A 230686-nucleotide genomic window follows, 5' to 3' on the forward strand; every position below is an offset into this window, starting at 1 on the left:
GAGCTGAATCTCGATCCGGCCGTATTTGCCCGACCTACGCTGAACGACTTCATGAAGCTCGGTAAGCCTACCTGGCAGGCGGTGAACCACCGGATTAAAGACCTGCTTTCCAATGAAAACGTAGCGTTCGAGGGAGTTCACGACCAGGTGCTTATTCGTGAGTCGCGGGCGATGATGCACCTGCCGGTACGTATCGGTGATTACACCGATTTTTACGCGGGGATTCACCATGCCGAAAACGTCGGGCGGATGTTTCGGCCGGATGGCGAGCCGCTGCTGCCGAATTACAAACAGATGCCAGTAGCCTACCACGGTCGGGCGTCATCCATTGTTGTGTCAGGCACACCCATTCGTCGGCCGCAGGGCCAATTTATGCAGGGTGGCAAACTGACGTTCGGACCATCGCAGGCGCTTGATTTTGAGCTGGAGCTGGGACTCATTATTGGTAAAGAATCCAGGTTAGGCCAGCCCGTATCCATCGCCGACGCGGAAGACTATGTTTTCGGCCTTGTGCTGTTCAACGACTGGTCGGCGCGTGACATTCAGCGGTGGGAGTATCAGCCTTTGGGACCTTTTCTGGGTAAAAACTTTGGCTCATCCATGTCGGCCTGGGTGGTACCGTTTGAGGATTTACATCCGTTTCGCGTTGAAAGTCCGAGGCAAGAGCCAGCCCTGTTGCCCTACCTGCAATCGTCCCCAACGGAAGGCACTATCTCAAACCATTTTGATTTAACCCTCGAAGTGCTTCTGAATGATGTGGTTATCAGCCAGACGAATGCCCGGTATTTATATTGGAGCTTTGCGCAGATGATCGCCCACCATACCGTCAACGGCTGTAACCTGAACGTTGGCGATGTGCTGGCCTCCGGCACAATTTCAGGTACCGAACCCGGTTCGTATGGATCGCTGCTGGAGCTGAGCTGGAATGGCGAACGGCCGCTGGTGCTGCCGGGCGAGACTGCCGAGCCAGAGGGTAGAAAGCGAACATTTTTGCAGGACGGCGATACCGTTACGATGCGCGGCATTTCCATTAAACACGGCCATACCCTTAAGTTCGGCGAAGTAACCGGCACCATCCAGCCGTCAGCTCAATAAGTGATTTTTCGCCTTGACAACGTTCACTGGTGTCCGGGCGGCTCAATTTGTCGTTCACAATTATGAAAACCATTAACCCGGCCGACGTAACACAACTGGAATTTTATCGCTACCTGACCGGCGCCATTGGCCCGCGTCCGATAGCTTTCGCCAGCACGGTTGATGCCGTTGGGCGCGTGAATCTAAGTCCATTCAGCTTCTTTAACGTATTTGGGTCGAATCCGCCGACGCTGGTTTTTTCGCCGAACGTAAACCGGCTGGGGCAGCAGAAAAATACGCTCGATAACCTGCACGAAGTTGCCGAAGTGGTAATTAACATTGTCAGTTACGCAATGGTGGAGCAGGTTTCGCTCGCCAGCGCCGAATACGAAAAAGGCGTAAATGAATTTGTTAAAGCAGGGTTTACAGAGGCTCAGTCCGATCGGGTGCGACCACCGCGAGTAGCTGAATCGCCAGCCGCGTTTGAATGTATCGTCAAGCAGATCATCGCGACCGGCACGGGGCCGGGGGCCGCCAACCTGGTTATCTGTGAGGTAGTAACGGCCCACTTCCACGACGACATTTTCGGGGAAAACAACCTGATAGACCCCCGCAAGATTGACCTTATTGGCCGATTGGGCGCCGACTGGTACTGCCGGGCCAATGGCGATGCGCTGTTTGAAGTGGCCCGCCCGAAAGTAGGCATTGGCGTAGACGGCATTCCGGCCGACATTCGTAACAGCGCCATTTTGACGGGTAACGACTTGGGGAAATTAGGCAGCTTTCCCACCATGCCCACCCCTGAGGAAATCCGCCAGTATCAGGCGACGGGCATACTGAACGAGTTAGTTGACGAAGCCCATTACGGCTGCCAATACCTGCCCGATTTGCTGCATCTGCGAGCCAAACAACTGCTGACGGCCAACAACATTCGGGAAGCCTGGCTGACACTGCTCCAAACCAGCCTCATTGCCAATCCGGTTGAAGGTCATCGGCAATAAGGATTACGTTGAGCGCTCCCCTGTATTCGAACAAGCGTTACGTTTATCCGTTCTAAGGAGACAACAAACGCTACTCAAGAACATGAAATCCAACCGAGTAACCGCTCTCCTGCTCGTTGGCCTTATCCTAAATTACGGCTGCTCATCGCGTAACGACAGCACCGAAAAGGCAGAAAAAATCAATGCCGAACGTATTGATAAACAGGCCGTGGCCATCAGTAGCGATGCCAAAGATGAGGCCAAGGGCGTAACCAAAAACATGGTTGAACTGGCGAACAGCAGCCAGACCGAGTATGAACTGAGTAAACTAGCTGTTCAGAAGGCGAGTAATCCGCAGGTAAAGATTCTGGCCCGACAGATCATGACCGACCATCAGCAGGGAGACAGGGAACTCCAGAACCTGGCTAAGCTGATGAACGTGGTCTTGCCGGTTGGTTTATCGAATGACAGCAAAAATCAGGTGGGCCGATTAAGCGACATGCGCACCAGCACGGAGTTTGATCTCCAGTACCTCGACTACATGACCAGCGTGAACGACGACGCGCTCGATATTGCCGATGACCTCCGGGATGATGCCCCAACCGATGCCGTCAAGACCTACGCCAAAAAGGTGCTTAACAACGATAAGAAGCATAAAGAACAGGCAAAACAGCTCCGAAAGGCGCTGGATTAAGCAAAACAGAGCCAGTTCCGTTGTATGCATTTAGGTACTGGCTCTGCTAAAACCTAATAGCCACGAGCTGTATTGTCGGCCCTTGGATCAGAGGCTCCCTCGAAAGATCCGTCTGGCCGAACCAGCACGCAATCCATCCGACCCAGGGTATTGGTTAGCCGTTCCAGCACGTAACCGCGACTCTGCATGGCCTGAATCGTTGCGTCGGAGAAGGCTCCGTTCTCAAAAATCGTTTTATCAGGCAACCACTGGTGGTGAAACTTCAGCGCGTTGACCGCCTGCTGCATTGTCATCCCGTGCTCAATTACGTTTAGGATCGTCTGGTATACCGACGTAATAATCGTAGAGCCGCCCGGCGTTCCAACCACCATAAACAGCTTCCCATCCTTCTCCAGAATCGTCGGCGTCATGGACGACAGCATCCTCTTGTTGGGCGCGATGGCATTCGCCTGATTACCAATCAGTCCAAACATATTCGGTACGCCCGGCTTTACGCTGAAATCGTCCATCTCGTTGTTCATAAAGAACCCGGCTCCACCCACCACCACGCGGCTGCCGTAACCGCCGTTCAGCGTAGTGGTTATACTCACAGCGTTGCCTTCTTTGTCAACAACGGAGAAGTGGGTAGTTTCGAGACTCTCGTAGCCCGGAATCGTGCCACCCTTCACGGCCCGGCTGTCGGTGGCTTTGGCAAACGAAAAGTCGGTCCAGCGGGTGCGGAGGTAATCCGGGCTGATTAGTTTATCCACCGGCACATTCACAAAATCGGGATCACCCAGAAATTTGGCCCGGTCGGCATACACGCGCCGTTCGGCTTCAATCATGACCTGCGCGGTGCTGTCGCGGTTCCAGCCCCACCGACGTAATGGAAAGGGCTCGGTAAAGCGCATCAGCTGAATGAGCGCAACACCCCCGCTGGAGGTTGGCGGCATCGTAATGACGTTGTAATTTTTGTATTTCGCCTGAAGCGGATTACGCCAGACAGCGTGGTAATTTCGCAGATCCTCTTCGGTAATCAGTCCGCCCCCGCGCTGCATTTCTTCGGCTAACAGCCGCGCCGTTTCGCCTTCGTAGAAACCCGCCCGTCCCTGCGCCTGAATGCGCTGCAGCGTTTGGGCGAGATCGGCTTGCACTAGTATATCGCCTTTGTGCCAGGTTGTCGTATCGGTCGGGAGCAGGCTTTTCAGGAAATAAGGCTTGCCGGGATTAATGGTATTCAGGTCTGTTTTGATCCGGTTCAGGCCGAGGGCGTCGCGCACTGTCAGGGCAAATCCTTTCTGAGCCAGATCAACGGCCGGTTGCAGCACCTGCGCCCACGGCAGTTTCCCAAATCGTTTGTGCGCTTCAACCATCCCATCGACCGAGCCCGGTACGCCACTCGCCAGATGGCCGCTGATACTGAGGCCCGGCCGAACGTTACCCAGCGAGTCGAGATACATATTCTGCGTGGCCCGGCCGGGTGCTTTTTCGCGGTAGTCGAGCGTAAAAGCTTTTCCGGCATTGTCGCGGTAAACCATGAAACCGCCCCCGCCAATGTTGCCCGCGCCGGGATAGACCACCGCCAGAGCAAACTGAACCGCTACGGCCGCATCCACCGCATTACCACCGGCCTGCAGGATGGTCAGCCCGACCTGCGACGCTTCGGGATGCGCCGACGCCACCATGCCGTTCCGCCCGATTACGCCCTGCCGGTCGGAGAAGAACGGCTTTACGGTTGGGTCTTCGTCACGGTACTGATAAACCCCCTGACTTTGGCTGACTTTTGAATCGGCTGAGCCAGAGGGCGACTGTGTTTTACAGGACGCGATGGCTAGAGCGATGAAAAGAGAAGCCGAGTAAAGAGCAATGCGTTTTTCCATACGGACTTTCGGTTAGGCGGTTGTAATCCCCTAAACTACAAAATAGGTTTATCCGAACGACTCAGACAGTCAGAACATCGGAAGTATAGCTGCGGCACAGCCCATCTTTTATCGAAAAATGGTATTTTTCAACAAAAAAAGCCTATGCCTTATTTGACTACGAATGGCACTGAGTTGTACTACGAGTCAACCGGTACCGGGCCTGAAACAATTGTTTTCTCGCATGGGCTTCTCTGGAGCGGCCATATGTTTCACAGCCAGGTGGCCGCTCTGCGCAATCGCTACCGGGTTATTACGTATGACCATCGGGGACAGGGCCGCAGCCGCGTTACGCGGGAAGGCTACGACATGGATACGGTCTACGAGGATGTTGTCGGATTAATTGAGCAGTTAGGGGTTGGCCCGTGCCATTTTGCGGGGCTTTCGATGGGCGGCTTTATGGGCATGCGGCTGGCTGCCCGGCGACCCGACCTGATTAAATCACTCACATTGCTTGAAACCTCTGCCGATCCGGAACCGGCTGAAAATGTACCCAAATACCAGCGACTCTGTACGGTGGTAAAGTGGCTGGGGACCTGGCCGGTAGTAGACCCTGTGATGAAAATCATGTTTGGCAAAACCTTCCTGACCGACCCTAGCCGAGCCGCCGAACGCCAACACTGGATTGATCAGCTGAAACAGAACAAACGTACAATTGTCCGGGCGGTTCAGGGCGCCATTGATCGTAAGGGTGTGTTCGATGAGCTAAAAAACATTACAGCCCCTACGCTTGTCATTGTCGGCGACGAAGACGTAGCGACGGTACCAGCCAAAGCACAGCGGATTCACGACAACATTGCCGGTTCGCGGTTAGTGATTGTGCCGGGGGCCGGTCACTCGTCCAGCGTTGAGCAGCCAGAAGCCGTCAACGAGGCCATTACGTCGTTTCTGAAGTCAATTAACAGTTCGAACCGCTGACCAAACCAACCATTTATCCGGCCGTAGCCCATACTTGTCCGAAACTCTTTGGGGTTGGCCTTTGTAAATCGTTATTTTGTTAACCCTTTGTTTCTTCCATTCGACGGCTTTCGTAAGGTTGGTGAAAGCAAATCAGAACGCCATGCAATTTTTTCGTCAGGTCCTGGAGAGTTTTCGGTTCGCGTGGCAGGCCCTGCGTTCAAATCTGCTGCGTACGACGCTGTCGCTGCTGGGCGTAACGATCGGGATTTTTGCCATCATTGCCGTCTTCACCCTGGTCGATTCGCTGGAGCGAAATATCCGAACGAGTCTGTCGTTTATTGGCGACAAAGTAGTTTACCTCGACAAATGGCCCTGGACGTTCGGGACTGAATATCAATGGTGGAAATATTTTCAGCGGCCTGAGGTCAACTACACGGAGTATCGCTTCCTGAGCGAACGACTCGAAAATGCCCAGGCCGTAGTAGCCATGGACTTTAAAGGGCGGGTTACGGTCAAGCAGGGCAATAACAGCATGCTGGCCCTCATTCAGGGCACTACGTTCGATTACAATAAAATATCTGACGTACCCATTTCAGAAGGCCGGTACTTTACCCAGCAGGAAATTGATGTAGCCCGCAATGTCGCTATAATCGGGGCCGATGTAGTCGACAACCTGTTTCCCGGTCAGAATCCCATCGGCAAACCATTTAAGCTCAACGGCCTGAATTTCGTGGTTATTGGCGTTCAGGAGCGAAAAGGAGAAAGTCTGCTCAACGTGGGTGGTAATCCCGACGTTAAATGCCTGATTCCATACGGCGCGTTTGCCAAGATGTTCCATTCGCTAAACCCCAGTATAAACATCGCTATCAAGGGCTACAGCGATGACGAAGGCCTGCTCGAACTCGAAAGCGAGATTAGAGGACTGATGCGCACCCGGCGCGGATTACGGCCCACTCAGGACGACAATTTTGCCATTAACCGACCCGAAGCGGCCGCTAAAGCCATCAGCGGCATTTTCTCTGTATTGACAGTAGCAGGCTGGGTAATTGGTGGCTTTTCCATCCTGATCGGCGGTTTCGGGATAGCCAATATTATGTTCGTCAGCGTTAAGGAACGAACCAATATTATCGGTATTCAGAAATCGCTGGGCGCTAAAAATTATTTTATTCTTTTTCAGTTTCTGTTCGAAGCGGTTCTGCTAAGTCTGGTGGGTGGGCTGGCCGGTATTGTACTGGTCTATTTGCTGTCGTTCCTGCAGTTGGGCAGTTTGGAACTGCAGCTAACCGCCGATAATATTGCGCTTGGACTGGGCGTATCGAGCATTATCGGTATCCTGTCGGGTATTATTCCGGCCTTCTCGGCGGCCCGGCTCGACCCGGTCATTGCCATTCGGGCTAAATAATTCAGTTTCGGTAGTTGTCACGGGTCTGTTCTCCAGTGTCAGCGAACAATTCACGGGCCGCGCTGTTCCCTTTCTGGTTATATCTGAAAATTTTTGTCTATTTGAGCGTTCTTACCGCTACTAAACAACCAAGTTCCATGCGAGGGTTACTGTATTTCCTGTTGTTTTTATTAGTCGTTTTTGGCGTCTTATATATCCTGACCGGCTGGAGTTTCAGCGACGGCGAACGCGCCGGCACGGTTTCTAAATTCAGTCGCCGGGGGTATATTTTCAAAACTTACGAAGGCGTCCTGAACGTTGGTGGCTTCTCGGGCGAAACCGGTTCGCTGACGCCCCAGTACTTCGATTTCTCGGTGAAAGACGAGGCTGTTGCCAAACAAATTACCGAAGCCGTCAAAACCGGACAGCGGGTAACGCTCCATTATGAGGAGAAGATTCTGAAGTTACCCTGGAACGGCGAAACCAAATATTATATTACCAATGTCGAATTCATTGGCTCAACCCAGCGCCCTTATGGCGACGCTTCAGCTTACCCGGGGTATCAGCCCCAGGGCCAACCGCAGCAGGGTTACCAACAGCCCGGCTATCCACAACAGCAGAGTAATCCGCAGGGTGGATATCCCCAGCAGCCCGTTCAGCAACAGCCTATGACTGCCGATTCGACGTTATAGATCGCCTATATTAAACAATATGGTTGGCCATACGCTCCGGAGCGTATGGCCTTTTTATGGCCCGTCGAAATGAATGAATACCCGACCGTTTAGTTACTGATCCTTTGAGTTTTAGCTGTTGAATAGCAAACTTTATGCATCTCCTTGACCACTATTCATCATGCTTTCCGCCCTTCCCCAAAATTCACCGGAATCCAGCAGCGATTCCCATTTATCGCTCCGCATGGAGCAGTTCGCCAAACGATGGTACCGCTACCGTGTTCCTCTGCTACTGTTATCTATCCTGGTGGCCTCGGTTCTGCTTTTTCTGGAGTCTCCTTTCGGCGAGTACCATATCCATGCCTTAAGCCAAAAACTGGCCTTTAGCCATCAGTCACCTTTTCTTACTATTCAGTCCTGGAGCGCCAGCCAGCAGCAGCTGGCCCAGCTGGAGATTCTGATCGATAATGGATTCATCCTCATCTACGGTCTTACGCTGTTTACCTGGTGCGTTTTCTTTGCGCTTCACTCGCTGTTTGTTGTGGGTGCCGATGGCTCAGAGCTTCATACTCCAACCGCCCGGTTCATGAAGCGCATGGGGCTGATAATAGCCTTATTGGTACTAGTCGGAATGACCGCCGACTTCATCGAAAATATCATAATGAACACCTGGTTCTATAGCCAAGAGGATTCAGGTACGTCCGGGCTGCCCTGGCTCTGGACGATACTCATCATTCTAAAATTTTTTCCTGTCGTCGCGGCTGTCTGGTATATTCTGCTTCATCCGCTGGGTATACTCTACTCATTTATTGAGTTAGGTCCAGGCCAGAAAGAAGCTTATGCAATCAAACAGAATAGCATACAGACGTACGCCCAAACCCAGCAGCACTACATGGCGGAGGTTAAGCAGGCAACCCTGCTAAAGACGGCAAACCCCAATTTATCGCAACGCCTTAACGACCGGGGAAAGCCGCCCGGCGACCCGAAAAAACGACGATTTCATTGGCTCCTGGCCTTCTGGAGTAGTTTACTCGGGGTTCAGTTTCTGATTTACCTGCTCATTTTCATGGGCATCATCATCAATCTGGACCAGTTCGACGAAATCTTCTTTCTATGGCTGTCTACTAAGGGTAATTTGCAGATTGCAGGAACCGTGTTGTTTCTGCTTCTGACTCTGGTAGGCTTAGGCGCTATGCTTTACGTGACCAGCAAGATTTTACTGTACCTGAAACCGATCAAAGGCATAGCGCCCCCTACGCAATCGGTGAGTATATCGGCGAATACGCTGACCAACCACTTCTCCGACTACAGGTTTGTCCAGCTTTTACCCCTGGTTTTTGTCGCACTGCCTTTTGTGATTACGGGATGGGCGTTTGTTAGTAGTTATAGAGACCTGCCAGCCATCGAACGGGATACCCCATTGTATATTCTCCGATTTGTGCTGCTGATAATCGCGCTGATATTGACAGGTCTGGTTACGGTTTACCGCTTCTGGCGCAGTCACCGGCCGAACGAAGAAACCGAGATGCTGCTGTTCACTTCAACAACGCCTACCCGCGATTATGCCTTACTGGTACGTCTGATTCCCGGCAGCATGATCTTTGGCCAGGCCTTACTGAATATTCTGCTGCTCGTCTTCATTCCATCCGTAGGCCTGACGGTTGCGCAGCTTATTGGTTTACACGCCGTCTTGCTACTGTGGCTGTGTGCAGTAGCTTATCTGGGAACGCTCCTGATCCAGTTTAATAAACTCCCGCTTTATCCGCTTATTCTGATCGTAGTCCTGTATGCGCTGATAGTCTCTATGTTCAATGATAACAGCGCCATCCGGCAAACCCCTGATACAGCCGCCATCGTCAGCAGTCGCCCCACCTTTGAGAATTATTTCGATCGGTGGTATCGGGATCGAACAAAGAAACTGACAGACACATCCGAAATTCCGGTAGTGATCATTGCTGCGGAGGGAGGAGGTATCCGGGCTGCAGCCTGGACAGCCGCTTGTTTGTACCAGTTAGACAGTTTGATTCCGGATTTTAGCCGGTATGTTTTCGGCATTAGTGGCGTATCAGGTGGTAGTGTTGGCGCAGCGACCTATATTGCCCTACAGCGTGCCAATGCTGCCCGAGTTCATAATTTATCCTTGATAGGCGCTCAGTCAAGGGATATTGTGTCGCACGATCTGATTGCCCCTACGGTGGCTTCAATGCTGTTTCGGGGCGGTGTGCATAATCTTTCTCCTGCTCCTGTTTATGCACTGGACCGGAATCGGTGGCTCGAAGACGCCTGGGAGAAGGCGTTGTTTGATCATATACCAGACGAGAGGGAGGCAGTACGCCTGACACTGGAGAAGTCTTTTCTTACCTATTACGACTCACCGGCCGACAGTACCCGCTTTCCGCTTCTTTTTCTGAACTCGTCCGTCGCTGAAACCGGCCAGAAGGCTCTTTTATCACCGCTGAATTTGGGCAACCCGCCCCTGTCACCAACGAACAAACAGGCGTCCAACAGCCATTTTTACGATGTCGTTGATCTGTTCGCGGTCACCAGAGCCGACATACCGTTTAAAACCGCAACTTTCCTGTCTGCTCGTTTCCCATTCGTGACCAGCGGAGGACGGGTTGACGGTCAGTTGCCCAATATGAAATCAGTCTGCTTTCCGGCCTTTCACCTCATTGATGGCGGCTACGTTGAAAACACGGGTATCATGACTGCTATTCAGCTTATCCGGCGTCTGCAGCAGCTAAGCCAGCGGGACACGACCAGATACCGAGTCCGGTATTATCTGCTTTCATTGCACAACGGACAGGCTACTGATAATGCGGCAGCTAAATTAACCTTCCGGTTTCTGAGCGAACCACTAACCGGCTTCCTGAGCGCAGCCGGCCGACAGGGTTTCGCCCTGGATCAACTGGTTGCCTATACCCTCAAGAAACATTCCGATCCCTTAAACGACCAGCCAAATGACCTGCAGTTCACGTACATTAATTTTTCGCTCGACCGAACCAGAGGGCATCAATATCCCCTGGGCTGGTACTTATCACCAACGGCTGCCGATTCGTTGAACGCCACGGCCGCAAGGCAGTTGTGCTGTCTGTTAAACACACCACAAATGAAGTCCCTGGAGGCTTACATCGCCCGAAAATCGGGAACTGCGCAAACCCCACTTAACAGGTCTTGTAGCTGTAATTAAAAGTTGCATTTCTGCTCATTTCAGGCCGTTTTTTCAGACCCAAAAACCTCTTAACTATTTCCGGAAAGCGTTTGGTAATCCGAGCTTTTTTCGCTAATTTTATCTGTTTAAACAACCATCCTAACATGGCAAAATCAGATACGGCGCAAGCCACAGCATCTGCTAATGACAGCAAGTTAAAAGCCCTGCAAACCACCATTGAGAAACTAGATAAAGCGTTCGGTAAAGGTACCGTTATGCGCCTGAGCGAAAGCAAAGTTGTGGACGTTCCGGTTATCTCGACGGGTTCACTGGGGCTGGATCTCGCGCTGGGTATCGGCGGTATGCCACGCGGCCGCGTCGTCGAAATCTATGGTCCTGAATCATCGGGTAAAACCACGCTTACGATGCACTGCATCGCCGAAGCGCAGAAGGCGGGTGGTCTGGCAGCTTTTATTGATGCCGAGCACGCGTTTGACCGGGTGTACGCTGAAAAACTAGGTATTGATACCAAAAACCTGCTTATCTCGCAGCCCGATAACGGCGAGCAGGCTCTCGAAATCGCGGAGCACCTGATCAGCTCCGGCGCCATTGATATTATCGTTATTGACTCCGTGGCTGCTCTTGTGCCAAAAGCCGAGATTGAAGGCGAAATGGGCGAAAGCAAGATGGGTCTGCAGGCCCGTCTGATGTCGCAGGCTCTGCGGAAGCTGACCGGTACGATCAATAAAACCGGCTGCTGCTGCATTTTTATCAACCAGCTGCGCGAAAAGATCGGCGTCATGTTCGGTAACCCCGAAACGACGACGGGCGGTAACGCACTGAAGTTCTATTCGTCTGTTCGGTTAGACATCCGGCGCATTGGTCAGATTAAGGAAGGTGCCGACAACGTAGTAGGTAACCGCACAAAGGTGAAGGTTGTCAAGAACAAACTGGCGGCTCCCTTCAAAGTAGTTGAGTTTGACATCATGTATGGTCAGGGCATCTCAAAGGTAGGCGAAGTGCTTGATTTGGCCGTTGAGATGGACATCGTTAAGAAGTCGGGCTCCTGGTTCTCGTATGGTACCAGCCGTCTGGCGCAGGGCCGCGACGCTGTTAAAGAGCTGCTGCTCGATAATCCGGAACTGATGGCTGAGCTGGAAGGTAAAATCCGCGCGAAGATCAACGAAGACGAAAACGCCCTGCTCGATCCCATTGGTGCTACCGAAGATGACGACGAAGGCGAAATCGACGATTAATCAACAGTGCTGTTTCTTTCAGCATGAGAAGCGATGGCTGGTTTTCCGGTCATCGCTTTTTTATTTATACCAAAGCCAGACAGCCCCAACCTGCTCAGGTTGGGGCTGTCTGGCTTTGGTACAGAACAATGCTTACCGCTGTTCAATGGAAACAAACTCCCGCAGGGTCGGGCCGGTATAAATCTGGCGCGGACGACCAATCGGTTCTTTCTGCTCTCGCATCTCTTTCCACTGGGCAATCCAGCCCGGCAGACGGCCAATGGCAAACATCACCGTAAACATATTCGTTGGAATGCCCAGAGCTCGGTAGATGATACCCGAATAGAAATCAACGTTCGGGTAAAGCTTACGTTGCACGAAGTATTCGTCGTTCAGAGCGGCTTCTTCCAGTCCTTTCGCAATATCTAGCACCGGGTCGTTGACGCCCAGTTTTGCCAGTACGTCGTCGGCTGCTTTCTTGATAATCTTAGCGCGAGGGTCGAAGTTTTTATAGACCCGGTGCCCGAAGCCGAAAAGTCGGAAACCAGTTTGCTTCGCGTTTTTGGCCATATCAATATACTTCGAAACATCTCCGCCGTCGGCTTTTATATCTTCGAGCATCTCGATCACTTCCTGATTGGCGCCACCGTGCAGTGGGCCCCATAGGGCATTGATGCCTGCCGAAATCGACGAATAAATATTCGCGCGCGACGAGCCAACGAGCCGTACAGTCGAGGTCGAGCAGTTCTGCTCGTGATCGGCGTGCAGAATCAGGAGTACGTTCAGAGCCTCCGCCACAACCGGGTCCACCTGGTATTCGGCAACTGGCAGGGCAAACATCATATGCAGGAAGTTAGCCGTGTAGTTGAGGGTATTTTTCGGGTAATTGACCGGGTGACCCTGCGACTTTTTGAACGACCAGGTCGCTATTGTCGGTAGCTTGGCCAGAAGACGAATGATGTGCAGATCCGTTTTATCCTCAGCCCGTTCGTCATAGGAATCCGGGTAGAACGCGCTCATCGCACTTACCAGCGACGACAGAACGCCCATCGGATGCGCATTGACCGGGAAGCCTTCAAAAATCTTCCGCATGTCTTCGTTCACAATCGTATGGTGACGAATGGCATTCTCAAACTGGTCAAACTGACTTTTGGTGGGCAGTTCACCGTAAATGAGCAAATATGCCACTTCCAGAAACGACGCCTTAGCCGCTAAATCTTCGATGGAATAGCCCCGATAGCGCAGGATTCCTTCCTCGCCATCTAAAAAGGTGATGGCGCTCTGGGTTGCGCCGGTGTTTTTGTAGCCCCGGTCTAACGTAACATAGCCGGTTTGGTCACGGAGGTTAGAAATGTCGAAGGCTTTCTCATGTTCGCTTCCTTCAAGCGTTGGAAACGAAAACGATTTACCATCAACGGTTAGTTCAGCAGCGTTTGCCATACAAAAAATCAGGGTAGAGTATTCAGAAATAAGGAATTAGCGGCTTGTCGAGCGTCGGGGCGAAATTAGCCCAAAATCCCAAACGACGGGTGAAAACGAAAGAAAAAAGCCGCCTTACTTATGGATTAGGTTGTAACCCTTAGAAGACGCAATAAGTTTTATCCTACTGCCGGTAAAGAATTCCGCCCTTCAGCACTAGGCGAATACGCCGTATATCAGCTATTTCACGGACTGGATTGCCTTCAACCGCTACCAGATCGGCCAGTAAACCGGGCCGGATACGCCCCCGGTCGTTCAGATGAAAAACATCGGCGTTTACCGACGTAGCCGAACGCAGCACATCGAGCGGCTTCATACCGTAATCCACCATCATTTCCAGCTCGCGGGCGTTATCGCCGTGGGAAAATACCCCAACATCGCCCCCGGCGCAGATCGTTACGCCCGCGTCCAGCGCCTGTTTGAACGTAACCCGTTTTTGCCGAAGTCGTTCCGGCTCGGGCTCCTGTCCTTTTTTCCAGCCCCGGTACTGACTGACGGCGTCGCCAGCAGCCAGCGTTGGGCACAGGACAGTGCCGTGCTGCTTCATAAGTGCAAACACGTCGGGCGTTCCGGCATCGCCATGCTCAATGGTTTCGCAGCCGCCCAGTATTGCCCGACGCATACCTTCGGCCGTGCCCGCATGCGCTACCACGCCCCGTCCACTGCTGCGGGCCGTTTCGACAATCAGTCTGATTTCGTCAATAGAGAATGTCGGCCGGGCCTCGGCCATCAATCCCCAGCGGTAATCAGCGTAAATTTTTATGGCGTCGGCGCCTTTACCAATCTGCGTTCGAACGGCCCGAATGAGGGCGTCGTGCCCATCGGCCTCCTCGGCACCTTGCGGCACATTAATATCGGGACTGAATCCCTTGGGTGCATAGCTGCCGGTTGCAATCAGCGCCTTGGTCACGACGATCATGCGTGGTCCGGGAATGATGCCTTGATTAATGGCCTGCTTTAGTCCTACGTCGTCATATTCGGCTCCTTCCGTACCAAGGTCGCGAACGGTCGTAAAACCAGCCATCAGCGTTTTCTTCGCATGGACCGTAGCGCGCGCAACCCGTAACGACCGGGCTTCTTTCAGCACCTGATCATCCCAGGGTGTTTCGTTATAGGGATGTAGTAGCAGATGCGAGTGACCTTCGATCAGACCTGGCAGTAAGGTTGTGCCTTTCAGGTCTATCACTTCCGCTCCGTTTCCCGAAACGCTGGTCGCCGGACCGGCAGCTTCAATCCTCTCGCCTTTTACCCGTACAACCCAGCCTTCATGCACGGCTTCGCCATCAAATACGCGGTCGGGTTTAAGCAAATACGTGGTTTGTGCCATAACCGTACTTACCCAAAAAACCGCCCATAACGCTATCAAGTATCTCATCGGCGATTGGCTTTGGTTTGAAGAAGATCGAACAGACGCATACCAAAGACAAGCACCAGTAAGCCCGGAAGCAGGATAGCCCCAGCCCGGAAGCCCGCGCCGGTGAGTTTATAGACACCGCTATTGTATTGCGTAAAACTTTGAAACAGATAAAAAGCCGAAGCCGCTAGTAGGGCAACCGAACCGACAATGGCTACCGGCCGCCCAAGCCGACCTACGAGCCACGCAATCAACAGGCCAATACCCACCACAATTGCCACCGTACCCAAGGCTTTGGGGAACGTTTCGAGGTAGTCGTACTCAAAAAAGAACACCCCAGCCTGACCAATCAGATTGGGGTGCGCCAGCAGCCAGCCGTCCAGAACGACCAGCACGAGCAATAAAATATAAAAGAAAGGATTCCGCATAAATCAGTTTTCGCAGGTTGTGTTGAGACCGGCGAAGATAACGGATTTTGCGGCTTGCTACCCGTTCAGCTCCATTTTCAAAAACTTACCGGTATAGCTTCCCTTCACCTCAGCGACCTTTTCGGGCGTTCCTTCGGCAATGATCTGGCCCCCTTTATTGCCGCCTTCGGGACCGAGATCAATCAGATGGTCCGAAACTTTAATAACGTCCAGGTTATGTTCGATGATCAGAACGGTGTTACCTTTATTGGCCAGTTTGTTCAGAACATCCAGCAGGTGCGAAATATCCTGAAAATGCAGACCCGTTGTGGGCTCATCGAGAATGTACAGCGTCTTGCCCGTGTCTTTCTTCGACAACTCTTCGGCTAATTTAACCCGCTGCGCTTCGCCACCCGACAACGTGGTGGCGTGCTGACCAAGCGTAATGTAACCCAGACCGACATCATTGAGCGTCGTTACCTTCCGCAGAATCTTCGGCTGACTGGCAAAGAACTCCAGCGCCTGCTCAACGGTCATGTCCAGTACATCGGCGATGGATTTGCCTTTGAATCGCACTTCCAGCGTTTCGCGGTTGAAGCGTTTACCTTTACAGGTTTCGCACATAACGTGTACGTCCGGCAAAAACTCCATCTCAATTTTCTTCATGCCCGCGCCTTCGCAGTCTTCGCAGCGGCCACCCTTTACATTGAACGAGAACCGACCGGGTTTGTAGCCCCGGATTTTGGCTTCGGGCAGTTCGGCAAACAAGGTCCGGATTTCAGAAAACATACCCGTGTAGGTAGCCGGATTCGAGCGGGGTGTCCGGCCAATGGGCGACTGATCGACCTCAATTACTTTGTCCAGATGCTCCAGCCCGTCGACGGTCTTGAACGGTAGCGGCTCGCGCTTTGACTTATAGAAATGCCGGTTCAGCACCGGGAACAGGGTTTCGTGGATCAGCGACGATTTGCCGCTGCCCGACACGCCCGTAATGGTCACCATTTTGCCAAGCGGCAATTTCAGCGTTACGTTCTTGAGGTTATGACCGGTGGCGTTTTTAATAATCAGGAATTTGCCGTTGCCTTTACGTCGTTCGGCTGGCACTTCGATGTTCCGGCGACCGCTCAGATAGTCGGCAGTGGTGCTGCCGTTCCGCAGAAATTCTTCGGGGGTACCGATGCCGACCACCTGACCACCATGCCGACCCGCGCCGGGACCGATGTCGAGGATAAAGTCTGATTCGAGCATCATGTCTTTGTCGTGCTCGACCACCAGAACCGTATTCCCAAGGTCACGTAGATTTTTCAGCGAATCGATCAGCTTGACGTTATCACGCTGATGCAGACCAATGCTCGGCTCGTCCATGATATACAGCACACCGACCAGTTGCGTGCCAATCTGCGTAGCCAGCCGGATACGCTGCGCTTCGCCACCCGACAGCGTCCGCAGAGGGCGGTCGAGCGTCAGATAATCCAGGCCAATATCCAGCAGGAAGCCAATCCGTTTACGGATTTCCTTAAGGATTTCCTTAGCTATGGTATTCTGGCGGTCGGTCAGGCGGCTTTCCAGCCCGTTAAACCAGTCGGTCAGCTCCGAAATGTCCATGCGGGCCAGTTCGGAGATGTTTTTCTGATCAATCTTGAAGTAGAGCGATTCTTTCTTCAGGCGGGCGCCCTCGCATTCAGGACAGGTCTTGACGACCATAAAGTCCTTGAGCCATTCCTGAATCTTGTCGGTGCTGTTTTCCTGCTGCCGTTTCAGAAAATTGACAATTCCCTCAAATTTGAAGCTGTAGTAGTCCTGACCGGGGTATTTCTTCGAAGGAACTGCAGCTTCCTCTTCCGTGCCATACATCAGGGCGTGCAGCAGTTCGTCAGGGTATTTGGTAACCGGAGTGCTAAGGTTCAGCTTGTATTTTTTGAGAATAACCTCAATCTCCTTAAAAATCCACAACTCCCGGAACTCGCCCAAAGGCGCAATGGCACCGCGACTAATACTCAACGACTTGTCGGGGATGACTGATTCTTCCGTGATTTCTTCGACGACGCCCAGCCCATTACAGACCGCACAGGCACCGTAGGGCGAGTTAAACGAGAACGAGTTGGGCGAGGGTTCGTCGTAGCTAATGCCCGATTCCGGGTCCATCAGGTTCTGCGAAAAGTAAATAAGCTGCCCCGCCCCGTCGAGCATCTGCATGGCACCTTTGCCCTGTTTCAACGCCGTCTGCACCGATTGGCTAAGCCGGTACCGGTCTTCGGCTTTGGGAACGAGCCGGTCAATGACAATCTCGATGTCGTGAATCTTATACCGATCCAGCTGCATCTTGGGAACAATATCCTGCACAACGCCATCGACCCGCACTTTGGTGTAGCCGGTTTTGGCAATCTGGACAAACAATTCGCGGTAATGGCCTTTACGTCCTCGAATAACGGGAGCCAGCAGGGTGGTCTTCTGACCAGCGTATTGACTCAAAATCGTGTCAATAATCTGGTCCTGCGACTGGCGTTCCATCTTCCGACCCGTTACGTACGAAAATGCTTCGCCAGCGCGGGCATAGAGCAATCGTAGAAAGTCATAGATTTCGGTTGTAGTGCCGACTGTTGAGCGGGGATTTTTAGAGGTTGTCTTCTGCTCAATGGAAATTACCGGACTCAGCCCGTTGATTTTGTCTACATCGGGCCGTTCCATATCGCCGATAAACGAGCGGGCATAGGCCGAAAAGCTCTCCATGTAGCGCCGTTGGCCCTCGGCGTAGATTGTATCAAACGCCAGCGACGACTTGCCACTGCCACTAATACCCGTCACCACCACCAGCTTATTGCGGGGAATCGTGACGTCAATGTTCTTCAGATTATGTTCACGGGCACCCAGAACTTCAATCTGGTCGTAACCCGTCAGGTCAATATCGGTAAGTGCTGCTTTCTCTTCAGTCGTCACGTTGCGTCGGACCGCCGATGCGGTTGGCTTATTCCAAAGAACAACGTAAAGCAGGCAAGTGAAGTTTCCTTCTGTTTCGACTTACGGCCTACTTTAAGCCTATGAAATAGAGTATGCACCGTTCCATGTCAAAGAGCGCTGTTCAAATTCGGAACAAATCAGATGCTCACAAGGATTACCAAGCTTACACACCCATTAGCGATACTACATATCGGCTTATAAGTATGTCGATGAGGTTATCAATGTGTATCTTTGATACAAACAATTTAGTTATGCTAACCGCAGTAAAAGGCACTTACGAAAATGGTCAGATCATCTGGCATGAAGCGCCCCCTGTTCAGGAGCGGACAGAAGTGATTGTTACGTTCCTGGAAAGCGAACCTTCTGCCGAACATAGTTCACGTAAAACTGGCCTACCTAATCAATCGGGGATTCGTTTTGGCTCCCTAACCGGAAAAATTCGCGTACCAGCTGATTTTAACGAACCGCTTGACGACCTTAGTGAGTATATGTAGCTGGCATGAACGTACTCATTGACACCCAGATTCTTATCTGGATTCAGGAAAATAATTCAGCTGTCTCAGCTACGGCCCGCGCCGTTCTTACGAATCCAGAGAACCGTATTTATATTTCCAAAATCAGTTTCTTTGAGTTAGCTATAAAACTCAAGATAGGTAAACTCCCCGGCTTTCAGATTACAATCGACGAATTGATTAGGCAAACCGTTCAGGATGGTATTAATGTAATTGAATTGAGTAATCGCCATATTGCTGCCTACAATCAGATTCCACTTTACGCTGACCATCGCGATCCGTTTGACCGACTTCTCCTGGCTACTGCTTTAGTTGAGAAGATGCCGGTTATTTCCGCAGACGAGAAGTTTAACCGCTATCAGGACCAGTTAGAGATAATCTGGTAATGTTTGTAGCATTCCATAAAAAACAGGGGCCAGCTACTGCGCATGACAGTAGCTGGCCCCTGATAATAAAATTTGGCTCTTACTTGCCCTTGTTGGCAGCACCTTCCTGCGCCAGAGCCAGCTTTACGGCTTCGTACAGGTTGACAATCCCGCCCGTTTTCGAAAGGCTCGCAAACTCAACGGTGTCGTTGCTTTCGGGTTTGCGGACTTTGGTTTTATAAGGCGTTGCCGACTGAAGGATGATACGTTTGATGTCGGCATACGTCAGTTTTGGGAAGTACGACTTCAGAACAGCCGCAACACCCGCTACCACCGGCGAGGCCATGCTCGTACCACTGTTGTTTTCGTACTTACTACCAGGCACGGTCGAATAAATATCCTTACCCGGTGCAAATACATCTACGTTCTGCTTCCCGTAGTTCGAGAAACTCGCTACGAGATCATTGGTGTTCGGTTCGGCACTGGCCCCGACCGTAATGACGTTCGGGATAGCCGAACCATCCATGAAGCGGGGAGCGGGGTAGTTCGCTGCCGTATCGATGTCTTTTCCGTCGTTACCGGCGGCATGAATTAAGAGAACGCCTTTTGACAGCGCATACCGCTCTGCATCTTCAACAACTTTACGTTGGGGCGAATAGTCCTTTCCAAAACTCATGTTGATGATCTGAGCGCCGTTATCCACTGCATAACGAATGGCATTGGCTACGTCCTTATCGCGCTCGTCGCCATCCGGTACCGCCCGCACGCCCATAATCTGGACCGCATCGGCAATACCCTGTATACCGAGATTATTGGTCCGGTCGGCCGCGATAATGCCCGCTACGTGCGTACCATGATCGGCGCGAGGGCCCATAATGTCGGCGTTACCATAGTCGCGCTGGTTCAGGTCGTCCGGATTATCGCCTACGATACTACGGCTGTCAAAATCCGGATTATAGTTATACTCAGCACGTCCCTTGAGCTGCTCATTATACTTTTCCAGCTCACCCATCAACGCATCGGCATCGGCCGCATTCTGCTGGCGTAAGACCTGCAAAATGCCCAGTGCCGGCCGCTTCAGCGTTGCGCTCGTCAGCGTGTCGGCGGCCCGGCGCAGCGTAGTCGTATCGAGCTTCGTTACGTTCAGCGCCTGTTTCAGCATGCTGACCGCCGTTGTGTATTGCGTATAGAACTGGTTAATACCCCGGTATTGAGCCTTATACTGCGCCTGGTTCTTTTCGACTTCGGCTTTCGTTTTCTGGTAAAGATCGTATTCCTTCTGTTGGTCGGGCTTCAGCGCCTTCCGGTCTTTGCCTTCGTACTTAGGCTTTAGCTGAGCATAAAGTCGGGTAACTTCAGCCGTTTCGTAGCTGACGTTACGGCCATCCTTGCCACCAATGAAGTTCCAGCCATGGATATCATCCACATAGCCGTTCCTATCATCGTCCTTACCGTTTCCGGGAATCTCCTTTGGATTGACCCAGAGTACCCGACGGAGATCTTCATGGGTTGTGTCGATACCACCGTCAATAACGGCCACCAATACAGGGGTTGGCTTCCGGTCTTTAAGTAGTTCGCGGTAGGTCCGGTCAACACTGATACCAGCCGTACCATCAGTCTTATCGTGGAGATACCACTGTGAGTCCTGCGCCGAAGCCGCCACCGATAGCAGACAGACCGACGCACTAATGAGGAGTTTCTTCATGAATTGAGAACAAATAATCTTCACAAATTACGAAGAAACGGTTAATTAATAGGCTTAAAAGTTGTTAAAATGAGCGTCCGTCAACCTGACAATAACCCTAGGCTAATCCAAAACAGCGTTTTTTAGTGCTTGGTTGCCTGGTAGTGCTCGCGCAGCAAATCTTCGCCCCAGTCATTCGTTAGGTCACGCACAACCGTATGAACGTGATTGGCGTTAGTCTGGGTGTTGTCGTATTCAATCAGGATGGTGGGACCGTGAATCCGGTAATACCAGCCTTTCCCCTCGCCAAGCTGTGGCGTCAGATCGCCCGCCCAGGCAAAGCGTAAATTTTCAAGATTATTTTTTTCCAGTTTATCCAGTTGCTGTTTTGCCAGCGTAACCCGGTAGTTATTCAGATAAACCTGCAGCAAATCCATAAACAGTTTCCGCTGCTCGGCGGTCATCTCAGACATTTTCAGTCCGTCCATTCGCTCCAGCGAGGCTGTGCGTTTGTTACTGGTAACGATTTCAGGATAGGCTACAGCGGCTATGATGGTCTGTTTTCGCTGGTCGGCAGTGAGGGTGTTCAGCAGCGCAAAGGCACGTTCGCTTTCCTGTTTTAAAATCTGTTTGCCCCGTTGCGGCAAATCAGCCACCTTCGGGTTCGCCATTCGTTTATCGGCCATGGTAGAGTCAAACTGCACAATGGCCGGATTACTACCAAAGAAGGTGGGTGTCTGGGCAATTATTTTCCCGTTTAACGATAGGAACTGTACGGACAGATGATGCCCTTCTACCCGCCAGCTCCAGGGCTCGGTTTTGGTTGGGTCGCCAAAGACCGTGAACGAATAGTTTTCAGGATCGCGGTAGGTATCATTGGGCGGCCGGTTATCCACAACCCGTAAGACGTTTTCCCAATCCATGATAGACGTTGCTTTGCCGTATCCCTGATCGCTCAGCCCGGTCCGGAGCAGACTCATTGCCAGCTTCCGCTGATTCGGATTCATTTGCTTTAGCGGCAACCCTTTACGTTCGCGGGGCACAAAATGCCAGTTAAACCGCTCGGGGTCTTCAAAGGAAAAGGCCACCTGTTGCCGCTGCTCGGCTGTTAACGATTGCAAAAACGTCTGGGCAGCCTCGCGCATCTCATCGCGAACACGTTGTGAGGTTGCTTTAGGCGCGCTTGGCGCAACGGTCTGTGCCAGCGTCTGCCCAACCAGCAGGCATCCAAACAGAATACGAATCATAGCGATCTAAATGGTTAGTCCCTTGGTAAAGCCCCCGTTTTATTGAATTTACTGAATTGGCAGACAGACTTTATCCAGTTAGCAGGCTTTACGTAGCTGTTTGTGGTTTTTTACCGTTTAATCAATCCAGATTTGTCAAATCTGGCATTCCCGCTAACAACCCGACCCGTTCTGTAGTTGTAGAAATAAATCCACTGTTACACACGTAAATCATGTCAACCCGGCCTCCGAATAACAGCCCTGGTCCCCTCGACCATCTGGCAATGCGCTACATACGGCAGGCACTCGATACAGTTCATCCTACCGATGAACCTTACGTCCTGAATCCCGTTGAGAGTCGTGTTATCCGGCGTACAAAGGTTCTTACTCTTAGCTTTGCGGCTCTGCTGGGCGTTCTGGGGGTATTACTATTGTACATTCCTCAGTATAGCTGGCCGCATATTTTCCAGAATACGACTGTAACGGTATTCAGTACAGTTTACGATCTTCCCATTGTTACGACCCTCTATGGGCTGCTGCTGGTCTATGTGGAAGTTAATCTTTTGCTTGCGCTGAATGGCTTCGGTGTCAAGACAATTATGGAAGTCTGTCAGTTTCCGCGGGCTCATGATGCGCAGTATGATCGTCACCTGCAGGCCCTGGCAGATGCCGCTTTTGAAATACCCAATCAAAGACTCTTACGCTTTGGTATAGATCCTTACCTCAATCTGCCGCGTTGGGGGCTAATGATTTTCTTTCTCATCAATATCGCCAAAGCAGCATTGAGCCATATCTTTTTAAAATTGGTGGCTAAACGGCTGGTCGGACGATACGCTCTGCGTCAGGTAACGGATCTGGCCGCTATGCCTTTCTACGCTGCCTGGAACGCTTATGCGTCCTGGCAGGTGTTGCGCGAGGCTCAGGTTCGGGTTATGGCCCCGTTGACCATTCGTGAGTTTGTCAATGAGCTTTATGACGAATGGGGTAGTAATGAGCAGCTTCGGCCGCTCATCCTGGAAGCGCTGCAGTACGTAGCAATTCTAAAGCGCCAGTACAACTACGCTCACTTTCTGCTTACTGAGACGCTGGTAGACCGCTTTAAACTGCGAACCGACGCTACTCTGACCGGCCATTTTGCAGAACAGGCCATGCATGCACCACTTGAAGTTCGGCAAAGTCTGGAACGGCTGATTGTGTTTGGTGTACTGGTTGACGGTAGGCTTTCGTGGTTTGAAAAACGGCGCTTACGCCAACTCCGGAAGAAAGGCTTGCTGACGTATTCCCCCGACGAAATTCAACGGATTGGCGCTGAGTATAATCAAGGGCGGGGTCTGTGGGTTTGAATCCGGAACAGAAACTCCGTATAGAGGCTACCGTGTAGTGAACCGTAGCCTCTATACGGAGTTTTTATTTTAAATAATTTTCTGGCTGCGAAACTGTTCTTCAGGTGTGTAGCCAGAACGGGCTAAAACCCGATTGCCGTAGTTACAGACTTGGTACCGGTTCATCCTGTGTATTCCGGGTAACCCGTACTTCATTAATCCGCTTGTCGTCGGCCGATAGAATATCAAAGGTAAAGCCGGAGTAAATGGTTTTTTCGCCGGGCTTGGGAAGCCGATTAAACAGTTCAAGCAGCAGTCCACCCAGCGATTCAGTGCCGCCCTGAACAGCCTCGAATGTAGTTGCATCTACGTTCAGCACCCGACAAACATCCGTTAGCAGCATTTTCCCCTCGAAGATGACTGTTCGTTCATCTTCGCGTCGATAGCCAATGGGAGTTTCATCGTCAAATTCATCGTTGATATCGCCGAATATCTCCTCGATAATATCCTCCAGTGTTACCAGACCGCGCGTTCCGCCGTATTCATCAACGACAATCGCTATGTGCACGCGCCGTTTCTGAAAGTCCTGCAGCAGATCATCGACTTTCTTGTTTTCAGGAATAAAGAACGCCGGACGCATCAGCGACTGCCACTGAAAAGAGTCGTCGTTGTGAATATGCGGCAAAAGATCCTTGATATAAAGAATACCTTCTAACTGATCCAGCGACTCATGGTAGACCGGCACCCGGGAGTAGCCCGATGCGTTGATCTGGGCCAGCAGTTCAGAAAACGGCAGATCGTCCTCTACGGCCGTAATATCCATCCGCGTACGCATTACCTGCCGGGCCGTCAGATTACTGAAATTGACAATACCTTTCAGGATTTCCTTTTCCTCGGTAGTTGCATCTGAACCCGTTAACTCAACAGCCTGGCTGAGTTCCTCAACCGACAGTTTGTAGCCCCGACGCTGAATACGTTTATCAACCTGATTACTCAAACTGACCAGTAACGCTGACAGGGGTCGGAACACCGCCAGCCCTACCTGCGCCAGGGGCGCCGTTCGGCGAGCCACCCGCAGATTATTCTGACTGGCATATACTTTAGGGACGATCTCACCGAATAGAACGATAGCCACGGTGGTTACCAGCGTTACGCCCGACAACACCCAGCCCGACTGGTGCGACGCCTGCGAAAACTCCCAGGTCAGGAGAGTGACAATGACAACGATCGCAATGTTAAGCAGGTTGTTGAAGATGACGAGCGATGCCAGCAGCCGTTTGGGCCGGTCCAACAACATAGCGATTCGCTGATCATCCACCAGCCGACTATCGCGGCATCGAGCCCGGTCGTCGGGAGAAAGCGAGAAAAAAGCGGCTTCCGACGCGGATACCAGACCGGCCAGCGTCAGAAGCAATAAAATCAGGGCTACGTAAGGCCCGTATAAATCAAAATAGGTGCCCCAGCCGTCTGCGGCTGGGAACACCTGTCTGGGAAGCGGATCACTAGGGTCCATGTAACTTAAATCTCGTTCAACAATCGAGCTCCGGGGCTCGTCAATACACTGGCTTAGAACGGCAAATCGTCGTCACCACTGTTGCTCTCAAAAGGCACCGGGTCGGGCTCCCGACGGCGTTCCTGTGCGGGGCGTGCGGCTGTCTGCTGACGGGGCGCTGCCTGCGGAGCCGGGGCTGGTGCAGGAGCCGCCTGCTGACGTGGGCGCTCAGGCGCTGCGGCTGGCTGAGCCTGCGGAGCGGGCGTGTCGTAGCCACCCTCCTGCCGATCGTTTGGTCCACCCAAAAACTGGAACGTAGTGGCCCGGACACCCAGCGAGAAGCGCTCCTTACCTTCTTTATCCGTATATGTCTCTGTACGCAAACGGCCCTCTACATAAATCTGCTGTCCCTTACGTACATATTTTTCAACCGTTTTTGCCTGATCATTCCAGACTTCCACCCGAAACCATTCAGTGGATTCAACCTGCTCACCGGTGCGGGTCGTATATCGTTCATTCGTAGCAACGCTGAACTTAGCAACAACCGAACCGCCATCCAGATAACGGACGTCCGGATCGTTCCCAACGTTGCCAATTAAAATCACTTTGTTAAGGCTTGCCATCGTCTTGTTTTAGTGGTTACGTATGAAAAATTGCGTGGGGCTTAAGAAGGATAAAGTTACTGAAATCAACCGACTTAACCAAACGTCTTTTCCAAATAGTTTGTCACTAATAGAGGCTTGGGTAACTGCTCAACTTCGGCCATTGTATACCATGCTAAACCCATTGGTAAACGTCCATTTGCGTCATCGGGCAACTCAATTCGAAAGAAAACAGCCCGGATTCGCTGGTGCGAAAGCAGTTGAACGGCTTCCGTCGGCGGGGTAGCCTGGCCGTGCCGCTGCACGAATTCCTGAATCGAATCAGGCAGCGGCAACTCGCGCAGCTGCTTCTTCGGTTCGTCGGTTTCGACCAGATAAAACTCGTGCAGATTTTGCCAGATATCCCGATCTGTCCGTTCGCGCATCGCCAGTTTCGAACCATGCTGAAAAATAAGGTAATGAAAATAACGCTCCCGCACCGGCGCTTTTTTGGCCTTTACGGGTAACAGATGCTGCCGACCGGTCTGAAAGGCTACGCACTCTTGCTGAAGCGGACACAGCAGACAATCCGGCGCAACTGGCGTACACTGAATTGCCCCGAATTCCATAATCGCCTGATTATACGTGGCCGGATCATCGGCTCGCTGAATTAACCGCATAGCCAGCCAGGAAAACGTCTTTTTTGCAGCGGTCGTCGTGATATCTTCCGAAACTCCAAACACCCGGGCCAGCACCCTGTATACGTTTCCATCAACCACCGGCACTCGCTCGCCAAAAGCAAACGATGCTATAGCTGCAGCCGTATAAACGCCTATCCCCTTCATTTTCAACAGATTTTGAAACGTATCGGGAAACTTACCGACCAGTTCGTCGGTTATGTAGCGGGCAGTCTGATGGAGATTTCGGGCGCGGGAATAGTAGCCTAGTCCCTGCCAGAGCCGGAGTAGTTCACGCTCGTCGGCACGGGCCATATCCGTAATGGTTGGATAAGCCGCCAGAAAGCGTTCGTAATAAGGTTTTCCCTGCGCGACCCGCGTTTGTTGAAGAATGATTTCGGATAGCCAGATACTATACGGATCGCGGGTGTGCCGCCACGGCAAGTCGCGTTTATGGCGCTCATACCACCGTTCGAGCGTGGGCGCAAAATTCGTTTCGATGACGTTACCGTCTGATTGCCAATTCAAAATAAAAGCGAAAAAAGTAACATCGGATGTAAAAACGGACGCCGGGAGCTTTTATAATTTACGGGAAACCTCTACCTTTGTGCTCCCATTTTTGACACCCGAATTTTCAACAACACAGTAAACGTTAAAGTTTAAGAAGTCGTGACGAAAGCAGACGTAATTGCAGAGATCGCCGATAAGACCGGAATTGACAAGGCAGAGGTAACCAACACCTTGGAGACTTTTTTTTCGGTAGTTAAGGACTCATTGGCCGAGGGAGAGAACATCTATGTGCGAGGGTTCGGCAGTTTCATCAACAAGAAAAGAGCCAAGAAAGTAGCCCGGAACATCTCGAAGAACACCGCTATGGTGATTGACGAGCATTACATCCCGAGCTTCAAACCCGCCAAGGTTTTCGTTGAGCAAGTGAAAACCAGCGACAAGGCCAAAGTAGCGGCTGAGTAAGACAACCTGTTCAAACGGTTGCCAGTCTGGCTGGGCGTTTGCGACGTGACGACTATCCTTTATGAACAAATATGTGCTGATTGTTATCGTACTGGCTACGGCCCTGACGGCAGGTCTATATTCCCTTCCAAAGGTGGTGGTGCGCAACGAAAACAAACAGTTAGGAGGCCGGACGACGCAAACGCCTACTGCTGATTCGCTCAACGTAGCGGCTAATACGGGTACGCCGGATCGCTCAGCGATTCACGAGAAACCCGTATCGCCGGAACAGCAGAAGCAACTTGAAACGCTTCGCACTACGTTTGTCTCGGCTGCCGATGGGGTTCAGAAGCAGGCTGCAGGCGAAAAGCTTATTACGTTCTTCCGGGAAATAACCCGCTATGACAGCGCGGCTCACTACGCGGGCCTGCTGGCAGCGGCTCAACCCGATGAATCGAATCTGCTGCGGGCGGGCGATCAGTATTTTGAAGCTTATACGTTTGCCGTCGACGCAGCAAAAACGGCAGCTCTGGGCCAGAAAACGCGGGATTACTACCAGAAAGCGCTCGATAAGAACCCGAACCTCCTGGCGGCTAAGGCGAACATGGCCATGACCTATGTGAACACCGACACGCCGATGCAGGGAATTATGCTGCTGCGTGAGGTGTTGAAGCAGGAACCGACTAATGAGTTGGCTTTATTCAATCTAGGTCTGCTTTCGATGCGGTCGAACCAGTACGAACGGGCGATTGAGCGATTCCAGCAGATTCTGGTCAATAATCCAACGAGCCGAAAAGCGCAGTTTTATCTGGGTATAAGCCTGGCGGAAGCCGGCCATAAAGCCGAAGCGAAACAGGTTCTCGCGCAGGTAAAACAGCAGGAAAAAGACCCGCAGATTCTGGCCGCCATCCGCGAGTACGAAGAACGGCTTAAGTAAAGACGATTGAGCTGTCAGCTTTGCAGGCTTACAGCGTGACTGATAGGGCTTGACCGGGTGGTCGGCCGACACGTATTTTCAACTATAAAACACTGTTTACATTATGCCTTGCGGTAAGAAACGGAAACGGCACAAGATTGCCACCCACAAGCGGAAGAAACGGCTCAGAAAAAACCGGCACAAGAAGAAATAGTTTGTAGTTTGTGGTTTGATGTTTGTAGTTAGCTGACGCAACAACTGTGAACTACAAACTGCAAACTACACCTTATTTAGAGAAGCCTCGGCCGGTCTGTAAAGTCCGAACGTGGCTTCTTTCTTTTTTCTACAGCCATTCTAACCGTATATTCATCTTGTGAGTAATGAATTAGTTATCAGTTCGACTCAGAAAGGTGATCGGATTGCACTCTTGCAGAACAAGAGATTGCTGGAGTATCACGAAGAAGAGTTAGACAGCAGCTTCACCGTTGGCGATCTTTACTTAGGAACAGTCAAAAAACTTTCGTCGGGCCTTAATGCGGCTTTCGTGGACGTTGGTCACGAAAAAGATGGTTTTTTGCACTATCAGGACTTAGGGCCGAATATTAATTCGCTCAATAAGTTTGTCAAAGATATAATCGCTAAACGTGTCAGCACCGGTCGGCTGAACGGCATCAAGCTGGAGCCGGCAATCGAGAAAATCGGAAAAATCGATAAGGTACTGACGAAAAATGCCCCGATTCTGGTTCAGGTGGTCAAAGAGCCCATCTCAACCAAAGGCCCACGCCTTTCCTGCGACATTTCTATTGCGGGTCGCTATCTGGTTCTTGTCCCATTTTCAGATGGCGTAAACCTGTCCAAAAAAATTACCGATCGTGCAGAGCGGTCACGGCTGCTACGGCTCATGTCATCCCTGAAGCCGCAGAACTTTGGCATTATTGTGCGCACCGTGGCGCAGGATAAAGATGTTGAAGAACTCGACCGGGATTTACAAAACTCCCTGGCCAAGTGGGAGCAGGCCGTAAAAACGCTGGCCGATGCGAAACCCCGCGATCGGGTACTGGGCGAGATGAACCGGGCTTCTTCCATTCTGCGGGATATGCTGAACGAATCGTTCGAAAGCATTACGGTCGATACAAAAGAGTCGTTTGATGAGATTCGGACCTACATTCACACCATCGCGCCCGAAAAAGAGAAGATCGTAAAACTCCACACGGGCAAAACCAAGGTTTTCGAAGCCTTGGGATTAGAGAAACAGCTCAAATCACTGTTTGGCCGTTCGGTTAGCCTGCCGGGTGGAGGTTATCTGATTATTGAGCACACAGAAGCGCTCCACGTCATTGACGTTAACAGCGGGAACAAGTCTAACTCGGAGGAGGATCAGGAGGCTACGGCGATCAGCGTAAACCGCGAGGCTGCGAAAGAGATTGCCCGCCAGCTGCGGCTGCGCGACATGGGGGGCATCATCGTCGTGGACTTCATCGACATGAAAAAAGCAGAGAATAAAAAGCTTCTGCAGGACATCATGCGCGACGAGATGAAAGCCGACCGCTCGAAATTTACCATCCTGCCGCTAACGAAGTTTGGCCTGATGCAGATTACGCGCCAGCGCGTCCGGCCTGAAATGAACATCGTTACCCGCGAAGTTTGCCCGACTTGTGGCGGCACCGGCACGATCCAAGCCAGCGTTCTGGTTACGGACGTGATCGAGACCAACCTTGATTATATGCTGACAAAACAAAACGAACACGGAATTTCGATTGCGCTGCATCCGTTTTTATACGCCTATTACACCAAAGGGCTCTATTCGAAACAGATGCAGTGGTATATGAAATACAAAACGTGGGTCAAGATTGTAAAGGACAGCTCATTGGGGATTGTTAACTTCAAATTCTTCAATAAGTCCGGCGAAGAGATTGAAGTGAGCAATAACGTTTGATTAGCCGAACAATACCTGAAGTAACACGCCGAAAGGGTTCTAACCGAGAGAAGGCGGGGTCACTGTTGTGAATCCCGCCTTCTCTCGGTTTAAGCTTTTCAGGGTATTAGTGGAGTATCTCCATTTCTACCAATTCCTCGAACATCTCCTCGCCCACTACTCCTTCAACTGAATCAATCGTGTTCAGATTGAGGAGCAGATCGCGCAGATCTTCGGTAATCTCATACGTCTGGTATAACCTTCGGTCAAACAGGATTGGGGCCTGCTCAAGATCGCATAGAGTATAGCGGTCTTCATTGAAAGCGGGGTGCTCAGGACGCCGGCCATACATGGCATGTTTTGGAAGTTCGGGTTCCAGGAAAGATTGGATGTAATTCCAGCCCTCCCACTGACCAGGATAACGGGTCAGGTAAGACCAGAAGGCATCGTACAGTTGCTGCATTGCCTCGCGGCAATACATTTCGCGGTCGCTCTGCCGAATCGGACGGATTGGATCCAGACAATGCAATACGTTGGTCAGATCCGGCTGGCGATAACTCACTACGGGCACGATAGGAACACCCGATGTGTGCGACAGATAGCCCACGCCCTTACGTGTCAGCACGTTTCGCTGCCCGAAACGAACGGAAAGAAGTTTATCTTCCTCGCCGGGCTGCGGAGCCGTTTCGGGACTACCATCTACGTAAACTATCAGCGATCGACCGGCTTTTAACTCTCGTAAAATGGTCAGTCCGGCTGAGGCCTGCCCGGTATCTACGATTCGGAACACATTGGTCAGGCCGTGTTTCTGGCGTAGCGCTTCGATATGCTCCAGCATATCGTCACCCTGGTGGCGGTTCATATTGCTGCCGACCAGTAAGACACAGTCTACGCCCCGGCGAAACAGAACGCTCGTCAGCAGACGATACGATCCTAAATGATAAGTACAATAAATTCGGGGGCCATCTGGCTTGGTAATCGCTTCTTTCGCCCCGCGAAACTTCACCAGATCGCCGGCCGTGAGGCACTGCTGATCAAAGGTGGTAAACACTTGCTGCAGCAGCAGTTCCTGAAACAGACGCTCGTGACTGCTGCGGGGGATGAAGGGCATGATATTCTCTACGTTGGCGGAGAAAGTCGTGAACTTCATCAGATATCCCCGCTCCTTCCGTAGGTTGACTCGCTCGAAGTGCTCACGACAACGAGCGAGTTCCTGTTTATACAGATGCTGCGCAGATGGCATGATTGCTGCTGATTAAAGTGAAAAAGACAGCTTATTCGAAAGCCCCTGAATTGCCATCACCTTGCAGCATTCATCAGGTTTCATAAATTTGAGCAGATTTGCCGACTCAGACTTGGCAGCAGAGATGATCGTGTTTTTCGATACTTGTACAGCTTTGATGGCGAATGATTTTTTCATGACGACTGTTTGTTTTGAGATTACCGTTAGTTGTTCTATTTATCGGGTGTTTTATGCCCCGTTTGATAGATACAAAGGTATAGTCGCCACCAAGGGTCATCAATCGCAAAAAAGTCTTAACATTGCGTTGTAGATTAGTCAATAATTACCAGTATATTAGTTCATATTTTTGCTAAGGGCACATGAAAGTAGTTCAACTGACCAGAACTTTCCTGAAGAAGCCGCTATATAGCGTTGCCCTTATTGTAGGGGTTGCTTTGCTGGTAGAAGGCTTGTCATGGACCTCCGCCTTTGATACAAAAATTAAAATACTCAATAGCTATGGTGGTGCATGGCCGTATGTCAGTCTGCTCTTACGCGGGCTGATTCTGCCTGAGGTTTGCACCGCCTGCATTCTGGTTTTTCTGGTTAATCAGCATCATATCCGCTTTGGTATCCATTCTGTTGAGTTAACTCCCCGAGCCATAGGACTTTATCAGCTTAGCCTGTTACCAACCGTCCTTCTGTCGTTCTTTATATTCAATCCCATTACGGAAACGGTCCGTTTTCTGTTAGAACAGTACCCAGCCTATACCTTCTCCGTTTACTGGAAGTCTTACGTCAGTGGTACGTTTTCCTGGGACATCTATTTCCGCTATCTGATTCCTGTTCTGTTAATCAGCTATTTACCAGTCAATATCTCCCTGTTGTCTGACTATTCCCAGCAACGGCAACAAGCTCAGGAAGCCGCCGAAGCCAAAGCAGCTCAGGCAGTCCAGGAAGCCCAGGCGGTTATAGCCGCCCGTGCAAGCTCCTCATCGGTACCTGCACCGACGTATCTGGCTTCCCTTAAAGGCAAAAATTCGCACGGCGAACTCGATTTTCCGGTTGAAGACGTTTTTTATTTCACCATAGAAGAACGCTATTATTACGCTGAACTAGCCAAAGGCCGCTATCTGGTTGCCAAAACGCTTAACGATCTGGAGGCCGAGCTTGATCCAAGCCGGTTCTTCCGCATCAAGCGTGATTATATCGTTAACCGAACTGCCGTTCTGAACTATGCTTACTGGGAAAACGGTAAATACATAGTCAGGCTAAACACACCTGATCGGTACGAAATCGTTGTACCCCGCGCCCGAATGCAAATTTTTCGGGAGTGGCTACAGGGAAGCCAGCAACCGCTCCTCGACGAAGCGGGCACTGGTCCTTTTATGCTTACCGCCTAGAGATAGCTTTTTACCTCAATGCCATACCGGGGCAATTGGCGGCAACTGCTCAAATCCAGTTTCTTCGCTATGTGCGCTTTATGGTTTACGGCCGTACGATAGCTAATGCCTAACTCATCCGCTATTTCATTGGCTGTATGTCCGTTTGCAATCATACGTAGTACCTGCCGTTCACGGTCAGTAAGCCGGCTCAGTTCATCCCGCCTTGCCTCCGACAAAACTTCTACGCCATAATTTTTCAACAGGTTCATAAATCCGCTACTATAGTAACATCCCCCGCTGCTTACAGTCTGGAAACAGCGGTACAACTCTTCCAGTCCATCACTGGCATACAGAAAGCCAAAGAAACCCATCTGCATAGCGCGAGCAACCATCCGAAGATCGGGTTTGCTGGTATATAGGATGAATTTAGTCTGCATGTTTGACTGCTGCATCTGCTCGACGATGTCAAAGCTGCGCCTTCCGGAGATTTCAGATTCGAGAATAACGCACTGCGGACGCTTCACCCGAATTTGCTGAAGTGTGTCGTCCATTTCAACAGCACGGCCCACTACGTTGTACCCCTGCTCCTTGAGAAGTTGACTTAACACCTCACAAGTGAATAGTTCTGACTGCGCAACGAGAATCGAAAAATCCCGGCGACGTAAAGAGAAATTTTTGGTGGCCTCCTGGCCTGTAGATAATTGATTCATGTCTGTGAGTTCGTATCGGGTGGATGAATCTAACACCATATTTCTAAGTCTAGCAAATATCGTTCCCTGAAATCACCATTTCCCCGGACGAAATCACCCATAATCAACCCTCGTTTTGGGTGATTTCGTCCGGGGAAATGGTGATTTCACGCAAAACGGCTTGTTTTAAGGTATAAACACACTCTACTTTTGATCAACAGCCGATTATATATCTGTCAAGAAAAGTAGCGTATGATAAGCCAGGAAGAATCAGCGTCGTCGGCATACGAAGCATCGACGACTGAAGTACAGAATGTAATTATGGAATGGGTCGAAGCAACTGAGCAGTTTCATAACCGCTACGCCAAGCTGACCGAAGTAATCAACGCCTTACAGGTTGTTGCCCGTCGGCAACCGACTGCCAATCGTTCCCGTTTACGTCATCTGACGATGCTGCGTCAGCACATGAGCGATGTTCTAATGACGCTTTTACTGGATATGAGCGGTCAAAAATCAAGCCGTACAACCCAACCCTCCAAATCGGGTCAGCTCCACTCGCACGCACGCCTGCTGGCAGAACTGAACCGTAAAATCGATGCCGAACTGACAAGCGTCAGAACGGTGGCTCAGGCATAGTGTTCATCCCTCCCTCTTGATAAAGGTGAAGCTCCCCGATTCGTTGGGGAGCTTTTTATTGGTAATCAATAGTAACTTTTTACTATTTTAAGTCCTTCGGAGAGTAATACAAAAACTTGCCCATTTAGGTCTAAGGGTAACTTAAAGTAAGTGCTGATAACTTTAGTGGCCGTCAATTCCAGAGTTGATTTATCCCGAAATAACCGTTCCCAGCAAACGCGAAATCTCTATATCGATTCGCTTAAAGTGCATAAATTCAGTTAGAATCTGATCGGCTTCTTCCGGTGCTTTCATGCTTGCCTCCCTGAGTTGCTGCTGCAGACTACTCATTCGCTGTTCGGCCAGCATTTTCTTGATCCGCAGTATATTTCGGTAGGCCGCATCGGCCAGGATTCCGATTTCCTCTTCAGAAGGTACGTGAATTTCGTGTTTGAGCCAGCCATCGCTGATCTCGTAGCGCGGTGTTGTCAGGTGAATGGCTTCCTGCTGCATATCGACCTCATCAGCTGACTGTCGATTAAGAAAGTCATCAGCGGTCAGAATTTCGCCCCGACTATAGGCTTCCCTAAAAAGCGATAGAATCAACTTAAATGTGGGCGTCTGAAAGTCGATTTCGTGCAACTCACTGAGCACATATTGACACAGCGTAATGCCCGGTTCCAGCTCCCGTACGCCATAATTAATTAAGAGTCGAACGCACTCCTCTTCCTGGTACGATAAGGGCGTACGGGCGACTTTTGATCGGTCAGGTGAGGGGTTAGATGGCTGCGGTATGGCACCCTCAGTGAACTCTGCTGGTGCAGTATCGATTTCCAGTGCGTTCAGTAAACCATTAATCTCATCAAAAGAGGGCTCGTCAGGAGTGGCGACGGGTGGTTGCTGACGCATTTCCCGTTCTTTCTGACGGTCGGTTTCTTTGCGGCTACGGTCCTGTTGCTGACGCAGTTGCCGGTTAATTTCGGAAATAACCGACTGCTCGCTGACATGGAAAACCTGGGCTACGCGCTGCGAGAGCGTCTGCCGTTTGAGAGGATCGGGAATTTTGGTAATGCTGGTGCAAACGTCGGAAATGCCCTCGGCCCGTTTAAGAGGGTTATCCCCAGCTTCGCTTAGCCACCGATTAGCTTTAAAATCAATAAAATCCTGCGAATGCTGTTGTATATACGCCTTAAATGCTTCGGCTCCAACTTTATGGACGTAACTATCTGGGTCTTCGCCATCAGGCAGCAATAATAGCCTCAAATTAAGCCCTTCTTCCAGCACCATATCCAGACCGCGCAGGGCCGCTTTAATCCCGGCCGCATCGCCGTCATAAAGTATTGTAACGTTTGGCGTAAAGCGGGCGATGAGCCGGATTTGCTCGGTCGTCAGCGAAGTCCCTGATGAAGCGACCACGTTTTTAATCCCCGCCTGATGTAAGGAGATTACATCAGTATAGCCTTCTGTAAGATAACAGACGTCTTCCTGACGGATGGTTTGTTTTGCCTGGAAGATGCCGTAAAGTACCTGGCTCTTATGATAAACTGGCGTTTCGGGCGAGTTTAAGTACTTGGGCTGGTTCTTATCGGTTTTCAGGATTCGGGCGCCAAACGCAATAACCCGGCCTGAAACGTTATGAATTGGAAACATTACCCGGCCCCGGAAACGGTCGAATACTTTCCCACCCTCTTTGCTCAGTATCAGCCCGGCTTTTTCGAGGACATCACGGCTATAGCCCCGGCGTAGGGCTGCCTGCATCAGCGCATCCCACTGGTCGAAACTGTAGCCTAGTTCAAACGCATCGATGGTCGGATTGGTAAATCCCCGCTCGCGGAAATAGCTCAAACCAATACTTTTGCCTTCATCACTCGTCTGCAGCGTTTCCTGAAAAAACGTTTTGGCAAAATTCAGAACGATCAGCAAACTCTCGCGCTCGTTCTGCCGAAGCAGATCTTCGGGCGTCTGTTCCTGCTCCTCGATCTCAATGCCATATTTCTTGGCCAGATACCGCAGAGCCTCACCGTAACCGATATTTTCGATGTCCATGACAAACCGGACGGCATCACCTGCTTTGCCGCAGCCAAAACACTTATAGATCTGGCGCGTCGGATTAACGTTAAATGACGGGGTCTTCTCGTTGTGGAACGGGCAGCAGGCTATGTAATTACTGCCGCGCTTTTTGAGCGACACAAAATCATTGATTACCTCCAGAATATCGGCAGACTGACGAATACGGTCAACTGTTTCTTCAGGGATACGCATGAACCGGGAATGGATTAAAATCTTAATCAAATGTACGTCGAAGGGCTGACCTTTCGGAAAAATATCCGTCTAATTACAACCCACGACCCGTTTTCTCTGTCTGTACCTGTGTTTGCATTCATTCGATGAAAGCCGGCTTAGTTTAATGATTCTGCCCAGCACCTTGTACTCCACTTAAACTTGTATGAAACCTTATCTATCCCCTCCCCACAAAGCCTTCCTGTCAGATAATCGAAGGTGGCCATGGCTCTTTGTAGTCTTTCTTGGTATCGTTTTACAGTCCTGCCAGCCAACTGACCCCACTACCCCGGCACCGATAGGAAAAACGGCGGATCAATACACCGCCGAAGTGGCTTCCAGATGGGCCACCCTGCAATTGAAACTGACCCAGTTAACGCCTGGCTTTAGCCCTCCGGTAGCCTCGCGTGCTTATGGTTACGCCGGTCTGGCTATGTACGAAGCCGTTGTTCCCGGCATTCCAAACCGCCGGTCGCTGGCTGGCCAGCTTCAGGGTTTAACGGCTTTGCCGGTACCCGAATCGGGTAAGGCCTATAACTGGGCCCTGAGCGCCAATACGGCTCAGGCGGTCATCCTGAAGCGTCTGTATGGCAACGCATCTGACCTGAGTAAAGCTCAGATCGATTCGCTGGAAAAAGCGTTACAGGCACAATTTAAAGATACTGACCAGGCCGTTAACGACCGGTCGGCCGCATTTGGCAGGCAGATTGCAGAAGCTTTGTTTGCCTGGTCGAAAACGGACGGGGGCCATGAAAGTTATGGCCGTAATTTCCCGGCCGATTACGTGGTTCCGGTTGGGCCAGACCTTTGGAAGCCCACGGAAAACGGCCAGAAAATCCCGATGCAGCCCTACTGGGGTAGCAATCGGACGTTCATCAGGGCGAACAATGAGTTGCCAATGCCTAAACCCTTGGGCTATTCAACGGATGCTAAATCGGCAACCTTTGCGCAGTATATGGACGTATATACTAAGTCGAAAACCCTGACCCAAACCGAGAAAGAAATTGCGGTTTGGTGGGCCGACAATCCGGCCGAGTCATTCACTCCTCCCGGACACTCGTATAATATCGCCAACATCGCCGTTAAAACCGCAAAAGCGAACCTCGCCACAGCTGCTGAAGCCTTCGCCCGAACAGGGCTGTCCGTGGCTGACGCATTTATCCTCTGCTGGCGGTGCAAATACACTTACAACAATATGCGCCCATACACGTATGTCCGGGTAGCGATTGACCCAACCTGGGTACCCTTCTGGCCCGCCCCACCGTTTCCGGGGTATCCGTCAGGTCATGCCACGCAGTCATCGTCAGCGGCAACGGTACTCACTGCCATATTCGGCGAGGGTTTTACGTTCGTTGACGATTCACACGTTGGCCGTTTAAGAGACCCCCTGCGCAACGTAGAGTTCAGACCCCGCCAGTTTAAGTCATTCGCCGAGGCAGCGCAGGAATCCGCCGATTCGCGCTTCTACGGGAATATTCATACGCGCCAGGACAATGAAACTGGTCTGGTTGAAGGGAAAAAGATTGGCGCTAACGTAAATGCGTTGTCCTGGGTGAAATAAACGGCTATCGCATGTTCTCCAGCAGTTCGTTCCGGGTTGGCCGGTCGGCTGTCAAATCGTACGTAATACCTTCCCGGTCAAGGTAATCAACAAAAGCGGTATAGCTGCCTTTCTCGACCGAGAAAACATACCAGCTTTCGTAGGGTTCGTTAAACAGTTCAACTTCAGTCAGCGAAGACCGCTTTTGCAACGACCGATACTGAGCTGTTTCGAGGACGTTCTGTTTGATGAGAAAATACCACATGCAGAGTTTTATGAATTGACCAGAGTTTGTTTACGTGAATAAATACAAACCCCCGCACAACGTTTGCTGTACGGGGGTTTAATGAATCAGAACGAACCAGCCGCTTATTTGTTAACGGCCAGGATGTAATCGGCCAGTACCATTCCGGCTTCATTCAGGTACGTATCTTTTTTCTTTTTAGCCGTGGCTGGTACCGGAGCACCTGTTTCATCAACCGGTGCTGACATCTGCGATACTTTATTGGCCGCAGCCCGTTTACGCTCAGCCTCTTCGCGTTCTTTCCGACGTTTGGATTCCTGCAGCGAAACAACCGTGTTTTCCTTGGCTTTTTTGAAATCAGCCAGGTCCTGCGCCAGTTGCTTCAGTTCCGGATCTGACTTGAGCCGCTGCTCGAAACGTTCACGCAAACGAGTCAACACCTTGTCGTTGATGCCATGCGACAACTCATAGCGGGTCGAGTTAATCTGATCCCAGGGAAGAGCGCTTGGCTGCGAACTTTCGCCATATTCCTCAGCGGAGAACGCCGACGGCAATTCGATATCCGGCGTTACGCCCTTGTGCTGCGTGCTGCTACCATTGATGCGATAGAATTTCTGAATCGTCATCTTCACCTGCCCCACCTTCTCGGGTTCTTTCGGCAACCATTGGTTCAAATCAATCAGCGTCTGCACGGTACCTTTACCAAAGGTCTGTCCACCCACGATAATTCCCCGCTTATAATCCTGAATCGCAGCCGCGAAGATCTCCGAAGCTGAAGCGCTGAACCGGTTCACCAGAACCGCCATTGGGCCATCATACGTAACGGATGGATCGGGGTCCGTGTAAACCTCGGTTTCACCCGACGACTCACGCACCTGCACTACCGGTCCTTTCGGGATGAACAGGCCCGTCAGGTTAATAGCCTCCGTGAGCGAACCGCCCCCATTGTCACGCAGGTCGATAACGATACCGTCTACTTTCTCGGCTTTCAGTTCTTCAATAAACTTCTTAACGTCGCTGGTCGTGCTGCTGAAGCCTTCTTCCCGCTTGCGGGCACCTTCAAAATCGCGGTAGAACATAGGAATGTTCACGACGCCTATCTTGAATGAACGGCCGTTGTCAGATACTTCAATAATTTCTTTCTTGGCACGCTGTTCTTCCAGCTTGATTTTCTCCCGGACCAGGCGGATTTCCTTCGGGGGTGCGCCCGCCAGCGCGCCTGGCGAGATAATCTGCAGACGCACTACGGTTCCCTTGGGCCCTTTGATAAGCTTCACAACTTCATCTACCTGCCAGTTCATTGTGTTCACCATCGGGCCGTTATCGCCCTGTGCTACCCCGGCAATTTTATCGTCCTTGTTCAGCAGTTTACTCTTAAACGCCGGACCACCGGGAACCAGATCGGTTATACGGATATAATCGTTGTCTTCGCGCAACATAGCCCCGATTCCTTCCAGCGACTGACTCATATCCTGGTTGAACCGATCCGCATTAATTGGCGACAGATAATTCGTGTGCGGATCGAGTGCTTCGGCAAACGAGTTCATGTAGAACTGAAAGACATCGGCACTCTTAATCCGGTTATATGCCTTATCGAGGTTGTTATACCGCTGCGTCATCAGAGCCACAACTGCGCTATCGCTTCGGCTGCCAAGCTTTAGTTCGAGCGCCTGATTTTTCAGAATTTTACGCCACAGATCATTCTGCTCTTCAATGGTTTTAGGCCAGGCAGCTTTTTCGCGGTCAGTATTGAACGTTTCGTCGGCCGTAAACGAAAATGGCTTCTTGATCTGCTCTTTAATAAATGCGCTCCGCTCCTGATAACGCTTCCGGAACACATTATAAAGATCATAGGCCGCCGTCAGATCGCCGTTGATCAGCGCGTCGTCAATCTGATAGCGGTATTTTTCAAAAGCAGCTACGTCCGATGCCAGCAAAAACGTTTTGCTATTGTCCAGTTCTTTCAGATAGTTGTCCCAGACTACCGACGACAGCGAATCATTCAGCCGCACCTTGCGGTAATGATAGGTCGTTAACAGCTTGGCCACCAGCGTTTCCACTTTTTCCTGCGAGATAGACGGCTTTAACTCGTCGGTCGGCGACGACGTGGGTAAAGCCTGCAGGGGCGCACCGCCCGAGGGAGAATCCGGCTGAAAACTTAGCATCAGCACGGGCACAAGGGTTACCAGATACTTCTTCATCTATATTACCCAGGTTTACAGCGAACGAGTGAAATAGCGAACGAGTGAGGTCAATAACTTACTCGTTCACTCATTCGCTCTTGCACGCTTTATTATTTAACAATATCAAGCAATTCAACATCAAATACCAGGGTTGAACCAGGTTTGATTTCGGCGCCCGCACCACGATCGCCATAAGCAAGCTCGGCGGGGATGTATAATTTCCATTTTGAACCAACCGGCATCAGTTGCAGCGCTTCGGTCCAGCCCCGGATTACTTCGCCAACGCCGAATTCAGCAGGCTGTCCGCGTTCAACCGAGCTGTCGAACACTTTCCCATCCAGCAATCGACCGGTATAATGTACCTTAACCCGATCCGTAGCCGTTGGTTTAGCACCCGTGCCCTCTTTCTCAATAGAATATTGCAGACCGCTGGCAGTAGTAGTGACGCCCGACTTGGTTTTATTTTCGGCTAGGAAAGCTTCACCAATTTTTTTGTTCTCAGCCGACGCTTTCAGATTCTCGGCATTATGGATAGCGTATTGCTTCTGCGCGTAAGCATTCAGAATCTGACCGGCCTGCTCCTGCGACAACTGCGTTTTGCCGCCTTTGAGCGCATCTTCGATACCACGGCTTAGCAGGGTACTGTTCAAGTCGGTCATTCCCTGCTGTTTCAGGTTCTGGGCCATGTACAGGCCAATCGAGTAACTAATCGAATCCAGCGAAGAAGTAAGGGTCGCGCCAGCGGTAGATTTGGCCGTTGCTGCCGGTTTAGCCCCCGTAACGGGCTTCTTAGCGGCAGGCTTTTTGACTTGAGCGTTGGCAGAACCAGCTACAAAAACAGCCGATACTATGCCGGCCAACATCCATTGGTTGAACTTCATGAAACAAAAAAACGGAGTGTATGTACTAAAACCTATTTCGTTAATAAAACGTGAAATAGTAGTAGAAAAGTTTGGTTAATGCTGCTTTCTGTAAAATTTTGCTTTAGCCGGACGGGCCATCCGGAAATGGGCAAGATCTGTAAGGAGCAGCCTATAAAACTAACCAGAACGGCGTATTATTGCTAATCGCATCTGAGCAAGGCCGGAAAAATGGGACGAACGGTTCCAGGATTCTGCCAGCGGCCATACTTAACAGATAGCTGGTATTGGAAAAGTCTAACATTCAGCCGTTACTTTCGCCGTAGTACGCGTTTTTATTAAATTTTAGTCGTACCTTTGCGGCCGAAAAATCAATCTCAAAATTTCATTATACACATATGGAATCCGTAAGACCCGACGAGATCTCGGCCATACTGCGTCAGCAATTAGCCGGTACGCAAACCGAGGCTGAACTCGAAGAAGTCGGTACGGTGCTGCAAATCGGCGACGGCGTAGCGCGTATCTACGGCCTCTCGAAAGTGCAGGCCGGCGAGTTGCTGTCGTTCGACAATGGGCTTCAGGCTATGGCTCTGAACCTTGAAGAAGATAACGTTGGTGCCGTATTGCTCGGCGACTACTCGGAAATTAAAGAAGGCGATACCGTAAAGCGTACGGATCAGATCGCTTACGTAAACGTCGGCGACGGTATTCTGGGCCGCGTTGTAAACACCCTTGGTCTGCCAATTGACGGTATGGGTCCAATTCAGGGCGAGTTGTTCCAGATGCCGCTGGAGCGCAAAGCACCGGGGGTTATTTATCGCCAGCCAGTTAACGAGCCCCTGCAAACGGGTATTAAGGCTATCGATGCCATGATTCCGATCGGTCGAGGCCAGCGCGAGCTGATCATTGGTGACCGCCAGACGGGTAAAACCGCCGTGGCTATCGACACGATCATCAACCAGAAAGAATTTTACGACAAAGGCCAGCCCGTATACTGTATTTACGTTGCCTGCGGTCAAAAGGCCTCGACCGTAAAGCAGGTTGAAGCTACGTTGCGTAAGGCCGGTGCTATGGAATATACGGTAATCGTATCGGCCAATGCATCAGACCCATCACCAATGCAGTTCTTTGCGCCGTTTACGGGTGCTGCCATTGGTGAGTTCTTCCGCGATACGGGCCGTCCAGCACTGGTTGTTTATGACGACCTGTCCAAACAGGCCGTTGCTTACCGCGAAGTATCGCTGCTGCTGCGTCGTCCGCCGGGCCGCGAGGCTTATCCGGGTGACGTCTTCTACCTGCACAGCCGTCTGCTGGAGCGGGCCGCCAAGATCAACGCCAACGACGACATCGCCAGGAATATGAACGACCTGCCCCCTTCGCTGCAAGGCAAGGTGAAAGGTGGTGGTTCGCTGACGGCTCTGCCGATTATCGAAACCCAGGCTGGTGACGTATCGGCTTACATTCCTACCAACGTAATCTCAATCACGGATGGGCAGATCTTCCTGGAGTCGAACCTGTTTAACGCGGGTATCCGGCCAGCCATCAACGTAGGTATTTCGGTATCGCGCGTGGGTGGTAACGCGCAGATCAAATCCATGAAGAAAGTGGCCGGTACGCTAAAACTGGACCAGGCACAGTTCCGCGAACTGGAAGCCTTTTCCAAATTTGGCTCTGACCTTGATGCATCGACCAAACTAACTATTGAACGGGGTCGGCGTAACCAGGAGATGCTGAAGCAGCCCCAGTATTCGCCGGTTCCGGTCGATCAGCAGGTGGCGATCATCTATGCATCGACCAACGGTTTGCTCGATAAAGTGCCGGTCAACAAAGTGAAAGCGTTCGAAAGCGAGTTTGCTATGGTGTTGAACGCACAGTACCCGAACGTACTGAGCGACCTGCGCGCCGGTAAACTAACCGACGAAGCAACGGCAACCCTGAAGAAAGTAGCGGCTGACCTGTCGGCGAACTATTAATCATCGGTTCGGTTGTTTGCCGGTCAGTGGGCTCTGGAAAAGAAACGAACAGACTGACCGGCAAACGAATTAACAACCAAACATCACGCATGGCAAGTCTCAAAGAAGTACGCAGCCGAATTGCATCGGTAAACTCGACGCAGCAGATTACCAAAGCTATGAAAATGGTGGCGGCTGCTAAACTGCGCCGGGCACAGGATAACATTACGCAACTGCGCCCCTATGCCCAGAAGCTGAGCCAGATGCTGGGTACAATTTCGGCTGGGGCTGAAATTGCGTCAGAAAGTCCGTACAAACAGGCCCGGCCTGTTGAACGGGTTCTAATTATCGTCGTTACGTCGGACCGGGGTCTTTGCGGTGCGTTCAACACGAACGCCGTTAAAGGCGCGCTGGCGCTGATGGAAGAAAAATACCCAACGCAGGCTCGCCTGGGCCACGTTGAGATAATGGCCATCGGCAAAAAGGGGGCAGAAGCCTTCCAGCGCCGTGGTTTTAAAGTAAACACCAACCACGTCGATGCCTTTAGCTCGCTGAGTTTTGCTACCGTAAAGGCCGCAGCCGAAGAAGCCATGGCAGGCTTCGCCAATGGCCGTTACGATATAGTGGATGTAGTGTATAACGAATTCCGGAACGCAGCCGTGCAGTTTGTGCGGGCCGAGCAGATGCTCCCCATCGTAGCCACGCAGGCTCCGGCTGGTGTAGCGGCTCCGGCCATCAACTACACCTTCGAGCCTTCGGAAGAAGAAATCATTACGGAGCTGATTCCGAAAACGCTGAAGATTCAGCTGTACAAAGCCGTGCTGGACTCAAACGCATCGGAACACGGTGCGCGGATGACGGCCATGGACAAAGCGACTGAAAACGCCGGTGAACTATTGAAAGAACTGCGACTGGTTTACAACCGGACGCGTCAGGCGGCCATCACGACCGAGATCCTCGAAATCGTGGGTGGTGCCGAGGCCCTGGCAAGCGCCTAAGCTTTACTTCAATCTTTGGAATAGCAATAAACCCACCGCCGGAACCGGCGGTGGGTTTATTGCTATTTGCGGGTACAGGTTATCGGTAACTGCTCCGTTAATTCAATTTTCATTTTACTACATTTGATATAATATTGACACAACTGACCTAATGAGCGATTCCATCGTTGGCTTACTGCGCCAGAAAAAAAATCAAATCCTGACTTTGTGGATGAAAAACCAGCTGGCCGATGGTAGCCTGCGCGACGATCTGATGAGCAATGCCGAATTGCGAAACCAGTCGGAGGAGCTTCTGGACACGCTCACTGAGGTCATGACCGACGAAACCTTCACTCAGCTGGACGATCCGGCCCTGGAGCCCCTGTTCGATTTACTCGCCGGCATCTCCCTATCGCGTGCCAGACAGGGTTTTACCCCCCGGGAAACAGGCACTTATATTTTTAGCCTGAAAGCCGCCTTGCTGGAAATTCTACAGCACGACCGCAAAAACGATTTACCGCTGCTCTTGGCCAACACGCTGCAGATCAGCAAGTTTATTGATAATCTGGGTATTCGGACGTTCGAAACCTTTATTCAGGGCCGCGAAGAGGTTATTATCCGCCAGACGGATGAGATGACGGACATGATGACCCCCGTAGTGCAGATCTGGGATGGGATTCTGGCTATGCCGCTCATTGGTACACTGGACAGTTCGCGAACGCTGGTGGTCATGGAAAACCTGCTTCAGGAAATTGTTCGTACGGGTAGTGAAATCGCCATTCTAGACATATCGGGCGTTCCTACCGTCGATTCAATGGTGGCTCAGCACCTGATTAAAACCGTCAACGCCACCCGTCTTATGGGGGCCGAATGCATTATCAGCGGTATCCGCCCAGAAATTGCGCAGACTATTGTTCACCTGGGCATTGATCTGTCGTACGTAATCACTAAAGCCACGCTGGCCAGCGCGCTTAAGCATGCGTTTACCGTCATGCGGCTCGAAGTCCGTAAAGCAGGAACTACTTCCTTTTCTAACTGATCGTAATGCTATATGGAACGCATACCGATTCTGAAAATGGGACAGTTTCTGCTGGTGACCATTCAGGTAGACCTATACGACCGGCTCGCGCTTGACCTCGAAGCCGACCTCATCAAACAAATCTCCGAGTACGAATCGCGCGCCGTTATGATTGATATATCGGCGGTAACGATTGTAGACTCTTTTATGGGACGCATACTGAACAATATTGCCAGTATGGCCCGTATTCTGGATGCTGAAACGGTGGTGGTTGGTATGCAGCCCTCAGTAGCCATAACCCTGGTTGAACTGGGTCTGCCCCTGGCCGGTATCCATACGGCTCTGAACGTAGAACGGGGCATTGCTTTGCTTCAGAGTAAAGTAGGCACCGACCGCAGGACGCTCCAATCGAACAATGATTGAGACGCTATCGACCGAAACGTTGCCGATTCGGCAGGAGAGCGATGTGATCCTGCTCGGTCAGCTCATTCGCCAGCAGTCTACGCAGGTGGGGATGAGCAGCCTGAATAAAACCAAACTTGTCACAGCCGCCAGCGAACTCGCCCGCAACATGCTCAACTACGCCGTAAATGGCCGTGTTGAGATTGAACGGATCCGGCGGCATCATAAAATCGGAATTCGGTTAACTTTCGCCGACAAGGGCCCCGGTATTGCGGATATTGACAAGGCCATGCTGGATGGCTATTCGACCGGTAGCGGCATGGGCGTAGGGCTGCCAGGAGCCAAACGACTGGTGGATGAATTCAGTCTGATTAGTGTAATTGATGAAGGAACTACAATTATCGTTATTAAATGGTTAAATGATTAATACGCCCCATCGCTCTTATCCCGTCACGGATCGCTCCTATGTGGCTATTCTTAAACGGGAAGTACGTTTGCTGGCAACCGAACTAAGCTTCTCAGCAAAAAAACTTGGGGAAATTGATATTATTATCGCCGAACTGACCTCCAATTTAGTTAAGTATGCCAGGGAAGGCGAGCTATTGGTCCGTCCCATCACTCGTACAGTTAATCCAGGCCTTGAATTCATTAGTCTTGACAATGGGCCCGGTATGGTTGATACCAGACGGATGATGACAGACGGCGTCTCGACAGGGGGCTCACTGGGACAAGGTTTGGGAGCCATTGGTCGCCTGGCCGACGTATTCCAGCTTTACTCGTTACCCGGCCGGGGGACAGTCGGCCTGGTGCGTGTGTTTCAGAAACCGGTCAGTCCGCCCATCCAGCCAGCGCTGGCCGACGTTCAGGCCGTGATTGTACCCAGGTTAGGTGAAACAGCCTGTGGCGACGGAATCTATAGCCGATTGACGACAACCGCCCTGAAAGTCTTTCTGAGCGATGGTCTGGGGCATGGTTTGCTGGCCCAGAAAGCGACTCAACAAGCCCTCCGGACGCTTGAATCACAATACGAGCTTAATCCTGCAACCTGGCTAACGGCCGTGCATCGGGCAACCATCAACAGTCGTGGACTGGCAGGCACCGGTGCGGTTTTTGAATTTGCCAGCCGGAAATGGAAACTCTGCGGGGTAGGTAATATCCGTGCGCAGATAAATGGCTCACAAAAAACAAGAGGTTACATGGCGCAAAACGGCATCCTTGGTTATAACATTCCCCGCACGTTAATCGAGCAGGAGTTTTCTTATGAACCAGGACAATGCCTGATTATGGCCTCCGATGGTATCCAGACACGCTGGAACCCAGCCCGCTACCCAGGCGCGGGCCGGTATGACCCAACCATTCTGGCCGCTGCGATTTACAAAGAACATGCCCGCCGAACGGATGATGTGTCGGTGTTGGTTGCCCGGATTTATTGACTTATGCAAGAACTCACCAAACTGAACCTGGATAATGAGATGGATTTGATCCTGGTTCATAAACGCAGTATGAAACTGGGCGAACTGGCGGGCATGTCTCTGGCCTCACAAACGACCTTTGCAACAGCAGTATCCGAAGTGGCGCGGCTTGCTCTGGCCGAACGAGGTCGTGGTTCTCTGGCCCTGGGCGTAAATGCCGATGAGCAGGGCTGGCATATTATGGCTTGCCTGCAGGATCGGCGTCGCTACCAGACGGAAGCCGCCGATACCGCTCTGAATAATGCCCGGCGTCTGGTTGACGAATTAACCATTTCTGTCACCGATCAGGGTACAGATATTCGGCTATCCTGTCCGGTCTCTGATCTTCAGACGGTTAGTATGGCCCGCGTAGAAAGCTGGAAACGGTTGTTTAACCGCGAGCCACCGGCATCGCCCTACGACGATATCAAGCGTAAAAACAGCCAGTTGCAGGAGTTGGCCGAGCGGCTCCAGATCAGCGACCAGCAATACCGGCAGATGACCAATTCGCTGCCTCTGTTGATTTTTTCGCTGACGCCGGAGGGGAGATTAATTTATGCCAATCAGGGCCTAACGATCTTCTCCGGCAAAACCTTACCTGAGCTGAACGCGGTCGGCTGGCTTTCTCTTTTTCACGAAGATGATCAGACCGCTGTCCGGATGGCCTGGGCCGACAGCGTGGCTACCGGTCTGCCTTTCCGGGGTGAATGGCGGGTTCGTCATGCCGCAACCGGCGAGGGTATGTGGCATATGGTTTCGGCCAGTCCCCAACGCGACGCGGCTCAGCAGCTCCTGCACTGGAATGGCTTCATGGCCGATATTCACGCCCAAAAGGTGATAGAGCAGACGCTGCGCGATAACGAAGAACTGCGGCAAAGCCAAAGCCAGCTGGAAAACAGCCGTCAGCGGCTGGAAGGCGACATCAGTGAATTAAGCCGAAGCAATACCGAACTGGCGCAGTTTGCTTACGTAGCGAGCCATGATTTACAGGAACCTCTACGTAAAATTCAGGCGTTCAGCACGATGCTGACCGAGCAGTATGCTCCCGTACTCGACCCCACCGCCCAGGACATCATCCGACGGATGCAGGGGGCTACCGGCCGAATGCAGGAACTGATTCGTGGCCTGCTGGCCTACTCCCGACTAAATACAGAAACGCCGTCGTTCCGGCCCGTTGGCTTAAATCAACTAGTGACAGAGGTTCTGAGCGATCTGGAAACGGCCATTCAGGATCGGCAGGCAGATATTCAGGTTGGCCCGCTGCCGACGATACAGGGTAACAATCTGCAGCTCCGGCAAATGTTTCAGAATCTGCTGAGTAATGCCCTGAAATTTACTCCTTCTGAACGGGTCCCACTGGTTCATATCAGCGCCTTGGTGCTCAACGACCCCCAGGTTCAGGGCTTATCCTACTCCAGCCTGCTGGGAAACTATGTTGAAATCAGCATACGGGATAATGGAATCGGCTTCGACCAGAAACATACCGACCGGATTTTCAACCTGTTTCAACGGCTACACGGCCGTAATGAGTACGCCGGTACGGGCATCGGTCTGGCAGTCTGCAAAAAAGTAGTTGATAACCACGGCGGTTACCTCACGGCTCGCAGCCAACCCGGCCAGGGCGCTACGTTTATTATTTATCTACCTCTGTAACAAAGGCTTATTCATCATATTTCCGTCCGGGGCCGCTGACTCAATTGCATCCTGAATTAACTTATTTTAACATTAGCGGCTTTGCCACCAGCGTCAAGCCATCCAACGAGATAACTACCTGATTCACAAACGATAAAACGTCTGCTCTGTCACTATACGCGTCCAATAAACTGGAACTAACCCAGCGGGTTTTTAGTTATTCTAGTGTCATATACGAACGACTATTTTCTTAGCGTTTAGTAGTTGGTTGACACCACTTAACGATCTCTAAAAACACATGAAACTTAAAGGCATAATCAGCAGTCTGTTCGTCGTCGGTACGCTGGCGTCCTGCGCCCCGGCCATTACGGTCAAGTACGATTACGACCCGAAGGTAAACGTCCGCCAGTTCACGACGTACCGGATTGAAGCGGACCGGCAGCGTAACGCCGACCCCATTGTAGGCAGTAGCCTGAACCAGCGCCGGATTGCCGACGCCCTGGATCAGTCGCTCAAAGCACGTGGCTACAAGCCCGTTACGCAGGGCGAAGCGGATCTGGTCGTCCGGTTCTTTACCGATTCACGCGATCGTCAGCAAATCCAGTCAAACAACATGTACTCGCCTTATTCCTGGTGGTATGGCGGCATGGGTAACAACGTGTACTCGCGTCAATACGAAGAAAACCGCGTGGTTGTCAACGTTATTGATGCCCGCACCAACGACATCGTCTGGCAGGGCTGGGCAACGGGTCAGCTGAACAACCGCAACAAAGAGCGCGACCGCGATCAGGCTTTCCGTGAGACGGTAACCAGCATCATGAAGAACTTCCCGGAAAGTGCCGGGCAGGACTACGGTGCAGCCCGATAAGCGTTTAACTGCTTAGGTTCAGGCCCTCAGCTCCAACGAGTTGAGGGCTTTTTTGTATTATCTATCCTCCGTAAACTTGCTTCCTTAGTTTTTACCATGCCTTCATCAACCAGCCAGCGAGCGATTTACTCACTCCTGACGGTAATTGTTGTTCTCCTGGTGGGCATAATGGCGTTGCTACAGGTGGCCGACCGACGGCACCAGCGCCTGGAAGATGAAGCTCAGGATCTCCGGCAGACTATTGCTCGACAGAAACGCCGGATTGACGACCTGACGCAACAACTCCGGGTAAGTAGGGCGGCTACGACTGCCCCGATTGACTCCTTACCGGGTGCAGTCTCAGGTAACGATTCGCTACGTGTTTTCAAAAGACTGTAATGCTGTATTGCCCCTTTACCGGCGTGTTTGTCCGTCGGATTCAGTAGATAAGGTCAGCCAGCCCGTTTGGCCGTCGGCTCCACGCACCAGCTGGAATGAACCAACTTTAGCCAGAATATCCACCGAAGAACCCGGCGAAAGCGTTTTGATAATAGCCGCCGAAGGGTTGGCAGCGTCCAGCAAATTGCTGGTTGTCGGCAGATTCAGACGCCGGAGTGGTCGGCTGACCGTTTCGGTAGTGCTGCTTGCGACGTAACCCGTCTGGCCATCAGGCAGTTCGACGCGTAACCAGGACTCAGTGCCACCCACAATGGTCATTAATGCGGCTTTTGGAAGCTCCTGTAAAACGGATGCGTCGCTGCCGGGACCTGACCGCACTACCGAGCGAGCCGCCGATACTCGTACCGAATCGCCCAGTCGCGATTCGGCTAATAAAGTTTGTTTTGCCGGGCCCCGCCCGAGCCGGATGAAGGGCAGCGGATCGGTTGCTCCTTCGCCGAAACCGTAAATACCAAAATGCAGGTGCGGGCCGGTTGTCCGGGCATTCCCCGTATTGCCAACGAAACCGACCGTATCGCCTGCCGCAACTCGCTGGCCATTGGCCACATTCCAGCGGTCAAGGTGGGCGTAATAAAGCCGGATGCTCCGTTCATTATTAGACAGGAAGACGACGTTACCGCCCAGCCGGTTGGTACCTACCCCCGAAATAATTCCATCAACAGACGCAATGGCCGGGGTACCCCTCGGAGCGAAAATATCTACGCCTTCGTGCCGGCGACGGCCGGCATCGCGGGATGCGCCAAAGAAACTGCTGATCTGACGACCGTCGCGCCCCTGCACCGGAAAGCTCAGGGCAGGTTCGCGGGTAATTGAAATCGTATAGCTGGCGCTCCGAAGCAGTTCGGGCTGAATACGAATCAGGTAGCTCTGCGTACGGCGTGGCTCCCAGGCTAAAATATTTGTGTCGGCTTTGGAAGAAGCCAGCAGACTGGTTTTTCCCCGAGCCTCCAGCGCAAACACATCGATGAAAACCTGCGTAGCTTTATGGCCCTGGGTTTCAACCCGCACCAGAAACCGGTCGCCCCGTTGCGCATCGAGCCGATAGCCAACGGCAAAGGCCCGGGTAGCCGGAAAGTAACCACTCTCCCGGTACGGCACTTTAATTCTGAGCGAATCTCCCAAGGCCCGTTCACTGGCAGTCAGCCAATCGGTGCCGAGGGCCGTTCGATCCAGTTTAGCCTCCTTCAATGACTGCGCATACTGCTCATGCGGGGACGCCGACCGAAACAGGTTTGTAGCGGGGCCAACGCCTGTGCAGGCACCCAGCCATAGGGTTAGCAGCCCAATCAAAAAAAACTGGATTAGATTCCTGGATATCATACGCTTACTCACTTATTAAACGACTTTTTCCCGGTGATATTTCAACCGGGAGAGGTACACAACCATCAGCAAACCAATAAACAAACTTACGTAGGGTGCCACCGCTGCCAGCAGCGCCGAAACGCTATAGATGCTCGAACTAAGAATCAATCCATTGCGCACCGAATGAATTCGGACATCAGCGGCTGGCCGTTTGAGCAGATAATAATCCTGCGTGGCGTAGTTCCACATCAGATAAAACGTTCCTGTAGTAGCGCCGAAGACAAGCATAGACAGGGCAGTCGCCAGTTCAGTTGCCGAGGTCTGGATGTAGCGGGCCAGGATGTTCGTGGTGAATGGAATCAGGCTCGTCAACAGCAGCAACAGCCCGTTATAGTACATGAACCGGGCGTCGCTTCGACGGATGACGCTATACATCCGGTGATGATTGACCCAGATGACGAAGATAGTAGCAAAACTCAGCAGGAAGGCTACGTAACTGGGCCACTGATGGAGCATGGCAAAAAACAGCGACCGGCTGGTATGCTCTTCCTTGAAAACAGGCAGCTTCAGCTCGAACGTCAGCAGGGTGATGTCAATTGCGAATACACCATCACTAAAGGCTTCCATCCGTACAGTTTCGTTTTCCTGAAAGTCGGCCATGCGTTTCGTGATTGTCATTTTCAACAAAAGTCAGACCGGATGGTTCAGCTTATCAGGTATCTAATTCTATTTGCATGATTCCGGAATGGTTAAGTGCCGGTCTTTGGGGGCTGCTATCAGGGGGCGCGTTGCTCATTGGAGCCGCTATTGGCTACTTTGTTCATGTACCCCAGCGACTGATTGCGGGCATTATGGCCTTTGGCAGTGGCGTTTTGTTTTCGGCGCTCTCTTTCGATCTGATGGATGAAGCCTATCGCGCGGGCGGGTTCGACTCAACCGCTATTGGCTTCCTGGGCGGAGCCGGTGTGTATACCTTTGCTAATTACATTCTGGCCAATAAGGGAGCCAAACACCGAAAGCGTTCTGGCACACAGCAATCTTCCGAGCAGGAAAAAGACGGTAGTGGTCTGGCGATAGCCGTAGGTGCCTTGCTGGACGGTATCCCCGAATCGATTGTCATTGGTTTGAGTCTGCTGGGTGGCAAAGGCGTGAGCATTGCCGCTGTTGCAGCCGTGTTTCTGTCAAATATTCCCGAGGGATTATCGAGCGCGGCCGGGATGAAGAAATCCGGTCGATCGGTAGGGTACGTGCTGGGCGTCTGGGCGGCAATCGCGCTTATTTCGGGCGTAGCCGCTCTGGTCGGGTACACGGTATTCCAGCATTACAACAATGAAATCATTGCGGCTACAACAGCGGTTGCGGCCGGGGCAATTCTAGCCATGCTGGTCGATACCATGGTGCCCGAAGCCTTTGAGGAAGCGCGCGATTTTGCGGGTCTGATTACCGTTGTTGGCTTTCTGCTGGCGTTTATTTTATCGAAGCTAAGTGGCTAGAACCCCACTAGCTAATAATTTGAACATCAGCTTAAAAAGGCTGTTAATTACTAAAACTCATCAACAATTATGGAAAGCCGAGCTAAACTGGCGGGCCACGCGGCTCACCCAATTTTAGTTGTATTTCCGCTGGGCCTGTTAGCGACAGCGGTGATTTTTGATACTATTTATCTATTCAGCGACAACTCAACGTTTGTTCTGGTTTCTTACTGGATGATCGTAGCGGGATTACTGGGCGGGTTAGTAGCAGCCATACCGGGCTGGATTGACTGGTTTGCCATTCCCGGCGGTACGCGGGCCAAACGAATTGGTCTGGTGCACGGCCTGGGCAACGTTACGGTTCTGCTCTTATTTGGGGTAAGCTGGCTGTTCCGTAGCGACGAAGCGGGTTACATTCCTACAGAAAGCGCTCTGATTCTTTCCTACGCGGCCTTTCTGATAGCTGGCATAACAGGCTGGCTCGGCGGTGAGCTGGTCGATCGGCTGGGCGTTGGCGTGGATAATGGAGCGCACCTGAACTCGCCTAATTCCTTGTCGGGACGACCTGCCACGGATATTGACGGCGAAGGTGGCAGACTCCACGATACACGCGGTCGCGAACGATTTGCGTAAGGATATCGCTCTAAAAACAGGAGGCCCGATTTGCAAATCGGGCCTCCTGTTTTTAGAGCGTTTAGGGTGTTCAGGCTTCCTCCCGCTGCCCCCGCTTTGTCAGAAAATAAACGGGAATACCCAGGCCGGCAATCAGCAGGCCCATACCCGTATTGAAGGTTTTCGTATAAAGCAATATGGCGCAGATGGTCAGGCCAGCGATAATATACAGGGCTGGCACAAGCGGATAGCCAAAAGCGCGGTATGGTCGTTCGGTGGCGGGTTCGCTGCGCCGGAGCAGAAACAGTCCGCCAATGGTAACAATGTAAAAGCAGAGCGACGTAAAGGTGCAATAATCCAGCAGGTCGCCGTAGGTACCCGACAGGCACAGCAGCGACGCCCAGATGCATTGCAGCCACAGTGCCCGGCCCGGAACGGCGTTGCGGTTCAGATGCGATGCCTGTTTTAGAAACAGACCATCTTTGGCCATGGCGTAATATAGACGCGCTCCGGCCAGAATCAGCCCGTTGTTACAGCCAAACGTAGAGATCATAATCAGGACAGCCATGAAGGCTACGGCAATGTTGCCGAAAATGGTCGAGACAGCGGCCGTTGCAACGCGGTCCGCTTCGGCAAACTGAATCCCCCGCCCCACAATGTCGGTAGCCGTAGGCGAGCCCTTCAGCGGTAACAGCGAGAGATACGATACGTTAGCCAGGAAATAGATCAGCGTTACGATGAGCGTTCCAAAGAACAGAGCCAGCGGGATGTTCCGGCGCGGGTTCTTGATTTCGCCGGCAATGAACGTAACGTTGTTCCAGGCGTCGGCCGAAAAGAGCGACCCCACCATCGACGTACCAAAGGCCAGCACCAGCGCCATTCCTGCCAGCGGCAGCACCTCGCCCGTTGCCGTGGTTGTACTGGCATCCCAGGCACTGGCAAAGTTCGCTGACAGCAGTCCGCTATTCAGCCCCAGAGCAATACCGACGACAATGAGCCCGAGCAGCGCAATGAGTTTGGCCGACGTAAACACGTTCTGAATCAGTTTTCCGCTTTGCACACCCCGGCTATTCAGCCACGTTAGCAGCACCAGACTGGCAATGGCAAACAGTGATCCGGCCGATACCTTGACCGGCCCAAGCGCCAGCAGCACATTATCGGGGCTAAGGGCCGGAATGAACACAGCTGTGTATTTGGTAAAGGCGACGGCCACGGCGGCAATGGTGCCGGTCTGAATGACGGTAAATACCGTCCAGCCGTAAACAAAGCCTGTCAGGTGCCCATAGGCGCGCTGAATATAAATGTATTGCCCACCCGCTTTGGGCATCATACCCGCCAGTTCACCATAGCTGAGCGCAGCCGCTACGGTCAGAAGGCCCGTCAGCACCCAGAGCATCAGCAGCCAGCCCGACGCACCCAAATTGCGGGCCATATCGGCTGTAACGATGAACACACCCGAGCCGATCATGGAACCCGACACAATGAGCGTCGAGTCGATCAGGCTCAGCGAGCGTTTGAAATCAGTTTTTTCGTCGGCAACAGCTTGCACAGAGATTGGCAGGTTTAGATGAATGAAGATACAAGAAGCATCCCGCTGGCCGGAAAAGCAAGTTATGCAACCAGGATTCGGATTGAACAGGAGACAGGCAATCTGGTTATTCCTTTAACACCGCCCTGCCATGCTTGCCGAGCCCTGCACCAATAATACCGTTTACGACGCCGACCACGACATCTGGTGGAACCCCGACGAGCTGTTTTTTATGCTCAAAACCTCCGTTAACCCAGCGCGAATGGGTTATTTCAAACGGATTTTTCAGGATCAGAATGTTCCTGTTCAGGGCCGGACTTTGCTGGACGTAGGTTGTGGGGGCGGTATTCTGGCCGAAGAATTCGCGGGATTGAGTGTGACTGTAACGGGCATTGATCCATCAGCCTCGTCGGTCGCAACGGCCCGTCACCATGCCAAACAGCAGGGTTTGCCGATCAGCTATTCGGTCGGTGCGGGCGAAAGCCTGCCCTTCGCCGATGCGTCATTCGATTACGTGAGCTGCTGCGATGTGCTCGAACACGTACAGAACGTTGATGAGGTCCTGGCTGAAATCAGCCGCGTTTTGAAGCCGGGAGGCATATTCCTGTATGACACCGTCAACCGAACCTGGCTGAGCTGGCTGTTTCTCATCAAAATCGCTCAGGACTGGCCGAGATGGGCGTTTATGGAACCCAATCAGCACCGATACGAGCGATTCATTAAACCGTCGGAGCTGATTCACAAGCTGGCCGCCAATGGGTTACTCAATCAGAACACACGCGGCATGGTGGGCGATTATAACCTGCTGAAAACACTTTACTACCTGCGCCAACGCACATCCGGCCGGTGGACTTTCCGCCAGCTTGGCCAATGCATGAAAATGCGCGAAGGCCGGGATACGAATCTGTGTTATATGGGATGGGCCCGGAAAAAGTAATAGTGTCATCAGGCTATAAAGTTTGTGGAATACCTACCGATTTTATAGTCTGATGACACTACTGCCCCGTCAATTAGTTTATTTCAATCTCATCCACGGCCAGTTGCGCGGTTTTACCGGGATTACGCAGTCCCGCCGGAACCTGCCCAATGTTCTGGGCAACAATCCGTACGTAACGGGCCGTTGTTGGCGTAAAATCGAACGGTAACCGGACAACGCCCCGCTTGCCGCCCTCGGCCGCATTGGTTTTGGTTGTCAGCACCGGCCGAAAGGTTTTTCCGTCGTCCGAAACGGCAATGTCAACCTGTTTGGGCAGGCAGATATTTTTAGCCGTGTACTTCAGAAAACCCACCCGAACGCTCTGCACCGGCTGCGACTGTCCCAGATCAATAATGGCGTTGATGTCATTGGTGAATGAAACGACATCACTCAATTCATACCCGCCCATGCTGGCCGTAGTCCCGTTAGTCAGAGCATAATTTTTGTCGGGACGGCCAGTCGTTGGCCCAGTAAGCAGGGTATAGGGTTTACCAGTAGCTTTCGAAACCAGATATTCTTTCTGCACCTTGGCAAGCTGACTAAGTGGTTTACGGACGTTGAACGTAGCCGCCCGAACGGTGGCCGACTTATCGAGCAATAGTGGCTTTTCATACCGGGGCGATTCACCCGATGGCGTACTCCCGTCTATCGTGTACCGAGTTTCAGGCGCCTGCGGCCCTGCCGTTAGCGATACCTCAACATTACCTCCGGGTGTTGCCTTGCCCGATGGCGCTGCATCGAAGAACGTTCGGGCAGCGTTGACATTGAGCTTCGCCAACCGATCGAAGTGGGTGGGTAGCCGACGGGCGAAATCGTCGTAATTCTTCTGGGCCAGCGGTGTCCAGACCACTTCGGCCAGAGCAACAGCCCGGGGCCAGAACATATATTCAGCCTGGCTCGTCGTCGAAATATATTCTGTCCAGAGGTTACCCTGAGCGCCTAGAATATGGGTTGCTTCGGCAGGCGACAGTTCGGCTGGGGTTGGGTTGTAGGAATAGACCTGCTGTATTGGCAACGACCCGCCAAAGGCCGTTGGCTCCATAGCCGGGTCACCCTGATAGTGATCGAGGTAGCAGAACTGGCCGGGCGTCATGATGACGTCGTGCCGCTGGCGGGCCGCTTCAAGGCCGCCCTTAGTACCGCGCCAGCTCATCACGGTTGCGTTGGGCGACAAACCTCCTTCCAGAATCTCATCCCAGCCGATAATCCGCCGACCTTTAGCGGTGACGAACTTGTCGATCCGCGTAATGAACCAGCTCTGCAGTTCATTCTCATTTTTCAATCCTTCCCGCTTGATGAGCTGCTGACAGAACGCACTTTTGCGCCAGGCATCCTTGGGACATTCGTCGCCCCCAATGTGGATATACTTACTGGGAAACAGCGCCATGACCTCCGTCAGAACATCCTGCAGGAACGTAAAGGTTTGTTCGGTTGGACAGAACACATCGGTGAACACTCCCCATTTCGTGGCTACCTGATAGGGGCCAGGTGCGCAGGCCAGTTCCGGATAGGCAGTCAATGCCGCCAGGGCGTGGCCCGGCATTTCAATCTCAGGAACAACATTGATGTGTTTGGTGGCTGCATACCGCACAACCTCCCGCACCTCGTCCTGGGTGTAAAAGCCACCGTAGGGTTTGCCATCAAACACCTGCGGGTCATACTCATCGTAATGCCCGACGAGGGTTTCGCGTCGTTGTGATCCCACCTGAGTCAGCTTTGGATACTTCTTGATTTCGATACGCCAGCCCTGATCGTCTGTAAGATGCCAATGAAAGTTATTGAACTTATGCAGCGCCATCAGATCCAGGTGCTTCTTGATGAACGATACCGGGAAGAAATGCCGACTAACGTCAAGGTGCAGCCCCCGGTAGGCATAGCGCGGCCGGTCCTGAATCCGGCACGCTGGCACCGTCAGGCTGGCTAATTCCGGAAACAGGCTCTGGCTCAACACAGCTGGTGGCAGCAGTTGGCGCAGCGTCTGGACGGCGTAAAAGAATCCTTTGGGCTGGGCGGCTTCAATCGTAATGAGCTTATCGGTTACGTCCAGCCGGTAGCCTTCCCCGCCCAGCGCCGTATCGCTGACGGGAACAAACCGGATACTGTTCGATCCCATGCTCGGCGCTGACGTAACCGTTTTGCTGACATTGCGCACCGAAATGCCTAGTCCGCTGGCGCGGTTAATCTGGTTCGCGAACGTATCGGCGATGGCTTTCAGAGCCGTTTGTGCAACGGGCACCTGAATGATTGTTGTCTGGTTGATGACGAATTCGCCAGCACGGGGGTCAAGCTGTGCCGGCCGGGGAATGATGGTATAGCGGTTCGTTAGCGGCACATCGCCGGTTTGACTGAACGAAGGAATCAACTGCAGCAGAAAAACAGCAATCAGAGCGAAGCGAATTATCATGGACGAACTCTTGCGATGAGGATTAATGACCCACAACTTTGAATCGGTAAAGATATAAAAGTGCGTTGACCAACGAGAGCGAACCCTGCTTTGGCCAACGCACATGCGAACGACGACAACGCGTTCTTACTGGGCTTCGGCCCGCCAGATGTTGTTCTTTTCGTTGACGTCCGGCAGTTTTTCGTCCGGATCGAGCACAACCGTCTTCAGGGGCGATGTCGAGTTGTACCGGAACGTCCAGGTACCGCCCCGCTGCCAGACTTCAATCGGCAGATTGATACGGCCTTTTTTACCGTTCGATTCGGTCACTTCGACCGTAACGGGCATCGCCATTTTTTCGAGGTTTTCGATGGAGATGAGCGAGCCCTTCTCAGCCGAGCCATCCACGTATTTAACTTCTCTTACGCCCTGATCTAGCTTCCAGGTCTCGTAGAAAAAGCCGCGCCAGAACCAGCCCAGGTCTTCACCGGCCGCGTCTTCCATGCTTCGGAAGAAATCGTGCGGGGTGGGGTGTTTGAACGCCCAGCGGTTAAAATAGGTTCTGAAGGCAAAATCAAACCGCTCCGGACCCAGAATCACATCCCGCAATAGCTTCAGGCCCATGCCGGGTTTATAGTAGGCCAGAATACCCAGCACCCGCGCCTGCTGTACGTCGGGAATGGTCATGATCGGTTCAACAGGGTAAAACAGCGCCGGTGCGATGTCGTGCATAGTGCCACGCTCCCGGTTGTATTCACCCCGGTTGAAATTCGCCGTCGACAGCGTATTGATGAAGGTGTTGAACCCTTCGTCCATCCAGGGAAATTTCCGCTCGTTATTCCCCACAATCATCGGGAACCAGTTGTGGCCGAATTCGTGGTCGGTTACGTTCCAGAGCGCGTCTTTCTTGTCTTTATGGTCGCAGAAAACGATACCGGGGTATTCCATACCGCCAACGATCCCCGCTACGTTGGTCGCTACGGGGTAGGTGTACTCATAGAGGTATTTCGAGTAGAACTCAATACAGCCTTTTACGTATTCCGTCGAGCGGCCCCATGAATCCGCAGTGGCGCTCTCTACCGGATAAACCGACTGCGCCAGCGCGGGTTTGCCGCTGGGCAGGTTCATCCGGGCCGCATCCCAGACGAACGCCCGCGACGACGCCCAGGCCACATCGCGGCTATTCTGGCAGCGGAACCGCCAGGTCAGCGTACCCGATTTTTTAGGACGTGAGTTGGCATTTGTGACCTCATCCTTTCCACGGATAATAACCGTCTGATCGCTCTTCCGGGCCTGATCGAGTCGTTTGATCTGCTCGGCGGTTAGCACCTCGTTCGGATTCAGCAGTTCGCCCGAACCCGCAACAATATGATCCCAGGGCACCGTAACGGCGTATTCATAGTCGCCGTATTCGAGATAAAACTCGCCCGCACCGAGGTACGGCAGCACGTTCCAGCCTTCGATGTCGTCATAAACACACATGCGGGGATACCACTGCGCAATTTCGTAGATGATGCCGTCTCTGCGTTTCAGCTGACCCATCCGGTCGGAGCCGTACTCAGGAATTTTAAACGAGTAGGCCACTTTCACCCGCACGGCGTCGCCGTTGGGCTTCACCGGCTGCGCCAGCCGGATCTGCATCCGGGTGTCGGTGATGTCGTAGGGCGTAGCCGTAAACCGGTTCTTATCCTGCTCAACAGTTACGCTCGTGATGGTCATTCCACCGGCGAAGCCCAAATTACCGAAACGGCCTCCCGTTACCGGCGTCGTTTTGGCCGCCCGCGAGGTATCGCTAAACGCATTCTGGTCTAGTTGCAGCCAGAGAAACGGCAGCGCTTCGGGCGAATTGTTTTTGTAGGTGATTGTCACCTCGCCGGAGATGGTGTTCTGCTGATCGTCGAGAGTGACATTGATCTGATAATCGGCTCGGTTCTGCCAGTAGCGAGGGCCGGGTGCCCCGCTGCCGGTCCGGTAGTCATTGCCCGGCTGCATGTTAAACAGCGGATGAAACAGCGCGAGGGGATCGTATTTAGAAGCAGACGACGTTGCGGGGGCCGGTACTACGGATTGAGCAAAGGAGGTTAGACCCAACGCCCACAGACCCACCCAAAGAGCAATTCTTTTCATGAAGTGAAAAACTAAACTAATTTTTAGACAAATAACGTGATAAACCGGCAGGCAATTTCAGTTTAGCGCCGGAAGTTTGGCAGTTGAACTCCTTATCCTGTATTCGGGCGCGCTGGCTGAACAGTCGGGCCGCAGCATCTACTCATAACGTAAGCCGCAGATCAAGGCCGTGATGCACCAGCAGAAAAATAAACAGGACTACCCAAAGAATATCCACAAAATGCCAATAGAGCGTGATCAGCCGGATTTTCAACTGATTGGGAGGGTTGACACTGTACACAAACGAATCGACGTAAGGCCGTCGGCGAAGTGCTTCGATGAGCGCGATGACCAGAAAAATTATCCCGATCAGAATGTGCAGCAGATGGATTCCGGAGATGATATACACGAAGCCGCCAGCCGGATTGTCTTTCAGTCCCACACCGCCCCGGATCATCTGCCGCCAGCCCCAGGCCTGCAGCAGCATAAACAGCGTACCCAGCACAAGCGTCGTGCCGATGTTGGTACGATAACTACCAAATCGTTCGTGCCGGAACGCCTGATTAGCGTTGTGGAGCGTGAAGCTGCTCAGAACAATAGTTACCGTGCTGATCAGGAAAACATTAGGCAGTTTTACGCTGGCCCAGCCCGGCCCGGTCCGGCGAATGACGTAAGCCACCAGCAGGATCGTAAACAGCATCACGCTGCTTGCGATGCCCAGCCAGACCATGAAGCGGAACGGCTCCCGCCGTTTCGTAACAAAATTGCTCATTTGACTCAGAGTATGAGGTCGTAGTGTGTCTGGTTCATTCAGCCGACGCCCCATAAACTCTTAACCCCTAAACTGTTTCTCTAGTTTACCTTGCCAAACGACATAGCCGGAAAATTGGTTTGGGAGGACCGGTGGCGCGTTAAAAATCCCGTATACAGCTGAACCGGATCCGCTCATACTGGCGTAAACAGCCCCTTCTTCGTAGAAGGTCTGCTTGATTTGCTGCAGAAGCGGATACTTTGGAAACAGACTGTCTTCAAAGTCATTGTGGACTGTTGCGGCCCAGTTACCGATCGGAGCCGTTAAGTGTTCGCGCAAGTCTGTTTCGGGCTGATGGGGCCTGACACCCGCATAGGCCTCAGCCGTTGAGATAGCCAGGTCTGGAAACACCAGCAGGATATAGTAGCCACTTAAGTCAACGCTGATTTCCTCGAACACATCCCCTTTTTCGACGCAATACACAGGTCGGTTCTGCACGAAGAACGCGCAGTCGCTGCCCAGGGGCCGGGCATACTCTTCCAGTTGCAGGGGGCCAAGGCCCAGTCTGAACTGCTCGTTCAGCGTTTTGAGCGCAAAAGCGGCATCGGCCGAGCCGCCCCCCAGCCCCGCACCGATGGGTACAATCTTATGCAGATGCATCTGAACGGGCGGCAGATCAAAATCCGCCTTCAAGGCTCTGTACGCCCGAACGCACAGATTTTTCTGCGGATCGCCCGGAATGGGTAACCCGCTGCTGCTGAACGCAAACGCGTCGGCGGGAATCACCTCCAGCACATCGCTCCAGCCAACGGGATAGAAACACGATTGCAGGTTATGAAAGCCGTCGGGCCGTTTGCTGGTAATACGTAACCCAAGGTTGATCTTACAATTCGGGAATGAGATCATCAGTAACGAATGATAAATGACGCCTGCTCAGCCAGTGCCGTCCATTTATCATTACTTGATTGACACGACTTTAAACTCTGTCCGGCGGTTGCGCTGGTGTTCAGCATCGGTGCAAATTACGCCATCCGTGCAGTTATTTACCAACTGCGACTCGCCCATGCCAATTGCCACCATCCGTCTGCGGCTAATGCCCTTCGACGCCAGGTAATCCGCAACGGCCCTAGCCCGATAGGTAGAAAGGGTTTTGTTGTGGGCCGCTTCGCCCCGGCTATCGGTATGCGACCGGATTTCGATAACCAGCGACGGGTATTTGCGCATGGTTGCCACCAGGCGATCGAGTTCGCGGGTAGCACCGGACCGGAGACTATACTGATCCAGATCGTAATAAATATTGTCGATCGTTACGACATCGCCGACACTCAGCATCCGCAGATCAGCCGAGAGCTCTTTTGGTTTGGCTCGCTTCGGTAGCCGCCTGATGCGGTTTGTATTTGTGCCAAAAGTGGGTTTGGAAGCCGTCAGTGTATAATCGCAGCCCTCGATCAGATCGAAATAGTAGCGGCCATCGGCTCTGGTTACGTATTCACGCTGGCTTCGGTCGCATTCATTGCGAAGCCGGACGGTCACGCCTTCGAGCGGCCGATGGTCACGCTCGCTCACCACCACTCCCCGAATCCGGGAACTGGTCAGCGGACCCGTATCGGTCGGTTCTTCAGCCAGCGTATCGGTCAGCACGGTTGGTTTCATCATACCTACTTCGAGCCGGGTGGGCTGGTCGTCGGTCAGGTAACGGGTTGTAAACCCAACCGTGCTGTTGATATAGCCGTCGCGGCTGGCCTGAAACGTAAAGTCGTTTTCTGCTTCCAGGCAAAGCTGCACAAATCCGTTGCGGTCGGTAGTCAGACTCCGGTCTGCCCGTCCTTCGCCCCGCGTTCTAACCAGTACCGTCACGCTGTCCAGCGGCAGATCCGATTCTGTATCGTACAGCCGAATGGTCAGGTCGCGGCAGCCGTACAGCGAGTTCTCGCGCACAAACCGGTAGATGTTGTCATTTCCATTCTGTCGACTGCTGCTGAAATAACCCCCGCGCCGACCTCCGTCGGTAATGAACCCGAAATCGTCCTGGGGCGAGTTAATGGGCGCATCCAGATGCTCGACCGGCCCCTGCACCGTTGCGCCGTTCGCAAGGCTGACAAAAAAGATGTCTAACCCACCGAGCCCCCGACGTCCGTCGGACGAAAAGTACAGATTACCAGCCTCATCCACGAATGGAAACAGTTCATTGCCTTTCGTATTCACCAATGCGCCGAGGTTGACCGGTCGTCCCCAGCGGCCGTTCTGATAACGGCTGACGTAAAGATCCGTCCCGCCAAACCCACCGGGCATGTCTGAAGAAAAGTAAAGCAGCTGCTCGTCGCGGCTGAGCGACGGATGCCCCACCGAATATTCGTCGCTGTTGAACGGCAGTTCTTCCACGGCCGACCACGCGCCGTTCTGCTGATGGGCGGTATAAAGTTTAAGCTTGTTGATCCCTTCCGCACTTTGCTGGGCACGGCCCTGGTTGTAATTATTACGTGTGAAAATGATCCGCGATCCATCGGGCGAGAAGGTTGCCGGACCCTCGTGATAGCGGGTATTGAGGGTTTTACTGAACCGCTGCGACGGACTCAGGGGACGGGCATCGTAGCCCAGGCCCTGAGTGATGTTGATACCGGCGTCGAAGTTGGGGGCTGTGCGCGAATCGTTGGCCGTAGCACGGGTATAACTGTCGCTGCCCAGGGGCCGGTCTGTGCGGACCCGGTCGTTGGTAACTTTACCAATGCTGCCATCAGGGTTAATGATGCTGCTGACTTTCAGGTTGTTTCGGTTTGGTACGTAAAACAGGTCGAGGTAGCCCGCTCCTCCACCGCTGCCGGTTGTCTCGATAGCTGATCCGCCTTTTTTACCCGCTACATAGACCAAACCATCCTGGTAGAACGCAGGGCTAAACTCCTCTCCTTCCGAATTAAGCGCCAGGTATTCAAGTCGGTAGCGCGTGGGTTCTTTTCGCCCCTGCCCGGTGGTAGTCCCACCCGTTGGAACCGCCGACAGCCGATGCACCGGCAGTTTTTCCTTGAGTTGCAGATACCGCTCGTACTGCTGCTGGGCTTCTTTGAACTTACCATTCCCAGCCAGCGTCTGAGCGTATTGCAGCGTCTGCTGCGGGTCATCCTTTGTGCTGTTGTTCAGAGCCTCGCGGTAATACCGTTCGGCCTTCGGCCCGTCGCCAACCTGCTGGTAGGCATAAGCCAGTTTGCTCTGCGCGGCTGCTTTCTGATCGGCCGTCAATTGATCGGCCTGTTCGTTCAACACCTGCGTATAGGCGTCAATTGCCCGGCCATAGGCTTTATAGTTGAGTAGCCGATTGGCCTGCTGCAACAACGAGTCGATCTGCGCCCAGGCCATTGAACTGCTTAGCCACAGCACTATTCCTAAAATCCACGTTACTCCCTTAAAACTCATTCGTGCAATTGACTTTTACTGGACTGGCCAGTTGGCTTTTCTCTTTCGGCAAACGAATTCGCCTGTCAAATCATTGCGGTTAACCACCCACGACCCGCGCCGTAGTTACCAGTGCCAGCAGCCTTATTTTGTTACCGAAAAAATAATTTCGTATCTATATTTTCAGTAGGGAAGGCTGCCCGGCCTGAATACAGACGAATTTCATGCCAAGAGCCTGTTTGGTCCAGCCCGGCCAGAAAGCGTTGTGTTAACGGAGGTATATGAGTGGTTAACTCGCTCGTTTGTAGCCTAACCAGCCTGTTTTACTACACCGTCCAACCGCTGGCCTATTTATCATAAATTATGCCAACCGCCTTTTCCTGCCTTCTTCTGCCCTGTTGGGGAGGTCACGAAAACAAGGATTCATTACCTATATGTCGACATTTCAGACCAATTTAGGAGAGTTACTAGTTAACCAGTATATCGGCTGGGTCAGGCTTGCGGCTGGGTTTTTCCAGCAGAAAAGTTCGGTTGATACTGTCGGGGAGCTCGTTCCGGTCATGCGTAACAAACAGAATTGTTCGGGCAGGCAGGTTGTCCAGCAAGCGCTGCGCTAGCCGGACGCTTCGGGCATCGAGCGCCTGAAACGGCTCATCCAGAATCAGAACCGGCGGCTGCTTGATCAGGGCGCGCACCAGCAATACCAGCCGCTGTTCGCCCGACGAAAGCCCGCCAAACACCCGGTTTACCGTATGGCTCAAACCAAAGTAATGGAGCATCTGCACCAGATCAGCCTCGGCTTCGACCGGAACCCGTGCCGGAACGGTTAAGGTGTCGGTCAGTCCCGTCAGGACGACTTGCCGGGCGGTCAGGTGCTGCGGGAAATACAAGTGCAGTTCAGGCGAGACAAACCCAATCCGACGTTTAACGTCCCAGATGCTTTGCCCCCGCGACCGCCCGCGCCGATGGTCGAATACGCAGACGTTTGTGGCGTAAGCCTGCGGATGATCGCCGTAGAGCAGACTCAGCAAAACCGATTTACCCGCTCCATTCTGTCCCAACAGCGCCCACCGCTCCCCTGCACCGACATGCCAGTTAATGCTATCCAGAATTATGTTCTCACCGTAGCGTATCGTTACGTCGGTCAGGCGAAAGGCTTCGTTAAAATCGGCCGGTTTCGGGCTTGTCTGGAACGTAGGCAGCGGTATGTCGCCTTGGGTTTCGGATCGGGGCGCATATTCTTCTTTAAGGCCGGCCCAGACCATCTGCCCTTCATCCAGCGCCAGAACATGAGTCACGAAAGGCGGCAGGTTATTTGAATCGCCCACCAGCACCAGCGTTAGGCCCAATGCCGTCAACTCACCCAGCCAGTCAACCAGATCAGCCCGGAAGGCAGCATCCAGTCCAACGAACAGGTTATCTAGCAACAGAATCGATGGGTTCTGCAACAGCGCCTTGCCAATGCGGGCTTTACGGGTCTGCCCATTGGAAAGTTTTAGAAATGAAAAATCGAGCAGCGGCTCCAGACCCAGCCGACGAATTAAAGCGGCTTCTTCGGGACTATCCGAAACACCTAAAAACTGGCGCAGGGTTGCTACGGGGCCGCCGTCATCGGCATCGCTCATCGTAGCGTGGTACCGCTGCTGATAGAAATGAGCGCTATAGGAAAACTGGCGCGACTCTTCGCGGAAAGAAACAAAGGCAACCGGTTTATGGCGGCTGACCGAACCCGGCGGAACCGCCAATTGACCCGCCAGCGCCTGCAGCAGAGTCGTTTTGCCGCTCCCGGTAGGGCCAACAATCGCCCAGCACTCCCCCAGTTTCAGGGTAAACGTACTATTCTTCAGCACAATCTGTCCGCTTCGGCGGACGGTCAGGGCAGTCACCTGAATCAATTCAGCCTGTTCACGCATAAAAAACCGGGCAGGATAACTATGCAAAGTTACCTGCCCGGTTTCTCACTTACACCTAATTGCACTTACTTTAACTTTGTCGTTGCCGTTAGGGCGTCTGGGTTGTCGAAGAAGAGGAGGACGATCGTGTACTCCGACTCTTTGTCCGGCGGTTCGTATTACCGGTTGTACCCGTTCCTGTACGGTCTGTTGGATTCATTGAGTTCTGCGAGCGGCTGGTTGAGCCTTGCTGCATCGAGTTCGTATCGGTCGAGTACGTACCCGAGGTCGTTGTCGAATTGCCCGTTGTGCTTCCTGTCCGGGGCGTTGTCTGATACGTGCCCGTGTTGGTATTTACACCGGTGCTCTGGTTATTCATCGTACCGGTTGTACCGGTTGGCGGCTGCGTCTGATACGTACCCGTATTGGTATTTACGCCTGTATTCACACCCGTTGGTGGCTGCGTTGAGTACGTTCCGCTGTTTACGCCCGTGTTCACACCCGTGCCTGCGTTAACTCCTGTGTTCGTGCCCGTCGGCGGCTGTGTCTGATACGTACCCGAGTTTGCGTTGGTGTTCGTACCATTTGAATACGTGCCTGTATTCGTCGTTGTTCCGGTTGTCGTGCCCGTTGAGTTCGTTGTCTGGGCATTTGCGTTGAGGGCCAGGCCGGCTGCCAGCATGAATCCCATCATCACCACTTTTTTCATAGTTGAGTCGTTTTTTCCTATCGAATTAATCGATTTATGTAGTTCTAACTCTGCTAAGGGCTTGTTGTTCAAATTTTTCTAAATTTTAATAATGGCAAAAAGCTCCCCTGATCACAACCTCCCGGTTAGTGGATGGTCGTAATCAGGGGAGCTTCCCTCTTTTTGAGATTTTATCGAATTCCTAAGCCAATGGTTAGGCCATAGGTGTATGGGCGAATTTGAAAGAGATTCTGTTTGTCTGAAACGGGGTTCCATCCGTACTGAACGGTTGGCTCGACCCGAAGCCATAACCTGGAAGTCAATGGCCGTTCGACACCTATCGATGCCTGCACAAACCCACCCGGCTGCCAGACCGGCGCTACATAACCGCCGACGGTTGCCCCGGCAGTCACGAACGGGCGCCACGAGCCCCCGGCCGACAGCCGCCATAACAAATCGGCGTTTAGTCCGGCATAATGATACCGGGTCGTTTCGGCCACCGGTCGGGTAGTCCGAATGGGCGTTACCCGAACCGTCTGCGCGTCGATCAACTCAATTCTTGCGGAGTCGGGCGCAATCGGGCTTACGCTGTAGTTCAGCGACTGCTGCATCTGGCCGTAGGTTAAGCCCGTCCGTAAACTTAATTGCCGACCCAGCGTCCACTCGACGCCTATCTGCGTTCGCCAGCCCGTCCGGCCCGACGCGAATGTTTTCTCCTGCCGGATATTACCGACGTATACCTCGTCGGTAGCGACGGGATTGATGTTCCGGTAGCTGTATAGGGGCATCACCGAAACATAGAGGCCGGGGCGATTCCGGGCTGAACGCAGCAAACTGGCCTGCGTCGGGACCGATGCTGCATTTATCTCGGGCCACCGATTAGCCCATGGCTGGAGTCGCACCGGTAGGGCGGTCAGAGCCGCTACAGACCATGCATCGGGCCGGGCGGTTCTATCGGATAGAGTTGGTAACGTAACGTCGGTTTCGTACCCACTTCCGGTTGTTAGCGCCGATTTCTCAGAAAGCTGACGACGGTCCATTGCAGTTATTCTCCGTACCGGCGATGCCTGGAGTCGACTGTTCCGAAACGACGTAAGGTTCTCCTCGGGCGGCATCCTGGCCGGCCGGTTTTTCTCCGCAATTATTTTGGTTACGTTGACGCGGTTCTGGCTCGGCTGATCAGCTCGTCCGGTCTGTTCCCGATTGATCCGCTGCGGACTGCCGGGACGGGGACTCCCTGCATCGGACCGAGTGGGCACCAATGCCTCCGAATATGTGTCCAATGCCGGTTTAGCCACCCGCTGACCTTCGGGGGCAGGCTCGTTGCCCAATGAGGGAACGGGTAGGCCATCGCCGTTGATTTCGGACTTACCGACCCCGGTTCCGGCAACGGGTTGTCCAACCTCAGCTTTTACAGATGTTTTATTAGCGTAATGGATTTCGGAGATGAGCCAGCCGCTGCCACTTAGCAGCAACAGCCCAACAGCAGCCAACCACCACCTTCCGCCCGATACAGGCTGGGGCGACGGTCCATTTACATTCAGCAGAATTCGTTCCAGCGCATCCGGAGCCGGCTCCGCTTCGTAGTCGGCCAGCCGCTCCCGGAACAAATCATCCCAGTCGGGATCGTTCCATGCCGGATCGTCCCAAGAATTGGTATCAGGAGTGTTCATAGCGGACAATACCGATTTGTTTGAGTTTTTCGCGCAGGGCGCTTTTGGCCCGCACCAGCTGCGATTTCGACGTGCCTTCCGAGATGCCCAGCAGTTCGGCAATTTCGGGGTGATTATAGCCGTCGACGACGTGTAAATTGAAAATCATACGGTATCCATCGGGAAGTTCCTGCACCAACGCTGAAATTTCGTCAGCCGACAGGCGGGCGAGGGTTTCGCGATGATCGTCGGTGGCGTAGCTCACCGCAGCTGCGTACTGGTCGTCGAGTCGGTCGGTCTCTGCGCGTTGTTTCTGATTTTTATGGTAGGCGTTGATGGCGGAGTTGACCATTACGCGTTTCATCCAGGGAAGCATCCGGTCGGGCTGCTCCAGGGTATGAATCTGCTGAAAGATGCGGATGAAGCCTTCCTGAAACATGTCCTCGGCCTCAGCCTGGCTGCGGGCATACCGGCGGCACAGGCCCATCAGGCGACCCTTGAATCGCTGATAAAATGCCGTTTGTGCCCGGGGGTCATTGCGCTGACACGCCCGCAGGAGTTCCAGGTCCGTCATACTTGAATTTACCAACAGGCTATCGAGCGGGGATCATCCAAAACAAAAAGTCGGTTATCCGCTGCAAAATAGTCCGTACGCTCATTCTTTAATATCAATGGTCACGGTGGCCGATGATTTATTATTCTGGGTATCGGTCAGTTCGTAGCTGAACGAGAGCTGCCCTACTTTCGGGCTGCCACTCAGCGTATAGGTGATAATGCCCTGTTTACTAACGGTTAGCTTGAGATTAGCCGGATTGGCACTGATTTTCATATCGGCTAATGGCGCACAGATTTTATCGTTGAGCAGCACCGGCAGCACTACCGTTCCGGCTTTGACATCGGCTGCGGGTTTGCTGATCTGGATTGTCCGGCTATCGGGCGCAGCCGTCAGCTGACAGTCGGCCTCGGGTGCTTTCACATTAATCCGGATAGTAGCCTGCAGACAGCTTCCGTTGTCGCAGCGCTGGTAGATCAGCTCGTCGTTACCTGTAAAGCCCGGTCTGGCCCAGTAAACGATGTATTGATTCCGCTGCACAACGGCTAGACCGTTGGACGGACCTTTTTTGATCGTAATCGGTACGGTACGGACGGGCTGGCAGAGCTGGTCGTTCAGCAGGGGCGCAATCAGCACCGAGTCGCTCACGAACTGCGGTCGCAGGCTCACCTGATCGTCTTTGAGGGTCAGGCTGCATTCTTTATAGATGTCACCAACCAGAATTTTCACCGTGGCGACATAGGTACGCGGCTGCTGGACCGTAGCCGTAACTTTATAGAGCAGTTCGTCGTAGCCAACAAAGTTCTGGTTCGGCGTGTACGTAATCCTGGTGCCATTGAGGCTGAGTTTTCCATTTTTGGGGGCCCGGACCAGCGCCACGCTTTTCAGATCAACGGTTGCGTTGCAGAAGCGGGCATTTTCCAGCACATCGATCGTAACAGGCGTGTTGGCCGACGTTTTTACGCCATCGGGCAGCAGGCCGGCATGGCACGGAAGCTGGCTGCTGTCGGCGGCCATGGTAATCCGAAAGGCTTTGCTGCTCAGGTCCGAGTCGGTTGTTTTCAGAGCGAACTGATCCTGGCCGGCCGTAAACTCCGGGTTCGGTGTATAGATCAGCAGTCCCTCGGGGCTAAACGACGCTTCGCCCGACTGCGGGCGCTTGACGATCGTGAACGTAGCGGCTGACTTCAGATCGACGAACGACTTAAGGTCAATGGCTACCGGTTCGGCGGGGAGTGTATAAAATTCCGTTTCGTCGCTGTTGTTGACCGTTACAGCAGGCGCCAGGTCCTGCCCAACGCGGTCGCAGGCCAGAAACCCCATCGCCAGCAACAGGCTCAGCAAGAAACGAAAGGAGGTAAACGAGTTCATAGCATAATCTGATAGGCACTTGTACCGATATAGACAAAAGCGGCCCATCAAAGGGTTGCATGGCGTATTGATAATCAACACAAAATGCATTACACCTGGCAAAAAACAGGCAGCAGGCAAATCCTGAACGAATGCCTGCTGCCTGTTTTGAATTAATTACAATCCCGGTATCGTTCCGGCGATACCGGGACACCTGTTACAGATTACCGCGTTTCATTTCCTTCACGGCGAAGTCGGCCGCGCGGGCGGTCAGCGCCATGTAGGTGAGCGACGGATTCACGCACGATGCCGAGGTCATGCAGGCTCCATCGGTGTTGAAAACGTTCTTCACCGTATGAAGCTGGTTGTGGGCGTTCAGCACCGACGTCTTCGGATCGCGGCCCATGCGGGCGGTTCCCATTTCGTGGATACCGATACCGGGGTGTTTTGACTCGTCGTTGTAGGGCGTTACGTTCTTCAGACCAGCGGCTTCGAGCATCTCGGCCGCGTCGTTCATCATGTCTTTCCGCATTTTCTTTTCGTTCTCACCGTAGGCGGCATCGAACACGATCAGCGGCAGGCCCCACTTGTCTTTCTGGTCGGGCGAGAGGGTCATGCGGTTGTTCGGGTCGGCAATCATCTCGCCGAAGCCGCCGAGGCTCATCGTCCACGGGCCGGGCTTGGTCAGGCTTTCTTTGAAGTCGGCCCCGAAACCTTCCATACCGTTACCCCGGTTCCAGCCACCCCGGGCAGCACCGCCCTGATAGCCAAAGCCGCGCACGTAATCGCGCTTGTCGCCGGCCCAGTTGCGGTAACGCGGCACGTAGACCCCGTTGGCACGCCGACCGAAGTAGTACTGATCTTCCATGCCTTCAAACGTACCCGAGGCACCGACCGCCAGGTGGTGGTCCATGATGTTCCGGCCGAGTTGATCGGAGTCGTTGCCCATTCCGTTCGGGAAGCGGTGCGACTTGGAGTTCATCAGAATTGACGTGCTGGCAAAAGCCGACGCATTCAGGAAAATAACCCGGGCGAAAAATTCCCGCACTTCTTTCGTGTTCTGATCAATGACCCGAACGCCGGTTGCCTTGCCTTTTTTCTCGTCGTAGAGCACTTCAGACACAATCGAGTCGGGCAGCAGGGTCAGCTTGCCCGTTTTCATGGCCGCTGGCAGGGTAGCCGCCTGCGTGCTGAAATAGGCGCCGTAGGGACAGCCGCGCATACACTGGTTTCGGTACTGGCAGGCCGCCCGGCCCAGGTCGTAGTGCATCTGCTTAGGCTCGGTCAGGTGAGCCGTCCGGCCAATGGTTACGGTACGTTTGGGAAACGATTTCTCGATGCGCTTCTTGGCTTCCTTCTCCACGCAGTTGAGCTGCATGGGCGGCAGGAAGTTGCCATCGGGCAGAACGTCGATACCGTCCTTATTTCCCGAAACGCCGACGAACCCTTCAACGTAGGTGTACCAGGGTGCCAGGTCTTCGTACCGGATGGGCCAGTCGACTCCAATGCCTTCCTTGAGGTTGGCCATGAAGTCTTCCTTGTTCCAGCGGTAGCTCTGCCGGCCCCACATCAGCGAACGGCCGCCTACGTGGTAGCCGCGAATCCAGTCAACCTGACGGTTTGGTTTTTCGAGGTAGGGGTTTTCCTTATCGTTCTCGAAGTGGTGACGCCATTCTTCGTTGGCCGTGTAGCCGGTGCGCATGTTGGCCCAGTACTCTTCGGCGGCCTGCGTGGTAATCCGGCCCCGGTGCGGGAAATCCCAGGGGTTGCTGGTGGCGGTTACGTATCCTTCAATGTGTTTGATGTCGCGTCCCCGCTCCAGCATCAGCACTTTCAGGCCCTTCTGGGTCAGTTCTTTGGCTGCCCAGCCGCCCGATATACCCGACCCGACGACAATGGCGTCGTAGGTCATATCTTTTTTAGCGTCGATATTCAGATTCATGTGTCTATGAGTTTGTAGCGTTACAGCGTCCTGCGGCTGCGGTGTTCATGCCGCAACGGGCCGACCTGATAACGGAATTAGATTGCCCACGCCTTCTGGCCGGGTTTGAGCGGCACGCATCCATCGTAACGACCCGGTACGGCCACGTATTCGAGCGCCTGCGTACAGCCCACTTCAGACGTGAAATAGCCCGTCAGCGTCAGGTCTTTCAGGATGGTGAAGAACGGCGTGTATTTCTTCTTGGCCTCGGGCATCTGCAGGTCGGCCTGGGAGTTCTCGACTTTCGTCACTTCACGGGTGCCGGCCATCTCAGCTTTCAGCCGCTTGGCGTCGGCTTCGAGCGCCTTCACGATCTGGATACGCTGGGTCGGGTCGAGCTGCACGAAAGCTTTGCCATAGGCGTCCTGACTCAGCTTGTTGGTCTGGGCCAGCCCTTCGAGGAACCGCTTCTGATCGGCCTCTTTATAGCAGTCTTTTATGAGAACGTCAATAATTTCATTCACCCGGGCGGCTTTTGCGCCGGGGGTGCTGGTTGTTGGGATGATGGTATCGGCCAGTTCGGCGACCGTAGCATCCTGATCAGCCGTAAAGAAGACGGGTTTGCCGGTGAGGGCACGACGGGCAACCGAAGCTTCGAGCGTATCGGCCAGCGCTGGCAGCGACAGGGTCGCTCCAGTCAGCAGGGCTACCCGCATAAGGGCGTCTCTTCTGTTCATAGGCGTAGAGTGCGTTAAACTTTCAAATAGAACGAAGTAAGGAAACACAAATGTATAACAATCAAGGACTGGATTGTAGAATTCAGGGACAATGTGCCGAAAAAATAATGAGTATAAATTAAAGTGACAGTTCTTTAATCGGCCCCTCCCGAACGATCGCTCTCTTCAGATTATCAACTACTTACAAACTACTTTGTAATCAATCCGGGTCAGGATAGGCTGAACCGGCACCGGGCGCATAGCAGACTGGTACAATTTTAGCCCTTCATGCCGATCCCGGCGGTTTATGATTTTCGCAGGCAGTGTTCACGGGCAGGTCAGTTGCCGGGCTCAGACGCCAAAGGGATACCCTTCCGGCATCAGGCCCGCGTTAGTGTGCAGATCGAGCGGATGCAGCGCCCGCGTCTGATCGAGGTACAGAAAAGCATCGTAACGACGGGCCAGTACAGTTGGCACGTAATTGCCGTATTGCTCGCGCTCGGGTCGGTACACAACGCCGATGGCGCGGTGACCGCGTTCTTTGGAAAAGCGTTCGTCGGGCTGCCCGTCAAAAATCAGTAGCCGGTCGGTGGCCTGTTCGCGGTGGAGCAGGGCTTCCACACTGCCGGACCGGGCGGGCGGTACGGTCATGGACTCCATCGACGCGCCCCAGTGGCGACCGGCAATCACGCTCCCCTGATAGGAACCGAACCCCACCAGCACAACATCGTCGGGGGCCTGCTGCTGCCGGACAAGCTGCCCCACATTCACCATGCCTTCCTGCGCCATGTCGGTATAGCGCGCGTCGCCAATATGGGTGTTGTGTTCCCAGACAATGCATTTGGCATCCGGGCCGTGGTGGGTCATCAGCCGGTTCAGGGTTTCGACCATGTGCGTATCACGAATGTTCCAGGAGTTCTCCTCGTAAGAATACATGCTCTCGTAGTAGCGTTCGGCATTGACGGCCACCCAGGCGTTCATTTCGGCATTGAGGGCAGCCTCGGGCTCGTGATCGTAGGACGAAGCTTTCCGGCGGATTTCGCTCAGCAGTGCGGTTACTTCCCGGCGACAGGACTCCGATAGCTGGGCCACTGCCTGAGCGTACCGCCGTTCGTCTTCGCCGTAGGGCTGGAAGCACTGAACGACCTCATCAACCAGCCGGGCTGTTTGCGGGTCCTGCTGCTGCTTCAAAACCTCGTTCAGGACTTCGACCGACTCCCACAGACTGTACACGTCCAGACCGTAAAAACCGACTTTTCTGCCATCGGGCTGGTGTTCATTGTGCCGACGCAGCCAGTTGGCCAGAGCGGCAATTTCGTAATTAGCCCACATCCACGTAGGCCAGCGCTCAAAGCCCTGCAGGACGGCCATTACGTCGGTACCAGCGCCGGGATACGCTTTCACGAAGCGGTTGATGGCGTAGCAGTCGGGCCAGTCGCCTTCAACGGCAATGAACGAAAAACCGCGCTCCTCAATGAGTCGTTTGCTGATGCGCGCCCGCCAGGTATAGTACTCGTGCGTGCCGTGTGAGGCCTCGCCCAGCAGGACGTAACGAGCCTCGCCAATGCGTTCCAGCAGCGGGTCGAGATCGGCCTCGCTGCGCAGACGAAAGGATTGCGACTGAGTTTGCGGTTGGTCAGTCATAGCCGTTCCGGTTTCAGTTATTAAGAACTGATGGCGCGGGCTTCACTCCCAGGCCGACGCCTACGTATCCAACCAACTGTATAGACAAAAGTTTGACCGTAACGGCAATGTTCATTACGCCTGAATCAGCGCCCGTTCTTCGGCGGTCAGGTCGTATAAAGCAAATACGAGTTCGTCTAGCTGACTCTCCTGCGTCGACGTATCGGCCTTCGGGTTTTCGCGCTTAGCCGCCAGAATTTCATCGACCAGACCAATCAGCGGAGCCTGCGCTTCGGGCGTTACGTCGGGAATTGGGATTTGTGCGATATAGACCGGCTTGTACTCGAAATAACCGTTTTGTTTCGTGGATGAAATCTGACGCATCAGGAAGTCCGTTGCCCGCGAGTTCATAATCGCCAGTACATACTTGTTATCCGTTCCAATGATCGTTGTCTTGTCATTGGCGTATGCTCCTGATTCATTCCAAACGCCTGCAGGCACTTTACTGGTCGCCGGAAGAAGGATGTGAGGCTTTTCAAATTCTCCAGAGCAATCAACCTCATATTGAATTTCGTACCATTTATAAGTTCCTTCTTTTCTTCCTTTCCAAATTTCTTTATACCCCTTTGGTTTTGGCGTTAACTGCGCTTCAAATTGCTTCAGATGGGCGAGGATTGCCGGATACTCGTTTATCAGAATACCCCGGCGGGCGAAAATCAGATTCTTATCCGCTACGGGCGTCTGGTAGCGTTTGATGTCGCGGCCCGCCAGAAACGGCTTGATGACCTCGGCGCTGCGGGGGTCTTCGTCAATCAGTCGCTGGCGCGTCTGGGCGTTGATAACAAAGGCTTCGTTCAGACCGGTTAACACACCCCGAAAAATCTTGTCGTTGACGTATTCGCGCAGGGGTTTGCCCGTCTGCCGGAGTTTGGCGAGCAGGTTCTGCACCGTTGCGTCGGAGAGTACCCAGCCGCCATCCTGCAGCGACTCCATCGGCACCTCGAACGTCCGGTCGGCGAGATAACCCGCCAGCCCCGCCTTGCCGAACTTCAGCGTATCGACCTGCGCGGCCCGCAGCGTTCCAACAGCATCGGCGTTCCGGATCGCCAGAATACTCGGGTAGGTCGTGGCCTCGTCAAACACCGGCAGATCGCCAAAATCGGTAATCTGCTCGACGGCTTTAGTGCGGAGCCATTTGCGGAGGCTGGCCCCGTAGCCCGCCCGCATCCATTTGTTCGGCAGGATATAGGCAAACTGCCCGTTGGACCGCAGCAGGTTCAGCCCCTGCTCGATGAACATCACGTACAGGTCGGCCGTACCGGCATACGTATTCGGAAACGCCTTTTGAAACTGCACCTTGTAGTCGCCCAGTTCCTCCTGCCGGATATAGGGCGGATTGCCCACCACCACATCGAAGCCAACGTAATTCCCGGCTTCGTCGAGCACTTCGGGAAACTCGAACCGCCACTCAAACGCCTGCTGAAATACGCGCTGTTTCTCATCGAAGGCACGCCGTTTGGCTTCCAGCTGATCGGTCAGGCTCTGAAGCCGGTCGTCCTGACTAAAGAAATCGAACGTCAGCGCCGACTGCGCCAGTTTGGCTTCGAGCTGGCGAATGTCGGCATAGTCTTTCTGGTCAACGAGCGCGATCTGGTGCATGAACTCCCGAAACTGCCGGATGCGTCCCCGAATCCGGTCTTTCTCGGCTTTATCGCGGCAGTGCTTATAGGCCAGTACGTCCACGCTATACCGCTGAAAGGCGGGCAAAAACTTCTCCCGCATACTCTGGTTCCGCAGCGTATCGACCCGGAAGCCCGTCCCGAACCGACTCACCAGCGAGTTGCCCGCCTTGAGGTTGATGTCGAGGTTAGGCAAAGTTTGCAGCTGACGAGAGGAAGAGGGAACGCTGCTCTTTCCTCCCGTTTCTCCTACGTAATAAGCACTTTTGAGCAGCTCGATCCAGAGCCGCAGCCGGCAGATATTGACCGAGTTCGGGTTAATATCGACCCCAAACAGGCAGTTTTCGATGAGTGTCTGCTTTTCGTGAAAGATCGTTTCCTGCACGCGCTGGGTTTCCGTGAGTTGCGCCGAGCCGGACGCGCGGTGGTTGGGTGTCGTAATACCCCGCGCTGCGTTTCCAAGCCCCGGCGCGAAATACTGAAACGGCTCGCCATCCTCGTCGGTAATGACCAGCTCGTCGTTTACGATGCTGATATCGTAATGGCGCAGGCGTCGGCCGTCGCGGTCGGTCAGGATACCCAGCTCGGCTTTGAGGGCAATGAGTTCGTTGAGCGCCGACACCAGAAAGTGGCCACTGCCCACGGCCGGGTCCACAATCCGCAGTGAATTGATTAGCGCGTTGGCTTCGCCCATACTGATTTCACCCAGCCGGTTGTACAGAGCCGTTACATCGGCGCACGCCCAGCCAAACCGCTCGTTGAACCGGCTCAGAACGGCCTTGCGGATAGCCTCGCGCACCATGAACATCGTCACGAAACCGGGGGTAAAAAACGAGCCGTCGCGGTAGCCGTTCAGCTTCTCGAAGATCAGCCCCAGCACAGCCGCGTTGATGAGCGGCTTGTTTTCGGGCTGTACCTCGGCGGGACCATCGGACGAGAAGTCGTAGGCATCCAGAAATACCAGCAGGTATTGAAGCGTTGGCAACTGACCGGTCAGGCGCTTGCCGTGCTGGTCTTTCAGGGCGGTCTGCCCGAACAGGGGCAGTTCGAGCCGGTCTTTCAGCCCTTTGATCTTGAGCGTTCTGCGTTCCAGTTCGGTCAGCTCAAACAGCGAACTGTTCAGGTACGGCACCGGTCCCGGCCGCGACCGGTCGAAGCGGTTCACGATTCCGGCTGGTCGGTTAGCTTCCGGCACAGCCAGCACCTCAAAAAACAGTTCGTTCAGCTCGTCGAACTCCCGGAGGTGCCGCGAGGTCAGGAATTGCACGCTCCGGTCGCCCCGGTGGTAGCGCACAAGCTGCCCTTCCAGCAGTTTCAGAAACAGAATCCGGTTTAGCCACGTAATGCACAGCCCCAGCCCGACGTTGAACAGCTGCTCGTCTTCATCGGCCCCGTACTGTTCGGGATGATCTAGATCGGCCAGCGCATTATCGACCCGCAACTGGTTGATTGTGTTTTCCAGCAGTGAGCCTTCATTCCGTTCTTGCTCCGGCAGACGCTGAATGAGCTTACGGCCCCGGCTGGCTGCCCCACCCTCCATCGTTTCATGCAGCCCCATAATATGGAGCAGTTCGTTGTAGAACTGGCGGTTAAGTGTGTTGGCATCATTGGCAAACGGCAGCTTGAGCAGATGTTCCGGCGAAAACAGCTTATAGACCGGAATCAGCAAACGGTTGCCTTCTGCCGGGGGCAGGACCAGCGCGTCGGCGGTTTTACGCAGATCGAGGCACGTAACGGGCACCTCGTCGTCCAGCTCGCGCAGAATCCGGGCCACTTCGGCATAAAAGAATGTATTGTCTTTTTTCTGTTGCTGCTTGATCTGGTAGAGCTTCCGCAGCTTGGCGTTGTCGTAGAAAAAATGCCGGAAGTCGTTTTCATCGAAGATAAACCAGTTATACACATCTGTGATGATCAACTGGCTGATGGCGATATTCTGGTGGCGTTCGCGCTCTTCGAAATAGTAGAGAATCAGCTCATGCAGCGCCTTTACGTTGTTCTTGAGCGTGGTCATCATCTCGGCTGCAAACGCCTTCTTCGTTTCAATGATAACGCCGGGCAATGAATCCTGGCTGCTGGGCCCGCGATGAATGACCAGATCAATCCGCTCGCGGGTATTGATTTCAAAGTGGTCGCCGTAGAACGCTTCGTGAAGAAAGCCTGCCACGATGTTTTTCTGATGCTCTTCGGATTCGTCCTCATCCATGCGCGCGAACAGCCGCGCCAGCGCCCGCCGGAAGGTATCCATGCGGTCCTGGGTAATGGATTGTTTAGCGTACGCCTTGTTAAGCGATTGAGTGGGTTTACGGAGCTGAAGCCTCATAGGGGGACAAAGATAACCCCGGCCGAAAGACCGGGGCAACGGATAGCCAATAAAGCTGATGCTGACAGCGCACCACCGGTAGCGACTGGATTAAAGTACGTTTGGATTTAAGCCTAATTCGACCCGCTTCTACTTTCCAAACAGCTGATCCCACAAGCCTTTTGCCTTTTCCTTGGCGGCTTCAATCTGAAGGGCCGCTTCCGCTTTGAGTTCGTCGAGTTTGACCTGCGCAGCTTCGAGCTGTACGGTCGCTTCGACCTTCAACTCTTCAAATTTATCCTCGGCCGCGTCGGCAAACTCATCAACTTTGACAGCCGCTACCGCAAAGGCGGCATCCGCCTGCTCCTGTAGTTTAGCCAGCGTTTCGGCGGTGGATACTTTCGCGGCTTCAAAATGCTCCGTGGCTTTTGCCTTGATACCGTCTATATCAATGTCTTTCCCAAACTCCTGCGCTTTCGCTACCACCTGATCTTTTAATTCATCAAACTGCGCAGCAGCCGCTTCGAGGTGGTGCCCCGCTTCGGTTTTGAACGCTTCGAGTTTCTCGGCGGTGGTGGTTTTGGCAGCCTGCACCTTTTCGACATCCGTCGGTTTGGGGTTATTTTCCATAAGATACTATAGGATTGGATTTGGTTAAACGTAAGAAGAAAGCCCTAATAAACTCAAAGCGAACGTGCCAGGCCAGAAACCCCTATTTTCCGGTTCGTCCTATCTTAACCTAGTCGTCGCACGATTAAGCCGTTCACCAGTTCGAACAGGTTGGCGGGTTTGAGCGTCCGCCAGTTGGCGATATCGAGCGTACCGCCGAAGTTAATGTAATAATCGAGGTGATATTTTTTCCATTCACGTTCGATGAACTCGGGCGAGTGGATAGCGGCAATCCAGCCATCTTCGACATCCTCAAACCACTCTTCATAATAACTGTCGTCGGAGCCGTGGAAGTTAAGGATGTTTTCGCTGATCAGGATAAAGTATTTGATACCCTCGCCCACGAGCGGGTCCACGACCTGCCGCTTCAGGTACATGACGTCGTTATGGAGCGTATCGTTCCACTCGCCAAAGAGTTCGATCACCACAAACTGCCGGTCGTAGTTCGCAAACAGAATCTTGCAATAGAGCGTTTCCGAGCCGATTTCGTCCCAGAGCGGGTGGATATAATAGCCGTATATGTCGTTTTCGTACTGCTGCATGTTATACTCCCGCTCGTGGAACGGCGATCGTTCGTCTTCCGATGCGGTATAGTATTTCTCCCAGCCGTAGAACGGTTCAATGTCTTGCATGGTCGAGGTAACAGGCCCGATGGTTTCAGGGTGGGCCAGCCTCAGGAATAACGCCAGATTTCAAGCGTTTGTTGAATGAGATTATGGGTATGTTTACAACATGAAACCCGTTAGCAGGAATATTCTTATTACCGGCGTCTCGACCGGTATTGGCTACGGCGCAGCCCGTCAGTTCATCCGGCAGGGTTATACCGTTTTCGGCAGTGTACGTAACGCGACCGACGCCGACCGGCTACAGGCTGAATTCGGCCCAGCTTTCCGTCCGCTCCTGTTCGACGTAACCGACGCCGGTGCCGTAAATGAAGCCGCCCGGCAACTTACGCAGGAACTCGCCGACGGTGGTCTAGGTGGGTTGATCAACAACGCTGGTATCGCCATTGGCGGGCCGCTGCAATACCAGCCTCTCGATACGATCCGTCGGCATTTTGACGTCAATGTGCTGGGGCTAATACAGGTAACGCAGGCATTTCTGCCCCTGCTGGGCGCCCGGCCAAACCATCCGGTACGGCCGGGCCGGATTCAGAACATCAGTTCGGTCAACGGGCAGGTAGCCATTCCGTTCATGGGGGCTTACGTAGCCTCTAAACACGCGCTCGAAGGACTCTCGCACAGTCTACGCCGGGAGCTGGCTCTGTTTGGTATCGAGGTCGTGATTGTAGGGCCGGGCGCGGTCAAAACGCCTATCTGGGGCAAAGGAACGGACATCAGCGCCTACGAACAGACCCCCTATTACCCGGCCATGCAGAAGTTTCTGAAGCAGGTTCAGCGTGCCGAAGACCAGGGGTTTCCGGTCGATTATCTTGGCGAACAGATTGTCCGGATTCATGAGACACCCCGGCCGCGCATCCGCTATGCGCTGGTGCCCAATAAACTCACCGGCCTGGTTCTGCCCATCCTGCCCGCCCGACTCATGGACTGGCTGATTGGCCGGTTCAGCGGTCTACGCCCAACGTCCTGAGCAGGACCTGGCGTGGGATTTACGTTTAACGATGTTTCTGAACCGATGCTTAAACCTGCTTTTCAAAAAGACGATACGCTGCTCGCCGATATCGAAACCGCCCGTAGCCAGCCCAACCGGCTGCATATCTGGTGGCTGGGGCAGAGCGGTTTTCTGCTCCAGTACAACCGAAAACAGCTCCTGTTTGACCCTTATCTGTCGGATTCCCTGAGCCACAAGTATGCGAATACCGATAAACCGCACGTCCGTGTTTCGGAACTGGTCGTTGATCCTGGCCGGTTAACGGGCATTGATGTGGTTACGTCCAGTCATAACCATACTGACCACCTCGACGCCGATACGCTGAAACCCTTGTTAACCGCCAACCCAACCGTACAGCTCGTCATTCCCGAAGCTAACCGCGCGGTTGTTGCCGACCGGCTCGGCATCGAGCCCAACTGGCCGGTGGGCATGAACGATGGACAAATCATTACGGTAGCCGACGTTGTGTTTCATGGCGTTCCGGCCGCCCACAATGAACTCGAACGCGATGCCGAAGGGCGCTGCAAATTCATGGGTTTTGTCGTGGAGATCGGTCCGTACCGGGTGTATCATTCGGGCGATACGCTCTGGTACGAGGGCATGGTCGACCTGCTGAAACCGTTCGCGGTCGATGTAGCCTTTCTGCCCATTAACGGCAACAAACCCGAACGGCGCGTGGCGGGTAACCTGAACCCCGACGAAGCCGCCCGGCTTGGCCGCAACATCGGGGCCCGGCTTGTTGTACCACATCACTACGATCTGTTCGCATTTAATACCGCCGACCCCGCCGACTTTGTGCGAGCCTGCAAACAGCAGGGTACGCCCTACCGGGTTATGCAACTGGGTGAACGCATTACGGTGTAATCTGGCCCCGGCGGGTCAGTATGAGTAAATCTGACTGGGGGCTGAGTTTACCCCGTAACAGTCACCTTTTCAGCGGCCTGTGGAGAGAACAGGCAAACCCAGGCAGTACAGCATTTGTCATTCCTATGAAACTTCTTCTTTTCCTACTTGCTCCCCTGCTGGTTTGCGCCCAGACGCCCAAGCCGAACTTCAAGATTCAGGTGGTTGATAATCAGATTGACATTGGCTATGGGCTGGCCATTGGCGACGTCGACGGCGACCGTAAGCCTGATATTCTGATGGCCGATCAGAAAGAGTTTGTCTGGTATCGGAACCCCGGCAACAAAACCAGCCCGTGGACACGCTACGTTATGGCGGCCAACCTGACCCCGCAGGATAACGTCTGCATTGCCGCCCGCGATCTCGATGGCGACGGGCGCGTAGAGGTAGCCGTAGGGGCCGGCTGGAATCCGGCCGAAACCAGCGACAGTACGAAATCCGGCGCTGTTTTCTACCTGATTCGACCCAAAGACCCAACGCAGCTCTGGGAGTCGGTACGGTTGCCGCATGAGGTAACGACCCACCGGATGCGCTGGGCGAAAACGGGCTCTGCTTATCAACTGGTTGTTGTGCCGCTGCACGGGCTGGGCAACAAAAACGGCGAAGGCCGGGGCGTTCGGGTCTGGGGTTATGAGCTGCCCAAAAATCCACGCGGTGCCTGGAAGCGACACCTGGTTGATTCAACGCTGCATTTGACGCACAACTTTGAAATCTGGGAAGATGGCCCGACTACGGGTCTGATTCTGGCCGGAAAGGAAGGCGGTAAAATTCTGGAATGGAAAAATGGCGCGTGGCGTTACATGCCCGACGAGGCCGCCCGTAACGCGCTCGGCCTGCTCACCAACAACGTAGAAGGCATCGGCGAAATCCGGCGGTTCAACAACGGCAAGGGTATTGCGACCATTCAGCCCATGCACGGCAGCTTGCTGCAGGTCGAAAATGGCTATTATTCGCTCAAAACTCCGCGCGCAGTCATCACCGATAAGGAAATCAGCGTGCTCACAGACAAGTTCAGCCAGGGGCACGCGCTGGTGTGCGGTGATTTTTTGGGGGTGGGCCACGACCAGATCGTAGCGGGCTGGCGCAATCCGAATGCCGAAGGGAAAGTTGGCGTCCGGCTGTTTATGCCCCAAGACACGGATAATTTCCAGGGTTATCCGCTGGACGACAGCGTACGAATGGCCTGCGAAGACCTTCAGGCCGCCGACCTCGACGGCGATGGTGATTTGGATCTGATCGCATCGGGCCGGGCAACGCTGAACGTCCTGATTTACTGGAATCAACTAAAACCCTGACCGTTTGCCGAGCTGATGAGGCTGTGCACAGCCGGAAGCAGAGGTTACCGCTTGTGTAACTGGCCGGCCATTGAACGTAGAGCCGACGCCAGACCTTCGAGCCGGTAGGCAATATCACCTTCCGACCCCATCCGCGTACTGAACTCAACGGTTTGCGTAGCCAGCGTTTCCAACAGGCTGCTCAGCTCACCGGAGTTGATTTGGTCGCTGCGCAACTGGGTTTTCACCCGTTCGAGCGTATCAGCAATCTCGACCGTGTTATCGCTTTGCCGCAGTTCTTCCAGCCACTGGTCAATAATTCCCGTGCCGTTCTGGGGCGTAGCATTGATCAGATCGGCCTCCAGAACACCCATCGTTGAGTCGAGCAGATCGGTTGATTCTTCGTGATTGAGCATGGTCGTAAAGGATTGAGTAAAATCAGGAAACCATTAGTGGCCGTCCATCAGAACTGACTGGCGAAGTTACGTAAGGCAGTGGCCAGTTGCCGAAGCTGACGGGCGTCGGCCTCTTCAACGACGGGTTCGTGCGAAATAGCCGACGTATGACTGGCCATATTCAGCAGCAGCAGCCGGATTTTATCCCCGTCCAGATCCCCCGATTTCAGGAGGTCCCGCAGCATTTCCAGTTCTGCTACAATCCGTTCGGCACCGACGTCGCCCCGTAAGGGGTTCAGCCAGCCTTCGATCAGCAATATGCCCCGCTCAGGAGTGAGCATGGTGGTATTCCCATCCCCGAACGCCCCCAGCGTGTCGGTCAGCATCCGGTGTTCTAGTGTGTTTTCTGCTCCTTGCATAGTATCGTGAATGAAATAGGTCTAAAAAACAGTCGGGCAATGGGCTGTAACCGCTACAAAACAGGTTATAATTTACGGCCGAGATTCCGTAGAAACGCTGCCAGACTTTCCAGATTACCCGTCCAGTTCCCTTCAGCGCCCGAAGCTTCGGCGGCCTGCTGTGCCTGACCGGCCAGTCGCTCTATCACCTGCCGAACATGTTCATTGTTAGGTTGCGAAGCCTGCAATTCGGCCCGCAACTCGTTGAACGAACCTTCGAGCTGACTCAGTTTTGGGTTACCCTGTAACGCCTGCAGCCAGCCGTCGATGAGCATGACGCCCTGAGCCGGCGAAAGTCCGGCCTGATCAGCGTCCCGGAAGGTTACCAGCGTATCCTCGAGCATTCGCTCTTCGAGTATGTTCGATCCCATAATTTTCAGAGTACAACCTAACCAGTCCGCCGACTTTCGCGAGTCGGCGGACTGGAAATTATTAAAGTTGGGCGGCAAACAACCGCAGCGACGTTGCTACATTTTCGAGCTTGCCAGCGGTTTGCTCCTGAATATTCGTTCCCTGTGCAATCTGCGACGTATGGTCAGCCAGCGTAAGCAACAGGTCACGAATCCGGTCCGGGTCCGGGTTAGCGAATTGTAATTGTCCGCGTAACTCTTTCAACCGACCTTCAACGATTTCGGTGCTGGTATTACCTTCAATGACTTTCAGCCAGCCATTGATGAGGGTTACGCCATCGGCGGGTGAAGCCGACGTTACGTCGCCCAGGCCGCCGGTTGTCTGCTCAAACAGACGTTGATCTAATGCGTGTGATGCCATGGTTTGTCAAATTCAACGAGTCTTACATTGCCGGGTACTTCGGCCCCAAATCGTACCGCTTTACGATACGGTTGAAAATTGACCCGCGAAGTTGCGCAGGGCGGTTGCGAGCGTTGTCAGCCGCGAAGGCACGTCTCCTTCGGTTTTGGTTGCCATCTGCTCAGTTTGATCGGCCAACTGGTTCAGCAGGTTCTGCAGCCGGGTAGGATTCGGCGCACCGGTTTGAAGCTCTTCGTGTAGCGCCCGCAGCGGCTCCATGACGTCGCCGGCGGTATGGTTATTTTTAATGGATGAAAACCAGTCAGTAATCAGCGACATGCCTTCCTGGGGCGAAGCTGCCTGACCCTGATCGAAAGCCCGGATGGTATCGTCAATCAGCGTAGTTGCCGATGAGCCGTTCGTTTGAGAATGTTGATTAGCCATAATTCGTTGAGTACCGCCCAAGCGGTTTTGTTATGTCAGAATAAAACCAGTCTGCTACCGGTTTGTTTGCCGGTCCGTAAAAGAGTGGCTGCATGAACGAGCCTGCCCGGGTCAGGGCCGTCTACTGTTCACGCAGCCACTCTTCCTGTTCAATTAATACTGGGATCGCCCTCCCGATGAGCCGCTGCCCGAATCGGCCGTACCGCCCGAAACTCCGGAGCGCTGCGTACCGGAATTGGCGCTGTAATCGTCCCCGTTGGAGCCGGTACCGTAGCCCGAACCATAGGGACCACCATCCTGCGGCCGGCCACTGTCGCCCGATGAAGCCCCGTAGGCGCTGCCGCTCTCCGATTCTCCCTCCTCTTCGCCCATCCCCGACGAACTGCCCGTGGTTGCGCTCATGCCGCCATCGCTGCCGGTGGTATCATCCATACCCATAGCGGAGTCGTTGGTGCTGACCGTACCGCCCGTGCTGCGGTTCGACAGGTCGTCGTCATGATTGGTGCCGAACGCCGACGCGCCGGTGCCGCTAGTCGTCGATTCTCCGCCAACGGTGCTGGTCATGGGTGCCTGCCCGCCCGTCCTGGCCGGACCGGCAGAACCGCTCATCTGATCGGCAAAGCCCTGAAGCGCTTCTACCAGCGCCTTCAGCCGGGTTTGCACATCCGTTTCGGCTGAATCAGCGGCCGATTCTACCTGATCAATCAGGTCGCGCAGTAGCTCCGATATATGGTCACCATCGGGGTTGCCGCTCTGGAGTTCAGCTTTTAGATCGCTCAGGCCGCTGGCGACCGTATCGGTACTGTTCTGGTCGCTGTTGCGCAAAGCGCTGATCCAGCTGTCAATGAGCGAAATACCATCCATCGGCGAAATGCTCGTTGCATCGCCATTAAAGGCGTTGATGGTGGTCGTAATCAGGTTCGAAGCGTGTTGGTCAAGTGCCATAGAATAATCGCGGTTAACTGGGAAAGCAGGCCCGATTGCGTTCTTCGTCCGAAGCCCTGCTTTACCGGACTGATTGGTTTATTGATTAATGGAACCGGTTACCTGCCGGTGCAGATTTTCGAGCGTAGCAATCAGCTGCGCGAGTTCGACCTGTTCGGCGCTGGCTTCGGCCGAGGCCGCTACTTTCTGCGTCTGGTCGATCAGATCCTGCAGCAGCGTCGCAATGCGCTGATTGTCGGGTCTGTTATGCCGCTGTAAGGTGTCGAGTTCGGCCCGCAGACTTTCAAGCGTATCGGCAATATCGTCGGTCACTTCATCACCGGTCTCGTCGAGCCGGTTGAGCCACTGGTCAATCAGCGACAGCCCGTCGGTAGCCGTTGTATCGTCAATGGCACCTTCAAACGTGTTCACCGTCTGCTCGATGAGCGAAATCTGGTTTTGGTCTTTCGAGATCATCGGAATTAGGTTTATTGATTACCTGATTGAACAGAGCCAGCTCCATATAGACCCCGCGCAAAATCGTTCAGGGCCGTGGACAGGTTCTGCAGTTGCTGTTTATAGGCTCCATCGGCAGCATTATTACCCAGGTCAATGGTTGCCCCGGCGAGATCCCGCATAACGCGCTCCACCGTTCGCATATCGTTGTTGTTGAGTGCATCGCGAAGCTTCTCGAGCGGCTCCGCCACCCATTGCGTGCTTACGTCCGAGCGCACCACGCCAATCCAGTCCTGAATCAGATTGACGCCTTCATCGGGCGACGTTGCGGGTGCGCCACCACTCAGCATCTGTAGCGTATTGTCCAGGATCGAGTCTATTTTCTGATCGTGCTGTGCCATGTGTGTATTGTTGTTCGGGGTTTTGTTGACTAATACAGAGCAGACGCGTGGCGCTGACGCCCGGGGCTCAAAGCGCGCCCAGATCCTGTGCGAACGAGCGCAGTAAATCGGCCAGTTGCTTCAATGAATTGGTGTAATGACCTTCGGCTGAGCGCGACAGGTGTTCGGTCTGCTGAGCCACCTGATTGAGCAGGTTGCGGACGCGGTCGGCATCAGGCTGCATATTACTCAGTTCATCGTAGAGCGCCTGCAGGCCTCGTGCGGCTGGTTCGGCACCGTCCGTATGATTGAGAACTGAGATCCAGTCTTTAATTAAATCGGCGCCGGTCGCGGGTTGCAGATCCCGTTGCTGCAGGGTCTGCAACGTCCCTTCGAGCATCGCCGACGGATGAGCGTGTGCCATAACGTTGAATCAATTAGTTTTGATTTAAAGAACCGCTCTCCGTATGGATTGTTCTTTGGAGTGCCTGTTTTCACACAAAACCTATTGACTGAATCGAATTCGAATGGACGCGACTCGTTTACTACCCGACGTGCAGTATCAGTTTGCCCGCAGCGGGGGGGCCGGTGGTCAGAATGTCAACAAAGTAGCCACGAAGGCGGAGTTACGGTTCAACGTTCGCCAGTCGCCCCTGCTGACCGATGCGGAGCGGGCTGTCCTGGAAGATAAGCTGGCTACTAAACTAACGACCGAGGGTGAGCTGGTGCTGACCCACCAGACCGAACGGACACAGCTGGCCAATAAAGAGAAGGTAACGCAGAAGTTTTATCGGCTCATTGAAAAGGCTTTTGAAAAGCCAAAGCCCCGGAAAGCCACAAAACCCTCGAAGGCATCGGTAGCGGAGCGTATCGCCGGGAAAAAGCGAAAAGGAGAGGTAAAGGAAGGACGCCGAAAAGTGGATTACTAAGCCCGGTAAACCAAATCGGCCCCGATGTGTCGGGGCCGATTTGGTAAGAATTCAATTTTACAGCTCGCGGATCTGGATGTTGCGGTACCAGACGCGCTCTTTAGGGCTGTGATTTTGCAGAGCGATTTTGCCTTTAGCATGTGGCGTAGCGTAAGGCCAGCTGGCAAATTTGCTTTTGGCGACCATTTCTTTCCACTGGTCGGTTCCGTACTCATACTCAACGACTTTCTTACCGTTGAGGTAGTGTTCAACGTGATTATTGTTCACCACAATCCGGCCTTTGTTCCATTCGCCCGCTGGCTTTGCGGCATTCATATCAGAGGGCGGCTGAACGTCGTAATTGGCCCCCGTCAGCTGGCTGTCTTTGAGTTTATACGGCTTGCCTTCGCCATCCAGATACCCTTTGTCGTCGATAACCTGATACTCCGGTCCCGACATGTAGGTTGATTTGATATCCGGGCTGTCGATTACTTTATACACAACCCCGCTGTTGCTGCCCTTCGGAATTTTGAAATCGAACTCCAGTTCAAAGTTTTCGTATTCCTTATCCGTTACGAGGTCGCCCCCCGTACCATCGGGTGTCATGGTTCCGTCCTCAACAGACCAGCCAACGACCCCGTCTTTATGGTAGCTGTGCCAGCCTTTAATGGCCTTTCCGTCGAACAGCGACGTCCATTTAGGTTTCTTGATGGGGGGCGCGGCAAACACCATTGTGCTGAGTAGCAAGCAGGGAAGAAGGAATTTTTTCATGAGCTTCCGGAATGTTTTACGGGTTAAAGGTATAAAAAATCCCTTAGCCTATGATTTTCTAAATCGCTGGCTAAGGGATTTCGGATTGGAAACTATGCGCTCATCTGCGCACCTAGGTCGCCATTTCACGGGCGGCTTCCGGATCGTTGTATTTCCGGTCCAGACCTTCGGTTGACTTCTGATCAGAGCGGTCGTTACCCTGAATCATGTCCTGAGCCGTCACGCTGCTTTCGTCCATCATTTCGCGGGGCAGCTGCTGGGCTTCCTGACCTTCTTCAGGCCGCTCACCCGGCTGATACTCGTCTGCATCTTTTGCGTTTACGTCGTACGGGCGCGCCGAATCACCGGTATCCGGCTTAACTTCCATTCCCTGATCGTCGGGTGCAGCGGCTAAACCCTGATACTGGTTCCCAGGCACAGCCGCGCCCGGTATCAGGTCGTCGGCCGACGAGGGGGGCATCGGTGGCCCCGCCGTAAACGTAACAAAATTTAAAGCGCTTTCACCAGCCTGCCGGACTGAGCGGGCGTTAATCTCATGCGAACGATCGGGCTGATCGGGCTCCTGGATTTCGGGCTGCTTCGGCTGTGGCGTACCCGGCAGGTCGGGTATCTCCGGTCCCGGATCGGGATTGTAGGGCGGTGTTTCGGGGATACCCGGCACAGGCTGTGTCGGATCGCCGGGCGTACCCGGCGTTGGCGGAATCATGTCGCCCGAAGGATAGACGACAGATGGCACATAACTGCCATTCGCCACCTGCCACAACCCGAACGTGGTCGTTGGCGTAGCATCATTACGCTGTTCGGTGCGACCATTCGGTTCGTCTTCGGAAGGCAGACCTGTATTGACCGTTGCGCCCGCATCGGGATTACCCGTAATATCGCCCACGGCAATCGGATCGTCGGGCATCACGCTTGGGTCGAACATCGTACCCGCCCGCAGAGCGGCATCCGAGTTTTCGTATTTTTTCTTGTCATCACCCTGTAAGGCCCGTTCCTCGTCGCTGCCCACCCGAATGCGGGGCATGTCATCCGAAACGTCGGCGTCTGTATCTCCGATCGGGACCAGTTTGCCATCCACCAACTTTACCATGTTGGTTTCGGCTTGATCGGCACTGAACATGGTTTCAGCGTGTTCGCTCGAAACGTTGTCGGCCTGTCTGGCGCCATCGGAAAGATTTGCGTTGTTTTCCATGATCGTTGTGAATGTTTTGGTCTATGGAAAACCACCGGAGACAGAAAAGGTTTGAGGCCCTCAAGCCGCACCGATAATATCTCAGTATTACTTGAGTGCGTCGAACAGGATCTCCGCCGGGTGCTGCGCTTTCCGGCCGGTACCGTCCTTGATCTGGTGACGACAGGACGTTCCGGCTGCCGAAATGATAACGGATTCGGTTGTGTTCCGCACCGCCGGAAATAACACCAGCTCGCCAATCTGCATCGACAGATCGTAATGCTCGGCCTCGTAACCGAATGAACCGGCCATGCCGCAGCAACCGGATGGAATCAGCTGCACCGAATAATTTTTAGGTAACGACAGCACTTTCTTGACCGGCACCATGCTCGACAGGGCTTTCTGGTGGCAATGGCCGTGTACTTTTACCTGACGCGCTTCGGTCGTGAACAGGCTCCGGTCAATCCGTCCGGCATCAGCTTCGCTAGCCAGCCATTCTTCAAATAGAAAGGTATTTCTGGCGATACGCTGCGCGTCGGCTTTCAGCTCGGTCGGGACCAGATCGGGGTACTCGTCGCGGAACGTCAGGATAGCCGATGGCTCCAGACCAATCAGGGGCGTTTCGTCGGTAACGAGGTCTTTGAGCAGGGTTACGTTCCGAATGGCAATCTTCCGGGCATCTTCGACCAGACCTTTCGACAGATACGTCCGGCCACTCTCGACATGCTCCGGAATACGGACGCTGTAGCCTAATCGCTCCAGCAACTGAATGGCTTTCTGGCCAACTTCCACGTCGTTGTAGTTGGTAAACTCGTCGCAGAACAGCAGAGGGCCTGGAGCCGATGGCCTGGGTACAACCTTATTCGCGCCCTGCCCCCGGCCCTTCGCCCAGTGCCGCAGGGTTGTGCGGGCCAGCTCGGGCATGGTCCGCTCGGGATGAAAACCAACGGCGCGGTTCGCCATGCGCCGGATCGCAGGGGTATTGTACATGGCGTTGTAGGCCCAGGGTGCCAGACTCGCCAGCGACATCAGGCGGGTAAAGTTTCCAACCAGCCGGGACCGGATCGGAACGCCCCGTTCGGCATATTGCTGCTGGATGAACTCGGCCTTCATACGGGTCATATCGACACTGCTGGGGCATTCCGCCTTGCAGCCTTTGCAGGACAGGCACAGGTCCAGTACCTCGTTGACGGCTTCGTAGTCGCGGTAGGCAGGTTTTTCCTGGTTCGTATAAAAGTGCCGCAGGATGTTGGCCCGCGCCCGGGTCGTATCGCGTTCGCGCCGGGTGGCCATATAGCTGGGGCACATTGTTCCACCCGAAATTTCGGTTTTCCGGCAGTCGCCCGAACCCGAGCACTTTTCGGCCAGTTCGAGCAAGCCGCCATCCCGCGAAAAATCAAAAATGGTTTTGGGTTGCGGCACGACTACGTCGGCTTCCGAACGTAACGACTCGTTCATGGGGGGCGTATCGACCACCTTGCCGGGATTGAACGTATTGTGCGGGTCCCAGAGCGTTTTGACGACTTTGCAGAGCAGATAATTTTCGGGGCCGAGCATGAACGCGATGCACTCGCCCCGCAGCCGCCCGTCGCCGTGTTCGCCCGACAGCGAGCCGCCGTATTTTTTCACCAGTTGGGCCGTATCCATCAGCAAGGCCCGGAACTTGGCCCGTCCTTCGGAAGACTTCAGGTTGATGAGCGGTAGCGCGTGGATTTCACCGGCTCCGGCATGGGCCGAATATTCCAGTTTCAGGCCGTGCTGCTCCCAGGCCATGCGGTCCAGCTCGTCAATGTAGTCGGGCAGGTCGTTTACATCAACGGCCGTATCCTCAACCACATTGGCCGGTTTATCGTCGCCGGGAATATTGTACATGATACTCAGGCCCGCCTTACGTAACGCCCAGGGTTTTTTCGTGTCTTCGTCGAACAGAACCGGGTAGGCGTAACCTAACTCTTTTTCCCGCAGGGCATGAACAAACGCGTCGGCCCGCTGCGCAACGCCTTCCGCTGTTTCATCAAAAAACTCAACCATCAGGATTGCCTTCGGGTCGCCTTCAACAAAATAGCGGTTCTTGGCCTGCTCAATGTTAGTTTTGGTGAGTTGCAGGATGTAATCGTCCACCAGTTCGGAAGCCGAGCAGCCGTGCGCCAGCGCCACCAGATTCGCTTCCAGCGACTGCCGGATGGTATTGAAATGAGCGCAGACCAGGGCCGTTTCTTTCGGCGGCAGCGGCAGCAGATTCAGTTTGGCTTCGGTAATAAAGCAAAGCGTACCCTCCGAACCGGCAATCAAATGCGCAAAATTGAACGGAGCCTCGGCCTGGAAAAAAGGAAGCAGGGCATCCAGCGCGTAACCCGTATTCCGGCGCGTTACGGTCGGTTTGGGATAGCCGTCGCGGATATTTTTCTGGACGGCAGTATCCGACAGCCAGTCGCGGAACTGAACGTAAAGCCGCTGTTCGAGCGGACTGACGACGTTTTCGCCCCGGCATTTGGCCTCGAACTGCAACCGGGTAAGCGGCCCGAACGTTACTTCGGCTCCGTCGCTCAGCACCGCCCGAACTTCCAGCAGGTGATCGCGGGTGGTGCCCCAGATAATCGAGTGTAGGCCACAGGAGTTATTGCCGATCATACCGCCGATCATGGCCCGGCTGGCCGTGGACGTTTCGGGGCCAAACAGCAGACCGTGCGGCTTGAGGAACGCGTTGAGATCATCGCGGATAACCCCCGGCTGCACGCGCACCCACTGCGCCGGCGCGTTCACCTCCAGAATCTGTCCGAAGTACTTGGAAATATCGACGACAATCCCGCTGCCAACGACCTGTCCCGCCAGCGACGTTCCAGCCGCGCGTGGAATCAGCCCCAGGCTATTGGTCTGCGCAAACCGCAGTAGCCGCTTGATGTCGGCAACGGATTTAGGCAGGGCCACCGCCACCGGCATTTCCTGATATACCGACGCATCTGTCGCGTAAAGCACCCGCTGGGCAGTATGTTCGGGCGATTCATCGAAATACAGGTCGCCCTCGAACGAAGGCTGTAACGTAGGAAAGGGCGGTTTGGGCGTCAGGCGAAACATAGACGGGGGTTCTGGCTTTTCGGGAAAGACCGGAACGATTAATCTTGCTTAATTCTCCGGCTCGGTACGGATTACGTTGGTTTACGAAGCGGGTGCCAGCCGGAAACAGAAAAGCAATAACCATACGGATTATTGTTTCATAAAGGTACGAAAAAGGAAAACGTCCGACGCAACTCCGGTCCGGATCAAGTGCCTGCCAGCGCTGCCCATCCACGAAACTACCGATACATGTCAGCAGGGATTAACCCGCATAAGCCGAAGCAGGAGGTAGCTCCTACCTGTAAACATAAAATGGAGTGCAGGCACTGGACGACCTGCCCGGTACCTGCACCCCATTCGTGATGGCTCTATCTCTTATTGATTCAGATAGACGCTGCCGTTGCTGGCTGAGATATTGACGGCAATACCGCCCCCATTTAGCTTACCCCGAACATGATCTTTTTCGACGGAGCCGCTGAAGTTGGACAACGTACCGACGTCAACCCGGTTGCCACTCAGGTTCAGGTCCAGGCCTTTATTGAGCGGCATCTTCACCCGGATGCTGCCGACGCTGGTATTCAGCCGGACGTATTCGCCCAGTCTGGCAATGCTGACCTCTACGCTGCCCGCGCTGGTACTGGCATCGACGCTGCCCGCTACGTTAGCGAGCCGCACCGATCCGCCCGACGTTCCGGCTTTGATCTCGCCTTCGATATCGCTACCCCGAACACTGCCTCCGCTGGTCTGCGCATCAATATCGCCTTTCAGGTTGTTCAGCTCGATGCTGCCGCCCGACGTGTGCAGTCGCATATTGCCCGACGACGCGCTGGCATGAATTGACCCACCCGACGTTTGCAGGTCGATATCTTTCCGGCAGCGGTCGAGGTGTATGCTGCCCCCGGAGGTCTGGCCGTTGATGTCCCCTTCCACGTCGGTCAGGTGCAGGCTGCCGCCACTGGTGCGGAACCGCTGTTTACCGTTCAGGGCCGACAGATGGATGCTCCCCCCCGAGGTGCGCAGATCCGTAGTGAGGTTGCGGGGTGTATAAAACTTAAAGCTGATGCTCAATGCATGCTTCCAGTCGTTGGTGTTGCTCCGACGCCTGGCGGTGGCTACCAGCGTACTTCCCTCCTGCGCAATAGTGATGTCGTAGTCTTTAAGCCGATCTTCCAGTTCGGCTTTATCTAACTTGTCATTTGAGTTATTAGCCCGAACATACATTTCAATTTTCGCGTTGCGGTCGGTGCCTCCCTCTACGGTCAGACTACCGCCCGACGTTTCGGCCCGAACAGCGGAAATATTGCCGGAGTAGGTCTTGGTCAAGTAAGGCGTATCGTCATTGCGATGCTGATTTGGGAAGATAAATGAGGTCAGCGATACAACGCCGGCACTCAGTAAGGTCAGGAGGAACTGATTGCGTTTCATAGATTTACCTGGTTATGGCGTAAAGATGTCCTTTCGGGTACGAAGGTTGCACCGGGTGGCCTGAACCAGTTATAAATGTTCTTCCTGGTCAGTATCAAGGGCTACATCAAAACTAACAACATATTGATAGTCAACAATAAACATTATTTCGTAACTAGATGAGATCATTACGTCTTCAGCGGTTCATGGTGCTTCTTCTCTGGCAACTTTTTTAGGCGATACCCCCACCAAGCAGTGCAAACGCCAGCGGTTGCCACTACTATTTTTAGCGAACCGTTATCTCTACGCGCCGGTTTTTGACGCGCTCATGCTCAACCTGGTTATCAGCCACCGGTCGGGTACTGCCGTAACCCCTGGGCTCAATTCGGTCGTCGGCGATACCGTGACGGATGAGGTAAGCCGCAACCACTTTCGCCCGGTTTTCGGATAGCGCCAGGTTCAGACGCGGATCGCCCACGTTATCAGTATGGCCCGCGACCTCTATTCGCCACTGCGGATTCTTATTGAGTGTCTGAACCAGCCTGTCCAGTTCAGCCGTCGATTCGGGCAGCAATACGTAACTGCTTTGCTCAAACTTCACATGACGTAACACAAACGTCTCGCCTGGCGGCAATTCGGGCGCAGGTTCCGCTACCTCCCGGCGAACCGGCACATCGGCCACCACAACCGTACTGGCAACGGGCTGATCCGTCATGACTGGCTTTTTGACGGGCGGTTTGGTCGTTGTGGGTTCAGATACCGATTTTACCAGCGCTACCGGGCGTTTGCGAACCGGTTCAGGCGACGAAACCGAAGCGACCTTTGGTGCTGGTGCGACAGACCCGGACGGGAGGGTAATGGCCGGAGCTGATTGCCGGAAATAGCGGGCGGTAATCGGCTCACCCGGTCCACGAAATCGATCCAGAACACTTACCTCAGCGTCGGGCCGTTGCCAGAACAGGTCAATAACGCCCCCCAGCATGTCGTTGAAGTATTCAATCTTCAGGTCATAATAGTGCCCCGCCTGCAGTACCACACTGCCGGTGAAGTTTTTAGAGTCGTTCAGCCGCCATACGTCCATCACTTTCTGATTGCCGACCCATATCCGGATGCCGTCATCCACTTTGGCAAAGAACGTATAGCGGCCCGACGCCGGTGCCAGCAGCTTTCCCGTCCAGCGTACGGAATAATACGACTGATCGACGCCCGGACCGGGACTATGCGCTTTCCATGTAAAGCTGAGCTGCGGGTCAATACGCGTCAGGACCTTTCGTTCGAAATTGGTCCCGTTGTAATATTCTCCTTTCAGGCCCGGCTGCGCTCTGGCGGCTGCCATCAGTACAAGCATTGTACAGAGGAAAACGATTCCGGTTTTCATAGCCAGATAGGGGTTACAGCTCTGGTTGGTAAAGACGATGCGGACTCCTTCCGTTTGTTGGCCAATCTACTCTGTTCGCAGACTGTTCACGGGATTTGCCAGAGCGGCTTTTACGCTCCGGAAACCGATTGTCAGCAAGGCAATTCCTATCGCCAGCAGGCCCGCCCCGGCAAACATCCACCAGGCCAGGTCAATTTTATAGGCAAATTCCTGTAACCAGCGGTGCATGGCATACCAGGCCAGGGGCGAGGCAATCAGGATGGCGATCAGAACGAGCCTGAGAAAATCCGTTGAGAGCAGCGCGACAATACTGCCTACCGATGCGCCCAGCACTTTCCGAACGCCAATCTCTTTGGTCCGCTGCTCGGTGGCATAGGTCGCCAAGCCAAACAGGCCCAGGCAGGCAAGGAAGATAGCCAGCAAGGAAGCCGTCGTGAAGATTCTGCCGTATTGCTGCTCAGCCTGGTACTGCTGATTGTACTGCTCATCGACGAAGAAAAATTCGAACGGATTACCCGGAAAACTGGCTTTATAGAGCCGTTCCAGCTCGCTTAGTTTTGCTTGCATCTGGCTGGTAGCCAACTGAACAGTCAGGTTACCGCCATAACTGCGCGGCAGGAAAATAACCGGCTCGATCACTTCACGCAGGGATTGGTGATGGTAGTCTTTCACAACACCAACGATCTCGTAAGGCTTCCCCCAGTTGATAATCTGACCAACCGCAGCCTGCGCGGATGCGAATCCCAACTGGCGGACGGCCCGCTCATTCACCATCACTTTGGCGCTTTTCTCCCAGCCCGCATCACACTGCGCGGGCGTGAAGTTTGCGCCAGCCGCTAAGGCAATGCTGTACGTTGTCAGAAAGCGGTCGTCAATGATACCCATGGCGTAACCCTTCTTCTCATCATCTGGGCGAGGGTTTTGTCTGGTGATGCCGCTGGCGGTGAAGTTGTATGAATTGCCCGGTACAATGCCGGTGTTGGAAACGTTCGTGATATAGGGTAACTGATCCAGATCGTGCTGGAGGGCGGCCGCCCGCTGCCGGAAGGAGTCGTCCTTGCCTACCTCAGGACCTTTAATAACCACGCGCTGCGCCAGACTTAAACCGAGGTTCTGATTTTGCATGAACAGCAGTTGGCGGTACAACACGACCGTCCCGATAATCAGTATGACCGATACGGCGAACTGAAACACCACCAGCGTTTGGCGGAGCAGCCCGCCCTGCGTACTGCGAACCGAGGCATTTTTAAGCGTATGAATTGGCTGAAACGACGATAGCACGAAGGCTGTATAGCCACCCGAGGCAAGTGCCCCGACGACCAGTAACCCCAGCCCCAGAAGCCAGAACTGGTTCGTCATCAGGATTGCCAGCGACAATTCTTTCTGAACCAGTTGGTTAAACAGCCCCTGAAACATGCCAACGAGCAGCAGCGCCAGTCCGAAGCCTGCCGCATTGAGCAGCGTTGATTCACCCAGAAACTGCGAAATCAACTGTCCTTGTCCGGCGCCGACAACCTTGCGAACGCCGACCTCTTTCGCCCGTTTCAAGGCGCCAGCCGTTGACAAATTAATGTAGTTGAACCACGCAATGGCCAGAATCAGCACGGCGATACCACCGAGCAGATACACAAAGCCCAGGTTACCCGTTGTCCTGTACGGATCGCTCAACGAAGCCGCCAGGTGCATGTTTGTCGCCGGCTGAAGCAGAATCCGATTCTGGTCGTCAGGGCGCTGTTTCTTCCAGAAAGCGTTAAAATTATCTGTCAGCGACTGGTAACTGGCGTCCGGCGTTAAAGCCAGGAAAGTGGTTACGTATGAGCCATCGAACGCATCCAGCCGTGCCCAGCTATTGCCGTTGAGGTTAGCCGGATTCGCCAGCGTTTCGAGCGAGAACACCATGTCGAAACGCAGATCGGAGTTGGCGGGCATATCGGCATACACCGCCGAAACGGTATAGGGCGTCTGCCCGAACTGGTTGTTCAGCGTCAGAATCTGGCCAACCGGTTCGTCATTCCCAAAATATTTCCGGGCCTGCGTCGCCGAGATAGCGACCGTGTTGGGCTGGTTCAGGGCCGCTGCGGCTCGTCCCCGAAGAACCGGAAAGCTGAAGAGCGTAAAGAAACTCCCATCGGCATAGGCAATATCGCTTTCACGGAATGATTTTCGCACTGACTTGCCATTACCTGAGCCATACGTAACGATGCCATCCGCAGCCGACTCAGCTACGCGGCAAAACGCCCGGACGTCCGAAAACTGCCGACTCCCGAGCGGGGCCAGGGCCGGGGCCATATCCGTCCAGACATCACCGTCTTTGTTCTGCATCAGCACGCGGTAGAGCGTAGGCAGTTGCGTATGGAACTGGTTATAGCTGCGTTCGAAACTGATGTATTCCAGGATGAGCAGAAAAGCCGCGATGCCGAGGGCCAGCCCGCCCGTGTTGAGCAGGCTGTATAAAGGTGCCCGCCACAGCTTACGGACGGCAATCTTAACGTAGTTATAGAGCATAGCAGTTGTGTTTAACTCATTGTCATTAGCTGCTTCTGCTTCACTAAATCTTCTTTCTTCACGAACGTAACCGGCACGAACTCGTCGGTGGGCGAGCCGATGTAATAGAGCGTCCAGTCCCGATCGTACTGAGCCAGGTGCTGACGAATGCAATCGACCCGGTCGAAGGTCGGAACGGTGCAGTCACCCCAGTAAAACAACTCCACCCGGTAATGGAGCGCCTGTTTCTGCCCGTTGATGGTTACTTCGATTTCGATGTCCTGCTTACCGGGCAGGTTCGGGATGGGAATAGCGATGTAAGACATAGGAATACAGGTTTATTCGGTCCGTAAATTCTTGACGGGGTCCGTCAGCGCGGCCCGGTACGTTCGCCAGCCGATGGTTAGGCTACCAACCAGGAGCATGACGCCCAAACAACTGCCAAGCAGACCGACACTAATGTCGATATGGTGCGCAAATTCGTGCAGAAACAAACGCCCGGCTGCGTAACCCAGCGGCAGCGCGATGGCGCCCGCCAGCAGCAGTAACCGCACAAAATCCCGCGATAAAAGCGTAACGATCTGTGCGACATTTGCTCCCATTATTTTTCGGATGCCGACTTCCTTGATTCGGGTCGTCGTTGAATACGTAACCATTCCCAGCAAACCCAGGCAGGCAATCGACAGAGCCATGAACACCAGCAGGCCGGAAACTGACAGATCGTCGAGGTGCAGATGGTGGTTATAGAGTTCGTCATCGACCCATTGCCAGGTAAATGGCTCATGCGGATTGAGCTGCTTCCAGGCCTGTTCCAGCGCCGGAATCACGCCCACCCGGGCACTCGGCTCAACCTTAACATTGAGGTAGTGAAACTCGTCGGGCTGGTAACGCAGCATCAGCGGACGTAACGGCTGGGAGAGATTCTGGTAGTTAAAATCCTGAAGTACGCCCGCTATCTGCACTTCGGTGCTATCGTCCAGCCACAGCAGTTGCCCCACGGCCGACTGGGCATTTTTGAACTTCAGGGCCGTAACCGCCTTTTCGTTCAGCAGCACGAAATACCCCGCCGAATCCGATACCGACCGGGGCAGGTTCTGACCAGCCAGGAAAGTAAGTCCCATATTGTCGACAAAATTGCGGTCGACCGAGTACATGTTAGACGGAATGTAGTTCCGGTTCCGATCCGGTGAAAGCCGTGTAAAGCCGCTGTGGAAACCCAGGGGACTGGAGGTAGCCGCCACGCGCTGCACGCCTGGTAGCTGCGATACCGAGTGAGCCAGCCGCCGATAGTCTTTTGACGCAATGGAAATCGACAGGCTGTTTTCCCGGTCAAAACCGTAGGAAGCCGTAGCCATATACCGAAACTGCTGGTACATGACCGCCACGAATACCATAAACACCAGTGACACCACGAACTGCGCCACCATCAGGCCCTTCCGTAAACCCATACCCCGGAATAATTTCGGGCCCAACTGGCCGCGCAATACCTGAACCGGCTGGTAGTTCGACAAAACGCGGGCAGGCACCAGCCCCGCCACGAAGCCCGTCAGCAGGGCAAAGCCGAGGAAGAACAGCCATAACGTACCGTCGCGCTGAACAGTCTGCGTGCTGCGTAGTATCGATGGCAGCAACTCCATGGCGGTCAGGAAGACGTAAGCGAAGCCTAACGCCAGCATGGACAGCAGGACTGATTCGGCCATGAACTGCCCCACGATCTGGGCACGTAACGCACCAGCAACCTTCCGCACTCCCACCTCGCGGGCGCGGCTGAGCGAGCGGGCCAGCGTCAGGTTCACGTAGTTGAAACCTGCCAGCAACAGAATCACCAGCGCCAGACCGCCAACGGCCAGCAGACCGCCCAAAGTTGGCTCCCAGGTGCTGTTACGTAATTCTTCGCGGGCTGGCGAAATGCCGGACAGGACCTGGGACCGTAGCGTATATGACTGATCGGCCTTAGGCCCCATTGCCTGTACACCCTGCGCCGATATGGCTGCCAGCGCCTTTTTAAACGACTGACGCGCCGTTCCTTCGCGGAGCAGCACGTAGGTATAGGTCGAGGTAGTCCAGTGGCTTTTCCAGTCGGTCAGATGGGGTTCAAGTTGATGGCTTTGTTCCAGCAAAGGCACCGACGCCATGGACGCCAGGAGGTCAAAATGAAGATGCGATTTCAGTTTATCCGTGGCCAGGACGCCCGTAATGGTGAACGAGCCCCGGTCTTTCATGGAGAGCGTTCGGCCAACAGGATTGGCCTTCCCAAAAAACCGTTCGGCCGTTTGCTGCGACAGAACGACAGTGCGCGGCTCAATAGCGGGTCGGCCCAGGAGCAGCCGAAAACCAAACAGGGTATAGAAGTCCGGGTCGGCAAAGGCCCCGTCGGCGGGCAAGACTTTCTGGGCCGCCGTTATTTCACCGCTTAGGTTGTAATAGACGCGGGCGGTTTTTTCGACAAAACCGTAGTTCTTCTGCAGCGCTTCGGCAAGCGGTAACGGCGAAGTAGCCACCGCCGTTACGTCACCCTGCGGAGTAGTTACGTCCGTGATGATGCGATACGTCCGGTCGGCGTGCGGATGGAAGGTGTCGTATTCGAGCGCGTCTTTTACCTGAATGAGCGCCAGCAAACATACCGTCATGCCCGTTGCCAGACCGAAAATATTGATGAATGAAAACAGCTTATGTTTCCACAAATTCCGCAGAGCTATTTTGACGTAGTTGTTGAACATGGGCGTAAAAGGTGGAGAGGGAGTACAGGGAGGGGGAAGAGAGGAGAGAATTGTTTATTCCGTTCGGCCCTCTCTTTCCCTTCTTCCTGTTACTCCGTCCTAAGTGATTTGACCGGATTCATCAGCGCAGCTTTGATACTTTGGAAACTGACCGTCAGTAAAGCAATCCCAATGGCCAGCAAACCTGCCAGCGCAAACATCCACCAGGCCAGGTCAATCTTGTAGGCAAAGTCCTGTAACCACCGATTCATGACGTACCAGGCGATGGGCGAGGCCAGCACAATGGCAATAACCACCAGCCGGAGGAAGTCTTTCGAGAGCAGCGCGACAATGCTGCCTACCGATGCACCCAGCACTTTCCGGACGCCTATTTCCTTGAACCGCTGCTGCACCATGAACGTAGCCAACCCGAACAAGCCTAAGCAGGCAATTAGAATGGAAAGCGACGTAAACAACCCGAAGAGCTTGCCAAAAATCTGCTCCGATCGGTACAGGTCCGCAAACTGCTCGTCGACCATCTGATAATCAAAGGGCCACTCGGGCGCTAATCGCTGCCATTGGGTTTTGAGAAAGTCCAGCGAAGCCTCCATGTTTTCTGGCTGCACTCGCACAACGATACTTGAAAACTCGGTCGGCGCGATATGCAGCACGACCGGCTCTACTTTCTGGTAGAGCGACTTATAATTGAAATCGCGAACGACTCCTACTACTTTCCCTCGTTTTATAGAATCGGCGGGTGTTGGAGCGGGTGTCCACTTTTCCCAGATGATCTCTTTGCCGATGGCGTTGGCCGGCGTACCCCAGCCAAAGGTTTTGGCTGCCGTTTCATTGATGATGAACCCTTCTTCTGCATCCGTTCCGAATTTCCGGGAGAAGTTACGTCCGGCTACCACCTGCATGCCCATTGTAGACACGTAGTCATGGTCAACCAGAAACATATTGGTCGAAATGTCCTTCTCCCGGCCCGGAATCCGAATGCCGTCGCCGGCGAACAGCCCACCTGGAATGCCGTAGCAGGCCGTAGCCGCCTTAATGTTCGGATTACGGAGCAGTTCTTCCTTGATGCTCTCGTACCCTTTGGCCATGGCATCGGTCCGTATGGGCAGGACAATGACCTGTTCGCGATTAAAGCCCAGGTCCTTTCGCTGGATGTAGTTAAGCTGGCTGAAAACAATGCCGGTCCCGATGATTAATGCCGTCGATACGGCAAACTGAAGGACAACCAACGTTTTGCGGAGTGAGTATCCTCCGCTGTTATTATTCAGCACATCGCCCTTCAGAACCTTAATCGGGCGGAAGGCCGACAGAAAAAAGGCCGGATATAGACCCGCCAACAGACCCACCAGCAGCGTCGCTACCAGAACGCCACCAATAAAAGCGGGATTTAAGGCATCCAGAAAGGACAGATGCTTGCCCATCCAGTCATTGAACAGGTAAAGCCAGAACTGGGCAATCACGATACCTACCAGCAGGGCTAGCAGCGTAAGCAATACCGATTCGCCCAGGAACTGCCGGACTAGCTGACTCTGCCCGGCCCCGATAACCTTGCGTAATCCCACTTCCTTGGCCCGCTGCATGGATAGGGCCGTTGAGAGGTTCATGAAGTTGAAGCAGGCAATCAGCAGGGCAAACAGGGCAATGACGGCAAAGGCATAGACGTGATTGATGTTTCCTTTTTTAACTATGTCATATTCCAGGTTTGACGACCTCAGATAGATGTCCCGGAGCGGCTGCAATCTACTTTGATACTGGGTGCCTCCTCGTTTGGCTTCGTCCCGCATTTTTTCGATCGTAAATGCGGTTAGCTTAGGCTCAAAAGCGGTTACGTCATAGTTTTCGGGCAAGACGATATAGGTATAGAATTGCTGCCAGCCCCAGTTTTCCAACCGTTTAGACTCTACAATGGACCGTATGGTACTGAATGCGCCGATACAGGTCGCTTTGAGATGCGAATGCTCGGGTACGTCCTGCATAACCCCTGTAATCCGCATTTTAAGGCCCCCGGCTACATCGAGCGTTTTGTTAAGCGGGTCTGCGCTACCAAAATATTTTTTCGCTATCGACTCGCTGATAACTACCGAGTTCGGCTCAGCCAGGGCTTTGGTCGGATTACCCCGTACGAGCGGAAACGAGAATACGTTAAAGAAGCTAGAGTCGACCAGCAGTACGTCTGGCTCCATAAATTTTTTGTCCGCAAAGCTGACCAGTACCTCTCCTCCATTTCCCAGCGAGAATATGCGCACAGCCTCTTCAACCTCCGGAAAGGTCGCTTTCAGCGCGGGGCCGATAGCGGGCGGTGTCCGGGCCATGTCTACTTCGCGCCCTTCAGCCATCTTCATACTGGTAACTACCCGGTAAATCCGGTTGGCCTTCGCGTTAAACCGGTCGTATTGAAGCTCGTCCTGAATGAACAGAACGATAGCCAGGCAGCAGGCAAGGCCAATCGCTAACCCAACAATATTAATGAAGGTGAACGACTTATGCCGAAGCAGGTTGCGAAAGGCAATTTTTAGATAATTGCGTAACATAAGCAGCAAGGGTTAAGGATCGAGAGTTGGAATAAAGCGTAATGCTGGTGGAGCGTCTACAGCTTATTTCATTGACTGCAGCGACTTGAGTGGCGATTGCCACAGCATTTTTTGCAGACTGGGGTGAATGCTCTGGTAAGCCAGCGTCGTGTCGGCTTTGTAGAACGTATCGATATAATTAAAGCAAGCCTGCCGAACGCCCGTTACGTCGTCGGATTCGTTGCTTTGTGCAAATACGCTGACTGTGCAAAGTGTTAGTAGGGCGGATAGAATGGCTTTTTTCATGATATTACGTAATACAGAGTGTGCAATCTTGTTAGGGGCAACCTATTCAGCCCGAAGCGATTTCACCGGGTCCATTCGGGCGGCTCGGATACTTTGGAACGATACCGTAAGGAAGGCAATCAGAATCGCCAGCCCACCCGCGATCACGAACACCCACCACGGAATGTCGATGCGGTAGGCAAACTCCTGTAACCAACGGTTCATGGCATACCAGGCCAGGGGTGAGGCAATCAGAATGGCAATCAGAACCAGTTTGAGAAAATCGTTCGACAGCAGCATCACGATATTGCCCACGCTAGCCCCCAGCACTTTCCGAACGCCAATCTCCTTAGTGCGCTGCTGGGCGGCAAAGGCGGCCAGGCCGAATAGCCCCAGACACGAAATCAGGATAGAGATGATCGTGAACGTGCGGACAATCTGCGAGGTCTGGACTTCAGCCTGGTAGTTCTTCTGGAAATCTTCGTTTAGGAACGTAAACTCGAACGGTTCGTCGGGGCTGACCGATTTCCATTTCTGTTCCAGAAAAGCCAGCACAGGCTGCATATCGGCTGCATTCACGTGCACGATAATGTAGTTGAAGTTAGGGCGCGGATTCAGCATAAATGCGAACGGCTCAATACGCTTGTGCAAGTCTTCGAAATGAAAGTCTTTCACTACCCCGACAATCTCAAACGGTGTAGTTTCGCCCTGCCACGTAAAGTTGAGTCGCTGCCCAATGGCTTTGTTGTCCGCAATCTGAAACTTACTTAAGGTCGCTTCGTTGACGATAATCCGGTTGTTGGTATCGCCCGGAAACGTCCGTGAGAACAGACGGCCCTCTTTCAGCTTAACGCCCACGGTTTGCAGATAGTCAAAATCAACGCGGTTCGTGCGGATGTCGTGTCCCTGCTCAACCGTCTGGTCGGGCCGGTGAAAGACCATATCGCTGTAATTGGGAATACCCGGATAGAACTGTGTACCAGCGGCCGAAACAACCTGGTTGTTCCGTAGAATCTCGCTTCGGAAGGCGGTATATACACTCCGTGATTCAGCGCTTCGGAAGGGTATGGCTATCTGCTGGTCCTGCGTAAAACCCAGCGGTTTCTCACGCAGGTAGCGCATCTGCTCCTGAATCACGAACGAAGCCAGCACCAGCGCCACCGACACCATAAACTGAAACACGACCAACCCCCGACGTAAGGCCACTACCGACAGCGAGTTAGTTACGCCACCGGCCTGAGCGCCCCCTTTCAGGACGCGGGCCGGATTGAACATCGACAGGTAAAAGGCCGGATAGCTGCCCGCCACGAGCCCTGTAGCCAGCGCCAGACCAAGGAAAAGAAGCAGAATCGGCGGCTCGAACATCTCCAGCACCGACAGAGTTTTGCCGGTTAGCTGGTTAAACAGGCCCATACAAATCGCGACCAACGCCAGCGCAATCAGTAAGGCCAGCAAGGTGAGCACCATCGACTCGCCCAGGAACTGGCGAATCAGCGCCCCCTGCTCGGCACCCATCACCTTCCGAACGCCGACTTCGGCCGCCCGCTTTGCCGAGCGCGCTGTACTCAGGTTCATAAAGTTGATGCAGGCGATCAGCAACGTAAACAACGCGATGGACCCCAGAATGTACAGATAGATCATGCTGCTGGTGGGCGTAACCACCGACTGGAACCCATTGTAGAGATGTAAATCAGGCACCGGAACCAGAAACAGCTGCCGGTCGAAGCCAACCGATTTCAGGTCGGCCCGGGCGTATTTTTCGATGAACGCCGGAAATTTTTCCGCTAACGGCTTCGGGTCGGCGGGTTTACCGCCCACGGGCTGCAGCCGCAGGTAGGTCAGAAACATGTTGTTATTGGCGAAGTCCAGTCGTCCTTCGCGCAGGAAGCTACCGATGCCCCCGGCAGATAGCGGCAGAAAGAAGCGGGCGTCGATGTGCGAGTGAGCGGCTGCATTCCGGTAAACACCCGTTACCTTGAATTCTTCCCCGTTACCAGCCTCGCCACCGATCCGGATGATGCGGCCGAGGGCGGCTGTATTCCCAAACAGTTTTTGGGCAACCTCGTCCGAAAGCACGACGGAGTGCGGATCGTTCAGGGCCGTTTTGGGATTACCTTCGGTGAACTGATAGGAAAACAGATCAAAAAAGGTCGAGTCAACCTGATACCCTTTCGGTTCGTAGAACGACAATAGCGGCTTACCCGGCTCACGCACCTGTAGCAGAGCTTTGTCGTCCGTAGCAAACAGGCGGGCCATCTGGGCGACCTCCGGATACTCTGCTTCGAGCGCTGGCCCATACGGTGCCGAAGCCATTGGAAACTCCTGCCCCGAACTCTGACCAACGGTCGCCTTTGAACCGACCAGATACAGGTTGTCGGCATGCTGATGATGCTTGTCGAACGAGAGTTCACTGCGGATATAGAGCAGTAATAGCATGCAGCAGGATAAACCAACCGACAATCCCAGAATGTTGATGGCCGAAAAGGATTTGCTGTGGAGCAGATTGCGGAAGGCAATTTTCAGATAATTGCGTAACATAGTTAGTTGGGTTAGGGTGCCAGGGCTGAATCCTGGACTATTCCGTTCGCAGCGATTTCACGGGGTTCGTCAGAGCTGCTTTTATGCTCTGGAAACTCACCGTCAGCAGGGCGATGCCGACTGCCAGTGCCCCGGCCGTGACGAATACCCACCACGGAATGGCGATACGATAGGCGAAGTCCTGTAGCCACCAATTCATAGCGTACCAGGCAATGGGCGAAGCAATCAGAATGGCGATCAGCACCAGCTTCAGAAAATCGGTGGAGAGCAGGGCCACGATGCTGGTTACGCTGGCGCCCAGCACCTTCCGGACGCCAATCTCCTTGGTGCGCTGTTCGGCCGTGAACGTCGCCAGACCAAACAGTCCCAGACAGGCCACGAAAATGGTTAGTCCGGCGAAAATGCCCAGGACACGCCCGATTTTCTGCTCCGACAGGTACGTTTCCCGGAACCGGTCGTCGAGGAACGAATAAACGAAGGGCCGTTCAACCCCAAGCTCAGACCATTGCTGTTTCAGGGTGGCTAGTAAGTCAGCGATGTCCCTGGTTCTAACTTTAGCGATCAGCGTACCCGACGATCGGCTCAGGACCATCACAAGCGGGGTAATTCGCTCGTGCAGGGATTTAAAGTGAAAGTCCCGGACTACGCCAATGACGCGGTAAGTTTTGCCGCGTCCTTCATTATCGACGTTCGTCAGTATGTGGTTAAGGGCACCGCCCTTCCAGCCAAATGTCTTTGCCGCCGTCTCATTGATAATTACCCCCGTTGAATCGGTGCCGTAGGCTTCGGAGAAATTGCGGCCGGCGGCCATCCGGATGCCCAGGGTTGGAATGTAGTCGTAATCCACATCGTAGCGGAGTGTTTTAACGATCTGGCTGGTGTTGGCTTCGGGATAAACAAAGAAGTTGTTATTCTGCGAGGGGCCGGCTGGCAGATAGCCGGACATACTTACGCTCACCGCCCGGCGATCTTGCCGTAACAGTTCCTTGAATACCGCTTCTTTCTGACCCAGGGCCCCTGTTTCAGGCAGGATCAGGACCTGTTCTTTGTCGTACCCTAATTTCTTGTTCTGGATGTAGCTGAGCTGCTGGTAAACGACTGCCGCCCCGACCATCAGCGTAATGGAGATAAAAAACTGAAACACCACCAGACCGCTGCGTAAGCTGATACCCGACCGACCGGAGTTGCTGCTCCAGGTAAACTTACCTTTCAGGACAGAGACCGGCCGGAACGACGACAGCACAAAAGCCGGATAACTCCCCGCCAGAAGCCCGACCAGCAAGCCAAACAGCAACAGAACTGGCAACAGCCAGGGCTGAGCCCCAAAATTCAAGGTCAGATTCTTTCCGGCGAGGTCGTTGAACAGGGGCAGGGCCAGATAAACCAGCCCGACGGCCAGCAGAAGCGCTATAGCCGTCAGCAGCGTTGATTCAATCAGGAACTGGCTGGTCAACGCCAGACGCTCTGACCCCAGCACCTTCCGGATGCCGACCTCCCGGGCCCGCTTCGAGGCTCCGGCCGTTGACAGGTTCATGAAGTTGATACAGGCAATCAGCAGCATAAACAAGGCGACCGCCCCGAAAAGATAGACGTAACGAATATCGCCCGGTGTTCCCAGATCAAACGCAAAATCTGAACGCAGGTGAATGTCCGTCAGTGGTTGCAGAAACAGACCAAGGTGGTTACCCTTCTGGCGAAATTGGGCCAGGCTCATACCGAAGGCTTTCTGCAGTTGGGGAGCCATATACTTTTCGACAACCTGCGGCAGTTTGGCTTCCAATTGCTTATAGTCATATCCTTCCGGCAGCACCAGATACGTAAAGTATTCGGAGGTCATCCAGGAAGGTGCGCTGGCATCGGGCAGACTGGCCATCGACACAAAGAGGTCGTAGTGAAAATGTGAATTAGCCGGTATGTCGGCCAGTACGCCGGTAACTTTACAGGCCGTATTCCAACCTTTCAGGTTCAGCAGTTTACCCATCGGGTCGGCATCGCCGAAATACTTCCGGGCGATCGTCTGCGTCAGGACGATGGTATTGGGCTGAGCCAGCGCGGTTTTCGGGTCGCCCCGGAGCAGTGGAAGCGTAAATACCTGAAACAGCGTCGAGTCGGCATACGCCATCTTCTCTTCGTTGAACCGATTCTCCCCGATCGTAACGAGGGGCAAACCGCCGGGCCGCAGGCGGGTAGCGGTCTGCACTTCCGGGTAGTCGGCCAGCAGTGTCTGCGCCGTGGGCGGCATTACGTGCGCTTCGTTGATCTTTCCGCCTTCCGTAGCGCCCCGAAACACGACCCGCACGATCCGGTCGGCCTTCTCGTTAAAGCGGTCGTAGCTTAGTTCGTCGAGCACATAGAGGCTAATCAGCAGACACGTAGCCAGACCAAGTGCTAACCCGGCAATATTGATCGCCGAAAAGGCGCGGTTACGAACCAGATTCCGCCAGGCAATTTTAATGTAATTCCGTACCATGAGCTGTAAAGGTTTATTCGGTCCGCAAACTGTTGACCGGGTTCATCAGGGCCGCTTTCATACTCTGAAAGCTCACGGTCAGAAGGGCAATGAATAACACCAGCACAAACGGCACGACAAACAGCGCCCAGTGCAGGTCTGCGCGGAAGGCATAGCTCTGGAGCCATTGGTGAACGGCGTACCAGGCCAAAGGCGTTGCCACAACGAACGCAATCAAAACCAGCAGGGCAAACTCACGGTAGAGCATCTGCACAATTTCTGCGACCGATGCGCCCAAAACTTTCCGGACGCCAATCTCCTTGGTCCGTTGGGCCGTCGTGAACGTGGCCAGTCCAAATAGCCCCAGACAGGCCACGAGAATCGCCATCGCCGTAAACAGGCCAAACACCTGTCCAAACCGCTGATCGGCGCGGTACTGCTCATTGAACCGTTCGTCCAGGAACGCGTACTCAAACGGATTACCGGGGAAAAACTGGTTCCACTCGTCGCGGATGGACGCAATGGTACGGGTGTACTGGCCAGCCGCCAGCTTGACCGAAAAGAAACCGCGTACGTCCGGCATCAGTCGGAGAATAAGCGGCTCGTAGGCGTCCCGCAGCGATTGCTGGTGGAAATTGTCGGTTACGCCAACGATGGTGAAGGTTTCGCCCCAGAAATCAATCTGCTTGCCAATAGCCTGCGCCGGTTGATCGAAGCCCAGTTGCTGAACGGCCATTTTGTTGAAGATAACGGCCTTGGGATCGCTGCCGAAGCTTTTGGCGAAGTTTCGCCCGGCCAGTAATTTGAGGTCAAAGGTTTTCAGAAAGTCATAATCGACGCCAATAACGCGGTATTGCTTTCCCTTACTTTCGTCCATCCCCTTCAGTCGGATACCACCCGCGTTCCAGTCCGATGCCTGTCCCGGCACGACCGAGGAAGCCGCGATCTGGCGAATGCCGGGCTGCCGCAGCAATTCGTCCTTGAAAGCCGCCAGTTGCCGCATATAGGTCGAGTCATTCCGGACAATGGGCGGATTAACAACCAGTATCTGATCAATGTCAATACCCAGGCTCTGCTGCCGCATAAACTGAATCTGCCGGAATACGGCCAGCGTACCAACCAGCAGAAACAGGGAGGCTGCAAACTGAAACACGACCAGCCCTTTTCGCAGTGCCGTGCCCTGTCTTGACGCACTAACCTTGCCTTTCAGCACCGCTACCGGCCGGAACGACGACAGCACAAAAGCCGGGTACAAGCCTGACAGAAACGCGCCCACGCCAAACAAGGCCACCAGCGCCAGCCAGAAGGTCTTGTTCAGGAATAACGAAAGCGTTAACTGCTGCCCCGATAGCTCATTGAAGGTTGGCAGACCCACGGCAACGGCTACCAGCGCCAGGCCCACCGCCAGGCCATTGAGCAGCACCGACTCGGTCATGAACTGGCTGATGAGCTGCGTCCGCAGCGACCCAACGGCTTTCCGGACGCCCACTTCTTTAGCCCGGTTGATAGCCCGCGCCGTGGCCAGATTGATATAATTAACCCAGGCAATGACAACGATGAAAAAGGCAATACTCAGCAGCAGATACACCGTATTGCCGTCGCCGTTGGGCTCGGCTTCCATCATCAGGTGCGAGTACAGATGAATATCTTTGAGCGGCTGAAGCAGGTAAATGGCCGCCGACCGGTATTTACGGTGTTCCTCACCCGCCAGCTTATCGACCAGGGCCGGGAACTTGGCTTCGAGGGCTTTCGGGTCGGTACCGGGCCGCAGCAGTAAGTAAGACATGGCCCCATCCCACTGCCAGGCATTATCGGGGTTATTATCCGGGCCGACATCGTTTTTAAACGTAAGATACGGAATGACGTAATCGGCCTTCAGATGCGAGTTGGCCGGAAAATCTTTGAAAACACCCGTTACCTTAACCGCCTTTTTTCGGTTCTGTTGAATGGTTTTACCAATCGGATTTTCGCTGCCAAACAGCTTGCGGGCAATGGATTCGGACAGGGCGACCGTATTCGGCTCCGATAGCGCCGTGGCCGGATTGCCCGCTACCATCGGGTAGGAGAAGATGCGGAAGAAAGACTCGCTGGCTACATACACCTTTTCGACTTTCAGGCTTTTTTCGCCGTAGTCCACCACCACCGGCGACCGGGTGATGACTTTAACGTAATCTTCGACCTCGCCAAACGCAGCCTTGAACGAGCTACCGGCGGCATGGGCTCCGGCCGCCCATTGGGTGCTTAGCTTGCCCTCATTGTAGCGATCCTGCCGGACCCGGTAGATCCGGTCGCCTTTCTCGTGAAAGTCATCATAGCTCAGCTCAAACGATACGTATTGCAGAATGAGCACACAGGCCGCAATGCCAAGCGCCAGCCCCAGGATGTTGATGGCCGAAAACGTTTTATTGCGGACAACGTTCCGCCAGGCAATTTTGAAGTAGTTCCGCAGCATGACCAATTCAGTTTATTTAATGACTACCTGATTTTCGTTACCTGATTTGACGGTAAAACCGGACTGAATCTGCAGCACGCCATTCTGGTAATACTTCAGTTGATAATTGCCGAATGGCAGGGCCAGCTGATACGGGAAAAAGCGTTTGTCCTTATCCCGCCTGGTATCCCAGACAAACGAATAACTCGCCGACGCACTCGTCAGCGTCAGCCTGATTCTACCCGCGCAGGTCGCACACTGGAACGTAACCAGTTCCTGTCCATCAGGCACGCTCGGATCGACGAACGAGGGCGGAGTGGGTGGTTCGGGCGTTACCATCGTTCCGCCCAGCGCACCAGACGAACGCCGATCATCCTCCGGACCAATCGAAATGCGGCTTTCGGCCCAGTCGGGCGCATCGCCGATGCCCAGCGAATCTAGTACGCGCTTCTTAAGTGCATCCCGTTCCGCATTGCTGAGCCGGGTTACGTCGAACGTGCGGTCATAGTTGATCACCCGACCGTTGCGCTGACCCTCGGCCCGAATCGACATTGTTTTGCCGTCTTCGTTAATCGACGTATTTAGCGAGGAGTGAGTCGACTTCTGCGCCAGGGCAGCAAAGCCAACCAGGAAGAAGAAAAGGCTGAGAAAAGGTTTCATGGGAAGAATCGGTCAGGGTACCAGAGAATAACTCAACTGCCGTGCCACGAACGTAAACAGCCGTTTCCAGCAAGGAGACGGCTGTTTGTCCGGCTTTACTGTCCGAAAGTGGACAAGAGTACGTCCGATTGTGAACGGCCCTCAAAACGCCCATCCGTTTCCGGTAGAGCAACAAACAGCCTGATTTGTACTTCGCTTGAATTATTCCGTACGCAGGCTCTTCACGGGGTCCATCAGGGCGGCTTTTATGCTTTGAAAACTCACCGTCAGTAAAGCAATGGCAATAGATAAAAAGCCCGCCAGGGCGAACATCCACCATTCAATATCGATGCGGTACACAAAGTCCTGGAGCCAGCGGCTCATGGTGTACCAGGCAATCGGAGTAGCAATCAGGATGGCAATCAGCACCAGGCGGAGAAAGTCCCTGCTGAGCAGGCTGACAATGCTCGTTATCGATGCGCCCAGCACTTTCCGCACGCCAATCTCCTTGGTCCGCTGCTCAGCGGTAAACATCGCCAGCCCGAACAGACCCAGACAGGCGATGAAGATGGCCAGAACCGCGAAATAATTGGTCAATCGCCCAACCAGGGTTTCGCTCTGATACTGCTTTTCAAAACTGTCGTCGGCAAACTGGTAGTCGAACGGATAGGCCGGATTGTACTGCTTCGCCAGCCGCTGCATACTTGCCAGCGCCTGCTCGGTCTGACCGGGCTGTGCCCGCACCAGCATCGTGTTATTATTGGTCGTATCCAGCCGCAGTATCAGTGGCTCGATCGCCACGCGTAATGAGTTCAGGTGGAAATTCTTCATCAGACCGATGATTTTACCCGATTTTCCCCAGAACTTCAGCGGCTGGCCAACAGGCTGTTTCATGCCCATCCGCCGGGCAGCTTCTTCGTTGACGAGGTAATTGGTACTGTCGGTCACAAACTCCTTCGAAAAGTCGCGGCCATCCAGCAGTTTGACTTTCATCGTATTAATGAAGTCGTAGCTAACCGCCATCTGGGTAAACAGCGTCTTATCGGCCGGATCTTTTCCCGTCCATTCAACGCCAATCGTGGAACTGCCAATGGCCAGCGGATCGGAGTTAGACGACGACACAGCCTGAATGCCCGGCGATTGCAGCAGTTCCTGCCGGAACACGTCGAAGTGTTTGGTCAGGTCGCCTTCCAGCGGCACATACACCACATTCTCCCGGTCGAGGCCCAGGTTCTTGGTGCGGATATAGTCAACCTGTCGCCCAGCAATCAGGGTTCCGATGATAAGCAGCAGCGACAGGGCGAACTGAAACACCACCAGACCCTGCCGGAACAGCACTGCTCCGGACCTGAACCGCAGCGTTCCTTTCAGCACCGTTACCGGCTGGAGCGACGACAGAAATAAAGCCGGGTAACTGCCCGACAGAATCCCCGTAATCAGCGCCAGGCCCAGCAAGGTCAGCCAGTAAACCGGGTTGCTGTACTGAATGGCAATCTGTTTCTCGGTCAGCCGGTTAAAAACCGGTAGCAAAAGCTGAACCAGCACAACCGCGAACAGCAGCGACATGCCGGCCGTCAGCACCGCTTCGCCCATAAACTGCCCGATCAGGAACGACCGCTCAGCACCAACGACTTTCCGGATGCCGACCTCCTTAGCCCGCTTGGCCGATCGGGCCGTAGCCAGATTCATGAAATTGATGCAGGCAATAATGAGTATGAAAATAGCAACGATCGTAAATAGCCGTACGTACTCAATCCGTCCGCCATCGGGCTTACCGTTGGTAAACTTGGAGTAGAGATACACGTCCTCATACGGAAACAGGAAGGTGGTGATGGTCGTCACCTTCTTATCGTGCTGATGGACCATATTCAGAATTCTGGCGTTGACGCGGTTTACGTCGGCGTTCGGGTGCAGCATGGCGAAGGTCCGGATGCCGTTGTTTTCCCAGCTCTTCAGCCATTCGTTCTTTTTGATAAAAGGCCCTACCGGCAGGAGAAAATCAAACTTCAGCGATGAGGTTTCGGGAATATCGCGCACGACGCCCGTTATCTGCCGGTTTTCTTTGTCATCCACCCGAATCAGCCGACCCATGACGTCTGTTCGGCCGAAGAGCTTGCGAGCTACTTTTTCGGAGATGACAATTGACGTAGGACCGGTGATGGCCGTTTTCGGCTGACCATAAGCCAGCGGAAACGAAAAAATCTGAAACAGGTCCGGGCTGGTGAATCGTCCTTTTTCTTTATAAGCCTTCTCACCTACGGCCAGCAGGTGCTCCTCTTCCCAGGTGAGGTGAACGGCTTTGTCTATCTCCGGCACTTCGGCGGTCAGCGCGGCAGCCATTGGACCGGGCGTGGCAGAGGTTGTACTTAGCTCGTTGCCGGTCCACTGCTGGTTTTCAAACACCTGATACATGCGCGCGCCGTTGGCGTGAAAGCGATCGATGTTCCGCTCGTCCTGCACCCACAACAGAATCAGCAGGCTGCACGTCATGCCCAGGGCCAGGCCGAGTACATTGATGAAGGAAAAGGTTTTGCTCTTGGCAATATTTCTCCAGGCAATCTTCAGATAGTTGCGCAGCATAATGAAACGGGAGGGTTACCGGGTTATCGAGCCTAAAGACGAAGGATTTTTCGTTTACGTTGCTTGACGACCAGCTCCGTTTGGAAACGAGCCCAAAAACGTGGCTCAACTCACTCTACACAGCACACCGAACCGTCCTGGCCGGATAAAAACGGGACTTCGCCGGGCTAAGGCGATGAAGCGCATCGTGGTAGTACGGATGCTCCCTGCACGGGGCTTCGCTGGCATACGGTCTCGGCGGGTCAACGCGGAGCCGGAACTGCGCATAGCTCTGTTCGGACTGCCACCACGAATGCAGGAGCAGGCCAGCGGCCAGGCCTGCTCCAAGCCATATCAGGACAGCGGAAAGCCTGTCCGGCGACAAGATGTGCCAGATGTTGACATGATTGCATCGCATGGTAGTTGGGTCAGGAAGTTCAGCGGAAAAGCCGCTTACGTTGGATCAACAGGTCATAAAAGGCCCTTATTTAGCTTTCCGGACGAAGATGTTGCCGTGCATGTTTTTCATCATGATCTCCGGGCCACCACCGTTGATTTTGCCACACACCCAATCCTCTACCGTTACCCGGTACATACCCGACTGGCCGGAACGACTCGTTTTGGGCTGGTTTTTATCCACATCAATCTCGAAATCACTGTAGATATCGCCCTGATCCGATTTCAGCTTTACGGATGCCTTTAGGTTGGATGGATACGTTACGTCAACATTGCCATTCAGCGTCGAAAACGCCATGGGCTCACCGGTATTAATGCTTTTGAACGTAGCGATCAGGTTTCCGTTGACGGTGTTGGCAACAGCCGAACCCGATACGTTGGTGAGGGTAATGGTCCCGTTGACGTTGCTCACCTCCAGTTTGCCATTCACATTATCAACCACAATATCTCCCTGGTTAACCGTACCCAGCTTGAGCGTAAACCGCTGCGGCACCTTGATGGTCAGATCGACGGGGCGTTTCCAGGAATCGGAATTTACCTTAATCCGATTGTCGCGTTCTTCGGCTTTGATGTCCATGCCGCTCCCGGTCGAAATCCGGCGCATGCCGTTGGCACTGGCTTCGGTTCGGTCTTCCTTCTTGCTTTGGCGCGATACGGCGTCAATCACTACGTCTTTGCCCGAATAGCCAACCACGCGAATGGAACCGTTGACCAGATGGACTTCCATGAAACCGGGATCATTGGGTTTACTCAGCGGCACAACCAGCTGTTCTTTCGTGTCATTTTGAGCGGCCAGTGGCGTAATCCAGCTCATGGCCAGCAGCAGGCAACCGGCGGTTAATAGCTTATGGGTAATCATCGTGGTCAGGCTTGTTTTTTAATGTAAATATTTCCGTTGAATGTCTCGAACCGGAGGGTTTTTCCTCCATTGCCAATTCGAATAGACGTGTTTGTATTGAGTTTATAAACGGTCCTGTCGCCCCTTCGCTCCTGATTTTTGACAACCTGTACGGGCAGAACCTCTACATTGGGAAAGTCGGTATAGAACTGTCCCTGAAAACTCTTGAAGTACAGATCGGCGGACAGGTTAGCCGGGTACGTCACCCGGATAGCGCCGTTGAGTGTGTAGTATGTCGATTGATCGGGCGGGCTGGCGAGGTAGTTCACGTCCACATCGCCGTTGATCGTGTGGACGTCCGTGGCACCCCGGGCGTTTGTCAGCGTAATGGCGCCGTTCACGTTACGTACCCGCAAGGCACCCGCTACGTCTTTAACCGTAACGTCGCCATGGTTCACCGTCGAAATGGCCAGATTTGTCTGGTTCGGGACTTTAACGGTGAAGTCCAGGTTGAAATCATACTCAATCCGGCGGTGGTTTTCGTTCCGGTTCGGACGCGAGTCGAACGGCTCGGCGATGTAAGCGATAATACTGTCGCCTTTCTGCTCAAACTGGAGTTTGAATTCCTGCTTACCCGTTTCCAGCGCCTGCTTGTCTTTGGCCGTGATAGCTTTATCTACATCCAGCACGACCTTGTCGCCCGAATAGCCTTCTACCTTAATGAACCCGTTGATATTGTAAATAACCAGCGTGCTTTTGCCGCCTTTTGCGGGCGTAAACTCCCGGTTAATATGCTCCCGGGATTCCTGCGCTTTGGCTGGCAATTGGGCACAAGCGAGCGCTAACCCCGCCAGACAGGGAATGATAAATCGGTTCATGATGTGATTTGGTTTAGCTTATTTACAACCTGGCTCAGGACAGTTCCCGAATGCTCTGCTCGATTTTGTTTTTGACGAGACCGTTCAGGTTATCGTCCCGGAGTAGCTGCCGGAAGGGTTTGATAGACCGTTTCTCCTGCAATTTCACCATTACGTCAGCCAGGGCCGACTGAACCAACGGGGAGTCCTGCCGGGCAATGGACTGGACCAGCCCTTCCCGTACTTTGGGATCATCAGCCAGCTTGGCCAGGGCTTCCAGCGTCACCAGCCGCACATTTACATTCGAATCGTTGTTGAGCGTCGTCAGTAAAGCCGCGACAACTTTGTCATCGGCCTGCCTGATTTCATTCGTATAACTCACCGCCCGAAGCCGTTCCGTGGCTGATGGATCGTCAATGAGCGAGAGCAGCATCATCTGCCGCATTTCCTGAACCTGCGTCGAGAGCGTGTCAATCTGCTGCTGATAGGCCACAGTGGGTCCGCTGTGCTGGTGGAACCAGTACCCCGCAACAACGCCAACCAGCACCAGCGCCAGACTATAGGCGACACGCAGGGCCGGCTGGTCGGTCCAGCGTTGCCGAAGCTGTCGTACCAGGCCATTTACCCAGCTTTTCTGTTCTGTGGCTACGGTATCTTTATACGTATCGAGCATCGCCTGGAACCGAATACGCAGGACATCGCTGGGCTCGGGCACCGGGAGTTTGCCCATCCGCTGCCACAACTGCCGAACGGTACTCAGTTCCTCCCGACAGGCCGGACACTGCGCCAGGTGAGCGTCGAAGGATTCGCGCTCCTGTTCCGGCATCTGGTTGCTCAGCCAGTCGGCCAACAGTAGGTTGGCTTCATCACAGTTCATGGGCTTTGCTTCCATTTTCTATTCGTAGGTAAAGACTTTTCAACGCATTCATGGCCCGATGGACCCGAACCTTTACGGCCCCTTCCGTTGTCGCCAGAATACGGGCAATTTCCTCGTACTTCAATTCCTGAAACCGGCTCAGAATCAACACTTCGCGATTGTCGTCGCTCAGCTTCGACAGCGCTTTGTTTAACACAGCCAGTTCCTGCTCTTTCTGAATCGGCTCGTCGGCGGCAGCGCCCCCGCCAATCGTTTCGACCAGATCGGCTACGTCGTACTTATGGGCAGACCGTTTGTTCTTTTGCACATGATCGGCCAGCACGTTTCGGGCCAGGTGATACATCCAGGTCCGAAATTCGCCATCGCCCGTAAAGGTGTGCCGATACTTCAGCATCCGGAAAAACACGTTCTGAACCAGATCTTCGCTTACGTCCCGCTGCCCCGTCATGTGGTAAAGGAAGCCGAACAAAGGACGATGGTATCGTTCAAAGAGCAAGCCCATCTTGTCCAGATCCCCCGCCTTTACCCGGAGCATGAGTGCGTTATCCGTTAATGAGTTCAAACCGGGTAAGGTGGGTTTAGCGTATCTGGAAGTGGAAACCGGGCTCAATGGCGCAGGTTACAGAAAAAAATGAAAAAAGTTTTGGGGCCACTGGCTACTATAAACCATAAATGCAGAAGCCGCCCGAATGAGCGGCTTCTGGGCACTTGAGGAAGGTTGAACGGTTCTGACACCGCTCAAGGCTGGCGTGGTTTAACACCGGCAAAAAGGTAAGGGAATAGGAATAGATGTCTTTAATGCGATAACTGGGCTTACTGGTTTGCCGTTTTAATACCGAAGCTTCGTTCCGTTTCCCGGATGATGGCCTGTTTTTCCCGCTCGGTTTTGCCGATTACATTGGCGGTTCGCTCAATGACCAGCTCCTCGCCGTCTTTCTGGAAGGTGTACTGCATCCAGAGCCGCCCGTTTTCTTTGTCTTCGCGGTGGATGACCGACGACGGAGCTACATCGCCCGGCGAAAGCGACGAAGACGCATGGGCTTCGAATTGTTCGCTCCGGCTCTCGCTCACTGTACTATAGGCAACCTGCTCATCGCAGTCCGTCTGCTTCGTCCAGACGGCCCGCTTCTTTCCAACCGACACCGCGCTGCGGTTGTCGGTCAGCGACTGGTCCAGTGAGTCAAGGATCCGGTTTTCCAGCGCCTTGACAGCGCTTTCTTCCATGTCTGCTACGTCGAACGAGCGGTTGTAGTGTACCGATCGGCCCGGCTGTTCGATATCTACGCGAATACGGAGTTGCCGACCATCGGTCGTTACTTCTTTCCTTGACGACCGTTGGGCTACTGCGCCAAAGCCAGTCAGGAGCAGTAAAAGGGTAACCAGCGCTTTCATAGAACAAAAAGATAAGAGGAGTTTCGTAGCGGTATGTTTAACAAGGCGGTGTATCTCTCTGGGCACATCTACGATCGTGCCAGCTTAATAAGTAACTATAAATCAATAGATTACACAGAAAATCCCGAAACAAATGTCCGATAATGGACATTATTCGTACGACACCGGACAAGTGATTATATCGTAATCTATTCGGCTCGCAGACTTTTTACCGGATTCATCAGCGCGGCTTTCAGGCTTTGAACGCTCACCGTCAGCAGCGCAATAGCCGCTGCCAGCCCGCCAGCCCCGACAAACAGCCACCATTCCATCTCTACATGATAGGCAAAACTTTGCAGCCACTGCCCGCTGAAATACCAGGCAAGGGGTAGAGCCAGTCCAATAGCGACGCCAACCAGCTTGAGAAAATCTTTGGAAAGCAGCGTAACGACGCTTCCTACGGATGCGCCCAGCACTTTCCGAACGCCAATCTCCTTCGTACGGGCTTCGGCGGCAAAAGCAGCCAGCCCAAACAAACCCAGGCAGGCAATCAGCACGGCAAGGATCGTAAAGGACAGCAGCACCTGCCCCTGCTTTTGTTCGGCCTTGTATTGCTGGGAGAAATTCTGATCCAGAAAATGAAAATTCAGACTGGCTGACGGATCGAACCGGCGGTATACCTGACGGATGGCCGCGAGTGCTTCGGTCATTTTGCTCGCCCGGATGCGCACGTACAGATTGTCTTTGTCGAGGGGGGCCGGCATCTGTAAAACCAGCGGCTCAATCGTATGCTGAAGTGAATACGTATGAAAATCCTTGACGACGCCAATAACCCGCGCTTCCGCCGTCTGGTCTTTACCAACCGAATAGGCTACCCGCTTGCCGATGGGCTCCCGCCAGCCCATTTTTTTCACCAGCGCTTCGTTTACCAGCACCGACGCGGTTGCATCGCCCGGAAACGACTCGGAGAAATTGCGGCCTTTGCTCAATTTTATTTCCAGCGTATTCAGGTAGTCCGGGTCCACAGCGAACTTCTGAACGGTCTGTGTATACGTCGGCATGACGCCGTTCTGCTCGAAAAACATGCCTCGGGAGCCAAGGTCATTGTTGCCGATCGGATTGGTAGCCGCCGACACCTGTTCGACAAACGGACTTTTCTTCAGCTCGTCTTTCAGCGCCTGTACCTGCTTCCGCGCTTCTTCATTTTCAAGGTGGAAGGTCAGCACCTGCTCCTTATTAAAACCAAGGTTTTTGTGCAGTACATAATTCATCTGCCGGTAAATCAGGGCCGAACAGGCAATCAGTACCACGGCGGCCACAAACTGAAACACGACCAGCGACTGCCGGAACTGAACCTTCCCGAACCGATTGCCCAACTGCCCTTTTAACGCCGTAACGGGCCGGAACCCCGACAGCAGCAACGCCGGATACAGTCCACTGCCCACACCCAGCAGAACTGCGAATGAAACCGTAATGACCAACGTTGTGAGCTGGCCATACTGCGTAAGGACAAGCGACCGATCGGCCAGTTCATTGAACCAGGGCAGGAAGGCGTTCGCCAGTAAAGCCCCGGCGGCACAGGCCAGCAGAGCCATTAGAATCGACTCGGTCATAAACTGGCCGATAAGCTGACCCCGGCGGGAGCCGATGGCTTTCCGGACACCTACTTCGCGGGTTCGGGCAATGGATCGGGCGGTGAAGAGATTTACATAATTGATACCGGCAATGAACAGGATCAGCGCGGCTATGATGGCGAATACCGTGACCGTCTGTACGTTGCCATTGGCGCTCAGTTCATAATCCAGGTGCGAATGAAGATGAATGGACGTAAGCGGCTGAAGCTCCATCTGGTAGGTCAGCTCGCCCATTTCGTTTTTAAGATATTTCTGGTAAAATCCCGAAAGTTTGGCTTCCAGCGCTTTTGCATCGCTGCCCCTGGTTAGCAACGCATACGTATAAAGATCCGCATTTTGCCAGCCATTGGTATAGTTGTCCGGGAGCGAACGGAGCGCACTGAACTGCACATGTGAATTTGCCGGCACATCGGCAATAACCCCCGTAACGGTATTCACGAAGTGATTACTGAACTCAACTGGCTGCCCCAGGGCCTTAGCGGCATCGCCAAACAGCTTTTCGGCCAGACTCTCCGTCAGCACAATACTCTGTGGCCGGGTCAGCGCCGTAGCCGGGTGACCGTAGAGGAACGGGAACGTAAAGACGTCAAACACCGTGTTATCGGCAAAAAAGATGTCAGAGACTTCGATTTGTTTATCCTTGTACGTAACCACGCCCCCCCCTTCGGGCTGGATGCGTACGACTTTTTCGATCTCCGGATAATCGGTTTTGAGGGCACCGGCAAAAGGGGCCGAGGTCAGCGCCATGTTGAAATTTCCACCCGCCCAGGCCGCGTGCTGCGCCACCCGAACGACGCGACCGGCATTAGTGTGGAAGCGGTCGTAACTCAGCTCATGCGCAACGTAAAGACTCATCAGACCGGCGGCCGCCATACCAACGCCCATGCCAACGATATTTAAGGTGCTGAATAACCGATTCTTCCACAGATTTCGGATAGCGATTTTCAGATGATTCCGGAACATGAGCGTCTGGCGTTTAGGTAAGCTGAGCAATCTACCCGAATATCGGTTCAAAGGTCATACCATAAATGATAAGATACTATCTATCAAGTTATTATAAACTCCTCAATAAGCCATCCTGTCCGCAAATGGACGAAAATCCGTTCAGTTACGGACAAACAGGAAACTTTGTCCGCTCCAGTCAGCCGCTAACATAATAGAATGATAATGTGTTGAGAAACGGATTTCGTAACAGAAACCCTGACCTTTGCAACCGTTTGTCTTTCTATCGGCAAAAACAGCTTATTGCCATGCGCACTTTTTTTCAACTAAAGAAGATTTATGTTGCCTGTCTGGTAACCGGCTCGCTGGCCGTTGCCTGCCATTCCCTCGAGGGCACTGAGCCTGTCGGCCAGACTGCCCGGCTGCGTTCGGCAAGAATCCAGTCGGTCTCGCTGTCCGAAGGGTTTGAAGTCGGTACCAGCAGCCCTAAGACTGCTTATGACGTATCGCCAGCCGGCTCGTCAAGTGGCGACAATGTAACTCTACAGGCCAAATCCTGGAACCTGTACGATGCTCTGATTGGTAACACAACCGCAGATCTGAAAGCCGGTAGCTGGTCGGCCCGGGTTCGGAATACGGGAAAAATTACGATGCTGTTCGACGTAACTTCGGGCATCAGCACCGTTACGATCAAGCACGGTACGTATGGCAGCGATGCCGCCAGTCAGTGGAGCCTGTGGTACTCGACCAACGGCGGTAGCAGCTGGACCCAGACCGGCAGCAATGTTACAACGGCTTCGACGCTGCAAACCCAGACCTTTACGCTCAATTTATCGGGTAGCGTCCGGCTGGAGATCCGTAAAGTTTCGGGATCGGCTAACCGCATTAACATCGACGATATTGTTATCAATGATAATGCGGGCGGCACAACGCCCCCAACTGGAAAAAAATTCCTGTTCGATGCCAGCAAGCTGGAGAATGCAGGCAGCGCCGACTGGCAGATTGACGCCGACGGAACCGAAAGCGTGCCAACGTATACGGGCGGGACAACGGTTGAGACGAAAGCACAGCGAACTCCAACCCCTTCGTATACGGGTATTACGGCCAGCACCGCCGAAACATACTGGAAGGGCGCTATTTCGGCCTGGGCCATTGACCTGGTGAAACGCGGTAACCTGGTCGAAACCCTGCCGGGCGGTTCGATCATCACCTATGGAAACACCAGTAATGACCAGGACCTGAGCAACTACGCCGTTTTCGTGGTGGTCGAACCCAATCGTTTGTTTTCGGCTTCGGAAAAAACGGCAATTATGAATTTTGTAGCTAATGGCGGGGGCCTGATGATGGTGGCCGATCATACGGCACCTTTGCTGACGGGTACCGACCCGAACGGGTATAACCCTTCAGATCGTGACGGCGACGGCGCCGATTCGCCCCGGGTCTGGAATGATCTGATGGCCAACAACGGCATCAATAACAACAAACCGTTTGGTTTCACGGTCGATTACGTCGATATCAGCGAAAAGCCTACGACAAAAGTTTATTCGGGCACCAATACCAATGCGCAGAAAGTACTCGGCGGTATGGCCGGTACGGCGTCCAAACTTGCTTTTTACAATGGCGCAACCGCCACGCTTTATCCAACTAACAATGCAAATGTACAGGGCCTGTTCTGGCGCATGAGCAGCACACTGGGCGGAACAACCGGCGTCATGGCCCTGCTCTCTACGTATGGCAGTGGCCGGGTTGTCTTCATTGGCGACAGCTCACCCTGCGATGATGGCACCGGCGATACCAACGATAACCTGTTTAACGGGTGGTCGGGCGACGCTCCCTCGGGCTATACCTCGCACCCGGCTCTGCACATCAATGCTTCCCTGTGGCTGGCCAGGATTCAGTAAGCAATTACATGATTCGGGCATGTTTAGTAAGCTGAAATTGGCTTACTAAACATGCCCGGTCTATATAAAGTTAGTTATTCAGTTCGTAAAGAATTCACCGGGTTCATCAGCGCGGCTTTGATACTCTGGAAACTTACCGTCAGCAGGGCGATGCCAATGGCCAGCCCACCCGTCAGGGCAAACATCCACCACTCGATGTCAATCCGGTACACAAAATCATCCAGCCACTCGCTCATCACATACCAGGCGATGGGCGAGGCCAGCACCAGCGCAATCAGCACGAGCTTAACAAAGTCGGCCGAGAAAATCCCAAAGATATGCGTTGTCGAAGCGCCCAGGGCTTTCCGGATACCAACCTCTTTCTTACGCGACTCGACCATGAAGGCGACTACGCCATACAGGCCAAGACACCCGATGAAGATGGCAATGCCCGCCAGCAGCCGGAATAGTGAGTACATCCGCTCTTCGCTCTGGTAAAAATCGGCGAGCGTCTGATCCAGGAATTCGTACCGGAACACAAAATCGGGGAAGGTGGCCGTCCAGGCTTTTTCCACCTCGCCCAGTAGCTGACTGATCGCTTCGGTGCCGCCCTGCCGGGTGGACAGCTTAATGCCCAGTGTATTATAAGCATCGCGGTGCGAGGTCAGCACGCAGGGTTCGGTCTTCTGGTGCAGAGAGAACGTATTAAAGTCCCGGACAACGCCTACAATGGGTTTCTTCACCGAGGGTCTGCCACTCAAGGCCATAGATTTACCAATAATCTGCCGGGGGTCCCGAATACCGAGCCGCTTCACAAACGACTCATTAACCACAAACTCGCGCATGGTATCGGCCGGCAGATACATCCGTCCCGCAATTAGTTTCAATCCATACGTGCGCACATAGGCCGTATCGGCAGGACGCATCACTACGCCGTAATCGGAATCTTTCTCGGCATTTTCATAGCGGAATCCGGTCCACCAGTTCCCATTGGCCGACGGCACCGAGATACCGTAACTAAGCGACTGCACATTCGGCTGATTAATGAGTCTGGCCCGGAGCGTTTCCAGCTGACCCGGTTTATGGTCGGGTATGGGGATGGTCAGCACCGCTTCTTTGTTATAGCCCAGATCGGCGGATCGGAAATACTTCATCTGGCTATAGGCAACGATGGTACCAATCAGCAGCAACTGCGAAATGGCAAACTGAAACACAATCAGACCCCGGCGGAGCGTCAGCTGTCCACCGCCCGAACTGCGCACCTTACCCTTGAGGGCCAGCGCGGGCTGATAACCAGACAGCACCAGGGCCGGGTAGAAACCAGCCAGAACCGTTGTTATCACTGCTAAGACCACCAGGAAACTGATAACAACCGGGTCGGTCAGGTGAAGGGAGGCCTGTTTGATATTCAACAGGTCGGCAACGTAAGGCAGCGCCAGATAGGCAACCAGCAACGCCAGTCCTACGGATAAACCGGTCAGCAGCCCGGTCTCGCCCAGAAATTGCCGCACCAGCTGAACGCGGGTGCTGCCCAGCACTTTCCGAACGCCCACCTCCTTGGCCCGCCGAATGGCCTGGGCGGTGGCCAGGTTAATGAAGTTTACGCAGGCCGTGATGAGAATAAACAGACCAATGAGGCCCATGGCCCAGATAATCTCTTTGCTGATGGTACGTCCGGCAAAGTTGCCCGTCCGGCTATCAAAATGAATCGTTGTGAGCGGCTGAAGCTCATATTTCAAATCTTTTGCCTCTTCCGGACGCAGGTATTTGTTGGCAAAGGCGACGAGTTGCCGTTCGGTCTGCTCCGGGGCCATCTGGGGAGGCAGCATCAGATAAATCTGGCAACCGCTGTACGTAGACTGCCAGTCATTCCAGTCGGTATTGGCGCCAAACTGTTTCAGTGAGGCAAATGACAGCAGAACTTCAAACGGCACGCTGCTCGTTGCAGGCGGGTCCTGCACGACACCACTCACGACGAAGTCCATCTTGTTATCCACCCGGATTGTTTTACCCATCGGCTCGGCGTCGCCAAAATACTTGTGCGCCATCCGTTCCGATAAGACCACCGTGTTCGGGTTATTCAATGCTGTCTGCGGATTACCGCTCTTCCACTGGTAATCGAACAAGCGAAAATATTCGGGTTCGGCAAACGCTACCATGCCTCCCTCCTCTTCGAACTTATTCGCGCCCGGCCCGCCCACCCGAACCACAACCCGTCTGGCATCATAGACCAGGGTTAACTGGCGTTTCAGTTCCGGAAAATCGGACCGTAAAGCCGCCAGGGCCGGCAGGGGGATCCCCGAATTGCGACCATCGCCTTCAGAGCGCCTGTTGCGCGTAATGATTCGATAAATGCGATCTGCATGAGCATGATGCCGGTCGTGGCTCAGTTCATACCGAATGGCCAGGAACAGAATCAGACAGCACGCCAGACCAAACGTCAGGCCAACCAGATTGATGACGGTATAACTGCCGTTACGCTTCAGGGCGCGCAGGGCCGTCGTAAAATAGCTCTTTAGCATGGTTGTCAAGGGTATCTGTTCAGAAGTATATGCCGTTCGCAACGATTTACAGATTCATCAGGACGTTATCACCGCTCTGAAAATGTGCCGTCGCCACGAACAATCGCTATTCATCCACAAAGTCAATCAAAGGCCATACCAAGAGACTAAACTACTAATTACCAATAAATTATATTTCCAAATCAGCGCTTTCCCTGTCCGCAATCGGACGAATGCCGTACGCAGGCGGACACAGCCGGGTTACAACCGTAGTTGACTGGCTGACAAAACAGATTCACGGGTACGTAACGTCGGCCTGATTGCTTTCGCTTATAGACCAACCACTTGTCACAGATCAGTTGCCCCGTTCCTGCCGGTTAGATTAACTTGGTAACGTAGTTGGTAAACGTTGGCTACCCTGTCTGCAATGAAAAAGATTCTTGTTTCGTTTGCCACCGCCCTGGATAATATCCGCACCCGGTTTTTTCATACCGTCTTATCCATTCTCGGTATCGTCATCGGCGTGGCTGCTCTGGTTGCTATTCTTTCCCTGATCGACGGTATGGAGCAATACGCCCGGGATCAGATTACCAAAACAACCTCGCTCAAAGCAATCCTGGTGTATTCGAAGCCTTACAAACTCGTCAACGAGGTCGAGATACGTAAGAATGACTTTGCTTATTTCCGGTACGACTCGTTCCGGAAAATGCGGTCGGGCCTGACCAAACCCGCTGCGGCTTATCTGTACTGGCGGCAGAACGATGAGATTACGCAACGCGCTACCAACCGTAAAACAGGCACAATCGTTACGGGCGTGAGTTTGCCCTTACACCCGGATCTGCAACTCATTCACGGCCGGGCCTTTATCGAAACAGAGTTGAATGAACAACGCCCGGTCGCCTTCATCAACCAGCGGCTTGCCCGTCAGCTGGTGGGGAAACAACCGGAGCAGAACGCGATTGGACAACAGGTTATCTTTAAGAACCAGATTTTGACGGTAATTGGCATCTCAGCGGATAAAGACGCCAGAACGCCCCAACTGCTGATTCCGTTGACGCTGTTTCCAGATAGCGCTCTGAAAGCAAACCCGCCCTTTTGCGTGATTGAAGCCGATAAGGTTGAAGACGTTTCCACACTGAAGACAGAGGTTGAACACTGGTTGAACGACAACATGAAAAACCAGCTGGCGGATTTTTCGATCAATACTAACGAGCAGCGAGTTAATCAGGCGACACAAGGGTTTCTGCTGTTTCGGCTTATCATGGGCCTGATCGTCGGTATATCGGTCCTGGTGGGCGGCATTGGCGTTATGAACGTTTTGCTCATTTCAGTTACGGAACGTACCGTCGAAATCGGCGTGCGAAAAGCGCTTGGCGCTAAAAAACAGGACATCCTCTACCAGTTCCTGTCTGAGTCCATCACCATTTCGACCCTCGGCAGTTTGCTGGGTCTGGGCTTAGGTATCCTGAGCACCCTGGCCTTTGTGCCCATTGTCAAATCGATTACCGACGTACCGTTTCAGGTCGCCTATACCTGGAACACCTTTCTGATTATTGTTGTCATCGCGCTGCTGATCGGCGTTGTTTTTGGGACCTATCCCGCTTGGCGAGCCGCCCAACTCGACCCGGTTGAAGCCATTCGGCGGGAATAAATCACCAGCAGCCAATAGGCAAAACGCCTGCTTTGTTGTAACATTGAAGCATTTTTCGCCCAATAATCTATGGGTGAAAATTAATTTTATTTCTTCTTTATTCTGTTACATCTTTATGCCTTTCGTGATGAAACCAACGGCCGTAGCCGCCTTACTCACCCCACTCCTTATCGGCACGGCTCATCTGGTGCAGGCGCAGGCTGAAAAGCCCGTAGCGATTGACAAGCGTTACGAGACCGAAATCCAGAATCTGGCGAAACGCCCGGCCGTGCAGAGTGCGTTTAAATTCTTCATGGACCTGGAACCGCAGACCAAACAGGACCTTATCAACCTCACCGAAACGCCGTCGCCCCCGTTTAAAGAGCAGGTCCGGGCCAGGAAATACGCCGATATGATGAAAGCCGCCGGAGCCGATTCGGTCTGGCTCGATGACGTGAGCAACGTACTGGCGCTGCGCCGGGGAAAAGGCCGCCAGAAAACCGTTGTAGTCGAAGCACATCTGGATACGGTGTTTCCGGAAGGCACCAACGTAAAGGTGAAGCAGAAAGGCGATACGCTGTATGCGCCCGGCATCGGTGACGACACCCGCGGCCTGACGGCGGTGCTGGCGGTGCTGAAGGGTATGGAAAAAACAGGGATTGAAACCGATGCAGATGTGCTGTTCGTTGGAGCCGTGGGCGAAGAAGGCCTGGGCGATTTGCGGGGCGTGAAGAACCTGTTCAAACCGAATGGTCCGAAGATTGATTCCTATATCGCCGTGGATGGCGACGGTATCGACGAGATCACACACCGCGGCCTGGGTTCGCACCGCTACCGGATTACGTTCAAAGGGCCGGGCGGCCACTCCTACGGCGCGTTTGGCATTGTAAACCCGCACGGTGCTCTGGGAAAGGCCATCTATTATTTTACGCAGGAAGCCGACAAGTTTACCCGAGAAGGCGTCAAAACAACGTATAGCGTGAGTGTCATTGGCGGGGGCACATCCGTAAACGCCATCCCCTACGAATCCTGGATGGAAGTAGACATGCGGTCGGAGAGTGCGGACAAGCTGAACGGCATTGATAAACTCCTTCAGACAGCTGTACAGCGTGCGCTGAACGAAGAGAACCAGATGAAGCGCTCCGGCCCCGATTTGACGGTCGACGTAAAACAGGTGGGCGACCGCCCCTCCGGCCGTACTGAGCCGACCGTGCCGCTGGTGCAGCGGGCTATGGCCGTCGCGAAGTTCATGCAGGTAGAGCCGAAGCTGAGCGTCAGTTCCACGGATGCCAACACGCCCATTGCCAACGGCATACCCGCCATCACAATCGGCAGCGGAGGCAAGGGCGGCAATGAGCACTCACTGAACGAATGGTGGCTGAACGACAAGGGCTACTTAGGCATGCAGCGCGTTTTGCTCGTGCTACTGGCCGAAGCGGGAATGAAGTAAGGAATGGGCATCATCCTTATAGCACACTCACTTGAATTTTTGAGTAGATTCTTGCGATCGCTTTTACAGCAAAGGAGGTGTGATAGACCATAAAATGACTATTATTTATTAGTTTAGTCCAGTCATTGTATACAATCTATTCCGCCATGTCAGCCCTTGCCTTAAACCTTATTAAACAAGCCAAACTGAGCCGAGCCATTTTTCTTGATCTTGGTAACTGCGGTCTAATGGAATTACCTGATGACTTAACAAAATTGATCTGGCTCGAAAGATTAAATTTAGGGGATTACTATTACGACGAAGATAAAAAGAGATATACTATTTCAGCCAATAGAGGCCGCAATAATAATCTGGACTCGTCCAGTTTAACAAAGTTAACTCAGCTCCCCAACCTGCAGTCGCTAAACCTTTGGGATACTCAAGTCAGCGACATTCAGGTGCTGGCTCAGCTCCCCAACCTGCAGTCGTTAGACCTGAGTGGTACAAAAGTCAGCGACATTCAGGGGCTGGCTCAGCTCCCCAACCTGCAGTCGTTAGACCTGAGTGGTACAAAAGTCAGCGACATTCAGGGGCTGGCTCAGCTCCCCAACCTGCAGTCGCTAAACCTGCGTGGTACAAAAGTCAGTGATATATCGCCGTTACGTTCTTTGATTGAGGCAGGTATTGAGGTGAAGTGGAGTGATTCCTATTGGGGAAATAATAGCATTTATATAAGAAGCTGTTTGGGAATTGTTAAAGGCTGAGCGTCGAGTCATTTTTGTATCGACCAAGATGCAAAGCAATGACCAAACAGTGGAAGCCACTGACCGACGCCCAGTGGGATGCAATTTCTCCTTTTTTACCACTTGATCGTCAGCGGACTCATGATTTGCGACAGATTGTTAACAGTATTTTGTGGCTGCTACGCACAGGATGCCAATGGCGCAATCTGCCTACCGAGTGGCCTAATTGGCAAACCGTCTATTACTATTTTAGACGTTGGAAACAGGATGGTACTTTTGGTCGAATCAATCTGGCCTTAAATCAACTTGACCGTAAGCGGGTCGGTAAAGAAGCATATCCATCTGCAGTATGTATTGATTCACAAAGTGTTAAGTTGGCTCCGATGATTTGGGAGAACCGAGGTCTCGACGCGAATAAACGAGTGAATGGCCGAAAAAGGCAACTCATCGTTGACACCCAAGGGCGTCTATGGCTAGCAGATGTCCATTCTGCTAATCAAGCGGATGGCCCTTCAGCCGTATCGATGGTCAGTGACTTACTATGGCTAGTTGGAGAGCGTTTGGAGAAAGTCTACGGTGATCAATCTTATAATGGCGTCTTCGCTCAAGAGTTGGCTAGATGGAGCCTTGATTTTGAAAAAGCGTCTCGTCCTGAATCAACTCTGGGCTTTGTACCCGTAGCCAAACGGTGGGTAGTGGAACGGACCATTGCTTGGACGAATCACTTTCGAAGGATTGTCAAAGATTATGAATACACGATATCATCTTCGGTTTGCTGGCTGTACTTAGCCAACATTCAGATTATATTGCAACGGATCATTTGAATGGCAAAAGATAATTCCCAAACACATTCTAAAAAACATCAATTGGCGTGTTGCCGCTATTCTGGCAGTGGTAGTATTAGCTTTCTTCGGCTTTGCCAAATCAAACAGCGAACTAGACTTTTTAGGTTTGTTTCATGCCAAACAAGGCCAGGAAGCAAGTCTCAGTGACAAGCCAGAAGCTAACATAAAACCAGAAACACCCTCAACGGCTACGGTTATCGGCAGCATCGTCATTAATGGGCGCAACGTTAGTGCTGAGGATGTTAAACAGGTTCGGGTAAAAGATCAAACTGCAGTGCAGCCAGCAAGACTTAGCAACAATAGATTCGTCTTACGGGAAGTCGAAATTCCCAGAGATCGACTCCTTGAAATTGCTATAGACCTAAACGATGGCAGAAGTCCATCTCAGCTTTTCAAGCTACCCCAAGCTAATAAAGAGAATACCATTGACTTGAGGGAAGTCCTGCTTGAGGCTAAGCAGATTTCCGTAAACCAGCGCAAAACTGGCCAACGTAACAACCCTACCATTATAATCAGGAATCAGAACATACAGACGAATTAAGGCGCTTATTCCGCCCGGAGGCTCTTCACCGGGTTCATAAGCGCGGCTTTGATACTCTGGAAGCTTACGGTCAGCAGGGCGATGCCAATGGCCAACACGCCCGCCAGGGCGAATATCCACCACTCGATGTCGATCTTGTAGGCGAAGTCCTGCAACCACTGCCGCATGGCCCACCAGGCAATCGGCGTAGCGATCAGAATGGCAATCAGCACCAGCCGGAGGAAGTCGCGCGACATCAGGGCGATAATACTGGTCACGCTGGCACCCAGCACCTTGCGGACGCCAATCTCCTTGGTCCGCTGCTCGGCCATGAACGTAGCCAGCCCAAACAGCCCAAGACAGGCAATCAGGATGGCCAGCACGGCAAACGTCAGGGCAATGGTGCCGATGCGCTGTTCAGCGCGGTACATATTCTCGAAATCATTAGCCAGAAACGAATAGGCAAACGGCTGACCCGGCGCTATATGCCGCCATATTCCCTCAATCTGCCGGACTAAAAAGGGGATGTTGGTGGTGCTCAGTCGGAACGAAGCGGCTCCGGTGTTGGGCGAGAGAACCATCGACAACGCGCCAATGTTCTGCCGAAGGGATTCAAAGTGAAAGTTTCTGACAACCCCGATCACCGTGTAGGTCTTTGTGGTTTTAGCCTCCGGATCGGCATACTGGGTTATGCGCTTGCCAATGATGTTTCGGCCGCCAAAGAGTTTAGCCGCCGTTTCGTTCAGAATCAGTGCCGACGAGTCGGACCCGAACTCCCGCGAGAAATTCCGGCCCTCGGCCATCTGCATGCCCATGGTGTTGATGTAGTCGTGGTCAACGCCCCAGCTTTGCATGTTGACGGCCTTGGTCTGGTTAATCTCGCCCTCCGGGAAAAACGCGTTATCGCTCCGACTGGAAGGCGTCGGCAGATAACCCGATATGGAGCCGCTCACCACCCCCGGCAGACGTAACACTTCCTGCTTGAACGTTTCGGCCTGTTTGCCAATCGCATACACATCATTCACCGTCAGGACCTGCTCGCGGCTGAAGCCCAGATTCTTGGTCTGGATATAGCTGATCTGCCGATACACGATCAGCGTACCCACCATCAGCACGACCGACATCATGAACTGAAACACTACCAGTCCGCTGCGTAATCGGGAACTCCGAAAACTGACGTCAATCCGCCCTTTCAATACACTGACCGGCCGGAACGACGACAGGAAGAACGCCGGATAGCTACCCGCCAGTAAACCAACGACAATCGGCAGGATGATCAGGACTGGCAACAAATAAGGAGAAAGCAGATTCCGGGCGCTCAACGTCTTGGCTGCAAGAGTGTTGAAGAAAGGCAGTGCCATCCCGACCAGTACAAGGGCCAGCGCCATAGCCAGCACGGTCATCAGCACCGACTCCGCCATGAACTGCCCAATGAGCTGCTGGCGTTCTGAACCCAGCACTTTCCGAACGCCCACTTCTTTTGCCCGATTGGCCGAGCGGGCCGTGGCCAGATTCATGAAATTGATGCAGGCGATCAGCAGGATAAACAGGGCTACCGCCGAGAAGATATACACGTATTGAATATCGCTGTTCGGCTCCAGTTCAACCTGCTGTTTCGAGTACAGATGAATGTCCGTTAAGGGAATCAGCCAGAATCGGTAACGATTTCCGGCCTTGCGAAACTGCTCCAGCGTCGCGCCAATCATATCATACGCCTGTGGCCCGACGTATTTTTCGATAACCGCATCGAAATTCCGCTCGAATGCCCGGTAGTCAGTACCCTCACGTAAGACGATGTAGGTGTGGTGGTTATTGCTGAGCCACTGCCCCCACGTATAGTCATCGCTGGCCATACTCAGAAAGAAATTACTCCGGAAATGCGAGTTGGCCGGCATGTCGCGCATGACCCCCGTTACTTTAAACGCCTGCCGATTATTAAACAGCAGCGTCTGCCCGATTGGGTTCTGATCGCCAAAGTGCCGCTTTGACGCCGATTCGCTGATGACAACCAGATTTGGGCCCGCCAGAGCCCGTTTGGGATCACCGGCAATCAGCGGCAGCGTAAAGACGTCGAACAGCGTCGAGTCGGCAAAGTGAATGTTGTCTTCGCGCAGGATGTTGGTGGACCCCGCCCGCTTGACGAGCCAGGTGCCCCGCTGATGCAGCCTGACAAACTGCTCAACCTGCGGGTAATCCTGCTTCAGCGTTTGGCCAACCGGATCGGGCGATACGGCAAAATGCATGTCGTTCCCCCCGAATTTAATGTCAGTATGAATCCGGTAGATGCGGTCGGCTTTGGTGTTGTAGCGATCGTAGCTGAGCTCATCCAGGACGTAAAGGGTAATGAGCAGACAGCACGCCAGCCCGGTAGCCAGCCCAACGATGTTGATGAACGTAAGGCCGCGTTGCTTACTGAGCGTACGCCAGGCGATTTTGAAGTAATTACGTAACATAGGGGCTCCGGTCTGAGAAACCTGGAAGGTCTTAGAGACCTTGCAGGTTTAGGTTACTCGGTTCGTAAACTTTTTACGGGATTCATCAGCGCAGCTTTAATACTCTGAAAGCTTACGGTCAGTAGCGCAATCAGGATGGCCAGCAGGCCCGCCAGCACGAACACCCACCACTCGATGTCGATCTTGTAGGCAAAGTCGGACAGCCATTGGTTCATGGCCCACCACGCCACCGGCGAAGCAATCATAATAGCAATCAGCACCAGCTTGATGAAGTCGCGCGACAGCAGCCCCACAATGCTAACCACCGACGCACCCAGCACTTTTCGCACCCCAATCTCTTTGGTCCGTTGCTGAATACTGAGCAGCGCAATGGCAAACAGCCCCATGCACGACAGCGCGATAGCAATGCCAGCGGCCAGACTGAGCATCTGTGCCATCTTCTCTTCCTGCCGGTACCAGCGGTCGGTGTTTTCGTTTAGGAAACTACCCAGGAACTCGGACCTGGGCGCAATCTCCCGCCACTCCCGTTTCAGCGTTTCCATCATCGAGACCATGTTCTGCGGAGCCACGCGCATCAGAATGTACCGGATCTCCGCGTCCTGGTGCAGGTGCATCGCAATCGGCTTAATCTCGCTGCGAAGCGCGTATAAATGAAAGTCAGGAATCAGGCCAATGATCTGGTATTTGCCCCCCGCTGAATCGGTCTGAAAGAACGCACCGATGGGTTGTTTTTCTCCTAACTGTTTGGCAAAACTGGTGCTGACAATCACCGACGTTGTCGAATCGACGGGGTGCTGCCGACTAAAATCCCGACCGGCAAGCAGTTTGATACCGAGCGTTTGCAGATAATCGTAATCAACCCGCAGCCAGTCGCTGGTCACTTCGCGTCCTTTGTGAACGAACCCGACCATGCCCCGCTGGCTGCTGCCGTCGAGCCCACGTCCGATGTTAACCCCGGTCCCCGTCATCGTCACAACACTGGGATTACTGGCCAGCCGATTACGCAGTTGCGCCAGCGCATAGGTTCCTTCGACCTCGTTGCCAACGGGAATGCTGATAACCTGCTCTTTGTTAAAGCCTAGTGGTTTTCCGCGCAGATAGCTTGTCTGTCGAAGTACCACGAACGTACCGATGATGAGCAGACAGGCGATGGCAAACTGCGTAACGATGAGCGCATTACGTAGGGTGCCCGGCTTACCGGACGTTACCTTTCCTTTCAGCACCTGAACGGTCTGAAAGCGGGTCATCACCAGGGCTGGGTACCCCCCAGCCAATAGCGTAACCAGCAGAAACCCAGCCAGCGCAATCAGAAGCGTAGTCGGCTGCATAATGAAGTCTGCCGACAGTTTTGCATTAAACAGGACGTTGAAGGGCTGACGCAGCGTAACTACCAGTACAGCACCGATAACTAAGCCAAGGCCACAGGTCAGCAGCGTTTCGCCCCAGAGCTGAGCAAACAACTGGCCGCGCTGGGCGCCCAGCGACTTCCGCACGCCCACTTCCCGCGCCCGCGTAAACGACCGCGCCAGTGTTAGGTTAATGAAGTTGATAGCCGCAATCACCAGAATAAACAGGCCAATGGCCATCAGCGTGTACACATACATCCGATTAATGCCGTGCCCCTGAATCAGGTCTGTGTCAAAATGCACATCCAGCAGCGGCTGCAGCCGGATACTGTATAACTCGCCCCGTTCGTCGGGCCGGGCCCCCTGCTGCTTCAGATAGCTAATCTCGCTCTGAAAGTATTTCTGCGTGAACGGTTGCAGGCGTTTTTCGAATGCTGCCTGATCGACGCCCGGCCTGAGCGCAACATACGCTTCGTGGTTGGTATTATCCCAGCGTTTCAACCCCTCCAGGTATGCGGGCTGATTTTCAATCCGGATGAACGCGTCAAACTGGAAGGTTGAATTATCAGGCGCGTCGGCAACCACGCCGGTCACGATGAAGTTACGCCAGCCGCCAAATCCGTTGATCCGGAGTGGTTTTCCCATCGGGTTTTCCTTGCCAAACAAATCGTTGGCCATATCCTCGCTGATCACAATGCTGCTCAGGCTGTTCAGCGCAGTCTGCGCGTTTCCCTGCCGCATGGGAAACGAAAACATGCTGAGCATATCGGGATCGACGCCATCAATCTCTTTCGCCAGTTGCTTGTCCTTATACTGCACGGCGCCGTTTCCCTGCTGGTAGCGTGTGGCAAACGCCACTTCCGGATATTCCTGCTTCAGAGCCGGTACAAACGGATACGGCATCGAAGCCGACCGTTCCTGCCCTTTAGGATCGTTAATGACGAAGTACGTTCGAAAGATACCCTCGGCATTGGTGTGAAACTTGTCAAACGACAGTTCAAAAGCCGCCGATAGAAACAGTAGCACCGAACTACAGAAAGCAATCGACAAACCAACGACGTTGATCAGGGTTGACGACTTGTGTTTCCACAGGTTGCGCAGAGCGATTTTCAGATAATTCCGGAACATACGGTCTAAAGGTTTTCAGCATCCATCGGGTCAATCCTGACGATGGTCGCCGGACAGGGGTCCGCGCAATAGCCAGGCGAACGGGATAGCTTGATTACATCGGCAAGATGCTTTCAGCAAACCAATCAACTGTTATGCCACGAACAAAAAAGGCCGTTTCCTGTAGGAAACAGCCTTTTTTCACCCCTATGCTGTCCGATTGCGGACACCTGTCCGTCCGATAGCGAACGTAAAACTACCGGGTGCCGGACCCAACGTTAGTTGTTATGCTGGAGATGGTAAAGATGTTGTTTTTAGTCCCGGCCGTATAGGTTCCATTCTGATATAAGCCGTTGGTTACGGCGCCGGTTGAGCTGCCGCCCACGTAAATGTCATAGGTTGAACTGGTAGCCCGCGACGGCGAAGAAAACGCTACCGACTGATAGTTCTTGACCGGAACGAAGGTTAAGATATCCTTGCCTTTGCTATTCTGGATATGAACTATTGAACCCGCCTTTTGCGACGAGGTGAAGTTTATCAGCACCGAATTCTACGTAGACGATGCGCCCGGCAGCTGGGCCATTCCCGAGTTACCTACGGCCAACAGGTAGCCGTCCGTGATTGTAAATGTCCCATCATTGTTGGCGGCCGGCCCGTTTACAATGATGGTGCCGTTCGACATTTCAGCCAAACCGTTTACGTCCACTCTGTTTTTCATTTGCCAGTACGTGCATCCGCTCACTAGTATTGCGAAAAATCGCCAGCAATGAAAAACAGACAGGAAGAAGGAGCTGCACAAATCCCCCTACATCAGTCTACCCGTAGCAACCCATTTCCTACAGGCTGATTAATAAACAAAACTCGTCTTAGCAGATGTGAACGTTATTTTCAAATCTGCTAAGGTTCATTATCTTTAAAGTGTAATATACGATGATCCAATGAGTTACTTAAAACCGTCTTCTATCGCAACCCTGGTCAGAGAAGATGATATGGGCGTAAATGCGCCTATTATTCATCAGAGTGTTATTGCCCGGCTAACATCCGGACTTTATCCTCTTTATAAATCAGGCCGAATTAATTTCGAACCCCTTCCAGAAATGATGCTCACAGAAGGCTATAGCAGTCCGGTTCCCGATCTGCTATTATACGATCACCAGACAGAACAAGCTAAGGTTATCATTGAGGTCTGCCAGACAAATGGACTTAAACACGACACCAACAAAGTTATTCGGCTGATTGACGAAGGCGAGTATGGGATTCTCGAGGGACTCGTCTTCAACTATAAGACTCAACAGTGGCTATGTTATAACAAAGGTGATGGCGGCATGGCCAGCCTTTCTTCCTTCTCCAAAATTCTCCAGCTGGACTTAAATGAGTTTTTATAGAAACGCTAAACGTGGAAGTTTTCGGTGACAACTTTTCCGTCGAAGAGATTCACGATCCGATGGGCGAATCCGGCGTCGTAGGGCGAGTGCGTTACCATGATGATCGTCGTGCCTTCGTCGTTTAGTTCCCCTAATAGCTTCATCACCTCTTCCCCGTTCTTCGAATCCAGGTTTCCCGTCGGTTCATCGGCCAGAATCAGTTTGGGTTTGGCGACCACGGCCCGGGCAATGGCCGTCCGCTGCTGCTGACCGCCCGAGAGCTGCTGTGGGAAGTGATTCCGGCGGTGCATGATGCTCATGCGGTTCAGGGCTTCCTCTACGCGCGCCTTACGTTCGTCGGCAGGCGTTTTCAGATACAGCAACGGCAGTTCGACGTTTTCATACACGGTAAGCTCGTCGATTAGGTTAAAGCTCTGGAATACAAAGCCAATCGAACCTTTCCGAAGCTGCGCCCGCTGCCGCTCGGTCATTTTGGCCACCTCGGTTCCGTAAAAGTTATATGCACCGTCGGTGGGGTTGTCCAGCAGACCGAGAATGTTCAGGAGCGTGGATTTACCGCAGCCAGAGGGCCCCATGATGGCCACAAACTCGCCGTCTTTAACATCCATGCTGATGCCATTGAGGGCCGTGGTCTCGACTTCTTCGGTCGTAAAGAGTTTCTGAAGGTTAATTGTCTGAATCATTGGCTTAAGGTAGAAAAGGGAAGAGAAGGAGTAAGGGGACAAAGGGGATTTCAGTAGCTTTGACCACACTCACTAAACTTCTGTATTCATGGCTAAAGTTGAAAAATTTGAAGATCTGTTAGTTTGGCAAAAAGGTTTAGCTCAGGCAATTGATTTGTACAAATTACTCGCTGACTGGAACGATTACGGCCTTCGTGACCAAATGCGTCGTTCGGCGGTTTCTGTCCCTTCAAACATTGCAGAAGGTTTTGAACGCCACACCAATAAAGAGTTTATTCGATTTTTACGCATTGCAAAAGGGTCGAATGGCGAATTAAGAACACAAATTCATTTGGCTATAGGCGTCGGAATCCTGAACCCAGATACTGGTGCTGTATTATTGGCAAAGAGCCGGATTATTTCATCTATGTTGCAGAATCTGATAAAAACGCGGGAAGAAAAATTCACTTAAAGCTTCATTTCCCCTCTCCTCCTTCGTCCCTTTCGTCCCCCTACTCCTGTTAAAATTCCAGAACTTCGTTATCGCCAAAGTTCTCGTAGCTGCTCGTAATCACCTGCTCGCCGGGCTGGAGTCCTTCCAGCACTTCGTAATACTCCGGATTCTTACGACCCAGGGTAATATTGCGCTTTATGGCCCGCTTACCGGAGTTATCCACCACGTACACCCAGTTGCCGCCCGTATCGGAGAAGAAACCACCTACCGGCAGCAGCGTGGCTTTGGCGGCTTTGCCTAGTTCCAGCTGAATGGGCGACGATTGACCGCGCTTGATGCCTTTCGGCGCGCCTTTGCTGAATACCATGTCTACTTCAAACCGCCCGTTGCGCACTTCGGGATAGACGCGGGTAATCTCCAGGTCATGCTTTTCGCCGTTGAATTCAAAGGAGCCGGTCAGACCCGTAAAAATTCGGTTCAGGTAGTGTTCGTCAACACCGACGCGCATCTTGAATCCGTTCAGATCATCAATCTGACCAATATTTTGTCCCTGGTTAATATTCGACCCCACTTCAATATCCATGGACGATAACAGACCCGATACGGGGGCCTTCACAACCAGATTGTTAAGCGTTTGCTGCCAGAGCGCTACGTTCTTCTGCGTGCGGGCGAGCGTACCTTCCAGCATCTGGATCTGGGTTTTGGCATTGTCTTCCTGGTATTTCTGCGACTCGGCCTCAATCTTGCGCTGCTCAACTAATTTCTCGTAGTCTAGCTTGGCTTTCATGTAGTCCTGCTCAGAAATGACTTTGTCTCTGAATAATTTCGACTGGCGATCATAAATGTCTTTCGCCTGATTAATCTGGAAATCGAGGTCAGACAAGGCTTTACGAAGCGAATACCGCTCTACACGTAAACGTTGCCGGGTATTTTGAAGGTCGTTCACCAGGCGGTTGGCTTCTGTCTCCGACTGAAGAAAATTAAGCCGCAGATTCTGGTTTTCCAGCCGCAGCAGTACATCGCCCTGCTTCACCATGCTACCGCCTTCTACCAGTTTTTCGGTTACGTATCCCCCGGCGATTGCATCGAGCCGAATGGTTTTCAGGGGTTGAACAACGCCCGTTACGGCAATAAAATCCTCAAACGGTCCGGTGGTTACGTTCGAGATGGTTATTTTATCTTTTTCGACATTCAGCTTTGAACGACGATCAGCGAAAAAGAAGGTGTAAGCCAGCAGACCCAGAATCAGCACACCGCCACCTGATAAAATAAGGCGTTGGCTGGTCCAGAAGCGTTTAGGTAAGGCGCGATCCATTTGTATTGACGATTAAATAGCTGAACGATTAACAGGCTCAGTCAGCCGATCAGCTAGTTACCAATGCCGTGCCATTTTTTCGAATACCTGATTTACAGACGCTTGCGATTCTATTCTCTAGAATGGCTGTCCGGTATCGGACATTTGTTGTCCGGTGGCGTTCAGACTTTCTTACCCATTCATCCTTTGCCTGTTCAGCTTCCAGCTTACTCCTTTATTTCGGCCAGAATATACGGCATGAGCGTCTGCGCGCGGGTTTCCCGATTCAGGAAATTGTAGGTTAGCTGGCTGACGTGGTAATAGGGGAAGATAGCTAACCGCTGAACTGTAAACCCGCGAAAGGCCAGCGAATCGGCCTGAACGCCGGTCGTAAATACCAGCGACGGTTGCCGTCTAACCTCTGCTCGCAAAGCCGAATCAGTCCGGGCGTAACGCACCGGGCTGTCCACGTAAAATTCATACGTCCAGAAACTTCCCCCACCCGGTCCCGTCCCGGGCAGATACAGTACCGTTGGCCGCTGCGCCGAAGCGGGTCGGCTGTTTACGTACCGGGCCACCGTCATCCCCGCCTGATACTGCATCAGCGTCGGGTAAATAAACAGATTCAGGACGCCCATCAGCACCAGCATGGCTCCCACCATCCGACCCGCCAGCGACAGCAGGTTATTCGGCCGGAACAGCGTGATCGTCGCGAACGTAATCACAACGCCCCAGACCAGCGCCTGGGTTAGCCGATCTGGCTGAACAATGACCAGCAGGGCCATTGCCAGGACAATCAGTAAAGCACCGATGACGCTCTGGCCGATTGTCCACCGGCGCAGGTTGACAGATTTCAGGCCAGTCAGGAACTGAGCAGTCAGGATGGCATAAAACGGAAAGACAATGTTCAGGTAATGGGGCAGCTGAAACCCCGACAGCGAGAACAGCAGGAACGTGGCCAGCCCCACCCCCAGCGACACGTACTCGGGCAGGACCGGTTGACGACGAACGAGTCCGGCCAGCGCCTTGCCGGTGCCTATGTAGAGCGGCAATGACCAGGGCAGAAACGCCCATAGCAGCGTGTGGGTAAAGAAAAGCTTGTCGCCCGCGCCTTTGATCGGCCCCGTATTGAAAAACCGCCCGAACTGACTATCCCAGAAGAAAAACCGCACACCCGACACGCCCGTCTGCCCGAAAACAACCTTCTCCGGATGCAGGTCGAACTGCTCGTACAGGGCGTAGAACTCGGGGGCGGTAAACAGCAGCGATAGCCCCACGGCCAGATACCAGCGTAACTTGAGCAACTCCCGCCACTGCCCCGTCAGCAGCCAGTGAACGACTAATCCGGCTCCGATGGGCACAAGCACAAACGGTCCTTTGGTCATCAGGGCACAACCGGTCAGCAAGGCCCCAATTACTAAATGATAACCTTTGGCACCCAGAAAGATTCGGTAATAATGATAAACAGCGCCAATAATCAACGGCGTTAGATACGGTTCGGCCCGAACGTCGTTATTCGATAAAACGCCGTGAAAGGCTGTCATAAACACCAATACGGCTACCTGCGCAACTAGCTTCGGATAAACCAGCCGGGCAAAATGGTACGTATAGACCGCGCTGCCCACGGTAAACAGCAGCGCCGGGAACTTGTAGGCAAACGAATTTATACCAAAAACTAAATAGCTAACGGCTGTAACCCAGAACGGAAAGTGTGGTTTATCGAGCCAGTCGCTACCGACCGCGTAGAGATTGACGAAATCGCCCGACTGCGCTATCGTTTTGGCAAGGCAGGCATACAGCGCACCATCCGGTTCAAGAATAGGCGAGAACAGGCCCGTGGCGTTCAGGAAAATCCCAACGATTGCCAGGGCATAAAACCAGCGGTCGTCGAGCGGAAGCAGAGGCAGTCGTGAATCGGAAAGCGTCATCGAAAATAAAACCTCATCAGCGTAAAAACTGATGCATGTTGACGGGCAAAGTACGTAAGAAAAGCCTAATCTGCCGTTCATCAAGCAATGCATGCAACAATTCGTTCATCCATATATCTTTGAGGTATGCAAGATGCTAAACTCCTAATCGTGGACGATGATCCCGACGTGTTGCTAGCGGCCCGGCTACTGCTGAAACGGCACGTTGGCGCAGTGGACATCGAAAAGAACCCCGAAAAATTACCTTTTCTGCTCAACAACAATCGCTACGACGCCATCGTGCTCGACATGAACTTCCAGCGCGACGTGAGCAGCGGACGCGAGGGCTTCGCCTGGCTCGACCGTATCCTGGACATTGACCCCAAGGCGCGGGTTATTCTGTTTACGGCCTATGGCGACGTAGAAATGGCCGTCCGGGCGATCAAGGCCGGGGCGGCTGATTTCGTGCTGAAACCCTGGCAGAACGACAAGTTTCTCGAAACGATCCGGGGCGCCGTGACCCGCAAACAGGAGAGCGACGAGACCGACAAAAGCCCGGACGATAAACAGCGGCTCAAACGATCAGCCGGCTCCGTGTCCATTATCGGCTCGGCGATGCGCTCCGTCCTGGAAACGGTTGAACGCGTGGCCCCCACCGATGCCAACATCCTGATTCTGGGCGAAAACGGCACGGGTAAAGACCTGATTGCGCGGGCAATGCATGAGCAGTCGAATCGGCGCGACAAGCCGTTTGTGAGCGTGGATGTTGGCGCTTTGACCGAGAGTCTGTTTGAGAGCGAACTGTTCGGCCACGTAAAAGGCGCCTTTACCGACGCCCGCGACGACCGCGCCGGTCGGTTTGAGGAAGCGAACGGCGGCACTATTTTCCTCGATGAGATTGGCAACCTGACTCCCGCCCAGCAGGCCAAGCTGCTGACCGTACTCCAGCAGCGGCAGGTAACGCGCGTTGGCTCCAACAAAGCCCGGCCGGTGGATGTCCGGCTCATCTGCGCAACCAATGCCAATCTGAACGAACAAAGTCCCGACCGTCCCGTCCGGTTCCGGCAGGATTTGCTGTACCGGATCAACACCATCGAACTGCATTTACCCCCGCTGCGCGAACGGCCGACCGACATTGGCCCACTGGCTGACTATTTCCTGAAAAAGTACGCCAAACAATACAACCGACCCGTCACCAGCCTGAGTCCGGCGCTGCTGGCCGAGATGAAACAGTACCGCTGGCCGGGCAACGTACGGGAGCTGCAGCACGCTATCGAGCGGGCCGTTATTCTGGCTCAAGGCACTACGCTGGAACTGACTGATTTTATCTTCCGCAAAGACGTACCCGCGGCCTCACCGGTGAACGAAACCCTGCAACTGGAAGATATGGAACGGCAATTGATTCAGCAGGCGATGCAGAAACACCGGGGCAGCATCACCGACGTAGCGCGGGAACTAGGCCTGTCGCGGCAGGCGCTGTACCGTCGCCTGGAGAAATTCGGGCTTTAACTGGCTGATCGATGAACCGTTTTGCCTTTGGCATAGGCTGGCGTATTGTCAGCATCGTCGTTCTCACCGGCGCGATGGTGACCCTATACCTGCATCAGTCGGCCCTGTTCTGGCTCGTTCCGCTATTCGTTCTCCTGGGTACACTCTGCGTCAACCTGTACCAGTACGTTACGGGGCTTAACCGGAAGCTGACGCGCTTTCTGGAATCGGTTCGGTATTCCGATTTTTCAGTTGCCTTCCGGGCCGACAGTAGCTTTGGCCCTTCCTTCCGGAACCTGAACGATCAGTTTAACGAAGTGCTCGATGCGTTTCGGCAGGCGCGGGCCGAGAAAGAAGCGAACCTGCATTACGTGAACACCATCGTTCAGCACGTCAGCGTCGGGCTATTGACCTTCGACGCGGCCGGGCAGGTCGAACTGGTCAATCAGACCGCGCTTCGGCTGCTGGGCATTTATAGGCTGCGCACCCTCAGCGACCTCAGCGCCACCCATCCCGATCTGGCCGACCTGCTTCGCTCAGCGACCAGTGCATCGGCGCCAGTCCTTTACCAGACGGGTACCGATGGCGAACTGTCGATCCGGTGTACGGCCGTTCGGCTTCGCGGACGACTGGTTACCGTAGCGTCGCTGCAGAATATCCGGACGGAACTCCAGCAGCGCGAACTCGAAGCCTGGCAAAACCTGACGAAAGTACTGCGTCATGAGATCATGAACTCGATTACGCCGATTGTGTCTTTGGCGGGAACCATGCGCGACATCGTCGAAACGGACCTGGCGCTGCCTGTAGCGCACGACAGGCAATTAACCGAATCCGTCAACGACCTGCGCGACGCCCTCTCCACCATCGAACAGCGGGGAGCGGGGATTATGCAGTTTGTGGATGCCTACCGGCACTTTACGGCCATTCCGCAGCCGGTTTTCGCCGATGTGCGCGTCGATCAGTTGCTGCGGCACGTTACCCAGCTCGCTCAGCCCCATGCGCAGCGACACCAGATCACCATCACGACGACTTCGCCCAATCTGGCAATCCGTGCCGATGAGAGCCAGATCGAAATGGTTCTTTTGAACCTGCTCAAGAATGCCGTGGAGAGTCTAGAGAATACGCCCTCACCTGCTATCCAACTGGAAGCCTCTGGCGAGGGGCCGAACGTAATCATCCGGGTTACGGATAACGGCCCCGGCATTGAGCCCGAAGCGCTGGAGCAGATTTTCATTCCGTTTTATACGACCAAAAAAACCGGATCGGGGATTGGCCTGAGCCTGTCGCGGCAAATCATGCAGCTGCACGGCGGACAGCTTACAGCCGAATCAGAACCGGGACTGGGCAGTACGTTCAGTCTGGTATTCTGACGGTGGGCTGACTGGATGCAGCCGCCGGTATCACCCGGTTTATCCGCTGAAAAAACCGTACCGTCAGCAGTACCGCTGCCACCGTCAGTCCTGTCAGCAACCCGATCCAGACGCCAATGGCGTCCATCCTCAATGGAAACGCCAGCACATAACTGAGCGGCAGGGCCACAACCCAGTACGAGAACAGCGTAATAATCGTCGGTACGTTGACATCCGACAGGCCCCGTAATCCGCCTAACGCCACCACCTGAACGCCATCGGAAAGCTGAAAAAAGCCCGCCATGATCACCAGTGAGGCCGCGATGCGCATAACCTCAGGATTGTCACGAATATAGAGCGATACCAGCCAGTCGTTGGCCGTCAGAAACAGCAGAGCCGCCAGACTCATGAAGCCCACTGACAACGTAAAAGCCGCCAGACCCGCCCGAAACACGTCTTCGCGACTCCGCCGACCTACAGCGGCTCCCACCCGAATGGCCGCTGCCGACGAGATGCCCGTTGCCATCATATACGTAACAGAAGCCATATTGATGGCGATCTGATGAGCCGCCAGCCGGTCTTCGCCCAGCCAACCGACAATGACGACCGCCAGCGAAAACGTAGCTACCTCAAAGAAAAAGGTCAGACCGCCGGGAATACCCAGCCGCAGAATCGTCTCGACTTCCGAACGGGTGGGCAACGTTCGAAACGCGCTGAGCAGATAGGGCCTGAATCGGGCGGTTCGATGAATATAGGTCAGCATAGCCCCGGCCATAAACAGTCGCGACAACAGGGTTGCCGTTGCCGATCCCATCAGACCTAATTCAGGAAACGGCCCAACGCCCGTAATGAGTACGTAATTGAACAGCGCATTCAACAGCAGCGCCGACAGCGTAATCGCCATGGCAACGCGGGGCTGGCGCAGGCCATCGCAAAGCTGCCGGGCGCCTACAAAAACCAGCAGCGGCAAAATTGAAGCACTCAGAATCAGCATGAAATCGCGGGCCAGCCGCGTCACTTCGGCCGACTGCCCGAACAAGCTAAAGTTAAATGCCAGCAGCACCGACAGGCCGCTCAGCACAACACTCATAAGCACCCCCACACGTAATCCCGCCCGATATAACCGGTTAATGGCCGCCGGGTCGTTCTGACTATTGGCTTTCGCTACCAGCGCAGCCACCACAGCCAGCCCCCCTACGCCAATACTCGACATCAGAAAGGATAAGGAATTGGCCAGCCCAGCCGCGCCCAGCGGTATAGCCCCCAGCAATCGCCCGACAAACAGATTATCAGTAACGCCCATCAGGATAACCCCTAACTGAGCAATGACAATAGGGATACTCAGGCGAAGGGTATCGGCCAGTTCGGACCGGTAGATCCGTATCCGGGAGTGAGAAGCAGAAAGCATGAATCAAAGGTACAGTATCGGCGTCAACCTGCGCGCTCCATCGACTACCCTTTGAGCCTTGCTGCATTCTTTGTACTTTTGTTTTTCATCACGAATCAGGCACAGCCCTTGAAAGAATACGGCAGTAGTATCCAGAAGTTGGTTGACAACATGATCAACATCGAAGATCGGGAAAAGCGCACCCGGTATGCGCATATCCTGATCGAGTTGATGCGGCAGATTCATCCCAACATGAAGGATGGGCAGGACTACTACAACAAGTTGTGGGATGACCTTTACATCATGTCGGGCTTTACGCTGGACGTGGATAGTCCCTATCCGCCCCCATCCGAAGAAGCCCTGGGTAAAAAACCGCAGCGCGTTCCCTACAATACGCATCCGCTTAAATTCAAGCACTTCGGCCGCAATATTGACCTGCTGGTGGCAAAGGCCATTGCCATGGAAGACCCCGAAGAAAAACGGGCGTTTGTTTCTTACCTGACCCGGCTGATGCGAACCTTCTACCAGGCCTGGAACAAGGAATCGGTCGAAGACGAGACGATCTACCAGAGTCTGCTGGAAATCTCGAACGGCAAACTCGCCGACGATATTCAGCTCATCCGCGAACAGGGTCTGGTCGAAGCGACCCCGCGTGAACGCACCGGCGATCAGACGCAGCCCCAGCGCATTGGCGGGGGCAACAACTACCGCGAGGGTAACCAGCGGAACAACAACCAAGGGCGGCCCAACCGAAACGATAACCAGGGCGGTCAGCGCAACTTCGGCAACCAGCGGAACAACAATCAGGGGCGTCAGAACAACCGCAACGACAACCAGGGGGGCCAGCGTAACTTTGGTGGCCCGAATCAGCGGCCAAACAACCGCGACCGGAACGACGGACCCAATCGCAACAACGACCGCAGAAGACGGTAACTCCTTTACCCAACCAGTAGCAAGATCGGGGATGAATCAGGGCCGCGAACAATCTCGGGGGTAGCTGGTTCATCCTTATCACTCATCAGTTAATCAATGGCATCTTTTAAAATTACGGGCGGACGCAAGCTTAAGGGTGAACTCGTTCCGCAGGGCGCAAAAAATGAAGCTCTCCAGATTCTTTGCGCCGTTCTGCTGACCAAAGAACCCGTCACAATTCATAACATTCCCAACATTCGCGACGTAAACCAGCTCATCGACCTGCTGGGCGACATGGGCGTATGGGTCACCAAAATCGGAACAAGTTCCTACCGGTTCGTTGCGTCGGACGTTAACCTCGACTACCTCGAAACCGATACGTATAAACGTAAAGCAGCCGCTCTGCGCGGCTCGGTCATGCTGCTGGGGCCCATGCTCGCCCGGTTTAAGAAAGGTCGGATTCCCCGGCCCGGTGGCGACAAAATTGGTCGTCGGCGGCTGGACACCCACTTTCTGGGCTTCGAGAAATTAGGGGCTCAGTTCAACTACGACGCAAACGACGGCGGTTACTACCAGGTGGATGCCAGCAACCTGCGCGGCACGTATATGCTCCTGGATGAAGCCTCCGTAACGGGCACAGCCAACGTCCTGATGGCTGCGGTAATGGCCGAGGGAACTACCACTATTTATAATGCCGCCTGTGAGCCTTATCTGCAGCAGCTGAGCAAAATGCTCAACGCGATGGGTGCGAAGATTACGGGTGTGGGCTCCAACCTGCTCACCATCGAAGGCGTATCGGAACTACACGGTACCGAACACACGATGCTGCCCGACATGATCGAAATTGGCTCGTTTATCGGCATGGCCGCCATGACGCAGTCGGAAATCACGATCAAGAACTGCCAGATTCCACAACTGGGCATCATTCCCGATCAGTTCCGGCGGCTGGGTATCCAGATGGAGTTCCGGGGCGACGACATTTTTATTCCGGCGCAGGAACGCTACCAGATCGAGAGTTTTCTGGATGGCGGCATGATGACCGTTGCCGATGCGCCCTGGCCCGGCTTTACGCCCGACCTGCTGAGCATTGTGCTGGTTACGGCCGTACAGGCGCAGGGTACGCTGCTGATCCATCAGAAAATGTTCGAAAGCCGGCTATTCTTTGTCGACAAGCTGATTGATATGGGTGCGCAGATCATCCTCTGCGATCCGCACCGGGCTACGGTCGTGGGTCTGAACCGGCAGCTTCCGCTGAAAGGTATCCGCATGTCGTCACCCGATATTCGGGCGGGGGTTGCCCTGCTAATTGCGGCCATGTCAGCACAGGGTACGAGTATCATCGACAACATCGAGCAGATTGACCGCGGTTATCAGCACATTGATACGCGTCTGAACGCCATCGGCGCTGAGATTATCCGGCTCTAAGTTATTTTAAGCCATCAAAAAAGCATTTCTGACAACTGGAAGTGCTTTTTTATTGTCTGTCAGCCCGTTACCGGCCCCGTCTTATTACCAACTAAGTGTGCGCTGTATTATTCCCCGAAAAAGTGTTTTCATCTAACGTTTCTACGGTGTAATCTCCTTTTTTCAGAATTTTCAACAATCTTGCTTTGTCTTTTGACATCTTTGCAACCTGAAGCCGTTTTTGTTGAGAAGTATGAAGGAGTACATCCGCCCAATTAAACGCCTGCTTGTCGCCAACCGGGGCGAAATTGCCATCCGGATCATGCGGGCTGCTACCGAACTTGGCATTACCACCATTGCCGTCTACACCTACGAAGACCGCTATTCCCTGCACCGTTATAAAGCGGATGAAGCGTATCAGATCGGCCGGGACGAGGACCCGCTGAAACCTTATCTTGATGTTGAAGGCATTATTCTGCTGGCTAAACGCCACCAGGTCGATGCAATTCATCCGGGCTACGGCTTCCTGTCGGAGAACGTAAAACTGGCGCGTCGGTGCCGCGAAGAAGATATCATCTTCGTTGGACCCTCGCCGGAAGCAATGGATGCGCTGGGCGACAAAGTGCGGGCCAAGAACCTGGCGACCAAAGCCGGTGTACCGCTCATTCCTGATTCGCGCGAGGAAAACATGAGCCCCGAATTTGCGCTGCAGGAAGCAAAACGGATTGGTTTTCCGGTTATGGTAAAGGCCGCGGCCGGTGGCGGAGGCCGGGGTATGCGCGTGGTTCGGCAGGTTGAGGACTTCGATAAAGCCTTTACCGAAGCTAAAAATGAAGCCCGGAATGCCTTCGGCGACGATACCATCTTCCTAGAGAAGTTTATCGAAGACCCTAAACATATTGAGGTACAGCTCCTGGGCGACCAGCACGGCAACATCGTCCACCTCTACGAGCGCGACTGCTCCGTACAACGGCGGTTTCAGAAAGTTGTTGAGGTTGCGCCGTCGTTTGGCCTACGCCAGGATACCAAACAGAAACTCTATGATTACGCCCTGCAGCTTGGGCGGGCGGTGAACTACTCCAACGCCGGAACGGTCGAGTTTCTGGTTGATAAAAACGAGAATATCTTCTTCATCGAGGTTAACCCCCGCATTCAGGTTGAGCATACGATCACGGAAGAGGTAACGGGGATTGATATCGTCCGGACGCAGATTCTGATTGCGATGGGCTACCAGCTCTCCGATAACGGCATCTATATCAGCCACCAGGACGAAGTGCCCCTGAACGGCTACGCTATCCAGTGCCGGATCACGACTGAAGACCCCGCCAACGGCTTCAAACCGGATTTTGGGACGATCATTGCCTATCGGAACGCGGCCGGTTTTGGTATTCGTCTGGATGAGGGCAGCAGCTACGCGGGCGTAAAAATCTCGCCGTACTTCGACTCGATGATTGTCAAGGTTTCGGCGCGGGGCCGGACCCTGAAAGGCGCAACCCAGCGCCTGACGCGCGCACTGGTCGAATTCCGGATTCGGGGCGTAAAGACCAACATCGGCTTTTTGCTGAACGTAATCAGCCACCCGATTTTTCAGCGGGGCGAAGCGCGGGTATCGTTCATTGAAAACCACCCTGAACTGTTCAATCTTCGCCAGCCGCAGGACCGCTCAACCCGGGCGCTCAACTATCTGGCCGATGTTATTGTGAATGGCAATCCAGAGGTTAAGAAGAAGGACGACAGTAAGATTTTCCGTACCCCGGTTGTTCCTCCTTACGACATCTTCAGTTCCTACCCAAAGGGCAGCCGCGACCGGCTCAAAGAGATGGGCCGTGACTCGTTTGTGAACTGGGTAAAGGAGCAGAAATGCGTGCTGTACACGGATACTACCTTCCGCGACGGCCACCAGTCGCTGCTGGCAACGCGCGTCCGAACGCAGGATTTACAGAAAGTGGCCGAAGGCTTTGCCAAGAATCACCCGGAGCTGTTTTCGATGGAGGTATGGGGCGGAGCAACCTTCGACGTAGCGATGCGGTTCCTCTACGAAAGCCCGTGGAAACGGCTGGCGGCTCTGCGCGAAGCCATGCCGAACATGCTGCTGCAAATGCTGTTCCGCGGCTCCAACGCAGTTGGTTACTCGGCCTACCCCGATAACCTGATTGAAAAATTCGTTGAGCAGTCGTGGGAAACAGGTATTGATGTGTTCCGGATTTTCGACTCGCTCAACTGGGTCAAGGCCATGAAGGTTAGCATCCGGGCGGTTCGGGAGCGGACCGATGCGCTCTGCGAAGCAGCGATCTGCTATACCGGCGACCTGCTGGCCCCTGACCAGAAAAAATATACCCTCCAGTATTACCTCGATATGGCCCGCCAGCTCGAAGATGAGGGAGCGCATCTGCTGGCGATAAAAGACATGGCCGGGTTGCTGAAACCGCTTGCGGCCGATGTGCTGGTACGGGAACTGAAACAGGTAGTCAGCATTCCGGTTCACCTGCACACCCACGATACGGCAGGCATTCAGGCGGCCACGTACCTGAAAGCTATTGATGCCGGGGTCGATATTGTCGATTGCGCTCTGGGTGCTTTGTCGGGCCTGACCTCGCAGCCAAACTTCAATTCTGTAGTGGCGATGATGCAGGGCCACGAGCGCGAATGCCCCATTGACCTGCACTCGCTGAACGCCTACTCCAACTACTGGGAGGATGTTCGGGAGTATTACTATCCGTTCGAGTCGGGTATGAAGGCGGGCAGCGCCGAGGTTTACGAGAACGAAATTCCGGGCGGTCAGTACTCCAACCTCAAACCCCAGGCCATTGCAACCGGCCTGGGCGATAAGTTCGAGACGCTGAAGCGCAATTACGTTATTGCGAACCAGTTGTTCGGGGATATTGTCAAGGTAACGCCTTCTTCAAAGGTCGTTGGCGACATGGCGATCTTCATGACGGCCAACAACCTGACCGCCGACGATGTTCGGGAGCGGGGCGAATCGCTGGCGTTTCCTGAATCGGTGAAAGGCTTCTTCAAAGGGGAGCTGGGGCAACCCGTTGGCGGTTTCCCGGAAGACATCCAGCAGGTAGTTCTGAAGGACGAGAAGCCAATAACCGGCCGCCCGAACGAACACCTGAAACCAATTGATTTCGACGCTGACTTTACAGCCTTTAAAACAAAATACCCCCAGAACGACGGCTTCGTTGATTATTTGTCGTACCAGATGTACCCAAAGGTTTACGACGAATATTACAAAGCCAACCAGCAGTACGGCGATGTCAGCATCATTCCAACGCCCGCGTTCTTTTACGGTCTGAAGGAAAACGAAGAGATTCTGATCGAGATCGAAGAAGGTAAGCGGATTCTGGTGCGGCTGCTGTTCAAGTCGGAGCCCGACGAGTTCGGTATGCGCACGATTACGTTCGAGCTGAACGGTCAGAGCCGCCAGGTGCAGGTTCGGGATAAATCGTCGAAGGTCGAGAAAGCCATGAACGCCAAGGTTGGCAAAGTGGGCGATGTAGGCGCACCGCTACAGGGCCGTCTGACCCGTATTCTGGTTAAGGAAGGCGATGTGGTTAAAAAGAACCAGCCTCTGTTCGTGATCGAAGCGATGAAGATGGAAAGTATCGTAGCCGCGCCTAAAGAAGGCAAGGTCTCGAAGGTGGTGCTGAAAGAAGGCATCACCATCGAGCAGGACGACTTGGTTATCGAACTGTCGTAAGCAAACTGACAAGTCCAGATTTGTTAACAGAAGCACCGCCTGGAGCGGTGCTTCTGTTGTTTCGGGGCAATCCGGGGCGTAGACGGCGACGAGCAATTTGATCGTAACGTTGTGTTCGTCAAAATTTTAGCCGAATTTACCTCTCTAAACCAATCCTGTTCTTACAATGGAAAATCCGCCACCGATACCCCCCTCCTCGCCCGCTCCGGTTACGTTCAGCGACTCCGACGCACGTATGTGGGCCATGATTACGCACCTGAGCGCCCTGCCTGGTTCTTTTGTGCTGATTGGCAGCATTGTGCTCCCCCTAATCATCTGGCAGATTCAAAAAGATAAATCGGCCTTTATTGACTATCACGGCAAGGAAGCCGTCAACTTCAACATTACGATGGCCATCGCGGCTGGCATCTCGTTCATCCTGATGTTTATCCTCATTGGCGTCTTTCTGCTCTGGATCGTTGGGATCGTCTGGCTAATTTTCACAATTATCGCGGCTATCAAAGCCAACAATGGCGAACACTATCGGTACCCATTATCCATTCGCTTCATAAAATAAACCATCAGCTATGCTGTCCGTTTTCAGTCCGGCAGCATAGCTGGTTGCAGCCCGCTGCACTAAGGGTTTATTTTTGCAGCTATGTTATCCGCCTGCTTATTCTGTCAGTCTGTTTACAATTACCTGTTTGCCTGCTTGCTCAGACAACTTCGCTCCCTACCACACCCTGGGGAACGTGGCTCATCGGGACTTTGACCATACCCGGTAACGATACCAGCCGATGGGGCGGTTTTGCTGAAATTCAAACGCGCTCAAACGGCTTGTTCAAACAATATTTTTATAGTGAGATTAAGGGCGGCATCAGTTACGACCTTGATAAGAACGTAACAATCATGCTGGCTGGCGGCCGTTACGCTACTTCTGATTATAACGAACTCCCGGCCGGTCCGCTCAATATTGAAAAGCGCTTCTGGCAGCAGCTGCAGTTAAATCAGTACCTGAACCGAATCAAGTTTGAACACCGCTACCGGATTGAACAGCGCTGGTTTACATTCCGGGATGGACGAGAGGAATTCCGAAGCCGAATACGCTACCGGCTGAACGTGTTTGTACCGCTGAATGCCCGCGTAATTGGCCCGCATACCACCTTTATGTCGGTTTATAACGAAATTTTCCTGAATCCGCGCGGTCCTGCTTTTGAGCGCAATCGTTTGTATGCCGGTTTGGGGCATCAGCTCGATAAGCACTGGGTTATACAGGCGGGCTGGGTCAATCAGACTAACTACAGCCTGGCATCTTTTACGCAGGGGCAGTTTGCACCGATTGTTACGGCGGGTAAAAACAACCTGGTTCTGGCAGTCATTTACCGGCTCAATAAGCACAAAGCCAACCCCGCCGAAAAGCTTCCTTCGCAGCCGGACTGAACCAGCCTGATGCCAGATGCCCAGCAAGGCTGTTTCTGCTCAGTTAATTAAAACCAGGGACGTCGGGACTTAAACGATCGCTTCAGGCCCGTGATGAGCAGGAACGCGCCCAACAGCCCGAAGATTACGGCCAGGATGGTAATGTGCAGGATCGCAAACAGCACGGCAACCAGAATAATAATGAATGATGCTTTGAGCTTCCAGCTGATGCGCTGCCACCAGTTCAGCTCTTCCCGGAGCGGCAAACCCAAACCCTGCCGAATGCGATTTCCGAGCCGAAGCTGTTTTTTGGGTTTTGGCTTCGGTTGCTGATCAATAACCGGCGCAGCCAGTACCGATTGTATATGTGCCACCCGCTGCCGGATGCGCTGACTCCGCTCCATAGCTGGCTGCAAACTAACCAGCGCCTGATCGGGGCTCGTAGGCTGATCGATTGACGCTACTACGGAATCTGATAAACTCTTGATAGATAACGTATCCGAAGCGGTATTGAGCAACTTGCTTTCTGCCGGCTGCTCAACGGAGAGCCGGGCCGCTACATGGGGGGTTCGGTGAAAATAGGCAACTGGCCGGTGACAGGAGGCAAGAAAAAGGCATAACGCAGCAAACAGAAAGGCAAACAAGTTTTTCATCAGGTTGTGTTGTACGATTAGCAACTGTGGTCGCAAAAGTCCCACTTACAACGAATCAGATAAGGAGGTTAATATGATTTTGATGAAAAAGGTAATCGCCGGGGCAGATTTTGTCTATTCAAAACCGGTTAAACAGTAGGGCATACGGCCTATTTAGCTTTTCGGACTGTTAATATCTCCTGCTCTATTTTTATGGTCCGCACACTGTCGTGGTTCGCCTTTGGGCTCCTGTCATCCCTGCTGGTTAATGGCCAAACTGCTTCGCCAATCGCTAATTACGACGAAGCCAAAGTTGGTACCTCGACCCTACCCGACATCTTACGGTTCAGTAATGGTAAATCGGTAAAGTCTCGAACCGACTGGCAAACCCGGCGGCAGGAGATCCGGCAGCTCTTCGCTGACCACGTATATGGGCAGACGCCGACTCAACCCGTCCGGCTTCAGTTTCATGTTCAGCAAACCGACGAAAATGCGCGGGGAGGCCTGGCCGTTCGCAAGCAGGTCGCCATCTCCTTTCCCGACTATCCGCAACTAGCGCCTATCAACATCCTGCTGTACATTCCTAAAGCAGCCAGCAGGCCCGTTCCGGCTTTTCTGGGGCTGAATTTCTGCGGCAATCACTGTGTTACCAACGAAACCGACCTGCCCCTGTCAACGCGCTGGGTAGCCGATGGAGCCGGCAATGTGGCTGTTAACCATCGGGCCACTGAGAAAGCCCGGGCTTTGCAGGCCCGGCGCTGGCCCATCGATACCATTCTGAAGCGAGGCTACGCACTGGCTACGGCCTATTATGGCGATATCGAACCCGATCATCCGCAGGGCTGGCATACGGGCATCCGCTCCGTTCTGGGCGACACCACCCGCAGCGATAACTGGGGAGCGATAGGCGCCTGGGCATGGGGCATGAGCCGCATGCTTGACTACCTGCAGACCGAACCGGCTATTGACGCAAAACGGGTTACTGCTACCGGTCATTCCCGCATCGGCAAAGCTGCCGTTTGGGCGGGCGTGCAGGACGAACGGTTCGCAGCTGTTATTGCCAATGAATCCGGCGAAGGCGGAGCAGCCCTGGCCCGGCGCTGGTATGGCGAAACCGTAGAGCATCTGAACACCAGTTTCCCACACTGGTTTTCGGGACGTTATAAAACCTACAATAAGCGCGTGGCCGATTTACCCGTCGATCAGCATGAACTGCTGGCGCTGGTAGCCCCGCGTCCACTCTATGTAGCCAGCGCCGATGGCGATCAATGGTCCGACCCGAAAGGCGAATTCCTGGGCGCAGCCCTGACCGAACCCGTTTATCAGTTGTACGGTAAAACGGGGCTGGGTACCCTGAATTTTCCGGGCGTTAACCAGCCCATTGGCCAGACTGTCCGCTACCACAACCGCACCGGCAAACACGACGTTACGGATTACGACTGGGAACAGTACCTTCGTTTTGCGGATGAATTGGTACGTTAAGCGCTACCTTTGCAGCTATGACGTTCAATAACGATCCCAGGCCCTGGCAGGTTGAACAATCTGAGTACATCCACCAGCTACCGTGGTTCACGGTGCGTAAAGACGCGGTTCGAATGGCCAACGGCGGGCACATTCCCGATTACTTCGTGCTGGAATACCCCGACTGGATCAACGTGGTGGCCGTTACGACGGATGGCCAGCTGGTGTTCATCCGGCAGTACCGTCACGCCATAGCCGGCGTTCATTACGAACTGTGTGCAGGCGTCGTTGATCCGGGCGAAGATCCCCTCACAACTGCGCAGCGTGAACTGCTGGAGGAAACGGGTTTTGGCGGAGGAAAGTGGCAGCACCTGATAACGCTTTCGGCCAATCCGGGCACGCACACCAATCTAACGTATTCCTATCTGGCCTTAGGCGTCGAACCGAAACAGGCGCAGGCGCTCGAAACTACGGAAGAGATTACGGTCCATCTGGTCTCGCCGGATCGGGCGCGGCAGATCATCGACAATGGTGAAATGATGCAGGCTCTGCATATCGCTCCGTTACTGAAATACCTGTCCCGGCTTTAGTAACGATCAGTTAATGAACATAAAAACGCCCTGACTACCAACCAGCGATCAGGGCGTTTTATAAATTCTTCTATGGGGTTCACCGATTCGCGATCGGTGAAATTCGCGAACCTTTCGGGTCGGGTGTGCCGTCCGGATCGTTAGTTACGGTGCCGTTGGCATAGATCGTGCCGCTATTGGCCAGCAGAATTCCGGATAAATGGGCCGTGGCAGCGGTTGTACCCTGCGTAATAGTCAGATACCCTCCTCCTTTGTACGTCGATTTAACGTTAACCGCCGGTGCTGCAAAGTCGATAGGGGGATTTCCAACGCAGGAGACGGTTGCAAAAACGCCGTTTTTATCGTGTCCTGACGCCGTGAAAATAGTAGGCCCGTTGGCCCGGGCGGGCGAAATCTGATTGGCGTTACTTACACCCGAATTGACGTTTGTATTCCCCGCCGATACAGCCACAAAAATTCCTTTCGAGGCCATGTTGACCACCGCCTGATCGACCGCATCCGTTGCACTGATGCCCAAGCTGATGTTGGCGACATCGCCCGGCCGGGCGTTGGCGGCTACAAAGTTAATGCCAGCAATAAAGTCCGAAACGACGACTTTCGTTGGAGCCGCGCATACTTTAATTGGCACCACTGTTGCGCCAGCAGCTACGCCCACTACCCCAATTGTGTTGTTAAGGGCCGCGATGATCCCCGATACCAGCGTGCCGTGCCCGTCAAAATCTTTGGTTGACCGGTGCGCCCCAAACTTAAACACCGAGTAGCCTTTGGTTGAATCTACTTTCAGATCAGGGTGCGTCAGTTCAATGCCGGAATCGATTACGTATGCTACGTTAGAGCCCGCGTAGTTGACCGAACCCCCTACATAGGTAATGCCCCAGGGTACCTCCTGGCCAGCCGCAACCCGAGCAGTCTTATCGCTTTGACTTTCTAGACCATCGGGTGTACTGACCGCCTGCCGGTCGGCTTCGATATAGGACACAAGCGGGTTTTTGCGCAGCCGGGCCAGCTCAGCCGGAGTCAGCCGAACAGCCATTCCGGACAACGCGGCCCCGTATACGTGTAGAATATTTTCAGGGTTAATCCCTAACTCCGACAGGAATTTCTCGCCAACCTGTTTCAGACGAGCCTGCTGCCGGGCAAAGGTCTCCAGATTCTGCGCCGAGAAGGCATCCTGCTTCAGAACAACGATGTACTGCCCATCAATTCCGCCTGTTGCAGTTGCGGCTTGTGCAGCATCAACACTCTGGAGAGAATTATCAACTGCCAATTCGGCCGGACGGCACGCGTCCAGACCCGTTAAGCCCATCAGCAATAGGCCAGCAAACAAGTAGAGAGTATGTTTCATTAGAATATGTTAAACATCAAAGGTAAAGAAATCTATACCATCCAGATAGATTCAGAAATATCCTGAACGGTCATTATGGTTAAAAGGCTATTAAAAATGGCGTCTGTGTAAAGCAGACGCCATTAAGACAATGCCGGACTTAAACTAAGGTACGCGCGACATCTTGATATCGGGTATGCTGTCGCGGTCGGCGGTTACGGTTCCTTTGCCGTAAATCACCCCCTTATTTGCCAGCAATATGCCCGAAGCGTGCGCCGTGGCCATGGTTGTTCCTTTGGAAAAGTAGGTATATTTCCCTCCCCGCACCGTTGATTTTATGCTTACGCCGGGCCCGGCAAAATCGATGGGTGGGTTCCCACTACACGATACCGAGGCAAACACTCCTTTGCTATCATGCGCCGATAAACTGTACAGATTGGGCGCGTTAATTCGAGCCGGTGAAATATTATTGGCATCAAAATTATTGGTTGTCGTATTCCCGGCTGACATCGCAATAAATAAGTCGCCCCGGTTGGTCAGGTTCATTACTGCTGCATCCAGCGCATCCGACGCTTTAGCACCTAAGCTGATGTTGATCACATCGCCCGGGCGAGCATTTGCCATTACAAAATCCAGACCGGCTATCACATTCGAAACCTGCATATTTTCAGGCTTCTCCGTAACTTTTATCGGGATAACCGGCGCGCCCGCGGCTACACCCACTACGCCAATGCTATTGTTTTTAGCCGCAATTGTGCCTGAAACGTGCGTTCCATGGTCGTGGTTGTCGGCAAGCGATTTGGCGCCCGTTCCGGTTGTGAGCGCATTGTATCCCCGCGAAGCATCTACGTTCAGGTCAGGATGCGTGAGGTCAATCCCCGTATCCACAATATAAGCTGCATTCGAGCCGGTATAGTCAATAAAGCCGCCAACGTATTTAATTCCCCAGGGTACCTCCTGCCCAGCGGTGATGTGCATATCGTCGCCAGCCACGGCCTCCTCTACGCTTGTACTGCCAATCTGGTCGGCTTCTATAGATGCAATGTCCGGATACTGACGCAGAAACGATACCTGCGCTTCGGTTAGCTGGGCCACAAACCCTCTCAGGCAGGAGCCATACACATGGCCCAGCTGATTACGGTCTATGTTGAACCGGCTCATCATCTGTTCGGCGTACTGCCGCATGAACTGCTGACGTTTTGCGTAGGGAGAGGCAGCTGACAGACCGGAAAGCGGATCGACTTTCAGGACAACGATATAGGGGTTGGTAGCGCCCTGACGGCCAGAGCCAGTAACCGTTTCGCCAACGGGCTGACAGCTCTGCAGGCTTAACACAGCTGCAGTAAGTACAGTAAGGTAACAGTGAATTGTTTTCATAATTCATTTGGGCAGAAAAAGGGTGGACAGTTACTTAAATTGTTATCTGATTTATTTATCGGCGTTTTAATAGAGTGTTATTACTAGTTTTTGAGAGATCTATTGGATGCAGCACTAATCCGGTATCTATAAAAGCTCGTCAGCTATCTGAAAAGATTCTATTTTTCTCCAGGCAGGTTTATAAGCCACGAATATAAATTGAGGGTAAACAGTCGGGAAAAGGCATTTCGTTAACGGTCAAAAATTGACAACTCGGTAGGTTGATGCTCCTCTGCGCACGCTCAGCACCCGTTACTGACCTGTTCTGCCAGATTCCATGCGCTACCTGGAACTGACATTCACTATTTTGCCCGTACCTTTGTGGCCCTGATCATCAACCCGCTTATCTGATTCAGCCACGTTCTACGATTACTGCGGCAATCCAATTTGTTTATGATTATCCCCCTGGCCCACCGCGCCAATCAAACCCAGGAATACTATTTTTCGGTCAAGCTGGCTGAGGTTCGTCGGCTTCAGGCGGCCGGACATGATGTTATTAATATGGGCATCGGCAATCCTGATCTGATGCCCTCTCCGAATACGCTGGATGCCCTGACCACCTCTGCGCGGCAGCCCAGCGCCCACGGCTACCAGCCGTATAAGGGAACGCCGGCCCTGCGGCAGGGTATTGCCCGCTTTTATAACCACACATACGGTGTTACGCTCGATGCCGAAACCGAAATTCTGCCTTTGATTGGCTCTAAGGAAGGCATTACGCATCTATCGCTGACGTTCCTCAATGATGGCGATGGCGTGCTCGTGCCTGAACTGGGTTATCCGGCCTATCGTGCCGTGAGTCAGATGGTCGGCGCGCGGGTGCTGGAATACCCCCTGCTCGAACATGACGGCTGGCAGCCCGACTGGAACGCCATGACCGACCTGCTGGCTGAATCGCCCGCGTCGAATCCAACGCGGATTATCTGGCTCAATTACCCGCACATGCCTACAGGTGCCCCAGCCACCCGCGCTCTGTTCGAGCGGGCAGTGCGCTTCGCCCACGACCATCGGGTGCTGCTTTGCCACGATAATCCATATAGCCTGATTTTAAATAAAAAGCCGCCTATCAGTCTGCTATCGGTCGATGGGGCTAACGAGGTGGCCGTAGAGCTGAATTCGCTTAGCAAATCGCATAATATGGCGGGCTGGCGGATTGGCTGGATGGCCGGCGCTAAAGCTTACGTCGATGCCGTGCTGACGATCAAGAGCAACGTAGATTCGGGCCAGTTCCGTCCCCTGATGGACGCTGCCGCTGAAGCACTCACCAACCCGGACGACTGGCACCACGACCGGAACGCAATCTACCAGGATCGGCTGGAGGCCGTCCATGCGTTCCTGGACACGTTGGGCTGCACGTATGCCACCGACCAGGAGGGGTTATTTATCTGGGCTAAGCTGCCCAATTCGGTTGAATCGGCAGAAACACTGGTGGACGATCTGCTGTACAAACAGCATGTATTCATTGCGCCGGGTTTCATCTTCGGTCCGAAGGGCAATCGGTATATCCGAATCTCCCTCTGCATGCCTAAAGAACGAATCTGGGAAGCGGTAAACCGCCTGAAACTAGCTAATTAACCTGTTGCTATTTGCTTTGTTGCCTTACAGCCCGACACACTAATCTTGAAAATTCCGGTTCAGATGACAGTTAGCATCATTGGTATTGGCCTACTTGGCGGCTCCTTTGCGCTGGCCCTCCGCGAAAAATACCCCAAAATGCGTTTCATTGGCGTTGACACCTCCCTCGTCAACAGTCAGCTGGCGCTGGCCAAGGGAATTGTGGATGACGTGCTGCCACTTACCGAAGCCGTAGCGCAAAGCAATCTCGTTGTGCTGGCAACGCCTGTTAACGTAATTATGAACCTGCTGCCAACGGTCCTGGACCACTTATCACCAAGTGGAACGGTGGTGGACCTGGGCTCTACGAAGGGGTTGATCTGCGAGGTGGCCGATCAGCACCCAAAGCGGGCGCAGTTTGTGGCGGCTCACCCCATGGCCGGCACCGAGAACTCCGGCCCCGGCGCAGCCTTCCGGGAGTTGCTGCCGGGTAAAAACCTGATCATCTGCGATCGCGAAAAAAGCCAGCCCGATTGCCTACTGCTGACCGAGAGCCTGTTCCGGGACGTCGGTATGAAGCTGTTTTACATGACTCCGCAGGAGCACGACCTGCACCTCGCCTATGTTTCTCACCTGAGCCATATCAGCGCGTTTGCGCTGGGACTAACGGTGCTTGAAAAGGAAAAAGATGAGCAGGCTATCTTCGATATGGCCAGCACGGGTTTCAGCAGCACCGTCCGGCTGGCCAAAAGCTCTCCGCAGATGTGGGCGCCTATTTTCGACCAGAACCGCACGAACGTATCCAGCGCCCTGGCCGATTATATTGAGTTTCTCCGGCAGTTTAAGCAGGTTATTGACGACCAGGACGTAACGACCTCGCTCGACTTCATGCAACGGGCCAACGTTATCCGGCGGGTGCTGGACGGCATTGAGAAACGGTAATTTCGACAAAAAACTGCGGTTGCCTTATACAAAATCCGCTACGGTTGGTTAAATCATCAGACTCCGGGACGACATCGTTCCGGGTTGATGATTTAACCAACTAACCTCATGCAGGCAACGACGCAACAACCGGCAACACAGGCCGGAACGATTACTATCGGCGGAGATTTAACCGTCAACCGAATGGCCTATGGGGCCATGCGCATCACCGGAGACGGTATCTGGGGACCACCTAAAGATCACGACGAGGCTATCCGGGTTCTGAAACGCACGCTCGAACTTGGCATCAATTTTATCGACACTGCCGACAGCTACGGCCCTTACGTGTCGGAAGAACTCATCGCCGAAGCACTTCACCCCTACCCCGACGGCTTGGTAATTGGCACCAAAGGTGGTCTGTTACGTACCGGCCCGAACCAGTGGCCGGTTGACGCCAGTCCCGAACACCTCGACGAAGCGCTGAAAGGTTCGCTGAAACGCCTGAAACTCGACCGGATTGATCTGTACCAGCTTCACCGCTTCGACAGCAAAGTGCCTAAAGAAGAAACCCTTGGGTATCTGAAGGAAAAACAGCAGGAGGGTTTAATCCGGCACATTGGTTTGTCGGAAGTAAGCGTCGATGATATCAAACTAGCCCAGCAGCATGTCGAAGTGGTTTCAGTTCAGAACATGTATAACTTCGGGGAGCAGAAATGGAACGACGTGCTGAACTACTGCGAAGCGAATAATATCGTCTTTATTCCTTGGTATCCGCTGAATGCCGGAGACGTTGCCGCCGAAAATGCGATCCGGAAAGTGGCCCAGCGCCATGGCGCTACCGATTATCAGATTGCGCTGGCCTGGCTCCTGGCGGCATCGCCCGTCATGCTGCCCATTGCCGGAACATCGTCGGTAAAGCACCTTGACGAAAACGTTCAGGCGGCTACCATCCAGCTGACCGACGAGGACTTGCAGGATATGCCATTGCCCAACTAAGTTATCACTAACTCAATCTGCCTATGACAACCCAATTAAAACAGGACCCTCAGCAACTTCTGGTGTCTACCCTGTCGCGGCTGCAGCAGGGTGTCGAAACGATTTCGCCGGCCGGCGATCTGATTGATCAGTGGAGTCAGGCGCTCGGTGAAGGCAACCAGACACTCGAAAACATTGCCGATGAACTTTACGCCCTGAAACAGGCGCTGACGGAGGGCAGGGCTCCGCGGATTGCCGGATCGCTGCATACGCTCAGCAAACTTACGAAGCAGGCGGCTAACGAATCGTCGGATGTGGGGCTGGTCGGGCAATTAAACCAGCTCGCTGAAATCCTCGACGACGCATCGGCTCGAATTGCGCAGTCGCGGTAATGACCCGGCACAAAGAAGCGGGGTAGGCATCCAGTGGACGCCTACCCCGCTTTTAGATGAAATGCAGTCTTACTTGTGCAGTGCCTTCACTTTCTGATAGGCTTCCTGCAACTCATTGAGCTGCCTGGTCAGATCCTCCTTAATATAAGCAGGGATATGATCTTTTTCGATAGCATCTTTATAAGCTTCTACAGCCGCGTTCTCGCCAAACTCGACCGAACTTAGCACGGTATCCCGGTCTTTACCCGTAAGGGCCGACTTGATGTCAATCCAGGCGCGGTGAATTTTGCTGGAAACGTCCGTCGTGGTTTCATCCGATACGGCCGAGCCGTCGATCCGTACGATGTGATCGGCCAGTTGGCTGCGGAAGTTCTGGCTCTGGATAATGTAGTGCCGGAACAGATCATCCAGCTCAGCGTCTTTATTGTCTTCGATGGCTTTTTCGTAGCCATGAATGCGGTCATTGTTGATTTTGACCAGGTCGTTGAGATCCTCAACGATTTCTTCGTTCTTAATCATAACAGTTGCTTTCGATAGTTTGTGAACCAGCTAATACAACTCCACCTTTTTATGAATTGTTTGCTGAAAGCAGGCTTTCCTGCCGACAATTATTGAGTCAATTGGAGCTAAACAGATATCTCGTCCGGCAACGGCTTCAGCTCACCGGTACTGGCTACATAAGCCACTAGACCAACGCCAGCTTTATTGATCAGATCGGCCACGGAAAAGGCAATGTGAATCCAGTTCAGGTCGATGTCAAACACCGTCAGGATATAACCAATGGGATAAACGCCCCAGAACGTTACGGTTGTCAGAGCCATCAGCCGATACGCCCACCGCTCACGGGGCTGCACACGACCCGCAAATTGTTGCCAGAGTCGGTAAAGCGTCAGCAGAACAAGCACATAGCCAACCGTTGAGACCGCCCCCCAAATCAGTTTCGGCCCTACCTGTATCTCGTTGCCGAACGAAAGCTGCTGTTCGCCGATAAAGCCGGTTAAAATCATGAAGAAGTCGGCCAGCAGCAGAATGGTCAGCGGCCGCTTCTGCTCACGCCAACTGAGCCGGAGCATCAACACCATCTTGACAAGCAGCAAGGGGGTTGTAACGGCCCAGTCCATGTAGCGATACTGGTTGATGGCGCTATAGGACTCCCGGATAAGCGTTCGTCGATCGTCGGGGCTAGGCAGCGTACCCAGTTCAACCAGCAGGTCGTGGTAATAGCCCTGAATCAGGAAATACGACAAGCCAGCTATAGCCGAAATAACAGCCGTCAGAATGTGGGCGGTACGGTGTTCGGCTACCACCTGGTCGCGAGTGGCCCATGCAAAGAGAAACGTGCCCAGAAAGGCATACGTGGTCACGATCAGAAAGAAATACGTGACCATGGGCATCAAGCCAACAGTACCCGCCGTTGGAATAAATGTATCAGCTAACTCCATAGATGCAGTAACATCGGTACAGAAACTATCCAACGTTACTGCATCTATGAAGGCATTGTTTTAAATTATTTAAGCGCAGTTTTTATCTGGGTCATTTCCTGCTGCGCCTTCGTGACTAACTCCCTGGCGTAGTCTTTGAGCGCACTGTTGTTGCCATACTGCAGGTAGGTATTAGCCATGTCGATGGCATCCTGCCGATGCTCAAGCATTACCGTGACAAAATTTTTGTCGAAATCGCTCGTCAGCTTGTCTTCCGTTCCGCCCTGCTGCAGTTTGAGGGCCATAGCCTGCATGTTGCGGCTTTGCTGCTGGGTGAAGGCCTGATTCGGGCGCGATGGCTTAATCTGCCGCATTGTTCCGTCCAGCTGCGTAATCTCGCTTTGCGTGGCCTTGAGCAGATTCTGCGCCAGTTGCTTCAGCGTTGTATCTTTTCCGTTCTGTACCTCCTGCTTCAGCAGATCCTGCTCGCCCTGCGCGTGGATTTTGGCCTGGAGCACATAGTCGAAGTCCGGATCACCCGTGGCCTGAAGTTTTTTGAGTTTTTCCATCATCTGGCGCATCGGCTCCAGCAGAGCCGTTTTGGCCGGATCACTGGCTGAGGTCCGGGCGGCACCCGTTCCCCCCGTTGTTGTGGCCTGCGCGCAGGCGACCATTGTACTTCCCGACAGGCTAACCGCCAGCAGACAGGCAAATAGGTTGTTGTTGCGGATTTTCATCGTATGTAATGAATTAATGACTACGTGAATGATTTGGTCTCGCCAAATTAGGCACTTGCATACTAAAGACAAACGAAGCCGCCAATGGTTTAACCCGGCCCGGTTTATGAGCCGTTATCTGACGGCCCGTACGCTCCTCTTCACCATATTTGCTATTCATTGAAGGTAGCCCGTCCGTATGTCCGCCCACATTGCCCTGGTTGTTAGTCTGACTTTCCTGATTCATCTCGTTGGAACGCTGGCGCTGGGCGCGCGAATTGTGGGAATTCGAACGGGCAAATGGTCGGTCACCTATGCCCTGTTCAACATCATGACGCTGGTGTCCCGGCTGGCTACAACGCTTCAGGCTCCGCTGCTGGCTAAAACGGTCGAGATGGACATCCAGTCGGGCCGGTTGGGCAACTACGGCGACTTTCAATGGATTATGGCCTCGGCTACGGTCGCTACGCTCGTCAGCATCCTGTTGTTTCCGTCCTTTCAGCGCTTGCTGGCCCAGGCAGTTGACCGCTATTACGAGTACCGCTCAATTCCCCGACTGCTGTACCATAGCCTGTCCTGGCGCTACCTGCGCCGGGTTCCGGTGCACATGAAGTGGCCCGATCGCGCCAACTTCCAGCACGTTCAGGGCAGCCGGGCGGTTTCCAGGTCCATCATCTTGCTGAATGTGCTGTCAAGCGCCGTTCTTACAGTGGGCGTTCTGGCTACGCTCTACGCGGGGTATCTGAATCCCGACCTGCGCTCTACGTCGGCTTCGATGGCCGGGTTTATTAACGGCATCTCAACTATCCTCGCGGTGATGTTTATCGACCCCGACGTAGCGCTACTGACCGATGAGGTAACGGGTGGCCGCGTCAGCGAAGGCTATTTCCGGCGGTATCTGGTGCAGGTGCTGGCGGCCCGGCTGGCGGGTACAGTGCTGGCGCAGGCACTACTGGTGCCGTTTGCCTACGTAGTGGTCTGGGCGGCCGAGCAGTTACGGGTTTAATGCAGGAATAAGGTCAACTCCGGCCAGCGTTCGCGCAGCAGATCGGCCAGGGCCCGCAGGCCCCACTCCTCGCTCCGACGATGCCCAACGGCCATTACGACGATGCCCGTCTGCGTTACGGCCTCCTGCGCTGGTTTGCGATAGGCACCGGTCAAATATAAGTCTACGCCCCGACCAGCTGCTTCGCGAATCAGGCTGTCATTCATGGCCCCAACTACGGCCACGCGGCTAACCATGCCTGTAGCTCCCGCCACAATCTGATCGTAGCCTCCGAATAGCTCCCGGATAATCGTTTCCCAGTCGGCCAGGCTGCACTTTTCCATATCGAACACCATCCCTATTGGGCGCGCGGGCAGCAGATCGCCCGTTTCGGACTGGCTTTGCTTAAAGCCAAGCGGCTCAAGCGAACCGATAGCCCGGAGCTGAGCCGCTAATCGGGTATTAAAGCCCATGGTCAGCGTTTCGTCAAACGGCAGATGATGCGCTAAAATGCTTACGTCGGCGGGCAGCGGTATGTCGTCTATTCGCCAGGGACGATGGAGATAAAGCGAATCGAGCTGATGTTGAACCACCCAGTGGGCAATGTCGGGCCAGGGTTCCAGCGCCAGACCCAGCCGCTGAACCCGTCGTCCGGCGAACCGGTACAGACCGCCCTGTTCGCTGGCGGGGTAACGCGAAGCCGCGAATTCGTTCGCTAAGAAATCAGCGATGTCATTGAGAGAAGCAAAGGAACCCGTCATATTTGCATAACGGCCCGTTCGGGGTATGGTTTATCATGCGAAAACTAATCCTTTATATTGCCAGCTCGCTCGATGGGTTCATTGCCCGTTCCGACGGTAGCTTCGACTGGCTCGACGCTACGCCTAACCCCAATCAGCTCGACTACGGCTACCATTCGTTCTACGTATCCATTGATACGACCCTGATGGGCAACAGCACCTATCAGACAATTCTGGATATGGGGGGCGACTTCCCCTATCCCGACAAAACCAATTACGTATTCAGCCGCCAGCCGGGGCAGGTCGATACGGCGTATGTCCGGTACATCACCGACGATCCGGCCGCGTTTGTTCAATCGCTCAAGAATCAGGAAGGAAAGGCCATCTGGCTGGTTGGTGGTGGGCAATTGAACGCTGCTTTACTGAACGCCCGGCTGATCGATGAAATTATTCTGACACTGGTTCCAACTGTCCTGGGCAGCGGTATTCCCTTATTTGCTGATTCATCTCTGGAGACTCAGTTTTCGCTGACCAACAGCGAATCGTTTGAAACCGGGTTTGTACAGCTAACCTATGCTCCTGCCCTTAATTCATTCTAATCCAGGCTACGTAAATACAGCTTTTTGACGACAACACGACCGTTCGCTCAAGACAGCTTGTTATTTTGGCATCCAGCATCGTAGCTTTGTGGCAGCTTAAACGCGTCCGCCCGACGGTTCGCCTACGCCGATGATTCTCTCCTGCTAAGCCCCTACGGGGGGCTTCCTTCATTTCCTTACCGCTGCCTCTTTAGGGAGCCATTTCTATTTTTCACATCCTGTTTGTCGCTGCTGGCTGTTGAGCCGGGGCTTGACTTGTTTTCATCAATGACCAGATACTTCCGGTTATTTCTGGACGCTTTGCGCGGTTCAGAAACCAATTTTACGTCCGGCAGCATTAACCGGGCCATTTTTCTGCTATCCGTTCCCATGATCCTGGAGATGGTCATGGAATCGCTGTTCGCCGTAGTCGATGTTTTTTTCGTGGCTAAAATCGGGACGGAAGCCGTTGCCACCGTAGGCCTGACCGAGTCGGTGCTGACGCTGGTGTACTCCATTGCCATTGGCCTGAGTACGGCCGCTACGGCGCTGGTCGCCCGACGTATTGGCGAGAACAGCGCACGCGAGGCCGGTCGGTCCGTTGGGCAGGTTATTCTGGTGTCCGTTACGCTGGCGATTGCCATGGGGGTTCCGGGCTTTCTGTTTGCCGAAGACATTCTGCGGCTGATGGGGGGCGATGAACAGCTCATTGCCAACGGCGCCAACTTTACGCGTATGATTTTTGCCAGCGCCCCCGCTATCGTTCTGCTGCATACGCTGAGCGGCTGTTTGCGGGGCGCGGGCGAAGCGTCGGTGGCCATGCGCTCCCTGTGGCTGGCCAATGGCATCAACATTGTTCTGTGTCCGGTGCTGATCTTTGGCCTCGGCCCCTTTCCCGAACTGGGCGTGCTGGGGTCGGCCGTAGCGACGACGACGGGCCGAACGGTAGGCGTCCTATATCAGTTGTATGCCCTGACGCGTCCGGGCAGTATCGTGCAGATTCATCGGGCCGACGTAACGCCGAATGCCGACATTATCCGCAACCTGCTGGGGCTGGCAGCCGGCGGTACGGGGCAGTTCCTGATTTCATCGGCCAGCTGGGTGTTCCTTACCCGGATCATGTCCACCTTCGGCAGCGATGCCGTGGCCGGATACACCATTGCCATTCGGATTATCGTCTTTACGATCCTGCCTTCCTGGGGGATGGCCAACGCTGCCGCTACCCTGGTTGGGCAGAATCTGGGGGCGGGTCAGCCCGAACGTGCTGAAACATCGGCCTGGCGGGCGGCCTTCTGCAACATGCTGTTCCTGGTGGCCGTTGGGATCGTGTTTTTCCTGGGCGCTGCGGAAGTGGTGGGTCTGTTTAATCGCAATATCCGGGTGGTGGAGATTGCGGTGCAGTGTCTGCGGGTGTTCTGCGCGGGTTACGTATTCTTTGCCTATGGCATGGTCCTGACGCAGTCGCTCAACGGCGCGGGCGACACCCGAACGCCTACCCTGCTCAACATCGTCTGCTTCTGGCTGATCGAAATTCCGCTGGCCTATACGCTCGCCAACGGGCTGGGCTGGGGACCGCAGGGCGTTTTCTGGTCGGTGGCCATCAGTGAATCGCTGCTGGCGGTGTTCGCGATCTGGGCCTTTCGCCGGGGCCGCTGGAAGGTTGTTCAAGTCTAGACAAAGCCGGTTAAAACAGGCCCTGATTAACCGAAACTTTTACCAAAACAGGGCCGTTATACACTACGGGGCTTTATTGGAATCCCGCATAAAGCCCCGTCTAACCACTCGAATAAGACTACATGATCGACACCCATAAACAACCCGAAACCGCCGTTCTGGTCGCGCTGATTACGCAGAAGCAAACTGCCGACCAAACGAAAGAATACCTAGATGAATTAGCGTTTCTGGCCGAAACGTCGGGCGTAAAGACCGTCCAGTCGTTTACCCAGAAACTCGACCGACCCGACACCCGCACGTTTGTGGGTAAAGGCAAGCTGGAGGAAATCCAGACTTATATTCTCGCCAACCCGGTTGATACCATCATTTTTGATGACGACCTGACCCCGGCGCAGGTCCGTAACCTCGAAGCCGAGTTCAAGGAGATCAAAGTGCTGGACCGGAGCCTGCTCATCCTGAATATTTTCTCGATGCGGGCGCAGACGGCGCAGGCGCGCGTGCAGGTTGAGCTGGCGCAATACCAGTACCTGTACCCGCGACTCACCCGAATGTGGACCCACCTGAGCCGCCAGAAAGGCGGTGCGGGGATGCGCGGACCGGGTGAGAAAGAGCTCGAAACCGACCGCCGGATCGTGAAAGACCGGATTGCGTTTCTGAAAGAGAAGCTGGCTAAAATTGACAAGCAGAGCGTTACGCGCCGGAAGGAACGCGACCGGCTGGTACGGGTCGCTTTAGTGGGGTACACCAACGTAGGGAAGTCTACGCTGATGCGCACCATGGCCAAAACCGACGTGTTTGCCGAAAACAAGCTCTTCGCTACGGTGGATTCGACCGTGCGCAAGGTTACACTCGGCAACATTCCGTTTCTGCTTACCGATACGGTTGGATTCATCCGGAAACTGCCGACGACCTTAATCGAAGCCTTTAAATCGACGCTCGATGAGGTCAGGGAAGCCGACGTGCTCGTACACGTGGTGGACGTATCGCATCCGCTGTTTGAGGAGCAGATTGAGGTAGTCAACACGACGCTTGCCGACATCAAAGCGGCCGACAAGCCAGTTGTGCTGGTGTTCAACAAAATGGACAAGTTCGTTCCGCGCGACGAGTGGACGGGCGGCCCCGACATGCACCCGATGGACGACGAGTTCGACCAGGATGCTACCACGCAGGCGGTTGAAGTGCCGGTTGCCATCCGGAAGCAAACCGCGCTCGACTATCTGAAGAAGACGTATCTGACCAAAAAAGCCGATCACGTCGCGTTCATATCCGCCGAAACGGGTGAGAACGTCGGGGAGCTGCGCGAGTTGCTCTACTCGCTCGTCAAGGAGAAGCACTACCAGATTTACCCCAACTGGGTAAACGTGCCCCTGTCCGAGTCAGCCGAATACAGTGACGAGTTGTAAAAACCCGTTTTCATAAACCAAAAGACCGCTCTCATAGGCGGTCTTTTTTGTTGTTAACGCTTTATATAATCTGTAATTTAGTGCGAACTACTTTCGGTTGGCCGTAAGCCAGGGGTTATTGCTCCAGCCTTCAGCAAGATTTAAAATGTAATGAAAAAAGAAACATTAGAAAAAGTGTTCATAGAGAGTTTAAATAAAAACTTCCAAGCGCAGTCTAAATACTTCGACTGCAATTTTTTAGTACTTCACGAATTAGTGAGCCCAATATTCGAAATAAATAAATGCATTATACTTCAATTTTATAGAGCTTCTATAACGCTTACCAATATGTTGTTAGAGCGCGCTTTGAAAATAGCTTTAATTTATAACGAGGCAGGAATTGAACCCGAACCTATTGAGAATTGGCACTCTACGTTTTCTGAGCCTAACCATAAGTATAGTAATTTCAAGCTGGCTAATTCAATAGATAAGTGTAAAAAGGAGGGCCTAATTTCAGAAGCCGAAAGAGATGTATTAAGCAATAATATTCGAACACTCATACGCAATGGTTTTTCGCACGCAGACCCAACTGAAGTTTTAAAGCCGCTTCCTGACGAGAAGAGTATATGCCAAGGGGACTTTTCAAAGCCAGTAGAATTGAAATTATTTAAAGTCAACTTCAAAGCCATTCCAGCTTTCCAAGCTGAAGAAATGGAGCTTTTTGCTATAAGAAATGCTTCGTCCTACTTTGATTTTGTATTTAGGCTTACAATAGATATAGATAAAAGGCTTTTTGATAAGTCTAATAAAGTTTAATGTTTTATTGCAAACTCATAAGAAGCTGTTTGGGAATTGTTAAAGGCTGAGCGTCGAGTCATTTTTGTATCGACCAAGATGCAAAGCAATGACCAAACAGTGGAAGCCACTGACCGACGCCCAGTGGGATGCAATTTCTCCTTTTTTACCACTTGATCGTCAGCGGACTCATGATTTGCGACAGATTGTTAACAGTATTTTGTGGCTGCTACGCACAGGATGCCAATGGCGCAATCTGCCTACCGAGTGGCCTAATTGGCAAACCGTCTATTACTATTTTAGACGTTGGAAACAGGATGGTACTTTTGGTCGAATCAATCTGGCCTTAAATCAACTTGACCGTAAGCGGGTCGGTAAAGAAGCATATCCATCTGCAGTATGTATTGATTCACAAAGTGTTAAGTTGGCTCCGATGATTTGGGAGAACCGAGGTCTCGACGCGAATAAACGAGTGAATGGCCGAAAAAGGCAACTCATCGTTGACACCCAAGGGCGTCTATGGCTAGCAGATGTCCATTCTGCTAATCAAGCGGATGGCCCTTCAGCCGTATCGATGGTCAGTGACTTACTATGGCTAGTTGGAGAGCGTTTGGAGAAAGTCTACGGTGATCAATCTTATAATGGCGTCTTCGCTCAAGAGTTGGCTAGATGGAGCCTTGATTTTGAAAAAGCGTCTCGTCCTGAATCAACTCTGGGCTTTGTACCCGTAGCCAAACGGTGGGTAGTGGAACGGACCATTGCTTGGACGAATCACTTTCGAAGGATTGTCAAAGATTATGAATACACGATATCATCTTCGGTTTGCTGGCTGTACTTAGCCAACATTCAGATTATATTGCAACGGATCATTTGAATGGCAAAAGATAATTCCCAAACACATTCTAAAGAATAAGGTTGGAGTGCCATGATGTTCCAACCTTATTCTTATCATCTCTCCCCGACTAGTTTAATATTTTAATCGTACCGAACGTATGCTTAGCGGTATGGTAGTTACTTCGAAGAGAATACGGCATCTTCGCCAATCTTTGCTAGGAGCCCCAGGGATGTTGCTAATCGGAATAGGGCTGGGATAACTCACACAACGAGGTTGTCACTAAATTGCTAGTAGTAATCACTTGAGAACTCCCAAACAAAAGACCTCATACACATGTATGAGGTCTTTTGTTTGGGAGAGATGTGTGGTCCCGACGGGAATCGAACCCATATCAAACGTTTAGGAAACGTCTATTCTATCCGTTGAACTACGGGACCGGTGAAAGCCTGCAAATTTGCCTAAAAATCGCCAACTCCCCAAGTGTGTGGATAAGCCGGGGCATTAATGATTTTAAACGAATCGTAGCAGGCTGACATGATGAGGCCAGCGCCCATGTGCTGTATGTCGATCAACACGGCAACGTCTTTATTGAATGCGTAACTGGCGGCTGGACCGAAAACCGGCTTAAAGACCTCCTGTTCCGATTTGAGGTGTTTCCGCAGGGCTGGGGTTACGTCGGCTCAGCAGCGGCCGAAGATGACAGCCATCTAACTACACTCTATGCTGCTCTGCTGCATAACTGGCAGGCGAAAACCACGGGCTGTATCAATAGCTGGTAACCTATAAAACAACCAAAGCCGACCCTGACAGACCGGCTTTGGCACAACAGACCGTAACCTACTGGTTATTTGGCTGGCTTTTTGAAGATCGATTCATCCACCTGGCCGTTGACGGTTATTTTGTTGGTGGTCATGACGATACCGCCCATCTGGGGATTCGATATTTCCATGGTGTTGGCAAATTTAACCCCCTCCGTGTCTTTGTAATCCGAAAAGGCGATTTCCCCTTCCTGACCGTTCATCGATGTTTTGACTTTATTGACCAGGTACGTGTTGGCATCAATAAACTCATCGATTACCTGGCCTTCTTTGGTCGTCACTTTCAGGTGGTAGGCATCTTTGCCATCCACTTTTTCTTTCCCAACCAGGTCAATTTTACTGCCTTTGTCCTTATAGTTCACCAGCGCGCCAAACGGGTCAAGCTGGCCAATCTGCTGCTTTATCTGATCGGCAGGCATGTCTTCAGGATCGCCCGTTCCGCCCATCATAGCGGGGCGAATCATCCAGCCCGTCGAACCGTCAACCACCTGCACCATCGAGTTGCCCATGACCGACGACTCCGAGCGCATGGACTTACCCACAACCAGAGTGGTTTTGTTGGGAATTTCCATTCCCTGCACGGAAAGCGACCGCTCCGTAACCAGCGTTTTAACGTTCTTGAGTTTGTCCATGCCGCCCAGGGCCGCAATGTGCTTGTCGACAATTTCGTCTACTGACTGCGCATAAGCGCCGATGGTTGTAAAAACGGCCAGTGCAGCGGCCAGAAATGTGTTCGTTTTCATTCTATTCATTGGGTTTATCAGGCAAAGTACACCGACTTGCACTCTTTTGCTATGTTAGTTAAAAAACAGTGGATTACCAAACGGGTGTCACCTCATTTTTCCGGACCGGCTTTTCAGCCCTTCCGAGGGTGCAGCGTTTACTGTCGCGGCTGACCGCCACCCGCCGGAGCGCCACCCGACTGCGTCTGTCCGCCACCCTCGCTCTTGACATCATCGTTGTTAACCGAGCGGGCTTTCTTACGAGGAGCGTCCATTGTCATCTTGCCAATTTTGTAGGTAAACGTCAGGCGGATACCCCGGTTGTAAAGATATACATCGCTTACCTGGCTGAATTGGGCTGAATTCAGGACGGTGTGGATGTTGAACCGGTTCGAGAGGAAGTTTTCGGCCGCCAGCCCAATGCTGCCTTTCTTATTGCTGAAGTCTTTCTTCACCCCAACGGTGTAGAAGCCAAAGCCACCCTGCCGTCCCTGCAACTGTACCTGCGATCCCTGCATGAAGCCGAAGGCCTGCGCGCCCCAGCCATTCTTAAACTGCGCCGATGCAAACGAACCTCCGCTGACGTTGAAGCCGGTGTTGGTCAGTGTTTCCGAAATACCATCGACGCTCATAGCCTGACCCGTCAGACTGGTGTAGAAGGTATTCAGAAACAGACCAATGTTAATCTTCGAGGTTACCGCTACGTTCGCAAAGATGTTGGTTCCGTAGGCGTGTTGCCGACCGATGTTCTGATACGTAGTGACGATAGCCCCCGGCAGCGTATCGGACGGTTGACGAACCTGCGTGATGGCGTTGTTCGTTACCCGGCCGAAGAAGGTTGCGTTGATGAACGTTTTCTTGATGGTTCTGCTCAGCCCCAGTTCAACGTTGTTCGTCAACTCCGGACGCAGCGACGGGTTACCGATGGTGATGTTCTGCGGGTTGGCCGCGTTGAAATTAGGGTTCAGCTGCTGCAGGCCGGGCCGCTGAATCCGCCGGTTATACCCCAGTTTTACGGTGGTTCCCTTAATGGTTTTCGACGCATTCACACTGGGCACCAGCACACCGTAATTACCGATGCCGAGGGTACCGCTTTCGCGGGTGCTGGCGTCGATAAACGTGTGTTCATAACGCAGGCCACCCTTCAGTGTATATCGCTGCTTGGTTGTGTAGGTATAGGACGTATAGCCAGCCGCGATGTTCTGGTGATACAGAAGTTCACCGAGCGTATTGTTGTTTTCGGTTACGAAATTTCCCGAAGGCCCAGCCTGCAGGTAGCGGTAGTCGCTGTTGACCTGCCGGAAGATGGCTTTACCGCCGAACTCAATCAGCTGGTTTTTCTTGATGGGCGTCTGGTAATCGGTTTGCAGCGTAAGTTCCTGGTTTACGTTTTTATTCAGGTTACGCTGGCGACCCGTCAGCACGTCGGAGCCGTTCAGCAGATCGGCGTCGAAGTTGTTGGTCAGATCATTCCGGCTATACAGCGTCGAAATGCTCCACTCCTGCTGTGGCTTGAAGGTATGCAGGTAATCCACGTTTACGTCAACCGTACCCGACAGGTTCTTGGCGTCTACGTTCCGGTTTGACACCGAACCGGCCATACCGTTGGTAAACAACCGCGTGACGAGGTCCTGCTGGCTGATCATGTTCCGAACGCCATACCGTACGCCCGCCGTCAGGCTCTGATTTTTAGCCAGATCGTAGTCGAAGCCCAGGTTATACTGCCCGAACATTCCCGAGCTGTGGCCGTCGCCGGTCTGACGCGTCATGGTTGTTACGCCATCCACCTGGCTGGTCTGCTCCAGGCTGGTCTTGGTAATGGTGTTGTACATGGCCCGGCCGAAACCACCCAGCGTAAAGCCGGTCTTGCCTTTCCGGTAGTTGCCATTCAGCGACAGCATCGAGCCCCGGTTACCCACGCCTGAATCGACATTCAGGTTCAGGCCCTGCAGGCTGTTCTTTTTGGTGATGATGTTGATAATCCCGCCCGACCCTTCGGCATCGTACTTGGCCGAGGGGCTGGTGATGACTTCCACCGTTTTGATCTGGTCGGCCGGAATCTGCTTCAGGGCATCGGCAACGCTGCTGGCCACGATGGTGGATGGCTTGTTGTTGATCAGCACCCGTATATTCTGGCTACCCCGCAGCGAAACGTTCCCGTCCAGATCGACCGTGAGCAGCGGCACTTTCCGCAGAATGTCCGTTGCATCGCCCCCTTTGGCGGCAATGTCTTTATCGGCGTTATAAACCAGCCGGTCCACTTTTTCTTCGATAATAGCTGCCTGACCGGTTACGGTTACCTCCTCCAGGGTTTTTACGCTCGAAGGCAACTTGATTACGCCCAGATCCACCGTCTGGCCATTGGTCAGGTTGAGGTTGTCGATCGTTTTGCTCCGATAGCCAACGAAGCTGACCAGAACCCGGTATTCACCGGGCGCCAGTTTGGTCAAGGCAAACTTCCCTTTCTCGTCGGCAACGGTACCGTCCACAGCTTTACCCGTGGTTTTGTTGTAGAGGGCAATGCTGGCAAATTCAACAGCCTTCGTCTGCGTCGAATCGACTACATAGCCAATGATTTTGCCGCTTCCCTTGGGACTTTGGTCACCGGCCGTGCCGGGCAGTGCCTTTGCCTGGGTGGAGCTCCCCATTACCGGGAACTGGGCTTTAGCGGGCGAAAGCAAATTAGCAGTCAGTAAACTTGTTGCGATAAGAAGGATGTGTGTTTTCATGAGATTGCTTTGAACAGGACAAAGGTTATTCCCCATTCGCGCACCTGAAAAAGAAAAGGGATGAAAGCCCAAATCAACCGGATAGACATCGGTTTACGGCTGACGAATGAAGGACAGCCAGGCGTAAAGAAAGCCCTTACTCAAAGCTGACAATATATAACCCAAATCTGCCAGCCCTTCTGAGCGCATCGGAGGACCTTTGATCTGTCCAAAGCGGACAAGTCAGAAGTTCAACCTTTACTCTGTCAACACCATGAAAGCGCTCCTCTTAATCACCCATGTTAGTCGCTTAGTCGTCGGCCTTTTCCTGTTCAGCGCACTCAACGGCCTGGTGTCCTGCAATCAGCCCGAAGTAATCAAGCCAAAACCTGGTCCCAACGTTCATATAGTCCGCAAAGTGCCGGTTATCAATCACAAACTGCCCCGCGTTCCTGACGAAAGCATTGATGGAAATCAGCCTCTGGAAGACCCGACGGATACTGTTGATCCGCAACCACGTTTCAAACCGGCGAACCTCTAGTGGGAGGTTTCCCGGCAAACAGGAAGAACCGTAGCGCAGATCAGAGCCACGTATGAGTTGAGCCGTGCTACGTTTTTTCCTGTTCAGTTGCTACCGCTTACTCGAATCCGGCCGATGGTTACGTGCAAACGCGCATTGGGCGGTTGCTTCGCATATGAACTCCCTTAATTTTGTCTGATTCAGGGCACACCAAGTACCTTCAGCGGGCAATGAAGACAAAAATCCTCCTGGTTGACGACGAAACGGATCTGGAAGATCTGTTCAGTAAGCGGTTTCGGCGCGAAATCAACGCCAATGAGTATGAGTTTGTCTTCGTCCATGACGGACTTGAAGCCCTGAACACCCTCGAACAGCAACCCGATATTGACCTCATTTTGAGCGACATTAATATGCCGGGCATGGACGGTCTGAGTCTGCTGGCCAAACTGCCGGACATTAACCCGATGGTCCGTGCCGTGATGGTAACGGCTTATGGCGATATGGACAATATCCGGACAGCCATGAACCTGGGTGCCTTCGACTTCCTGACTAAGCCCATCAACTTCAACGATCTCCAGCTTACTATCGAAAAAACCCGGCGTTACGTGAATCAGCTGCGCGAAACCGCCGAGCTGAAAGCCGTGGATGAAATGAAAACCCGCTTTTTCGCCAACATCACCCACGAACTACGTACCCCGCTTACCATGATTGTTTCGCCGGTTGATAAGCTGCTCGAAACCCCCGACCTGCCCACACCTTATCAGCAGCACCTCACGCTGGTTCAACGGAACGCCCGCCAGTTGCTCAGGCTCATCAACCAGTTGCTGGATATTAATAAGCTCGAAGCCCAGCAGATGGATCTGGTCAATGAGGTGGGTGATTTACCGGGGTTCATCGGACAGATTGTCGATCTGTTCCGCCCCTCGGCCGACATTAAAAATCTGGCTCTGACCTTTCAGACGGATATGTCTCCCGGCAACTACCTGTTTGATGCGGGCAAATGGGAGAAGATACTGTATAACCTCCTGTCAAACGCCATCAAGTTTACGCCCGCCGGAAGCATTACCGTCAGTCTTCAGCAAACGGCCACGGGCGTCCGGCTAATCGTACGGGATACCGGCATTGGGATTCCAGCCGACAAGATTGTCCACGTTTTCGACCGGTTCTACCAGATTGACAACGCCCGGGCGCGGGCCTACGAAGGGACGGGCATTGGGCTGGCGCTGGTCAAGGAATTAACCAGCCGGCTGGGCGGGACCATTCGGGTAGAAAGCCAGGCGGATAGCACCGGCGAACGATCCGGTACGGAGTTTGTGCTGGAGATTCCGGTTCAACTGGTGAGCGGTTACGTAGATGCCCAGCCCGTAGCGGCCCCAACCCTGGTCGTTGACCCGCCTTCAACCCCCACGGGAATAGAGCCTTCGTTCCATCCTAAAAGTTCTGACCAGGCCGCCCTGGTGCTGGTTGTCGAAGACAATGCAGAGCTTCGGGAGTTTATCGTGGCAGAGCTGGCCACTTCCTACCGGATTCGGGCGGCCGCCAATGGTTATGAGGGCTGGATACTGGCAAAGGAGGAATTACCCGACGTGATAATATCCGATCTGATGATGCCCCGCATGGATGGATACGCACTCATTGATCGACTAAGAACCGACCTGGCAACGGATCACATACCGGTCATGCTGCTGACGGCCAGTCTTGAACCAGATAGTAGGCTGAAAGGGCTCGAATACGGGGCCGACGAGTATCTGACCAAGCCGTTTCACGTTGGCGAACTGCGGCTGCGGCTGCGGAACCTGCTGAGCCGCCAGCAGAAATTACGCGATCATTATCGGCAGCAATTAGCGCAGCCAGATACAACGGAAACTTCTGAGACTGTACAGGATCAGTTTCTGCGCCGTTTGTATCAACTCGTTGAGCAGCGACTGGATGACTCAACGCTGAGCGTTGAATGGCTGGCCGATCAGATGGCGATGAGCCGTAAAACTCTTTACCTGAAAGTGCATAATCTGACGCATCTGCCGCCCAACGAACTTATTCGCCAGTACCGGCTCCGCAAAGCGATTGATCTGCTCCGGTTAGGGCACAATGCCTCCGAGACAGCCTATATGGTTGGCTTTGAATCCCCATCGTATTTCACCAAAGTTTTCCGGGAGTTTTATCAACAAACCCCCACCGACTACGTAAAGCGGTAAGACCAGCTCTGCTTTTGGGGCCTTTACTCATAATTGATAGTATCAGTAACATCAGTCATAGTTGAATCCGGGCTTTCCTGCCACCTTTGTCCAGGCAGTGCAATGGTCGTAGCCTAATCGGTGAAGACGCCTGCTCTAGTTAATCGGGTGCTGTGTTTCTATCCGCGCTATGAGTCAACCTTCCTCTTTTGGGTCGCCAGTTTTACTGGCGACCCATATCCAGAAAGTCCAGGGCAACTAGTTTAAAAAGATTCATACCAGCTTCTTCTTAATCAGCCATGATACGCTTACGCATACACCAGTCCGGACGCTGGCTCAGCCTCATCTTCTTTTTAGCCATCTACCTGGTTGGCTGTAATCCCAACGGAACCAACAGCCCTAAACCCGCGGCTGATCAATACCTGGTCAGCAGCACTACCCTGACCGAACTCAGCCGGGAGCAGCTGGCCACGCAGGCCGCTGCAATCAGTCCGGTCTATGCGGCCTTGTTGCGTCAGGGCATATCGGTGGTTAAGCTGGTTTACAACACCACTAACTGGGATGGCAGCGCCGTTCAGGCATCGGGTCTGCTGCTGGTGCCGAACACGACCACGGCGGTTCCCATGATCAGCCAGCAGCACGGCACTATTTTCGACGACTCCGAAGCACCCTCCAACTTTGGCCCGGCCAGCGAAGCCTATCAGTACGCCACGATTTTTGCCTCCATCGGCTATATCATGGCCTGTCCGGATTATATCGGTTACGGAGCCTCTAAAAACCTGCCGCATACCTACGAACACCGGGCGAGCCTGGCCCAGGCCGGTCTGGATATGATCCGGGCATCGCGCGAATACATTAACAGCCACTCTGCCATCAACTGGGATTCCCGGCTGTATCTGGCCGGCTATTCGGAAGGCGGTTACGCAACAATGGCTCTGTACAAGAAATTACAGGAAGAAACACCAACCGAGTTTAACCTCCGGGCAGTGTCCTGCGGAGCGGGTGCCTACGATAAAACCAGCTTTATGAAGGCCCTGCTGACCCAGAAATCGGCGGGGGTAGCGCAATGGAACCGGGCGTTTTTGTGGGTACTGCTTACTTACGACCAGCTTTACAAACTCAATAGACCTTTATCCAACTATTTTAAAGAACCATACTTAACCGAGGTTCAGACCAAACGACAGTTGGCTACGCTTGATGTCAGCTTCGATCAGGTACTGACCGATTCATTCAAAGCCGGTATTCTGGATGGCACCGATACAGCCTTTCTCAAGGCCGTCGCCGACAATGATATCTACGACTGGAGACCCCTGACAACTCTGCAACTCTATCACGGCGACGCCGATCCGCAGGTCTATTACCTGAACTCGAAGAATTGCTATAACGCCATGGCGACACGGGGCGCGGGCAGCACCGTACAGCTCTTTACGAGCGCCGGTAAAACCCACCTGCAGACCATTCCGGACTGGCTGCTTGGTACGTACAGCTTGTTTTCGACAGCTCGATGAGGCCTCACCTGCCTTAACGCAACGCGTTCTGCTTTCGCTATGTCCAACGAGCCGCCATATGATTCAGAACTGATTGATTGCTTTCGCCACTTTCTTAACCTGTGGGCGGAAAAAAGCGATCAGTCAATGCTGGCTATGGCCGAAGTCATTGCCCCTGATGTGACAGCCATCGGAACCGGCCGCCATGAGTTCATTTACAGCCGCGATGAAGCCCTTGATCTGTTTAAACGAGAGCAGCAATTTCCCCAGGTTCTTGCTTACAAACTTTTAAACATAACCACCCGCCAGACCAGCACGACGGGGATTGTGTCGGGCGATATAGAGGTTAGCGTTCCGGTAGAAAAAAATTCGCACCTTATCTACGTTCGGCAAACAGCTGTTTTTGAAAAAGTTAAAACGAAATGGGTACTCATCCATTGGCACATGTCAGTCCCGCTGACCAGGCAGGCTAACGATGAAACGTTTCGCATTGAAGCGTTGAAGGTAAAAAATCAGGAACTGGAGCAGTTAGTGGCCCGGTGCACCGTCCTGCTACAACGGAAAGCTGAAGAGCTGGAGCAGTCTACGCAACGACTGAAGGCCACTCAGGAGCAGCTCATGCAGAAAGAAAAAATGGCTTCTCTTGGCGAACTCACCGCCGGGATTGCGCACGAAATTCAGAACCCGCTGAATTTCGTGCATAACTTTTCGGAGGTCTGCACGGAACTGCTCGAAGAACTGGCCGACGAGCAGCAAAAAGCCGAACGCGACTCCGATCTGGAAACCGAGTTGCTGACTGACGTCAGGGAAAACCTGCACAAAATCGTCCATCACAGCCAGAGGGCCTCCTCTATCGTCAGGAGTATGCTCGAACACTCGCGTGCCTCCGTCGGAGAGAGTCACCCCACCGATCTCAACGCGCTGGTCGATGAGTATCTGCGTCTAGCTTATCATGGACTGCGGGCCAAAGACAAATCCTTTAACTGCCAGTTGACTACGCACTTCGATGCGCACCTGGGATTGGTTGAAGCCATTCCTCAGGATCTGGGGCGTGTGCTGCTGAACCTATACAGTAATGCCTTCTACGCGGTGCAGCAGCGGCAACAGCAAAGCAGTTCTTCGTATAAACCCCAATTACAGGTCAGCACCAGCCGCGCCGAGGGAACTGTTGAGATTCGGGTGAGCGACAACGGTATGGGCATACCGGAGAGCGTAAAACAGAAAATCTTTCAGCCTTTCTTCACAACAAAGCCAACAGGCGAAGGCACGGGGCTGGGGCTTTCGCTTAGCTACGATATCATCACCAAAGGCCACGGTGGGTCGCTAACCGTAACGAGTCAGGAAGGCGAAGGAACGGAATTCCGTATCTGCTTACCCGATTCACTGGTCCATGTTGACGGCTGATCATTTCCGGCGTCCGCGTAGCCACTGAAATTTTTCTGACCCTACAGGACCCTACACCAGCTGTGCCCGGAATTACAGCCACAATGGGTATGATTACTCGCTTGTATGTCTTTACGTATCCGAAGCCTGCTGCCAGTTGGATGGCCCGCAGGATCGGCATGTTTATTTTCTTAATATGACCATGAAGAACCGCAGAGATTTCCTGAAAAACGCCGGAGCGCTGACTCTAGGCGGCATAATACTTCCCCGATTAACCCAAGCTGAGTACCTGTTTAGTCCAGCGGCTTTGCGCCCCGTGGGTATTCAACTCTATACGTTGTTCCGGTCGATGAACGAAGACCCGCAGGGCACTTTGAAGCAGATTGCAGCTGCTGGCTACAAAGAAGTTGAATCGGCCTTTAACACGCGCGGGGGCTATTACGGCTATAGCGCCAAAGAGTTTAAGAAGGTAGTTGAAGATTTAGGAATGAAGTGGCGGGCCCACCATGCCGGAGGTGCTCCCCGTCGGCCCCGGCCCGCGCCCGCTGCCAGTACAGCCGCAACGCAACCGGCCAACCCAATGCCAGCAAACATGCCGCCGATGCTCAATCTGCGTGATAATTACCAGCAACTGGTTGACGAAGCAACCGAGGGCGGGCTGTCTTACCTGGTTTGTTCCAGTACACCCGTAAGCACGGTAGATGAGATCAATAAATCCATTGAAGTGTTTCAGAAAACGGGCGAAGCAGCCAAGAAAGCAGGCATCGGCTTTGCCTACCATAACCACGCCACGGAGTTTGACCCGGTCGAGGGCGGTAAAACCCCTTACGAGTTGATCCTGTCGCAGACCGATAAAGACCTCGTTAAGATGGAACTGGATCTGGCCTGGGCCACAAAGGCCGGTAAAGACCCGGTCGAACTGTTCAAGGGGCAGCCGGGCCGTTTCCCGCTCTGGCATATCAAGGACATCAAGTCGGACCTGAAAACCATTACGGAAGTAGGCAATGGCGTGGTTGATTTTAAACGCATTTTCACGGCGGCTAAACTGGCGGGGCTGAAATACATTTTCGTCGAGCAGGATATGGCCCCCGGCGTCGATAGTATCCAGACCAGCTATCAGAATCTGACGAAGGTTCTGGCCTGAGTCGTAACGGGCTAACAACCCAAAAGCGTCCTACGCAGGGCAATGAAAAAGCCGCTACTGCTTTGTCAGATGGCGGCTTTTTCATTGCTTTTACAGTAAGAATCAGCACCTATTAACCCGCTATCAGTAGAGGCAGGCCAATATTGTTTTTATAAGCTGGAGACCATTCGATTGCCGCCTAACCAACGTTTCAATGTTCAAATCATCCGCTGTTCGCTTTTCTCTCCTGTTAACTGCTCTGGCGCTGGCTACGGCGCAGGCGCAGACGTTACGTCCACCGGCTTATCCACTCATTACGCACGACCCGTATTTCAGCGTATGGAGTACGACCGACAAACTCACCGATAGCCCCACCCGCCACTGGACTGGTAAGCCGCAGTCGCTGGAAGGCGTTGTGCGCGTCGATGGAAAGGCGTATCAGTTTCTGGGCGCCCCGCCAACGACCTATGCGCCTATCCTCTCCACTGGCGAGTCGCAAGCGTATACGGCTCAGTACACGCTCACCAAACCCGATGCGGGCTGGGAGCAACCTGATTTCAACGCGCAGGGCTGGCAATCCGCACCGGGGCCATTCGGCGATACGCCCGAAGCTCGCACGGCCTGGCGCAACAGCAACACCGATAAGGACGGCATTTATGTCCGGCGCGAATTCACCTACGATGGTAAAACGGACCCGGCAAAGCTGCTGCTGGCGCTCAACCACGACGACGATATCACGGTCTACCTGAATGGTACGCAGATTCTGAACAAACCCGGCTACATCAACGAATATATCTATCTGCCGCTGTCGACCGAAGGGCAGAAAGCCCTGCGCACTGGCCGGAACGTGCTGGCCGTGCACTGCGTCAGTCCGCGGGGTGGTTCGTTCGTCGATGTGGGGATTGTGAATCCGATTACCTCGTCGGCAGTCGCTACGGCGACCCAGACGGGCGTAACCGTATCGGCCACGCAGACCGATTACACCTTTATGGCTGGTCCGGTGGATCTGCGCGTTAATTTTCTCTCGCCCCTGCTGCTGGATGAACTGGAAGTAGCTGCCCGACCCGTCACCTACGTTACGTTCGACGCCCGTTCGCGCGACGGAAAGTCCCATTCAGTTCAGCTCTTTTTTGGCGAATCGGCGACTCTGGCGACCAACACCGCCGGACAGGAAGTTATCGCCGACGCCGGCAGTACGACGGGGTTACGCTGGCTGAAGGTAGGAACCCAGCAACAGCCGGTATTGCAGAAAAAAGGCGATAACGTTCGTATCGACTGGGGCTATGCCTATCTGGCCGTACCGGAGCAGGCCAACGCTCAGTTAACGCCGGGTTCGCTGACAACTCTTAAAACGGCTTTCATGAACAAGGGAACACTCCCCGCTGGCCAACAGGCTACCGGAACGGCGCAGGAAAACGGACTGGCCGTGAGCCTGCCCATGGGTTCGGTCGGGACCACGCCCGTTCAGCGACACCTCATGCTGGCTTACGATGATCTCTACTCGGTCCAGTATTTTGGCCAGAATCTACGCCCCTGGTGGCGACGGGACGAAAAAACGACCTTACCGGCCCTGTTGCAGACAGCCGAAAAAGACTACGCCCGGCTGCGGCAGAAAAGCTCAACTTTCGACACCCAGCTTCGGGCCGAAGCCGAGAGAGCCGGGGGTAAAGCCTATGCCGACCTGTGTGTTTTAGCCTATCGCCAGGCTATCGCGGCTCACAAGATTGTAGCCAGCCCGAAAGGTGAGGTGCTGTTTTTCTCAAAAGAGAATTTTTCCAACGGCTCCATCGGCACCGTCGACGTTACGTACCCTTCGGCCCCGCTGTTTCTGGTCTATAATAATGAGCTGGCCAAAGGGCTGATGCGCTTCATTTTCGAGTACAGCGAGTCGGGTCAGTGGAAGAAGGACTTCCCGGCCCATGACGTTGGCACCTATCCGCTGGCGAACGGGCAAACCTATGGCGAAGATATGCCGGTTGAAGAAGCCGGTAACATGATGATTCTGACGGCGGCAGCCGTGCAGATGGACGGCAAGCCCGACTTTGCCCGCCAGCACTGGCCAACACTGACCAAGTGGGTGGGTTTCCTCAAGCGCGATGGCTTCGACCCCGCCAATCAGCTCTGCACCGACGATTTTGCCGGGCACCTGGCCCGCAACGCCAACCTGTCGGCGAAGGCCATTGTCGGTATTGCCTGTTACGGTAAAATGGCCCGGATGCTGGGCGATCAGAAAACTGCCGATGAACACCTGACGCTGGCCCGCGATATGGCCCGCCGGTGGATGCAGATGGACAGCGAAGGCGACCATTACGCCCTCACCTTCGATAAAACACCCGGCAGCTGGAGTCAGAAATACAATATTGTGTGGGACAAGCTCCTGGATCTGAACATCTTCCCAGACGAAGTGGCGAAGAAAGAAGTGGCCTTTTACCTGAACCACCAGAACCCCTATGGCCTGCCGCTCGACAGCCGCCGGACATACACTAAATCAGACTGGATTATGTGGACAGCCACGCTTACTGATTCAGACAAGGACTTTCAGGCATTTATTACGCCCATCTGGAAATTCGCCAACGAAACGCCGTCGCGGGTGCCGCTTACAGACTGGCACGAAACAACCAACGCCAAACAGGTTGGTTTTCAGGCCCGGTCGGTCGTGGGTGGCTACTTCATCAAAATGCTGGAAAGACGACTGGCGGCAAAGCGTTAACCTGAGTGGGCGTTAAGTCTGAGATTCTCTGTAATAGTCAGATACCTCTGAACCGTATGCGTATTTGTTCGTTTTCGCTGATAGCTGTTACGTTATTGTCAGCGGCTGCCCTGGCTCAGCCGACGGCTCCGCTGGCGAATCGTGCCCCGCTGGCTCCGCAAAAATACATGGAAATGCCCCTCGGCTCCATCAAACCCCAGGGGTGGCTGCGCGATCAGTTCCTGATTATGAACCAGGGCACGACGGGCCACCTGGACGAGTATTATCCAAAGCTGAAAAACGACAACGGCTGGCTCGGCGGCAAGGGCGACAACTGGGAAGAAACGCCCTACTGGCTCGACGGCGCCCTGCCACTGGCCTATCTGCTGGACGATAAACCCCTGCAGGAAAAGGTTCTGCGTTACGTCAACTGGTCGCTCAACAACCAGCGGCCGTCGGGCTATTTTGGTCCTTTATCAAAATACGAACGCGAGACCGGTAAGCCCGTTACGTCGGGTGAGCAGGGCGAAGACTGGTGGCCCCGCATGGTCATGCTCAAGGTCATGCAGCAGTATTACCAGGCTACCGGCGACAAACGGGTAATTCCGTTCATGACCAAGTATTTTCAGTATCAGTACAACAACCTGGCGAAAACTCCGCTGGGCAAATTCACCGAGTGGTCCACGGCGCGCGGTGGCGACAACCTGCTGACAGTTTACTGGCTCTACAACCTGACCGGCGACAAATTTCTGCTGGAACTGGGCGACCTACTGAACAAACAGACGACACCCTGGACGCAATACTTCGGGGGACGTAACTGGGTGATGGCGGCAGCCGCCCAGCAAAACGACACGGCCTGGATGGACCGGCACGCCGTCAACGTAGGCATGGGTCTGAAACTGCCGGTTGTCTATTATCAGGGCAAAAAAGCCCCGCAGCTGCTGGCGGCTTTCAAAACCGGCTGGACCGACATGATGACGCTGCACGGTTTGCCGCACGGCATGTTTTCGGGCGACGAAGACCTGCACGGCAACGACCCCACGCAGGGCGTAGAGCTGTGTGCGCTCGTCGAAACGATGTTTTCGCTCGAACAGGCCATCAGCATCACTGGCGACCCAATGTATATGGATGCACTGGAGCGTATGACCTTCAACGCCCTGCCCACCCAGACAACCGACGATTACAACAGTCGGCAATACTTCCAGATGGCCAATCAGGTGCAGGTATCGCGGGGCGTGTTTGATTTTTCGCTGCCCTTCGACCGGGGCATGAACAACGTGTTCGGGCCGTATGCGGGTTATACGTGTTGTACCGTAAACATGCACCAGGGCTGGACCAAGTTTGCCACGCACCTCTGGTATGCCACGCCCGAACAAGGCGTGGCGGCTCTGGCATACGCACCCAGCACCGTTACGTTTCCGGCAAGCGGTGGCACAATGGTTACCATTCAGGAAACGACCAATTACCCGTTTGCCGACCAGATCAACTTCGCCATCTCGGCTGCTAAACCGGTTTCGTTTCCGCTGGAGCTCAGGATTCCGGGCTGGTGCCGCGAGGCCACGGTGCTGGTCAATGGTCAGAAACTACGCAGCGACAAGGGCGGGCAGGTGATCCGGCTGATGCAGGTCTGGAAACCCGGCGATCAGATTACGCTGCAACTGCCGATGCAGGTAACGACCAGCAACTGGGGCCGCAATTCCCGCACTGTTGAGCGCGGACCGCTGGTGTATGCGCTTAAGGTTGCCGCGAAGGTGGACAAAAAAGAAGAACCTAAAGAAGGTACGTATTACGAGTACCGGCCCGAAAGCCCCTGGAACTACGGATTGCTTCAGTCGGTGGTGAAAGACCCTGTGCAGAACACGCAGGTTGTAGAGAAACCGTTTCCGGCTCCTTTTGTCTGGAATGAAGCCAGTGCGCCCATCGAAATCCGGACTACCGGCCGACAAATTCCGAACTGGCAGCTGGTAGATGGCGTTGCCCGCCAGCCCGTATCAGCCCGCGACGGGTACTACAAAGGTGAGGTAAGCGATAAGACCGACTCCTTGACGCTCATTCCGTACGGCTGCACCAAGCTGCGGATTGTGGCGTTCCCGGTGGTTAAATAACCCTGTACGTATCGTGGCGGTCAATTACTGTGAATTAACCGCCACGATACGTAAGCCTTACCCGATATGGAGTATTTGTTTGAGTTTCTTGCCCAGACTGGTTTCGTTTTCAGAGCCGACTTTACCGATCAGAAACCCGTAGGGCCTTAACGGTTCTACGTGGTCGCAGATGACCTTGATGATACCCAGCATAGGCAGCGCCAGGATCATACCCGGTATGCCCCAGACCGCTTCGCCAACCACGATCACCAGGATGGTGAACAGCGGATTGATACTTACCTCATTCCCGACTACCAGTGGTTCGATAATGTACGTCTGCGTAAACTGCACAACCCCGTAAACGACCAGGATACCCAGAATGGTGTTAGTGTCTCCTCCCTGCGCCATCGTTACCAGAATGGCGAGCGCGGTGCCGGTGAGGTTGCCGATAAACGGAATCATTTCAAGCAGACCGCACAGAATCGCCAGAAAGATGGCGTGCTTAACGCCGACGATACTGAAGCCAATCCCATACAGGACCCACAGAGCCGTAATCATTGCGGCAAGGCCAGCCAGATACTGCTGAGCCACCTCGCTGCTTTCCTGAAGAATCTTGCGGGTTTCCGGCTGTTTATCCGTCGAAACCATCTGGAGTACGAAGCTCCGCAGGTGGTTGCGGAAATATAGAAGCAGGAACAGATAAACCAGAACCAGGACGGTGTCAACCGCAACGGCCAACAGAGAGTCCAGAATAGCCATCACGATCCTGGAAACCTGTCCCCCACCCGAAGCCTGTTGCTGCTGGATAAGCTTCTGCTGCTGTTGCGGCTCAATACCGACTGTGTGCCGGATGAACTCCTTTAGCTGACCGACCCACTCAGAAATTCGATCTTCCACCCCCGATAGATCGCGGGTAAGCTCCGACGATTGCCAGGCCAGCAGCCCGCCAATTCCGGCGATTAGAGCCAGCAAGCAAACGATACAAAGAAAAGCGGCCCATGCCCGACTTACACCTTTTTTCTCTAATCGGTTGCTCAGGGGCAGAAACAGCATAGCCAGCAGGCCTCCAATTATAACGGGAACCAGAACTGTCCGGGCAAAATACAAGCCACCAAACAGCAGAATCAGAAAAAACAGAAACCGTGAGGGTTTTGCCAGTGCCTGCATTGAATGAATGGTAAAAATCGGTAACTAACCGCCTTCCGGCGGAACGATCGTCCGGCCAGTGCCGAACAGTTCTTTCTAAGCCGAGGCCAGTGATTTTTCTTTCTGGGTATTAATTGCCTCCAGCAGTTTGTCGTAAGGTTTATTGAACTTCTCGATGCCTTCCTCTTCAAGCTGCTGGCTGATGTCGTTCAGATCAATCCCGGCCTGCTCGATTCGGTTCAGAGTCTGCGTAGCCAGATCCATATCCGTTTCCAGTCGAAAATCGGCCTGGCCGTGGTCGCGGAAAGCTTCGAGAGTTTCCATCGGGATAGTGTTCACCGTTTTAGGACCAATCAGGGCCTCTACGTATTTCACATCCGAGAAGGCCGGGTCCTTACTGCTCGTGCTGGCCCAGAGCAGCCGCTGGGGGTTGGCACCCTTGGCCGCCAGGGGCTTGAACCGGTCGCTGCTGAATTCGCGCTTATAGATTTCATACGCTTTTTTGGCCGACGCAATGGCAACTTCACCTTTCAGGTCACCCAGTCCTTTTTCATCCAGCATTGGGTCGATCAGCACGTCGATACGGCTGAGAAAGAAGCTGGCTACTGACGCAATGTGGTCAATGGGTTGCCCGGCCCTGTCCCGCTCTTCCAGTCCCGATATATAGGCATCAATTACGGCTTCGTACCGTTCCAGCCCAAACAGCAGCGTAACGTTGATGTTGATGCCGTCGCTGATGCACTGACGGATGGCGGGCAGGCACTCGGCCGTACCGGGAATCTTAATCATAACATTGTCCCGTCCAACGGCTTTCCAGAGGGCACGTGCCTGGCGGAGCGTGCCCTCCATATCCTGCGCCAGATGGGGCGACACTTCCAGGCTTACGTATCCATCGGCACCCCGAACCTCTTCTTCATATACCGGCTTGAATAAGTCGGCGGCCCGCTGAATGTCGGCGACGGCCAGGCCATAGAAAATGTCCTCGTTGCTTTTCCCTTCCTGAGCGAGCCGCTTAATGTCCTCGTCATATTCGGAACCGCTGCTGATGGCTTTTTCGAAAATCGCCGGATTTGACGTAAGCCCCCGGACACCGTCCTCGTCAATGAGTTTCTGCAGCTCGCCACTGTCCATAATCTTGCGATCAATGAAGTCCAGCCAGATGCTCTGATCAAATTCGTGAATCTTCTTTACGTTGTTCGTTTCCATGATTGAGTCGTTTAATGAGTTACTTACTGAGTAATCCGTAGTGGATTACGGATAATGCTGGTTTTACGACAGCACCTCTTTTTTCTCGATTCCTTCGGGTCTGCCTTCCAGCACCGCTTTGGCGGTGGAAACGACATTCTCGACCGTAAAGCCGAAATAAGCCATCACCTCATCGGCTGGCCCCGACAGGCCAAAGCGGTTCATGCTCACCGTAGTCCCTTCGTCGGTGACGTACTTATACCAGCCAATAGGAGAGCCAGCTTCAACGGCCAGCCGCTTACGAATGGTGGGCGGCAGCACTTCGTGGTGATACGCCTGGTCCTGTTTCTCAAACAGCTCCCAGGACGGCATACTGACCACCCGCGCCTGAATCCCCTGCTTTTTGAGTTCTTCCTGCGCATTGAGCACCAGCGACACCTCCGAGCCAGTACCGATCAGAATAAGTTGCGGAGTTCCTTCGGCTTCGCTGAGGATGTAAGCCCCCCGCTCGACCCCACGCGCCGAACCGTATTTCGTCTGGTCCAGCACGGGCAGTTTCTGGCGGCTTAGAATCAGCACGACGGGCGTTTTAGGCTGGGTCATGGCCACGCGCCAGGCTTCCACCGTTTCGTTGGCGTCGGCGGGCCGGATCACCACGATATTCGGGATTGTTCGGAGCGAGACCACCTGCTCCACCGGCTGGTGCGTTGGACCGTCCTCACCCAGCCCGATGCTGTCGTGGGTAAATACAAACGTAGCTTTTGATTCGGACAGGGCCGTCAGGCGGATAGCGCCCCGCATATAATCGGAGAAGTTCAGGAAAGTGCCGCCGTAGGGATGCACACCACCATGCTGCGACATCCCATTCAGAGCCGCGCCCATGGCGTGTTCGCGAACGCCGAACCAGATATTGGAATTTTCGTACTGACCGGGCTGGAAACTTACGTCGCCTTTGGTGGGCATTTCGTTGGACGAAGCCAGATCGGCAGAGCCACCAAACAGAAACGGAACTTTCTTTTTCAAGGCTTCCAGCGCCTTACCCGATGCCTGCCGGGTCGCCATGTCTTTGTCGGCGGGCGTAAACCGGGGCAGATCGGCATCCCAGCCATCGGGCAGTTTACCGGCAAAAGACAGTTCAAACTGCTTAGCCTCGGCCGCAAATTGGCTTTTATAGGCGTCAAACCGCTTTTGCCAGACGGCCTGCAGGTCGGCGCCCCGCTGCCCCGGCTGACGCAGGTAGTCCCGCACTTCGTTGGGCACGACAAACGACTGATTGGGATCGAACCCGAAAAACTCCTTTACCTTCCGTACGTTCTCCTCCCCCAGCGGACTCCCGTGAACTTTACTAGTGCCTTCCAGGGGACTCCCGTAGCCGATAATGGTTCTGACGGCAATGATCGACGGACGTTCTTTCTCATCCTGTGCCGCCCGGATAGCGGCTTCGATAGCATCCAGATCATTTCCGTCGGCTACGTGCTGCGTATGCCAGCCATAGGCGTCGAAGCGGGCCATCCGGTCTTCGGTAAAGGCCAGATTGGTAGGGCCGTCGAGCGAGATCAGGTTATCGTCGTAGAGATAAATGAGCTTTCCCAGCTTAAGGTGTCCCGCCAGTGAAGCCGCTTCGGAGGCAATCCCCTCCATCAGGTCGCCATCGCTCACGATAGAATAGGTGTAGTGGTCCATGATGGTGTGGCCCTCGCGGTTATAATTAGCCGCCAGAAACGCTTCGGCCATGGCCATACCGACGCCGTTGGCAAATCCCTGCCCCAGCGGGCCGGTCGTTACTTCAACGCCCGCCGTCAGGTTCGACTCGGGGTGGCCGGGTGTTTTGGAATGAGTCTGCCGGAACTGTTTCAGATCCTCCAGTGAAAGATCGTATCCGTACAGGTGCAGCATGCTATACAGCAGGGCCGAACCATGCCCGGCCGATAACACAAACCGATCGCGGTTGGGCCAGTGCGGGTCCTGTGGGTTGAACCGCAAAAAGCGCGACCAGAGCACATATGCCATCGGGGCCGCGCCCAGGGGTAGACCTGGATGCCCCGAATTGGCTTTCTGCACGGCATCAACGGATAAAAGCCGGATGGTATTAATACTAAGTTCGTCGAGCGAGGAAGTCTGCTGAGTCATAATGGGAGGGTTTGCTATCAAAAACGAATGGACTGTTCACCAGATTTATTATCAGGCCATTGGCCCAATAACGTTGCCTATAAAGAAGACAAAAAAACGGAACGAATGTTTGACGAACCGAATGCGATTGCCTGTTAAGAGCAGGCCGTTAGAACTACGTAAGGCCGCCCGCATCCGGACCTCGTATAAAACAAAAACGGCGGCTTAGCTGAATCGCTGAAGCCGCCGTTTTGTCTTTCACTCACAGTTTAAAGTTTATCCGCCCGGAACGAATACTGTTCGAAAATCAGGTTAACGGCCTGTTTGATTTTGTTTTCGTCGCGGTCAAATCCGTTGGTATTGGTTAGGCCCGTTGCCAATCCGCGCCATACGACCTGGCCGGTCTTTACGTCCACCAGATTGACAACAATTGAGCCGGGTTTGATATCGAAGGTCGTTACGTCTTCCGGATCGCGCACTTCATTGGAACCGAAGTACGTGCTACCGTAGCCGGTATAGCCTTTAACCGTGGCGGCCTTATCGAAGACCCGGAAGTTAACCAGCAGATCGGGCGACTGTCGGGTGAACTTATAGCCCCGCCCGTCCAGAGCGAATGCTACGGCATCCCGAATTCGTTTTTTGAGCGCTAAATCATTCAGAAAATATAGACCGGGATCGAGCTGGTTGTCTACCTGCGAAGCCCAGGTATAGGTTTTATACTTACTGAAATCGGTGTTGAGTTTTTTATCGGCATCGACTGTAACGTTCTGCGCCTGCGTCAGGCTGACCGACAGCAGCAGGGCTGCGGCAATAAAAAATCGCGTTTTCATATTTGTTGAGTTTATGTTGTAAATACAGTGGCAAACTTGGCGCTCCCGATTTAGAAAGGCCTTAAGGTAAGCTTAAAATTACCTTAGAAACTCGCCAGACTAACTGGATGAGCTATTACCACCCTTTTGCTTTTCGAGCCGATCCTTTACGTACAACTCATCGACAATGACAAGTAATACGGCAATCAACGGCGATGCAAACAGCACACCAACTAGCCCCACCAGAATCCCCAGCAGTACCTGACCAAACAAAAGCAGCGCGGGCGGCATCGACACGAACCGCTTGTCGAGCAGGGGCGTCAGCACGTAGCCTTCCAGCGACTGCACACCCATATAAAGAATAAAGACGTAAAGAACCTGGTTGAGCCCCTGTGGAAACGCCACCAGCAGAGCTGGAGCGAGGGCGATATAAGGGCCGAGATTAGGAATAAAGTTCAGAACTCCGGCAAGAATCCCCAGCACAATAGCAAAGGGAACGCCCAGCAGGGCCAGGCCGATTCCGGTCACGACACCGACAACGACCATGGTGATAGAGCGGCTGATAAACCAGTTTTTAAGCGTATCGTAACACTGGTCCATTACGCCCAGCAGCCGGTCGCGGTAGGATGGATTAAACAGGCGCGTGAAGCCCTTGCGATAAGCGCCGGGATTCGAAGCCAGATAGATGCCGGTGATGAGCACAATCAGTATATTGACCAGTCCGCCAAGCGTACTCGACACCATGCCCGTAACCTGCGACAGCACACCTTTGCCCGGCCCGCCCGACGATAGTAACTGACCCGGCTGCTCCGGGATACCGTCCAGCACCCGCTGCCCCCATTCAGACTGGCCAAGGGTTGTTTTGAGCCGGCTGACCGATTGCGGCAGCGACTGGGCAAGCTGGTCGACCTGCTGGCTGACGGTTGGTGCCAGTGCCCAGATCGTACCGCCAATGAGTGCTACGAGTAACAGGACGACCAGCCCGACCGAGAGACCATAGGACAGGGACGTTTTCTGGCTGACAAAATGACTTAATCCACTGATGACTACCGCGAAGGTAATACCACCGAATACCAGAAAGAAAAAACTGGCTGCGTAGCCGATCAGCAGAAACAGGGTTGCTATCAGCAAACTAATAAAAGCCGCCGTAGCAGCCCGCCGGGCAAAAGAAGTCGTTTGTTCCATAACCAAATTCAGATTAGCAGGCCTGACGGCTCCCGTCGGCTGTTAACCGCTGAACGTTCTGCAGGCTGGTTGCCCTGGCTGAGTCATTGCTCTGAATCACGGTAAATGAACCATCCGTTTCCAGAACAACAGCCGTTACTGTTTCTGGTCGGGCACCCCCCGAACTGCGTATGGCCGACAGCACCTCATCTTCCGTAACGCGCTCCCGGCGCATCGACATCCGGAGATATTCCCCCTGGTGAAACAGTAGCGTCGGCTCGCTTTTTACCCGATGGCGGAACCAGGTCCACCGCACGGATAACCAGGCTACGCCATACTGAAGCGCGATGAGTACGGCCATCGCCATCAACCCATCGGCGACACCGGTTTGCCGGGATACAATAATCGTTGAAAGTGTTGAGCCCAGAGCGACAGTCACTACCAGGTCGAAAGCGTTCATTTTCGAGAGCGTGCGCTTGCCGGAAATTCGCAGAAAAATAAGCAGTCCAAGATAGGCCAGCACGCCCACGAACAGTACCCGCCAGATACTCTCCCACCCTTTGAAAAGCCAATCGTGTATAGTACTGAGGATATCGATCATGATGGTTGTCCGTTCGAATTATTTACTGGTGTTTGATTAAGCGCTGCGGGCCTCGACAGGATGGCGGGTCCATCGGGCTGCTTCTCCAGCAGCACAACCGTATGTGGATACGGCATGTCGATACCGGCTTTGTCGAGCGCCAGTTTAACACCCGTTACAACCTGATCGCTTACTTTCAGTACGTTAGCCTGGTGCGACTCGGTCCAGAAATAAACCGTCAGGTTAACCGACGACCCGGCCAGTTCCGATACGTAAACCCAGGGAGCGGGGTCGCGCAGTACCCCGTCAATGCCATCCAGTACGCGGTGAATTACCTGCCGGGCTTCTTCAATGGAATCTGGGTAGCCAATGCCCACGACAAACTTCATCCGGCGTTTTTCGTAAGCTGTCCGAACCAGGATCGAGCTCGTGTAAACGTCTCCATTGGGCAGAATAGCCCGTTCGCCGTCGTAGGTTTTCAGGCGGGTCGAGCGCATGTTAATGTCCTCGACGGTACCTTCGTAATCTTTCACCCGAATCTGATCACCCACCTTGAATGGCCGACGCCACAGAATCAGCAATCCGGCAAAGAAATTCTGCAGAATATCCTTGAAGGCGAAGCCAATGGCAACCGACGTAATCCCTAGACCGGCAATGATATCGCCGGGCTTAAACGACGGGAAAATAACTACGCAGGCTGCCAGAAAGCCGAAAATCGTGACGAGTGTGCTAACAATGCGGCTGACCAGATTGGCCAGCATATCATCGATCGCGTGGCTCCGAACGGCCACCCGGTTGATGACGCTCTTGAGAAGTTTACCCAGCAGCCAGAACAGCACGAAGACCCCCACACCTACAATAAGATAAGGTAGTCGTTCGGCAAAGCCTTTGGCAAAATCCTTGACTGTGCGCCAGAACAGAATCACGCCGTCGTTGAACGTAAAGGGCGGCTCGTTCACCCGTGGGGGCTGTAGATAGGTTAGCAGAAACTTCATAACGTCGAATTGAAGCCCCTTATGGGCAGCAGGATTTTACGGGTTAGTTGGCGAAGCGGGTAAAAGCGAAGCGGGGTTGTAAAACATAACCAGTGTCCCTAAGCGCTGATTAGGCCCGGTAATCGGCGCCGAAAGCTCATACGGCCGTTTATCGCCAAAGTAGATCGTTTCCTGCTGAAGCAGATAAGCCGGAAACCGTTCGGCGAACTGGACACCCTGATTTTTCTTATTGGTCGAGATGGTCACCCGGCCTTTTGGGTCCACCAGCAGCACTTCCCGAACGCCCCGGTCCTTTACCAGAGTATTGAAGTACTCGTTGATTTCGCCCGGCTTGTTCTGCAACAGGGAGTTCCGAACGGCCCAGCCAAAGGTTTTCATGCTAAACATGAGCTGCTGTTTGTCGTTGGCAAGCTGATTCTGTTGTACGGTCGTCCGGAGCGTAGTTCGCTCATTCTCAAATTCTTCGCCAATTTTCCAGTTGCGATAGAGCAGATACCCTACGCCAATACCCAGAAAAAGGATAATAACGCCATACAGCACAACCATTGGACTCAGATTGAGTTTGTAACCGCCAATGGTCGTTGTCTTTTCTTCTTGATCGGTAGCCATTGTTGTATTGAGGTTAATATTTTTGAGTATGTAGCCTATATCCTGGTTATCTATAATCTGATAACCAGGCCTGATTGCCAGTTTCCTTAATAAACTCCGAAAACGTTAGTCAGGGCTTAATGAAACCTTAGAATTTGGTTAGAGATGCCTGGAAGTGACTTACCACAGCGGTTTTTGCATACTGTTGCTGGTTGACCCGTGGCCGAATCAGAGCCAGGTTTCCTTTAATTCATTATACAAGTTCCGCACCAGTTGCTTCTCATAGTCGGTTGCCAGCGTCTGATCGGCGTAGTCCATAAGCAGGTAAACCTGCTTCCGAATGGTGGGTTTGCGGTTATCGGAGCGCGTGTGGTTGCTGACCAGCGCCAGCGCCCGCAGCAACCGCAGAATTACCGCGTGGTTTCCTTTGGCATTGATTCGGATCAGATCGAAAGCCAGCCGGCTGTAAGCCTCAAAATCGGCTGCCCGAACCAGAATACGTTGCTGCCCATCATCGGTGCGCAGTGGGTCGGGAAACGTTCGCTTAGCAAGCCGCTCCAGAATGGCGCTTAAGTAATCAACCGCCATGATGGCTGTCGTTGTATCGTTAATTCCGGGCGATAGCGCTTTCAGAGCAATATCGACCAGCTGCTGAATTCCAAACGCTACGTCCTGATCAATGCTGCGATGCCGGCCAATGACAATTCGTTTTTTCAGGGCGTTGAACTTGTCTTTCTCCGAAAACTCCGCGCGTTCCTTATCCGGACGGACACTGAACAGAATAGCCTTTTCACCCACAAAGGCGCCAACCTGTTGTTCTACCCGCAGCAGTGCCTGATGCTCAACGGCCCATTGCAGTAACCCGTCTGAATCAATACTTTGTACATAGCCCGACTGCGTCGACAAAACTGGCTGCCAGCCAGCCTGACCAGTCTTTTTCTGCCAGATAGCTTCTTGCTCTACGGGTTCATCGGCCGACTCGCCCAGTTCTTCGGGAAACAGATCGTCAATCGCCTTGATTGTCTCTCGGCTAATGTGTTCGGCAATGGTACCCGTTTGCAGCGACTCGGCGATGTGGTGAATAAAAAAAATCAGCGCAGCAACCCCGCCCAGCGCCAGCAGCAGCCCGGCGAGTACGGCCGTTGACGGCACAAACTTCTGCTCATCGGTACCCCGAATGGTGCCCAGCACAAGCAGGCAGTAGGCAAATACGCCCACGAAATAGCCTATGACAACCTGGTTGTTCCGGTCGCCCATGAAGTTCCGCAACACCCGGGGCGAATACTGGCTGCTCACCTGCGTAATTGTCGAAAGCGTCAGCGAAAAAGCCAGAGCCGCTACCGTCAGCATCGAGCTGGCAATGGCCGTAAGCATACTCCGGGAACCCTCTGCCCCCGCGCCGAACAGCAGCGGAAATCGCTTGGCCCCGTTGAACGAAGTACGCAGATCGAACTCAATCAGTCCATAGGCCAGCCCGAATGCCCCCAGCACCATGAGTCCAGGCACAAACCAGAGCGATTCTAAAAGTTGCTGCCAGTATTGGCGGAGCCGGATGTTCATGCGAGCTGGGTTGATTTCTAGTTTAGAAACCCGGCTCTCCGGAAATAGTTATTGAGGACTTACGTCGCTTTGGCTGTGCTGACCGCTTTAACGCAGCCTTACAGTCAGCATCTACAAGACAAAACCGCTACCAGAGATCAGAGCTCCAGTAGCGGTCAGGTCATGTTCAACTATGAGAACAACTTATTTAATTTATTGCGTATCGGCTTCGGTGGCGGGCTCGGCAATTTTAGCCAGATCCTTATTCTCGGGGAAGAAAGACAGTCCTTTCTGAAGCCATTCGTTACGGGCAGCGCTATCCTTGGTCACCAGCTCATGGTAGGAGATCAGGTATTTGAACGCCAGCACCAGGTCTTTTTTGTAGCGATTACGTTCTTCCTCCTTGTCGGCTACCATACTGATGAACTGCTCAAAGTAGGGCTTGGCCTTACCGTTTCGAACGGCTTCTTCCGGCGTGTAAGCGTAATAGTTTGCCTTCGCCCGGTAAAGTACCGTGGGCGCATACTCCGGTGAGCCTTTCTGCGCCAGGGCCAGTGCCGAATCGGCCAGGGCAAAACGAACCGTGTCGCGCACCAGCTTACCGGCACTATCGCGCTGAAAACCGAGCGTATAGTTACTCATACCGTAGCGGAACAAATCCTGTACGTCGGCTTTGAAACCGTGCTTGGCGGCTGAATCAAGAGCGGCTACGGCCTCCGGATGTTTCTTGGTCCGGTAGTAATATTTGGCGACGTCGCTATACAGATTCTCGGTCGTATCGTAGGGCGCAGCTTTCAGCAGATTGGCGATTCCCAATGAATCGCTGATGGCTTTCAGCGAATCGCTGCCGGATGACTCTGTACCCAGGTAGGCGCGGCCCAGATACTTATAATCGTCGGGCATGGCCTTACCGGGCGCTTTCTCCAGGAACGTATTGATGTTCTGGATAGCCTTCTGGGGCTCGTTCAGCGACGAGTAAGCCCAACCCTGAATCCGGTACACGATGGGGTTCTGCGCCAGGGCCGTCCGGTTGCTATCGATCAGACTTACAGTCCGCTGGTAATCCTTAGCCAGGAAGTGGAACTGTGCCTGCCGGAGCAGCGTCTCCTGCCGAACATCTTTCGACACGTTGACATATTGATCAATGTAGTTGGCAGCTTCTTTATAGCGGTTTACCAGGAAGTACAATTCGGCCAGCTGGCTATAAGCTGGTGCATAATTTGGATTGGCATCGATGGCTTTTTTATAATTTTCAACGGCCAGATTCAGGTTACGTCCCTGCCAGTAGATATCGCCGATCCGCTGGTATACCCGGGAGGCATCCATACCCAGTTCCAGAGCCGACTCATAACGGGTAACGGCCGTGCCCGCGTCCTTATTCAGGTAATGAGCATCGCCCAGCGCCAGTTGAATCGCCGAATTTTTCTTATCCCGCTCGGCCGCCCGGTTCAGGTAATCGATGGCTTGCGCGGGGTTAACTGCTTTGGGGTACACGGGTTTAATGGAGCCGTTGCCGGGGGTTAGATATCCGGTGTAAGCCTCGCCAATGCGAAACAGAATATCGGCGTTTTTGCCTTTACTTTTCTTGACAACTTCCGCCAGCTTAGGATCGGCATTGGCCGCGTTATTCTGAACGAGATAGGTAATGGCAACGCCGGTTTCGTTCAGCGGCACCCGCTTTTCGTCCATAGGTATTCCTTTCTCGAACCAGATGCGGGCCGAATCAGGCTGGCCGGCACGGAGATAGCCGTAACCAGCGTCGAAATAAGTTTGAATAGAAGGGTTCTGCTGGGCATTCCGGTTTAGAAGCTGCTTGGCTTCGTCAAAACGGCCCAGACTCATGAGCGTACTGGCATCGGGAGCTGGCGTCTGCGCCAGAGCGGAACCAGCCAGCCCCACAAGAAGGAATAGGGTTATGTGCGTTTTCATGCTGCTTTCGGTTTCTTCAGGTTGCGATGTGTTTCATCACCAGATTATACAAGCAAGGTACAGGGCAGACTTAAGAGCAGGCTTAGATTAAACTTAGAATTGGCTTAGAAGCCTTTATTAACGTTCAGGATAAATGAAAAACCGCTGCCCGATTATGACCGGCAGCGGTTTACTAATTAGGCACCCGTGCAGACGTTACGTCACACGCGCTCGATCTAATCCATTAAAAAAACCAGAAGCTGTCCCGGAACTGAAATTCAACCGAACCCAGATAAGCATCTTTCGTGAACACGAAGGCCCGATACAAACCAGGCTTGATGTCGTCGGATGGCGTGATGCTGAACGTAATTCGTTGCGGACTACGCCCGAAGTTTACGTTCTGCACGGCATGAACCGGTATGATCTCGTTTACGTCGGCCAGCGAGATAGTCGTGGTCCGGAGTGGCGGCATCATATTGTTCTGATTCTCGTCTTTCAGACTCAGGTACACTTCCTGCATACCGTTTAGATCAAGTTCGCCCGGTACGTTCAGAGAAACCAGTAGGGTATGCACCTTCTTGGCTTTGGCGGTTTCTTTCTTATTGCGCTTCTCAGCTTCCACCCGGAAGGCGTCAGCTGTTACGGCCGAGCGTGGTACCATTGTAAGCAGCGTTGCATTAAGGGCGGTCACGTTCTGCTGCAGCTCCTTATTCTGGCTGGTCAGCAGGCTGTTGGAATCCGTTAGCCACGAGATTTTATCATTCACGGCCACCATCTGGTTTTCCAGGCTATCGCGTACTGTCTGCAATCCGGCAATGTTATGGTTCAGGTCCCGGATGGTGCGGGTCCGACCCAGGTTGCCCTGCCGAAGTTCACGCACAATGCGGTCCCGGCTGACGATCAGCCCCTGGAGGTCGGTTAGGCGTTTGTCGAGGGAAGCCTTCTCACCCGTAGATGTTTCAATCTGGTTCTGCAAAGTCCTGATATCGCCTTCCAGCCGGATTTTGACCGCCAGCAGCGAGTCAGCCCGCTGCTCAGCGTCGTTATTCTGCCGGGTCAGCGTCTGGTTTCGCTGCCAGAAATAAATACTCCCGACCAGAAACAGGGCCATCAGGCCGCTGACGATACCCAGGTATACGTTTCCTCTTTGTTCATTGTTTTCCATAACGCAGGTTCGGTTAGTTGATCAATTCACTATGACCCAAACTTACCTGGTGCCTTTAACAGGGGCTTAAGGAAAACTTAAAATTTGCTTAGAGGGTGTTCATTATTAAATAAATAACCAGCGCGCAGGCCCTCAATTATTCGGATATAGCCGCCGGATAAGGCGCTCCATTGTTAGCCCCTGGCCGATAACCGAGAACAAGACCACAGCGTAGGTAATCGTCACGATCAGGTCTTTATGCGGCAGTTCATTCGGAATCGACAGGGCCATGGCGATGGACAACCCACCCCGTAAACCACCCCAGGTCAGCATGATCGGCGCTTTATCGTCGAGGTCAAGCCAGCGCCGGGCCAGGCGGAACGGAACCCAGATGGCAATAAATCGGGCTGTCAGGACCAGCAACACCGACGCAATACAGATTACCCAGTAGGCCGACTGAAAATCAATGAGTAATAATTCGAGGCCAATGAGCACAAACAGCAGCGCATTGAGGATACTGTCAATCAGTTCCCAGAATTTATCGACGTATTCTTCGGTCTGGCGGCTCATTGCTTCGTGCCGGGCGTGGTCGCCAACAAACAGGCCAGCCACCACCATGGCCAGCGGCCCCGATATATGCAGTCGTTGTGCCAGCAGATAACCGCCCATGACGCCCGCTACGGTAATGATGACTTCGGTTTGATAGTGGTTGATCGAGCGTAGCAACCAATACATAGCGTAGCCCAGCGCCAGGCCGAACAGAATACCGCCCCCGGCTTCTTCCAGAAACAGAAGGGCGATCTCTCCTCCTGTGATACTATCGGCTCCGTTGACCACGATCCGGTAAATGGAGGCAAAAACAACTACGCCCACCCCATCGTTGAATAGCGACTCGCCCACAATATTGAGCTTTACGCTTTCGGGCAGTTTGAATTTTGCCAGAATTCCCAGCACGGCAATCGGATCGGTGGGTGAAATTAAGGCGCCAAACAACAGGCAGAGCATATAGGGCAGGGGAAAGCCTAACCCACCCGCTATGTAGTAGAGTCCGGTGCCCACCAGCCCCGTGCTCAGCATTATGCCCACTAGTGCAAACAGCATCACCGACCGGCGCTCGACCCGTAGCTGGGCCGCATCGGTGTGGAATGCCCCGGCAAACAGCAGGAAACTGAGCATCACGTCGAACAGCAGCCAGCCGAAATCAATCTGGGCAACTGACTCCCGGATCAGCTTGAACCAGGAAGGTATGGTTGCATTGAGCGCAATCAGTATTAGTGAAAACAGGAGTGACAGCACCATGACTCCAATGGCGTCGGGGAGTTTTAGCAGCCGGGTATTCAGGTAGGCAAACAAGGCCGCTATGACAAGCAGGAGTGTAGTGAGCGTAAATAAATCCATGTAGAAAAAGAATTAGATAAGATTGCACTAAATTCATCGAGAAATACGTACTGCCGTTAATACAGACGTAACTCCTTTACCTATTATGATTGTTAACGACCCTAACCTACCCCGCACCAAACCACCAGACCCACTGGCTCGTTTCGGCGCTTTTCTGCGGGACCGCTTTAGTCTGGAAGAAGATAAGGAAGAAGAAGCCGCCATTATTCAATCCATCAGCCGGGGCATTGAGTTTAAAGGGGTTAATTTATGGACACTCATTTTCGCCATTTTCATTGCGTCAATTGGTTTAAATGTTAACTCCACGGCCGTTATTATCGGAGCCATGCTTATATCGCCGTTGATGGGCCCGATTATGGGCGTCGGGCTAGGCATTGGCATCAATGACCTGACCCTCATTCAGCAGTCGCTCAAAAACCTGGCGATTGCGTGTTTCATCAGTCTATTGACATCAACTGTTTACTTTTTGGTTAGTCCGCTGCATATCGCTCAATCTGAGTTGCTGGCCCGTACGTCGCCAACCGTCTGGGATGCTTTTATTGCTTTTTTCGGCGGTCTGTCGGGTATTGTGGCCGGTTCGCGCCGGGATAAAATAACCAACGTAATTCCAGGGGTGGCCATCGCCACGGCTCTTATGCCGCCCCTCTGCACGGCCGGTTACGGGCTTTCGACGGGTAACCTGTATTACTTTGCCGGTGCATTCTACCTGTTTCTCATCAACAGCGTTTGTATCAGTCTGGCGACCTATCTTATTGTGCGTTTTCTGGGTTACCACCAGAAAGAGTATCCTACGCCTGAGATAGAGCGCCGGGTGCGGCACACCATCTGGCTGGCCGTGCTGGTGGTGGTGGTTCCCAGCAGTTACCTCGGTTATCAGATTGTTCGGAAGACTATCTTTGAACAGGCTGCCAAGCGTTTTGTTGCCAATGAATGTAATTTCCAGTACCGGCAGGTAATCAATTACGCGGCTCGCTTCAGCCGTCGGCAGAGTAAACTGGAACTGACTCTGGTGGGTGAACCGCTACCAGCGGATTCTATTAACTTACTGCGCTCCAAAATGCCAGCCTATGGTCTGGAAGATTCGCAGCTTGTTATCAAACAGGGAAGCTTCAAGGACGCCGAAGTAGACGTTGATGCCATTACGAACACGGTGACCGATCAGGTAATTAAATACAGCCAGTCGTCGATTGCCCAGAAAGATCAGATCATTGACTCCCTCCGCCGACAGCTTGATATTACGCAAAACACCAATATTCCGGTCGCTGATCTGCGAAATGAGCTGAAAACGCTGATGCCCGACGTGCAAACCTTCACCGCAGCCCAGTCGCTGGTCATGAGCGGAAACAGCCCAAAGCCAGATACCGTCCTGCTGGTTTATGCCAAGTTCTCCCGGCGGCATACGGCCGCCGAGCGATACCGGATCCAGAGGTGGCTGCAGAGCCGCACGAAAAGCAAACGGATCAAATTGCTGGTTGATTAAAACAAGCCTGCCCAGACAGATATTCCCGGCCTACCGCAGTAAACCGGGAATATCAACCAGCCAGGCAATAAATAGCGTAATCAGGGAAAGAATAGCGACCAGAATCAGGAGCCAGTCGGGCTTACGGGGCGGTTTATCGCCGGGCGGGCGATTCATGCGGCTCAACACTGGCGATGGATCGGACTGACTGACGGAGCCAGGCAAAATAAACGAGGTATATAAATAAATCAGTGCTTGGTAGGTCATAGTCTGGTGGGTTTTTTCTTAGCCAAAGATGTTAACAGCGACTTAATTTTCGCTGATAAACTCCTTAGAATCTGCTTAGAATCTCTACAGTTGACCAGGCTGCAACTAACGGTTTGTCGTAGGGCCGGCTGAAACGGCCAGTCTTATACGTCGGGGCTCCATAATCACCCGCAAATCACGTTCATCAGCGAAAGACTATATCCACTTTCAAACCCGGTTACTCTTCCCTGAACATATAGCCCATACCAAAATGGGTATGAATTAATTTCTGCGGGAAGTCTTTATCCATTTTTTTCCGTAGGTAGTTGATATACACCTCCACGACGTTGGTGCCCGTATCGAAGTTTATATCCCATACATGCTCGGCAATTTCCGGCTTCGACAGCACCCGTCCTTTATTGTGCATCAGAAACTGCAGTAGGGCAAATTCGCGCGCTGTCAGGTCAATTGCCCGCCCGTCGCGCGTTACGGTTTTGGCATCCAGGTTTATCTCCACACCGCCATAGCGTAGAATCTGGGCGGTAATGGCTACCTGCCGGTTTCGCTTGGTCAGCGAACGCACACGGGCGAGCAATTCGCCGAATTGAAACGGTTTGGTCAGGTATTGATCGGCTCCGGCGTCGAACCCCGTCACTACGTCGTCTGTACCGCTTAATGCCGTCAGGATAAGCAGGGGCGTGGTTAAGCCCTCGGCCCGCAACTGTCGGCAGAGTTCGTAGCCATTCAGGCCGGGCAGCACCAGATCGGTGATAATGGCGGCATAATCATTCTTGAGCGCGAGCCGCTTCGCAATCAGTCCATCATAGGCGATGTCGACCTCAAACTGGCTTTCTTCCAGCCCCTGCTGGATTGCCTGCAGTGTTTTCGGCTCGTCTTCAACAACCAGGAGTTTCATAGCGGTAAGCCAGGATGCGTTACTGGATCATTGGTTCAGTCTAAGCATATAGAGGGCAGTCGGCCACCAGACAGCGAATAGCCGCCTACCCGACATTTGCTTCCGAATGGAGAGTAAGGTTTTGCTGCCGTGCTTAGTAGCTTCAGACTTCAATCAGCGCTTCGCTCATTCGCTGCAGGAGGGTTTCTACATCCTGTTGCCGGGCTAACCGGTAGCGTGCATTGGATACCCCCGCCCCTACTTTTACGGTGTAGGCCCAGTTTGGCAACTGCCGGAACATATCCTCGTCGGTAGTATCGTCGCCAATGCTCACAATAAAGTCATAGGGCGTTTGCTCGAAGATGTTGAGCGCTACGGTGCCTTTGCTATGCTGAGCGGGTTTAACCTCAATGACTTTACTGCCCTGGATAACGGTCAGCGGAATTGAAAAGGCTCCCCCCCGCAGCTGCGTAGCCAGTTCGACAGCCTGCGTTTCGATGTCATCGGCCTCAACCTTCCGATAGTGCCAGACGATAGCGGTTTCTTTTTCTTCGATGAACGAACCTTCAAACCGCTCTACATACTGGTTCATCACGGACCGGGCTGGCTCAACCCAGTCGCCCGCCGACAAATCGAGCCGTTCCCAGTCCTGGTCGGGCTTTTTCAGAAAGGCACCGTGCTCGGCGACCAGGTAAACCGGAATACCGTCGAATATTTTTTCCAGAAAGGATCGGTTTCGACCACTGATAACCACCAGATCGCTGTTCTCGGCTAACTGATACAAGGCCTTTTTCAGCGTTTCGGACGGACGCGCTTCGGCCGGATCGTTGACAATAGGGGCTAGGGTTCCGTCGAAATCGAACAGCAGCAGGCGCTGACGGGCTTCACCAAAGGCGTGAATAAACGGTTGTACGGGTAAGTCGGTTTCCATATCAGGTTGATTACTTAACACATCGTCGAAAGCGGTGAGAAATTCGCTGCTCCACCGGAAAACATTGTGATTCTGCAGATGCGTCCGCATGCTCAGTAAGCGTCGTTCCTGCTCCTGCGGACTCATGTTCAGGCCCTGTTTAATAGCATCGGCCACTTCCTGCGTGTCGGTAGGATTAATGATTACGGCCTCTTTCAGTTCCTGGGCGGCACCGGCCAGTTCGCTCAGAATCAACACCCCGTGCAGGTCCTGCCGGCTGGCGACAAACTCCTTGCAGACCAGATTCATGCCATCGCGGATGGGCGTAATAAGAGCAATATCGCAGCCGGTATATAAAGCCATCAGCTCGGTGAAGGTCAGCGATGTGTAGGAATACACAATGGGCCGCCAGCCAATGGTACCAAACAGGCCGTTAATGCGGCCAACTGTCTCTTCAATTTCCCGCTTGATTTCCTGGTAATGCCCAATTTTATCCCGCGATGGAACAACCGTAATCACAAACGTAACCTTGTCGTGCCAGTCGGGATTCTGGAGCAGGAACCGCTCGTAGCCTTGTAGGCGGTAGGTAATTCCTTTTGTATAATCGAGTCGATCGACCGAGAAGATAATTTTGTTGTTCCGGAGCAGGTTCTGGTAATGCTGCCGGGTTTCGACCACGTCGGTTTCCTGCCCGGTCAGATTAAACTTGTTAAAATCAATGCTAATCGGAAAATCCCGCACCACCACCGATCGGTCGGGTAACACAATCCGCTGACCAATAATGGGCAGGTTCGTTACCTCCGATACGCTCTGCATGAAATACTGCACGTAATCGACAGTATGGAAGCCTACAATATCAGCGCCCAGTATTCCCCTAACCAACGCCTGACGCCAGGTGCGCGGCAATAGTTTGATGATTTCGTAAGACGGGAAGGGGATATGGAAAAAATAACCGATTGTTATGTTGGGCATGGCCTGCCGCAGCATATCGGGCAGTAACATCAGTTGAAAATCGTGAATCCAGACCAGATCGCCCGGCTCGACAAAAGCGGTCAGCTCTTCCAGAAAACGCGTGTTGGCCTGCTGATAATGGTCAAAATCGCTTTCTCGGAACGAGGCATAGGACGGAAAATAATGAAATAACGGCCAGATTAAATCGTTACTGAAACCTTCGTAAAACCCTTTATGGACGACCTCATCCATAAAAACCGGATGGGCCACGAATGTATCATTTTCCAGAGTAGCCGGATCAATTTGCTGGAGGGACGCATCGCCATGGCCTAGCCAATGGATTTTAGAGGCCATGCCTTCCTGACTCTGCCCCATCCGCTCGGCCATGGACAGCACAGCCGAAACTAGACCGCCCGAATTCTGAATTAATTCTGCACCCTGTTCCGTCTGCTTTACGGTAAATGGTAAACGATAAGAAACAATAAGTAGTCGTTTGAATGATGATTTAGAATTTTTCATTTGTACTGCGTGTCAATACACGCGGATTGTATTGTAACAAATAACGCGGCTGCGGCTTAGAGGGGGCTTAACCTAATCTTAGAAACTCCTTAGAGACCTAACCAGTCACCGGAATTATGGTTATTTAGTTAGTCATCATATTCCTTAGACTAATTTCTATACAGATTACAGACTGATTCTCAGCCTGCAACCATCAGACGTCCGAACTTCTTTAGTGGTAAACGGTTCAGCTAGAAACGCTGAAGCCGCCCCGTCGTTCATCTGGGTAACTGCGGCTGGCAACCACTGCCTTAATCGGAAGCAACCATGGCAAAAGACACTATTGAGTTAGACGATAATCTCCACTGGTACAAGGATGCAATTATATACGAACTACACATCAAGGCTTTCCGGGATGGCAACGGCGATGGAATCGGCGACTTCCAGGGCCTGCTCGAAAAGCTGGATTATCTGCAGGAACTGGGCGTTACAGCCATCTGGCTGCTTCCCTTCTATCCATCGCCCCTGCGCGACGACGGCTACGACATTGCCGATTACTACACCATTAACCCGTCCTACGGGAATATTGAACAGTTCAGGCGGTTTCTCGACGAAGCCCACCAGCGAAACCTGAAAGTCATTACCGAGCTGGTTATCAACCACTCCTCCGACCAGCACCCCTGGTTTCAGCGGGCCCGCAAGGCGCCCAAAGGCTCGCCCGAGCGCGAATATTACGTCTGGACCGACGACCCGACCCAATACAAAGACGTCCGGATTATTTTCCAGGATTTCGAGGTCTCCAACTGGACCTGGGACAACGTAGCGCAACAGTACTACTGGCATCGTTTTTTCCATCACCAGCCCGACCTCAATTACGACAACCCGCTGGTTCAGGAAGAGGTGTTCAAAATGATCGACTACTGGTGCGACATGGGCGTCGATGGCTTCCGGCTCGATGCCGTTCCGTATCTGTTTGAGCGGGAAGGCACCAACGGCGAAAACCTGCCCGAAACCCACGCGTTCCTCAAAAAGCTGCGTAAACACATTGATGACCGGTATCCGGGCGTCGTCTTTCTGGCCGAAGCGAATATGTGGCCCGAAGATTCGGCTTCCTACTTCGGTGATGGCGACGAATGCCACATGAATTACCATTTTCCGGTCATGCCCCGCATGTTCATGGCGCTGCAGATGGAAGACCGGTACCCGATTACCGATATTTTCGACCAGACACCCGAAATCCCCAAAACCTGTCAATGGGCCATCTTTCTGCGGAACCACGACGAGCTTACGCTCGAAATGGTAACCGACGAAGAGCGGGATTACATGTATAAGACGTATGCCAAAGACCCCAAAGCCAAAATCAACCTCGGTATCCGCCACCGGCTAGCCCCGCTGATGGGTAACAACCGCAAGCGGATCGAGCTCCTGAACAGTCTGCTGTTTTCGCTGCCCGGTACGCCGGTGCTGTATTACGGCGATGAAATTGGCATGGGCGACAACGTGTATCTGGGCGACCGCGACGGCGTTCGTACGCCCATGCAGTGGTCCCCCGACCGGAACGCCGGTTTCTCTAGTACGAACCCGCAGAAGCTGTACCTGCCAACGATTCTGGACCCCGAATACCACTACGAATCCGTGAACGTGGAAACGCAGCGACGTAATACGTCCTCGCTGTTCTGGTTCACCAAGCGGATGATTAACCTGCGCAAGACGTATAAAGCGTTTGGACGGGGAGATCTGAAGTTTGTGAACGTAGAGAACCCCAAGGTGCTTGCCTTTACCCGTTCCTACGAAGACGAAACGCTCCTGATCGTCGTCAACCTGTCGAAATACGCGCAGCCGGCAGAAATTGACCTCAGTGAACACAAAGGCGATAGCCTGATCGAAGCCTTCAGCCGAAACCAGTTTCCGGCCGTGCCTGATACGGGGGCTTACTTTTTTACGTTGGCCCCGCACGACTACCAGTGGTTTGTGCTGAAGAAAACCCATGTCGAAGCGGCCGAACGCGAGTTACTGCCCACCCTCAAAGTCCGCAATCGCAGCGAACTGGTCAACAGCCGCAGCCGCGAAAAGCTCGAAAACCAGATACTGCCTGATTATCTGGCCCGCGTTGACTGGTTCGGCGGCAGAGGTCAGAACCTGTTCGGAGTCAGCGTTACGGACTATGGCGTGATTCCGCTGGCCGACACGAAAGTATATATACTGCTGATTGAGGTTTCGTATGAACGGGGGCTGCCCGAGACCTACCAGCTCCCCGTGATGTACGTCAGCGACCAACATGCCGCCCGGATGCGGGAGAACTGTCCGCAGGCTGTGCTGGCTAACCTCAATGTAGGTAACGAAGAAGGCGTTCTCTGCGATGCGCTCTACACCGCCGAATTTCAGCAGGCCCTGCTTCACCAGATAGTTGACGGAAAGACGCAGTCCGGAACCGGAAGCCCGGTGCTTTTCCAGAGCAGCCCGGCGCTGGACGCCTATGTCCGCGAACATCCCGAAATTCGCTCGAAACTGCTCACCACAAGTCAGGGCTATACGTCCATTAGTTACGATAACTGCTTTCTGCTGAAAATATACCGGAAGGTCGACCAGGCCCTTAACCCCGACGTTGAAATCAACCGGTATCTGTCCGAAACCGCCGGGTTCGAATACGTTCCGGCCTTCTCCGGCGTCATTGAACTTCAGTCGGCCAGCCACCCCGTAACGCTGGGTATGATGCAGGTCATGGTGGCCAATCACGGCGACGGTCACAGCTTCATGCTGGAGCGGATCAACAACTTCATTGAACGGATTCTGGCGCGGGATCAGGCTCAGCTGGATGCCACTGACCGCAAAGGGCTCCTTTCTGAGCCGGTTGGTTTTGAAGAGTTGTCGGCCGATAAACAGGAATTGCTGGGCGTTCGGGCGGAGCAGGCACGGCTGATGGGTGTGCGGTTAGGCGAAATGCATCTGGCGCTGGCGGCTGGCGACGACGTAAAAGATTTTACGCCGGAAGCCTTCTCGCTCCATTACCAGCGATCGCTATTTTCGGGTATGCAGTCGCTGGTTCGCGAAGCCTACCAGAACCTGCACAAAAATCGGCAACGGCTTCCCGATGATGTGCGGCAGGACGCCGAGCAGTTATCCGACCGTAAAGACGAGATTCTGACCACCCTCAAACGCATCTACAGCAAGAAGCTCGATACGGCTAAAATTCGTATTCATGGCGATCTGCGGCTGGAAAAGATTCTGTTTACCGGTAAGGATCTTGCCATTCAGGATTTTGGTGGCGATCCGCGACGCAGTTACAGCGAACGGCGGCTGAAACGTTCTCCGCTGCGCGACGTTGCCGCCATGATCCGCTCGTTTTATTACGTAGCCTACGAGGGCTTCCTGCAGAATAATCAGGTGCCTGCCGACGAAACCCTGCGGCTCCTGCCGTTCGCTGATTTCTGGGCGCACTATATGAGCGGCTTTTTCCTGAAGGCTTATCTACAAACGGTTCAGAACAGCGTTTTCATTCCGAACCAGACCGATTTGCAGATGATGCTGGAAACCTACCTGCTGGAGAAGGCTTTTCTGGATTTAAATGATGATCTTAGCCACCATCCCGATAGAGTACGGGCACCGTTGCAAATCATTAAATCAATCCTTGGTCGATAGGCCTGGCAATTTCCTCTGTAAATCAGATACTTATCTTAATTAGCAATTAACACTTATTTCAGATTCTTCATCTATAAAGCTTTGTAATCGTTTAGAAAACAGGCCATACAGTCTATAAACGGCTCTGGACTGGCCTGTTTTCTAAGTAAATTTTAAGATTTCTATAAGCCAGTTCTAACCCGGAATAAATTCTTTTACGGAGAAGAGGACATATTGATTTCCGTGCATTACATGGGCGGCCAGAACCCAACCCGGGACAATGGGTAGCCAACAGGAGCTCGGTACAGTATCGCTGCTCTTTCGTCAGCTTTTTATCAATTACCAACTATTCATGAATGAACCTCTTTTCGGTGCCCCAGAAATTTCATTAGAGAACCTGTCAACGATTGAACAATCAGCTCCCAACCTGATTCTGTGGGCGGTTCCCGTGATGCTCCTGTTTACCGCTCTGGAAATGTTTATCACCTTTAAACAGGAGCACCCGTTTTACGAGAAGCGGGAAACAATCGGTTCAATTCTGGTTGGGCTGGGATCGCTGGTAGTCGGGGCGTCCATCAAGTTTGCGCTTCTATACGCTACCGTCTGGCTATACAATCAGCTACCGTGGCGGATGTCGCTGCAGTGGTGGACCTTTATTCCCTGCTACATAATTTTTGATTTCTGCAGCTACTGGGCGCACCGCGTGTCGCACGAACAGCGGTTCTGGTGGGCTACGCACGTTGTGCACCATTCGGGCGAGCATTATAACCTTACGGTTTCCTTCCGGCTGAGCTGGATTCAGAACCTGAAAACAATATTTTTCCTGCCGGTTGCCCTGATTGGCTTTCACCCGGTTGTGTTCTTCACAACCAACCAGGTTGCCGTACTTTTCCAATTCTGGGTGCATACCGAATACATTCGTCGTTTACCGAAGTGGGTAGAGTTTATCTTTGCAACGCCCTCCAATCACCGCGTCCACCACGGTTCGCAGCCAAAATATATTGACCGGAATTTCGGGGCTACGTTCATTGTCTGGGATCGGATTTTCGGTACCTACCAGCCCGAAGAAGAGCCGCCTATCTATGGCATAACCACCAATATTACCCAGAAGGCAAACCCGTTCATGATCAATTTTCACGAGGTAGCCGACATTATCCGCGACGTAAAAGCGGCCAGAGGTTTCCGCCGAAAATTGTTTTTTATCTTCGGCAGCCCAATAAAAATAGCGGAAGAAAAACAGCAGAAGCTAAACAAAGAAGCTGTAATAGCAGACTAGGAAGTTCTGGTTGTTTATTACCCAGAATTAATTGTCAAATCAGGGATAACTGGCGGTATTATAGCCAATTATCCCTGCTTTTTTTATGGCACTGTGAGTATAAAGTAGTTGTTAGACCCTGGTCTACTACATTATTTCGGGCAACAGCAAAGCTACACGCCTATCGTAACATTTCTGATAAACAGGGGGTTGCCTTGCAAAAGCACGTATTATTACCGATATAAAATCATATTCCATAACATATTCCAATAGCCACAGTTATAAGCTGCAGTACACCTAATTTCAACGATAAAAAACACAGTTATGGGCAATCTTCTGTATACAATCGCAGTAGTGCTGATCATCATTTGGCTACTGGGTTTTTTAGGCTTCAATAGCTTTGGCCTTGGCGGAATTATTCACGTATTACTGGTAATCGCCGTAATCATGATTATCCTACGTCTGATTCAGGGCAGGGGTGTTTGACAGGCGATCGTATCGAAAAAATTGAAGCCAGCTCACATGAGCTGGCTTTTCTGTTAACTGCACTCCTGAGTCCGGATGATGCAAACTGTTTCGCCGAATTTAGATATTTTTGGCCTTACCTGAGTGCTCTACTCCGTTCTGAAACCGCTCACCGGCTACCAGGCGGCCAGGTTTATCTGTATGAAAAAGCTTCTTTCAGTTCTATTCCTATTTTCAACCACTGTACTGGCGCAGATGCGCCTGCCAACCAGTCCTGATGGTCAGGTTCAGTATCAGGAAATTGTTCGTTTGCCGGATGCCACCCGGCCAGCCCGTCAGGTTTACAACCAGATTCGTTCGTGGGACGAGCAACATTATAAAGCTGGCACCAACGCCGAACGGCAATACGACGACCGGCACGGGATTCTGTTCGTTCGGTCGGCCTTCCCCTTTGGGAAACGTTTGGTTAGGTACACGCTCACGGTCGAAGCCAGAATTGGCCGCTATCGGGCAACGCTAACCGATCTGGTTGCCGAAGGCGATGGTCTTTCGTTACCTGTTCAGGCTACCAGCCCAACTGTCGACGAGCTAAGCCGGGCATCGACTGGAGAGATAAAAAATAAACAGGTCGTTGAACAGATCGCGGCCGATCAGGCTGAGCTGTATCAACAGATTGACAAAGCCTGCCGCGCTACCCTGGCGAGCCTGAAAGAGGCCATGACGGCGCCAATCAGCAAATAGCACGGAAAGATTCTCATCAAAGATCGCTTAGCGGTGCCGGGTTACGCCTACCTGCTCGCACCATTGCCGTACCGGGCAGGTTGAACAATGCGGCAGCGTGCCGGTGCAGATGTGTTTACCGAATGGCATCAGCAGGCGGTTAATACTTACCCACTGTTTACGCGGGACCTGCGCTTCGAGCACTTTCAGGGTTTGCTCGGGCTGCTTTGTCTGCACATAACCCCAGCGATTGACGACCCGGTGAACGTGAATGTCTACGCTGATGGCCGCCTGCCCCGTAGCGACGCCCAGCGCCAGATTCGCGCACTTTGGTCCAACCCCTTTCAGCGACGTCAGTGTCTCAAAATCGGCGGGTAGTTGCCCGCCAAACTCGTTCATGGTCCGCTCGGCGATACCCCGTAACGTATAGGCTTTCTGGTCGGGATAAGTCGTTCCGTAAAGCAGTTGCGTTAGTGTCGGAATGTCCAGTGCGAGGAGTTGTTCAGGCGTTCGGGCAGCTTCAAACAAGCGCAGCGATACCGGAATCGTAGTTTCGTCGAGCGTTCGGATGGAAACGATGCAGGAAATCAGCTGCTCGAACAGACTATTATAGCCGCGTTCGGCCAGGTCAAACATGGCGGCTTTTGGGTAGGGCCGAATGGCTTCTTCGATATGCGCAAGAACAACGCCGAGGTCGAAATCAGGTTTCATGCAATGCGTTTAACGTTTGTCCACTAGAGTGTATTGAGGCAACACCCTAACAGACAAACGTCAAACACGTCAACAGGTTTTTCACACCTTCACAACAACCATCTCCACGCGCCGGTTCTCGGGTCGCTCTTTCAAACTTTTATTCGTATTAATGGGCCGAGACGGGCCGTAGCCAACGGTTTCAATCCGACCGGCGCTGATTCCTTTAGAGACCAAATACCGTTTTACTTCATTAACGCGGTTCCGCGACAGTTCAACGTTGGCGTCAAAATCACCGACGGTATCGGTATGACCTTCCAGCCGGATATTCATGGTCGAGTTCTCCTGCATGACTTCAACGAGCCGGTCGAGTTCCGGAAATGACTCTGGTTTAAGATCAAATTTGGACGCATTGAAGTAGATATTCCGGAGGGTAATTTTCGCGCCGGTCTCAATAGGAACCAGGTTAAAATCACGCATAACGTCAACACGGTTAGTCGTCAGCGTATCGCTCTGGCTGAAATAGCCCTTAGCAGAAGCCGTTACGGCATAAACGCCCCGGCGGTCAATAGGTATCGTGTATTTTCCGGCTGGGCTGACACTGCGGACCGAATCGCCGGGATCATCGCCCGTAGCCTCTGCGCCGGATATCAGTCGGTACGTAACGGTGGCCGTTATTGGTTTTTTGGTACGGGCATCCCGCGTAATGCCGTTGATCGCTATAGATGCTGCCGGAGCGGTTTCTGCTTCCGGCCGGGCAGGCGTTTCATCAGGCGTTCCGACGCCGGGTGTTGTGCGGGGCGTATAGCGGGGTTTGGCCTGAACCGGTGGCTTGGGCTTTGGCGTTCGCTGCGAGTAGGTGTCCTTGCGGGCCGGATTGATGATATGAACGCCCCAGAAGTTGAAACAGACGTAGCCGTTCCCGTCTTTGCACTCAAACAGATCAAACACCGTATAGCCAGGGTCAATGCGCTCAAAGTAGGCTATGAAATCAACGCGCTCGCCGGGCTCTACCCGCCGACGGGTTTCGGCCGGGATATTTTCAGCTCTGATGAATTTATAGGATCGCTCGCCCTGGTTAACGTAAAGCCGGGATGCAGGCTGAAAGCCGATGTGACTGCTTACATCAATCTGACTGCCCCGCCCGCCGTTTGGCATAGGAATCGGGAAAGGCCACGAACGCCCCATCGACCCCATGCCTTTCGCTTCAAACTTCATGTAAATGATCGTGTACTGTTCGGTCAGCTCCACACGCCGGATCGTTACGTCACGGTCGTTGACATCGTCAACGCGGGGATTTTCGGTCGTGTACTGAACCTGTGCCTGTAGCCCCAGCGCAGTCAGTAACAGACAAAAGAGAAGAAGTAGTCGGCAGTTCATGGTCGTTGTTTACAGGAGAGATTCCCCTTATAAACGTTTGACCATGCCGAGTAGTTTAGGGTTTAATTAACGGCCGTTCAAACCCGCTATCTACGAACTGTACTACTGCTGCATCGTACTGGCGTCTTTTTATATTCAGGAATTGGCAGGCCACAAAAAAAGCAGTCGTCAGCTATCCCGAAAGACATCCGACGACTGCTCTTAAGCAGCTAGACAATCAAATTAGTACCCGGCGTTCTGCACCAGAGCTGGATTGGTCGTTGTTTCGCGAAGGGGAATCGGGAAGATCAACCGCGGACTATTGTAAGCCAGCGAACCAATGCTCTGACGCGTGCGCTTGAGGTCGTGGATCAGCGTACCTTCAAAGGCCAGCTCAAGCCGACGCTCCCGCAGAATGGCGTTCAGCGTTAACTGCGATTCAGTCAATGGGGCTGCACCCGCCCGCGCCCGAACCCGGTTAATATCGGTCAGCGGAGTGGCTCCTACTGTTGTACCCGCCCGGAAATTGGCTTCAGCCCGCGTCAGATACATTTCAGCCAGACGTAAGATTTGAATATTACCGTACTGGTTGAGGTACTTGGCCGTCCGAACCAGACCATCGCTGTCTTCGTAGAAGAGCTGACCGCGTACGTCGTCGGCACCGTACAGGCTCAGGTGACGCTCCGTAATGTTAATGTCGCCCCGGCCGCCCACGTCAGTAGCCCCATAAAAAGTGTTCAGGCTGTTTGTACCCGACTGGTCGGTAACCTGAACCGCAAAGATGGTTTCCGACGTATTGACACCATTGATGTTTTCGCGCAGATCGAATACTTCGTCAATGGGAACCAATTGGTAGCGTCCGCTGGCAATAACCCGGTTGGCTGCATTCGCTGCGTTGGGGAAATCGGACTTTTGCAGGTACACCCGTGACAACTGAGCAGCAGCCGCGCCTTTGGCCGCAAAGAAGCCATTCGTAGCCGGTAGTTTAGTTTCGGCATCGGTCAGGTCTTTAATGACCTGATCATAAACAGCGGCTACGCTGCTGCGTGGTACGCTACTGCTGGCATCGAGAACAGCCGTAGGCGTTGTTACAAGGGGTACCCCCGGGTTCGCATTAGCGTCGCCATCGCCCCAGGGCCGGGCGAACATCCGCACCAGCTCAAAATACATCGACGCCCGGATGAACTTGGCTTCGCCTTCGGTACGGTCCTTATCGGCAGCCAGGGCCAGATTCAGATTAGCCAGTACGGTATTACAGATGTTGATCGTTCGGTAGGCGTCCGTCCAGGTGATATCAGCCTGACCGTTTGTCACCAGCAGGCGCTTGGTATAGACCTCACGGGGGGCAGTAAACGTACCGGTCCATTCAACATCGCCATTGTCGCCCAGCAGTTCAGCGTCGCGCTGAATATTGCCGCCGTACAGGTCAGCGTCGCCCAGGCTATTGTAAGCGCCCACCAGCAAAGCCTGCAAGTCGGCCGGTGTGCTGAGAGCCTGCGCCGTCGCTACCGTATTAACCGGCTTAATATCCAATTTGCTGTCGCACGAAGTCAGCCACAAACCAACCGACACTGCCGACGCGAGTATATAATATTGTCTTGTTTTCATGAGTCTTCTTGTCGTTGCTTAGAAGCCAATTTGTAAGCCACCGATGATCGTTTTCGGCTGCGGAGCCGAATAGAAGTCAATACCAATGTTTACCGGGTTAGCCGAATACGCGTCCGAGTTCACTTCCGGATCCCAGCCATTGTACTTGGTAAACGTCAGGACGTTCTGTCCCGTTACGTATACCCGTACGCGGGTTAGCTTCACGCGGTTAACCAGATTCGAAGGCAGGTTATACCCCAGCGTAATGGTGCGCAGCCGAACGAAATCGCCTTTGGACAGGTAACGCGACGATTCGCCCGTACCATTGCCGCCCAGCAGACGCGCCTGCGGTACATTGGTAATATCGCCCGGCTTCTGCCAGCGATTCATCTGATCAACCGTCTGGTTGTCGAAGAAGTCGCCGTTGGCCGACATGAACTTACCTCCTCCGTTATAGATGTAGTTACCAAACTGGCCATTAAACAGGACGCTCAGGTCGATGCCTTTATAGCTGAAATTGTTGGTAACGCCACCGATAAACTTAGGCGTTGGGCTGCCCAGTGGCACGTATTCGGCATCGTTGTAATTATTGGTCGTCGAACGATCGCGGCTGCCATCAGCATTGGCCGTGTTTTTGTAGTACAGCGCGTCGCCATTCTGAGGATCAACACCGGCGTATTCCGGCCCAACAAATACGCCCAGCGGCTGGCCTTCCTGCGCCCGGTTCAGGAAACTACCCGTAATGGTTGTTCCGCCGAGATCCTGGACTTTATTCTGGTTATAGGCAATGTTGAGCGAGGTATTCCACTTGAACGCACCAACCAGGTTGCTCGAATTAAACACAAACTCAAGCCCGTAGTTCTCCATTTTCCCTACGTTGCGGAGCTGTGTCCGGAAGCCCGATGAGCCCGGTACGTTTACGCCCAGCAGCAGACCACTCGTGTTCTTAACATAGTAATCAATTTCGCCCGTGATGCGGTTGTTCAACAAGCCGTATTCCAGACCGATATCCGTTTGCAGCGTTTTTTCCCACGTAAGATCAGGGTTGGCAATCTGCTCAGGTGCCTGCCCCGGTACGCCCGCATAGCCAGCAGCGGCTGAGTATAGAGCCAGCGAACCGAAGTTACCGATCTCAGCGTTCCCCGTCAGACCATAGCTGGCCCGCAATTTCAACAGGCTCAGCGTCGACAGGTTCTTCATAAACGATTCTTCGGTAATGATCCAGCCAGCCGAAACAGACGGGAAAAAACCATACCGATTGTTCGCTCCGAAACGCGACGATCCATCTGCCCGCGCCGATACGCCCAGCAGGTAACGGTTGTTGAACCGATAGTTGGCCCGCGCAAAGTACGACAGGAAGCTGTACCGCGTTTCGGTACCTAACCCACCGGTGACCCTGGCCCCCGACGAGATTTGCTTATAGGCGTTACTCGGGAACTGCTGCGCCGTTACGGAGTTGAAGTTCGAGCGCGACTCCTGATACGACATACCCAACGTAGCATCCAGGTCATGCTTTTGGGAAATGGTCCGGCCTAAGCTGAAGTAGTTGTTCGTGGTGTAGTTGGATACCTGCCGGAAGCTGTTCGAACCTAAGCCGTTTGGCGCACCCGTATTCCGCTGGGTTTCACGCCCATAATACTCATCTTCCTGCTGACTCAGCAGGTCGGTACCGATTTCCGTCCGGAATGACAGACCCGGCAGGATCTTGTAGTCGGCATAGGCGCTACCAAATACCCGGTACACCCGAGCCTGCAGCGACGCGAAATCGCGGTTCAGCAGCGGGTTGTAATAGAGTGTGTAATCGGCGCTCAGCTGATTCGTGCGCGGATCAATCACCGGGTGCAGGGGCGGCAGGGCCACAATCTGCATAGGTGTCGAGAACGCGTTGTCATTCGAAACGCGGTCGTTTTTCGAGTGCGCTATATTTAGGTTCACGCCCAGCGTCAGCTTATCAGTAGCACTATGGTCGAGGTTAACCCGCCCGCTCAGGCGACGGAAACGGTTCTTGATGATAATACCACTCTGGTCGAAATACTGCCCCGATACAAAGAAACGGGTTTTGGCATCACCACCCCGCGCACTCAGATCATACTGCTGCGAAGGAGCGTCCTGGAAGGCTTCCTGCTGCCAGTCGGTGTTGTATTTCGGATTCTCGCCCTGCCAGCCAGCCGCATCGCCTGCTGCGTACCGCGTAAAGCGGTTCGTCAGTGACGATGTTGAATAAACGGGAATCCCCAGCGCTGCCGAGTTGTTCCGGGCTTCGGTGAATAACGTTACATACTGCTGGGTATTGAGCCATTCCCGAACATGGGTTGGCTTGCTGCTACCCGCGTAGGCCGAAGCCTCAAACACGGTTTTACCGACCTTACCTTTTTTGGTCGTAATCAGCACAACCCCGTTCGATGCCCGCGCTCCGTAAATCGCCGAGGCCGACGCATCTTTCAGGATTTCCAGCGACTCGATATCGTTGGGGTTCAGATCGGCGATGGGGTTCGTCGGCGCAACGGTTGACGACTGATCCGACGACGTAATGGGGATACCATCAATGACGTAAAGCGGCTGGCTGCTGGCGGTTACCGACGAGGTACCCCGTACCCGAATCTGTAGACCCTGTCCAACTTTACCGTTCAGTGACGTAATCTGTACCCCGGCGACTTTACCCTGAATAGCCTGCTCAACGCTCGGCACCGGAATATTTTCGATTTCGCGGGAAGCTACCTTGGCAATGTTGCCCGTCAGGTTACGCTTCGACTGCGCACCGTAACCGGTAACGACAACCTCATCGAGCGAACGGGTATCGTTGCTCAGAGCTACGTTGACAACCGACCGATTACCGACATTCACTTCCTGCGTTGTTACGCCAACGAAGCTAAAAACCAGCGAGTTGATGTTATCTGGCAGTACCAGTGAGTAATTCCCTTCTGCATCAGTTTGCGTACCGCGACTGGTGCCTTTGGCTACGACAGAAACGCCCGGTAATGGGTTTCCATCATCCGCCGAGGTGACCTTTCCAGTCACTCGCCGGTCCTGCGCCACTGCAGGACTGACTAACGCGGTACTTAACGCTGTCAGCAGAAACAGTAGAAAAGTTTTCATCTAAAACAATTTAATTAGTGGTTAACTGCAAAAATAAAGTTTAAAATTTGGTTAAAACAAGAGCACCCAAAAAGATTATAAAAAACGATAGTTTTGAACAATTCTGGGATTAGAGCGGCTCAGTGCCCAATTTTTGTTGAGCAAAACCCAGAAGAGTGAAAAGTTGCCCATCATCGACTGGACCCACGCAGCGGTGGTGTATCAGGACAACCGACCTGGGGTGTACATCTGTTTACTCTTTAGATGAAAACTGTCGCCCGAAGCAGCAAATGGGTCATGCTTTTCAACGAAACCGGGAGCATAGGAAGAAAGTAATTCAAAGCAACTCCATTACGCTAGCTTGACTTAAAAGATAAAGCGGTGCCGAGAAGTCCCAGCACCGCTTTATCATATTCGGATGACTTATTTATAGAGCTAAGTACCCCTGTTTTTCCGTTTACTTTGGGTTTTTCGTCGGGGCGCTGCCTGCAGCAGCCGGATTATACGCCAACTCGTTATCCGGTACGTCCCAGTAATCGAGGAAGTTATAGGCGATTGTGGCGTTGGTATTGACTTTACCTGCTTTGTCGACGACAACAGCGCCTTTACGCCCGTCAGTGATGACGCCCCACCGGCGCGCATCGTAGAACGACAGCCCCCGGAATGCCAGACCGACCCGGCGCTCTTTACGGAGTTCTTCTTTGGCCGCATCCAGCGATAAACCCGACAGGGGAGCCAGCCCCGCACCCTGATAGGTTCTGACCGCGTCGATAGCCGCCAGCCCACCGGCAATATCGCCCGTATAGATCTTGGCTTCAGCTTTCATCAGTTCATTTTCTTCATACGTACCGGCGAGGTAAAGCTCATAGGCCCCAACGGCCTGGTTGCTCAGCACCGCTACGCCCGCTAAACCCTTACCCCCACTCACCAGTTGCCAGCGCGTATTGAACGAGTTGCCCCGGTCGGAGTTGAACAGCGCGGCCGACGCCAGTTTCGTGAAGTTATTGTCCAGCCGTTTGTCGCCCGCCGGGAAGTCCTGAATCAGGCGTTCGCTGACTTTGTAGGTTACGCTCCCCGGTGCCCCGGTTGCTTTCGCTGCAATATTGCCGTCTGTCCGGGCAAAGAAATCGCCGTTGTCATTCGAACGCCCGGTGAATACGTAGTCTGTTGCTTTTACGCCGTCGTTGGTCAGCGTCAGAATCTGGCCCCACTGGGCGGCCGTCATGGACTTGGCGGGCGTATTGACCAGAATATTGCGCGCTTTAAGGGTATTGATACTGCGCTTCCACATTTCCGGCGTTGGCGGAACACCTTTTCCAACCTGGTTGAAGTCGGGAATCAGCCCTTTCATAACCCCCAGGTAGGTCGCATCATTCGTCAGTCCGCTCAGCAGCGTGGCCGCCTGATCCAGGTTTTTGGTTGCCTCCTCGATGATCTTTTCTTTCGCTATGTAGTTTCCATTCGTTACGCCTGTTTCGTTATTGATAATTCCGGCGTAATACATCGAGCCAATGCGCGAATAGGCGTAGCCTTTCCACCAGTAAGCCCAGGCTTTGATTGTGTTCTTCTTTGTCGTCTGCGCTGCGGCATCGCCCGAAAAGCTGGTTGCTTCGGCAATGGCCAGAACGCTGTTCATGGCGTTATTGATGTTGTACATATATGCCCACTCATAGTACAACGGATTAGCGCCCGCATTGGCGTTCACGTTTACGGTGCGGAGCAGCGCCATCTGGGTATTGATGGCGCTGGGATTAACCACCCTCGTGCCATCGTCCAGAATGACGTAGTCGGGCATACCAATCTGGTTGCCGTAGACGTTAGCGGCTTCTTCGCCAATTACGTCGCCCATGAGTTCGTGGAAGCCGACGGCACCGGTCCAGAAGCGGCCAGGAACACCATCGTAATACTTAACTTCCTTAAACCCGCTGACGTATATGCCACCCTGACCCAGGGCAATAACGCCGGTTTCGGTAGCCGCGCTGCCGGGCGTCGGCTGATTGGGATTCTTGACATCAAGCTGTTCTTTGCAGGCACCCAGCAGACTCACCAGCGCAAAGGACAGTACCGTAGTTTTTATATATCGTTTCATGGATTGTTTCAGAAGGAATCAAATTAGAAGCCGAAGTTGAGAGAAACCTGGTACGAGCGCAGGTTAGGCGTCGTGTTATGGTCGGTGCCCCGGTCCCAGGCTGAGCTTTCGTTACCCGTGGTCTGACCTGAGTTCACTTCAGGGTCCATACCTGTGTACTTCGTAAAGGTCAGCAGGTTACGACCGCCGAACACTACCTGCAGCCGCTTCATCGGCAGCCGGAAGATCTTCGTCAGCTCTACGCCAAGGGCTACGTTACGCAGGCGCACAAACGAAGCATCTTCGTAGAAGTAATCTTTCGTACCGTTGTTGGCCCCGGCCTGATAAACACCCCGATAGAAAGCTGTCCACGCGCCTGTCTGCCCGTTAATGGTGATTGGCGCTATGTAATCCTTGTGGATACCGTCGCGATACATCCACTCTTTCGTCTGGTTATACACGTGGCTGCCCTGCGTCCAGTCGAACTGGAAGTTCAGCGTTACGATGTCGCGGAACGAAATGTCGTTGATGAACGAGGAAACAAACGTCGGATTCGGATCGCCAAAGCTGTACTGATTCGTGCTGTACAGCGGCTGCTTAGTTGCTTTGTTCACCACGTAGCCGTTGCTGGCTACCTCGTAATTCGGCTTCTGGGCTTCCGTCAGAGCAGGCGTGCCATCGGGCAGAATCTGGTCGAGGCTGCGGATAGCCACAAACCCAAAGAGCTGACCAATTTTCTGACCGGCTTTCAGGACGTAGTTTGTACTGCCCGCGCTGGAGGTAACCACAATCTGCTGGTTGCCTTTGACGGCCGTAATCTCGGAGGTCTGATGACCGAAGTTGGTCGTAAAATTCCAGGTGAAGCTCCGGCCACGGTACAGCGTGGTGTTCAGCGAGAACTGGGTACCGCGCGAGGCCAGCGAGAAGGCGTTATCTTTCAGCGTACCCGAGCCCGACGACGGCGCTACGTTTACGTTAAAGATAGCGTTATCGGTAGAGCGTTTCCAGTAGGTGAACGAGAAGTTCAGCCGACGGAGCCAGTCGCCGTTACCGCCCTTAACCGTGAAGTCCGTACCCAGCTCAAGCTCTCTGGAAACCTCAACGCCAAGATCGGGGTTGTTCTGCGCCGGAGTATAATAGAATACGTTGTTGCTGCCCAGGGTACGGGTCCCCAGCGTTACGTAGCGATCGAAGGGTCTGGGCTGGATACCGGCCTCCCCATAAGCAGCGCGCAGCTTCAGCTCGGGTACGTAGGCTCCCAAGGCACCATTCTGCCAGAAGTTCAGCGACGACGGCCGCACGTAGGCATCTCCCCGCGGGAAGGTGAAGGGCGTAGAACCCCGCCCGAACGCCGACGAGTAATCGCTCCGGAAACCGCCCGATATCCCCGCAATTTCGCCGTATTCGATCCGCTGGTTCACCAGGTAGCCATACGTAACGAACGGCTGGCTGTTGTCCAGCAAAATCCGGTACGTTCCCGCCTGAGCCGCCGTAAACGGCGAGTAGGTGGGCAACCCTACCCCGTAGGTATCATATTCCTTGTAGTTGTTCTTCCGATAGTCGAAAGCCAGTTGCGTCGACGTACGAATGGGAAGGTTCAGCTTGAAATCTTCCTGAAAATCCGTTTTGATGATCGCGCTGGCCAGGAAATTCTGGAAAACCGTCTTGTAATCGTAATTACTGACTTCCCCTTTAGCGTCCGACGCGTTGGTTGCTGTGTAGTAGTTGGGGTTAGCAACAATGTTACGGTTCAGCGTCTGGTTGGCGTAAGTGTACCGGTCTTCTTCGCGCGAGTAGTTCAGACCATACTTGGCGTTCAGATCCAGATATTTGATTGGCTTATAATCCAGTTCAAGACTCTGGATAATATCGACCTTATTATCCTGCCGGTCCCGGTATTGCAGCCGGTAGTTCGGATTATAGCCGTTTACGCCCGACGCGCTGCCGTAGTAGGCCGCATAGTTCCCATCCGGATCTACGTAATCGTAGTTGTTGAACGGACGGGTGTTGTTGATATCGTACAGCACCGCCCGGTCATAGGTCTTGATGGTATTCTTCGTGTAGGCCAGCTGCGTAATACTGCGGAACGTCAGGTTTTTCGCCAGCGTCATCCCGAGGTTGCTGACGATGTTGCTCCGGTTATACGCTCCGTTGTTTTTGACGATCGAGTTCTGGTAGTTGTTGGATGCCGAGATACTGAAATCCGACTTCGCGTTGCCCCCGATACGTTGATCGAGTTGTTCACCGTGGTCGACGGCTTGAAGAACATCGCGTAGAGATCGTAAAACTTCAGGTTCTGCCCATACGGTTTGTTGGCCTGGCTGTTTACGTCCAGCGCGTTATACTGCACGTTTTCGCTCCAGGTGCTGGTCGCCGGATCGAGCGTGATGGGTTTACCCGATACGCCGATTACGTTGTTGTTCGCATCGGTCACGAAAGCGTGCTTGTCGGCCTGCGCTACCCCGCCAATGTTCAGGTACGAGTTGGTCGCGTAACTGTTAGAGAAATTTACGCTGATGGGGCCGTCTTTGCCGCGCTTGCTGAACAGCTGAATAACGCCGTTGGCGCCCTGGGCACCGTAGATGGTTGCCGCAGCCGCGCCCTGCACCACTTCAACGCGCTCAATGGTGCTCAGGTCAATCGTGTTCAGATCGGTAGCTCCGACCTGAACGCCATCCATCAGGACGATAGGTGCTGTACCCCGGTTAATAGTATTGATACCACGCAGCAGAATGTTCGCTTTGGCACCGGGTGTGCCGTTGGTGCTGGTGATCTGCGCACCGGCAATCTTTCCAACCAGCGCTTGGTCTACCGATGCGGTCGGAGCCTGCGGCAAATCCTTGGCCGCTACTGACTCAACCGCAATACCCAGCTTGGCTTTGGTGGTAGCGACACCTACCCCCGTAACAACCACTTCGGAAAGAATCCGCGAATCGGCCGATAATCTTACATTAATAACGGATTGATTCCCAATCGGCACTTCCTGCGACACCGTTCCAACGAAGCTAAATGTTAGCGTGCCTCCACTTTGAGGAACCACGATGGCATAATTACCTTCGGCATCGGTGTTAGCGCCCCTCGTTGTGCCTTTCAGAATGACCGATACTCCAGGCATTGCACTTCCGTCCTCAGCGGCCGTCACCTTACCTGTAATTCTGCGCTCCTGCGCCCAGGCCGGAGACCATAGTGAACACATAAACAGTATGCTCACAAATAGAATTCTACTCATAGTGAATTTTAGTTAGGCTAAGAAATACGTTACTGCAAGCAAATCTAATAAACTAAAATCGGTTAACAAATTTTTGGCCTGTAGCCATTTTGACAACTTTTTGTTTTGTTATATTTTTTTCATGCAGAATAATATTCCAACACTATTTTTCTGTCTTCCTATTAATCCATATAAATAGAATTAGTATTATTTTTCAATTAAAATTTTTCCGACTGAGTATTTTCCCCACATTTCGTAGCTTACGAAACTGGCTAATCGAATGAGCAGTACCTGAAAAAGAAAACGTCAGACCGGAGGGCCTGACGTTAGAGAATATCCTGAAAGAATGCGGAAGAAGCCGCTTATCCAATAGACTCAGGCGTGGGTTGCCGGAGCGTTTTTTCAATCTGGTCGGCCATGGCAATAGTGTGTTGGTAACCAATCCGGAACATCTCCCGCGCTTTGCTGACGTCGGTTGGCGCGTAGCTAACCAGCTCGGTAGGCTCGATCAAGACATTGCAGCGGCCAAACTTATCGCGCGTTTTGCTCTGCACGGCCAGAATCAGGCTGCGCTCGATAACACCCCGCATGGAACGGATTGGACGAGCCAGGCCAAAGGGGTTGCAGTGCGACCCGATAATAAAGTCTACTTTATTTTCGATGACCTCAACAGGCAGGTTATTCAGAACGCCCCCGTCGATGAATTGCCGTTTATTGATCAGGAACGGCTCAAAAATACCCGGTAGGCAGCACGACGCCAGTACAGGCCGAATCAGTTCCCCTTCGTCGAAAACCACCTGAATGCCATCGGTCAGATCAACGGCCACAACGTGCAGTGGTATCTGAAGACTCTCGAAGCGGTCGTGGGGCAGGTATTTTTTATATAGCTCAATGGCCGTATCGAGCCTGAGCAGTCCCATCCGGTTCCAGGCTGGGCGCAGGTGCCGCATAAACGACGAGGATTCGACAATGCGAAGCCCTTCGTCGGGCGTATATCCCTGCGCAATCAGGGCACCGGCAATCGCTCCGGCGCTCGTACCGGCAATCTGGTCGAATTGAATCCCCATTTCCTGAAGCGCTTTGATCACACCCAGGTGAGCAATGCCTCGCGCTCCGCCACCCGAAAGAACTAAGCCAATTCGCATAAAACGATAATCAAGTGTTTAAATAACGGCAGGTTCCAGATTTTGGTTTATCAATATAGTCAATTGCATGGACTATTGATGCCCTACAAAAATTCGACCAGCTTTCCTTTCTCACGAATCCGAACGCCTTTTTCGGTCTGCTCAACGGTAGCGGCTTCGATTATGGGGTCGTGTTCAAACACCAGAATCCAGTTTTCGTTGGCGGCCCGCTGCAGGATATGGGTTTTTTCATCCATCGTCAGCAGGGGCCGAACGTCGTAGCTCATAACGTAAGGGAGCGGCACATGCGCCGACGACGGAATCAGATCAGCCATATAGGCAACCGTCCGGCCCTGCACCCGAAACACCGGCAGCGCCATTTTTTCGGTATGGCCATCAACGTAAATAAGGCTCAGATCGGCAAACGGGAAAGGGTTCTCGGTCAGGAATTTTAGCTGGCCGCTTTCCTGTAGGGGCAGGATGTTTTCGGTCAGGAACGACGCTTTTTCACGCGGATTCGGTTGCATGGCCCATTGCCAGTGGGCCGGGTGCGTCCAGTAGGTGGCGTTGGAGAAAACAGGCGTCAGGGAACCTTCACCCTGCCCCGTCGGCAGACCAGCCACCGCCCCGCCCACATGATCGAAGTGCAGGTGGGTCAGCAGCACGTCCGTTACGTCGGTTGCTGAGTAACCCGCCTTGCGAATAGAGCCGAGCAGACTAGCGTCGCCGTGCAGGTCGTAATGCCCGAAAAATTTGGCGTCCTGTTTATTGCCGATGCCCGTATCGACTACCAGCAGTCGGTCATTGGCTTCGTAGAGCAGGCAACGCATGGCCCAGGTGCAGCGATTCTGCTCGTCGGCCGGATTCAGTTTATTCCAGAGGGGTTTCGGCACCACGCCAAACATGGCCCCACCATCGAGTTTAAAGAAGCCTGTGTCGAGGGTTTGAAGAGTCATAGTAAATTCACAAACGTTCAGTGGCAAAGGTACAAGCCCGGTTGGATAAGCCGGAAGTGGAGCCTATTGTCACCGCAACGAACTTGTGCCGGGTAGTCAACCCATTATATTGGGTAAAGTGCAACAATTCTCCAACAATTTAGTGTCCGGCAATCTATCCAGGGCCCTTATGCGTTATAACATAAGACCTGAACGGTCAACTGCTTACCATGAAACGTATTATCCATAAGCATCCGCTAGCCATCCGTTGGTTTCACTGGATCAACTTTCCGGTTCTGTTCGTCATGATCTGGAGCGGCTTACTGATTTACTGGGCCTACGACCCGTACAAAATTCAGCTGGGCGACTACACGCTCGTGTCGTTCTTCCCCAATGGCTTTTATAAGTTTCTGCACGTACCGTTCCGACTCGCCGAGGGCATGGCCTGGCACTGGGTGTTTATGTGGCTGTTCATGCTGAACGGTCTGCTCTACATTGCCTATACGTTCGCATCGGGCGAGTGGCGGCATCTAGTGCCCGACCAGAATTCCTTTCGCGAAGCGATCCAGGTAACCCTGTACGACCTTGGCTTGCGGAAAGAACAGCCACCGTTTATCAAATACAATGGCGCGCAGAAAATTGCGTACTTCTCGATCATGCTGATGGGCGTAGGCTCGGTGCTGACAGGCTTTGCGATCTATAAACCCACGCAGTTTTACTGGCTCACGGCGCTGCTTGGGGGTTACGAAGCCGCCCGGCTGGAGCATTTCATTCTGACCATTGGTTATGTGTTGTTTTTCTTTATTCACGTAGGACAGGTCATTCGCGCCGGCTGGCAGAACTTTCAGTCGATGGTGACCGGCTTCGAAGTCATCAAACCAAACGCCGACGACCGTCCGAAAGTTAGCGAACCTACCGACGACCAGCCCGCTGGCCCCACCGAACCCCAGCCAATCCAGCCTGCTTTATCATGAGCCAGCCCCAGGAACCCCAACTGCCGCAGGACGAAGTTCCGGAATCTGCCGTTCGTCGGCGAATGCTCAAATCGTTCGGCTGGTTTGCGCTGGCCGCGGCCATACCGGTCGGCATTTACGAGTGGATTACGCACAGTCCTCGGGCGCAGGGTATCGCTAAGCCGTTTCGGAAGGTGCTGGATGCCAACGAGCAGGTAGCCCGGACGTATTTCAGTAATACAAACTTAGTGAAGACGTTCCCCGCTGAACGGGCCGCCCGGCAGGCACGTATCAACGGCTACGAAGGCATCAAAACCCCACTTGCCGACGATTGGCAGCTGCAGGTTGACCGTCCCAACAACCAGCCGCTGCTGCTGAGCATGGACGCTATTAAAGCGCTGCCGAAGTACGAATTGATCTATGAGTTCAAGTGCATTGAAGGCTGGAGCCAGATTCAGCACTGGGGCGGGGCACGGTTGTCTGATTTTCTGGCGAAGCATAATCTTGGTACCCGCAGTGGCAACGCTCCCAGTCCCGACAATACCCATGATCTGTTTCGTTACGTCGGCATGGAAACGCCCGACAAGGGTTATTACGTCGGCATTGATCTGGAAAGCGCTCTGCATCCGCAGACGCTGCTGGCGTATGAACTCAACGGCCAGCCGATCAGCGCCCAGCATGGTGCACCGGTACGGTTGATTATTCCGGTCAAATACGGTGTCAAAAACCTGAAGCGGATTGGCCGGATTTTTTTCTCCGACGACCGCCCCCGCGATTTCTGGGCCGAGCGCGGCTATGATTATTACGTAGGGCTATAACCCGTTTGTTCAACCGTTACCGCCATGCCGTATCTGCTGTTTCTTTTTGTTGCACTCGCGCTGGCCGCGTCAACGCTGGTCAATCCACCTGTTGAACCGGTTGCCAGGGCTGCGGTTCAGCCCGTTGTGGTACTGGAATTGTTTACGTCGCAGGGCTGTTCAAGCTGCCCACCCGCCGACCGCGCTCTTCAGGAACTGACTCAGCAGGCCGCCCGAGCCGGACAGGCCGTTTATGGGTTGTCGTTCCACGTTGATTACTGGAACAGGCTGGGCTGGCAGGACCCATTCAGTTCGAAACAATTCACCGACCGCCAGCGGCAATACGACCGCCTGCTGAAAACGCAGACCTACACGCCCCAGCTTATCATCAACGGGCGGCAGGATGTTATTGGCGGGCAGCGCAGCCGCATTGAACAGGCCATCCGGTCGATTCAGCAGCAGCCCGCGTCGGCTTTCATTGGCGTTGATGGCAGCCTCACCCAAGACGCCGGACAAGTGACGGTTAACTATAGTTTATCAGCAAAGGGGCCTTACCGCGTCAACGTAGCCCTGCTTCAGAAAGAAGCCCGCACGGCCGTCAGGAACGGCGAGAACGGCGGCCGGACCTTGTTGAACACAAACGTTGTTCGACAGTTTATAACCACAGAACTGACAAGCGCTTCAGGCCGGGTGATCTTATCTTACCCTTATGACCTGACCGCCAATCAAACATCGGTTCTGATTTACGTTCAACGCAGCGATACCGGACAGGTGGTTGGAGCCAGGCGGTTATAAAAGCGAATTTGCCACTCTATTCTTTTCTCTTTTCAAAGTTTGTCTGTCGGGAAACTTACATATGTCTTTATTAAATACTGTATCCATAGAAATGCTTCCTGTTCAGCCAGAGACCGATAGACGAATTGAGGCTCTTGATAGCTATAATATCCTCGATTCGTTACCCGAACAGGAATATGATGAGATTACCCGGCTTGCTTCCCAGATTTGCCAGACGCCAATCGCGCTCATCAGCCTCATTGACAGAAACCGCCAGTGGTTCAAGTCGAATCATGGGCTTTCGGTCCGGGAAACACCCCGCGAGTTTTCGTTCTGTGCGCAGGCCATCAGGCAGCCAGACGAAATCATGGTGGTGCCGGATTCGCGGAAAGATGAACGCTTTGCCCAAAATCCACTCGTCACGGGCGATCCTTACGTTATTTTCTATGCCGGTATACCGCTGGTCGATGCAGATGGTATTGCTCTGGGTTCGTTGTGCGTGATCGACAATAGCCCAAAACAACTAAGCCCTGATCAGCTCTCCGCTCTGCAGACTTTAGCCCGACAGGTTGTTAATCTGTTAACGCTGAGACGGCAAAACATTGCTCTCCGCCAAAGCGAAGAACGGTACAGAATGGAGGTTGACAAGCAAATCCAGATACGGCTGGCCCTGGAAGCCAGTGAGCAGCGTTACCGGCAACTGGCTCAGGAGTTAGAGGAACGCGTGCAGCAGCGAACCCAGGAACTTACTCAGGCTAATCAGGACCTGAAACGCTCCAACGATAATCTGCAGCAGTTTGCTTACATCGCCAGTCACGACCTGCAGGAGCCGCTGCGTAAAATTCAATCGTTCAGCGCGATACTATTGCAACAGTTGAATGGTCAGTTAGACGAACTGGCCCATGATTACCTGCAACGCATCATCAACGCGGGCGCCCGAATGTCTATCCAGATTAAGGATTTGCTCGCTTACTCCCGCATTTCAACCCGGCAGCAGTTCTTTGGGCCGATTTCGCTGACCACAGTCATTGCCAACGTCCTGGATACACTCTCGCTGGAGATTGAACAGCGGCAAGCCGATATACAGCTGGATGATCTGGCGGTGGTCAATGGCGATGAATCGCAGCTGAACCAGCTGTTTCAGAATCTGCTGTCCAATGCGATTAAGTTTACCCCCGTGGGCCAGAAGCCCCGCATCCAGATTAACTATGCCCGTCGGAAACGGGGCGAATTATCCGATCAGGTTCGACTGAACAGTAATGCCCGGATGTTTCACCAGATCAGCGTCAGCGATCAGGGCGTTGGCTTCGACGAAAAATACCTGGACCGCATTTTTCAGGTCTTTCAGCGGCTGCACGGTCGGAATGAGTTTCCCGGCACGGGGGTGGGGCTGGCCATTTGCGAGCGGGTCGCCACCAATCATGGCGGGGGCATTACGGCCAGCAGTAAACCCGGCGCCGGCGCTACGTTTTTTGTGTACTTGCCCGATAACAGCTAACTAAGCCTATCGTCCAGACGATGACAAGGCCGGTCTACCGACCTGATTTGTTCGGTTTCGCATTCGTCTGATTGACCGATTGGGCAACATCGATAAATGGCGCAATCCAGACTTCTTTTTCGTGCTGCTTGAGGAAA

187 protein-coding genes and 1 tRNA gene (2 of these 188 cut by a window edge) are annotated in these 230686 nt (G+C 53.4%); 77 read left to right on the forward strand and 111 right to left on the reverse strand.

Annotated elements, in window-relative coordinates; translation table 11 throughout:
- From fahA to HNV11_RS19390, 3 genes are all read left to right on the forward strand, one after another.
- A protein-coding gene (gene fahA, locus HNV11_RS19380) for a fumarylacetoacetase (RefSeq protein WP_171741234.1) crosses the window boundary here: on the forward strand, positions 1 to 1095 show its 3' portion. It extends 105 nt beyond the left edge of the window; only the last 1095 of its 1200 coding nucleotides appear in the window; its start codon lies beyond the left edge, outside the window; its stop codon occupies positions 1093 to 1095.
- A gap of 62 nt (positions 1096 to 1157) precedes the next feature.
- Positions 1158 to 2075, forward strand: coding sequence for a flavin reductase family protein (locus HNV11_RS19385; RefSeq protein WP_171741235.1), 918 nt, complete (start codon positions 1158 to 1160; stop codon positions 2073 to 2075).
- A gap of 82 nt (positions 2076 to 2157) precedes the next feature.
- Complete coding sequence (locus HNV11_RS19390) at positions 2158 to 2748, forward strand: DUF4142 domain-containing protein (RefSeq protein ID WP_171741236.1); 591 nt, start codon at positions 2158 to 2160, stop codon at positions 2746 to 2748.
- 53 nt (positions 2749 to 2801) lie between these two features.
- On the opposite strand, the gene ggt is transcribed toward HNV11_RS19390, so the two are convergent.
- Positions 2802 to 4607: a gamma-glutamyltransferase gene (ggt, locus tag HNV11_RS19395; RefSeq protein WP_171741237.1), complete on the reverse strand. Its 1806-nt coding sequence runs from the start codon at positions 4605 to 4607 to the stop codon at positions 2802 to 2804.
- Between the two features lie 144 nt (positions 4608 to 4751).
- Between ggt and HNV11_RS19400 the strand changes: the two genes are divergently transcribed.
- The 5 genes from HNV11_RS19400 (at position 4752) to recA (ending at position 12005) form a co-directional block, all read left to right on the forward strand.
- Positions 4752 to 5564, forward strand: a complete 813-nt coding sequence (locus HNV11_RS19400; RefSeq protein ID WP_171741238.1) for an alpha/beta fold hydrolase — start codon at positions 4752 to 4754, stop codon at positions 5562 to 5564.
- Positions 5565 to 5706: 142 nt separating this feature from the next.
- Positions 5707 to 6948, forward strand: a complete 1242-nt coding sequence (locus HNV11_RS19405; RefSeq protein WP_171741239.1) for an ABC transporter permease — start codon at positions 5707 to 5709, stop codon at positions 6946 to 6948.
- A gap of 137 nt (positions 6949 to 7085) precedes the next feature.
- The gene (locus HNV11_RS19410) at positions 7086 to 7619 is read left to right on the forward strand and encodes a hypothetical protein (RefSeq protein ID WP_171741240.1); all 534 of its coding nucleotides are present in this window, start codon (positions 7086 to 7088) and stop codon (positions 7617 to 7619) included.
- Between the two features lie 160 nt (positions 7620 to 7779).
- Positions 7780 to 10788 carry a patatin-like phospholipase family protein gene (locus HNV11_RS19415; RefSeq protein ID WP_171741241.1) on the forward strand — a complete coding sequence of 1003 codons (3009 nt, stop codon included), beginning with the start codon at positions 7780 to 7782 and terminating at the stop codon, positions 10786 to 10788.
- A gap of 125 nt (positions 10789 to 10913) precedes the next feature.
- On the forward strand, positions 10914 to 12005 hold the full coding sequence (recA, locus tag HNV11_RS19420; protein WP_171741242.1) for a recombinase RecA: 1092 nt from the start codon (positions 10914 to 10916) through the stop codon (positions 12003 to 12005).
- A gap of 132 nt (positions 12006 to 12137) precedes the next feature.
- On the opposite strand, the gene HNV11_RS19425 is transcribed toward recA, so the two are convergent.
- The 4 genes from HNV11_RS19425 to uvrA all read right to left on the reverse strand — a co-directional run bounded on the left by HNV11_RS19425 (position 12138) and on the right by uvrA (position 18161).
- The gene (locus HNV11_RS19425) at positions 12138 to 13424 is read right to left on the reverse strand and encodes a citrate synthase (protein WP_171741243.1); all 1287 of its coding nucleotides are present in this window, start codon (positions 13422 to 13424) and stop codon (positions 12138 to 12140) included.
- A gap of 163 nt (positions 13425 to 13587) precedes the next feature.
- Positions 13588 to 14790, reverse strand: a complete 1203-nt coding sequence (locus HNV11_RS19430) for a metal-dependent hydrolase family protein (protein WP_240163578.1) — start codon at positions 14788 to 14790, stop codon at positions 13588 to 13590.
- Between the two features lie 44 nt (positions 14791 to 14834).
- Positions 14835 to 15245 (reverse strand): hypothetical protein, encoded by a 411-nt coding sequence (locus HNV11_RS19435; protein WP_171741245.1) that lies wholly within the window; start codon positions 15243 to 15245, stop codon positions 14835 to 14837.
- Positions 15246 to 15302: 57 nt separating this feature from the next.
- Complete coding sequence (gene uvrA / locus HNV11_RS19440; RefSeq protein WP_171741246.1) at positions 15303 to 18161, reverse strand: excinuclease ABC subunit UvrA; 2859 nt, start codon at positions 18159 to 18161, stop codon at positions 15303 to 15305.
- A gap of 272 nt (positions 18162 to 18433) precedes the next feature.
- Between uvrA and HNV11_RS19445 the strand changes: the two genes are divergently transcribed.
- Both HNV11_RS19445 and HNV11_RS19450 read left to right on the forward strand, forming a co-directional pair.
- Entirely contained in the window at positions 18434 to 18676 is a 243-nt protein-coding gene (locus HNV11_RS19445) for a hypothetical protein (protein WP_171741247.1), read from the forward strand.
- 5 nt (positions 18677 to 18681) lie between these two features.
- Positions 18682 to 19080, forward strand: a complete 399-nt coding sequence (locus HNV11_RS19450) for a type II toxin-antitoxin system VapC family toxin (RefSeq protein WP_171741248.1) — start codon at positions 18682 to 18684, stop codon at positions 19078 to 19080.
- 79 nt (positions 19081 to 19159) lie between these two features.
- Here HNV11_RS19450 and HNV11_RS19455 read toward each other — a convergent pair whose 3' ends face one another.
- Together HNV11_RS19455 and HNV11_RS19460 are read right to left on the reverse strand one after the other, a co-directional pair.
- Positions 19160 to 20764, reverse strand: a complete 1605-nt coding sequence (locus HNV11_RS19455; protein ID WP_171741249.1) for a S8 family peptidase — start codon at positions 20762 to 20764, stop codon at positions 19160 to 19162.
- A gap of 122 nt (positions 20765 to 20886) precedes the next feature.
- Positions 20887 to 21990 carry a DUF3500 domain-containing protein gene (locus HNV11_RS19460; protein ID WP_171741250.1) on the reverse strand — a complete coding sequence of 368 codons (1104 nt, stop codon included), beginning with the start codon at positions 21988 to 21990 and terminating at the stop codon, positions 20887 to 20889.
- A gap of 212 nt (positions 21991 to 22202) precedes the next feature.
- On the opposite strand from HNV11_RS19460, the gene HNV11_RS19465 reads away from it, so the two are divergent.
- Positions 22203 to 23312, forward strand: coding sequence for an LBF_2804 family protein (locus tag HNV11_RS19465; RefSeq protein WP_171741251.1), 1110 nt, complete (start codon positions 22203 to 22205; stop codon positions 23310 to 23312).
- Between the two features lie 142 nt (positions 23313 to 23454).
- On the opposite strand, the gene gldE is transcribed toward HNV11_RS19465, so the two are convergent.
- The 3 genes from gldE to mutY form a co-directional block, all read right to left on the reverse strand.
- A complete protein-coding gene (gene gldE / locus HNV11_RS19470) occupies positions 23455 to 24804 on the reverse strand; it encodes a gliding motility-associated protein GldE (protein WP_171741252.1) in 1350 nt (449 codons plus the stop codon).
- A 53-nt stretch (positions 24805 to 24857) separates the two neighbouring features.
- Positions 24858 to 25406 carry a single-stranded DNA-binding protein gene (locus HNV11_RS19475; RefSeq protein ID WP_171741253.1) on the reverse strand — a complete coding sequence of 183 codons (549 nt, stop codon included), beginning with the start codon at positions 25404 to 25406 and terminating at the stop codon, positions 24858 to 24860.
- Between the two features lie 74 nt (positions 25407 to 25480).
- Positions 25481 to 26569: an A/G-specific adenine glycosylase gene (gene mutY, locus HNV11_RS19480; RefSeq protein WP_171741254.1), complete on the reverse strand. Its 1089-nt coding sequence runs from the start codon at positions 26567 to 26569 to the stop codon at positions 25481 to 25483.
- 141 nt (positions 26570 to 26710) lie between these two features.
- Between mutY and HNV11_RS19485 the strand changes: the two genes are divergently transcribed.
- The 3 genes from HNV11_RS19485 (at position 26711) to HNV11_RS19495 (ending at position 29844) form a co-directional block, all read left to right on the forward strand.
- Positions 26711 to 27013 (forward strand): HU family DNA-binding protein, encoded by a 303-nt coding sequence (locus HNV11_RS19485; protein ID WP_171741255.1) that lies wholly within the window; start codon positions 26711 to 26713, stop codon positions 27011 to 27013.
- Positions 27014 to 27074: 61 nt separating this feature from the next.
- Positions 27075 to 27929: a tetratricopeptide repeat protein gene (locus HNV11_RS19490; protein ID WP_171741256.1), complete on the forward strand. Its 855-nt coding sequence runs from the start codon at positions 27075 to 27077 to the stop codon at positions 27927 to 27929.
- A 352-nt stretch (positions 27930 to 28281) separates the two neighbouring features.
- Entirely contained in the window at positions 28282 to 29844 is a 1563-nt protein-coding gene (locus HNV11_RS19495; RefSeq protein ID WP_171741257.1) for an Rne/Rng family ribonuclease, read from the forward strand.
- 106 nt (positions 29845 to 29950) lie between these two features.
- Here HNV11_RS19495 and HNV11_RS19500 read toward each other — a convergent pair whose 3' ends face one another.
- Entirely contained in the window at positions 29951 to 31066 is a 1116-nt protein-coding gene (locus tag HNV11_RS19500) for a lysophospholipid acyltransferase family protein (protein WP_171741258.1), read from the reverse strand.
- Between the two features lie 12 nt (positions 31067 to 31078).
- The gene (locus HNV11_RS19505) at positions 31079 to 31243 is read right to left on the reverse strand and encodes a hypothetical protein (protein ID WP_171741259.1); all 165 of its coding nucleotides are present in this window, start codon (positions 31241 to 31243) and stop codon (positions 31079 to 31081) included.
- Between the two features lie 182 nt (positions 31244 to 31425).
- On the opposite strand from HNV11_RS19505, the gene HNV11_RS19510 reads away from it, so the two are divergent.
- Complete coding sequence (locus HNV11_RS19510) at positions 31426 to 32448, forward strand: LytTR family DNA-binding domain-containing protein (RefSeq protein WP_171741260.1); 1023 nt, start codon at positions 31426 to 31428, stop codon at positions 32446 to 32448.
- Here the strand turns inward: HNV11_RS19510 and HNV11_RS19515 are convergent.
- On the reverse strand, positions 32445 to 33140 hold the full coding sequence (locus HNV11_RS19515; RefSeq protein ID WP_171741261.1) for a LuxR C-terminal-related transcriptional regulator: 696 nt from the start codon (positions 33138 to 33140) through the stop codon (positions 32445 to 32447). The two genes, HNV11_RS19510 and HNV11_RS19515, sit on opposite strands and share 4 nt — an antisense overlap.
- A 231-nt stretch (positions 33141 to 33371) precedes the next feature.
- Here HNV11_RS19515 and HNV11_RS19520 point away from each other — a divergent pair, with 231 nt between their 5' ends.
- Entirely contained in the window at positions 33372 to 33755 is a 384-nt protein-coding gene (locus HNV11_RS19520) for a hypothetical protein (RefSeq protein WP_171741262.1), read from the forward strand.
- Between the two features lie 189 nt (positions 33756 to 33944).
- Here HNV11_RS19520 and dnaG read toward each other — a convergent pair whose 3' ends face one another.
- A complete protein-coding gene (gene dnaG, locus HNV11_RS19525; protein ID WP_171741263.1) occupies positions 33945 to 35996 on the reverse strand; it encodes a DNA primase in 2052 nt (683 codons plus the stop codon).
- Positions 35997 to 36180: 184 nt separating this feature from the next.
- On the opposite strand from dnaG, the gene HNV11_RS19530 reads away from it, so the two are divergent.
- A complete protein-coding gene (locus tag HNV11_RS19530) occupies positions 36181 to 37575 on the forward strand; it encodes a vanadium-dependent haloperoxidase (protein WP_171741264.1) in 1395 nt (464 codons plus the stop codon).
- Positions 37576 to 37579: 4 nt separating this feature from the next.
- Here HNV11_RS19530 and HNV11_RS19535 read toward each other — a convergent pair whose 3' ends face one another.
- The 3 genes from HNV11_RS19535 to HNV11_RS19545 form a co-directional block, all read right to left on the reverse strand.
- Complete coding sequence (locus HNV11_RS19535; protein ID WP_171741265.1) at positions 37580 to 37819, reverse strand: hypothetical protein; 240 nt, start codon at positions 37817 to 37819, stop codon at positions 37580 to 37582.
- A 104-nt stretch (positions 37820 to 37923) separates the two neighbouring features.
- Positions 37924 to 39999 (reverse strand): carboxy terminal-processing peptidase, encoded by a 2076-nt coding sequence (locus tag HNV11_RS19540; RefSeq protein ID WP_171741266.1) that lies wholly within the window; start codon positions 39997 to 39999, stop codon positions 37924 to 37926.
- A gap of 92 nt (positions 40000 to 40091) precedes the next feature.
- Positions 40092 to 40862, reverse strand: coding sequence for an FKBP-type peptidyl-prolyl cis-trans isomerase (locus tag HNV11_RS19545; protein ID WP_262889952.1), 771 nt, complete (start codon positions 40860 to 40862; stop codon positions 40092 to 40094).
- 377 nt (positions 40863 to 41239) lie between these two features.
- On the opposite strand from HNV11_RS19545, the gene atpA reads away from it, so the two are divergent.
- From atpA to HNV11_RS19590, 9 genes are all read left to right on the forward strand, one after another.
- On the forward strand, positions 41240 to 42814 hold the full coding sequence (gene atpA / locus HNV11_RS19550) for a F0F1 ATP synthase subunit alpha (protein ID WP_171741267.1): 1575 nt from the start codon (positions 41240 to 41242) through the stop codon (positions 42812 to 42814).
- A gap of 89 nt (positions 42815 to 42903) precedes the next feature.
- A complete protein-coding gene (gene atpG / locus HNV11_RS19555) occupies positions 42904 to 43791 on the forward strand; it encodes an ATP synthase F1 subunit gamma (protein WP_171741268.1) in 888 nt (295 codons plus the stop codon).
- A 151-nt stretch (positions 43792 to 43942) separates the two neighbouring features.
- Positions 43943 to 44809, forward strand: coding sequence for an STAS domain-containing protein (locus HNV11_RS19560; RefSeq protein ID WP_171741269.1), 867 nt, complete (start codon positions 43943 to 43945; stop codon positions 44807 to 44809).
- A gap of 12 nt (positions 44810 to 44821) precedes the next feature.
- Positions 44822 to 45211 carry an STAS domain-containing protein gene (locus HNV11_RS19565; RefSeq protein WP_171741270.1) on the forward strand — a complete coding sequence of 130 codons (390 nt, stop codon included), beginning with the start codon at positions 44822 to 44824 and terminating at the stop codon, positions 45209 to 45211.
- Positions 45204 to 45617 (forward strand): anti-sigma regulatory factor, encoded by a 414-nt coding sequence (locus tag HNV11_RS19570; protein WP_171741271.1) that lies wholly within the window; start codon positions 45204 to 45206, stop codon positions 45615 to 45617. The genes HNV11_RS19565 and HNV11_RS19570 overlap by 8 nt, the downstream gene beginning before the upstream one ends.
- Entirely contained in the window at positions 45610 to 46623 is a 1014-nt protein-coding gene (locus tag HNV11_RS19575) for an ATP-binding SpoIIE family protein phosphatase (RefSeq protein WP_171741272.1), read from the forward strand. Before HNV11_RS19570 ends, HNV11_RS19575 begins: the two co-directional genes overlap by 8 nt.
- A 3-nt stretch (positions 46624 to 46626) precedes the next feature.
- Positions 46627 to 48294: a sensor histidine kinase gene (locus tag HNV11_RS19580; protein ID WP_171741273.1), complete on the forward strand. Its 1668-nt coding sequence runs from the start codon at positions 46627 to 46629 to the stop codon at positions 48292 to 48294.
- A 277-nt stretch (positions 48295 to 48571) separates the two neighbouring features.
- Positions 48572 to 49141, forward strand: a complete 570-nt coding sequence (locus tag HNV11_RS19585) for a DUF4136 domain-containing protein (RefSeq protein ID WP_171741274.1) — start codon at positions 48572 to 48574, stop codon at positions 49139 to 49141.
- A 96-nt stretch (positions 49142 to 49237) separates the two neighbouring features.
- On the forward strand, positions 49238 to 49519 hold the full coding sequence (locus tag HNV11_RS19590; RefSeq protein WP_171741275.1) for a hypothetical protein: 282 nt from the start codon (positions 49238 to 49240) through the stop codon (positions 49517 to 49519).
- 15 nt (positions 49520 to 49534) lie between these two features.
- Here the strand turns inward: HNV11_RS19590 and HNV11_RS19595 are convergent, their stop codons facing one another.
- Complete coding sequence (locus tag HNV11_RS19595; protein WP_171741276.1) at positions 49535 to 50899, reverse strand: peptidoglycan DD-metalloendopeptidase family protein; 1365 nt, start codon at positions 50897 to 50899, stop codon at positions 49535 to 49537.
- A 15-nt stretch (positions 50900 to 50914) separates the two neighbouring features.
- Complete coding sequence (locus HNV11_RS19600; protein ID WP_240163581.1) at positions 50915 to 51559, reverse strand: TMEM175 family protein; 645 nt, start codon at positions 51557 to 51559, stop codon at positions 50915 to 50917.
- A gap of 56 nt (positions 51560 to 51615) precedes the next feature.
- Here HNV11_RS19600 and HNV11_RS19605 point away from each other — a divergent pair, with 56 nt between their 5' ends.
- Both HNV11_RS19605 and HNV11_RS19610 read left to right on the forward strand, forming a co-directional pair.
- Positions 51616 to 52374, forward strand: a complete 759-nt coding sequence (locus HNV11_RS19605; protein WP_171741277.1) for a ZIP family metal transporter — start codon at positions 51616 to 51618, stop codon at positions 52372 to 52374.
- Between the two features lie 69 nt (positions 52375 to 52443).
- On the forward strand, positions 52444 to 52986 hold the full coding sequence (locus HNV11_RS19610; protein ID WP_171741278.1) for a DUF2231 domain-containing protein: 543 nt from the start codon (positions 52444 to 52446) through the stop codon (positions 52984 to 52986).
- 70 nt (positions 52987 to 53056) lie between these two features.
- Here HNV11_RS19610 and HNV11_RS19615 read toward each other — a convergent pair whose 3' ends face one another.
- Entirely contained in the window at positions 53057 to 54514 is a 1458-nt protein-coding gene (locus tag HNV11_RS19615; RefSeq protein WP_171741279.1) for an APC family permease, read from the reverse strand.
- A gap of 130 nt (positions 54515 to 54644) precedes the next feature.
- Here HNV11_RS19615 and ubiG point away from each other — a divergent pair, with 130 nt between their 5' ends.
- Positions 54645 to 55430 carry a bifunctional 2-polyprenyl-6-hydroxyphenol methylase/3-demethylubiquinol 3-O-methyltransferase UbiG gene (gene ubiG, locus HNV11_RS19620; protein WP_171741280.1) on the forward strand — a complete coding sequence of 262 codons (786 nt, stop codon included), beginning with the start codon at positions 54645 to 54647 and terminating at the stop codon, positions 55428 to 55430.
- A gap of 73 nt (positions 55431 to 55503) precedes the next feature.
- Here ubiG and HNV11_RS19625 read toward each other — a convergent pair whose 3' ends face one another.
- The 16 genes from HNV11_RS19625 to HNV11_RS19700 form a co-directional block, all read right to left on the reverse strand.
- Complete coding sequence (locus HNV11_RS19625; protein ID WP_171741281.1) at positions 55504 to 57873, reverse strand: glycoside hydrolase family 20 protein; 2370 nt, start codon at positions 57871 to 57873, stop codon at positions 55504 to 55506.
- Between the two features lie 126 nt (positions 57874 to 57999).
- Complete coding sequence (locus HNV11_RS19630; RefSeq protein ID WP_240163987.1) at positions 58000 to 59844, reverse strand: M1 family metallopeptidase; 1845 nt, start codon at positions 59842 to 59844, stop codon at positions 58000 to 58002.
- 277 nt (positions 59845 to 60121) lie between these two features.
- Positions 60122 to 60730, reverse strand: a complete 609-nt coding sequence (locus tag HNV11_RS19635; RefSeq protein WP_171741283.1) for a cytochrome c oxidase subunit 3 — start codon at positions 60728 to 60730, stop codon at positions 60122 to 60124.
- A gap of 60 nt (positions 60731 to 60790) precedes the next feature.
- On the reverse strand, positions 60791 to 61615 hold the full coding sequence (locus HNV11_RS19640; RefSeq protein ID WP_171741284.1) for a 4-(cytidine 5'-diphospho)-2-C-methyl-D-erythritol kinase: 825 nt from the start codon (positions 61613 to 61615) through the stop codon (positions 60791 to 60793).
- A gap of 51 nt (positions 61616 to 61666) precedes the next feature.
- Complete coding sequence (locus HNV11_RS19645; protein ID WP_171741285.1) at positions 61667 to 64117, reverse strand: OmpA family protein; 2451 nt, start codon at positions 64115 to 64117, stop codon at positions 61667 to 61669.
- Positions 64118 to 64563: 446 nt separating this feature from the next.
- The gene (locus HNV11_RS19650; protein WP_171741286.1) at positions 64564 to 66009 is read right to left on the reverse strand and encodes an ATP-binding cassette domain-containing protein; all 1446 of its coding nucleotides are present in this window, start codon (positions 66007 to 66009) and stop codon (positions 64564 to 64566) included.
- Positions 66010 to 66097: 88 nt separating this feature from the next.
- Positions 66098 to 66697, reverse strand: coding sequence for a hypothetical protein (locus HNV11_RS19655; protein ID WP_171741287.1), 600 nt, complete (start codon positions 66695 to 66697; stop codon positions 66098 to 66100).
- 170 nt (positions 66698 to 66867) lie between these two features.
- The gene (locus HNV11_RS19660) at positions 66868 to 68349 is read right to left on the reverse strand and encodes a hypothetical protein (RefSeq protein ID WP_171741288.1); all 1482 of its coding nucleotides are present in this window, start codon (positions 68347 to 68349) and stop codon (positions 66868 to 66870) included.
- Positions 68336 to 68902, reverse strand: coding sequence for an RNA polymerase sigma factor (locus HNV11_RS19665; protein WP_171741289.1), 567 nt, complete (start codon positions 68900 to 68902; stop codon positions 68336 to 68338). Before HNV11_RS19665 ends, HNV11_RS19660 begins: the two co-directional genes overlap by 14 nt.
- 81 nt (positions 68903 to 68983) lie before the next feature.
- The gene (locus tag HNV11_RS19670) at positions 68984 to 70252 is read right to left on the reverse strand and encodes an Ig-like domain-containing protein (protein ID WP_171741290.1); all 1269 of its coding nucleotides are present in this window, start codon (positions 70250 to 70252) and stop codon (positions 68984 to 68986) included.
- A 196-nt stretch (positions 70253 to 70448) separates the two neighbouring features.
- Positions 70449 to 72173: a GMC oxidoreductase gene (locus tag HNV11_RS19675; RefSeq protein ID WP_171741291.1), complete on the reverse strand. Its 1725-nt coding sequence runs from the start codon at positions 72171 to 72173 to the stop codon at positions 70449 to 70451.
- A gap of 77 nt (positions 72174 to 72250) precedes the next feature.
- A complete protein-coding gene (locus tag HNV11_RS19680) occupies positions 72251 to 72889 on the reverse strand; it encodes a gluconate 2-dehydrogenase subunit 3 family protein (protein WP_240163583.1) in 639 nt (212 codons plus the stop codon).
- Positions 72890 to 73219: 330 nt separating this feature from the next.
- Entirely contained in the window at positions 73220 to 74512 is a 1293-nt protein-coding gene (locus tag HNV11_RS19685; protein ID WP_171741292.1) for an erythromycin esterase family protein, read from the reverse strand.
- 114 nt (positions 74513 to 74626) lie between these two features.
- Positions 74627 to 78490: a class I SAM-dependent DNA methyltransferase gene (locus HNV11_RS19690; protein WP_171741293.1), complete on the reverse strand. Its 3864-nt coding sequence runs from the start codon at positions 78488 to 78490 to the stop codon at positions 74627 to 74629.
- 129 nt (positions 78491 to 78619) lie between these two features.
- Positions 78620 to 79099: a hypothetical protein gene (locus HNV11_RS19695; protein ID WP_171741294.1), complete on the reverse strand. Its 480-nt coding sequence runs from the start codon at positions 79097 to 79099 to the stop codon at positions 78620 to 78622.
- A gap of 104 nt (positions 79100 to 79203) precedes the next feature.
- Positions 79204 to 79770: a hypothetical protein gene (locus tag HNV11_RS19700; protein WP_171741295.1), complete on the reverse strand. Its 567-nt coding sequence runs from the start codon at positions 79768 to 79770 to the stop codon at positions 79204 to 79206.
- A gap of 100 nt (positions 79771 to 79870) precedes the next feature.
- Between HNV11_RS19700 and HNV11_RS19705 the strand changes: the two genes are divergently transcribed.
- From HNV11_RS19705 to HNV11_RS19715, 3 genes are all read left to right on the forward strand, one after another.
- Positions 79871 to 80728 (forward strand): SDR family oxidoreductase, encoded by an 858-nt coding sequence (locus HNV11_RS19705; protein ID WP_171741296.1) that lies wholly within the window; start codon positions 79871 to 79873, stop codon positions 80726 to 80728.
- Positions 80729 to 80773: 45 nt separating this feature from the next.
- Positions 80774 to 81613, forward strand: a complete 840-nt coding sequence (locus HNV11_RS19710) for an MBL fold metallo-hydrolase (protein ID WP_171741297.1) — start codon at positions 80774 to 80776, stop codon at positions 81611 to 81613.
- Between the two features lie 125 nt (positions 81614 to 81738).
- A complete protein-coding gene (locus HNV11_RS19715; protein WP_171741298.1) occupies positions 81739 to 82947 on the forward strand; it encodes an FG-GAP repeat domain-containing protein in 1209 nt (402 codons plus the stop codon).
- 44 nt (positions 82948 to 82991) lie between these two features.
- On the opposite strand, the gene HNV11_RS19720 is transcribed toward HNV11_RS19715, so the two are convergent.
- The 9 genes from HNV11_RS19720 to HNV11_RS19760 form a co-directional block, all read right to left on the reverse strand.
- Entirely contained in the window at positions 82992 to 83342 is a 351-nt protein-coding gene (locus tag HNV11_RS19720; protein WP_171741299.1) for a hypothetical protein, read from the reverse strand.
- Positions 83343 to 83389: 47 nt separating this feature from the next.
- On the reverse strand, positions 83390 to 83740 hold the full coding sequence (locus HNV11_RS19725) for a hypothetical protein (RefSeq protein WP_171741300.1): 351 nt from the start codon (positions 83738 to 83740) through the stop codon (positions 83390 to 83392).
- A 65-nt stretch (positions 83741 to 83805) separates the two neighbouring features.
- Positions 83806 to 84150 (reverse strand): hypothetical protein, encoded by a 345-nt coding sequence (locus tag HNV11_RS19730; protein WP_240163585.1) that lies wholly within the window; start codon positions 84148 to 84150, stop codon positions 83806 to 83808.
- Positions 84151 to 84211: 61 nt separating this feature from the next.
- Entirely contained in the window at positions 84212 to 84550 is a 339-nt protein-coding gene (locus HNV11_RS19735) for a hypothetical protein (protein ID WP_171741301.1), read from the reverse strand.
- A 60-nt stretch (positions 84551 to 84610) separates the two neighbouring features.
- Complete coding sequence (locus HNV11_RS19740) at positions 84611 to 84973, reverse strand: hypothetical protein (RefSeq protein ID WP_171741302.1); 363 nt, start codon at positions 84971 to 84973, stop codon at positions 84611 to 84613.
- Positions 84974 to 85126: 153 nt separating this feature from the next.
- Positions 85127 to 85918, reverse strand: a complete 792-nt coding sequence (locus HNV11_RS19745; protein WP_171741303.1) for a hypothetical protein — start codon at positions 85916 to 85918, stop codon at positions 85127 to 85129.
- A gap of 78 nt (positions 85919 to 85996) precedes the next feature.
- Positions 85997 to 86374, reverse strand: a complete 378-nt coding sequence (locus HNV11_RS19750; RefSeq protein ID WP_171741304.1) for a hypothetical protein — start codon at positions 86372 to 86374, stop codon at positions 85997 to 85999.
- A gap of 11 nt (positions 86375 to 86385) precedes the next feature.
- Positions 86386 to 86754 carry a hypothetical protein gene (locus tag HNV11_RS19755; RefSeq protein WP_171741305.1) on the reverse strand — a complete coding sequence of 123 codons (369 nt, stop codon included), beginning with the start codon at positions 86752 to 86754 and terminating at the stop codon, positions 86386 to 86388.
- Between the two features lie 67 nt (positions 86755 to 86821).
- A complete protein-coding gene (locus HNV11_RS19760) occupies positions 86822 to 87157 on the reverse strand; it encodes a hypothetical protein (protein ID WP_171741306.1) in 336 nt (111 codons plus the stop codon).
- A gap of 103 nt (positions 87158 to 87260) precedes the next feature.
- Here HNV11_RS19760 and arfB point away from each other — a divergent pair, with 103 nt between their 5' ends.
- Positions 87261 to 87662, forward strand: coding sequence for an alternative ribosome rescue aminoacyl-tRNA hydrolase ArfB (arfB, locus tag HNV11_RS19765; RefSeq protein WP_171741307.1), 402 nt, complete (start codon positions 87261 to 87263; stop codon positions 87660 to 87662).
- Positions 87663 to 87719: 57 nt separating this feature from the next.
- On the opposite strand, the gene HNV11_RS19770 is transcribed toward arfB, so the two are convergent.
- From HNV11_RS19770 to HNV11_RS19875, 22 genes are all read right to left on the reverse strand, one after another.
- Entirely contained in the window at positions 87720 to 88412 is a 693-nt protein-coding gene (locus HNV11_RS19770) for a 3-keto-disaccharide hydrolase (protein ID WP_171741308.1), read from the reverse strand.
- Positions 88413 to 88524: 112 nt separating this feature from the next.
- The gene (locus HNV11_RS19775) at positions 88525 to 89604 is read right to left on the reverse strand and encodes a hypothetical protein (RefSeq protein WP_171741309.1); all 1080 of its coding nucleotides are present in this window, start codon (positions 89602 to 89604) and stop codon (positions 88525 to 88527) included.
- 87 nt (positions 89605 to 89691) lie between these two features.
- Positions 89692 to 92658: an FAD-binding and (Fe-S)-binding domain-containing protein gene (locus HNV11_RS19780; protein WP_171741310.1), complete on the reverse strand. Its 2967-nt coding sequence runs from the start codon at positions 92656 to 92658 to the stop codon at positions 89692 to 89694.
- Between the two features lie 354 nt (positions 92659 to 93012).
- Complete coding sequence (locus HNV11_RS19785; protein ID WP_171741311.1) at positions 93013 to 94062, reverse strand: DUF4097 family beta strand repeat-containing protein; 1050 nt, start codon at positions 94060 to 94062, stop codon at positions 93013 to 93015.
- A 265-nt stretch (positions 94063 to 94327) separates the two neighbouring features.
- On the reverse strand, positions 94328 to 95389 hold the full coding sequence (locus HNV11_RS19790; RefSeq protein ID WP_240163587.1) for a PA14 domain-containing protein: 1062 nt from the start codon (positions 95387 to 95389) through the stop codon (positions 94328 to 94330).
- 96 nt (positions 95390 to 95485) lie between these two features.
- Positions 95486 to 97924: an ABC transporter permease gene (locus tag HNV11_RS19795; protein ID WP_171741313.1), complete on the reverse strand. Its 2439-nt coding sequence runs from the start codon at positions 97922 to 97924 to the stop codon at positions 95486 to 95488.
- An 11-nt stretch (positions 97925 to 97935) separates the two neighbouring features.
- Positions 97936 to 98229, reverse strand: a complete 294-nt coding sequence (locus HNV11_RS19800) for a hypothetical protein (protein WP_171741314.1) — start codon at positions 98227 to 98229, stop codon at positions 97936 to 97938.
- Between the two features lie 12 nt (positions 98230 to 98241).
- Entirely contained in the window at positions 98242 to 100623 is a 2382-nt protein-coding gene (locus HNV11_RS19805; protein ID WP_171741315.1) for an ABC transporter permease, read from the reverse strand.
- An 89-nt stretch (positions 100624 to 100712) separates the two neighbouring features.
- Entirely contained in the window at positions 100713 to 103151 is a 2439-nt protein-coding gene (locus tag HNV11_RS19810; protein WP_171741316.1) for an ABC transporter permease, read from the reverse strand.
- 63 nt (positions 103152 to 103214) lie between these two features.
- Entirely contained in the window at positions 103215 to 103436 is a 222-nt protein-coding gene (locus tag HNV11_RS19815; protein ID WP_171741317.1) for a hypothetical protein, read from the reverse strand.
- 42 nt (positions 103437 to 103478) lie between these two features.
- The gene (locus HNV11_RS19820) at positions 103479 to 105953 is read right to left on the reverse strand and encodes an ABC transporter permease (RefSeq protein WP_171741318.1); all 2475 of its coding nucleotides are present in this window, start codon (positions 105951 to 105953) and stop codon (positions 103479 to 103481) included.
- 37 nt (positions 105954 to 105990) lie between these two features.
- On the reverse strand, positions 105991 to 108423 hold the full coding sequence (locus HNV11_RS19825) for an ABC transporter permease (RefSeq protein WP_171741319.1): 2433 nt from the start codon (positions 108421 to 108423) through the stop codon (positions 105991 to 105993).
- Between the two features lie 13 nt (positions 108424 to 108436).
- Complete coding sequence (locus HNV11_RS19830; RefSeq protein WP_171741320.1) at positions 108437 to 110854, reverse strand: ABC transporter permease; 2418 nt, start codon at positions 110852 to 110854, stop codon at positions 108437 to 108439.
- Positions 110855 to 110866: 12 nt separating this feature from the next.
- Positions 110867 to 111493 (reverse strand): hypothetical protein, encoded by a 627-nt coding sequence (locus HNV11_RS19835; RefSeq protein WP_171741321.1) that lies wholly within the window; start codon positions 111491 to 111493, stop codon positions 110867 to 110869.
- A 201-nt stretch (positions 111494 to 111694) separates the two neighbouring features.
- Complete coding sequence (locus tag HNV11_RS19840; RefSeq protein WP_171741322.1) at positions 111695 to 114052, reverse strand: ABC transporter permease; 2358 nt, start codon at positions 114050 to 114052, stop codon at positions 111695 to 111697.
- Positions 114053 to 114167: 115 nt separating this feature from the next.
- A complete protein-coding gene (locus HNV11_RS19845) occupies positions 114168 to 114449 on the reverse strand; it encodes a hypothetical protein (RefSeq protein ID WP_171741323.1) in 282 nt (93 codons plus the stop codon).
- Positions 114450 to 114515: 66 nt separating this feature from the next.
- Positions 114516 to 115346 carry a DUF4097 family beta strand repeat-containing protein gene (locus tag HNV11_RS19850; protein WP_171741324.1) on the reverse strand — a complete coding sequence of 277 codons (831 nt, stop codon included), beginning with the start codon at positions 115344 to 115346 and terminating at the stop codon, positions 114516 to 114518.
- A gap of 5 nt (positions 115347 to 115351) precedes the next feature.
- Complete coding sequence (locus tag HNV11_RS19855; RefSeq protein WP_171741325.1) at positions 115352 to 116203, reverse strand: DUF4097 family beta strand repeat-containing protein; 852 nt, start codon at positions 116201 to 116203, stop codon at positions 115352 to 115354.
- 34 nt (positions 116204 to 116237) lie between these two features.
- On the reverse strand, positions 116238 to 117074 hold the full coding sequence (locus tag HNV11_RS19860) for a HEAT repeat domain-containing protein (protein ID WP_171741326.1): 837 nt from the start codon (positions 117072 to 117074) through the stop codon (positions 116238 to 116240).
- The gene (locus tag HNV11_RS19865; RefSeq protein WP_171742254.1) at positions 117049 to 117594 is read right to left on the reverse strand and encodes an RNA polymerase sigma factor; all 546 of its coding nucleotides are present in this window, start codon (positions 117592 to 117594) and stop codon (positions 117049 to 117051) included. Before HNV11_RS19865 ends, HNV11_RS19860 begins: the two co-directional genes overlap by 26 nt.
- 278 nt (positions 117595 to 117872) lie before the next feature.
- A complete protein-coding gene (locus tag HNV11_RS19870) occupies positions 117873 to 118451 on the reverse strand; it encodes a hypothetical protein (RefSeq protein WP_171741327.1) in 579 nt (192 codons plus the stop codon).
- Between the two features lie 188 nt (positions 118452 to 118639).
- On the reverse strand, positions 118640 to 121027 hold the full coding sequence (locus HNV11_RS19875; protein ID WP_171741328.1) for an ABC transporter permease: 2388 nt from the start codon (positions 121025 to 121027) through the stop codon (positions 118640 to 118642).
- Positions 121028 to 121314: 287 nt separating this feature from the next.
- Here HNV11_RS19875 and HNV11_RS19880 point away from each other — a divergent pair, with 287 nt between their 5' ends.
- Positions 121315 to 122907 (forward strand): hydrolase, encoded by a 1593-nt coding sequence (locus tag HNV11_RS19880; RefSeq protein WP_171741329.1) that lies wholly within the window; start codon positions 121315 to 121317, stop codon positions 122905 to 122907.
- A 74-nt stretch (positions 122908 to 122981) separates the two neighbouring features.
- Here the strand turns inward: HNV11_RS19880 and HNV11_RS19885 are convergent, their stop codons facing one another.
- Entirely contained in the window at positions 122982 to 125408 is a 2427-nt protein-coding gene (locus HNV11_RS19885; RefSeq protein ID WP_171741330.1) for an ABC transporter permease, read from the reverse strand.
- A 406-nt stretch (positions 125409 to 125814) separates the two neighbouring features.
- Here HNV11_RS19885 and HNV11_RS19890 point away from each other — a divergent pair, with 406 nt between their 5' ends.
- From HNV11_RS19890 to HNV11_RS19910, 5 genes are all read left to right on the forward strand, one after another.
- Positions 125815 to 127038, forward strand: a complete 1224-nt coding sequence (locus tag HNV11_RS19890) for an ABC transporter permease (protein WP_171741331.1) — start codon at positions 125815 to 125817, stop codon at positions 127036 to 127038.
- Between the two features lie 127 nt (positions 127039 to 127165).
- Positions 127166 to 128467 (forward strand): M20/M25/M40 family metallo-hydrolase, encoded by a 1302-nt coding sequence (locus tag HNV11_RS19895; protein WP_240163589.1) that lies wholly within the window; start codon positions 127166 to 127168, stop codon positions 128465 to 128467.
- A 146-nt stretch (positions 128468 to 128613) separates the two neighbouring features.
- The gene (locus HNV11_RS19900) at positions 128614 to 129210 is read left to right on the forward strand and encodes a leucine-rich repeat domain-containing protein (protein ID WP_171741333.1); all 597 of its coding nucleotides are present in this window, start codon (positions 128614 to 128616) and stop codon (positions 129208 to 129210) included.
- A 38-nt stretch (positions 129211 to 129248) separates the two neighbouring features.
- Positions 129249 to 130013 carry an IS5 family transposase gene (locus tag HNV11_RS19905; RefSeq protein WP_171738357.1) on the forward strand — a complete coding sequence of 255 codons (765 nt, stop codon included), beginning with the start codon at positions 129249 to 129251 and terminating at the stop codon, positions 130011 to 130013.
- A gap of 67 nt (positions 130014 to 130080) precedes the next feature.
- Complete coding sequence (locus HNV11_RS19910; protein ID WP_171741334.1) at positions 130081 to 130575, forward strand: hypothetical protein; 495 nt, start codon at positions 130081 to 130083, stop codon at positions 130573 to 130575.
- Between the two features lie 5 nt (positions 130576 to 130580).
- On the opposite strand, the gene HNV11_RS19915 is transcribed toward HNV11_RS19910, so the two are convergent.
- The 4 genes from HNV11_RS19915 to HNV11_RS19930 form a co-directional block, all read right to left on the reverse strand.
- A complete protein-coding gene (locus HNV11_RS19915; protein WP_171741335.1) occupies positions 130581 to 133007 on the reverse strand; it encodes an ABC transporter permease in 2427 nt (808 codons plus the stop codon).
- Positions 133008 to 133060: 53 nt separating this feature from the next.
- On the reverse strand, positions 133061 to 135481 hold the full coding sequence (locus HNV11_RS19920; protein WP_171741336.1) for an ABC transporter permease: 2421 nt from the start codon (positions 135479 to 135481) through the stop codon (positions 133061 to 133063).
- Positions 135482 to 135716: 235 nt separating this feature from the next.
- A complete protein-coding gene (locus HNV11_RS19925) occupies positions 135717 to 136004 on the reverse strand; it encodes a hypothetical protein (protein ID WP_171741337.1) in 288 nt (95 codons plus the stop codon).
- Positions 136005 to 136010: 6 nt separating this feature from the next.
- Positions 136011 to 136178 (reverse strand): hypothetical protein, encoded by a 168-nt coding sequence (locus HNV11_RS19930; protein ID WP_171741338.1) that lies wholly within the window; start codon positions 136176 to 136178, stop codon positions 136011 to 136013.
- Between the two features lie 220 nt (positions 136179 to 136398).
- Here HNV11_RS19930 and HNV11_RS19935 point away from each other — a divergent pair, with 220 nt between their 5' ends.
- The gene (locus HNV11_RS19935; RefSeq protein ID WP_171741339.1) at positions 136399 to 136845 is read left to right on the forward strand and encodes a hypothetical protein; all 447 of its coding nucleotides are present in this window, start codon (positions 136399 to 136401) and stop codon (positions 136843 to 136845) included.
- A gap of 5 nt (positions 136846 to 136850) precedes the next feature.
- On the opposite strand, the gene HNV11_RS19940 is transcribed toward HNV11_RS19935, so the two are convergent.
- Positions 136851 to 137528: an ABC transporter ATP-binding protein gene (locus tag HNV11_RS19940; RefSeq protein ID WP_171741340.1), complete on the reverse strand. Its 678-nt coding sequence runs from the start codon at positions 137526 to 137528 to the stop codon at positions 136851 to 136853.
- An 88-nt stretch (positions 137529 to 137616) separates the two neighbouring features.
- On the opposite strand from HNV11_RS19940, the gene HNV11_RS19945 reads away from it, so the two are divergent.
- Complete coding sequence (locus tag HNV11_RS19945) at positions 137617 to 137979, forward strand: four helix bundle protein (RefSeq protein ID WP_171741341.1); 363 nt, start codon at positions 137617 to 137619, stop codon at positions 137977 to 137979.
- A 49-nt stretch (positions 137980 to 138028) separates the two neighbouring features.
- On the opposite strand, the gene HNV11_RS19950 is transcribed toward HNV11_RS19945, so the two are convergent.
- A complete protein-coding gene (locus tag HNV11_RS19950) occupies positions 138029 to 139276 on the reverse strand; it encodes an efflux RND transporter periplasmic adaptor subunit (protein WP_171741342.1) in 1248 nt (415 codons plus the stop codon).
- Between the two features lie 206 nt (positions 139277 to 139482).
- Positions 139483 to 141183 carry an ArnT family glycosyltransferase gene (locus tag HNV11_RS19955; protein WP_171741343.1) on the reverse strand — a complete coding sequence of 567 codons (1701 nt, stop codon included), beginning with the start codon at positions 141181 to 141183 and terminating at the stop codon, positions 139483 to 139485.
- 126 nt (positions 141184 to 141309) lie between these two features.
- Here HNV11_RS19955 and HNV11_RS19960 point away from each other — a divergent pair, with 126 nt between their 5' ends.
- Together HNV11_RS19960 and HNV11_RS19965 are read left to right on the forward strand one after the other, a co-directional pair.
- Positions 141310 to 142671: a sigma-54-dependent transcriptional regulator gene (locus HNV11_RS19960; RefSeq protein ID WP_171741344.1), complete on the forward strand. Its 1362-nt coding sequence runs from the start codon at positions 141310 to 141312 to the stop codon at positions 142669 to 142671.
- A gap of 11 nt (positions 142672 to 142682) precedes the next feature.
- Positions 142683 to 144020, forward strand: a complete 1338-nt coding sequence (locus tag HNV11_RS19965; protein WP_171741345.1) for a sensor histidine kinase — start codon at positions 142683 to 142685, stop codon at positions 144018 to 144020.
- Here the strand turns inward: HNV11_RS19965 and HNV11_RS19970 are convergent.
- Positions 144004 to 145407: an MATE family efflux transporter gene (locus HNV11_RS19970; RefSeq protein WP_171741346.1), complete on the reverse strand. Its 1404-nt coding sequence runs from the start codon at positions 145405 to 145407 to the stop codon at positions 144004 to 144006. The genes HNV11_RS19965 and HNV11_RS19970 overlap by 17 nt on opposite strands.
- A gap of 108 nt (positions 145408 to 145515) precedes the next feature.
- Between HNV11_RS19970 and HNV11_RS19975 the strand changes: the two genes are divergently transcribed.
- The 5 genes from HNV11_RS19975 (at position 145516) to HNV11_RS19995 (ending at position 152824) form a co-directional block, all read left to right on the forward strand.
- Entirely contained in the window at positions 145516 to 146319 is an 804-nt protein-coding gene (locus tag HNV11_RS19975) for a DUF4290 domain-containing protein (protein ID WP_171742255.1), read from the forward strand.
- Positions 146320 to 146415: 96 nt separating this feature from the next.
- Complete coding sequence (gene murA / locus HNV11_RS19980) at positions 146416 to 147723, forward strand: UDP-N-acetylglucosamine 1-carboxyvinyltransferase (protein ID WP_171741347.1); 1308 nt, start codon at positions 146416 to 146418, stop codon at positions 147721 to 147723.
- Between the two features lie 232 nt (positions 147724 to 147955).
- Positions 147956 to 151405 carry a pyruvate carboxylase gene (locus tag HNV11_RS19985; RefSeq protein WP_171741348.1) on the forward strand — a complete coding sequence of 1150 codons (3450 nt, stop codon included), beginning with the start codon at positions 147956 to 147958 and terminating at the stop codon, positions 151403 to 151405.
- Between the two features lie 166 nt (positions 151406 to 151571).
- Positions 151572 to 151961 (forward strand): DUF4870 domain-containing protein, encoded by a 390-nt coding sequence (locus HNV11_RS19990; RefSeq protein ID WP_171741349.1) that lies wholly within the window; start codon positions 151572 to 151574, stop codon positions 151959 to 151961.
- Positions 151962 to 152152: 191 nt separating this feature from the next.
- The gene (locus tag HNV11_RS19995; protein WP_240163590.1) at positions 152153 to 152824 is read left to right on the forward strand and encodes a DUF2490 domain-containing protein; all 672 of its coding nucleotides are present in this window, start codon (positions 152153 to 152155) and stop codon (positions 152822 to 152824) included.
- Positions 152825 to 152871: 47 nt separating this feature from the next.
- Here HNV11_RS19995 and HNV11_RS20000 read toward each other — a convergent pair whose 3' ends face one another.
- Complete coding sequence (locus HNV11_RS20000; protein ID WP_171741350.1) at positions 152872 to 153456, reverse strand: hypothetical protein; 585 nt, start codon at positions 153454 to 153456, stop codon at positions 152872 to 152874.
- Between the two features lie 192 nt (positions 153457 to 153648).
- On the opposite strand from HNV11_RS20000, the gene HNV11_RS20005 reads away from it, so the two are divergent.
- Together HNV11_RS20005 and HNV11_RS20010 are read left to right on the forward strand one after the other, a co-directional pair.
- On the forward strand, positions 153649 to 154917 hold the full coding sequence (locus HNV11_RS20005) for a glucuronyl esterase domain-containing protein (RefSeq protein WP_240163591.1): 1269 nt from the start codon (positions 153649 to 153651) through the stop codon (positions 154915 to 154917).
- A 17-nt stretch (positions 154918 to 154934) separates the two neighbouring features.
- Complete coding sequence (locus HNV11_RS20010) at positions 154935 to 155486, forward strand: NUDIX hydrolase (RefSeq protein WP_171741351.1); 552 nt, start codon at positions 154935 to 154937, stop codon at positions 155484 to 155486.
- 79 nt (positions 155487 to 155565) lie between these two features.
- On the opposite strand, the gene HNV11_RS20015 is transcribed toward HNV11_RS20010, so the two are convergent.
- Together HNV11_RS20015 and HNV11_RS20020 are read right to left on the reverse strand one after the other, a co-directional pair.
- Complete coding sequence (locus tag HNV11_RS20015) at positions 155566 to 156831, reverse strand: S8 family serine peptidase (protein WP_171741352.1); 1266 nt, start codon at positions 156829 to 156831, stop codon at positions 155566 to 155568.
- Between the two features lie 144 nt (positions 156832 to 156975).
- The gene (locus tag HNV11_RS20020; RefSeq protein WP_171741353.1) at positions 156976 to 158145 is read right to left on the reverse strand and encodes a S8 family serine peptidase; all 1170 of its coding nucleotides are present in this window, start codon (positions 158143 to 158145) and stop codon (positions 156976 to 156978) included.
- Positions 158146 to 158619: 474 nt separating this feature from the next.
- Between HNV11_RS20020 and HNV11_RS20025 the strand changes: the two genes are divergently transcribed.
- From HNV11_RS20025 to HNV11_RS20040, 4 genes are all read left to right on the forward strand, one after another.
- Positions 158620 to 159798: a pyridoxal phosphate-dependent aminotransferase gene (locus tag HNV11_RS20025; protein WP_171741354.1), complete on the forward strand. Its 1179-nt coding sequence runs from the start codon at positions 158620 to 158622 to the stop codon at positions 159796 to 159798.
- Positions 159799 to 159861: 63 nt separating this feature from the next.
- The gene (locus HNV11_RS20030) at positions 159862 to 160719 is read left to right on the forward strand and encodes a prephenate dehydrogenase (RefSeq protein ID WP_171741355.1); all 858 of its coding nucleotides are present in this window, start codon (positions 159862 to 159864) and stop codon (positions 160717 to 160719) included.
- A gap of 108 nt (positions 160720 to 160827) precedes the next feature.
- Positions 160828 to 161694 (forward strand): aldo/keto reductase, encoded by an 867-nt coding sequence (locus tag HNV11_RS20035; protein ID WP_171741356.1) that lies wholly within the window; start codon positions 160828 to 160830, stop codon positions 161692 to 161694.
- 23 nt (positions 161695 to 161717) lie between these two features.
- The gene (locus tag HNV11_RS20040) at positions 161718 to 162065 is read left to right on the forward strand and encodes a hypothetical protein (protein WP_171741357.1); all 348 of its coding nucleotides are present in this window, start codon (positions 161718 to 161720) and stop codon (positions 162063 to 162065) included.
- Between the two features lie 69 nt (positions 162066 to 162134).
- Here the strand turns inward: HNV11_RS20040 and HNV11_RS20045 are convergent, their stop codons facing one another.
- From HNV11_RS20045 to HNV11_RS20055, 3 genes are all read right to left on the reverse strand, one after another.
- The gene (locus tag HNV11_RS20045) at positions 162135 to 162584 is read right to left on the reverse strand and encodes a ferritin-like domain-containing protein (protein WP_171741358.1); all 450 of its coding nucleotides are present in this window, start codon (positions 162582 to 162584) and stop codon (positions 162135 to 162137) included.
- Positions 162585 to 162691: 107 nt separating this feature from the next.
- Positions 162692 to 163507 (reverse strand): bacteriorhodopsin, encoded by an 816-nt coding sequence (locus HNV11_RS20050; RefSeq protein WP_171741359.1) that lies wholly within the window; start codon positions 163505 to 163507, stop codon positions 162692 to 162694.
- Between the two features lie 65 nt (positions 163508 to 163572).
- Positions 163573 to 164223, reverse strand: coding sequence for a DUF305 domain-containing protein (locus tag HNV11_RS20055; RefSeq protein WP_171741360.1), 651 nt, complete (start codon positions 164221 to 164223; stop codon positions 163573 to 163575).
- A 178-nt stretch (positions 164224 to 164401) separates the two neighbouring features.
- On the opposite strand from HNV11_RS20055, the gene HNV11_RS20060 reads away from it, so the two are divergent.
- Positions 164402 to 165208 (forward strand): lipid II flippase family protein, encoded by an 807-nt coding sequence (locus HNV11_RS20060; RefSeq protein ID WP_171741361.1) that lies wholly within the window; start codon positions 164402 to 164404, stop codon positions 165206 to 165208.
- Here HNV11_RS20060 and HNV11_RS20065 read toward each other — a convergent pair.
- Positions 165205 to 165948 (reverse strand): Nif3-like dinuclear metal center hexameric protein, encoded by a 744-nt coding sequence (locus HNV11_RS20065; RefSeq protein WP_171741362.1) that lies wholly within the window; start codon positions 165946 to 165948, stop codon positions 165205 to 165207. The genes HNV11_RS20060 and HNV11_RS20065 overlap by 4 nt on opposite strands.
- Before the next feature lie 35 nt (positions 165949 to 165983).
- On the opposite strand from HNV11_RS20065, the gene HNV11_RS20070 reads away from it, so the two are divergent.
- The 5 genes from HNV11_RS20070 (at position 165984) to HNV11_RS20090 (ending at position 171230) form a co-directional block, all read left to right on the forward strand.
- On the forward strand, positions 165984 to 166526 hold the full coding sequence (locus HNV11_RS20070; protein ID WP_171741363.1) for a dihydrofolate reductase family protein: 543 nt from the start codon (positions 165984 to 165986) through the stop codon (positions 166524 to 166526).
- Between the two features lie 267 nt (positions 166527 to 166793).
- On the forward strand, positions 166794 to 168179 hold the full coding sequence (locus HNV11_RS20075; RefSeq protein ID WP_171741364.1) for an MATE family efflux transporter: 1386 nt from the start codon (positions 166794 to 166796) through the stop codon (positions 168177 to 168179).
- Between the two features lie 122 nt (positions 168180 to 168301).
- The gene (gene hflX / locus HNV11_RS20080) at positions 168302 to 169582 is read left to right on the forward strand and encodes a GTPase HflX (protein WP_171741365.1); all 1281 of its coding nucleotides are present in this window, start codon (positions 168302 to 168304) and stop codon (positions 169580 to 169582) included.
- Between the two features lie 150 nt (positions 169583 to 169732).
- Positions 169733 to 170377, forward strand: coding sequence for a hypothetical protein (locus HNV11_RS20085; protein ID WP_171741366.1), 645 nt, complete (start codon positions 169733 to 169735; stop codon positions 170375 to 170377).
- Positions 170378 to 170465: 88 nt separating this feature from the next.
- Positions 170466 to 171230: an IS5 family transposase gene (locus tag HNV11_RS20090; protein ID WP_171738357.1), complete on the forward strand. Its 765-nt coding sequence runs from the start codon at positions 170466 to 170468 to the stop codon at positions 171228 to 171230.
- Between the two features lie 326 nt (positions 171231 to 171556).
- On the opposite strand, the gene HNV11_RS20095 is transcribed toward HNV11_RS20090, so the two are convergent.
- Positions 171557 to 171628, reverse strand: a tRNA-Arg gene (locus HNV11_RS20095).
- 117 nt (positions 171629 to 171745) lie between these two features.
- On the opposite strand from HNV11_RS20095, the gene HNV11_RS20100 reads away from it, so the two are divergent.
- Positions 171746 to 171970, forward strand: a complete 225-nt coding sequence (locus tag HNV11_RS20100) for a hypothetical protein (RefSeq protein WP_171741367.1) — start codon at positions 171746 to 171748, stop codon at positions 171968 to 171970.
- 65 nt (positions 171971 to 172035) lie between these two features.
- Here HNV11_RS20100 and HNV11_RS20105 read toward each other — a convergent pair whose 3' ends face one another.
- Positions 172036 to 172752, reverse strand: coding sequence for an outer membrane lipoprotein-sorting protein (locus HNV11_RS20105; RefSeq protein WP_171741368.1), 717 nt, complete (start codon positions 172750 to 172752; stop codon positions 172036 to 172038).
- Positions 172753 to 172889: 137 nt separating this feature from the next.
- Positions 172890 to 175460, reverse strand: a complete 2571-nt coding sequence (locus tag HNV11_RS20110; protein ID WP_171741369.1) for a TonB-dependent receptor domain-containing protein — start codon at positions 175458 to 175460, stop codon at positions 172890 to 172892.
- Between the two features lie 253 nt (positions 175461 to 175713).
- On the opposite strand from HNV11_RS20110, the gene HNV11_RS20115 reads away from it, so the two are divergent.
- From HNV11_RS20115 to HNV11_RS20145, 7 genes are all read left to right on the forward strand, one after another.
- Positions 175714 to 175980, forward strand: coding sequence for a hypothetical protein (locus tag HNV11_RS20115; RefSeq protein ID WP_171741370.1), 267 nt, complete (start codon positions 175714 to 175716; stop codon positions 175978 to 175980).
- Between the two features lie 209 nt (positions 175981 to 176189).
- Positions 176190 to 178154 (forward strand): hybrid sensor histidine kinase/response regulator transcription factor, encoded by a 1965-nt coding sequence (locus tag HNV11_RS20120; protein WP_171741371.1) that lies wholly within the window; start codon positions 176190 to 176192, stop codon positions 178152 to 178154.
- A gap of 278 nt (positions 178155 to 178432) precedes the next feature.
- Positions 178433 to 179641: an alpha/beta hydrolase family protein gene (locus HNV11_RS20125; protein ID WP_240163593.1), complete on the forward strand. Its 1209-nt coding sequence runs from the start codon at positions 178433 to 178435 to the stop codon at positions 179639 to 179641.
- 39 nt (positions 179642 to 179680) lie between these two features.
- Entirely contained in the window at positions 179681 to 181024 is a 1344-nt protein-coding gene (locus HNV11_RS20130) for an ATP-binding protein (RefSeq protein WP_171741372.1), read from the forward strand.
- Positions 181025 to 181205: 181 nt separating this feature from the next.
- Complete coding sequence (locus tag HNV11_RS20135) at positions 181206 to 182147, forward strand: sugar phosphate isomerase/epimerase family protein (RefSeq protein ID WP_171741373.1); 942 nt, start codon at positions 181206 to 181208, stop codon at positions 182145 to 182147.
- Positions 182148 to 182340: 193 nt separating this feature from the next.
- Positions 182341 to 184836 (forward strand): glutaminase family protein, encoded by a 2496-nt coding sequence (locus tag HNV11_RS20140; RefSeq protein ID WP_171741374.1) that lies wholly within the window; start codon positions 182341 to 182343, stop codon positions 184834 to 184836.
- 56 nt (positions 184837 to 184892) lie between these two features.
- Positions 184893 to 186920, forward strand: coding sequence for a beta-L-arabinofuranosidase domain-containing protein (locus HNV11_RS20145; protein ID WP_171741375.1), 2028 nt, complete (start codon positions 184893 to 184895; stop codon positions 186918 to 186920).
- Positions 186921 to 186977: 57 nt separating this feature from the next.
- Here HNV11_RS20145 and HNV11_RS20150 read toward each other — a convergent pair whose 3' ends face one another.
- The 12 genes from HNV11_RS20150 to HNV11_RS20205 all read right to left on the reverse strand — a co-directional run bounded on the left by HNV11_RS20150 (position 186978) and on the right by HNV11_RS20205 (position 201464).
- The gene (locus HNV11_RS20150; RefSeq protein ID WP_240163595.1) at positions 186978 to 188066 is read right to left on the reverse strand and encodes an AI-2E family transporter; all 1089 of its coding nucleotides are present in this window, start codon (positions 188064 to 188066) and stop codon (positions 186978 to 186980) included.
- Between the two features lie 75 nt (positions 188067 to 188141).
- Positions 188142 to 189251, reverse strand: a complete 1110-nt coding sequence (tal, locus tag HNV11_RS20155; RefSeq protein WP_171741376.1) for a transaldolase — start codon at positions 189249 to 189251, stop codon at positions 188142 to 188144.
- Positions 189252 to 189314: 63 nt separating this feature from the next.
- Positions 189315 to 191360, reverse strand: a complete 2046-nt coding sequence (tkt, locus tag HNV11_RS20160; protein ID WP_171741377.1) for a transketolase — start codon at positions 191358 to 191360, stop codon at positions 189315 to 189317.
- Positions 191361 to 191608: 248 nt separating this feature from the next.
- Positions 191609 to 192169, reverse strand: coding sequence for a DUF4136 domain-containing protein (locus tag HNV11_RS20165; protein WP_171741378.1), 561 nt, complete (start codon positions 192167 to 192169; stop codon positions 191609 to 191611).
- A gap of 99 nt (positions 192170 to 192268) precedes the next feature.
- Entirely contained in the window at positions 192269 to 193333 is a 1065-nt protein-coding gene (locus tag HNV11_RS20170) for an AI-2E family transporter (RefSeq protein WP_171741379.1), read from the reverse strand.
- Positions 193334 to 193346: 13 nt separating this feature from the next.
- Complete coding sequence (locus tag HNV11_RS20175; protein WP_171741380.1) at positions 193347 to 193913, reverse strand: DUF421 domain-containing protein; 567 nt, start codon at positions 193911 to 193913, stop codon at positions 193347 to 193349.
- Positions 193910 to 194887, reverse strand: a complete 978-nt coding sequence (locus tag HNV11_RS20180) for a mechanosensitive ion channel family protein (RefSeq protein ID WP_171741381.1) — start codon at positions 194885 to 194887, stop codon at positions 193910 to 193912. Before HNV11_RS20180 ends, HNV11_RS20175 begins: the two co-directional genes overlap by 4 nt.
- A gap of 36 nt (positions 194888 to 194923) precedes the next feature.
- Complete coding sequence (locus HNV11_RS20185; protein ID WP_240163598.1) at positions 194924 to 195496, reverse strand: hypothetical protein; 573 nt, start codon at positions 195494 to 195496, stop codon at positions 194924 to 194926.
- A gap of 207 nt (positions 195497 to 195703) precedes the next feature.
- Positions 195704 to 197035 carry a DUF2254 domain-containing protein gene (locus HNV11_RS20190; RefSeq protein ID WP_171741382.1) on the reverse strand — a complete coding sequence of 444 codons (1332 nt, stop codon included), beginning with the start codon at positions 197033 to 197035 and terminating at the stop codon, positions 195704 to 195706.
- Between the two features lie 192 nt (positions 197036 to 197227).
- Positions 197228 to 198943, reverse strand: a complete 1716-nt coding sequence (locus tag HNV11_RS20195) for a tetratricopeptide repeat protein (RefSeq protein ID WP_171741383.1) — start codon at positions 198941 to 198943, stop codon at positions 197228 to 197230.
- A 223-nt stretch (positions 198944 to 199166) separates the two neighbouring features.
- On the reverse strand, positions 199167 to 200087 hold the full coding sequence (locus tag HNV11_RS20200; RefSeq protein WP_171741384.1) for a coiled-coil domain-containing protein: 921 nt from the start codon (positions 200085 to 200087) through the stop codon (positions 199167 to 199169).
- A gap of 132 nt (positions 200088 to 200219) precedes the next feature.
- On the reverse strand, positions 200220 to 201464 hold the full coding sequence (locus HNV11_RS20205) for a cation:proton antiporter (RefSeq protein ID WP_171741385.1): 1245 nt from the start codon (positions 201462 to 201464) through the stop codon (positions 200220 to 200222).
- Positions 201465 to 201549: 85 nt separating this feature from the next.
- On the opposite strand from HNV11_RS20205, the gene HNV11_RS20210 reads away from it, so the two are divergent.
- Positions 201550 to 202944 carry a TIGR00341 family protein gene (locus HNV11_RS20210; RefSeq protein WP_171741386.1) on the forward strand — a complete coding sequence of 465 codons (1395 nt, stop codon included), beginning with the start codon at positions 201550 to 201552 and terminating at the stop codon, positions 202942 to 202944.
- Positions 202945 to 202974: 30 nt separating this feature from the next.
- Here the strand turns inward: HNV11_RS20210 and HNV11_RS20215 are convergent, their stop codons facing one another.
- From HNV11_RS20215 to HNV11_RS20225, 3 genes are all read right to left on the reverse strand, one after another.
- Positions 202975 to 203190, reverse strand: coding sequence for a hypothetical protein (locus HNV11_RS20215; protein ID WP_171741387.1), 216 nt, complete (start codon positions 203188 to 203190; stop codon positions 202975 to 202977).
- 217 nt (positions 203191 to 203407) lie between these two features.
- A complete protein-coding gene (locus tag HNV11_RS20220; protein WP_171741388.1) occupies positions 203408 to 204085 on the reverse strand; it encodes a response regulator in 678 nt (225 codons plus the stop codon).
- 142 nt (positions 204086 to 204227) lie between these two features.
- Complete coding sequence (locus HNV11_RS20225) at positions 204228 to 206444, reverse strand: bifunctional alpha,alpha-trehalose-phosphate synthase (UDP-forming)/trehalose-phosphatase (protein WP_171741389.1); 2217 nt, start codon at positions 206442 to 206444, stop codon at positions 204228 to 204230.
- 306 nt (positions 206445 to 206750) lie between these two features.
- On the opposite strand from HNV11_RS20225, the gene treS reads away from it, so the two are divergent.
- From treS to HNV11_RS20245, 4 genes are all read left to right on the forward strand, one after another.
- Positions 206751 to 210062: a maltose alpha-D-glucosyltransferase gene (treS, locus tag HNV11_RS20230; RefSeq protein ID WP_171741390.1), complete on the forward strand. Its 3312-nt coding sequence runs from the start codon at positions 206751 to 206753 to the stop codon at positions 210060 to 210062.
- A 331-nt stretch (positions 210063 to 210393) separates the two neighbouring features.
- Entirely contained in the window at positions 210394 to 211317 is a 924-nt protein-coding gene (locus HNV11_RS20235) for a sterol desaturase family protein (protein ID WP_171741391.1), read from the forward strand.
- Positions 211318 to 211620: 303 nt separating this feature from the next.
- A complete protein-coding gene (locus HNV11_RS20240) occupies positions 211621 to 211782 on the forward strand; it encodes a lmo0937 family membrane protein (protein ID WP_171741392.1) in 162 nt (53 codons plus the stop codon).
- A gap of 180 nt (positions 211783 to 211962) precedes the next feature.
- Positions 211963 to 212502 (forward strand): DUF4468 domain-containing protein, encoded by a 540-nt coding sequence (locus tag HNV11_RS20245; RefSeq protein ID WP_171741393.1) that lies wholly within the window; start codon positions 211963 to 211965, stop codon positions 212500 to 212502.
- Between the two features lie 27 nt (positions 212503 to 212529).
- On the opposite strand, the gene HNV11_RS20250 is transcribed toward HNV11_RS20245, so the two are convergent.
- From HNV11_RS20250 to HNV11_RS20285, 9 genes are all read right to left on the reverse strand, one after another.
- Complete coding sequence (locus tag HNV11_RS20250; RefSeq protein ID WP_171741394.1) at positions 212530 to 213192, reverse strand: endonuclease III domain-containing protein; 663 nt, start codon at positions 213190 to 213192, stop codon at positions 212530 to 212532.
- A gap of 81 nt (positions 213193 to 213273) precedes the next feature.
- Positions 213274 to 214551: an OmpA family protein gene (locus tag HNV11_RS20255; RefSeq protein ID WP_171741395.1), complete on the reverse strand. Its 1278-nt coding sequence runs from the start codon at positions 214549 to 214551 to the stop codon at positions 213274 to 213276.
- 222 nt (positions 214552 to 214773) lie between these two features.
- Positions 214774 to 216138, reverse strand: coding sequence for a RagB/SusD family nutrient uptake outer membrane protein (locus HNV11_RS20260; protein WP_171741396.1), 1365 nt, complete (start codon positions 216136 to 216138; stop codon positions 214774 to 214776).
- An 18-nt stretch (positions 216139 to 216156) separates the two neighbouring features.
- Entirely contained in the window at positions 216157 to 219213 is a 3057-nt protein-coding gene (locus tag HNV11_RS20265) for a SusC/RagA family TonB-linked outer membrane protein (RefSeq protein ID WP_171741397.1), read from the reverse strand.
- A 436-nt stretch (positions 219214 to 219649) separates the two neighbouring features.
- A complete protein-coding gene (locus HNV11_RS20270) occupies positions 219650 to 221281 on the reverse strand; it encodes a RagB/SusD family nutrient uptake outer membrane protein (protein WP_171741398.1) in 1632 nt (543 codons plus the stop codon).
- Positions 221282 to 221304: 23 nt separating this feature from the next.
- Positions 221305 to 223371 (reverse strand): TonB-dependent receptor, encoded by a 2067-nt coding sequence (locus tag HNV11_RS24170; RefSeq protein WP_317168018.1) that lies wholly within the window; start codon positions 223369 to 223371, stop codon positions 221305 to 221307.
- Positions 223368 to 224489: a TonB-dependent receptor plug domain-containing protein gene (locus HNV11_RS24175; RefSeq protein WP_317168019.1), complete on the reverse strand. Its 1122-nt coding sequence runs from the start codon at positions 224487 to 224489 to the stop codon at positions 223368 to 223370. Before HNV11_RS24175 ends, HNV11_RS24170 begins: the two co-directional genes overlap by 4 nt.
- Positions 224490 to 224830: 341 nt before the next feature.
- A complete protein-coding gene (locus tag HNV11_RS20280; protein ID WP_171741399.1) occupies positions 224831 to 225613 on the reverse strand; it encodes a patatin-like phospholipase family protein in 783 nt (260 codons plus the stop codon).
- Positions 225614 to 225696: 83 nt separating this feature from the next.
- Positions 225697 to 226548 (reverse strand): MBL fold metallo-hydrolase, encoded by an 852-nt coding sequence (locus tag HNV11_RS20285; RefSeq protein ID WP_171741400.1) that lies wholly within the window; start codon positions 226546 to 226548, stop codon positions 225697 to 225699.
- Between the two features lie 209 nt (positions 226549 to 226757).
- Between HNV11_RS20285 and HNV11_RS20290 the strand changes: the two genes are divergently transcribed.
- From HNV11_RS20290 to HNV11_RS20305, 4 genes are all read left to right on the forward strand, one after another.
- Complete coding sequence (locus tag HNV11_RS20290) at positions 226758 to 227501, forward strand: cytochrome b/b6 domain-containing protein (RefSeq protein ID WP_171741401.1); 744 nt, start codon at positions 226758 to 226760, stop codon at positions 227499 to 227501.
- Positions 227498 to 228298, forward strand: coding sequence for a molybdopterin-dependent oxidoreductase (locus HNV11_RS20295; RefSeq protein ID WP_171741402.1), 801 nt, complete (start codon positions 227498 to 227500; stop codon positions 228296 to 228298). The genes HNV11_RS20290 and HNV11_RS20295 overlap by 4 nt, the downstream gene beginning before the upstream one ends.
- 24 nt (positions 228299 to 228322) lie before the next feature.
- Positions 228323 to 229072: a DUF1223 domain-containing protein gene (locus HNV11_RS20300; RefSeq protein WP_171741403.1), complete on the forward strand. Its 750-nt coding sequence runs from the start codon at positions 228323 to 228325 to the stop codon at positions 229070 to 229072.
- A gap of 91 nt (positions 229073 to 229163) precedes the next feature.
- Complete coding sequence (locus HNV11_RS20305; RefSeq protein WP_171741404.1) at positions 229164 to 230549, forward strand: sensor histidine kinase; 1386 nt, start codon at positions 229164 to 229166, stop codon at positions 230547 to 230549.
- A 34-nt stretch (positions 230550 to 230583) separates the two neighbouring features.
- On the opposite strand, the gene HNV11_RS20310 is transcribed toward HNV11_RS20305, so the two are convergent.
- Positions 230584 to 230686, reverse strand: partial view of a polysaccharide deacetylase family protein gene (locus tag HNV11_RS20310; RefSeq protein WP_171741405.1) — the 3' portion only. 707 nt of this gene lie beyond the right edge of the window; the window shows 103 of its 810 coding nt (coding positions 708–810); the start codon falls outside the window, past its right edge; it ends in the stop codon at positions 230584 to 230586.

The sequence above is a fragment of the Spirosoma taeanense genome, from assembly GCF_013127955.1.
Lineage (GTDB): Bacteria > Bacteroidota > Bacteroidia > Cytophagales > Spirosomataceae > Spirosoma > Spirosoma taeanense.

Bases quoted from the DNA above. Each gene is read 5' to 3' on its own strand.
- HNV11_RS19385 (WP_171741235.1), top strand. From the start codon at position 1,158: ATGAAAACCATTAACCCGGCCGACGTAACACAACTGGAATTTTATCGC.
- HNV11_RS19390 (WP_171741236.1), top strand. From the start codon at position 2,158: ATGAAATCCAACCGAGTAACCGCTCTCCTGCTCGTTGGCCTTATCCTA.
- ggt (WP_171741237.1), bottom strand. From the start codon at position 4,607: ATGGAAAAACGCATTGCTCTTTACTCGGCTTCTCTTTTCATCGCTCTA.
- HNV11_RS19400 (WP_171741238.1), top strand. From the start codon at position 4,752: ATGCCTTATTTGACTACGAATGGCACTGAGTTGTACTACGAGTCAACC.
- HNV11_RS19405 (WP_171741239.1), top strand. From the start codon at position 5,707: ATGCAATTTTTTCGTCAGGTCCTGGAGAGTTTTCGGTTCGCGTGGCAG.
- HNV11_RS19410 (WP_171741240.1), top strand. From the start codon at position 7,086: ATGCGAGGGTTACTGTATTTCCTGTTGTTTTTATTAGTCGTTTTTGGC.
- HNV11_RS19415 (WP_171741241.1), top strand. From the start codon at position 7,780: ATGCTTTCCGCCCTTCCCCAAAATTCACCGGAATCCAGCAGCGATTCC.
- recA (WP_171741242.1), top strand. From the start codon at position 10,914: ATGGCAAAATCAGATACGGCGCAAGCCACAGCATCTGCTAATGACAGC.
- HNV11_RS19425 (WP_171741243.1), bottom strand. From the start codon at position 13,424: ATGGCAAACGCTGCTGAACTAACCGTTGATGGTAAATCGTTTTCGTTT.
- HNV11_RS19430 (WP_240163578.1), bottom strand. From the start codon at position 14,790: ATGGCACAAACCACGTATTTGCTTAAACCCGACCGCGTATTTGATGGC.
- HNV11_RS19435 (WP_171741245.1), bottom strand. From the start codon at position 15,245: ATGCGGAATCCTTTCTTTTATATTTTATTGCTCGTGCTGGTCGTTCTG.
- HNV11_RS19445 (WP_171741247.1), top strand. From the start codon at position 18,434: ATGCTAACCGCAGTAAAAGGCACTTACGAAAATGGTCAGATCATCTGG.
- HNV11_RS19450 (WP_171741248.1), top strand. From the start codon at position 18,682: ATGAACGTACTCATTGACACCCAGATTCTTATCTGGATTCAGGAAAAT.
- HNV11_RS19455 (WP_171741249.1), bottom strand. From the start codon at position 20,764: ATGAAGAAACTCCTCATTAGTGCGTCGGTCTGTCTGCTATCGGTGGCG.
- HNV11_RS19460 (WP_171741250.1), bottom strand. From the start codon at position 21,990: ATGATTCGTATTCTGTTTGGATGCCTGCTGGTTGGGCAGACGCTGGCA.
- HNV11_RS19465 (WP_171741251.1), top strand. From the start codon at position 22,203: ATGTCAACCCGGCCTCCGAATAACAGCCCTGGTCCCCTCGACCATCTG.
- gldE (WP_171741252.1), bottom strand. From the start codon at position 24,804: ATGGACCCTAGTGATCCGCTTCCCAGACAGGTGTTCCCAGCCGCAGAC.
- HNV11_RS19475 (WP_171741253.1), bottom strand. From the start codon at position 25,406: ATGGCAAGCCTTAACAAAGTGATTTTAATTGGCAACGTTGGGAACGAT.
- HNV11_RS19490 (WP_171741256.1), top strand. From the start codon at position 27,075: ATGAACAAATATGTGCTGATTGTTATCGTACTGGCTACGGCCCTGACG.
- HNV11_RS19500 (WP_171741258.1), bottom strand. From the start codon at position 31,066: ATGCCATCTGCGCAGCATCTGTATAAACAGGAACTCGCTCGTTGTCGT.
- HNV11_RS19505 (WP_171741259.1), bottom strand. From the start codon at position 31,243: ATGAAAAAATCATTCGCCATCAAAGCTGTACAAGTATCGAAAAACACG.
- HNV11_RS19510 (WP_171741260.1), top strand. From the start codon at position 31,426: ATGAAAGTAGTTCAACTGACCAGAACTTTCCTGAAGAAGCCGCTATAT.
- HNV11_RS19515 (WP_171741261.1), bottom strand. From the start codon at position 33,140: ATGAATCAATTATCTACAGGCCAGGAGGCCACCAAAAATTTCTCTTTA.
- HNV11_RS19520 (WP_171741262.1), top strand. From the start codon at position 33,372: ATGATAAGCCAGGAAGAATCAGCGTCGTCGGCATACGAAGCATCGACG.
- dnaG (WP_171741263.1), bottom strand. From the start codon at position 35,996: ATGCGTATCCCTGAAGAAACAGTTGACCGTATTCGTCAGTCTGCCGAT.
- HNV11_RS19530 (WP_171741264.1), top strand. From the start codon at position 36,181: ATGAAACCTTATCTATCCCCTCCCCACAAAGCCTTCCTGTCAGATAAT.
- HNV11_RS19535 (WP_171741265.1), bottom strand. From the start codon at position 37,819: ATGTGGTATTTTCTCATCAAACAGAACGTCCTCGAAACAGCTCAGTAT.
- HNV11_RS19540 (WP_171741266.1), bottom strand. From the start codon at position 39,999: ATGAAGAAGTATCTGGTAACCCTTGTGCCCGTGCTGATGCTAAGTTTT.
- HNV11_RS19545 (WP_262889952.1), bottom strand. From the start codon at position 40,862: ATGAAGTTCAACCAATGGATGTTGGCCGGCATAGTATCGGCTGTTTTT.
- atpA (WP_171741267.1), top strand. From the start codon at position 41,240: ATGGAATCCGTAAGACCCGACGAGATCTCGGCCATACTGCGTCAGCAA.
- atpG (WP_171741268.1), top strand. From the start codon at position 42,904: ATGGCAAGTCTCAAAGAAGTACGCAGCCGAATTGCATCGGTAAACTCG.
- HNV11_RS19560 (WP_171741269.1), top strand. From the start codon at position 43,943: ATGAGCGATTCCATCGTTGGCTTACTGCGCCAGAAAAAAAATCAAATC.
- HNV11_RS19565 (WP_171741270.1), top strand. From the start codon at position 44,822: ATGGAACGCATACCGATTCTGAAAATGGGACAGTTTCTGCTGGTGACC.
- HNV11_RS19570 (WP_171741271.1), top strand. From the start codon at position 45,204: ATGATTGAGACGCTATCGACCGAAACGTTGCCGATTCGGCAGGAGAGC.
- HNV11_RS19575 (WP_171741272.1), top strand. From the start codon at position 45,610: ATGATTAATACGCCCCATCGCTCTTATCCCGTCACGGATCGCTCCTAT.
- HNV11_RS19580 (WP_171741273.1), top strand. From the start codon at position 46,627: ATGCAAGAACTCACCAAACTGAACCTGGATAATGAGATGGATTTGATC.
- HNV11_RS19585 (WP_171741274.1), top strand. From the start codon at position 48,572: ATGAAACTTAAAGGCATAATCAGCAGTCTGTTCGTCGTCGGTACGCTG.
- HNV11_RS19590 (WP_171741275.1), top strand. From the start codon at position 49,238: ATGCCTTCATCAACCAGCCAGCGAGCGATTTACTCACTCCTGACGGTA.
- HNV11_RS19595 (WP_171741276.1), bottom strand. From the start codon at position 50,899: ATGATATCCAGGAATCTAATCCAGTTTTTTTTGATTGGGCTGCTAACC.
- HNV11_RS19600 (WP_240163581.1), bottom strand. From the start codon at position 51,559: ATGACAATCACGAAACGCATGGCCGACTTTCAGGAAAACGAAACTGTA.
- HNV11_RS19605 (WP_171741277.1), top strand. From the start codon at position 51,616: ATGATTCCGGAATGGTTAAGTGCCGGTCTTTGGGGGCTGCTATCAGGG.
- HNV11_RS19610 (WP_171741278.1), top strand. From the start codon at position 52,444: ATGGAAAGCCGAGCTAAACTGGCGGGCCACGCGGCTCACCCAATTTTA.
- ubiG (WP_171741280.1), top strand. From the start codon at position 54,645: ATGCTTGCCGAGCCCTGCACCAATAATACCGTTTACGACGCCGACCAC.
- HNV11_RS19625 (WP_171741281.1), bottom strand. From the start codon at position 57,873: ATGATAATTCGCTTCGCTCTGATTGCTGTTTTTCTGCTGCAGTTGATT.
- HNV11_RS19630 (WP_240163987.1), bottom strand. From the start codon at position 59,844: ATGCAGCCGGGCAATGACTACCGGACCGGCAGCGGGGCACCCGGCCCT.
- HNV11_RS19635 (WP_171741283.1), bottom strand. From the start codon at position 60,730: ATGAGCAATTTTGTTACGAAACGGCGGGAGCCGTTCCGCTTCATGGTC.
- HNV11_RS19640 (WP_171741284.1), bottom strand. From the start codon at position 61,615: ATGATCTCATTCCCGAATTGTAAGATCAACCTTGGGTTACGTATTACC.
- HNV11_RS19645 (WP_171741285.1), bottom strand. From the start codon at position 64,117: ATGAGTTTTAAGGGAGTAACGTGGATTTTAGGAATAGTGCTGTGGCTA.
- HNV11_RS19650 (WP_171741286.1), bottom strand. From the start codon at position 66,009: ATGCGTGAACAGGCTGAATTGATTCAGGTGACTGCCCTGACCGTCCGC.
- HNV11_RS19655 (WP_171741287.1), bottom strand. From the start codon at position 66,697: ATGAAAAAAGTGGTGATGATGGGATTCATGCTGGCAGCCGGCCTGGCC.
- HNV11_RS19660 (WP_171741288.1), bottom strand. From the start codon at position 68,349: ATGAACACTCCTGATACCAATTCTTGGGACGATCCGGCATGGAACGAT.
- HNV11_RS19665 (WP_171741289.1), bottom strand. From the start codon at position 68,902: ATGACGGACCTGGAACTCCTGCGGGCGTGTCAGCGCAATGACCCCCGG.
- HNV11_RS19670 (WP_171741290.1), bottom strand. From the start codon at position 70,252: ATGAACTCGTTTACCTCCTTTCGTTTCTTGCTGAGCCTGTTGCTGGCG.
- HNV11_RS19675 (WP_171741291.1), bottom strand. From the start codon at position 72,173: ATGAATCTGAATATCGACGCTAAAAAAGATATGACCTACGACGCCATT.
- HNV11_RS19680 (WP_240163583.1), bottom strand. From the start codon at position 72,889: ATGAACAGAAGAGACGCCCTTATGCGGGTAGCCCTGCTGACTGGAGCG.
- HNV11_RS19685 (WP_171741292.1), bottom strand. From the start codon at position 74,512: ATGACTGACCAACCGCAAACTCAGTCGCAATCCTTTCGTCTGCGCAGC.
- HNV11_RS19690 (WP_171741293.1), bottom strand. From the start codon at position 78,490: ATGAGGCTTCAGCTCCGTAAACCCACTCAATCGCTTAACAAGGCGTAC.
- HNV11_RS19695 (WP_171741294.1), bottom strand. From the start codon at position 79,099: ATGGAAAATAACCCCAAACCGACGGATGTCGAAAAGGTGCAGGCTGCC.
- HNV11_RS19700 (WP_171741295.1), bottom strand. From the start codon at position 79,770: ATGCAAGACATTGAACCGTTCTACGGCTGGGAGAAATACTATACCGCA.
- HNV11_RS19705 (WP_171741296.1), top strand. From the start codon at position 79,871: ATGAAACCCGTTAGCAGGAATATTCTTATTACCGGCGTCTCGACCGGT.
- HNV11_RS19710 (WP_171741297.1), top strand. From the start codon at position 80,774: ATGCTTAAACCTGCTTTTCAAAAAGACGATACGCTGCTCGCCGATATC.
- HNV11_RS19715 (WP_171741298.1), top strand. From the start codon at position 81,739: ATGAAACTTCTTCTTTTCCTACTTGCTCCCCTGCTGGTTTGCGCCCAG.
- HNV11_RS19720 (WP_171741299.1), bottom strand. From the start codon at position 83,342: ATGCTCAATCACGAAGAATCAACCGATCTGCTCGACTCAACGATGGGT.
- HNV11_RS19725 (WP_171741300.1), bottom strand. From the start codon at position 83,740: ATGCAAGGAGCAGAAAACACACTAGAACACCGGATGCTGACCGACACG.
- HNV11_RS19730 (WP_240163585.1), bottom strand. From the start codon at position 84,150: ATGGGATCGAACATACTCGAAGAGCGAATGCTCGAGGATACGCTGGTA.
- HNV11_RS19735 (WP_171741301.1), bottom strand. From the start codon at position 84,550: ATGGCATCACACGCATTAGATCAACGTCTGTTTGAGCAGACAACCGGC.
- HNV11_RS19740 (WP_171741302.1), bottom strand. From the start codon at position 84,973: ATGGCTAATCAACATTCTCAAACGAACGGCTCATCGGCAACTACGCTG.
- HNV11_RS19745 (WP_171741303.1), bottom strand. From the start codon at position 85,918: ATGGCACTTGACCAACACGCTTCGAACCTGATTACGACCACCATCAAC.
- HNV11_RS19750 (WP_171741304.1), bottom strand. From the start codon at position 86,374: ATGATCTCGAAAGACCAAAACCAGATTTCGCTCATCGAGCAGACGGTG.
- HNV11_RS19755 (WP_171741305.1), bottom strand. From the start codon at position 86,754: ATGGCACAGCACGATCAGAAAATAGACTCGATCCTGGACAATACGCTA.
- HNV11_RS19760 (WP_171741306.1), bottom strand. From the start codon at position 87,157: ATGGCACACGCTCATCCGTCGGCGATGCTCGAAGGGACGTTGCAGACC.
- arfB (WP_171741307.1), top strand. From the start codon at position 87,261: ATGGACGCGACTCGTTTACTACCCGACGTGCAGTATCAGTTTGCCCGC.
- HNV11_RS19770 (WP_171741308.1), bottom strand. From the start codon at position 88,412: ATGAAAAAATTCCTTCTTCCCTGCTTGCTACTCAGCACAATGGTGTTT.
- HNV11_RS19775 (WP_171741309.1), bottom strand. From the start codon at position 89,604: ATGGAAAACAACGCAAATCTTTCCGATGGCGCCAGACAGGCCGACAAC.
- HNV11_RS19780 (WP_171741310.1), bottom strand. From the start codon at position 92,658: ATGTTTCGCCTGACGCCCAAACCGCCCTTTCCTACGTTACAGCCTTCG.
- HNV11_RS19785 (WP_171741311.1), bottom strand. From the start codon at position 94,062: ATGAAACGCAATCAGTTCCTCCTGACCTTACTGAGTGCCGGCGTTGTA.
- HNV11_RS19790 (WP_240163587.1), bottom strand. From the start codon at position 95,389: ATGCTTGTACTGATGGCAGCCGCCAGAGCGCAGCCGGGCCTGAAAGGA.
- HNV11_RS19795 (WP_171741313.1), bottom strand. From the start codon at position 97,924: ATGCTCTATAACTACGTTAAGATTGCCGTCCGTAAGCTGTGGCGGGCA.
- HNV11_RS19800 (WP_171741314.1), bottom strand. From the start codon at position 98,229: ATGTCTTACATCGCTATTCCCATCCCGAACCTGCCCGGTAAGCAGGAC.
- HNV11_RS19805 (WP_171741315.1), bottom strand. From the start codon at position 100,623: ATGTTCAACAACTACGTCAAAATAGCTCTGCGGAATTTGTGGAAACAT.
- HNV11_RS19810 (WP_171741316.1), bottom strand. From the start codon at position 103,151: ATGTTACGCAATTATCTAAAAATTGCCTTTCGCAACCTGCTTCGGCAT.
- HNV11_RS19815 (WP_171741317.1), bottom strand. From the start codon at position 103,436: ATGAAAAAAGCCATTCTATCCGCCCTACTAACACTTTGCACAGTCAGC.
- HNV11_RS19820 (WP_171741318.1), bottom strand. From the start codon at position 105,953: ATGTTACGCAATTATCTGAAAATTGCCTTCCGCAATCTGCTCCACAGC.
- HNV11_RS19825 (WP_171741319.1), bottom strand. From the start codon at position 108,423: ATGGTACGGAATTACATTAAAATTGCCTGGCGGAATCTGGTTCGTAAC.
- HNV11_RS19830 (WP_171741320.1), bottom strand. From the start codon at position 110,854: ATGCTGCGGAACTACTTCAAAATTGCCTGGCGGAACGTTGTCCGCAAT.
- HNV11_RS19835 (WP_171741321.1), bottom strand. From the start codon at position 111,493: ATGAAACCTTTTCTCAGCCTTTTCTTCTTCCTGGTTGGCTTTGCTGCC.
- HNV11_RS19840 (WP_171741322.1), bottom strand. From the start codon at position 114,052: ATGCTGCGCAACTATCTGAAGATTGCCTGGAGAAATATTGCCAAGAGC.
- HNV11_RS19845 (WP_171741323.1), bottom strand. From the start codon at position 114,449: ATGCGATGCAATCATGTCAACATCTGGCACATCTTGTCGCCGGACAGG.
- HNV11_RS19850 (WP_171741324.1), bottom strand. From the start codon at position 115,346: ATGATTACCCATAAGCTATTAACCGCCGGTTGCCTGCTGCTGGCCATG.
- HNV11_RS19855 (WP_171741325.1), bottom strand. From the start codon at position 116,203: ATGAACCGATTTATCATTCCCTGTCTGGCGGGGTTAGCGCTCGCTTGT.
- HNV11_RS19860 (WP_171741326.1), bottom strand. From the start codon at position 117,074: ATGGAAGCAAAGCCCATGAACTGTGATGAAGCCAACCTACTGTTGGCC.
- HNV11_RS19865 (WP_171742254.1), bottom strand. From the start codon at position 117,594: ATGCTCCGGGTAAAGGCGGGGGATCTGGACAAGATGGGCTTGCTCTTT.
- HNV11_RS19870 (WP_171741327.1), bottom strand. From the start codon at position 118,451: ATGAAAGCGCTGGTTACCCTTTTACTGCTCCTGACTGGCTTTGGCGCA.
- HNV11_RS19875 (WP_171741328.1), bottom strand. From the start codon at position 121,027: ATGTTCCGGAATCATCTGAAAATCGCTATCCGAAATCTGTGGAAGAAT.
- HNV11_RS19880 (WP_171741329.1), top strand. From the start codon at position 121,315: ATGCGCACTTTTTTTCAACTAAAGAAGATTTATGTTGCCTGTCTGGTA.
- HNV11_RS19885 (WP_171741330.1), bottom strand. From the start codon at position 125,408: ATGCTAAAGAGCTATTTTACGACGGCCCTGCGCGCCCTGAAGCGTAAC.
- HNV11_RS19890 (WP_171741331.1), top strand. From the start codon at position 125,815: ATGAAAAAGATTCTTGTTTCGTTTGCCACCGCCCTGGATAATATCCGC.
- HNV11_RS19895 (WP_240163589.1), top strand. From the start codon at position 127,166: ATGAAACCAACGGCCGTAGCCGCCTTACTCACCCCACTCCTTATCGGC.
- HNV11_RS19900 (WP_171741333.1), top strand. From the start codon at position 128,614: ATGTCAGCCCTTGCCTTAAACCTTATTAAACAAGCCAAACTGAGCCGA.
- HNV11_RS19905 (WP_171738357.1), top strand. From the start codon at position 129,249: ATGACCAAACAGTGGAAGCCACTGACCGACGCCCAGTGGGATGCAATT.
- HNV11_RS19915 (WP_171741335.1), bottom strand. From the start codon at position 133,007: ATGTTACGTAATTACTTCAAAATCGCCTGGCGTACGCTCAGTAAGCAA.
- HNV11_RS19920 (WP_171741336.1), bottom strand. From the start codon at position 135,481: ATGTTCCGGAATTATCTGAAAATCGCTCTGCGCAACCTGTGGAAACAC.
- HNV11_RS19930 (WP_171741338.1), bottom strand. From the start codon at position 136,178: ATGAAAAACAGAGTGGACGTAAACGGTTTGGCTGAAATGTCGAACGGC.
- HNV11_RS19935 (WP_171741339.1), top strand. From the start codon at position 136,399: ATGAGTTACTTAAAACCGTCTTCTATCGCAACCCTGGTCAGAGAAGAT.
- HNV11_RS19940 (WP_171741340.1), bottom strand. From the start codon at position 137,528: ATGATTCAGACAATTAACCTTCAGAAACTCTTTACGACCGAAGAAGTC.
- HNV11_RS19945 (WP_171741341.1), top strand. From the start codon at position 137,617: ATGGCTAAAGTTGAAAAATTTGAAGATCTGTTAGTTTGGCAAAAAGGT.
- HNV11_RS19950 (WP_171741342.1), bottom strand. From the start codon at position 139,276: ATGGATCGCGCCTTACCTAAACGCTTCTGGACCAGCCAACGCCTTATT.
- HNV11_RS19955 (WP_171741343.1), bottom strand. From the start codon at position 141,183: ATGACGCTTTCCGATTCACGACTGCCTCTGCTTCCGCTCGACGACCGC.
- HNV11_RS19960 (WP_171741344.1), top strand. From the start codon at position 141,310: ATGCAAGATGCTAAACTCCTAATCGTGGACGATGATCCCGACGTGTTG.
- HNV11_RS19965 (WP_171741345.1), top strand. From the start codon at position 142,683: ATGAACCGTTTTGCCTTTGGCATAGGCTGGCGTATTGTCAGCATCGTC.
- HNV11_RS19970 (WP_171741346.1), bottom strand. From the start codon at position 145,407: ATGCTTTCTGCTTCTCACTCCCGGATACGGATCTACCGGTCCGAACTG.
- murA (WP_171741347.1), top strand. From the start codon at position 146,416: ATGGCATCTTTTAAAATTACGGGCGGACGCAAGCTTAAGGGTGAACTC.
- HNV11_RS19985 (WP_171741348.1), top strand. From the start codon at position 147,956: ATGAAGGAGTACATCCGCCCAATTAAACGCCTGCTTGTCGCCAACCGG.
- HNV11_RS19990 (WP_171741349.1), top strand. From the start codon at position 151,572: ATGGAAAATCCGCCACCGATACCCCCCTCCTCGCCCGCTCCGGTTACG.
- HNV11_RS20000 (WP_171741350.1), bottom strand. From the start codon at position 153,456: ATGAAAAACTTGTTTGCCTTTCTGTTTGCTGCGTTATGCCTTTTTCTT.
- HNV11_RS20005 (WP_240163591.1), top strand. From the start codon at position 153,649: ATGGTCCGCACACTGTCGTGGTTCGCCTTTGGGCTCCTGTCATCCCTG.
- HNV11_RS20010 (WP_171741351.1), top strand. From the start codon at position 154,935: ATGACGTTCAATAACGATCCCAGGCCCTGGCAGGTTGAACAATCTGAG.
- HNV11_RS20015 (WP_171741352.1), bottom strand. From the start codon at position 156,831: ATGAAACATACTCTCTACTTGTTTGCTGGCCTATTGCTGATGGGCTTA.
- HNV11_RS20025 (WP_171741354.1), top strand. From the start codon at position 158,620: ATGATTATCCCCCTGGCCCACCGCGCCAATCAAACCCAGGAATACTAT.
- HNV11_RS20030 (WP_171741355.1), top strand. From the start codon at position 159,862: ATGACAGTTAGCATCATTGGTATTGGCCTACTTGGCGGCTCCTTTGCG.
- HNV11_RS20035 (WP_171741356.1), top strand. From the start codon at position 160,828: ATGCAGGCAACGACGCAACAACCGGCAACACAGGCCGGAACGATTACT.
- HNV11_RS20040 (WP_171741357.1), top strand. From the start codon at position 161,718: ATGACAACCCAATTAAAACAGGACCCTCAGCAACTTCTGGTGTCTACC.
- HNV11_RS20045 (WP_171741358.1), bottom strand. From the start codon at position 162,584: ATGATTAAGAACGAAGAAATCGTTGAGGATCTCAACGACCTGGTCAAA.
- HNV11_RS20050 (WP_171741359.1), bottom strand. From the start codon at position 163,507: ATGGAGTTAGCTGATACATTTATTCCAACGGCGGGTACTGTTGGCTTG.
- HNV11_RS20055 (WP_171741360.1), bottom strand. From the start codon at position 164,223: ATGAAAATCCGCAACAACAACCTATTTGCCTGTCTGCTGGCGGTTAGC.
- HNV11_RS20060 (WP_171741361.1), top strand. From the start codon at position 164,402: ATGTCCGCCCACATTGCCCTGGTTGTTAGTCTGACTTTCCTGATTCAT.
- HNV11_RS20065 (WP_171741362.1), bottom strand. From the start codon at position 165,948: ATGACGGGTTCCTTTGCTTCTCTCAATGACATCGCTGATTTCTTAGCG.
- HNV11_RS20070 (WP_171741363.1), top strand. From the start codon at position 165,984: ATGCGAAAACTAATCCTTTATATTGCCAGCTCGCTCGATGGGTTCATT.
- HNV11_RS20075 (WP_171741364.1), top strand. From the start codon at position 166,794: ATGACCAGATACTTCCGGTTATTTCTGGACGCTTTGCGCGGTTCAGAA.
- hflX (WP_171741365.1), top strand. From the start codon at position 168,302: ATGATCGACACCCATAAACAACCCGAAACCGCCGTTCTGGTCGCGCTG.
- HNV11_RS20085 (WP_171741366.1), top strand. From the start codon at position 169,733: ATGAAAAAAGAAACATTAGAAAAAGTGTTCATAGAGAGTTTAAATAAA.
- HNV11_RS20090 (WP_171738357.1), top strand. From the start codon at position 170,466: ATGACCAAACAGTGGAAGCCACTGACCGACGCCCAGTGGGATGCAATT.
- HNV11_RS20105 (WP_171741368.1), bottom strand. From the start codon at position 172,752: ATGAAAACGAACACATTTCTGGCCGCTGCACTGGCCGTTTTTACAACC.
- HNV11_RS20110 (WP_171741369.1), bottom strand. From the start codon at position 175,460: ATGAAAACACACATCCTTCTTATCGCAACAAGTTTACTGACTGCTAAT.
- HNV11_RS20115 (WP_171741370.1), top strand. From the start codon at position 175,714: ATGAAAGCGCTCCTCTTAATCACCCATGTTAGTCGCTTAGTCGTCGGC.
- HNV11_RS20120 (WP_171741371.1), top strand. From the start codon at position 176,190: ATGAAGACAAAAATCCTCCTGGTTGACGACGAAACGGATCTGGAAGAT.
- HNV11_RS20125 (WP_240163593.1), top strand. From the start codon at position 178,433: ATGATACGCTTACGCATACACCAGTCCGGACGCTGGCTCAGCCTCATC.
- HNV11_RS20130 (WP_171741372.1), top strand. From the start codon at position 179,681: ATGTCCAACGAGCCGCCATATGATTCAGAACTGATTGATTGCTTTCGC.
- HNV11_RS20135 (WP_171741373.1), top strand. From the start codon at position 181,206: ATGAAGAACCGCAGAGATTTCCTGAAAAACGCCGGAGCGCTGACTCTA.
- HNV11_RS20140 (WP_171741374.1), top strand. From the start codon at position 182,341: ATGTTCAAATCATCCGCTGTTCGCTTTTCTCTCCTGTTAACTGCTCTG.
- HNV11_RS20145 (WP_171741375.1), top strand. From the start codon at position 184,893: ATGCGTATTTGTTCGTTTTCGCTGATAGCTGTTACGTTATTGTCAGCG.
- HNV11_RS20150 (WP_240163595.1), bottom strand. From the start codon at position 188,066: ATGCAGGCACTGGCAAAACCCTCACGGTTTCTGTTTTTTCTGATTCTG.
- tal (WP_171741376.1), bottom strand. From the start codon at position 189,251: ATGGAAACGAACAACGTAAAGAAGATTCACGAATTTGATCAGAGCATC.
- tkt (WP_171741377.1), bottom strand. From the start codon at position 191,360: ATGACTCAGCAGACTTCCTCGCTCGACGAACTTAGTATTAATACCATC.
- HNV11_RS20165 (WP_171741378.1), bottom strand. From the start codon at position 192,169: ATGAAAACGCGATTTTTTATTGCCGCAGCCCTGCTGCTGTCGGTCAGC.
- HNV11_RS20170 (WP_171741379.1), bottom strand. From the start codon at position 193,333: ATGGAACAAACGACTTCTTTTGCCCGGCGGGCTGCTACGGCGGCTTTT.
- HNV11_RS20175 (WP_171741380.1), bottom strand. From the start codon at position 193,913: ATGATCGATATCCTCAGTACTATACACGATTGGCTTTTCAAAGGGTGG.
- HNV11_RS20180 (WP_171741381.1), bottom strand. From the start codon at position 194,887: ATGAAGTTTCTGCTAACCTATCTACAGCCCCCACGGGTGAACGAGCCG.
- HNV11_RS20185 (WP_240163598.1), bottom strand. From the start codon at position 195,496: ATGGCTACCGATCAAGAAGAAAAGACAACGACCATTGGCGGTTACAAA.
- HNV11_RS20190 (WP_171741382.1), bottom strand. From the start codon at position 197,035: ATGAACATCCGGCTCCGCCAATACTGGCAGCAACTTTTAGAATCGCTC.
- HNV11_RS20195 (WP_171741383.1), bottom strand. From the start codon at position 198,943: ATGAAAACGCACATAACCCTATTCCTTCTTGTGGGGCTGGCTGGTTCC.
- HNV11_RS20200 (WP_171741384.1), bottom strand. From the start codon at position 200,087: ATGGAAAACAATGAACAAAGAGGAAACGTATACCTGGGTATCGTCAGC.
- HNV11_RS20205 (WP_171741385.1), bottom strand. From the start codon at position 201,464: ATGGATTTATTTACGCTCACTACACTCCTGCTTGTCATAGCGGCCTTG.
- HNV11_RS20210 (WP_171741386.1), top strand. From the start codon at position 201,550: ATGATTGTTAACGACCCTAACCTACCCCGCACCAAACCACCAGACCCA.
- HNV11_RS20215 (WP_171741387.1), bottom strand. From the start codon at position 203,190: ATGACCTACCAAGCACTGATTTATTTATATACCTCGTTTATTTTGCCT.
- HNV11_RS20220 (WP_171741388.1), bottom strand. From the start codon at position 204,085: ATGAAACTCCTGGTTGTTGAAGACGAGCCGAAAACACTGCAGGCAATC.
- HNV11_RS20225 (WP_171741389.1), bottom strand. From the start codon at position 206,444: ATGAAAAATTCTAAATCATCATTCAAACGACTACTTATTGTTTCTTAT.
- treS (WP_171741390.1), top strand. From the start codon at position 206,751: ATGGCAAAAGACACTATTGAGTTAGACGATAATCTCCACTGGTACAAG.
- HNV11_RS20235 (WP_171741391.1), top strand. From the start codon at position 210,394: ATGAATGAACCTCTTTTCGGTGCCCCAGAAATTTCATTAGAGAACCTG.
- HNV11_RS20240 (WP_171741392.1), top strand. From the start codon at position 211,621: ATGGGCAATCTTCTGTATACAATCGCAGTAGTGCTGATCATCATTTGG.
- HNV11_RS20245 (WP_171741393.1), top strand. From the start codon at position 211,963: ATGAAAAAGCTTCTTTCAGTTCTATTCCTATTTTCAACCACTGTACTG.
- HNV11_RS20250 (WP_171741394.1), bottom strand. From the start codon at position 213,192: ATGAAACCTGATTTCGACCTCGGCGTTGTTCTTGCGCATATCGAAGAA.
- HNV11_RS20255 (WP_171741395.1), bottom strand. From the start codon at position 214,551: ATGAACTGCCGACTACTTCTTCTCTTTTGTCTGTTACTGACTGCGCTG.
- HNV11_RS20260 (WP_171741396.1), bottom strand. From the start codon at position 216,138: ATGAAAACAAGACAATATTATATACTCGCGTCGGCAGTGTCGGTTGGT.
- HNV11_RS20265 (WP_171741397.1), bottom strand. From the start codon at position 219,213: ATGAAAACTTTTCTACTGTTTCTGCTGACAGCGTTAAGTACCGCGTTA.
- HNV11_RS20270 (WP_171741398.1), bottom strand. From the start codon at position 221,281: ATGAAACGATATATAAAAACTACGGTACTGTCCTTTGCGCTGGTGAGT.
- HNV11_RS24170 (WP_317168018.1), bottom strand. From the start codon at position 223,371: ATGACGCTGGCGAAAAACCTGACGTTCCGCAGTATTACGCAGCTGGCC.
- HNV11_RS24175 (WP_317168019.1), bottom strand. From the start codon at position 224,489: ATGAGTAGAATTCTATTTGTGAGCATACTGTTTATGTGTTCACTATGG.
- HNV11_RS20280 (WP_171741399.1), bottom strand. From the start codon at position 225,613: ATGCGAATTGGCTTAGTTCTTTCGGGTGGCGGAGCGCGAGGCATTGCT.
- HNV11_RS20285 (WP_171741400.1), bottom strand. From the start codon at position 226,548: ATGACTCTTCAAACCCTCGACACAGGCTTCTTTAAACTCGATGGTGGG.
- HNV11_RS20290 (WP_171741401.1), top strand. From the start codon at position 226,758: ATGAAACGTATTATCCATAAGCATCCGCTAGCCATCCGTTGGTTTCAC.
- HNV11_RS20295 (WP_171741402.1), top strand. From the start codon at position 227,498: ATGAGCCAGCCCCAGGAACCCCAACTGCCGCAGGACGAAGTTCCGGAA.
- HNV11_RS20300 (WP_171741403.1), top strand. From the start codon at position 228,323: ATGCCGTATCTGCTGTTTCTTTTTGTTGCACTCGCGCTGGCCGCGTCA.
- HNV11_RS20305 (WP_171741404.1), top strand. From the start codon at position 229,164: ATGCTTCCTGTTCAGCCAGAGACCGATAGACGAATTGAGGCTCTTGAT.